The following is a 230,686-nucleotide window of genomic DNA, read 5'->3' as shown; positions in this document are numbered from 1 at the left end:
CGCGACCGGCGACGCACCCGACACGGCCGGCGGCGATCTCGTGTACTTCCAGCCGCATTCGTCGCCGGGCGTCTATGCGCGCGCGTATCTCGAAGGCTTCCTCACCGAGGATCACCTGAAGCATTACCGCCGCGAAATCGCCGGCCCGGGCCTGTGCTCGTATCCGCACCCGTGGCTGATGCCCGATTTCTGGCAGTTCCCGACCGGCTCGATGGGCATCGGCCCGATCAACGCGATCTACCAGGCGCGCTTCATGCGCTACCTGCAGCATCGCGGCCTCGCGAACACCGCGGGCCGCACCGTGTGGGGCTTCTTCGGCGACGGCGAGATGGACGAACCCGAATCGCTCGGCGCGCTGTCGCTCGCCGCGCGCGAGGGGCTCGACAATCTCGTGTTCGTGATCAACTGCAACCTGCAGCGGCTCGACGGCCCGGTGCGCGGCAACGGCCGCGTGATCGACGAACTCGAAGCGCAGTTCGCGGGCGCCGGCTGGAACACGATCAAGGTGCTGTGGGGCTCCGACTGGGATCCGCTGTTCGCACGCGATCACGCGGGCGCGCTCGCGCGTGCGTTCGCCAATACCGTCGACGGGCAGTTCCAGACCTTCTCCGCGAACGACGGCGCCTACAACCGCGCGCGCTTCTTCAGCCAGGACCCCGCGCTCGAAGCGCTCGCCGCACAGCTCACCGATGCGGAGATCGACCGCCTGCGCCGCGGCGGCCACGACGCGCGCAAGCTGCACGCCGCATATGCACGCGCGCTCGCGCACCGCGGCCAGCCGACCGTGATCCTCGCGAAGACGATGAAGGGTTACGGGATGGGCGCGGCCGGCCAGGGCCGGATGACGACCCATCAGCAGAAGAAGCTCGACGTCGACGATCTGAAGGCGTTCCGCGACCGCTTCCGGTTGCCGCTGTCGGACAGCGACGTCGAGCAGTTGAAGTTTTACAAGCCAGCGGAAGACAGCCCGGAAATGCGTTACCTGCATGCTCGCCGGGCTGCCCTGGGAGGCTATCTGCCCAGAAGGCGGATGGCGGCATCGAAGGGGCTGACCGTCCCTTCGATGCCGGCCTGGGGAGCGTTCGCGCTGGATGCGGCGGGCCGCGAGATGTCGACGACGATGGCGCTCGTGCGCATGCTCGCCGCGTTGATCAAGGATCGCGACATCGGTTCGCGCGTCGTGCCGATCGTGGCCGACGAAGCGCGCACGTTCGGCATGGCCAGCCTGTTCCGGCAGGTCGGCATCTACTCGCCGCTCGGCCAGCGCTACGAGCCGGAAGACCTCGGCTCGATGCTCTACTACCGCGAGGACACGCGCGGCCAGATCCTCGAGGAAGGCATTTCGGAAGCGGGCGCGATCTCGTCGTGGATCGCCGCCGCGACGTCGTACAGCGTGCACGACCTGCCGATGCTGCCGTTCTACATCTACTACTCGATGTTCGGCTTCCAGCGCATCGGCGACCTGATCTGGGCCGCCGCCGACCAGCGCTCGCGCGGCTTCCTCATCGGCGCGACGTCGGGCCGCACGACGCTCGGCGGCGAGGGGCTGCAACACCAGGACGGCAGCAGCCACCTCGCCGCGTCGACGATCCCGAACTGCCGCGCGTACGATCCGGCGTTCGCGTACGAAGTCGCGACGATCGTCGATGCGGGCATGCGCGAGATGGTCGAGCAGCAGCGCGACGTGTTCTATTACGTGACCGTGATGAACGAGAACTACGCGCAGCCGTCGATGCCCGACGACGATCCGGCCGTGCGGCGCGAAGGCATCCTGAAGGGCATGCACCGGCTGCCGTCCGGTTCGAACGCGACGGCACGCATGCAGTTGCTCGGCTCGGGCGCGATCCTCGGCGAAGTGCTCGCCGCGCAGCGGATGCTGAAGGACGACTGGGGCATCGATTCCGCCGTGTGGAGCGTCACGAGCTTCAGTGAGCTGCAGCGTGACGGGATGGAAGCCGAGCGTCGCGCGCGGCTCGACGACGACGCGCACTCGACGCCGTACGTCACCGCCGTGCTCGCCACGACGCGCGGGCCCGTGATCGCGGCGACCGACTACGTGCGCGCGATACCCGAACTGATCCGCGCATACGTGCCGCGCCGCTACGTGACGCTCGGCACCGACGGGTTCGGCCGCAGCGACACGCGCGACGCGCTGCGCGCGTTCTTCGAGGTCGATCGCGCGAGCATCGTGCTCGCGGCGCTGAAGGCGCTGGCGGATGACGGAGAACTCGATGCGACTATCGTGCGCGATGCGCGAGCGCGGCTCGGCAAGACTGTGCAGCAGCCCGGCACGGCGCCTTGGCAGCGCTAGGCACGCAAGTCATTTCCGCCACGATGCACTGCCCTGACAGGCAGTGCCACCGACACACACCGTTTCCGCCGGCGCGCCGCTGACGCAGCGTGCCCGGCCAACCACTCGTCATGCAGGCTGCGCTACACCGGCAGCGCGTGCGTCGACAGAATCTCCTTCAACACCATGAACGAGCGCACCTGCCGCACGCCCGGCAGATAGAGCAATTGCTCCGCATGCAGCCGGTTGAAGCTCTCGTTGTCGCGTGTGCGCACCAGCATGAAATAGTCGAACTCGCCCGTCACGACGTGACATTCGACACACCCCGACACCTTCTGCGCGGCCTTCTCGAACGCGGCGAACGCTTCCGGCGTCGAGCGGTCGAGCACGAAGCCGATCACGACCAGCATGCCGGCCCCGAGCGGCTTCGGGTCGAGCAGCGCGACGATCCCGCGAATCATCCCCATTTCCTTGAGCCGCTCGACGCGCCGCAGGCACGCCGGCGCGCTCAGCTTCACCTTCGCGGCGAGGCTCACGTTCGAGATCGACGCGTCCTGCTGAAGCTGCCTGAGGATCGCGCGATCGATGCGATCGAGCGCGGGCGCGGCATCGCCCGGCACCGCCGGTCTTCCAGTTAATTTCATTGCGTCTTCCTCGATTTTTTCGAACTCGAATTGCTTGATCAGCACTCGATTCGTTATCAACGTAGGCCGACGATATTTATTTCGCAAGCTCATTTCGCGCGCGCTTGCCTATCATTTTTCCATCGGGACACGGCGTGCCGGCCCCTCCCGAACGCACCGATGCCCGCGCCAACCCCGCCTTTCCGGAGACAAAAATCGATGAACCTGCAACGCTTCCCCCGTTATCCGCTGACGTTCGGCCCCACGCCCATCCAGCCTCTCAAGCGCCTGAGCGCGCACCTCGGCGGCAAGGTCGAGCTGTATGCGAAGCGCGAGGACTGCAACAGCGGTCTCGCGTTCGGCGGCAACAAGACCCGCAAGCTCGAATACCTGATCCCCGACGCACTCGCGCAGGGCGCGGACACGCTCGTATCGATCGGCGGCGTCCAGTCGAACCAGACGCGCCAGGTCGCGGCCGTTGCCGCGCATCTCGGCATGAAATGCGTGCTCGTGCAGGAGCACTGGGTCAACTATGAAGACCCCGTGTACGACCGGGTCGGCAACATCCAGCTGTCGCGCATGATGGGCGCCGACGTGCGGCTCGTCGCCGACGGCTTCGACATCGGCATCCGCCGTAGCTGGGAAGAAGCGATGGAGAGCGTGCGGCAGGCGGGCGGCAAGCCGTATCCGGTTCCGGCCGGCTGCTCCGAGCATCCGCTCGGCGGGCTCGGCTTCGTCGGCTTCGCGGAAGAAGTGCGTCAGCAGGAAGCCGAGCTCGGCTTCAAGTTCGACTACATCGTCGTGTGCTCGGTGACGGGCAGCACGCAGGCCGGGATGGTCGTCGGCTTCGCGGCCGACGGCCGCGCGGATCGCGTGATCGGCATCGACGCGTCGGCGACGCCGGAGAAAACGCATGCGCAGATCACACGCATCGCGCGGCATACGGCTGAAATCGTCGAGCTCGGGCGTCGCATCGACGAGCAGGACGTCGTGCTCGACACGCGCTACGCAGGCCCCGAATACGGGCTGCCGAACGACGGCACGCTCGAGGCGATCCGGCTGTGCGCGCGGCTCGAAGGCGTGCTGACCGATCCCGTCTATGAAGGCAAGTCGATGCACGGGATGATCGACAAGGTGCGGCGCGGCGAATTCGAGCCGGGCTCGAAGGTGCTGTATGCGCACCTCGGTGGCGTGCCGGCGTTGAGCGCGTATGCGGAGATTTTCCGCAACGGGTGACGGGGCCGGGCGGAGGCGCGGCGCGCACCGGCGTCACGCCTCCGTCGAACCGGCACGGCATCCGCCCGGTTCAGCTCCGCTCATCGGGCCGTGTCACGCAGTGCCTTCATCTCGATGTCGCCGTAATAGATCGTCCGCTCGGTCACATCGGACGGGCGGGTCTTCCACCACCATTTGTAGAGGCCGAGCTTGAAGTAGGCGTCGCGATCGTTCGGAAACGCGTTCGGTACGCCCGTAACATGCACGACGCGTTCGCCGTTCCGGAACACCTCGGTCAGGGCATCGGCGCCTGAATCGTCCGGTCGATACCGCAGCCCCCACCAGACCCGTTTCCCGCGATCCGCCGACGGGTCGCCGAACGCAATGGATCGGCTCTGCATGCCCGGCGCGCCGCGCACATCGACTTCGTACTTCCCGGCATTCAGCAGCAACGCAAACGGCGGAGATCCGTCGCTGCCGCCCTGATGCAATTGCGCGATCAGTTCCGGCTGTCTGGAATCGAACCGGTAGTCGGCGGGAATGACCGTCGACCAGCGCACCTCGTAGTCGCGACCGTTGACGAAGCGAAACACCGGCGAGAAGCTGACCTCGGAACGCGGCGTGCCGCTCGCCACGCTGCTGAAGTCCTGCGAGCGGTTCATCGTCACCCTCAACAGCGTGCCGTGAATACCGGAAATCCCGGCGGTGGTGATGTTCTCCACCACCGGCTCCTGCAGACGAAGCCGCGCATCGATGCCGCTCGCCCAGTCCGACCGGTAAAAATGCGCATCGTCATGCTTGCCACCATCCGGGCCCGCGTGGCAAACCGACGCGACGAGCACGCATGCGGCAACGACGAAGCTACCGCGCATCCCGCTCGCCTTTTCGCCGAAACAACCGCGACACATACGCGCGCGCCAGCATCGCCAGGAAGCGGCTGTTGGTCGACAGATAGCGTTTCCACATCCGCCCCGGCTCCTGGATCACGCGAAACGCCCACTCCAGCCCACTGCGCTGCATCCACGGCGGCGCCCGCTTGACCTTCCCCGCCACCACGTCGAACGTCCCGCCCACACCCATCACGAAATCGACGCCCAACTGCGATTTCCAGCGATTGATGAAGTTTTCCTTGCGCGGCGACGTGATCGCGACGAACAGCAGCCGCGCACCCGAGCGGCGGATATCGTCCACGACCGCCTGTTCGTCGTCCCAGAAATAGCCGTGGTGATATCCGGCGACCGGCAGCCGCGGATAGCGTGCCGCCGTCACCGCGACGACCCGCTCGACGACCTCCGGCGTCGCGCCGAGCAGATAGACCGGCAGCCCTTTCGCTTCGGCCAGCGCCAGCAGCCGCTCGAACAGATCCACGCCCGCGACGCGCTCCGGCACCGGGATGCCGAGCAGCCGCGCGCCCCAGACGACGCCCATGCCGTCGACGTTGACGATGTCGCATTCGCGGACCGACGCGGCGAGTTCCGCATCGCGCTGCAGGTTGACGAGCTTCGCGACGTTGACGACGACGTGCTGCGTGAATTGCCGTTTCTCGACTCTCGCGCCGATCCAGTCCACCGTATCGTTCATCGACATCAGATGGATCGGGCATGAAAAGATTTCAGCTCGGTTCATAACAAGGCCTCGCCATCATTTTTTTTGACTTCCGGAATATCGTCGGCAAATCGCGACGATCGGCGCAGCGACGCGTACAACGCCTTCAGCTTCGCCGACACATCGGCGGAGAAGTAACCGAGCGCCGCAAGCTTCTCGCGCCCGTTGGATCGCGCGCCGGCCTTCAACACATCGGCAAGCTCGTTCGTGAGACGGCCCGCGTCGTGGTCGAACACCACCATCCCCGGCGACACGCCGTCGAGCAGTTGCCGCACGTTGCCGACATCGACCGATACGACCGGCAGATCGAGCGCCATCGCTTCCTTGACCGATTGCGGCGACCCTTCCCGGGTCGACGTCATCAGCAGGCACGCGGCATGCGCCAGCAGGTCGCGCACCTCGCCGCGATCGAGACCGTCGATATGCCGCTCCTGCACCTGGATGCCGTGCTGTTCCTCAAGCTGCCGCAGCACCAGCGAAAACAGCGGATAGTTCTTCTCCGGACGCTTCGGCGACGACGGGAAGACAACGATCGGCACGGCGGCTTTCATCAGCGCATCGTCGCGATTCCCGGCAAAGACCGTTTCATTGACCGCACACGGAATCGTCACGCAGCGGCGGCGCAGCCGGATCAGGCGCGATGAAATTTCCGCACTCACGCCGATGCACGCATGTGCGAAGCAGGCCATCGATTTCGACACCGCGCGCATCCACAGCGGGCCCAGGATGTCCGTGCCGTGGAACGTGATGACAACCCGCGCTTTCGTAAACAGCCGGACCAGCGGTGCGGAACACGCGCTCAGGCCGAAGTGGTAATGCACGACGTCGTACCGGCCCGCACGAGCGGCCTTCCAGACCTGCAAGATCGAGCGCAGGTATTCGCGCTTGCCGCGATACCCTTCGATGACGAGCACGTCGACCGTGCAGCCGCCGGAACGCCGCAGCGCGTCGACCTGCTCGGTCACGAACACGCCTTGCCAGGGGCTCGCGCGGTTGCTGCCGAGATACATGTTCGTAACGACCAGAATTTTCATGAGCGAACTCCCACCACCCCGCCGCGATGCGCCGGGGCGACGCACGGCCGCCCCCACGAGAACGCATACATCGCCAGCAGCGCGGAAAATACGTAAGACGGCGACACAAACGCCATCGAAAAGATGTTGTCGAAGCAGAACGCACCGACGACGTAGAACCAGACGGCCGGCTTGCGCCGCCCTTGCCCGTACCCCAGCACGAACACCAGCCACGCGAGCGCGCCGAACACGCCCATCTCGACGAACAGGTGCGGGTAGAACGTGTCGGTGGTCTTCAACAGCCCGCCGAGCCCGTACCAGTCGAAGTGATAGAGCTGGTAGAGCGGCGACGAGAACTTCACCGACGCCGGGCCGCCGAAGCTGCCCAACCCTTCGCCGAGCAGATTGCCGTTGCCGATCGACTCGAACATCACGCGATAGGATTCGGCGCGCGCCGAATTGCCTGCGACGACGTAGAACAGGATCTTCGCCATGCCGACCTTCAACAGCGAATCGAGCACGCCCATCGCCATCAGCACGAGCATCGTGCCCGCGATGCCGGCGGCAGCCAGCCACGCGCGCACATCCCTGACGTTCCTCACGAACGGATAGAGCGCCAGCACCGCGAACAGCTTGAACGAGAAGCCGAGCAACGCGAACAACAGGAACCCCCACGACGCGATCGCCGCGCGACGGCCGGACCAGTACCAGCGGCACAGCAGGAATGCACAAAAGTTGATGAAGCTGAACTCCGAAAAGAACCCCATCCACCCCTGCGCACGCAGGAACAATCCCGAATCGATCCGCACCGGCATGAACAGCGGCAGCCCGGTCGCATACGACACGTAGAAATACAGCTGGAACAGGTCGTTGCTCACGACCACGCCGATGAACGTCTTGACCAGCACGTCGAGCCGGTCGCGATACGGGTAGATAGCCACCGTGATCGCGACCGGAAAAAGGAAGCGGACGAATTCCTCGATCCCGGCATGGACGTTGAACGACAGCAGCATCCCGATGCAGAGCGACACGGCGATGGGCAGCGCGAGAACGGCCAGCCGGTGAAAGCGCGGACGCAGCAGGATCGCCGCGAACACGAGGCCGAACGCACCCATCTTTACGGCCTGCGAACGATCGTCGTCGAGCGTGAGCAGCGTGTCGCTGACGCAGAAGACGAAGTAGGCGAGCGCCAGCAGGCCGGCGCCCAGGTCGGCCACGCGCGATCGACGATGCGGCACGATCGCCGGGAATCGGGCGGCTGCATTCATGGCCGCGCTCCCGACGACGCCGGCATCGCTTGCATATCGGCGACGCCCGACGCCCTGATCGATTCCGCATAGGCCGCGCATACCCGCCGTGCATGCATCACGACGATCGCGTTCCGGATCAGCGTCACGACCACCGCGGACGCCAGCATGCAGAAGAACCCGGTTTCGCCGCCGATGGCGACGCAGCCGCCGAGCAAAACGACGAACAGCGCCGAGGTGCCGATGTTGATCCGCGCGGTGGCCGCGCTCTGCTCGAACGCCATCATCACGTTGCTGCCGACGACGCCAAGCACGCCGGCCGCGCACTGGATCGCCAGCAGCACGCCGCCCGCGAGCGCCACGTACGCGCCGTTGCCGTCGAGCCCGTAGCGGTAGGTCAGCCCCGCCACCATTGCCAGGTTCGCGACCAGCACGACCAGGTTCGACAGGTCGATATTGCGCCGCATCGCGCCCAGCGTCGCGTCGAGCGGCGCCTTGTCCTTCTTCCGCTTCACGAGGTCCGGCAACTGCGCGATCGAAATGGCGCGCGGCAGCAGGTTGCCGATCGCGGTCACCGAGGAAAACAACGACAGCATCCCCGCGAACGACGCGCCGCACATCGCGTTCGCCGCCGGCACGGTCACCAGCGCGATGCCGCCGGACAGGAAATTGGTCAGCCCGAACTGCAGCCCCTTCACGTCGATGCGCATCGAAAACGCGCGACGATCTGGCATGCCGATCGCGGCGAACATCGCGACGGCCACCACGACCAGCGCAACGGCCAGGCACAGCGACGCGGAATAGCCGTGGCGCGTGCCGATCCACAGCATCGCGCACGATCCCGCGATCAGCAGGCAGTCGAACGCGATCGTGATCCGGTAGCGGCGGTACGACACGAAGAAATGCCGCGCGAGCTGATACACGGTCCAGCCCCACATCAGCGCGACCACGCCGCCGAGATCGAACGCGACGAGGCCGGTCGCGGACACCAGCACGCATGCGATCGTGGCGGCCACGGCGGTCCATCCCGCCATCGACACCAGCGAGTAGAACGCGCCGCGCGCCGCCTGCTTCCCGTCGCTCGCCGGTACGCGGACCAGAATCAGCGTCGCCCAGCCGATGGCCGTGAAGAAGCCGATCATCTGCGCGATCGACAGGTTGGATGCCGCCGCCCCAAGCTCGTCCAGCGAATAGATCCGCTGGACGACCCAGAACGTCAGCACGCGATAGAGGCCGGGCGCGCCGGTACAGACAAGCGCCTCGACACGGCCCAGCAGCTTTTTGGCGTCGGCATTCCGCAGCATGATTGTTGTGCGCCCGTCCGTTACCCGCGCGCCAGCACGCCGCGCGTGTCGATCACGACCTTGGTCTGCAGCCGCACCGGGTCCATGCGCCGGAACGGCGCGTGATCGACGAGGATCACGATCACGTCGGCTTCGGCCAGCGCGGTGTTCAGCTCGCACAGCCGGGTCGTTGCTTCCAGCGCTGCCGGCAACGCGGCGATGTTGGGCTCGACGACCAGCAGCGTCGCGCCGGCGTTCGCCGCCAGCGCTTCCACGATCTCCATCGCAGGGCTCTCGCGCAGATCGTCGATATCCGCCTTGAACGCAAGCCCGAGACACGCGATCACCGGCTCGCGGAACCGGCTCGCCGCCTGCCGCACGCGCTCGTAGACGAAATGCGGCTTGTCGTCGTTCACGTTGCGCGCGGTGCGGATCAAACGCGCATGCTCCGGCGCGGAATCGACGATGAACCACGGATCGACCGCGATGCAATGACCGCCCACGCCCGGCCCCGGCTGCAGCACGCTGACGCGCGGATGGCGATTCGCCAGCCGGATCAGCTCCCATACGTTGATGTCCAGCTGGTCGCAAATCACCGACAGCTCGTTCGCGAACGCGATGTTCACGTCGCGAAACGCGTTCTCGGTCAGCTTGCACATTTCGGCGGTGCGTACATCGGTCAGGATGCACTCGCCGCGCACGAACACCTCGTACAGCTCCTGCGCACGCGTGCCGCACTTGCGCGTCATGCCGCCGATCACGCGGTCGTTCTCCACGAGTTCGCGCACGACATGGCCCGGCAGCACGCGCTCGGGGCAATGCGCGATACGGATGTCGGAGCGCTCGCCGGCCTGTTGCGGAAAGCTCAGGTCCGGGCGGTGCGCCGCGAGCCACGCGGCAATTTTTTCGGTCGCGCCGACCGGCGAAGTCGACTCCAGCACCACCAGGTCGCCCTTCTTCAGCACCGGCGCGATCGACCGGCATGCGGCCTCGATATAGGTCAGGTCCGGCTTGTTGCCATCGGCAAACGGTGTCGGCACCGCGATCAGGAACGCATCGGCCGGCTCGGGCGTCGCCGTCGCGCGCAGGTAGCCTTGCGTCACGGCGGCATGCACGAGCATGTCCAGTTCGGGTTCGACGATATGGATCTCGCCGCGATTGATCGTGTCGACCGCATGCTGCGACACGTCGACGCCGACGACGCTTTTACGGCGCGCGGCAAAGGCTGCCGCGGTGGGCAGGCCGATATAGCCCAGCCCGATGACGGAAATGGTTTCGAATGACATGAATGAGGTTCTCCAGACGTCGGGGGATTCAGCAGGGCGAGCCGGCCAGGTATGCCGGCCCCTGCGTCAGGATCGGCGGCGAGACCAGCAGATCCGCAATCCGCTCGCTTGCACGGCCATCGCCGTACGGGTTGTGCGCGCGGCTCATCGCGCGATAGGCAGCGCCGTCGTCCCACAGCTCGACCACCGCGCCGACCAGCCGCTCGACTTCGGTGCCGACCAGCCTCACCGTGCCGGCCGCGACGGCTTCCGGCCGTTCGGTGGTGTCGCGCATCACGAGCACCGGCTTGCCGAGCGACGGCGCTTCTTCCTGGATCCCGCCGGAATCGGTCAGGATCAGCCATGCGCGGCTCATCAGGTACACGAACGGCAAGTACTCCTGCGGTTCGATCAGCACGACGTTGCCGATGTCGCCGAGCAGCCGCGTGACGGGTTCGCGCACGTTCGGATTCAGGTGCATCGGGTAGACGATGCGGCACTCCGGATAGCGCTTCGCGATGATCGCGATCGCTTCGCAGATCTGCTCGAAACCGCGGCCGAAGTTCTCGCGGCGGTGGCCGGTCACGAGGATCATGCGTCGCTCGTCGTCGACGAACGGAAACCGCTCGCGCATCTGCCGCACCAGCGCCCGGTCGTGCTTGAGGCGCCCGGTGATCGTCAGCAATGCATCGATCACGGTGTTGCCGGTCACGTGCACGCGAGCGGCGTCGACGCCTTCGGCCAGCAGGTTCGCCCGTGAGGTTTCGGTGGGCGCGAAGTGATGCAGCGCGAGCGCGCCCGTCACCTTCCGGTTCGCCTCTTCCGGCCACGGCGAATACAGGTTGCCGGTGCGCAACCCGGCTTCCACGTGACCGACCGGAATGCGTCGGTAGTACGCGGCGAGCGTCGCGCCGAGCGTCGTGGTCGTATCGCCGTGCACGAGCACGAGATCGGGCCGGAACGATTCCAGCACCGGATCGAGCGCATTGAGGATGTGCCCGGTCAGGCTGCCGAGCGTCTGCCCGGCGCGCATCAGGTCGAGATCGAAATCCGGCACGATGCCGAACAGGTCGAGCACCTGGTCGAGCATCTGGCGATGCTGGGCCGTCACGCAGACGCCGCAGCGCACGCCTTCGCGGGCCCGCAGCGCATGAACGAGCGGCGCCATCTTGATGGCTTCCGGGCGGGTGCCGAACGTGACGAGGATGTTTTCGTGGTGATGGGTCATTGGAATCTCCGTCGGCGGATCACGTGCGATCCGCAGCGGTTTGCGAATCGGCGTTGTCATACCCGTACGCGCCGTAGTTGCCATACCGGGCGGAACGCAGCCCCGGCCAGAAGCCGTTGAACACGACCGCGGTCGCGCGCGCGCCGACGCGTTCGATCCGCTTCGACGCTTCGAGCAGTTCGCCCGAGGTCGTCACGCCGGCACGTGCCGCAAGCAGGATCGTGTCCGCCTGCGCAGCCAGGACGACGGCGTCCGTCACCGGCAACAGCGGCGGCGCGTCGAGCAGCACGACGTCGTAATCGCGTGCAACGTGCATCAGCAACGCCGACAGACGATCGGACGACAGCAGTTCGACGGGCCGATCGGCATACGGGCCGGCCGGCAGCAGGTCGACGTTCGGCGCGACGTCGCGCACGATGGCGTCGGCGGCGGTCGCGCCGCCGCGAAGGACGGTCGACAGGCCGATCTCCGGCCGCAGGCCGAAGCGCTTGGCCAGCTTGCCGCGACGCAGGTCGCCGTCGATCAGCAGCACCCGCTTGTTCGACTGTCCGAGCAGCGCGGCCACGTTGGCCGACACGAACGATTTCCCGACACCCGCGGACGGCCCCGTGATCAGCACACGGTTGCCGTCGGGCTGGTCCATCAACTGGAATCGCAGCGCCGTGCACAGGCTTCGCAGCGCCTCGACCGCGGGTTCGTTCGGTCGCGCCAGCGCCAGGACCGTCGCCCCGCCTGCCGCCGCGTCACGCTGCGCGAGCCGGTGTTGCGCAACGCTGTGCGGAATCGTCGCCATCACGTTCAGGTTCGTGTCGCGCTCGATCTCCGCGGGATCGGTCACGCCGCCGAACAGCACCGCGCGGCCGATCACGGCGCACGTGCCGAGCACGAGCCCTATCAGCGCGGCCATCACCGTGACCAGCGCCGGCCTTGGCCGCACGGGCTTGTCCGGCACGATCGCGCGATCGATCACGCGCACGTTGCCGATCTTGCTCGCGGTCGCCAGGCGAAGCTGCTGGACGCTGTTCAGCAAGCCGACGTAGATCTCCGTTTGCACGGTCACGTCGCGGCGCAGGCGTACGACGTTCTGCTGCGCATCGGGCAAGCGCCGGATCGTGTCGTTGATGGTCCCGATCTGTGCGTTGGCGGCGGCGATCTGCCGGTCGACCGCAGCGAGCTCCGGGTGAGCCGGCGTCAGCGTCGACGCCAACGCCCGCCGCTTCTGTTCGAGCTCGAACAGCGACATCTGCGCGGCGGTCGATTGCGTCAGCATCGCCTTCGCCTGCTCGGTCAGGTCCACGATTTCATGGCGGGCCTGGTATTCATTGAGGCGATCTTCGGCCGCACGCAACTGACGCTCCACGGCCGGGACCTGGTCGCTCAGGAACGCCAGCGACTTCTCGGCGGTGGCCGCCTTGCGGCTTGCGTTCTGCTGCACGTAGTTGTCGGCGATCGCGTTCAGCACGGCCGCCGCGCGCACCGGATCATGGCTTTCGTACGACACGCCGATCACGCCGGACTGATCCTTGCCGCGGTTCGCTATCGTCAGTTTCTTCTGCAGTTCGGCGAGCACGACCTGCCTCGAATCCGCCTTCACGACGAACTGCGCGCCCGCTTCGGCTTCGATGCCGGCCACCTGCAGCGTCACGTCGCCGGCGGCCGTCTTCACGCGCAGCGGCTCGCCGATCGCGCCTTCCGCATCGCGATCGAGATCGCTGCCAGACAGGCGATAGCGCCCGTCGCCCAGCGACGTGACGATGAACGTATGTTTCTGGAAGTCGCGCGGCACGTCGAATGCCGGAACGTCGATGCGCTCGTTGCCCCAGACGAACCCGCCGATCCCGAACAAGCCGGGCGTCGACAGCCTGCGATTGAAGCGCGCGACGGCGGAGCCGATCACGGGCACGCGGCGCGGATGCGCTTCGATGTGCAGGCGCTGACCGTCGACGACCGGTTCGGTCACGAGCCGCGAGCGCAGGATTTCCATCTCGCCGTCGTCGGTCGACTTCACGTCGAACAGCGCGCCGAGGCCGCCGACGAGCCCGCCGTCCGCCATGCTGCGCAGGTCCGAGCCGCCGCTTTCCACCTGCACGGCAATGTCTGCCTTGTAGACCGGCTTCACGACGAAGGCATAGCCGGCTCCAAGCGCGGCACACGCCGCCGTGACCGCGACGATGCGGCCTGCGTGCCGGATCAGCACGTCGAGGATGCCGCGCACGTCGAGTTCGTCGGCGTCGTGTAAATGAGGTTGGCGTGGGTTCGATGCGTTCATTTGAGGCTCACTGCAAGTGTTCCGGCGCATCCGCGCCGGTATCCGGATGCGGCTGCGGGTTCGGTTCGAAGGTGGCGATCCGCGCGGCCCAATCGGCCACGCCGTGCTCGATCAGCCTCATCGCGTAGTCGTAGACGTAGCGGCTTCGGCGGTACGGATCGGGAACGTCGGTCTGGTAGCGCTCGGTCAGGCAATACACACGGCCGCGCGTCATCGGGCAAATCCGCTCGATCAGATGGCGCTGCGCGACCTCCATCACCAGAATCAGGTCGGCCCACCGGCAGGTTCGTTCATCGACGCGTCGGGCCCGATGCGCGGACAGGTCGAAGCCGCGCTCGATCAACAGCGCATTCATCACCGGGTCGACCGCCGTCCCGCCGATCGCCGCGACGCCGGCCGACTCCACCGTGCGACCGGGCAGCGCGCGCGACAACAGCGCCTGCGCGGCCGGGCTGCGGCATACGTTGCCGGTACACACCACCAGGATCCGTTTCATCATTTCGTGACGATCGCGGCCGTCAGGCCCGCGTTGATGGCCGGCAGCAGTTGCGCGAGCACGCGGCCGAAGCGCGCAAGCTTCGTGCTGTCGACGTACACGACGTCGCGCGGCTGCAGCTCGAACTCATTGGCGAGCACCATCGACACCGGCGAGCTGCCGTCCAGATGAAACACCTGCGCCTGCCGGTCCGCGCCGGCGCGAATCACGTAGGTCTGCCTGGGATCGGCCGTACCCTGGTTCACGCTGCCGGCCTGCGACAGCGCGTCGGCCAGCGTGAGCCGGCCGTTGCGCAGCGGCAGCGCCGTCGTCGGCTTGTTGACTTCGCCCATCACGTACACGCCGAACTGGTCGCGCGCGCCGACCTGCAGCAGGTCGCCGTTGCGCAGCACGATGCGCGACGGATCGACGCGCTCGCGAATCAGGCCCGGCAGGTCGACCGGATAGGCGGCACCGTCGCGCACGAGCGTCATGCGGCTCTGATCGGCGTCGGCCGTGAAGCCGCCCGCGCGCGTGACGGCTTCGAGCAGCGTCATCGGCGTGTCGTTGAGCGGGTGCGCGCCCGGCGCGCGAACTTCGCCGTCGATGTAGACGCGATTCGCGCGATACGACGCGACGCGCACCGTCAACTGCGGCGCGACGAACCACTTCGACAGCCGCGCGCGCAGCGCGGACTGAATCTCGCTCGTGCTCATGCCGGCGACATGCAGTTCGCCCACGTACGGAAAGGCCAGGTTGCCGGCCTGATCGACGACGAAGCCCGCCGGCGGATCGGCAGCGCGCACCTGCTGCGTGCCCGGGTTGCCCTGCGCCGCGGCCAGTTCGGGGTGATCCCACACGGTGATCTGCAGCACGTCGCCCGCGTCGATCGCGTACGGCGCCGGCACCGCAAAGAGCGCCGCGCGCGTGCGTTCCTCCTGTGCGCTCGCCTCGCGCCGCTGGGCCGCGATCAGCTCGCCGTCGATCGGCCCGATCGGTACCGATGCCGCCGCTTCACGCGAAGCGGGTGCGTTTCGCGGCTGGCCGGACGGTGCCGCGACGATGCGATGCATCGACACCGCCAGGCCGCCTTCGTATGCCTGCGTCGCGATCCCGCCATCCCGCGCCGCATCGTGCGCGAGGTTCATATGCATGCCCGGTTCGATCGTGCAAGCGGACAGCAGCACGACAGGCAAGACCGTCATTGCCGATCGCAAGCGTTGCGCCCGTGACCCGGGCCGTTTTCCAGTTTCCATTTCCGTTATCCAGAGCGTGTGCATCGACGCGTCATTCAATAGGCATTGCGATGCGTGAATCCATACAGGACGGTCGCCGCCACGATCCTTACGTCCATCGCAAACGACCAGTTGTTCAGGTAATAAAGATCGTGTTCGACCCGCTTCTGCATCTTCTCGACGCGATCCGTCTCGCCGCGATGCCCGTTGACCTGGGCCCAGCCGGTGATGCCCGGCTTGATCCGGTAGCGCTGGATATAGCCGTCGACAAGGGGCTGGTAGAAGCGGTCGTGCTCCACCGCATGCGGGCGCGGCCCGACCACCGACATGTCGCCCTTCAGCACGTTGAAGAACTGCGGCAGTTCGTCGAGGCTCGTGCGTCGCAGCAGCGCGCCGACACGCGTGACGCGCGGGTCGCCTTGCGTCGCCTGCCGGACTTCGCCCGGCTCGCGCGGGTCGGGCACGCGCATCGTCCGGAACTTGTAGATCGTGAAGATGCGCCCGTAAGCGCCCCTGCGTTGCTGCCGGAACAGCACCGGCCCCGGCGACGACAACTTCACCGCCAGCGCAACGACGGCCATCAGCGGTGCGATTCCGATCAATGCCAGGCCCGCGAACACGCGGTCGAACACCGCCTTGCCCACCAGCGCCCGCGCTGAAAGCGGCGACGAGACGAGATCGAGCGCGTGACCACGAAGCGCCCCGTTCGGATGAAGCGGCGTCATGCCGGTGAGGTCGGGCATGAAGCGGATGTCGACCAGATCCTCGGCGAACGCGTGGACGATCTCGCCGACGCGATCGGCCTCCGACAGCGGCAGCACGATCCAGATCTCCCCGACGTGTGCGCGACGCACGTACTCGACGAATTCGGCGAGGTCACGATGCACGGCCGGCTCTTCCGGCCCGATCGGCGACGAACCGGACATGTCGAAGATCGCGGCGATCTGGAACGACCGCCCCGTTTGCCGCGCATCGCGCCCGACGAGCGTCCGGCAACGTTCGCGATGCCCGACGAGCGCAACCGGTTTGCGCCGGGCATGCCGCGCCGCCGCGAAAACACCGAGACACCACCGCGCGGCCTGCGACACGACGAGCGCGACCGCCGACAGCGCGAACCAGCCGGCTAGCCAGCCGAGCGCGACCGGAAATTGCCGGTCGTGCGCCATGACGGAAATCGCGCCGACGCACAACGCGACGGCCAGGCAGGCCGGCGCAAGCCACACGCGACGCCACGACAGGCGGCGCTCGGGATCGCCGTACACACCGACCAACGGAAACAGGACCAGCGCGCACGCGATCGAAACGGCGATCAGCACGGCATCAGATCCGGCAGACGGCGAGCCGCCCAGCCAGCTTCTCGCTGCCCATGCGGTGACGACGAGCAATACGGCGTCCAGCAACCTGAACCGTGAAGCTGTTCCGCGAACGGCGGGGGTATATCTAGTTTGGTTGAACGAAGGCATAACCCTGGGCGATCATCCGTCGCGATCGATTGGCGACGGAACGGCGGTGCATCTACACGCAATGCACGCCACGCCGGCACGAATCGAATCCCGGATCGATGATCGATTTCATGTGTTGTTTAGTAATGCGAATCTGAATCGATTGACATGGACCTTCAATCAAACGTCACGGATCGTTAAATTTCGCACCTGGCTGACGTGGCCCAACAACTTCAACGAGACCGACGCCCTCTGCTTACCGCAAGCCCATCGCTTATCGAAACGATGTAAGACTTGATACTGCCACTACGATCTGGTGTTTTAAATCGTTCATGTCCTAAACTAATTGGCATAGAGCCATTACTTGTCCCATTTGACAATGAGGCCCCTGCCTACAAGGCGTGTCTATTGATGTCAAGTGACCGAGCAAGCCTCGTGATGTGTGCCGGATCATTTCGCGAGCCGGTGTGAAAACACTGCCATCCCGCGAACGCGATGGCCGACGACTGCGACGCGTGTCGGTGTTGCGACCAGAGGCGGCGTCAACGCGCCGCTGCGCATGGGCGGCAGGTTTCGCCGCGCGTCCCGAGCAACGCCCGCCAGCGCTACTTACGCGTGTTGTTTCAGGTGACAGCCGGCTCGGTATCGACGCGCATCGGCGTCGCCTGTTCCGACATGACGTGCCGGCTCGGCGGCGAATTCGGGGATCTCGACTGCAGCAAAACGGCGAGCGTGTGCCGTGCGCTCGTCACGCTGCCGCTCGTGCGCAGCTGTCACGGCAGCGTCAGCGTTCGCTTCGCGTACGAGAACAGGAAAGTCCGCTTGGGACGTGATTGAAATTTTTCAGCGAGATCGCTTGAGGGGCGCGGCCCGGACGTAAACGAAATACCGCCGGCAAGCCGGCGGCAAAAGATGCGCCACGGATGACGTGGCGCACCTGAGGCACTCGATTCAGCGAGCGCGGGTCATTGAGCTGTGAATGACCCGTGCGACGCTGCCGCGACGGACGCGCAAAGCATCGCGACCAGCACACCTTGAGTGTGACGACGGGAAAGGTTGGTCTTCATGTCGTTATCGTTCGATAGAGTCGTTGTTCGGCTTATGCGTCCGTGCGAACTTCGATAAACCCCCGGCGTGGCGCGATGGTGGTCTCCCCGCTGCCGCCCCCGTTGCTTTCGGCCCGGTCAGTCGTACCAGTACGTCCGATTTCAGACGCCGCAGTACGCCTAGCCCGAGTACCAGTAGCCGTAATGGACGTCACGCCATTGCGTGCGCCATTTCCAGTCTTCTTCGTCTTCCTTCTTCGCCTTGCGCGCGAACTCGAGCAGCTCCTTCGATTCCTTGTCGCCGCGGAAACAACGCAGGCCGGGATCGTAGGCCGCTTTCGGCCGGGCCTTCGCGGCCTGCTTCAGCGCGACGACGCGCGCAGCAATTCTTCGAGCTTTTCACCTCCGCGAGCTTGGCTCGCAACCTGGTCGCGCGCGGCGCAGCGGATACAATCCGCCAACGCCGACACGCTGCCCAAGGCTCTCTCAGGTTCTCTCTTTGAATCGTTCCGTCACTACTTCATTGCCGCCGCTCTTCGCTGTATCGGCTGTCGCCGGCATCGATCCCAAACATGACGCGGCAAACAATAGTGACGTGGTGAGCAATAATAATGGAGAAAAATGGCATGTCAAGGTCCTTCGCTTTTTCAAAACTTGCGTGACGCGTCACTTTTGATATCCTCTTCCTCGCCCAAAACCCCTGGAGACCCCATCGAGATGCCCAACAGCGAGCAGGCCAACGTCGATCTGATCACCGCCAACAAGGTGCGCGACCTCCTGAACCGGAACGGCATTCCGCCGCGCAGTCACAACACGACGATCGCGAACGTGCTCGGCCTCAGTTTCTCGGTCGTCACGCGCAAGATGAAAGGCCTGATCCCGTGGAACCTGTCGCAGTTGCAGGACATCGCGACGCACTTCGGCGTGCCGCCCGCGATCCTGCTCGACGACAAGGGCGCGCAGCCGCCCGCGGCCGAGATGGTCGATGCGACGCTCGTGATCGAGTCGCGGCGCTTTCGCTGCCGCGCCGCGATCTCGACGAAGGCCAGCAGCCAGATCGAAACGGATTTCGTCGCGCTGCAGTGGCAAGGCGAATGGATCGTCACCGAGCGTCAGCACGCGCGCGAAGGGCGCACGTATGCGGTCGACGTCGTCGAGCTGCGCTCGAGCCAGCCGAACGTGTACGCGGCGCGGATCGCCGTGGTCGACGATTCGCGGGACGTCGCCGAAACGGTATGTGAATATTTCATCGAGAAAGGCGTGAACGCGATCCCGTACTTCGACGGCGCCACGTTCCGCAAGGCGCTGGAAGTCGAGGATTTCGACGGCTACATACTCGACTGGATGCTCGGCGACCAGACCGCCGCCGATCTCGTGCGCGGCATCCGTTCGAGCGAGAACAGCGGCGCGCCGATCTTCCTGCTGACCGGCAAGATCTCGACCGGGGAAGCCAGCGAGGACGAAATCGCGCACATCGTGTCCCACTACAACGCGCGCTGCGAGGAAAAGCCGGTGCGTCTGCCGATCCTGTTCGCCGAAGTGGCGCGCGAACTGAAGATCGCGCTGCCGGCCGTGGCCGCCGCGGGCTGAGACCGGAACGACACCCCACCACCGCACGACCGAGGGAAAGACATGCGAATTTCAACCATCTGGACCAAGAGCCTGCTGACGGCCTGCCTGCTCGGCATGGCCGCCGCGGCATGGGCCGCTTCGTCGTTTACGTTCACCGTCGACGGCAACATCGACAAGAGCAACCAGCAAGGCAAGACGGCATACGTGTTCTCCGAGCAGGCGCTGATGGCGCTGCCGCAGCATACGATCGTCACGTCGACGAGCTGGACGCCGAAGGCGACCTTCACCGGCCCGCGCCTGTCCGACGTGCTGAAGGCCGTCGGCGCGCACGGCACGCAGATCGAATTCCACTGCATCGACGAATACACGTTCACGATCCCCGTGTCCGACGCCGACCGGTACGGCGTGATCCTCGCGCGAACGATGAACGGCAAGGTGCTCGGCAACGACAACTACGGCCCGCTGTGGATCATGTATCCGCGCGACCAGTATCCCGACGAGCTGAAGACGCCGCTCGGCGAAGCCAAGTTCGCGTGGCAGATCATCGGCCTGACCGTGAAGTGAAATGACGCGGCCGCGGCGGAAAAACAGAAAGATCATCCTGGTCCTCGGGTCGCTGTGGATCACGGGATTCGCCGCGTGGGCGTTCCTGCTGTGGGATCTGCTGGCGACATCGGTCAACGAGGGCGTGCTCGAAGGGCCGCGCGAAGGCGTGTTCTGGACGGCCGCGCAATACCGGAACGTCTATACGCGGTTCGACCGGCAGCTGATCCTCTACGCGACGCACGAGGACGACGATTTCGATCGCGTGCAGATGCAGCTCGACAGCCTGTCGGTGTCGTTCGGGTTCCTGCAGCGGCCGTCCGAGGTATCCGAATACTGGCTGCGCATCCCGCGCGCGCGCAACGAGATCGCCGCGCTCGGTGAATTCATGGCGCGCCTGAAGCGCGACGTGCCGTTGCTGCGCGGTGCGCCGAAGCATGCGCGGCAGGTGATCGACGACGTCAATGCATACTGGCCGAAGGTCAACGGCCTCGCGAACTACTTCCGCGCGATCGAGATGGCGCAGCGCGATTTCACGTTCCATCAGCTGAAGGAAAAGCAGCGCGCGATCCTGACCCTCGGCATCGTGCTCGGCGTGATCCTGTGCGCGCTGTTCCTGCTGCTGTTCTATACGATGCGCACGCGCGACGACCTGCTCGAACGGCAGGACGCGGCGCTCGACGCGGAACGCAAGGCGTCCGATCGCGCGTTCGAGATGATCGAGGCGAAGAACGCGTTCCTCGGCATGGTCAGCCACGAGCTGCGCACGCCGCTGCAGGCGATCTGCGGGTCGATCGAGATCCTGCTCGCACGCCCGCAGTCCGACGCGAACCTGAAGACGATCCGGCGGCTGCAGAATTCCGCGCTATCGCTCGAAGCGCTCGTCAAGGACCTGACCGACTACATCAAGCTGCGCTCGACGAAGCGCCTCGCCGAACTGGAAACGGTCGGCATGGCGCCGCTGCTCGCCGAAGTGATCGAGCCGCTGCGCGACAAGATCGCGGCCAAGCGGATCGCCGTCACGCAGCAGGTCGAGCCGCACGATCTCGCGATCCGCTCGGACCGCAAGCTGTTGCGGCAAGTGCTGTCGAACCTGATCGAGAATTCCGTCAAGTACACGCTCGGCGGGTCGATCAAGGTATCGATCACGCTCGCCGACGCGCCGGCCGGCCGGCAATTGAAGCTTGCCGTGCGCGACACGGGCACCGGCATCGCGAAGCCGCACCTGTCGAAGATCTTCGAGCCGTTCTACCGCGCGAACGACGCGGTCGGGCTGCACGTGGACGGGATCGGCATGGGGCTCGCCGTCGTGCGCGAAATCGTCACGACGCTGCGCGGGCATGTGGACGTGCGCAGCGTGGTCGGCGAAGGCAGCGAGTTCGTCGTGACGCTGCCCGTCGAAGTGCCCGACTTCGTCGAGGCCGCCGGCGAAGCGCCCGCGTGGTCGGCCGCCGCCGCGCATCGCGACCTGCGCGCGCTGGTCGTCGACGACAACGACAACGCGCGCGAAACGCTTGGTGCGATGCTGTCGGCGCTCGGCATCGAAGCCGATCTGTGCGGCACCGGCCAGGAAGGCGTCGCGCGCTTCGGCACGGGCCGCTACGACATCGTGGTGCTGGATCTCGAACTGCCGGACCTGAGCGGCTTCGAGGTCGCGCGGCGCATTCGCGCGGTCGCTCAACCGGGCGACGACGGCCGCCATCCGACTATCATCGGCGTCAGCGCCTATGAATCGGCAGCGCTGCGCGAGAACGAACAGGTGTTCGACGAATTCCTGCCGAAGCCCGTGCACCTGCGCGAACTCGGCGCCCTCATCGAGAAGCTGCTCGGCTGAATCGGTATGCCGCGTGCAAACGCGCACGACATCGCGCGCCGGCACTGCGTCGCGCGTTCCCGCTCACGTTCCCGATTATTCGCCGATCAGATGCAGCACGATGTCGCGCCGGTGCGCCGCGCGGCGATGCTCGAACAGGTAGATCCCCTGCCAGGTGCCGAGCACCATGCGCCCGTGCTCGACCGGAATCGACAGCTGCACCTGCGTGAGCGCCGTGCGCAAATGGGCGGGCATGTCGTCGGCGCCTTCGGTGTCGTGCTCGTAGCGCGTGTCGTCCTCGGGCGCGAGCGTCGCGAAGTAGCGTTCGAGATCGCGCTGCACCGACGGATCTGCGTTCTCCTGGATCAGCAGCGATGCCGACGTATGCCGGCAGAACACGGTGAGCAGGCCCGTGCGGATCGACTGCTGGTCGACGAACGCGCGCACCTGCGACGTGAATTCGACGAGGCCGCTGCCGCGTGTGTCGACGGCGATATGCGTGATGGCCTGTTGCATGGCGATGCCTTCAGGCCAGCGCAGCGAAGCCGTCGGCTTCGATCTGCTTCGCATCGGCGGGGCGCACGACGCGCGCGACTTCGACGCCGTCGCGCAGGAACACCAGCGTCGGCCACAGCTTCACGCGGAACGAACGGCCGAGCGGACGGCCCGGGCCGTCCTCGATCTTCAGGTGGCGCACGGTGGGGTGTGCGGCGAACGACGCCACGATCGCAGGTTGCGCGCCCGCGCAGATGCCGCACCAGTTCGCGCCGAATTCGATGACGGTCGTGCCGGCGAGTGCGTCGACTTCCGCGCGCGTGGGCGCCTCTTCGGAATAGCGTTGCGGGGTGTGCATCGGGCCCTCATGTGCAATTCTGGAACATGACCGCACCGGCTCGGCGGGTGCGATCGGCGATGTCCTACTGTAGCGGAAAAGCCGGCGCGATGCCGGCGCACGCGGGCACGGAAGCCGGCCGGCGCAATGGCCCGACGCCTTCCGCGCGCCGTCTGCGCATCACGCGCAATTTCCGTTCCGCCATCGCGCCGCCGCCCGCTGGATGACACGACAAGAATCGGAGCGCCGCGCGGCCGCGACGGGATCAGCATGCGGACTGATCCGTCAACGAAACGAAGGCCCCGACCATGAACGTTCCGCATCGCGTCACCGAACCGAACATCCTCTATTTCGGCACGCCCGTCGTGCTGGTCAGCACGCTGAACCCGGACGGCACAGCAAATCTTGCGCCGATCTCGTCTGCGTTCTGGCTCGGCTGGCGCGGCGTGATCGGCATCGCCGCCAGCTCGCAGACCACCCGCAACCTGCTGCGCACCGGCGAATGCGTGCTGAACCTGCCGTCGTCGGCACAGGCGCACGCGGTCGACCGGATCGCGCGCACGACGGGCACGTATCCGGTGCCCGACGGCAAGCGGGCCAGGGGTTATGTATACGAACCCGACAAGTTCGGCACGGCCGGGCTCACCGAGGCGGCCTCGCAAACCGTGTCGCCGCCGCGCGCGCTCGAATGCCCGGTTCACCTGGAAGCGGTCGTCGCGGCCGCGCACGGCCTCGCCGATGAAACGCCCGACCTGCGCGGCAAGATCACGCTGTTCGAGCTGCGCATCCAGCGCGTGCACGTGCATCCCGACCTGCTGATGGACGGCCATCAAGACCGCATCGATCCGGACAAATGGTCGCCGCTGATAATGAGTTTCCAGAAGTTCTACGGCCTCGCGCCGCAGCAAGTGCACGCGTCGCGGCTCGCCGAGATTCCCGAGCGCGCATATCGCAGCCCCGACATCGAGCGCTCGCGCAACGCAGGCGCGCCGGCCGCGCCGGCCGGTGCGCCGCAGCCGATCGGATAAGATACGGCCGGCCATCCTCATTGGCCCAAGACCGAACCGACGGAGTGTTTTCAGTGATTCAAGCTACCCCAGTATTCAAGGACAACCTCGCGCAATTGCCGGCCATCGACGGCATCGCGCGCATCGATCTCGTCGGCGCGAACGGCGACGTGGTCGCCAGCATCGAGAACCAGCCCGGCAAGCAGGGTTCGCTCGCTGTGTACCACTACCTGAAGCAGGCGTTCGGCGCGCTCGACGCGAAGGCTGCCGAGCACGGCCTCGCCGTGTTCGCGGAGCACACCGCCGACGCACGCAACCGCCCCGGCGCGCACCCGAACGTCGATCGACTGCTCGCGATCGTCGCCGGCGGCGAAGCGCTGCGCATCGACGTCGTCGCAAAGGGCTGAGCAACAGGCGGGCAATGATGCCGCGCCTCGATGCGCGGCATGCTCGTGCATCGCGTCAATGAGCGCCGGTGCATGCCGGATCGCTGTCCCACGCGCATATGCCGTGACGCATGTGCCCGTATTCGATGCCATCGATGACGGCCTCGCCCGTCACCCGTATGGGGCACCATCGCCGTTGCCGCCATCGCGGCGATCCCGTTGCTGCAGATGCGCTACGGCACGCCGGAAGGGTTTGCGCGGGTCTACCGTGGGGTGGCCCCGCGTTCGTGCTGATCGTCGCGCTGGTCGCGCTCGACAGGCGAGGTTGGACGATTGCGAGCCTGTCGGTCGGCCCGCACATCAGCGTCCAAGGGTACGCGCCGTGTCATTCGGAGAATGCAGGCGATATGCGAATGGAGCGGTTGCCCATTCCGCATCGAAACGTCGAATTATCCCGCGTGGCCTTCACACGCCGGATGCCCCGGAATCTTCACGACGCGCCCATGCACGGGCAGCGGCACGCCCGGATAGACATTGAAATCGTCGAGCTTCTGGCCGTCCGCTTCGGCACCCGTTACGGGGTAGCGCACGGTACCTGTCGCGGTTACGCGCGCACCGTCGGCTTCGCACGTGACGGAAAGCGTCCGGCGCTCTTTCGCGGGCAACTGGCGAACCAATCCGCTGAATCCGAGATTGACGACGATATTGGCGGTCGCCGCCTTTTTCTCGGTCCCCAGCACCTTGACGACCGGCTTGACGTCGAGCCGGTAAACGGTCTCCGTCTCGACCGCTCGCACTGGCTTGAGCGTGATCGTCTTCGTTTGACCAGGCGAAAGCGTCATGCGGAACGGATACGCATAGATGGACGGATGCGCCGATTCGCCAACCGGCTCGAGCCGCTCATCGTCCAGCGGCACGCCCGGGTTGAGCAGACGCGACAGCGAAATGCTCACGTACTCGGGCCGATCGCTGTTGTTGATCACTTGCACGCTCGTCGCCTTCGCGTCGACCTCCACTTCTTTCGGCATCAGGTCGATCGCGGCGAACGATGGCGCCGACATGGACAGGCAGGCCGCCGCGCAAACGCCGAAGAATACGGAAGAAAGCTGCTTCATGTGCATGTATCAGTCAATCAGTGGAAGATTGGGGCGCGCCGGGCATGACGATCGGTCATCAAGGCGCCTTGATGACCGGCTCGAATGTCATCGACAACACGCCGGAGTATGTACCCACCGTGCTCTTGAAGTCGCCTTCCGGCGGATAGGCCGAGATGGCCAGACCGTAGTAGCCCACCGAGTCCGTACCGGCCACAGGCGGCGCCGGGTTCTGGAACTGCACGTTCTTGCCGACCGACAGTGCCTTCGGATTCCCGCCTTCGTTACCGAGGAGCACCTTCGGCGACCGGAACACCTGGGCGGCGTTGGACTGGTTGCGAATCGTCAGCGGGTCGTCCATGCGAACCTGGAACACACCGCTCGTCGATACGACTTTCAACCGCGCCTGCACTTCATACGGCGTCGTCCAGCCACCGAGCTGCTGCATTTCCAGCCCCTTGTCGAACCAGCCACCCTTGTCGTCGGTCACGGTCAGCATGTCCCGCTGAGTCACGTGCGCGGTGATCTTGCTCTTGGTCTTTCCCTTGAGGTTCACGGTCTGCGGCAGCGCGACGGCGGGCACGAACAGCAGCGCAATCAGCGCGTTACAGAGTGTGGACGTTTTCACGAGATCTCCTACGATTTGGTGACGACAGTGAACGTCAGCACATCACTGTAATCTCCGCTTTTCACGGTCGGATCGACCGTCGTCTTGAAGGTCGGAACAAAGCAGGTTTTGCCCGAGCTATCGAGAGGCAGCGACGTCTTGCTCGCATTCGGCAGCGACACATTCGACGTGCCGCTGTCCAGCGTCAGGCTGTAAGGTACGAGTTGCGATGCATCCTTCAGGTTTTTGAGGCGATAGCGGTTGCTGGCAACGCCATTAGCGTTGCTCGCATTGATAATGAAATTCTTGCCGCGTATCGCTGCTCCCGAGTAACTGACGCACAGTTTCTCCGAACTATTGGAGAACGTCTTCGTCGAATCCCCCTCCTGCAATTCGCCAAGATCCCAGTCCGGAGCCGACATGGTCATCGCGATCGGCTGGGGGGGCGGTGTGCCCGGATCCTTGATGACTAGGCAGCTTCCGTTTAGGTCACCACGCGCTATATAGGCAGCTCCAGTGATTTCGCCATAATCATACCCCTGCGTGTAATTTCCAGCCCGAACGGCAATACCCGGCCATGCTGCAACCTTCTCGTTATTAATCCGGATCACAACGTTGCCCGAGAACTGATTGCCGTTGTTCCAGCTGCCCCCGCCATAATACATCGAATACGAATTGTCCGATGGCGTCCAAACACGAGAGGGTGCCGCCGATCCCATAGTTACATCGCTTTTAGGGACTATTTCGCTACTCGGACCGACAGTTCCATTTTTATCATACGTAGAAATCATTATTGATCGCGAGACGAACGCCCATTTCCCCGTATGACCAGAAGAATCTTTAAAGTCGATATCCAGCTTTATCTTGCTCGTCCCGTCCCCCTGATCAATCCATGAACAATTCCTATAACCACTAATTAGATCGGTCAATTCCAAGGCCACTGCGAGTTTAGAAATAGCCATCAGACACAACACCACTCCAACCCTGGATAGATTGCACCACGCACCGACCTTTACGCCTCTAACCATCCCGTTCATACCATCACTCGTGTTATTCGATCTTTCGTTAGCTTCATAGAAGCACGACCGCCAGATACATCCCTGTCACGGCGCCTTGACTACTGGTTCGAACCTCATCGACAACACGCCGCCATAGATGCCGGCCGTGCTCTTGAAATCCTCTTCCGGTGGATAAGCCGAAATATCGACCGTGTGATATCCGACCGAATCCTCACTCGTCGACAAAATCTTCAGTCTTGCCTGCCCCTCGTAAGGCATCGTCCAACCGCCGGTCTGCCGCATTTCCAGCCTGCTTTCGAACCAACCGCCCTTGTCGTCCGCTACAGTCAGCACATCCCGCGGAGTTAAGTAGGCGGTGGTCTTGCTCTTGGTCTTGCCGGTGAGATTGACAACCTGCGACTGTGCGAGGGCCGGCGCGATCAATCCCGAACATAGCGTTGACGTTTTCACTCGAACTCCTCTGCCTAAGATCACGACAATCCGGCTGCGGTTACCTCTGACGAGGCATCTGATAAATCACGACGCCATATCCGACGCTGATAACAAGCGGTGCCTGTGTCCCTGATATGTCAACCGCATCTACAACAATCCGCTCTCTCGGCCGGAACGTCAGACGCCATACCTGCGCCTGCGTCGGTGTGCCAAGTTCTTTCAGCATCACTCGATATTTCTGCCTTGGCGCCAGAGTAAGGCGGTTTGGAGATACCAGCAGTGTTGGACTCGGCGCTTCAGAAACTGGCAACAGACGTTCCGGGCTTTCTCCCGGATTCGTGACCAGTTGTTGCGTCACATCGAGGTACAACGGCGTATCCCCAACGTTCTCGGCCCACAGTTCAGGCACCGGCTTGTCCGGCGACAGCGTCAGTTCCGTGCGGGACAACTTCAAAATGCCCGCGGCCATGCTGCTGGTACAACACAGCGCAGCGAGCATACCCAGCGCCCAACGCCGCTTGTGTTTCATCACGGGCATTCCAGCGTCATCGGCTTTTCGTCGACGCGCAACGACATCCGCTTGGTCTCAAAATGCTGCGGCGTGCCTGGGAACACGGCAACAGTCTGCGGGGAAGCCGACTGGCCGATCTTCACGTCATTGAAGATCTGGCGAATATTGCCCGTGCTCTCCAGCGTCATCCCGCCACCCTCGCAGCGATGCGTCCAGCCCGACTGCTGCTTGCCCGGCGGCGGCATGTGCCGCACGAGCACGCCGTAGCCGATCGCGACGGACATTGGCGCCGTAATCTTGTCCTGCGGCGCGTCATCGACCTTGAGGGACCGTACCGGCAGGATGTACAAGCGGTACAGCGCTTCCTGTTCCGGCTCAGCGAGCGATTTCAGGACGATCGCGCGCGTCTGGCCCGGGCCGAGCGTCAGCTTGTCCGGGCTCGCCAGCACGCCGGGGTGCTCGAGATCGCCCAGCGCGACCTTGTTTTCCGGCGTCTTGCCCGGGTTCGTGACCTTCTGTACCGACACGTTCAGATAGAGCGGCGCATCGCCCATGTTCTTCACCGTCACCTTCTGCTCGTGCGCGTTGAACACCTTGGTCGTCGCGGGCATCACCATCAGCTCGCCTTCGGCGTGGGCCGGTTGGATCGTCGCCAGCAGCAGCCCGCACAGCGCGGGAAGCATGGTTCGCAAATTCATGTTCATTTCGTTTCCTCTCCTGCATTCGTATCGGTCGTGAGCTTGCAGCTGTAATTGCTGCCCTTCGCGTCCTTCAGGTCGCAGCTATAACGGCGATCGTCGCGCTGCACGGTGACCGTGCTCAGCATCTTCTTGCTGACGATCGAGAACAGTCCGTTCCGGTGGACCGTATCGCCGGTTTCCACCACTTTCCCGTCGATGGGCTTGCCGTCGGCGTCCGTCAGGAAGCCGCTGTAGATCATGTTGATGTCGACTCGCGCCTTCGCCGAATACACCTGCCCCGGATGCGCGCGGACGATGTTCGCCGGCACCTCGATGTTCATGTCGAGATCCTGGCTGCTGCTCTGCACACGGGCGAACGCGACATCGTTGTATGCGTTCAGCGGCACCGCATAGGTGCTGTCGCCCGCAACCGGGGCACCCTCGACGTTGAAGCCGTATTTCATGCCGTCGAGCTTCGGTGTCTTCAGCAGCATCGCGCTGCCGCTCGAGCTGTAGCGCCCGAGCGCGATGCCGTCCTTGTTCGCTGCCACCATGCCGCTGTAGTTGAAGTCGACGTTGCTGCCCGCGCTGCTGTGGCCGAGGTTCAGCGACGCGTCGCCGCGCGTGCCGGAACGGCTGCCGTATACGTTGACGCCGTAGTCGTTGCCGATGCGGTTCGCGTTCAACCCGATCGACGACGTGCCGAAGCTGTCCTGGAAATCCTTGCGGACATCGCCGCTGAACTGCGTCTGCCCGCCGGAATGCGCGGCGCTGAAGCTCGCCTGCACCTTGTCCAGCATCATGGTCATATTGAAGTACACGCCATAACCGCCGTTGCCGCGCTGGAAGCCACCCTTCTGCACACCCAGCGCGAAGGTGGCCCACAGACCGTTCGGCCGATAGTTCCAGCGCACTTCCGCCTGATGGGCCGCACCGGAATTCGACTGGTGATAGTTGTAGCCGACGGTCGCCTTGCGGATGGTGCGGCTGTAAGACACGGCCGTGCTCGGCTGCCCCTGGTAGAAGCGCGACACGTCGGTGTTCTGGTAACGGCTCACCATCAGGCTGCCGAGCGCTTCGCTCGCCAGCGAAATGTTCGCGTAACCGCCGACGCCCCTCTCCCCGCTCAGCACGCCGAGCGTTGGCGCGACGTCGATGCCGGCGATTTGCGTCGGGCGCGTCACGTTTACTTCCGCGGCCCATTTCCCGTCGTGCGCCGCAAGCATCGACGCGTTCACATAGAACTGCTTCAGGTTTCGGCTCAGGCCGGCCTCGACCAGAAACCCGCCTTCGTCCATGTCCTTGCCGGCCGTCACATGCCACGAATTGCCGTCGCCCCTTGCCCCGAAGTTGAGGTTGTTGATTTCGCGGGTTTCGCGGGCGACCACGTTGCCGTTGCGGTCGACGAGACGCACTTCCACCGAGTAGTAGCCGCCCGGAAGATCGGCGAAGCTGATCTCGTTGCGACCGATCGCGGCCGGCCGCTTCATGATCAGGCGGCCGCTGCGGTAAAACTCGTAATTCCCTTCCGCGGTCGCATAGAGAATCAGCGCCCCGGAATTGTTGTTGACCTGCAGGTTTGTCTGGCTGCCGACCGTCACGAACTGGTCGAAACTCGGCGAAAGCAGCGTACTGACCGACCCCGACGCATAGTCGATGTTGTTCTGCTTGCCCGCCCGCACATACGTGCTGGCAAAGTTCTTTTGCAGGTAATACGACGATACGCCACGCGTACCGCCGCTGCCGTAACGCGACGACGTCTGGTTCGCGTACCAGCTCACGTAGCCGAAGCTCTGCGACGGCAGGCCGACCCAGGTGTTGCCGTTGACGTTCGCGGCCCGGTAGCCATCTGACGCGGCGCGCAAGTCCAGTGACTGATTGTTGACGATGCCCAGGCTCGTCTGCGGCGCGACATAATCTTCGCGCTTGTCGCGAATCGAAATCGACCGCTTCATCTTGTCGACGGTGACGTAGTAACCGTCGACCTCGACGTCGCAGCCCTTGCTGCAACGCTTGTAATCCAGTTGCGAAACGACGTTCGTTAAGGTGCGGATGTCCTCCGCAGAAACGCCGTTTTCCTCATACTTTCCCGCATCGAACGAGAGGGCGCCATCCGCCTGCGAATAGCCGATGAACCCTGGCAGCGTCCGTCCTTTGAATGTCGCTACATAATTCGCGCTGTCATCCATCTCGGCCGCGCTGAACCCTTCAGGCACTCCGTACGAGACCTTAAGCTCTGCAAATGAATGCGACGAAACAAAAAGGAACGCACCCAGCCACAGCTTGTTGAATCGGAAGGGAACTTGATCGGCGAACACGTTATCTCTTATGGCGGGTTTGGAAGGATGGACACGCGATTTATTCTTGAGACGGCGTAAAAAAGAAGCCCCTGACGGGGCTTCTCATCAGCCCGCTTACCTGGCTTACGGAGCCGCTGATGCGACCGGCTCGAACACCATCACGAGATCGCCGCTGTAGCTGCCGTTGGTGGTCTGGTTGCCGACTTGCGTGGGCGCATCGACGTTGATCTTCAGGTTGTGGATTTCGTCGAAGCCGCCGTTGCCCGAGGTCGTTTGCGTGATCTTCTGCTGCGCGCCGAACTTGACTTCGGAGTCGCCCGCCTGGCTGGTGAATTGAACCTTGGCGTTCTTCATTTCGTAGTAGCCGCTCGACATCTTCAGCGGCTGCGCCAGCGAAATGTTGAAGTCAGCGTTCTTCGTCCACACGCGAACCGGCAGCGTCTTCGAGAACTTCGTTTGCGTGTAGTCGTTGGCTTCGAGTTCTTCCGTGCTGTACCAGGTCGAGCCGTCCGGCTTCGACACGAAGATGGCGTCGTTGATCTGTGCGGTCAGCGTGATTTTCTTCGACACGGGTTCGGCTTGTGCCGTATGTGCGATGCCGAACAGTGCGCCAGTTACGCCCAGTGCCAGAACGAGTTTGCTGAGTTTCATCGAATGATCTCTATTTAAAAATTGCGTTTCAGGAATCGAATTGCGATGAATTAATCGGAATTCGATGTGTGGAAGATCAATTCCACTGACGCTATTTTCGATGACTCGTGCCTGGCGGGATATAGGACGAATTTTAATCAACCGGCCATATATACTCGTACTTGTACGAAATTGCCAAATCTGTATTTTTAAACCGTTGATTGTTAGATGAATCTGACAATTCCCGACCGAAGTCATGCGCAAAACCCTCGCTTCGGTCGCTCACCGGCCAACTGTGCAAGCCTTGCACCAATCACTTTTGTGCCCGAACCTGCGATGTCTGCTTCAAACGACCGACGTCGCGCCGGCATTCGTATGTCCGCTCCACACGTTCGGAATACGACGGCAGACATGTAACTGGAGCCGGATGCCGTCGGAGGCGGATAGCCGGGTCGCGATCCAGATCGGGTGCGAATCGAAGCTCGACTGGATGCACCGGTACGTGCCGCGGGAGCGGGGGATTCCATCGCACGATACGTTCGGTCGGGTATTCGCGACGCGCGATCCGCCGGAGTTCGACGCCTGTTTCATTCGCTGGATGCGAGTGCTCTGTCAGGTGCCGGCCGATGAAGCAGTCGCCATCGACGGCAAAAGCGCGCGCGGCTCGCGCAACGCGAGTCAGCGTGGCATCCACCTGGTTCCGGCACGGGCAGGCAGAAGCGCATCTGCGGCCGCGCGGCGTGTATCGGGATGTTCAACGGCGATGCACGGCACGGCGGCCGTCATCCGCGAACCGACGATCAATACTCCGGATTATTTTCCCGCGGCGCGCGAACCCGGCTCGTCACCTGCCGACAGCCGTCCGAGCGCCAGCCGGACGGCTGCCTCGGTCGAACTCCACACGCGTTTCAATGCTTCCGGGCCGCCGTCCCGCATCGCGTGCTCCGCGCTTGCGCACGCGTCGCGCGCTTCGGCGTCGCCCGCCAGCGCGAAACCGCCGCGCATCGAATGCAGTTCGATGCGCAGCGTATCGGCGTCGCCGCTCGCGAGCGCAGCACCGATCGCCGCGAGCGAATGCAGCGTCGCGTCGTGCAGCGTGCGCAGCACCTCGTCGGTCATCGCGGGCGCGACAGGCGCTTGCGCTTGCCCGTGTGCCGGCGCGGACGACGCTGCGTCGCGCCCCGCATGCCGCCGCAACGCCGCGTCGAGCGTCTCGATCGACAGCGGCTTGAGCACGACCTCCGCCGCGCCGGCCTGCGCGCAGCGCCGCCGATCCTCGTCGGTCGCATGTGCCGTCATCGCGATCACGGGCACGCGCGCGCCCTGCTCGCGCAGGAAGTTCGCGAGCGCAAAGCCGTCGAGCTCCGGCATGCCGAGATCGGTCAGCACGACGTCGTACGGCCGCTCGAAGAACGCGCGCATCGCCTCGATGCCGTTGGAAACGATCGTCGCGTCGTAGCCCAACGCGTCGAGCTGGTCGCGCAGCAGCGCCCGGCTTGCCGGATGATCCTCGGCGACGAGCACTTGCAGCGGTTCGTCATCGGCGGCTTCCTCGCGCGCGTCAGCCTCCGTGCCCACTTCGGATTCCGCCTCCGCTTCGTACCCGCGCACGGTATCCGCGAACGTCCCGGGCTCCGGCGTATCGTCCCGCCAGCCAGCCGGCGCTTCGGGCAGCGGCAACGCAGCCACGAAAACCGTGCCGTCGCCAAGACGGCTGTCGACGCTCAGCTCGCCGCCCATCAGCGTCACGATGCGCCGGCACAGCGGCAGCCCGAGCCCCGTGCCGCCGAAGCGCCGGTAGATCGAGGCATCGGTCTGGATATAGACGTCGAACAGGGTCGACATGCTGTCCTCGGGAATGCCGATGCCCGTATCGCGGACGGCGATTTCGACGCCGCGGCCGGCCGGGCCCGCCTGGGCAAGCCGCACGTCGATCGTCACGCCGCCGCGCTTCGTAAACTTGATCGCATTGCTGACGAGGTTCGACACCAGTTGCCGCAGCCGCGTCGGGTCTCCCACGTAACCATCGGCGAGATCCGGCGCAATCCTGCATGCAAGCGTGAGGTTTTTCGCATCCGCGAGCGGACGGAAGATCGCGGCCACATCGTTCACGACACGGCGCAGGTCGAACGGAATGCTTTCGAGCGCCATCTGGTTCGACTCGGCCTTCGACAGGTCGAGCACGTCGTTGATCACGCGCAGCAGCGCATCGGACGACGACATGATCGTCCCCAGCCGGCGCCGCAGCGGCGCCGCCATCTGCGCGCGCTCCATCAGCTCCAGGTTGCCGATGATCGCGTTGAGCGGCGTGCGGATCTCGTGGCTCATCGTCGCGAGGAACGTCGATTTCGCCTTGTTCGCGAATTCGGCGGCTTCGCGCGCCTCGCGCAGCTTCTCCTCGGCCTGCTTGCGGGCCGTGATGTCGAGCAGCGTGCACAGCAGCACGTCGATCCCGCGGTACTTGGTGCGCACGATGTGCGCGTCGAGATAGACGGTGCCGTTTCCCGCACGCTCGACGGCCAGCTCCCGCGTGACGCGCGCACGCGCGTTGCCGGCGGGCGCGCCGTCCCGGTACGCGCGCCACAGCCGCTTGCCGAGCGGCTCGCCCGCCACGCCCCGCTCGTACGCGATCATCGCGTCGTTGCGCACGATCGCTTCGCCGTCGACGAACGACAGCAGCACGAGCCCGGCCGGCGCCGTGCGGATCAGCGCCCGGTTGAGCGCCTCGCTTTCGATCAGGCGAATCGCACGCCGATTCGCCGGACGCAGCGCCCGCCTGTCGAACATCACGATTGCGATCCACAGCAATGCGATCGCGAAAAGCGCGGGCACGACCGTCAAGCCCCCGCGCCAGGCTACGTCGCTCAGCACGGCACGCCATGAGATGGTCGCCATCACCACCTCGTCCGCTCTCGGCACCCGGTCGCTGATAACGAAGTTCATGCCCACGCGATGTGCGGCCGCCCGCTCGCCGGCGTCGTGGCGCACATGCTCGAGCGCGTGGGTCACCATCGTGCTGTCGGGCTGCCCGCCGAGCAGGAGCTTTCCGCCAGAATCGACGAGCGCGTATTCCCTGCCGGCGCCCGGCGAGCGCAGTATCCCCTCGATCAACGGCAGGCTGTTGATGACGAACCAGACGACCGGCCTGCCGTCCGCGCCACGCACCCATTGCACCATCCGCAGCACGGAGCGCCCGAGCACCGGATCGAATCGGCGGTCCAGCGCAATCGCGTTTCGACGAACGGCGGGCGCCGTCGATACGGCCGCATCGTCCGTCATCGGCCGCAGCTGCTCGACCAATGCCCTGACGTCGACACCGGCCGGCAGCGCAAGCGCTCGCTTCACCAGCGGATACCCCGCCGCAACGATGAAGTCGCCGTTCGGATCGATCAGGTAGGCAGAACCGCCCGGATCGGCCGGTTGCGGCGGCGGCAGGACGCCCGTCACCTCGACCCGCTCGAGATAGCGCGCGAGGTAAGGCAAGCGACTGTCCGCCGATGCGGCCGGCGGGATGTCGGCGAATGCGGCGATCGCAATTCGCCCTTTTTGCCCGACGAACGTCTGCTTGCCGCGCTTGCCGGCGAGCAACCCCAGGCCGCGCGAATTGTCAGCGGCGCCGGCCCACTGCAGCTCCATGTCCTCGACATAGCGATTCCGCAGCGCCCTCATGATCTCCAGCTCGGCAACGAGTTCGGCCCTGCGCCCCGTGAACTCGACGCGGAAGCGCTCGAGCGACTCCTGCACGTCGAGCAGTAAAACGAGTGTCGCGCACACCAGAATGAACCCGGAGATCGCCGCGCCGCTGGCATACAGCTGAAACTGCTGCTGCCGCCGGACGCGCCCCGGTTCGAATGGCTTGCGAACGGCCCCGGTGGCGTACGAAACAATTCTTTTGAGCTTTGCGGGCATGTCGTATCGATCTCGTTGCTCGTGGCCGGGCATACCGCATCATTCGCCGATGCCGGCGCATCGCCCCCCGGGAAAACAGGGTAGTCGTTCGCGTGGCGTGCCTGCGCTCACACGCGATGCGTCACTTCGGCGGAGTGTGCCCGGAAGCTGGCCGGAGCGGCAGCCGGGCCTCGTGCGTCACGTCGACGCGGCATCGTCGTCGGACGCACCGGCGAGATTTTGCTCGTCGTTGTAACGGATCAGATCCGCGTCGCGAACGATCCCGAGCTTCTTCATCGCGCTCGACTTCTGCGAACTGATGGTTTGCTTGCTGCGATGGAGCTGCGCGGCGATCTCTCCCACCGTGTAGCCCGCGCCGAACAATCGGACAACCTCGATCTCGCGTGTCGTCAGTGCGCGGGTAGCGGGCTCGGATTCGATGTCCTGCAGGAGCTGCTTGATATACGGCGACATGTAGTTCGCACCGACGTACGCGGCATGCACGGCGCCGATCAGGTGCGAGATCGCGTCCGACTTGCTGAGGATGCAACTCACGCCCTGCTTGTGGATCGCGCGCAGCACGCTCGGATTGTCGATCATCGTGATCGTCACGATATGCAGCGCCGGATAGCGGCGCTGCAGGAACGACAGCAGCACGAGCCCGTCGCCGTACTTGCCGCCCGGCATCACGTAGTCGAGCACGAGCACGTCGCTCTGCTGCGCGTCGAGCGCCGCGACCAGGTCCGTCGAGTTCGAAACGGTGCCCACAAGCTTGATCGTACTGTTGCCTTGCAGCGACTGCGACATGCCGAGCGCGGACGCCGGATGATCGTCGGCCACCATCACGCGCACAAAGAATTCGTCCATGTTCCTGTTTCCCCGAGGCTTTCAGTCACGCTTCCGGTCCCCGCCGCGACGGGGAGCATGCTCGCGCCATCGCGTCGATGGCTGGCCATATTAGGCGCACCGGACAAATAATGACTCAATTTTAAGATAAATCCCGGTTCGCCCTGCAATTAGCGTGGGCCACGCGGCGGACGACAGGTGCCGGCGCTCGTGATACGCACGACCTGTCCGCACGGACGCACCGCGCAGATTGCCGAAGCTCAAGACGGCTCGGCGCCGTTACGGGATGCCGGCTACGCTCTCACGCAGCGCGGTCGGGCCGCGACGCGGCGCTATCGGTGGCTCGAATCGCCAGGCAGGTCATGCGGGTTGCCGTCCACCCGATTTTTCCACTCGTTCAGCGTACGGCGCCGCTGAACCGGCGACATGAGCAGAAACTCGTTCATCATCGTCAGGAATTCCCGACGGGACTTCTCAGAGAGCGCGGCAAAATCGAGCAACAGTGCGAATACCTTCCCTACGTGACGCACGACGTTCCCCTCCAGTATTGATTTGAATTCTGCCGCGCGACGTGAACATGCACCGGCACCCTGCCCTTGTTGTTTTGGATACGCGCTGACGCGTACGCTGCTGTTGGTTACTTGTCATACAAAGCTGTTTCATGATTGGTTGAGCCCAATGGGCAAGCGGCCGCGCATGGCTCCTTCGCCGAAGCCGCGGCACGCCGCTGCCACGCATGCGCAAGCGCGCCGCGCAGGTGACCGAGCGTCACGGGTTTTGTCAATACGCGCCGCACACCGGCTGCCGTGCAGCGCTGCATGCCTTCTGGCGTCAAATGCGACGTCACGACCAGTACGTCGCACGCGGGATCGACGCCGCGCGCCGCTTCCGCCAGTTGGTGCGCGCGCATGTCGGGCAGATCGTCGCCGATCAGCAGCACGTCCCATTCCCCGCCGGCCAGCGATTCGAGCGCCGCACACCCCGATCCGACCTCGGCTGCCGTACAACCGAGTGCGTACAGTTGCTCGCTGAAAATCGAGCCGTTGATGGTTTCGTCGTCCGCGACGAGCACGCGCAATGCGCGACTGCCGCGCTCGGCGGCCGCGCGCGACATTTCGGCCGTCGCCGAATCGCGAGCGTGCGAATCGTCACGCCGCGGATCGTCGCCCGATTCGGCATCGATCCGGCTTTCGTCGCTCATCGGGCCACCGAGCAGCGGGCCGCCGAGCGCCAACGCGGCACGCAAGCCGCCGAGCGAATAACTCGACACGCGTACCGTGTCGCCGGCACGATACGGTTCGAGCGGGCCGTCGGGTATCGCGAGTATCAGCCGCTCGCAATCGCTCAGGCTGGCCAGATCCGCGTGCGACCACGTGTCGGAATCGCCGAACAGCACGACCGCGCCCCGTCGCGCAACGCCGCCCGGCAGACTCGACGGGCTGTCGTACACGCTGACGTCGAATCCCCATGCCTGCAGATGCGGTAACGCGAAATCGCGCCACGCGGGATGCGCGGCGATCAGCGTCAGCGCGTGTGCGTGCGCCGCGCGCGGCCGGTCGAGCGTGACGATCTCCGTACCGAGCGGCAGAAGCACCGTGAAACGGCTGCCGGCGCCCGGCTCGCTCTCCACCGCGATGCGGCCGCCCATCGCCGCGACGAGCCGGCTGCACAGCGCAAGCCCGAGGCCGGTGCCACCGTAACGCCGCGTGATCGACGTATCGACCTGCGAAAAAGCCTTGAACAACTTGTGTCGATGTTCGGTGGCAATGCCGATGCCCGTATCCTCGACCTCGATCGACAGTTCCGGGGCGTCGTGTCCGTCGGCGACGACGGCAACGCGCACGGTCACGCTGCCCGCATGCGTAAACTTGAGTGCGTTGTTCAGCAGATTGCGGAGCACCTGTGCGAGCCGCGTCGGATCGCCGCGCATCTGTTGCGTGCTGCTCGCATGGATCTCGCAGAACAGCTGCAATCCCTTCGCCTTCGCGATCGTCGCGAACGCGTTCAGCTCGCGCTCGATCACCGCACTCACGTCGAACGCGATCGATTCGACCGACATCGCGCCGGCCTCGATCTTCGAAAAATCGAGAATGTCGCTGACGAGCGCGAGCAGGCTCTTCGCCGACGTGCGCAGCGTATACACGCGGCCATGCTGGACCGCGTCGAGCGCCGAGCGCTCGAGCAATTCCAGGTTGCCGAGAATCACGTTCAGCGGCGTGCGGATCTCGTGGCTCATCGCCGCGAGGAACGACGATTTCGCGGCGTTGGCCGAATCGGCCGCGCGCACGGCCTCTTCGAGCTGTTGCACGAGTTGCCGCTTCGCGGTCATGTCGGCGACCGCGGCGATCAGCACGTCCGTGCCCTGATAGCGTGCGCCGCACGCGATGAATTCCAGGTTCAGGTGCGCGGCTTGCGTGTCGCCCAGCAGCAGGTCGCCGTACAGCACGCCGCCTGCGTCGCCGCGCGCCTGCCATGCGTCGGCCACCTGGCTCGACAGCGCGTGATAGTCGCCGCCGATCCGCTCGACCACGTCCGTCAGCGCGGGGCTCACGAGCATGAAACGCCCGTCGTCGCGCGCGATCAGCCCGAGCCCGATCGGCGCCATCTCGATCACGCTGCGGCACAGCGCTTCGCTGTCGAACACGCGCTGCGAGCTCGCGTAGAGCGGCACGAACTCCCGACGATGAAAGCGCAGCAGCAGCACCCACATGACGATGAGCGCGAGCAGCGTCGCCGCGCCGAGCGTACCGGCCGAACGTGCGACGCCGGCCGCGATGTCGGCCCACGACAGCGCATACGCAAGCGTCCAGCCCGTCGGCTCGAGCTTGCCGTGAAACAGCAGGAAGCCATTCCGGAATACGGGCGCGCCCGACGCCGACGCACCGCCCCGCGACGGGTTCAGCTTCAGCAGGCTTTCCACGCGATCGGCATCGCTTGCCGACGGATCCATCGTGACGAGCCGGCCATCGGCCGTCGTGATGTAGAACATGCCTTCGGGGCGATAGTCGGCGAGCCAGGACAGCAGGTAATCGGGCGGATATTCGGTGACGAGCACCGCGAACGGCTTGCCGTTGTCGCGCGCCTCGGCCGCGAGCCGGATGCGCGGCTGCCCCGACACGGGATCGGTGAACGGCGGCAGCCATCGCACGTGCGGACGTGCATCGATGATGCCCGGATACGAGTGCTCGAAATCGACGCGCAGCGCGTCCAGTATGCGTGCGCGGCTTTCCGGCGAAACCAGCGCGGGATCGTCGCGGTCCCGATGGGGGATCAGCGCGAACAAACCCGTGCGCGTGCTGTAGTGGTAGCCCTCCAGCGTGCGCCCGCGATTGATCGAGCTGGCCGCGCAGATACGTGCCAACAGGACCGACAACGACAGATAGCGCGCGACTTCGGCCCGATCGCCGGTGCGCGCGGGCACGCCGACGACGAGCGAAGGATACGGACGGGTCGCGACGCGCTGGTCGTTGAGGAGGAACTCGTCGACGATCGGCGCCGGCACGTCGCTGGCCTCCTGCCAGATCAGCTGCGCGTTCGCGACGCCGTTGCGGAACGAGGTTTCGCTTACCTGGATTTCGTTGAGCGTCTGCTCCAGCCCGTTCAGGTAGTTGCGCCGCGCCCCCTCGACATAACCCGAGACGATCGATGCCATCCCGAGACCGCAAGCGATCAGGACAAGGATGGTAACGACGATTCCGCCGCCGAACACCGAAATGCTCTGATAACGACGAATCGATTGAAGCGGGCTCTGCGACATGGCGCGCGTTGACGATCGCGAACGCGACCGGAACGACGTCGTTCCGGCACCCGTGACCGTCTCGGAAAACACCTAGAAAATGAAGGGATTTCCGATCATGCCAAAGGCTCGCGTGGGCGTCCTCGTCGCATGAACCATTTCGTACATATTAGATAGAACTGCGCCGCACTTTCGGACTTGACCGAATCTTGATGCGACAAATACGCGTCGTTTTTTTCGCATTGCGTCGACTGAGCGTTGGGCGGATCAACAGCTCGGGCAATGCATTTTGTTAAAGTTTTCTAAAGATTTGCCCCGATCGCGCTGCCACCTCGACGCGTACTGGCGGCGCGCATACCGACTGTTCCAATGATTCTCCGGCATGCCCAACTCGCCGCCCAAAAGAAAAGGTTCTTCGCGGGTCAACGCGAAGAACCTTTGAAAAGCATCGTTTCGACGAAGACCGAGCCGGCGATGGCGTACGAACCGCCATCGCCGGTCGCCAACCCGCCCGGCACCTGTGCCGAACGGACGTCGGATCGAAGCCGAGACAGCGCGACGTGCCCGGGAGGCGAGCGTCACTGCAACGCCCCCGCCTCCCGGAACGGGACCGATCAGTCCCGGATTGAGCCGTAATTGACGCCGGCGAGCGGCACCGCCTTCGCGCTTCCGCTCACGCTATTGCCGCTCATCCAGCCCAAATTGAGGCCGACCAGCCCGCCGTAGAACTGCGAGTAGCCGTCCGTGTAGGCAATACGGCTGCTGGAGCTCGAATTGTCGACGTTGCCGAAGTTTCCGCCTGCCACGCCGCCCAGCCATGCATAGCGCCCGCCGGACACCGCACCCGACGACGACGACGCCTTGACCTTGCCGTCGTTTTCGCCGACGAGGCCGCCGACCCGACTGACATCACCGCCCTTCGCCGAACCGGAAGCGTCGGACGCATCGATCGATGCGCCCATGAAGTTTTGGCCGACCAGACCACCGACGTAGCTATTGTCGCCCGCAACGACGTCGCCCGACGCGCTCGACGACGCCACGCTGCCCATGTTGTATCCGACCAGGCCGCCTGCCTTGCCATACGTACCGTCGACGTTCACGGCCCCGCTTGCGCTGGCGCTCGCCACCTTGCCGAAGTTCGTGCCGACGAGACCACCTGCCATGCCGTTATCGCCAGCCGATACGTTGCCGGCCGCCGAGGAGGCGGTCACGGTGCCGTGGTTTTCGCCGACGAGGCCGCCAGCCTGGCCTTGCGCGCCGACCTTGACCTCTCCGTCGGCCGACGAACCGTCCACCTTGCCGAGGTTCGAGCCGACGAGGCCGCCTGCCTTCGCGTTGCCGCGCCCGTCCACCTTGCCATGCGCATTCGATGCGATGATCTTGGCCGCGCTCCCGTTACGGCCGACGAGGCCGCCCAGCTGGCTGTCGGTGCCCGTCGTGACGTTGCCGTTCGCCGTGGATGCGTTGATCGTGGCCTCGTTCAACCCCACGAGACCGCCCGCCACCGCGGCGTTGCCGGCCTGAACGCTGCCGTTCGCCGTCGACGCCAGGATCGTCGCACGGTTGACGCCGGCGAGCCCGCCGACCATGGCCGATCGACCGGCAACGACGTTACCGCCCGCCGTCGACGCGGCGATCTTGCCGATATTTTCCCCGACCAGGCCGCCTGCCTTGCCGTTGTCGCCAACGGTCACGTCGCCCTTCGCGCCGGATGCATCGATCGACGCGGTGTTGTAGCCGACCAGACCGCCCGCCGTGCCGTTGTTGCCCACGGTCACGCTGCCCGTCGCGTTGGAGGCTTCGATCGCCGCGGCGTTGTAGCCAACCAGGCCGCCCGCCGTCGCGTCATGACCGCCTCGCACGCTCGCGCTCGACGAAGAGGCCTTGATGCGGCCCGACTTCTCCCCGCCTTCGTTGAAACCGACCAGGCCACCGACACGCGCACCGCTGGCCAGGGCGGTGACACTGCCCGTGGCCGTCGAGGCCGAGATGATGCCCCGGTTGATCCCGACCAGACCGCCAGTGCTGCCCGCCGACTCGCTGCGAACCTGTACGTCGGCGCGGCTGTTGCTGATGGTCGCGTCGCCGAGATTCGGCGAAAGGACGGTGCGGCTTTCGCCAACCAGACCGCCGGCGTACAGCGCTTCCTTGCCGCCTTCGACACGGCCGGAAACGGATGCGCGATCGATCCGCCCGCTATAGTTGCTGCCGACCAGACCACCGACGATCACGCGGCCGGTGCCGGTTACCAGGACGTTTTTCGCCTTCACGTTCGTGATGTCGCCCAGGTTGTAGCCGGCCAGCGTGCCGATGCTGACGATGTCTGTGGGAGAGGCCGCCCCTCGCGCAGTGATTTTGTCCAGCGTGAGGTTGGCGATACGACCCGAATTGGACGCGAACAACCCGACGATCGCCACCCCGGGGTTCGAGATTGACAGGTTGCCGATGGTATTGCCCAGACCGTCGAACACACCGGTGAACCCCTGACTCTTGCCGCCAAGGCTGCGGAATTGCGCGTCCTTGCCGTCGATCGCGTTACCCAGCACGTAACGGCCCTTCATGTTACCTTCGACGCCGCGCAGCCCCGCGAGATCGTGGATCACCTGATAGGCATCGCCGTTCGCCGAGAACGACGCATTGCGACCCGACAGCGTGACCGTCGCATCGTCGTTCGTCAGCGTATGGCCGCTGCCCGAGTTCAGCGCCAGGCTCGCCTTTTCGCCCGTCAGCGCCACGTTGTTGCCGATGCGGATCTGTTGCGCCGCGTTCATCGTCACGCCCGCGTTCGCGCCGCTCGCCTTCAGCGACTGCTTCAGGTCGACGCTGCCCTTTTTCGACGTCAGCGCCAGCGTGTTGTCGCTCGCCCAGTTCACCGCATCGCCCACCGTCAGGTCGCCCGACGTGTTGGTCAGCGCCACGTTCGTCGTGCCCAGGCTGCGCGCCAGCGTCTCCCCGTCGATCGCACCGCCAGCGTTACCGCCGGTGCCGCCGCTACCGGTATTACCGTTGAGCCCGCCGCCAATGACCAGACCGCGCTTGCCCGGCTGCGCTGCCGTGCCGACCCCGGCGTTGGCCGCCTCGATCGTCCACAGGCCCGCCTTGCCCGATGCCGCACGCGTATCCACCTGCACGTCGCGCGACACCACCACCTGCTCGCCGCGCGTCGTCACCGTGCCGCCCGCCGTCGATGCATCCTGCGAGCTCGCGTCCAGCTTGCCCGCGACATGCACCTGACCGCCGTCCAGCGTGATCTTCCCGTCGCGGCTGCTCAGGCCCTGCGCCTCGATCGTGCCGCTGTTCTTCACCACCGAACCCAGCAGGTCGCCGGCCGCACGTGCCGTCATCAGCACTTCACCGCCGTCCGCCTTCAGCAGCCCGCCGTTGTTCGCCTGCGCGTCCACCGCGCCGCTTTCGACCTGCAGGTTCAGCAGCCCGTTGCCGTCGAAGTTCACGTTGAACGCATTGCCCGCGCCCAGCGCCACGCGACCCATCTGCGCACGGATCACGCCCGTGTTCGATACGCGTGCGCCCAGCAGCGCCACGCTGCCGCCTTCCGTCGCCGCGATCGTCCCCGCGTTCTCCACCGCTTGACCCGACGTTCCCGCAAATCGATAGCGGCCCGCCAGGAAATCAGCGTCCGTCAGGTTCTGCGTCGACGCCACCAGGCCGCCCACGTTCACTTGTGCGCCCGCGCCGAACATCACGCCGTTCGGGTTCACCAGGAACACGCGACCGTTCGCGTCGATCTGACCGTGAATCTGGCTGCCGTTCGCCCCGATCACCCGGTTCAGCGCGATCGACTGATTCGTCGGCTGCTGGAACGACACTCGCTCGCCACCACCCACGCTGAAGTCCTGCCAGTTCGTGATCAGCTTGTCCGTGTGCTGGTTGATCGACATCGTCTTGTTGTCCGCCGACGTCGAGATGTCCGCCTTGCCCGACGCGATCTCGCCGCCCGTCGGCAGCGCGTATGCGCCCGACGCCGCCGCCAGCCCCAGCAGCGACACGCTCGCCGCGAGCAGGCGCTTGCCGCTGCCCGACTTGCCGCGACGGCGCGCCGTTTCCCCTACTGCGCACCAGCCGCCCTGCGCTTCATTCCATACCAATGAATAGGCCTTGTTCATTCTTCATTTCCTCATGATTGGTCGGCATACTTTAATTATTTCGTATACCTATACAAACTGCTTATCGAGCGCGGAACGAATATGTCCGTTGCTCGTTTCGCGGATTACTGCACCATCCGCGCCATGCTCGCCGGCTCCAACCCGCCCCGGAACCGGCATGCCATGTCCGGGGCGGCAACCGTTCGATCCTGGTTGCCGCCCCGGGGCATTCGAGACCGGCTCTTCACCGAGAAAAATTACCGCTTGCTGTCGATCCAGCCCACGTTGACGCTGGCGAACGGTTCACGTGCGGCCGCGCCGCTTGTATCGCTCGATTCGATGCGCCCCGAGTTGAATGCAACGAATCCGGCTCTCACCAAGGGCATGCCATTCCCCGAGTAATCAAACTTCGAACTCGAATGCGACGAACGGATCACGCCATGATTCACGCCCACGAACCCGCCGGCGAACGTACCGGAGCCGGCGATCGCCCCCGACGATTCCGAATCGGCGATCAGCGCGCCGTCACCGTTCATCCCGGCGAACCCGCCGATGAACTGGCCGATGGCGGTCGTCACGTTGCCCGATGCCTTCGAGTTCCGGATGCTGGCTTGTTTGCCGATGTTTTCGCCGACCAGACCTCCGACGGTGCTGTCGCGAGCCGCAGTGACCGATCCGGCCGCGCTCGACCCCGAAATCGTTCCGTGGTTCAGGCCGACGAGCCCGCCAACCCGGCTCGCCTGCCCGGCACGCACGGCTCCGCGAGCCGCGGATTGCTCGATTGCGCCGTCGTTCACGGCGACAAGCCCGCCCACGCTGGCTCCCTGACCCGCACCGACATCGCCTGCCGCGTTGCCCGCCCGGATCGTGCCGGCGTTCCTGCCGACCAGGCCGCCCACGACGCTGCTCGCGATGTCGCTCACGCTACCGTTTGCCGCGACGTTTTCGAGCACGCCGCCGTCGACGTTCTCCCCAGCGAAGCCGCCAACGGCTGCCGCGCCTTTCGAGTTCACCGCGCCGAACGCTTGCGCATCCGCGATACGAGCGCCTCTGTTGAGGCCGACGAACCCGCCGACCTTGCTGCCGTCCGTCGCGCGAACGATGCCGCGTGCCGACGAACCGACGATCGTGCCGCCATCGCTGCTGCCGACCGCGCCGCCGACGAAGCTCGACTTCCCGGCCGACACGTCGACCGTCGAAATCGCGTTGTCGATCATGCTGTTCGCCGACTGACCGACGAGGCCGCCCACTTGCGTGCGGTCACCCACCGAGATCCTGCCGGCACTCGTCGAATCCGACACCGTCGCATAGAGATTCCTGCCGACGACACCACCGACGGCGCGCATGTAGTTCGACGATCGCATGCTCGTGATCTCGGCATCGGCCTGGCTATTCGCGATCCGCGCGCTGAAATTCCTGCCGGCAATGCCGCCGATTGAATCGGCCGCCTCGTTGGCTGTGATGCTGCCCTGGAATCGGGCGCGGTCGATGACGCCGGCGACGTTGTCACCGACGAGGCCGCCGACGAGGCTGCTGATCTTCCCGTTCGACGAAACCGTCGTCTTCGTTACGCGAACGTTCGAGATGGTCCCGCCATGATTGGCGCCGGCAAGCGCACCGACCGACGCAGGCGTTCCGGTCGATGCTTCGTTGACGGCGAACGAGTCGAGCGCGAGATTCGCGATACGGCCGCGATTCAACCCGAACAGGCCGACGTACTGACCGTTGCCATTGATCGTCAAGCGGGAAATCGTGTTGCCCAAGCCATCGAACACGCCGTTGAATGCGCTGTCACCGCCGATACCGCGGAATTGCGCGCCCTTGCCGTCGATCGCATTGCCCAGCACGTAACGGCCCTTCATGTTACCTTCGACGCCGCGCAGCCCCGCGAGATCGTGGATCACCTGATAGGCATCGCCGTTCGCCGAGAACGACGCATTGCGACCCGACAGCGTGACCGTCGCATCGTCGTTCGTCAGCGTATGGCCGCTGCCCGAGTTCAGCGCCAGGCTCGCCTTTTCGCCCGTCAGCGCCACGTTGTTGCCGATGCGGATCTGTTGCGCCGCGTTCATCGTCACGCCCGCGTTCGCGCCGCTCGCCTTCAGCGACTGCTTCAGGTCGACGCTGCCCTTTTTCGACGTCAGCGCCAGCGTGTTGTCGCTCGCCCAGTTCACCGCATCGCCCACCGTCAGGTCGCCCGACGTGTTGGTCAGCGCCACGTTCGTCGTGCCCAGGCTGCGCGCCAGCGTCTCTCCGGTGATGGCATTTCCGGCCGCATCGACGCCCGCGTTGGCCGCCTCGATCGTCCACAGGCCCGCCTTGCCCGATGCCGCACGCGTATCCACCTGCACGTCGCGCGATACCACCACCTGCTCGCCGCGCGTCGTCACCGTGCCGCCCGCCGTCGATGCATCCTGCGAGCTCGCGTCCAGCTTGCCCGCGACATGCACCTGGCCGCCGTCCAGCGTGATCTTCCCGTCGCGGCTGCTCAGGCCCTGCGCCTCGATCGTGCCGCTGTTCTTCACCACCGAACCCAGCAGGTCGCCGGCCGCACGTGCCGTCATCAGCACTTCACCGCCGTCCGCCTTCAGCAGCCCGCCGTTGTTCGCCTGCGCGTCCACCGCGCCGCTTTCGACCTGCAGGTTCAGCAGCCCGTTGCCGTCGAAGTTCACGTTGAACGCATTGCCCGCGCCCAGCGCCACACGGCCCATCTGCGCACGGATCACGCCCGTGTTCGATACGCGTGCGCCCAGCAGCGCCACGCTGCCGCCTTCCGTCGCCGTGATCGTCCCGGCGTTCTCCACCGCTTGACCCGACGTTCCCGCAAATCGATAGCGGCCCGCCAGGAAATCAGCGTCCGTCAGGTTCTGCGTCGACGCCACCAGGCCGCCCACGTTCACTTGTGCGCCCGCGCCGAACATCACGCCGTTCGGGTTCACCAGGAACACGCGACCGTTCGCGTCGATCTGACCGTGAATCTGGCTGCCGTTCGCCCCGATCACCCGGTTCAGCGCGATCGACTGATTCGTCGGCTGCTGGAACGACACTCGCTCGCCACCACCCACGCTGAAGTCCTGCCAGTTCGTGATCAGCTTGTCCGTGTGCTGGTTGATCGACATCGTCTTGTTGTCCGCGGACGTCGAGATGTCCGCCTTACCCGACGCGATCTCACCGCCCGTCGGCAGCGCGTATGCGCCCGACGCCGCCGCCAGCCCCAGCAGCGACACGCTCGCCGCGAGCAGGCGCTTGCCGCTGCCCGACTTGCCGCGACGGCGTGCCGTTTCCCCTACTGCGCACCAGCCGCCCTGCGCTTCATTCCATACCAATGAATAGGCCTTGTTCATTTTGGCATCCTCTTCAATTTATATTTACAACCCCGTCTTGCCGGACGGACCGATCACGCGTGCTCAGAAATACTGAGCGGCCTGAACCCATACGCTCGGCGCGCGGGTCGGCGAGCCGGTCGCCGCGCCGAGCGGCCACGCGGCCGTCAGCGTCACCTGGCGCTTCGCGCCATACCAGCTCGCGCCGACACCGCCGGCCTGCATGTGCTGCATGTTTCGTTCTCGCGTCCACGGGTGCTTGTCGCCCTGCACGCGCCCGGCGTCGACGAACGTGCTGACCTGCCATCCCGGCGCAACGAGATAACGCAGCTCCGCGCTGGCCTGCCAGCCCTGGTCGCCGCTGCCGGCGCCGAGCGCATACGCGCGCACGCCGTACGGGCCGCCGAGGCTGAACTTCTCCGATTCGTCGAGATTGCGCGACGCGAGCTGCGCGCTGAACTGCGTGTACAACTCGAGCCGCCGCCCCAGCGCCTGCACGCGCAGCGCGCTCACATTCAGCTTCGCAAAGCTGCCGATCGACTTCTTCAGCGAATCCGCCTCGAACGGATCGTTGCTGCGCAGCCGCCCGACGCCGAACATCACCGAGAACCCGTTGCGGCCGCCGCCCAGCAAGCCATCCTGACTGTTGCCGCTGACGCCGAAGGTCCACAGGCCGACGTTCTTGTCGCGCCGGATGTCGAATACGCCGTAGTCGTCGCGCAGATTCTTGTTTTCGTACTGGACCTGCGCGGTGACGCTCAGGGCGCGCGCACGCACGAGCGGCTGCGTGACGTACGCGGTCTGCACGCTCGCACGGCCCTGGGAATCGAGATCGGAAAACGCGCCGCCGAGCCGGTAGCGCAGCGACGAATACGCGACGCCGACCCGCGTCGACGCGGGCCCGACCGGTACCTGGTAGGCGGCACGGTAGTAGCGCTGGCGCTCGTTGCTGATAAGCCCGCGCAGGCTCAGGCGATCGCCGAGCCGCAGCGGCGAATTGACGTCGATGCTGCCGCCGAGACGGTAGCGCCCGAGCGCGACGTCGCCGAAGTTGTCGAATTCGAGCGATCCGGACGCGAGCGGCCCTTTGTCGGCGTCGACGACGAGATCGGTGGTGCCGGGCGTTTCGCCCGGACGCAACGTGCCGCGCGCACCGACGCCGGCGAGATCGTCGAGCAGCAACAGGCTGCGCTCGAGATCGGGCCCGCGTACGACATCGCCCGGATGCAGCGCCGAGAGCGGCTGGCGCAGCGCGGCATCGAGCACGCGCGAATGGTTCTGGATCGTGATTGCGCCGTAGCGGCCTTCGGCGATTTCGATACGCACGACGCCGTCGTCGATGTCCTGGCGAGGCAGGTACGCGCGCGCAAGCACGTAGCCATGACGGCGATAGTAGGCGGTGATGCGCCCGGCGGCGCGTTGCAGGTCGGCGAAACTCAGCGTGCTGCCGGCCAGATCGGCGACGAGCGGCAGCAGTTTGTCGCTGCCGAACACGGTATTGCCGTCGAGCGCGAATGCGCGAACGAGCACGCGGGGCCCCGACTCGGGTGCGCTCTCGGCGGTGTCTTCCGACGGCGTCACCTTAAGCTCGGGCGCGGTTTCCGGAGGCAGATCCGGACGCGGCGTCTCGATGTCGCGCATCGCTCGCCCGGCGTCCGGCACTTGCGCATGGACCTGCTCGACCAGGCCCGCGGCACCGCCGCAGATCAGCGCCACGCACAATGCGTGGCGGGCGCGCAGCGCGACGCCGGCATCGCGCGGCACCGCTTGCGAGCCGGCCTCGCGCGACTGCGCCGCTTCGACGCTGTCGATGTCGACCCGACGGTGGCCGACGACTTGCATATGAACTTCCCACATGGAACACATCCGGATCTAGCCGACAAAGCACTTGCCAGCTGTGACTCAAGCGCCGAATGCTACAGACAGACATTTCCCATGTATTTAGATCAGGTACGAAATTTCGTGACGAAATTGTTAATTGCCGGAGCAACTGCACGAATCGCGTGAACGGCAAAAACGGCTTCCGTTTTATCGGCAGGATGGAAGCCAGTCGGCCGTCGACCGAATGCCGTCGCGAGCACGGTTGACCACCTGCGGCGGCACTCCTAAACTGGCATTCCTTTTACGCCGCTCACGCCAAAGGGACTCCCATGATCGACCTCTCCACGCTCGTGCTGTTCTCGGGCGCGTGTCTCGCGCTGACCGTCACGCCGGGCCCCGACATGCTGCTGATCGCGTCCCGCAGCGTGAGCCAGGGCCGGCGCGCGGGCTTTGCGACGCTCGCCGGCATTCAGGCCGGCACTTACTGTCATGCGCTCGCCGCCGCGCTCGGGCTGTCGCAGCTCTTTCTCGCGGTGCCGATCGCGTACGACATCGTGCGTTTCGCCGGCGCCGCGTACCTGCTCTATCTCGCGTGGAAGACGTTCCGTTCCGACGCAACCTCGCTATCGCCCATCGCGTCGCAGCGCCGGCACTCGACCGCCGCGATCTTCCGTCAGGGCCTGACGACGAACCTGCTGAATCCGAAGATGGCGCTGTTCGTGCTCGCGCTGTTCCCGCAGTTCGTGCGGCCCGAGCATGGCTCGATCGCCGTGCAGATTCTCGTGCTCGCGACGGTGCTCAACCTGATCGGGCTCGTCGTGAACGGCGCGGTGATTCTCTCCGCGAGCCGGCTAAGCCGGCGGATCGGCGCGCGCCGCCGCCCGTCGAAACTGCCGCAATATCTGCTCGGTTCGGTGTTCGTCGGGCTTGCGGCGCGGCTCGCGGTGGCGGGGCGGAACTGATCTCGCCCCCTCCCGAAGCACACGGGCGGGCCTGATATCCATTCGGATAACTAGCCGAATTCAGGCCACAGCCAAACAATCTGGCTCGCACATCAGCAACGAAGCACCGGAGAAACGCCTGAACGTTTCTCCGGTGCTTCCGTGCATTCGACGAGCCGCCCTCATGACAGACACGACGGCGCTCCTTCCTGCAAGGAAGTAACAAATTTGTTACTATGCGAACCGTCGCGGACGAAATCCATTTCTTCAGCGAGCAAGTCGAGGCTGGCGTATTTGCGTTGCCGAAAACGCTGACCGCCAGATTCTTCGCACTCGCTGACCGCATGGAGCAGTACGGCCCGAATCCGGGCGAACCTCACACCAGGCCGATGGGCGACGGGTTGTACGAAATGCGGTTGAAGGGCCTGGAAGGTATCGCACGTGTGTTTTACTGCGCGGTCGTCAACCGGCGGATCGTCATGCTTCACTGCTTCGTGAATAAGACGCAGAAAACGCCGCAGAAAGAGCTGGAAACCGCGCGCCGCCGATTGAAGGAGATTCGATATGGCAACCTATAAGGCACTGCGCGAGCGCGCGCTGGCCGATCCGAAGGTACGCGCCGAATACGAACGATTGAACCGCGAGGAGTTCGCGCTGCTCGACGCCATGCTGGCCGCCCGGCGAGCCGCCGGTCTTTCGCAAGCCGATGTGGCAGAGCGCATGGGCACGAAGGCGCCTGCCGTCACGCGGCTCGAACGCGCGCTCGCGACAGGCCAGCACTCTCCGTCGATTGAAACGCTGCGCAAGTATGCGGCCGCGTGCGGCAAGAAACTCGTGATCTCGTTCGCCTGAGCCGCATCGCGGCCCGGACATGATTGAATCGGCCGTCGGTTGCTCGAGCGACTGACGGCCCACCTGCCCCGCATCTCACCTAATCCCCGCCCGCGCACGCATCGTCGGCGCAAGCGCGCGTATCGAGCACCACGCGCAGTTCACGACTGCCCAGCAAGCTCGCCGGCGTCACCGTGCGGCGCTGCCACGGAATCCGGCCGAAGTACCAGACCTTCCAGAAACCGAGCGGATGATCGGGGTTCCTGCGCAGCAGCGTATCGAAGGTTTCAACGTCGCCGAGCGTAATCCGCGTCGCGTCACGCACGACTTCCCGAACGAAACGCGAACAGAACTGCCGGCGCGACGCGAGATTGAAACCCGTGTCGTAGATCACGCCGACCCGGCGCATCGCCGCGTCGACGAGCCGGCGCCGCTGCGCGGCATCGAGCGGCTGCTTCAGTCGCGCGATCACGCACGCGCCGCGATCGGAGCGCGCAAGAAACCGCGACATCGTCGTGACGCGCGACAGCGGAAACGTGCTCTCGGCGACCAGCGGCTCGCCACCGCGCCGGCCGACGACGATCCCGACGTGATTCGTCCACGACCGTGTCGCGCTCGCCACTTCGAGAAACGGCCGCACGGTCACGCGGATAAACACGATGTCGCCGATCTCCGGTTCGACCGGCAACGGCATGTCATGAGGTTCGGGAGAACCGGTGGAGAAAAGACGCCGCCGGCCCGCGTCGGGCGAGCGGATCATGAGCGGCTGGCAGCCGGTGTCGACAATCATATGGACCTCGCGAGAGTGAACATGGCGCGAGGATGTCAGCAGCTACCGCGCACCGCATCCGCTTCTTGTGCGAGGGCGTGAATCCGTGCCGCCGGGTGGCGGATTTCGATACCGGCGTGAGGTGCGCGGCGTAAGGCGCGAAGCGTGAGGTGCGAGGCCGAGCCGTCAGCGCGTCGCGCCCAGCGCCACGCGCAGCCGTTCCATCAACTGCGTGTAATGCCGCAGCACGTCGTCCTTCGGCACGACATTCGCAGTCGCGAAACGCTCGGACCACGCCGGCTTCCATTCATACGCCCCGTGTACGCTCCGGTCGCCGTCCGGCGACTGGATCAGCGAACGGATCCGCGCGTCGCGGCCCGGGCCCGTGTGCATGTCGAACAGCGCGTGGATATACGTGTGATACGCGTCGTACACATCCTCGTCGAACAGGTAGCGGTAGATGTGAAACGTGCGGTCGAGCTCGCGCTTCGCGCGGATCACGTCGTCCGGCGAGATGTCCTTCCAGTAGCCGATCCACGTGTAGAAGCACAGCAGCGCATTGAGCTGTGGCGCGACCGCGTCGTACAGCGCGAGGCGCTTCTCGATCAGCCGCTGGTTGGTCCACTGTACGAGTTCGAGCCGCTTCAGCCGACGCGCGACGAGCCAGCCGAGGCAGGCCACCGACAACGGCGTCAGCACGCCGAGCACGAGCTTGACGATTTCCAGCGAATTCCACGGATTGTTGAATGGCTGCATGAATGGCCCGACAAGAAGAAACGCATCCGCGCCGGCGCATGACCCGGCGCGCAGCGCCGCCTGCCCGATCGCATCGACATTGACCGTTAGTTGCTTGCGCATCGAACATCGCACGGCGGTGCGCGCGATACGTTCGAAGCGGCATGACTCGCCAGATTACCCGGCGATTGTCACCGAGACCTGACCGTTCGTCGAGTCATCGCCTCGCACTCGTTCGGCGCTAGGTCGGCAGCGCCGACGTCAGCTTGACCTTCTGCATCGGAATGTCGGTCTTCACGCTCAGCACGCCGGGAATGCGCGTGAGTGTTTCCATCTGGAAGCGCCGATAGTCGTCGATGTCGGCCGCGACGACGCGCAGCAGGAAATCGCAGTCGCCCGCCATCAGGTGACATTCGACGACTTCCGGCATCTGCTGGACGGCATCGGCGAAACGGTTCACGGATTCCGCGTCCTGCCCCTTCAGCCACACGCGCGTGAAGATCGTCAGCCCCTTGCCGACCTTCGCGGGATTCAGCACGGCCACGTATTTCTCGATCACGCCCGCTTCCTCGAGAAGCCGCACACGCCGCAGGCACGGCGACGGCGACAGCCCGACCTCGTGCGCGAGCTCCACGTTCTGCATGCGGCCGTCGCGCTGCAACGCGCTCAGGATCCGCCGGTCGATGGCATCCAGTTTCATTTGGCATCCGATTCCAAAAATTTCGCAAATCGCGCGTTCAATGCCAAATTCTCTGAAAGTTATGGCCACAACGCAACCCGATTCGAGTCAAAAAAGCAGACAATCCCTCCCCCCGAAGGAGGAGTAATGAGCAGTAGCGTTTCAACGTCGTCCGGGCTTCGCGACAAGCCCGCCTATGTCGCCGAGATGGGCCGCGGTTTGCGCGCGGCGCTGCCCGTCATGCTGGGTTTCGTGCCGTTCGCGCTCGTGCTGGGCGCACAGGCCGCGCAGAAAGGGCTGAGCCTGTTCGAGGTGCCGATGATGACGGGCCTGAACTTCGGCGGCGGTTCCGAATTCGCGGCGATCCATCTGTGGACCTCGCCGCCGCACATCGCGCTGATCGTCGCGATGTCGTTTCTCGTGAATTCGCGCCACATCCTGATGGGCGCGGCGTTCGAGCCGTACATCCGGCGCCTGCCGCGCCGCCGCGCGTTCGTCGCGCTGTTCTTCATGTGCGACGAGAGCTGGGCGATGTCGCTCGCCGATGCGCGCTCGCGCTCGGCCACGCACATCAGCGTGCCCTATTACGCGGGCATCTGTATCGGGCTCTACCTGACGTGGATCTCGATGACCACGCTCGGCGCGGCGGTCGGCCCGACGATCGGCAACGTCGAGCAATACGGCTTCGACATGGCGTTCACGGCCGTATTCCTGGTGCTGCTGCGCGGGATGTGGAAGGGAATGCGCGCGAGCCGCCCGTGGTTCGTGAGCCTCGTCGTCGCGGCGGCCACGCACCTGGCCGTGCCCGGCGCATGGTACGTCGCGGCCGGCGCGTGCGCGGGGCTCGTCGCCGCGCTGCTGTGGGAGCCGCGCGATGCCTGAGCTTCCGGATTTCAGCACCGTCGCGACGATCGTGCTGATGGCGTCGACGACCTACCTGTCGCGCATCCTCGGCTACGTGCTGCTGCGCAACCGCACGCTCAGCCCGCGGATGGCATCGGTGATGGAGAACGTGCCCGGCTGCGTGCTGATCTCGGTGATCGCCCCGGCCTTCGTGTCGACGCGGCCGGCCGACCTGCTCGCGCTCGCGATCACGCTGCTCGCGGCGACGCGCCTGTCGATCCTGCCGACCGTCATCGTCGGCGTCGTGTCGGCGGGCTGCTGCGGCATCTGATTGGATAGAGCCCGTTCCCGCCGATAGCGGGCTTGAGAACGTGCGTTGCCAGCCTTCCCCCAAGGGGACGAGCGACGATCGATCTCGCGCTCCGGCCGGCAACGCACATTCTCCTGTTTGGGAAATAATCATTCGCGGGGCTAGCCGCCGGAAGGGCCGATCGCCGCTTACGCGGCATCTCAACCGACGAACGGGCGCACAATGCGCCCGTTTTCATGTCCGCGCCGACGACGCGACATGACACGACGATTCTCACGCCGGGATGCTAGCCTTGTGGCTTGCGCCACGCCGCCCTTCCCTCTCATCGCCCATCTCCGTGAGGATCGTCCCGATGCAAGAAACCCGCCCGCTTTTCGACCGCGTCCTGCTGACCAACGACGACGGATTCGACGCCCCCGGCCTTGAAGTACTCGAACAGGTCGCCATGCAACTGGCGCGCGAAGTGTGGATCGTCGCGCCGGCGGAGGACCAGAGCGGCACGTCGCATTCGCTGAGCCTGCACGAACCGCTGCGCGTGCATCGCAAGGGCGAACGCCGCTTCGCGGTGCGCGGCACGCCCGGCGATTGCGTCGCGATCGCGGTCAGCCACCTGATGAAGGACGCGCGGCCCGACGTCGTGCTGTCCGGCGTGAACCGCGGCGCGAATCTCGGCACCGAAACGGTGTTTTCCGGCACGGTCGGCGCCGCGATGACGAGCATGCTGGTCGGCGTACCGGCCATCGCGCTGAGCCAGGCGTTCACCGATCGCAACGCGGTGCCATGGAACACCGCGCTCGCGCATGCGCCGGACGTCATTCGCCGGCTCGCCGCCGCCGGCTGGGACAGCGACGCGTGCCTCAACGTGAATTTCCCCGCCCGCCCCGCGCAGGACGTGCGCGGGCTGAAGGTGACGAACCAGGGCGCCGGCACGCTGCAGGGCGTCGAGATCGTGTCGGGCCGCGACCCGCGCGAGATCGACTATCACTGGCTGAAGCTCGCGCGCGCACCGCGCGACGACGACGCGGATTCGGAAACGGTCGCGCTCGGCGAAGGGTATATCGCCGTCACGCCGCTGAAGTTCGAGCGCACGCACGACGGCGCGCTCGCGCGGCTGCGGTCGAATCTCGGCTGATCGGGTTGGCCATATTGGCCGCGTTGGCTGCTTTGGCTGCTTTGGCTGCTTTGGCAGCTTCGGCGGCTTCGGCGGCTTCGGCAGCTTCGGCAGCTTCGGCGGCTTCGGCGGCTTCGGCGGCTTCGGCGGCTTCGGCGGCTTCGGCGGCTTCGGCGGCTTCGGCGGCTTCGGCGGCTTCGGCGGCTTCGGCGGCTTTGGCCAGGCGGCCGCTTCGGCGCTTGCGCACGACGCCTGCACGAGGCTGCCCGATTGCAAGGTCGCGTCGGCGCGCAACGTCGCGCGCGTAACCGCCCGCACGGCATCAAGTCAGGTTCAATCCCCCGTCGAGCATCACGATCTCGCCCGTCACGTAATCGGACGCGACGAGCATCGCGACCGTCTGCGCGATGTCGTCCGGCGTCGCCGCGCGACGCATCGGCGCGCGTTCTCGCCAGAGCTGCTGCGCTTCGGTCCAGTCGGCGGTCAGCGGCGTATCGACCAGCCCCGGCGCCACCGCATTGACGCGAATCGCCGGTGCGAGCGTGCGCGCCAGCAGCCGCGTCGTGTGATTGAGCGCGGCCTTCGCCGCCGCATAAGGAATCGACGCGCCTTTCGGCCGCACGCCCGCATGCGAGCTGACGTTCACGACGCAGCCGGCCCGCCCGCGCGACGCCGCTTCGAGCAGCGCGGGCTGCGCTTCGGCGACGAGCCGGAACGGCGCGATCACGTTGATCTCGTGTATCTCGCGCCACACGTCGGGCGTCGCCGCCGCGAGGTCCTCATGCGGGATCACGCGGCTGATCCCCGCATTGTTGACGAGCACGTCGAGCCGCCCATGCACGGCGAGCGCGTCGCGGATCAGCCGCACGCGCTCGGCATCGTCGGCGAGATCGGCCTGCACGTAGGCCGCGCCGAGTTCACGCGCCATCGCGCGTCCGGTGTCGGCTGAACTGCGGGAGTGCAGGATCACCGCATAGCCGTCCGCCGTCAGGCGGCGCGCGACGGCCGCGCCGATCCCCGACGTCGAGCCGGTGACGAGCGCGACAGGCCGATGCAGGCGCGATGCGCGCGGCTCGGCGGCGGCTTCGGTTTCAGGTTCCGTTTCGGAAATCGGGGCATGCATCGGCGGGAGCGGCGAGTCCATATCGGGGAACCCTGTCGGTGGCGTTCCCGCATCATAAGCGCGTGAACGCGACCGGACACGCGTTCCGGGCAACGTAGGGTTTGATGGTTGCCATTGCATGCGGATCCAGCGCCGACTTTGCACCGGACTCGATCTTGACCGCAGAACGGATGTACTCGTCTTGTCGAGCTGTTGCCGCGGGATACCAGAAAAGCAGGCTCTGCCCGTCCGCATCGTCCGGGTCGGACTCCAGCGTAAAGCCCTGAGGGATAAGCCGTGTCGCGCAGGCGTGTAACCCAGCGTTGAAATCCCCCTGGATGAATGCCTGGCAAGCTTCACGTATCGCGTCGAGTCGAACGCGGCGCCGCTTCCCGCTCAGGGCTTCAATATCCGCCGGCTCGACTTGCTGCCCGAGATCGCCCCGAAATACCGTGATGTCAATATCTTCCGAAAAACGGGAGATCAGCCCGAACCCCTTGGACAAGGATGTACCGCCCTTGAACAGGAGACGCGAGCCGCCTGAAGGCAGTCCGTTGAACAGTGCATCCAGAACCCAACATACCCAGAAATCTTTCTCGACGTTCTGCACCGCCGTGCCCAGACGCGTCGCTGTGCCGATGAACAAATCGCGACGATCCGCGTCACTGGCCGCGATGATTTCCCGATAGGCCTCGTTCATCGAGGACCTCCACCCGTATCCGGCAGCACCGTCTTTTTACCTGGTTCGTCAGAAACCCTGAGCAGGGGCGAGTCGGCGCCCCCCTGGTCAAAAGGCGGAACCGAGCGCAAGAACTCCTGCATCCACGTCGGCAAATGCGCAAAGCCCTGAGCGAGGTCATGGACAATGACTCGCCCATGTTTTGGGTCTGCGAGGACGGACTTGAGTCGGGCACGGACCCTGTCTCCGTCGCCCGGCAGCGTGTCCTTGAGCCAGTGAAGCGCCTGCACGACTCGCATGGCGGGTCGCCCGGCCCAGAAAAGGCGACTGGGGGCTGTCTGCTTGAAGTCGATTCGCAGTTCATCGAGTTGAACCGCGCGCCGGCGTGCGTCGGTATGGATAGTCACTCGCGCAGGAACGCCATCCGTCAGCCCAAGATCGTTGGCTGCCGTCATGCCGTCGACCAGCAGACGCAATTGATCGCGACGAGCGATTGCGTCGAGCACGGCGCGATAATCAGGGGCCGTCGGCCGTTTGGTCAGCCGATTGACGGCTGGGAGATCGTATAACCCCCGATCGATGCGGCGCAGGGTTCCGCTGGCGACAAGACGTTGCAATGTCTTGTCTATCACGTCGCGCGAACCGAGATGCGCAAAGTCGGCTGGCACCCAGACAGCGCCAGGTCCCGCCTCGCGAACGAGCGTGACGATACGGGTACTAATGTCTGACATGCAAACTCTCCTTGTCCGAAATTTGTATACATTTTTCGGACAAATGTCAAGCGAAGAGCGTCCGAAAAATGTATACAAATTTCAGACAAATCCAAGACATAGCAGGTCCAAAGCTGGTCATCGGGTTACCGGAAGCCGGTCCGACACGACCGCTCTCGCATCGATGCAGGCCAGCCGCACGAGCCGCTGCGCCAGCGAAAACGGGAACAGCGAAGATCGTCACAACCGCTTAACCCAGCGACTGCCGGGCGCGGTGCCCTGCAGCCTGCATCAGGGCATCGGGGCATCGGGGATCGGCTCAGCGCTGCTTCGGCAGATCGACAAAATCCTCGAGTTCACCGGCGACGTACAGCCGCTTGCCGATTCTCGGGTATTCGCACACATCGTGTTCGAGGCGCTGCCCGACGACGATCAGTTCGAGCGGCACGTCACCGGTGTTCTGCAGCGTGTGTGCTTCGCCGCCGCGCGCGAAGCCCAGGAAATCGCCGGGCCCGACGTCGTAAGGGCGTTCGCCGATCGTGACCGTCCCCGTGCCGGACAGCACGTACACACATTCTTCCTCGTACAGGTGACGGTGGTATTCGGCCGATTCGTGACCAGGCATCAGCGTGAGCAAATGGAAGCCGAACTGCGTGATGCCGGTCAGGTCGCTGAGCGGTCTTTTGAGACGAACGGCATTGGAATTCAGCGAATGCACGGCGCGCGTCGGTTCCAGCTTCGCGATATCGGCGGCCTTCAGCAATTCCCGGGGAGAGGTGGTCGACATGGGGGCTCTCGTTAGCGTGACTGCATCGGTTGGACGCGCCGCCCGGGCCGGCGAACGGGCAATCGGCCGACGGCCGACGGGCGATGCGGCGCATGGGCGCATGGGCGCATGGGCGCATGGGCGCATGGGCGCATGGGCGCTCCGGCATTGTCCGACATTTCCGGCTGCGTGGAGACTCGGCATCGCATCGCGACGCCGGTTTGCCGCCGCTCCGTCCCCCGCCACCATTCAGCGCACGGGCGTGCCGCGCAGTTGAGTCAGCAGCGCCACGAGCCGATCGATATGCGCGTCTTCCGTGCGCCACGACGACACGCTGATCCGGAACGCCGGACGCCCCTGCCACACGGTCGCGCCGAACCACACGTCGCCCGAATCCTGCGCGGCCTCGCGGATCGCGACGGTTTCCTCGTCCGTGCCGGCGCGCACCAGCACCTGGTTCAGCACGACGCGGTTCAGCACGTCGTAGCCGGCCGCACGCAGGCCGTCCGCGACACGCGATGCCTGCGCGCAATGCCGCTCGACCATCGTGGCCAGCCCGGCGCGGCCGAGCGAGCGCAGCGCGGCCCACACGGGAATGCCGCGCGCACGCCGCGAGAATTCGAGGTTCAGGTTCTTCTGCGCATCCTGCGCGCCGCTCAGGTAGACGGCATCGCTGTTCATCGCGGTCGCGAGCGCGTCCGCGTCGCGGCAGATCACCATCGCACCGTCGTACGGCGTGTTGAGCCATTTGTGGCCGTCGGTCGTCCAGCTGTCCGCGCCGTCGATGCCGTCCGTCAGCGCGCGTTTCGACGATGCACGTGCCCACAGGCCGAACGCGCCGTCCACGTGCACCCATGCGCCGGCCGCCTTCGCGGGCGGAATCAGCGCCGCGAACGGATCGAATTCGCCGGTGTTCACTTCGCCGGCCTGCACGCAGAGGATCGTCATGTCGTCGAGCGGCGGCAACTGCGCCGGGTCGATGCGACCGTGCGCGTCGACCGGCGCGACGACGATGCGCTTCATCCCGAAGCCGAGCACGCGCAGCGCTTTCTTCACCGTGATGTGCGCGAGCTCGGAGATCACGACCTTCACCTCGGGCGCACCGATCAGGCCGTCCTCGTCGACGTCCCAGCCCTTGCGCGCGAGCAGCGCGCGCCGCGCGGCCACCAGCGCGACGAGCGTGCACGCCGTCGCGCTCGTGCCGAAACCGACCGCGCTGCCTTCGGGCAGCGCAAGCGCGTCGACGACCCAGCGCGCGGCCTGGCGCTCGAGCGTCGCGGCCACCGGCGAATTCGCGTACGACGACGCGCACTGGTCCCATGCGAGCATCAGCCGCTCGGCCGCCGCCGCGGCCGGCAGTGTCGCGCCGATCACGAAGCCGAAGTAGTTCGGGCCGTTCGACGCGACGGTCGCGGGCGAGCCCTGCTCGTCGAGCAGGCGCAGCACGTCGTCGGCCGGGCGGCCCGTGTCGGGCAGCGGCTCGTCGAATGCGGCGAGGCCGGCCAGCGCGGCCGCGTCGGGAAACGCGCGCCGTTCGTTCGTCGCTGCGAGATACGCGTGCGCGCGGCGGTCGGCGTCGGCCAGCAATGCAAGTTCGTCCATGTCGGTTGCCTCGGTGGGGATCGGTGGAGATCGATCGAATCAGAGTTGCGAGAGATCGCGGCCGAGCTGCTGCAGCGCGCCGTCGATCCGCTTGTAGTACGTGAACTTGCCGACGCGGGTCGCCTGCACGAGCCCGGCATCCGCGAGGATGCGCATGTGGCGCGTGGTCGTGGCCGGCGCGATGCCGAGCTTCTCGGTGATGTACGTGCAGCACACGCCGAGTTCGTCGAAATCGCCGTGCGGCTGCGGCGGGAAATGCTTGCGCGGCTGCTTGAGCCAGCGCATCACGGCCAGACGGCTTTCGTTGGCCAGTGCGCTGATGCGGGTGACGTCGTCCATACGGTTGGAAGGCTTCGTTTAACGTTTCGCATATTAGCTAAATGACGAAACGTGGGCAATCTGCTCGAGGTCCGGTTTCAGGCTGTCATGTCATGTTCGGGATCACGACACCGGCGCTCGATGCGATCGCGGAGGAAACCGGCAAGACCGTGCCGCAGATCGCGCTGAACTGGCTGCTGCAACGGCCGACCGTGTCGTCGGTGATCGTCGGCGCGCGCAATGAGGAACAGTTGCGCCAGAACCTCGGCGCGGTCGGCTGGTCGCTGACCGATGCGCAGGTCGCGAAACTCGACGCGGCGAGCGCGGTGCAAGCGCCGTATCCGTACTTCCCGTATCGCCGGCAACAGGCGTTCGCGCGGCTCAATCCGCCGATGCGCGGGTAAGCGGCGACGGCCAACCCGGCACGACGGCGCCCAAGCGGCACAACGCGGGCACGCCACGACGAACTCACCTACCGTGGCACCAGAAACCGCGACCGCCATGGGCCTACCCAGCGCGCCGCGAACTGCCTATCGTGGCGGTTTGCGTCGTTGTCGGCCGAGCCGGCAACACGTCCAACCCTCATCGAAAGGTTCGCGCACATGAACGCCACCGACGCCGGCCTGACCGTACGCGCGGTCCGGGAAGACGACTACGACCGCTGGCTGCCGCTTTGGGACGGCTATAACCGCTTCTACGGCCGCTTCGGCGACACCGCGCTGCCGCTGGAAATCACGCAGCTCACGTGGTCGCGCTTCTTCGACGGCTATGAACCCGTGCATGCTTTCGTCGCGGAACGTGACGGCAAGCTCGTCGGGCTCGTGCATTTCCTGTATCACCGCAGCACGACGCTCGCCGGGCCGACCTGCTACCTGCAGGATCTGTTCACGCTCGACAGCGAGCGCGGCAAGGGCGTCGGCCGCGCGCTGATCGAAGCCGTGTACGACGCCGCGCGCCAGCATCGCGCCGAACGCGTGTACTGGCAAACGCATGAAACGAATCACACGGCGATGCGGCTGTACGACACCGTCGCGGAAAAATCGGGGTTCGTGGTTTACAGGAAGGTGTTGCCGCGCTGAGCGGGGCGGGGCGGGCGGGCGTTCAACTCAGCGGCCGCGACTAGTTCGTGAATGCAACGACAGCCCGTCGCGCGCTCCACATCGCCGCACGTTGTACGCCATCACGGCCTTGGTAGCCCGAAGGACACAAAACCGTCCTTTTGATTGATTTTTGTGTCCCCAGGGACACAATTTCTGTGCGTCGATTTGTATTCGCTGCCCGCCCGGACGAATCCGGGACATTTCTCATACCTTCCGGGTACTGGATGCGGGCCAACATCGAGATAGTTGGTCACACGTTCAGCGGGTTCTCCTCAATTCACCCCATACCAAACGCCGCGTCCACTGCCGTGCTGCTGCAAATGTTCGCGTTCGACCAGGTCACGGAAGTGCGACTTCAAGGTATTGCGGTTGCTGCCTGTCAGCTTGATCGCCTCGGCCATCGTGATGCGCCCATGCTCGCGGGCGAACTCGACGATCTGCAAGGACAGTACAGGCAGTGAGGCCAGCACGATCTTTTCGCGCTCGACTTTCTTTTCAAGCCGCCGCACCTGCTCGGCCAGCGAACGCAGAAAGAACAGCAACCACGGCTGCCAGTTGGGTGCGTCGGTGCGGATGGTGCCCTGCGTCTGACGCAGCGCGAGGTAGTAGGCTTCCTTGTTCACCTCGATCACGCTTTCCAGCGAACTGTATGGAACGTAGGCATAGCCCGCCTGAAGCAGCAGCAAGGTTGTCAGCACGCGGCTGAGCCGCCCATTGCCGTCCTGAAACGGGTGGATTTCCAGGAACACGACCACGAAGATGGCGATAACAAGCAAAGGATGCAGGTGCGCCCGTTCCCGTTCGTCATTCACCCACTGCACGAGCTCCGCCATCAGACGCGGTGTATCGAACGGCATGGCCGTTTCGAAGACGATGCCGATCTGCGCGCCGCTCTCGTCGAAAGCAGCGACGCTGTTGGAGCTAGTCTTGTAATGTCCCCGGTGCCGCTCGTCCTTCTGGCTGTATTGCAGCAGAATCTGGTGAAGCTGCTTGATGTGGTTCTCGTTGAACGGGATGTCCTTCCACGCCTGGAACATCAAGTCCATCAGCTCGGCGTACCCCGCCACCTCCTGCTCGTCGCGCGTCTCGAACTGCTTGATGGCGAGATTGGATAGCAGGCGCTCGACATCGCGGTCGCTCAGCTTGCTGCCCTCGATGCGGGTGGACGATCCAATGCTTTCGATGGTGGCCACGCGCCGCAAAGCCGACAGTCGGTCAGGCGCGAGTGTGCCCAAAGCACGCCATGCGCCTTTGAACTCGTCAATCCGGGCAATCAGGCCCAGGACTTCCGGTGTGATCTGGAGGGTGTCGGCTCGGAACATAAACCAATATTACACCCATTTACACCCATTTCTCTCGCAGCAAATTAATGGGTGCAAATGGGTGTCAAAATGGTAACGGTCTTGTGTCAGCACGGCTGGCGTCGCAGGCCCCGGTAGCCCGAGGGCCATACTTTCGGCGTGTCGATTCGTATCCGCTTCCCCCGACGAATCCACCATCACTCGTACAACGCTACGGCCTTTACAAGGAGCGTGTTGCGCCAACAGCAATCCAGTTATCCACGTGCGCGACGCAAGAAATCCCAAGGGCATCGGTATCGAGAACGAGCATCATCGGAAGTCAACCTGCTTGATCCTGACGTCCGCGCGCGGAGGATCAAACTCGATGTCCTCGACATCGGGCAATGCCAGCGCGTCGGCAATGTTGCGTATCTGTTGCGTGAGGCGCTGGTAATCCTCGAAACTCAACAGCACATGAGTAGGCCTGCCGCGGTTCGAAATAAACACCGGGCCATCCTTTGTCGCTTTCTTCGCTTTAGTCACGTCTTGATTGAATTCGCGACTCGAGAGAGTAGTGATAGTCATCGTGAGTTCCTCAAACATACCCATGCAGGTGTGTTACTACACTAAGGCAAATGACGCGATACCCGCGTGAAACCCTGGCTGACCATCGATCCGCTCAACCCACCGGCAGCGCCTTGATCGGCAAAAACAACGGTACGCGCACCCACTGCTTCAACTGGTCCGTATCGGCATGGTCCGGCGCCGGAACGCATGACCGGGTTGCGCCACATCCGGCGGTTTCCGTTTCCGGCGGCGAAGTTCTACAGTTACAGAAAACAACCTGCGCCGCCGTGCGTCATCCCCGTTTCGACGAGTCGCACCCGATTCCGAGGAAAGCCCATGCCGAGTATCGTCGCCGCTCCCGCCAATCTTCCCCCGAGCCCCGTCGCGGCGGAAACGCGCATGGTTCACGACGTCGCCACGCTGAAGCCGTCCGACTACCGTTCGGCCGATGGTTCGTCGTGGGTCATCTCAACCATCACGCCGGCTGCGGACAGCGGCGCGAACGTGACCGGCGCGACGTATTTCGACACCGCGAAAGGCCGGACCGTCCCGGTGCCCGACGCGCGCCGCCGTTATGCGAATCGCGGCACGTGGCAGGTCGTCGCGAGTTCGAGCCCGTCGGTGCCCGCGACCGGCCGCTACGACTGGCTGACGCTCGCGTGGCTGCCGATCAATCGGCGGCCGCTGCCGCAAACACCCGAGCATCTGTATTCGCCGTTCATTCGCGGCGGCACGATCGTTTATCGATGGAATCCGGCGGCCGAAGGCGGCGAGCAGTTCGGTAACGCGCGGATGATCTTTCCGGAATGGACGCAGCAGGTGGCGGATGCGTTGCGATCCGCGCCGCCGTCGTTGCCGGACAGCGCGTCGGCCATACCGCCTGCGCTCGATCGCCTGAAAGCAGACAGGAATCCGATGACCGCCGTGCTCGACTTCGGCGACGCGCTGCGTGAAGAGCCGGTGGAACGGATCGTCGCGCGGCTGCCCGCCTTGCTGCAGGTGAACGACCTGCATGAACTGTCGGCAATCGTATTCCTGTGCCTGTCCGGGTCGCGCGCCGAAGACCGGCCGCGTTTCGTCGAAGCGATCGACGCGGCGATCGCGGGCACCGACGACAGCGCACGCCTGCTCGCGATCGCATACGGCACGTTCGCGGCGGGACGGTCCCGGCCTTATCCGTTCAACGACGTCGCGCAGACGGCCCGCATCAACGACGTGTTCGGGGCGCTGAAGCGACGCACGTCGGCGCTTGGGGTGCCGGTTGCGGAAGGTTCTCCGTGGTACGAATTCTTCACGGCCTACAGGCTCGGCGGCGCGGTATCCGGCAACGGCCAGTGACCGCACGTAAGTGATCGGCGGCGCGGCAGCGGATACCTGTTTACCGCGCCTGCGTCGCCGCTTCTCCTCGTTCGCATTCGGGTAGAACGAAACCGGATCGACGTGCAGCGTGCTCATATCCTCGATCCGCGACAAAAATCCGTGGCGAATAAATGCCGGGTTGTTTTCTATCAATTCGACCATTTGAATCAGATCACCCGGTGATAAATTTCCTCCCGGCCACAGAGCCATCTCAAATAACCTCAATCCATAGACCAAATCATGAAATCTGTTATCCGACATGCCACTCTGGCACTGGTGACGATCGGCTTCCTGTCGGGCTGCGCAAGCAGCGTGACACGCGACGCAGGTAATCAGGCGGGGGCCACCGCGACTGCGTCGACGTCCAAATTCGGCACCAAGCCGGTTATCGTGCAAGTTACGCTGGACGCGGCTGCCCAGGAAGCGTTGAAAGACAATCTGAAGTTCAGCCCCAAGAAACTGCAGGAGCAAATCGAAAGCGCGCTGGACGCACGCAAGCTTCTGGCAAAGGCCGATTCAACCGATGCAATGCACCTGAACGTTGAAGTCACCGGTATTCGGGTGCGCTCGAGTTTCTCCGCGGTCATGTTCGGCTTCATGGCGGGCAGCGATTATGTCGACGGCACCGTGACGCTCGTCGGCACCGACAATCGTCAGGTCGACCGCTTCAAGGTGTCGGCATCGTACGCACTCGGCGGCATCGCCGGTATGGACGGGACACGCATGGACTGGCTGTACGAGAATTTCACCGAGAAGACGCTGTCGACGCTCGACCCCTCGGCCGGCGCGCAACAAGCGGACGCGGCTCACGCGAAGAAGCTGTAATGTCCGACGCCCGACGGACCGCGGATTCGCGGCCCGTCGAGCGGCAGCCGCTGCGCTCACCCAACGGCTACGATGCGGGTTGCGACCGCAACGATCTTCATCGAGCAGATTCTCCTTTGAGCATGCCCCTTAGCAACAGGCACGCGTCGCGGCTTCGATTGCCGCATTCCGATTCGACGTGCGCTCGTCCGCGTCTTCGTTGTGCCGGCAGTCTGCGTCATACGCAAGATGGCAAAAAAACGGCCGCCCTGAAGCAGCCGTAAAGGAGAGGTCTACCGTGTTCAGACGGAGACGCCGTCCGGCCACCACGCCGTCCGGTAGATCCATTGTTGACGAGCGCTCCGCATCCGGGAATCAGTCTGGTCTGATTTTCGGGCGCAAGACCCACCGGCAATTCAGACAGGTCCGATAGGATTGGCGTCGGGTGGCTCGTAAACTCCGACCCGTGAACCTCTCGACCTCCCCCTTCGTCCATACGATGCGCGCCGCGATCCGCGACGCGATCCGTCGCCCCCGCTTCCTCCGCGGCCTCGACATCGCGGTGCTCGCGCTGATCGTCGCGAGCGTGTTCGTCGTGATGATCGACAGCGTGCAGGAATTGCATGCGCAGTACGGGAACGCGCTGTACGCGGCCGAGTGGGCGTTCACGCTGCTGTTCACCGTCGAATATGCGATGCGGCTGTTCACGGCGCCGAAGCCCGCCGCCTATGCGCGCAGTTTCTTCGGCATCGTCGATCTCGTATCGATCCTGCCGACCTATCTCGCGTTTTTCTTCCCCGGCCTGCATGCGCTGATCGACGTGCGCCTGCTCAGGCTGCTGCGCGTGTTCCGCATACTCGGGCTCGCGATCTATCTGGAGGAAGGCCAGATGCTGATCCGCGCGCTCGCGCGTGCGCGGCGCAAGATCTTCGTGTTCATCGGCGGAATGTTCGTGATCGTCGTGATCCTCGGCACGGTGATTTTTCTCGTCGAAGGCCCCGAGAACGGCATCACGAGCATTCCGGTCGGCGTGTACTGGGCCGCCGTGACGATGAGCACGACCGGCTATGGCGACCTGACGCCGCACACGCCGCTCGGCCGGCTGATCACGTCGTGCGCGATCCTGCTCGGTTACGGCATCATCGCGTTCCCGACCGGTATCATGGGCGCGGAGCTCGTCGCGTCCGCGCTCGAACGCGGACGGGCGCAGCAAGCGCAGTCCGGCGATGCCGGTGCGACGGTCTGTCCGCATTGCGGCGCATGCGCATCGAAGCAACGCGACGATGCCAGCGCCACGGCAACGCAGCGTGTGCCCGACCGCCAATCATCAACGCATTCCTCATTCGATCAACGACAATGAACGCTTCCTCATGCTGAGCATCGGCCCCTTTTCCGTAAGGGTCGTGGCCGTAGCCATCGCCGCCCTGATCGCGTGGATCGTCGCGCGCTTCGCGCAGCGCAACCGGCCCGCCGGCCAGCACAAGACGTCCGCGAGCCTGCTGCTCGACGCGCTGCTGATCGGGCTGATCGCCGCGCGCGTCGGCTATATCGCACGCTGGTGGCCCGACTACTTCGCCGCGCCGAAATCCCTCGTCGCGCTCGGCGACGGCGGCTTTACCTGGTGGATCGGCTTGCCGGTCGCGCTCGCCTATATCGGCTGGCGGTCGCGCCGCCTGCCGGGGCTGGCGCGCCCCGCGCTCGCCGGCATCGCCGCCGGCATGCTGGCTTGGGGTGCGGCGCAGGGCGTGCTGGCGACGTTCGACCGCACGGCGGCGCCGTTGTCCGCGCTGCGCGTGGAGACGCTCGATGCGACGCCCGTTGCACCGAACCGCTACGCGGGCAAGCCCGTCGTCGTGAACCTGTGGGCGACCTGGTGCCCGCCGTGCCAGCGCGAAATGCCGATCCTCGCGCAGGCGCAACAGGATTACCCGGGCGTCAGTTTCCTGATGATCAATCAAGGCGAGGATGTGCAGACCGTGCGCGCGTTTCTCGAACGCGAAGGGCTGCGCTTCGACCACGTGCTGCTCGACCGCTCGCTCGGCGCGATGCGGACCTACGGTTCGCGCGGGCTGCCGACGACGCTGTTCTTCGATGACAAAGGCAGGCTGGTCGAGTCGCATATGGGCGAGATCACCGCCGCGCGGCTCAAGGACACGATGAATACGCGCTTCGGTTTCTGAGGTGCGGAAACGGCTGCGCCGACGCATCGTCAGGCATTGCGACGACAGGCGCGGCGAACATCTCGGGCCTGCGTCGTCCGGCGCGGGCCGGCGAACGCGAAACGCGAGGCCGGCTTGCGACGCAGCGGCCAAACTGTTTCCCGCTCGACCAGCCATCATCAGGGTGTTTCATGCGCGGGCAAACACCACCGCGCAGCAATCGCGAAATCCGGCGCCGTCCCGATCAACCCGCCGGACCGTTTCCCGCACGACCGGCCATCGCCGGAGATTTTCATGCGCCGCAAACGCTGACGGCGCGGCAATCGAAACCGGCCCCGTCCTCGCTCAACCCGCCTGTGCACCGATCGATCGCGCGAACTCGGCGATGCCGGTCAGCATGATCTGCACGCCGACGCACAGCAGCAGGAACGCGGACACGCGCATCGCGACCTTCGTGCCTTCGCCGCCGAGATAGCGCGCGAGCGTGGTCGCGCGGCTGTAGATCTGCCAGATCGCGAACGCAACGAGCGCGGCGACCGCCACCGAAATCACGCCCGACAGCAGATAGTCCTTCGCGCCATGCGAGCGGTTCGCGTGCAGCGCGATGCCGGCCGCGATCGAACCGGGGCCGATCGTCAGCGGCACCGTCAGCGGAAAAAACGCACGCGCCATCAGGTTCTGGAAATCGCTGCCGTGCGCCACCGACGCATCGGTCGACACGTCCGGCGCATTGAGCATCGACCAGCCGGCCACGGCGACCGCAAAGCCGCCGCCGATCCGCAGCGCTTCCATCGAAATGCCGAAGAAGTTCAGCACCGGCGCACCGACGAAGAAAATCACGAGCAGCGTGAAGAACACGTTTCTTCCGAGCTTCTTCGACAGCATCGCGCGTTCAGGCTCGGTCAGCGATTGCGTGCGCTCGAGGAACACGAACGCCATCCCGAACGGATTGATGATGCCGACCAGGCCCATGAAGCCGAACAGGATTTCGGGGATCAGGCGGTCGAACGTCATTGCCCGCTCGCGCTTTCGTCCGTGAGACGCGTATGGCTGGGCAGCGCGACGTGCAGGTCCGGACCCGGCGATGCGGCAGAGGCAGCGGCACGCGCCGGTTCGCGCGTCGCGGAAAGCCATTTCGAGAATTCCGCGGCGGTCATGCCGACGGCCGCGTGGGCCGACCGGGACGCGGCGGGCGACGCATCGGCCTGCTCCGCTGCATGCGCGCGCGATGTCGCGCCGCCCGACGCAGCCGATGCAGGTGCAGCCGCGGCCAGACGCTCGCGCGCCGTTTCCAGGCGCACCGCCTTCCTGCGCGTCACGCTCGCGGATTTCCGCGCGGCCGGTGCTGCGGTCGACGCGTCGGGCGTCGGCGCGGCTTCGGCGCGCACGACCGTCGTTTCACCGGTTCCCGCAACGGTCGCCGCGACAGCCAGGCCGGGCTCGAGGTCCGGGTCCACCGGGATCGTCGCCGGCGCCGCGACAGCCGACCCCGACGCGGTCGAGATCGCCGCCTCGTAGACGCTATTGCGCAACGCGCCGCGACGCGCGCCGTGGAACGCGTGCGTTCCAGCCAGGCCCACCGAGCCGAACACGAGGCCGGCCGCGAGCATCATCATCGTGGGCCGCCACCGGCGGGGTGCAGGGCGCGGCTTCACCCACGGCTTGTTGTCCGAACCGAAATCCGACGCGCGCACGGCGGTGGACGCCGACGCGTCGCGCGCGCCGTGCAGATTGAATACGCCCGGCCGCGGCCGCTTGCTCTTCACGAACGGCGTGCGGCGCCGTCCGAACGGCGGCGGAAGGTCGGAGAAAGGCCGCGCGAGCGGCAACGCGAAATGTCCGGTGATGTCCTGCATGCCCATGATGTCGGAGGCGAACCGCCCGCCGTTCGCCGGACGGATTCGCGCTATTGAATGTGGATGACGGATCGGAGTATCGCCGCGCGGCCTGTCGCGAGTAAATCGGACTGGGCTTATTCTGGCGGTGGCGTGGTTCAAGCAAGCGCGGGCGGCCGTGCCGCGTCACACCGTCCTTTGTCGCGGACCGGATCCGACCACGCATCGGCCGGCCGATCGCGCAGCCGCGCGAATCGACGCCCGCCTCCCGCCTGTCAGAACCGCCCGCGCAGCCCGATGAACACTTCGTTCGACGACAGCTTCGACTTCAGTTGCTCGTCGCGCGCCGACACGCGGTTCACGAACGTGTTGAAGCCGGTCTCGACGTTGCCCATGTCGACATAGCGATACCCGACGTCGATCGTGAAGCGCTTGTTGATCGCGTAGCTCACGCCCGCGCCGGCCGAATACGCGAGATTGGTCTGCGTCTTCGACGCGAAGCGGCGCGTATCGTTGCCTTGCCAGCCGTCGGCCGACACGATCGCGACGCCGAGGCCGAGCGTGCCGTATACCGAGAAGCCGCGGCCGAGATCGAAGTCGCGATAGCCGTTCAGCATCAGCCGCTGCGACGACACGTGGAACTCGTTCGCGTTCGCGTCGAACGGCGCCCAGTAGCTGACGAAATTGCCCGAACGCTTGAACACGTATTCGCCTTCCGCGCGCCAGCCGTTGCCGAACTGATAACCGGCCGCGACCGAGCCCGTCACGCGATCCTGCCCGTCCGGGCCGCCGATGCGGCTCGTCACGCGCGGGCTCGTCAGCTCCATGTTCACGGCGTTGTCGAACGCGCCGATGACGCGCGCGGTCGCGTAATAACCCGCGTCGCTCGCGTCCTGCTTCTTCGTTTCCGGTGCAGCCACGTCGGCGAACGTCGCGCCCGAGAACAGCAGCGCGAGCGACGACGGCAGTGCGAATGACTTGATCATGACCATGCTTCCTTGTGGATGAGAGGAGATCGCGTCATCGTAGGAAGTTCGTCATGCGCGCTGAACCCGTTCGCGTACGGGTAGCGCCTCCGTAGCGCTACGGAGGCGCCGTGCGTCGCCGATTACTTCACGTCGTAGCGCAGCAGCGGCCGCCCGTTCAGCGGCTGCACCGTGCGCGCGTTGTGCGAGTAGCGCATCCGGAACGCGGCGATGTCGTCGGCGGACAGCTCGACCGGCTCGTCCAGCACGTACCATTCGACGTTTTCGGTCAACGGCGGCGTGGTCAGCGAACCGAGATAGTGATAGTAGGCGTTCACCTTGCCGGGCATCAGCCTGCTCGCGTGAAACGACGGCAGGCTCGCGGTGTCCGCGCCGCGGAGCGCATCCATCGCCGCCGCGAACTGCGCGTTCTCGCTGCCGGTGCGATACAGCACGGCGACGACGGCCAGCCGGCCATCCTGCGACCGAAACACGAAATGCCCCTCGACCGGATAGGTTCGGCCGTCGAGCGTGTGTTCCGCCGGCGCGTGGAAATGAATCTGCTGAAGCCTGAAATGACGCCCACGGATCGTCGCGCTGCCGCCGGCCGGCACGATCTGGATCGTGTGGCCGTTGTCGATCACCTTCGCGCGCGTATCGGCGATGTGCACGTCGATCGCGATGTTTTCGTCTTCGTATCGCGTCGCACGCCTGGCCGTGCCCGAGTCGATCGCGACCGGCGACTGCGCATCGCCGGACTCCAGATGCCATTCGCGCTGATGGTCGTAGTCGAATTCATGATCGACCGATGCAGCCGTTGCCGATGCCGGTGCGTCGGCCGCATGTGCAGGCATTGTCATGGCCGTCATGGTGAACAGCGTCGCAGTCGCGAGCCGCATCATCGTGGTTCGGGTCGTATTCATTTGAGTTCTCCCTGAAGAAAAAAAGACAAAGGCTATGGCGTCGAAACGCCTGTGAGCGCCGCGTAATCGCGCACGAGCTCGACGAGCGACGCGACCCGCAGCTTGTCGAACAGGTTCGCGCGATAGGTCTCGACCGTGCGCGGCGACAGCCCGAGATCGCGCGCGATTTCCTTGTTGCTGCTGCCGCGCACGATGCCGTCGAGCACGTCGCGCTCGCGCGCGCTCAGCGTCGCCAACCGCATCGCACGCGCCGCGCGTGCCTGCGCTGCTGCATCGCCGTCGCACCGGTCCGCATGGCGGCGCATCGCCTGCTGGACCACGTCGATCAGTTCGTCGTCGTCGACGGGCTTGCGCAGGAAATCGCACGCACCGCGCTTGAACGCGCGCCGGCATGCGTCGACGTTGCCGTGGCCGGTCAGCACGATCACGGGCAGATTGCGCCGCTCGGCCAGGCAATCGAGCGCATCGAGCCCGCTCATCCCCGGCATCCGCAGATCGAGCAGCACGCAGCCGAGCGTGCTGTCGTCGGCCTCCGCGAGAAACGCCTGCGCGTCGGCGAAGCGGCGCGTCTGCACGCCGACCGTGCGCAGCAGCAGCGCGAGGCCGTCGCGCACGGCTTCGTCGTCGTCGACGATCGCGACGACGGGCCCGGCCGACATCGGGTTCGGTGTTTCATTCGTGCTCATGCGTGTTCCTCCTCGTCGATCGGCAGCAACAGCACCGCCTCGACGCCGCCGAACGGCAGGTTGCGGATCGTCAGCGATCCGTCCTGCCGCTGCGCGAGCGTGTCGCACAACGGCAGCCCGAGGCCGAGCCCGTCCGTGCGCGTCGTGAAGAACGGCTCGAACAGCCGCGGCAGCGCGTTATCCGGCACGCCCGGCCCGTTGTCGACGACGCTGAAGCGGTAGTGCCGCCCCGCGCGTGCGCCGCTCACGCGGATCTCGCCGCGCGGCTCGCCGGCGAGCGCATCGCGCGCGTTGCGAATCAGGTTGTGCAGGATCTGTTCGACCGCAACCGGATCGGCCAGCGGCTGCGCGCGCGGCGTCGCGTTGCGCCACGTCAGCGCGACGTGCTCGCGCGCCGCGTCGTCGGCGTGCAGGAACAGCAGCGACGCCATCAGCGCGTCCGGATCGAGCGCGCGGCGTGCGTCGTCGCGGGTCGATGTCATCGCCGTGCGCAACCGGTCGAGGATCGCCGCCGCGCGCTTCGCCTGCGCGACGCTCGTCTGCAGCGCGCGGCGCACGCTGTCGCGCTCCGACGGCACATCGAGCAACCGCTCGGCCGCGCGCGTATGCGTGACGATCGCAGTCAGCGGCTGGTTGAGTTCGTGCGCGAGGCCGGCCGCCATCTCGCCGAGCGTGTCGAGGCGCGCGACACCGTCGAGACGCGCGCGGGCGCGCTCGCGGCGGCGCGTCTCGCGCAGCCGCCACGCGCCGAACGCGCCCGCGGCCAGCAGCGCGGCCACCGCGTTCCACAACGCGATCGGCAGCCACGGCAGATCGACGATCGTGAGCGTGCGCGTCGTCGTCAGCACGAACGCCTGCGGTTGCGCGGGCAGATGCTTTTCGAGCCGCATCGTCCAGCCGAACGGCGTCGTCGGTGCATCGCGGTGCAGCAGGTCGAACGCGTGGTCTTGCAGATGCAGCGTCGCCGATGTGAGCGAGTCGGGCCAGTCGCCCGGTTGAAGCAAGTGGCGCGGGTCGATGCGCACGGCCCAGCCCGTATCGGCGACGAGCCAGTAACCGCCGTCGGCCGCGAACTCGATCGAGAACGTCGTGCCGAAACGGTGCGACGGCGGCTGCGTGCGTCGCAATGCGTTGCCCGCGATATGCCGATCCGCGCCGAAGCGCCGGAATTCGAGCCCGTCGAGTTGCGGCATCCGCGCGCGCAGATTGTCGAGCATCTGCGGCGGCGGCGCGAACAACGCGGTCGCACCGAGCGTCGCGAGAATCGCCTCGTGCTGCGCGGCCTTCTGGCCGAGCAGGCGAATCGCGATGCTCGAATCCTGGAAAAAGCGGTCGTAGGCATCGCCGACGGCACGCGACACGACGAGCGCGGTGCCGGCGAGGCTCAGCGCCAGCCAGACGCAACCCAGCGCGACGCGAATCGATGGTTTCATAGCAGATGACATGCAAGGAGGCCGCACCGCCCGGACGCAGCATGCGCGATGGCATGCAGGCGGGCGGTACGCGCCGCGACGGAGCGGTACGGCGTACAGGGCGCAGAACGCCGGACGCGTGCGGCGGCCTCGGTGTCGGCTGCGATCCGCTCCCGCATTGTCGGCAAGAAGTCGTTGCGCGTGGTCCGATACTGCGTGCGGAATCGGTCAGCCTCGTCCGATACCTGCGATTGCGCACGCGGTGTGCCGGCGGTTCCATGCGAAGCGGCGGCGATGGAAGCACACGACGCGTCGTCGTGGCCGGCAGGCAACGCCTGCGTGCGGCATCGGTCGGGTCGCCCGATACCTGTGATCGCGCACGCGGCGTGCCGGCGGGTCCGTGCGAAGCAGTGCCAACGAAAAGCACAGGGCGCGTCGTCGAGACAGGCGTGCAACGCGCATGCGCGTTGCACGCATCGCCACCTTCAATTTCAGACTGGGCTGATTCACGCGATGCACACACACGACGACAATCATTTCAGCGGCGTGCCTGTCGTCCTCCGAATGCAGGCATGCCGCGGTTTCCAGAGATAGATAGTCGATATTCATCCCGCCTTCGCGGCGGGATCTTTTTCGCGCGACATCCGGCATTCGGATCTCAAGCGCGAATCGAGTCCGTCCATGATCTCTTCTCCCTTCGCGCGACGCGAGCGCATCGAAACCGCCTCTGCTGCACCGGACGAACGCCGCGACAGCGCCGTGCCCGACGACGGCCGCGCCACCGCGAACCGCCGGCGCATGCAGACGCGCCGCCCCGGCACGCGGCATCCGCGCACGCGCCGCCGGCACGACCGATGCCCTCTCCGCCCATGACCGACGCCTCGACGCTCACGATCGGCATCCTGACGATCGATCATCCGGCGCGCCATGCATTCGACGATCGTCTGCGGCGGGCCGGCCACGGCTACGACCGCCTGCGGATCGACGACGTGCTGCGCCGCGCCGGCTACCGCCCCGTGCGTTTCGAATACCTGCCCGACCTGCTGGCCGCCTGCGATGCGCGGCCGTTCGACCTGCTCGTCGTGCAATGCGAAACGCCGTGCTACCGGACCGCCGAGGCAGTGCGCACGCTGCGCGCGCGCTTCGCCGTATCGATGCCGCTGCTCGTGACCAGCCAGCACGACGATGACCGCGCTCGGACGATCGCGTTCGACGCCGGCGCGAACGAATACCTGCCGTACGCGTCGCCCGCCGAAACCATCGTATCGAGCGTGTCGACGTGGCTGCGGTGGGCCCACTACCGGACGACGCATCATCGTCACTGGCGTGTCGGCTGTTTCGAGTTCGACGCCGCCAATCGCACGGTCCGCGTGGACGGCCACGAACACGTGCTGACCGAGAAACACTTCCAGATCGCGACGGCGCTGTTCATGAACCTGGGCCGGCCGCTGTCGCGCCCGCACATGAGCCAGCTCGTCTGGGGTTCGCTCGTCGCGGTGTCGAGCCGACGCCTCGATACGCACATCACGAACCTGCGCGGGCGGCTCAAGCTCGACGGCCGCTACGGGTTGAAGCTGCTCACCGTGTACGGATACGGCTACCGGCTCGTCGAATGCGAGCCCGGGGCCGAGCCCGATTCCGCGTCCGAGCATCCGCACGAGCACATGCACGCGCACTCGCTCTGACGCGAGTCGCACGAAGCCTGACAAGCAGCGCACCGCCCGATCCGGCCACACGCTGGCGCACCACGTTCCCCCATGCGACGAACGGCCGGCAGCGAACCGGCTTGGAGCAAAGCGCAATCACCGTACCGCGACACGGCCGGTCTCCCTTATCATGGCGAAACCTTCGCCGACCGCCCCGTGCCACGATGGATCATCGCGCCGCCTCCGACCGCAGCCGCCCCGCCTCCCGCACGCCCGTCGGGCGCCGTCAGCGCACGCTGCTGTATGCGGGCGGCATCGGCGTGACGCTTGCCGCGCTGGCCGCGAGCGGCACGCTGCTGTATGCGATGGGCAAGGACTACGTGCAGGAACGCTATACGCAATTCGCGGTGCGGCAGTTCTTCGTCCGGTTCGAGTTCAACCTGCGCGCGACGGGCATGGACACGCTGGTCACGCACGAGGAAGCGGTCTGGCACACGCGCGCGACCGATCCCGCGCTCGCCGCGCAACTCGCCGACGGGCACGGCCGGCTCGTGCTGCAAGGCAGCCCTCGGTTCCCGCCGGTGCTCGCCGTCGCCGACCTGTCGCCCGCACGGCCCGCCGCGTCGTACGCGCGCGACCTCGCGATGTCGAGCGAGATGAGCTACCGCGTCGGCGCGTACGTCGCGAAGCAGGAAGCCGACCGCGCGATCGCCGGCTACGCGTACGACCCGAACCGTCATTTCGCGCTCATCATCCCGCAGCCGGCGGCCGATCCGCTGGCCATGACCGGTTCGGCCGACGTCGCCGCGCTGCTCGACAAGGTCGCGGGCGACCTCGGCCCCTCGCCGGCCGGGCGCTACGTTTGGCACGCGCCCGCGCACGACCCGATCCAGCAACGCGACGTGTTCCGGCTGGTCGGCACCGTCTACGACGGCGGCCGGCCGAACGTCGTGTTCGTGTCGACGCTGCCAGCCAGCCTGCTGCGCGAACGGCTCGCGGGCCGCGACGATGGCGACGCCGCGATCATCGCCAACGCCGAAGGCCATACGGTGCTGCGCGTCGGCGCGGCGGAACGCGGCGATGCCGCGGCAACGATCGTCGAACGGCTCGTCGCCGATGCGCGCGCAGTGCGCGCCGACGGCCCGCATCCCGCGCATCACGCCGGCTATTTCACGCTGAGCCAGCGCATTCCCGGCACCGACTGGACGCTCGTGCAGTCGTTCTCGACGCGCTCGGTGCTCACGGCGCTCGGCCAGCGTGTCGGCTGGTACGCGGCGCTGATGACGATTGCGCTCGGCTTCGCGTGGACCATGCTCGTGCTGTTCGACCGCCGCGTGCTGAAGCCCGACGACGCGCGCACGCGGCGCATCGTCGAGAGCGAGAACCTGAACCGGACGATCGTCGAGGCCGCGCCGTCCGGCATCGCGCTGCTGTCGCTCGACGACGGCACGGTGCTGATGCAGAACGACACGATGCGCGCGTACGACGCACGCGCCGCCGGTGAGCAGTCGCTCGCCGCGCGCCTCTTCACACGCTTCGACCGCACGCCCGGCGCGAACGCGTGGCAGCCCGACCTGCATGTGCCGCTGCCCACCGCGCAGGGCGACACGCTCGACCTGCTCGCGACGCTCGTGCGCACGCGCTATCGCGACGCGGACGTATTGCTGTGCAACGTATCCGACATCACGTCGCAGAAGGCCGTCGAGCGCCATCTCGACGAAGCGCGGCGCGCGGCCGACGCGGCGAACGACGCGAAATCGGCGTTCCTCGCGACGATGAGCCACGAGATCCGCACGCCGCTGAACGCGATCCTCGGCAATCTCGAGCTGATCGGCCGCGAGCCGCTCACGGATACGCAGAGCGAGCGGCTGCATACGGTCGAGGGTGCGTCGGCGACGCTGCTCGACCTGATCAACGACATCCTCGATCTGTCGAAGATCGAAGCCGGCCAGATGACGATCGAGGCGATCCCGTTCGATCTCGCGGCAACGATCACGCAGACCGGCGCGATGTTCGAACCGCTCGCGACGGCGAAGGGTTTGCAGTTCGACGTGATCGTCGACGATGCGCTCGCGCAACGCTACATCGGCGACCCGACCCGCATCCGGCAGATCGCCGCGAACCTCGTTGCCAACGCAATCAAGTTCACGAGCCACGGCGACGTGACGCTCGAAGTCTATCTGCGCGACGATACCGATCCGGCGTCGCCCGTCGTGATCGGCGTCAGCGACACAGGTATCGGCATGACCGAAGCACAGCGCACCGCGCTGTTCCAGCCGTTCACGCAGGCCGATACGTCGATTTCGCGCCGCTTCGGCGGCACGGGGCTCGGCCTCGCACTGACGAAGCGGCTCGCGACGATGATGAAGGGCACGGTCGACGTGAAGAGCACGCCGGGCGACGGCAGCACCTTCGTCGTGACGCTGCCGCTGCGCGCGGCGAGCGCCGACGAAGCGGCGCAAGACGACACGCGCGAACCGGACGCCACGCTGCCGGCGCTCGCCGCCCGCGTGCTGGTGGTCGACGATCATCCGGTGAACCGCAAGCTGCAACAGAGCCAGCTCGTCGCGCTCGGCTACGACGCCGACACGGCCGACGACGGCGCATCCGCGCTACGCCGCTGCGCGGATGCACGCTACGACCTGGTGATCACCGACCTCAACATGCCGGGCATGGACGGCTACACGCTCGCCCGCGCGCTCCGCGCGCAATACCCCGACCTGCCCGTCGTCGCGAGCACCGCGCATGCGAGCGCCGACGAACAGGCGCGCTGTGCGGAAGCCGGCATCGTCGCCGTGCTGGTGAAACCCGTGCTGCTGGAGACGATCGACCGCACGGTGCGGCGTTTCGCGAACGTCGGCGCCGCCCGTCCGCGCGCGTCCGCGCTGGACGATCTCGCAAAAGGGCCGTTGCCGCCGGACGTGCAGGCGCTGCTGGGAGAAAGCGTCGAGCGTTCGCTCACGGCGCTGCGCGCCGCGCTCGCGCACGACGACCTCCGCGCGCTGCGCGACGAGCTGCACGCGCTGCGCGGCGCGTTCGCGACGATCCACGAGCATGCGGTGGCCGATGCCGTGCGCGAGATGCAGGATGCCGCGCGAGCCGGCGACACCGCGCCGCTCGCAGCGCTGCTCGCCGGAGCGGAACGTCTCGCGCGCGAAGCGCTGCAGCGCCGCGCAACGCACGCGCCGCCGGCCTGACAGGCGCACACGCGGCGGATCGCCCGATCCGCCACACGTCCTCGTGTACTCATGACCTCATGACCAGAATCGGACTAGGCTGATCGCCGCACGCGATGCCCGTCGCTACGATGGCGCGGTGCTTCGGACGCGCGGCCCATCCCGCGCGCGCCGAATGCAGGACCGGCATCGCCGCCGCACGGATCGACATCGCAACGGCGCCCCCGCCGCGCGGATCGATCGTGCGGCCGGCAGCGGCGGCGTGCCGGGCGTAGCCCGCGCGTCGCGGCCGGCTTCTGAAATCGCCCGGCGGGCATGCTCGACAGGATATCGACCGGTGAAGAAAACCCGACCACGCAAAGGCGGCCGTTCGGCGCTGACGAAGGCGATGCTGCTGCCGCTGCCGACGGACCAGGTGCGCGCGCTGTCGCTGGAAACGCACATGGCACTCGCGCTGATGCGCTCCGGCAACGGACGCTTCGATCAGATGCTCTGCCTGTTGCGGGCAGCCTATATGGCGTTCTTCCTGCGCGACGACGCGGGATCGGGAGCGGATCCCGACCTGTACAGACGCGCCGACGATGCGCTGGCGGAATGCAACGCGCGCGCGGAGCGCGGCGAGCGCTGGCTGCTGCTCGACGACGAAGCCGCCGTGCTCGAACAGGTGCTGATCGTGTACGACGCACAGTTGGCCGCGGTGTCGCGACATCGGTATCGACAGGCCTGGGCGCGCCTGCACCGCTTCGTCGCGAACCACGCGTAATCGCCGGTTTCCGCCGAGGAAGCGACGGTATAACGCGCGCCGCCCATCGCGTGTAGGACTGGTCCGACAGGGCCGCTACGGCGTTTCAGCCCGGGACGACAGATTCGGATGAGTCCGATCCTTACCATGCTTTCAGACACCCAAAAACTGAAAGGAGTAGGGATATGAACAAGACGTACCGGAACATCTGGAACGCCACGACCCGCACGTGGACGGCTGTCGCCGAAACGGCGAACGCGCATTCCAAGGGTTCGGCGCGCGCAGCGCTCGTTGCTGTCGCCGCGGTCGTCGCGTTCTCCGCTCCCTTCGGCACCGCCGCGGCAGCCGAAGCCTGCACGACGGCAGACGACTCGGCGAGCACGACCGATACCGCGAGCGCGTGCACGCCGACGCCGCCTGCCGGTGCGCAATCCCGGTCGATCACGCCGACGGCCGTGGTCGACGACGCGTATATCAAGGTCCTGCCGGCCACGATGGGCGGAACAGCTGCCACGGCAACCGGAACGGCCGCGGTCGCAATCGGCAATGGCGCCGTTGCCAACGGCACGTCGGTTCTCGCTTTCGGATCTGCCGCTACCGCGACCGGCACCGGTTCGATGGCATTCGGCCGTCTTGCCACGGCAACCGGCACCACGGGCGCGATCGCGATCGGCAACGACACGCTCGCAACCGGTGGCGTGAGCGCGACCGCGATCGGCAACGATGCAACCGCAAGCGGCACGTCGGTCATGGCGATCGGGTCCTCGGCGACCGCGACGGGCACGGGTGCCGTGGCACTCGGCCGTCTGGCAAGCGCGACGGCCGGTACCAGCACTGCGCTGGGCAGTCAGGCGTCGACACAGGCCGGGGGCGCCGTCGCCCTGGGCAATCTCGCCAGCGTCTCGACCGGCGCAACCAATTCCGTCGCGATCGGCAGCAACGCCGGCGTCGCCGCCAATGTCACGAACGCGATGGCGCTCGGTACGAACGCACTGGCGACCCGCAGCGATACGATCTCGGTCGGCTCGCCCACGGTGCAGCGCCAGATCGTCAACATGGCCGCCGGCACGCAAGCGACCGATGCCGTGAACGTGTCGCAGCTGTCGCCGGTCGTGAACGCCCTCGGCGGCAACGCGGCGATCGACCCGACGACGGGCGCCGTGACCGGCCCGACATACACCCTCTCGAACGGCGGCACGCAGACGACCGTCGGCGGCGCGCTCGGCGCGCTCGACGGTGCGCTGACGACCGCGAACGGGAACATTGCCCGGAACGCGTCGGACATCGCGAATCTCGGCGGCGACGTGACCAACCTCGATCGCCGCGTCACGAACAACGAGTCGTCGATCACGCAGATCAGCAACGATCTGAACAGCGGCACGATCGGCCTCGTCCAGCAGGCCGGTGCGGGCGCGGACCTGACGGTCGGCGCGAATACCGACGGCGCAGCCGTGAACTTCGCCGGGACGGCGGGCGAACGCAAGCTGACGGGCCTTGCAAACGGCGATATCGCTGCGGGCAGCACCGACGCCGTCACCGGCGACCAGCTCCATACGACGAATCAGGGCGTGGCGCAGAACGCCTCCGACATCGCGGGTCTCGGCACGCAAGTGACGAACATCGACGGCCGCGTCACGGCAATTGACGGCCGCGTGACGGTGAACGAAACGAACATCGCCAAGAACACGACCGACATCACCGCGATCAACAACCAGCTCGGCGACTTGTCGAGCGGCACGATCGGCCTCGTCCAGCAGGCCGGCGCGGGTGCGGACCTGACGGTCGGCGCGAACACTGACGGCGCGTCCGTGAACTTCGCCGGGACGGCGGGCAGCCGCAAGCTGACGGGTATCGCGAATGGCGATATCGCGGCGGGCAGCACCGACGCCGTCACCGGCGACCAGCTTTATGCGACGAATCAGGGCGTGGCGCAGAACGCCTCCGACATCGCGGGCCTCGGCACGCAAGTGACGAACATCGACGGTCGCGTGACGGTGAACGAGACGAACATCGCGAAGAACACGACCGACATCACCACGATCAACAACCAGCTCGGCGACTTGTCGAGCGGCGCGATCGGCCTCGTCCAGCAGGCCGGTGCGGGCGCGGACCTGACGGTCGGCGCGAACACCGACGGCGCAGCCGTGAACTTCGCCGGGACGGCGGGCAGCCGCAAGCTGACGGGCCTCGCAAACGGCGACATCGCAGCGGGCAGCACCGACGCCGTCACCGGCGACCAGTTGAATACGACGAACGTGACCGTCGCCGGCCTCGATCAACGCGTGACGAACAACGAAACATCGATCACCCAGATTCGCAGCGACATGAACAGCGGCGCGGTCGGCCTCGTCCAGCAGGCCGGCGCCGGTGCGAACCTGACAGTCGGCGCGAACACCGACGGCGCGGCCGTGAACTTCGCCGGGACGGCGGGCGAACGCAAGCTGACGGGCGTTGCAAACGGCGACGTCGCCGCCGGCAGCAGCGACGCCGTGACGGGCGACCAGCTCCACGCCACGAACCAGGCTGTCGCGCGGAATGCGTCGGACATCGCGAACAACCGGACCGACATCACGAACCTCGGCAACAGGCTCGAGAGCGGCCGGATCGGCCTCGTGCAGCAGGACCCGACGACGGGCGCGATCACGGTCGGCGCGGCCACCGGCGGCTCGACGGTGAACTTCGCGGGCACCAACGGCCCGCGCGCGCTGAGCGGCGTCGGCAACGGCGTGAACGACGACGATGCGGTGACGATCGCGCAGCTCAAGGCAACCGGCCTGATCGACTACACGGGCAAGGAAATCGCGGCCGTCACTTACGACGACATCTCGCTCGGCGGCGTAACCTTCGGCGGCGTGGGCGGCACGGCGCTGCACAACGTCGCGCCCGGCCTGCTCGCGGCCGGCAGCATGGACGCCGTGAACGGCGGCCAGCTGTTTGCCATGCAACAGGACTTCGAAAACCGGTTCTCCGGGCTCGACGATCGCGTCTCCGGGCTGGAATCCGGCGGCTTGCCGGAAAATCCGGACAACCCGGGCAACGGTTCGGGCGACTTCGATCCGGCCGGCAGCGGGGCCGGCAGCGCCCAGCTCGGCGCCGGCGCCGATGCGTCCGGCAGCAACAGCACCGCGATCGGCACGGGCGCGGGTGCCTCGGCCGGCAACGGCACGGCGATCGGCGCGGGATCGAACGCGAGCGGCGAGAACGGCACGGCCATCGGCCAGGGATCGCATGCATCGGGCAACAACGCGGTTGCGCTCGGCGCGGGCTCGGTCGCGGATCGCGACAACGCGGTATCGGTCGGCTCGGCCGGCAACGAACGCCAGATCACGAACGTCGCCGCCGGCACGGCGCCGACCGACGCGGTCAACGTGCAGCAGATGCAGAACTCGGTACGCAGCGCCCGCCAGGATGCAATGGGCGGCGTGGCGGCGGCGATGGCCGTGGCCGGGCTGCCGCAATCGACGCAACCGGGGCGCACGTTCGTGTCGATGGCGGGCAGCACGTACGGCGGCGAGTACGGGAGTGCGCTCGGTGTGTCGTACATGACGCGTGACGGCAAGTGGACGGTCAAGGCATCGGCCAACACGAGCAGCCGCGGCACGGTCGGCGCGGTCGTCGGCGGCGGCTTCTACTGGTAAGCCGTCGATGCCGGCCGGCGCGCCCCGCGCATCGCGTGCGCATCGAGGCGAAAGCGGGGGGAGCGATCCCTCCGCTTTTTTGCAGCCATTCATGCGTCGATGCGGTGCGACACCGGGCCGCCCCGAACGCAGTTTCAAATTCAGCCCAGTCTGATTCTTTGCCGTCGACGTTGTCGGTAAGCTGTCCCGACGCGATGTCGGCGGCGCTCGACGCCGCGCGACACACGCGTTGCGGTCGGGAGCCGACTGAGGCGCGGGCGTTCGGTGGTGGCCGGTGGGCGCGGCCACGACAGAGATGGGTGTTGGTATCGATACGCAAACGCTGCCAGATGCGAACACCGAGCGCTCGCCCCTCAGCTCGTCGTTCCCGCGAACGTGAGCGCGCACGCACATGCGCCCGCGTTACGTCGGCGCCAGTGAGTCGCCGCTTTCTCCAGCCTCCTTGCATCGAACCTCTGCTCGAATGGTCAATCCGCGTTCCGTCACTCCGGCGCCTCGAGTGCGCGATACGCGTGCCGTTCGACCTTCGCTCCCCCGTCCCCTTTTGCGCTGCGTTGCAACGCCTGCACGCGCCGGCTCGATCCGGTTGCCGATGCGCTCGTCATCCCGCCCTGTCGGGTTCACCCCACCGCACGCCGCGACAAGCGCGCCAGCGTGTAGGACTGGCCCCACGCAAACGGCGCGACGATTCAGCCCCGGACGACAGATTCGGACGAGGCCGATCCTTACCATTCTTTCAGTAGCCCAACATACTGAAAGGAGTAGGGAAATGAACAAGACGTATCGCAATATCTGGAACGCCGCGACGGGTACCTGGACGGCTGTCGCCGAAACGGCGAAATCGCATTCGAAGGGCTCGGCGCGCGTGGCGCGTCAGGCGGTGGTCGCACTTGCGCTGGGTGGTGCATCGATGGGCAGCGTATTCGCTGCCGACGCATGTACCACGGAAGATGGCCGCACGGGCTCGCTCGATGTCACCGGCGCCTGCACGCCTGCGAGCGCGACGGGCATGATGAGCACACGCTCGATCGGCACGAACGCCGTACTCGACGATGCCCTCATCAAGGTCAATGCTGGAAACGCAGGCACTGCCGCGACGGCCACCAACACCGGTTCCATTGCAATTGGCGGCGGAGCAAACGCAACTGCGAGCGGCTCGAACGGGGCTACCGGCGGCGGCATTGCAATCGGCCAGACCGCCAACGCGGCTCATAGTTCGGTAGCCGTCGGCACCAACGCTTCGGCGGACTCCGTCGCAGGGCAGGCCACCGCAGCGGCCTTCGGTACGGCATCGAATGCCAATGGCGCCGGTGCAACCGCGCTGGGTGCTAATGCCAGCGCGACCGGTTCTCAGGTTCTCGCCGTCGGCAGCATGTCATCGACGCTGGCGGATAACGGAACGGCCGTTGGCTATGGCGCGTCGGTAACGAACTTGGGTACCAACAGTGTGGCGCTCGGCCGTAACTCGGTGGCGAATGCTGCGAACGTCGTTTCAGTCGGTACCACCGCCGCAGGAGGCCAGCGAAGGATTATCAACATGGCCGCCGGTACGCAGGCGACCGACGCCGTGAACCTCGGCCAGATGAACGCCGCGCTTGCGCCCAAACTCGACGACACGTACGTCAAAATCGATACGGCGTCGGGCGCCGCCCCCGCGCAAGCTGGCGGCAGCGCGGTCGTCGTCGGCGCGAATGCGCAAGGCACCGGCATAGCCGCCACGGTCGTCGGTAACAACACCATCGCAAGCGGCCAGAACAGCGCCGCGATCGGCTTTGGCTCGACGGCCACGGGCGGTGCCGCCAGCGCAATCGGCGCGTATGCGTCCGCCACCGGCTTTCACTCGTCGGCAATCGGCGAGGGGGCAATTGCGACGGGATCGGAGTCGGTTGCGCTCGGCGTCAGCTCGCGCGCCGATCGCAACAACAGCGTATCGGTCGGCAACGCGACGATGCAACGCCAGATCACCAACATGGCCGCCGGCACGCAGGCAACCGACGCCGTGAACGTGTCGCAGCTCACGCCGGTCGTGGATGCCCTCGGCGGCGGCGCGGCGATCGACCCGACGACGGGCGCCGTGACCGGCCCGACGTACGTCCTCACGAACGGCGGCACGCAGACGACCGTCGGCGGCGCGCTCGGCGCGCTCGACGGCGAGCTGACGACCGCGAAGGGCGACATCGCGAAGAACACGACCGACATCACCAACATCAACAACCAGCTCGGCGACCTGTCGAGCGGCACGATCGGCATCGTGCAGCAAGCCGGCGCGGGCGCGGACATCACGGTCGGCGCGGCCACCGATGGCGCAGCGGTGAACTTCGCGGGCACCGCGGGCGACCGCAAGCTGGCCGGCGTGGCGGCGGGCGAAGTGTCGGCAACGAGCAACGAAGCCGTCAACGGTTCGCAGCTGCACGGCGTGTCCGAAAGCGTCGCTTCGGCGATCGGCGGCAACTCGACCGTGGATGCGGACGGCAAGATCACGGCCCCGAGCTTCACGCTCGGCGATGGCAACGGCAGCACGACCACCGCTCACAGCGTCGGCGAGGCCGTGGCGAACCTCGATGGCCGCGTGACGACCAACGAAGGCGATATTGCGAACCTCGCGGATCAGATCGGCAGCGGCACGGTCGGCCTCGTCCAGCAGGATGGCGTAACACGCGACATCACGGTCGCGAAGGACACTGACGGCGATGTCGTGAACTTCGCGGGCACGGCCGGTGACCGCAAGCTGGCCGGCGTCGCAGCGGGCGAAGTGTCGGCAACGAGCACCGAAGCCGTCAACGGCTCGCAGTTGCACAGCGTGTCCGAAAGCGTCGCGGCGGCGATCGGCGGCAACTCGACCGTGGATGCGGACGGCAAGATCACGGCCCCGAGCTTCACCGTCGGCGACGGCAACGGCAGCACGACCACGGTCCACAGCGTCGAAGGCGCCGTGACGAACCTCGACAGCCGCGTCACGAACAATGAAGGCGCGATCACGAACATCAACAACCAGCTCGCAGCGGGCGAGATCGGTCTCGTCCGGCAGGATCAAGCGACGGGTGCGATCACGGTCGGCGCGGCCACGGGCGGCTCGACGGTGAACTTCGCCGGCACCAACGGTGCGCGCACGCTGAGCGGCGTCGGCAACGGCGTGAATGACGACGATGCGGTGACGATCGCGCAGCTCAAGGCAACCGGCCTGATCGACTACACGGGCAAGGAAATCGCGGCCGTCACCTACGACGACATCACGCTCGGCAGCGTCACCTTCGGTGGCGTGGGCGGCACGGCACTGCACAACGTCGCGCCCGGCCTGATCGCGGCGAACAGCATGGACGCGGTGAACGGCAGCCAGCTGTACGACATGCAGCAGCAGTTCGCGCAGCAGTTCGGTCAGCTCAGCGGCCAGATGAACGACCTGACGGATCGCGTCGGCGAACTCGAAACGGGTAGCGGCGGCGGCTCGGGCGGCGGCATGGGCCCCGGCACGGGCACGGGCGGCGACGGCTCGCTGGTGGTCGGCGACGGCGCGGATGCGTCGGGCGAGAACAGCACGGCAGTCGGCCAGGGCGCGGTTGCATCGGGCGACAACGGCTCGGCTTTTGGTCAAGGCTCGGCCGCGACCGGCGACAACGGCACGGCGATCGGCCAAGGCTCGGCAGCATCGGGCGACAACGGCACGGCCATCGGCCAGGGCTCGGCAGCATCGGGCGAGAACAGCACGGCGATCGGCCAGGGTTCGAGCGCGAGCGGCAGCGGCTCGGTCGCGATCGGCGCGGGCTCGATTGCCGACGAAGCGAACACCGTTTCGTTCGGCAACGGCACCGAGGAAGGCAACCGCCGGATCGTCAATATCGCCGACGGCGTGAACGCGTCGGACGCGGCGACGAAGGGCCAGCTCGACCGCGCAATGGAGTCGGTGGATCAGCGTTTCGGTGAAACCAACCGCATGATCAACGACGTCGCGAAGAACGCGTACGCCGGTGTGGCGGCGGCGATGGCGATGCCGAACCTGACGCCGTCGCAGCCGGGCAAGACGGTGGTGGCCGTCGGTGCCGCGAACTACAAGAGCGGCTCGGCAGTGGCGGCCGGTGCGACCTACCGGACGCGCGACGGCAAGTGGCTGATGAACGGCGCGCTGTCCGTCACGTCGACGGGCGATGCAGGTGTGCGTGCGCAAGTCGGCTACGAGTTCTGACCGACGGGCTCCGCTATACGCGGAGCCTCGCAGCGAAAGCGGGGGAAGCGATTCCCCCGCTGGTTCGCCCGACCACCGATGGCGGTTCCCCGTGAGCCGCCATCGGTCGTCGGGCGAATGCACAGTCGGGGCCGCAAGGCCGGCCCGGCCGCGCATTCGCGCCGTTTCTCACCCCGCAAACCATCCGGAATGAAAACACGCGCCGCGCATCGTGAGGCGCGACATAACCGAGACCAACATCATGAAAAGCTTCCCCATCCGCGTCATCATCGCCGACGACCATCCGGCGGTCGTCGTCGGCGCGCAGTACGAACTGTCGGCGTCGAACACCGTGGCGGTCGTCACGACCGCGCACGATTCGACGGCGCTGATGGAGGCGCTCGCCGCCCATCCGTGCGACGTGCTGGTGTCCGACTATGCAATGCCCGGCACCGATTACGGCGACGGCATCACGCTGTTCAGCGCGGTCCTGAAGCGCCACCCGAACCTGAAGATCGTCGTGATGACGATGCTGGAGAACGCGGTCGCGCTGCGCGCGCTGATCGATCTCGGCATCCATTGCCTCGTCAGCAAGTCGGACATGACCAACCATCTGACGATGGCGATCCACGCGGCCTATACGAATGGCCGCTATCTGTCGCCTTCGATGGATCGCGCGCTGCGCCAGGTCGGCGCCACGGCGAACAAGACGCCGACGCTGTCGGTGCGCGAAGCCGAAGTGGTACGCCTGTTCGCGTCGGGGTTGTCGGTCAACGAGATCGCGGACAAGCTGAACCGCAGCAAGAAGACCATCAGTACGCAGAAAAGCTCGGCCATGCAGAAGCTCGGCCTCGAGCGCGACGTCGACGTGGTTCGCTACGCGATCGCGTGCGGGCTGGTGGCCGACCCGGGCAGCGCGGTGCTGCCGCCCGACACGATGCCGTGAAGACATCGCAAGCCGCGGCCGCCGGCTTGCCCGGCCGGCCGTGCGCCAATGGCGGCGCCACTCACGCGCCGTCGCCCCGATTCCCGCCTGCTTCTTCCCCGCCCTTCCCTTCGCTGCCCGACGCGGCCACGATGCCGTGCTCGATCGCGTAACGCAGCAGATCGATGTCCTTGTCGATGCCGAGCTTCTGCATCGCGCGCGCCTTCTGCGTGCTGATGGTCTTCTTGCTGCGGCTCAACTGTTCGGCGATCTCGTTCACGGTCATGCCCGACGCGTACATCCGCACGACCTCGATCTCGCGGCTGCTCAGCGCCGGCGCCTGGTCGGCGAACCGCGCGCTCGAATGCGTCCCCAGCGTTCGCACGACCGTCTCGACCGATGGCGAATAATAGGAGCCGCCCGTCGCCGCCGCATGGATCGCGGGAATCAGGTGATCGGTCGTGTCGGATTTGCTGACGATGCACGCGATGCCGATGCGCATCAGCGCGCCGACCACGGCCGCGTTGTCGAGCATGGTCAGCACGACGAGCTTGACGGCCGGATAGCGGCGCTGCAGGTAGGAGAACAGTGCGATGCCGTCGCCGTGGGCGCTGCCGGGCATCGCGTAGTCGGATACGACGACGTCGCACGAGCCGGCGTCGAGCAGCGCGACCAGTTCGTCCGAATTGCCGGCCGTGCCCGCCAGCTGGATCGTCGGCACCGACGACAGGCCGTGCTGGACGCCGACAAGCAACGCCGGATGGTCGTCGGCCAATACCACGCGTATTTGATAGGTTCCCATAGTCGCCCGGGTGTCCACCGCTGTCGCAGGCGGCCGACTGGCCGCCCGGTTGCTGGCGACGGCGCGATCGCGCCGCGCTGGATCGTAATTGGGCGCTATCTTCGCATGAAACCGGGGTGTCATCCACGGATCGGGCGCTGCCGGCAGCCGGCCTCGGTACGCCCCAAAAGAAACAGGCCGCCGGCTCTTCTGGAGCCGGCGGCCTGAAGCCTGCCGAGGATGCCGGTGCGCGACGGTCGGTCGCGCGCCGTCCGTGCGTCAGCTCATGACCGACGCAGGCACGGGGAACGCCGGCATGCCGGCGCCTCGCAATGCTTCATTGCGTGTCGAGGCGGATCTCGACGCGACGGTTCTGCGCGCGGCCCTCTTGCGTCGCGTTCGACGCGACCGGGTCCGCCGCGCCGAGGCCTTCGGCCACGAACGAGCGCGCCTGCAACCCGTTCGAGCGCAGGTAGTTCACGACCGTGCGCGCACGCGCTTCCGACAGCGAGCGGTTATGCGCCGCGCCGCCCGTCGAATCGGTGAAACCGGTGATCGCGACGCGGGAGAACGTCACGCCGCGATTGATCTCGATGAAACGGTCGAGATCACGGCGCGCCTGCGGCGTCAGCGCCGCGCTGTCGGTCGCGAAGTTCGCGTCGCCCTGCAGCAGCACCTGGCGCTGCGGAACCGGCGCCGGCTGCGGTGCGGGTTGCGGCTGTGCCTGCGGTTGCGGCGCCGGCTGCACGACCGGCTGCGGCTTGCCGCACATGAACGTGATTTCGCGCGGATCCTTCATCGGCGCGCGGCTGTACACGCGATCGATCATCTCGAGCGGCGTGAAGCCCTGGCCCTGACAGAACTCCTCGGCGGCGCGCGCGCACGAATTGGCGCTGCCGAGCAGCCCGTCGCAGCTTACGCGGAACACGCGGTCGGGCTTGCCCGGCACGGAAACTGCGCGGATGTCATAGGTCAATCCCGACTGGGTCGTGCAGGCGCCGAGCGCCATCGCGATCGCGCCGATCGACGCGGCGCGCAAGAACAATGATTTCATGGTCATGATGGCGTCCGCCCGCGGGCGGACGCTCGTAATGAAAAAGGTTGAATGGACGGGGAACACGTCGGGCGGGCGGGGCTCACGCCCCGCCCTGCGCGTTACCACTGGTACGACGCACCCACGCCGACGGTGTTGCCGCCGCTCGACAGACCCACGCCGGCCTTCATCTTCAGGTTCTGCGTGATACGGGCTTCGCCGCCGAACGCCACGGCCTGATAGCCCTTGTAGGTCGCGCCGCCGACGCCGAACGACAGCGTCTTGCCCGGATCGACGCCCGGAATCATCGTCAGCGCGGTGGCTGCGGCGATACCCGAGTACGCGTTCTTCGACACGTCGTTGATCTGGCCTTGCAGGCCGCCGACCGCACGGTCGAGCTGGCCCTTCGTCGCACCGTCGGTCGCGTTGATACCGTCCGCGATGTTGACGATCCGGCGGTTGCCGTCGTCGGTGCCGTTGCCGAACGAGACCGTGTTGGCTTCGTTCGCCACCGAGCCCGAGCCGATCGCCACCGACTGGCTGCCCGACGCGCTCGCGTTGCTGCCGATCGCGGTTGCGCCTTCGCCGGTGCTCTTCGCACCCGAGCCGATCGCCGCGCCGTTGTCCTTCGTGGCGCTGGCGTTCGAACCGATGACGGTCGCGTTGTTCGCGCCGCCGCCGACGCTCGCACCCGAGCCTGCCGCCGTGTTGCCCGTGCCGGTGCCGGCATTGGCCGCCGTCGACGAGCCCGGCGTGACGTCCGTGCCGGAGAAGTACGGGCTGTCGCCCGTACCGCCGCCGTTGCCCGGATTCTGCTCGAGCGCGCCGACGCGACCGTCCATGTCGTCGATCTTGTCGTTCAGTTCGGACAGCTGCCCGAAGTTGACGGCGTCGTACTTGTTCACGCCATCCGCGACGTTCTTCAACTGAACCGGTGCCGCGCCCGAGCCGCCGAGCGTCACCGAGCCGAAGTTCGGCGTGCCGTCGCCGTTCAGGTCGTAACGCACTGCCAGCGAATCGGTCGCGCCGTACGCGGCCGCGGCCTGGACTGCCTCCGCGACGGTCGAGTACTTCTGCCCGTTCACGTCGATCGCCGTGTCCGCGAGCTTGCCGTCCGCATCGACCGTCGTGCCGCCGCCGATCACGTCCGCGACGCTCTGCGCCGTGCCGTGCAGCTGCGACCCGTTGATCGCGTCGTTGCTCGTCGCGTTCACCGCACCCGCGGCCACGCCGGTCAGCACGCGGTCGCCCGCGGTGCCCGTGAAGTCCACGACCGTGCCGTCCGTGTCCTTCGCGACCGTGATGTCGCGCGTCGTCGCATCCTGCTGGACGAGGCCGATCGAGCCATCCACCAGGCTGTTCGAGATGTTCGTGATCGCATCGCCGACGTTGTTGAACGTCTGGTTGTTGACCACGTACGTCGGGCTCGTCACCTTGCCGTCCGCATCGACCGTCGAACCACCGCCCAGCGAATCGGCGACGCTCTGCGACACGCCGTGCAACTGCGCGCCGTTGATCGCGTCCGTGCTCGTGGCCGTCACCGCGCCCGCCTTCACGTTCGAGATCGTCGTGCCGCCCTTGCCGGCCAGCACGACCTGGTCGAAGTTCGCGGTGCCGTCCGTGTTCTTGCCGTACGTCACGGCGAGCGACGTCATCGTGCCCGGGTTGGTCGGATCGACCGGTGCGACCAGACCCGCATCCTGCAGCTGGCCGAGGTTCACCGCATCGTGACGATCCACGCCGTCCGCGACGTTCGACACCTTCACCGGATCGTTGCCGTTACCCAGCGTCACCGAACCGTAGTTCGGCGTGCCGTCCGTGTTGCGGTCATACGTCACCGCCGCAATCGACTGGCCCGTCACCGGATCCACCAGGCCCGAATCGGCCAGCTGGTTCTTGATCACCGTGATGTTGGTCGTGTTGTCCACGACACGGCCGTCGAGGTTCGCCAGCGCATCGCCGACGTTGTGGTAGTCCTGCTTCTGCGAGGCATCCGCCGGATCGGCCAGCGAGTACGTCGGGTTCGTCACGGTGCCGTCCGCGCCGACGGTCGAGCCGCCGCCCAGCGAATCGGCCACGCTCTGCGACACGCCGTGCAACTGCGAACCGTTGATCGCGTCCGTGCTCGTGGCGCTCACAGCACCGGCCGCCACGTTCGACAGCGTCGTGCCGTTGGCGCCGCCGAGCGCCACCGTGCTCTTCGACGCGTCACCGTAGGTCACCGCGAGTGAGGTCAGGCCCGCGCCCGGATTCGTCGGATCGACCGGCGCAACCAGGCCCGCTTCCTTCAGCTGCGCCACGTTGACTGCATCGGTACCGTCCGTACCAGCTGCGACGTTCTTCAGTTGAACCGGTGTCGTTGCATTCGCACCGCCCAGCGTCACCTGGTTCTTCGCCGCGCTGTCGTATACCACTGCCAGCGATTCACCCGTGACCGGGTCGATCACGCCGCCACCCTTCAGCGAGTCGCGCAAATCACCGATGTCCTGGTTCGTCGCGAACAGCTGCGAACCGTTCACCGCGTCCGTGCTCGTTGCCGACAGCTCGCCCGCCTTCACGTTCGTGATCGTCGTGCCCGCAGCGCCGCCGCCCAGCGTGACCGTGCCCTTCGACGCGTCGTCGTACGCCACCGCCAGCGACGTCAGGTTGCCCTGGCCGTCTTCGCCCACCAGACCGGCTTGCTTCAGCTGGCCGAGGTTCAGCGCGTCGCTGTCGCCCGTTGCGTCGGCGACGTTCGTCACCTTCACCGGACCGTTGCCGTTACCCAGCGTCACCGAACCGTAGTTCGCCGTGCCGTCCGGGTTGCGGTCGTACGTCACCGCGGCGATCGATTGACCCGTTACCGGATCGATCAGGCCCGAGCCCTTCAGCTGGCTCACGTTCACTGCGTCCAGGTCGGCCACACCGGCCTTCACGTTCGACAGCGTCGTGCCGTCGGTGCCGCGCAGCGTCGCCGAGTTGTAGTTCGGCGTGCCGTCCGCGTTGCGGTCATACGTCACCGCCGCGATCGACTGGCCCGTCACCGGATCGACCAGACCCGAGTCCGAGAGCTGGTTCTTGATGACCGTGATGTTGGTCGTGTTGTCCACGACACGGCCGTCGAGGTTCGCCAGCGCGTCGCCCACGTTGTGGTAGTCGTGCTTCTGCGAAGCGTCCGCCGGATCGGCCAGCGAGTACGTCGGGTTCGTCACGGTGCCGTCCGCGCCGACGGTCGAACCGCCGCCCAGCGAATCGGCCACGCTTTGCGACACGCCGTGCAGCTGCGAACCGTTGATCGCATCCGTGCTCGTCGCGCTCACTTCACCCGCCGCCACGTTCGTGATCGTCGTGCCGTTCGCGCCACCCAGCGTGATCGAGCCCTTCGACGTGTCGTCATAGGCAACGGCGAGCGGGTTGCCCGGAACGCCGATGCTGCCGTCGACATAGTCCTTCATCTGGCCGTAGTTGACCGCATCCGTGTCCGCCGTGGCAGCCGCCACGTTCGACACCTTCACCGGGCCATTGCCGTTACCCAGCGTCACCGAACCGTAGTTCGCCGTGCCGTCCGCGAGACGGTCGTACGTCACCGCGGCGATCGACTGACCCGTTACCGGATCGATCAGGCCCGAGCCCTTCAGCTGGCTCACGTTCACTGCGTCCAGGTCGGCCACGCCGGCCTTCACGTTCGAGATCGTCGTGCCGGTTGCACCGCCAGCCAGCGTGACCTTGTCCTTCGCCGTGCTGTCGTACACGACCGCCAGCGATTCGCCCGTCGTCGGGTCGATCACGCCGCCGCTTTGCAGCGAGTCTTCCAGCGAACCGACGCGCGTGTTCGTCGCGAACAGTTGCGCGCCATTCACCGCGTCCGTGCTCGTCGCCGACAGTTCGCCCGCTTTCACGTTGGTGATCGTCGTGCCGGCAGCGCCGCCGCCCAGCGTGACCGTGCCCTTCGACGCGTCGTCGTACGCCACCGCCAGCGACGTCAGGTTGCCCTGGCCGTCTTCGCCCACCAGACCGGCCTGCTTCAGCTGGCCAAGGTTCAGCGCGTCGCTGTCGCCCGTTGCGTCTGCCACGTTCGACACCTTCACCGGGCCATTGCCGTTACCCAGCGTCACCGAACCGTAGTTCGCCGTGCCGTCCGGGTTGCGGTCGTACGTCACCGCAGCGATCGATTGCCCCGTTACCGGATCGATCAGGCCCGAGCCCTTCAGCTGGCTCACGTTCACTGCGTCCAGGTCGGCCACGCCGGCCTTCACGTTCGAGATCGTCGTGCCGGTTGCACCGCCAGCCAGCGTGACCTTGTCCTTCGCCGTGCTGTCGTACACGACCGCCAGCGATTCGCCCGTCGTCGGGTCGATCACGCCGCCGCTTTGCAGCGAGTCGCGCAGGTCGCCAAGGTCCTGGTTCGTCGCGAACAGCTGCGAACCGTTGACTGCGTCCGTGCTCGTCGCCGACAGCTCGCCCGCCTTCACGTTCGTGATCGTCGTGCCGGTTGCGCCGCCAGCCAGCGTCACCTTGTCCTTCGACGCGTCGTCGTACGCCACCGCCAGCGACGTCAGGTTGCCCTGGCCGTCTTCGCCCACCAGACCGGCTTGCTTCAGCTGGCCAAGGTTCAGCGCGTCGCTGTCGCCCGTTGCGTCGGCCACGTTCGTCACCTTCACCGGACCATTGCCGTCGCCCAGCGTCACCGAACCGTAGTTCGGCGTGCCGTCCGTGTTGCGGTCGTACGTCACCGCGGCGATTGCCTTGCCGTCGTTGCCGATCAGGCCCGAGTCCTTCAACTGGCTCACGTTCACCGCATCCAGGTCGGCCACACCGGCCTTCACGTTCGCGATCGTCGTGCCAGTCGCACCGCCAGCCAGCGTGACCTTGTCCTTCGCCGTGCCGTCGTACACCACTGCCAGCGATTCGCCCGTCGTCGGGTCGATCACGCCGCCGCTTTGCAGCGAGTCGCGCAGGTCGCCGATGTCCTGGTTCGTCGCGAACAGCTGCGAACCATTCACTGCGTCCGTGCTCGTCGCCGACAGCTCGCCTGCCTTCACATTCGTGATCGTCGTGCCCGCAGCACCGCCGCCCAGCGTGACCGTGCCCTTCGACGCATCGTCGTAGGCCACCGCCAGCGACGTCAGGTTGCCCTGACCGTCTTCGCCCACCAGACCCGCTTGCTTCAGCTGGCCAAGGTTCAGCGCGTCGCTGTCGCCCGTTGCGTCGGCCACGTTCGTCACCTTCACCGGACCATTGCCGTCGCCCAGCGTCACCGAACCGTAGTTCGGCGTGCCGTCCGGGTTACGGTCGTACGTCACCGCGGCAATTGCCTTGCCATCGTTGCCGATCAGGCCCGAGTCCTTCAGCTGGCTCACGTTCACTGCATCCATGTCGGCCACACCGGCCTTCACGTTCGCGATCGTCGTGCCAGTCGCACCGCCAGCCAGCGTGACCTTGTCCTTCGCCGTGCCGTCGTACACCACTGCCAGCGATTCGCCCGTCGTCGGGTCGATCACGCCGCCGTTCTGCAGCGAGTCTTCCAGCGAACCGACACGCTCGTTCGTTGCAAACAGCTGCGAACCGTTCACCGCGTCCGTGCTCGTCGCCGACAGCGCACCCGCCTTCAGGTTCGTGAGCGTCGTGCCATCCACGCCGGCCAGCGAGACGAGGTCGAAGTTCGCCGAGCCGTCCGGGTTCTTGGCGTAGGTCACTGCAAGCGGATCAGAGCCGCCGCCCCGCTGAGCCAGCGCGTTGAGCGCATCGCCAACGTTGTGATAGGTCGCACCGTCAAAGGTATACGTCGGGTTCACGATGGAACCGTCCGCGCCGACCGACGCATTGCCACCGAACGCACTTACCGCGTCCTTGAGCTGGCTCACGTTCACCGCGTCCGTGTCGGCCGTACCCTTCGACACATAGATGATCTGGCGCTGCTGGCTCGTCGAACCGACCGAGATCGAGTTCAAGCGATCCGCGACCGAATTCGAGCCCAGCGCGACCGAGTTCTGCGCCGCGCTCGTCACGTTGGCCGCGCGGCCGATCGCGATACCGTTCGTCGCGAGCGGATCGACCTGTGCGGTCGTGCCGAATGCCATCGAATCCGTTGCGTTGGCGCGCGCCGTATTGCCGAACGCCAGCGCGTTCAGGCCCGAAGCGCCCGCGTTGAAACCAGCGGCCACTGCGTTGTTGCCCGATGCGTTCGTGCCGTTACCCAGCGCGAGCGCGCTGGTGCCGGTCGCCCGGCCGCTGCCGAACGCAACGGCGCCCGTGGCCGTCGCCGACGCACCCGCGCCGAGCGCGACCGAGCTATTGCCCGACGATACCGACTGTGCGCCGATCGCGATCGCCGTATTGCCGGTTGCGTTGGCTTCCGCGCCGATCGCCACGCCATACGTGCCCGGGCGAACGGATGCGTTGTCGCTGCCGTCGCCTGCGCCGTCGACCTGGACGTACGGATCCGTACCCGCAACCGTGTTGATCGCGTCGAGTCGGCTGTTCACGTCCTGGATAGCGGACGTCGTCTTCGTGTCGATGTTGTCGAGCGCCGCCTGCGTGCTCGTGGACGCGACGCCCATCAGCTCGTTCACCTGGCCGACGGTAGCCGCATCACTGTCGGCCTCACCGTTCTGCACGTTCGTGATCCGACGTTGCAGGCCGGTCGTGCTGTTACCGACGGAAATCGTGTTGATCTCGTTCGCGAGCGAGCCGAGGCCCAGCGCCACCGCGTTGATGCCGGTCGCCTGTGCGGCGACGCCTGTACCACGGCCGCCGATATACGGGTTGCCCGTCGCCACGGCCTGCTGCATCTGCTGCACGTTGACCGCGTCGGTTGCCGCGACACCCGCCGCGACGTTCGACAGCGTCACCGGACCCGACGCGCCTGCGCCGCCCAGCGTCACGTGGTTCTTTGCCGCGTTGTCGTACACCACTGCCAGCGATTCACCCGTGTCCGGGTCGATCACGCCGCCGCCCTTCAGCGACTCGCGCAGGTCGCCAAGGTCCTGGTTCGTCGCGAACAGCTGCGAACCATTCACCGCGTCCGTGCTCGTTGCCGACAGTTCGCCCGCCTTCACGTTGGTGACCGTCGTGCCGGCAGCACCGCCGCCCAGCGTGACCGTGCCCTTCGACGCATCGTCATACGCCACCGCCAGCGACGTCAGGTTGCCCTGACCGTCTTCGCCCACCAGACCGGCTTGCTTCAGCTGGCCGAGGTTCAGCGCGTCGCCGTCGTCCGTCGCGTCTGCCACGTTCGACACCTTCACCGGACCATTGCCATTACCCAGTGTCACCGAACCGTAGTTCGCCGTACCGTCCGCGTTACGGTCGTACGTCACCGCGGCGATCGGTTGACCCGTCACCGGATCGATCAGACCCGCGCCCTTCAGCTGGCTCACGTTCACTGCATCCATATCGGCCACGCCGGCCTTCACGTTCGCGATCGTCGTGCCGTTCGCACCACCGCCCAGCGTGACCTTGTCCTTCGCCGTGCCGTCGTACACCACTGCCAGCGATTCGCCCGTGTCCGGGTCGATCACGCCACCGCCCTTCAGCGAGTCTTCCAGCGAGCCGACGCGCGTGTTCGTCGCGAACAGCTGCGAACCATTCACCGCGTCCGTGCTCGCCGCCGACAGGTCGCCTGCCTTCACGTTCGTGATAGTCGTGCCATTCGCACCGGCCAGCGTAACCGTGCCCCTCGACGCGTCGTCGTAATTCACCGCATCCGCGCCGCTAGTCTGCGCGAGCGCGTCGAGCGCGTCGCTCACGGTGTGGTAGTCGTTACCGCCGATCGAATAGGTCGGCTGCGTGACGCTGCCATCCGCGCCGATGGTCGCGCCGCCGCCGAGCGCGGTCGTCACGCCCGTCAGTTGGCTGATGTTCACGGCATCGGTTGCCTGCGTGCCGGCAGCCAGGTTGGTGATCTGGCGTTGCAGCGTTGCCGAGCCGACCGAAATCGTATCGTTGCGAGTCGCGGTTGCGTTCGTACCCAGTGCCATTGAGTTCGTCACATTTTCGGCGACACTGGCGTTGGCGCCGATCGCGACCGAATTGGTTGCCCCGGCCACGACACTGGCGCCATTTCCCAATGCAGTGGAACCCGCCGCCTGTGCCGACGCCTGATTGCCCAATGCCGTGGAGCTGTTACCCGTTGCATCGGAAAGCCGACCGAGAGCCACTGCCCCGGTACCATTTGCGTGCGCAGACGAGCCAAGCGCCGTCGACGACAATCCATTCGCAGTCGCTTCACTGCCGATTGCGGTTTGAGCGGTCGAAGAGCCGCCAATAAGCGGAGTAGTAGTCGCGCCAGAGCCAATTGCGATGGAACCGCCACCGTTCGCAGTTGCATCGGTGACTCCATTGACCTTGACGAACCTGTTTGACGTCGTCAGCGCGTTGTCGAGCGCCGTCAGTGCACCACCGACCGTCGTCTGCCGGCCGCCGTTCGTGAGGTTGTACGTCGGGCCCGTCACCGCGCCCGTCGTCGCGTTGATCGTCGCACCGCCGCCGAGGGCCGTGACGATCGGCGTGAGCTGCGACACGTTGACAGCGTCGGTCGCTTGCGTACCGGCAGCCATGTTGACAATCGCTCGACGTCCCGCCGCGCTGCCGACCGAAACGGTGTTAGCACGATCGGCAACGGCGCCATTTCCCAGCGCAACCGCGCCGGTAGCCGTGGCACTTGCCAAACGACCCACTGCGGTCGAATTGTTCGCCTGTGCGTTGGCACTCACACCGACCGCAGTAGCCTCGGCGGCTGCGTTCGAGATCGTGCCGAGCGCCACGGAGTTGGAACCGGCGGTCGAATTGCCGCCGAGGGCGACAGCCGATGATCCGGTGGCTCTAGCATTGGGGCCGATGGCGGTCGAACTGTCCCCGGTCGCCTGCGCTGCCCTCGCGGCTGCATACGTGCCTGTTCTGAACGCCACATACGGATCATCCGCGGCAGCAATCGCGGCATTCAACTGTTGGACGTTCACTGCGTCCGTATTCTGCGTGCCGGCGGCGAGGTTGGTGATCTGACGTTGCGTCGTCGCATTGCCGACCGAGACGGTATTGGCACGATTGGCAACGGCGAATGAACCCAGGGCGGTCGAGCCTTCGGCAGTGGCCGTCGCACCACGTCCAAGTGCAGACGAATACGTTGCCGTTGCTGCTGAACCAACGCCGGCCGCCAACGTCTCTGTACCCGTCGCTCTCGCGATAGTACCGATGGCCATTGCATTCGTCGTATTCGCGATTGCGCCACCGCCAAGTGCGAGAGAAGATATACCAGTGGCAGTGGCGGAAGCACCGATTGCGATGGCGCCATCTCCCTCGGGTGCCGCGACCGCCGGCCGAGCCGGTCCATACAAACCAGACCGGATCTTGATGTACGTATCGTCAATCGCAGCCATCGTCCCGATCGCATCGGTGCCGATCGACCTCGCATTCATCTGCGACTTCGTACCCGTGATCGGCACCTGGACCACGCTCTCCTCATCGCCCGTGCCATCCGTGCTTTCCAGCGCATCGCCGAAATCCGCAGCCGCGGCGCCACCGATCGCGACGCCGCCCAACGTAACCGCGACAAACGCCTTGCGCGCCACCCGCGACGATCCCTTCGATTTCGAGCGCGCCGTTTCCTCGGCGGCCACCCACGTACCTGTCGTGGCATTCCAGACGGTCCGATAAGACTTGTTCATGTCGATTGCCTCTAAGCAAAAAGTTTGAGACGAAATACCTTTAGTTACCTGAGGCAATATATTTTTCGCGCGCGGTTTCGGTAATCAGACACCGGGAGTAGCCCAAACTAATTTGGTAGGACTGGTCTGAATATGACGATGCCTGACAATTCTGCGAGGAAACCGCACAATAGCGTCGTCGTTCCGTTTGACATACGCATCTATCGGGCCGTATAAACGCAACGCGCAGCCGCCTTCAAAAATAGGACTGGTCCTAGCGATCGTCGCCGATTGCTTCGGACTGCCCTACATACCGACGGCCCTGCCATCCCGATAATTGGCTCGTTCCCCGAGCCGGCAGCGCAAACGCCTGCCCTCCCACACGGCTCACGGATATCGCTACGCGTTCCGCTTCGACATACCGGCCAGCGCCGGCCGAAGCGCGCGCGTCACTGATTAGCGCATTGATTTCACGGTATTCGTTCCATGCCCATCCGAAAACTGTTCTCGTCCCCGACGGACGCCGGCGCGCCGTTCGCGTCGATCGACGGCGAAGCGCGCGACCTGAGCCTGCTGAACCGCTACCAGCGCTTCACGCTGTACGGCGGGGCCGCGGTGCTGTCGCTCGTGATCCTGTTCGCGACGAGCATCCTGCTCACGGGATCGGTGCGCGACTACATCTCGAAACGCCGCGAACTGTTCGCGACGCACAAGGCGCTCGTCCAGCTCGAAATCGACGCGAAACAGGCGTCGATGCGGCGCGCGGTGATCAACGCGGAACTGCTGTGGAACAGTCACCCGCGGCATTCGCGCAGCGCGGTGGAGGCGCTCGTGCGCGACGGCCACGTCGTGCTGGCGCCACTGCCCAATACGAGCGAAATCTTCGTCGCGGCCACGCCGGCCGCGGCAGCCAACGCGAGGATCGACGAGTACGTGCAGCTGATGGAACGCCTGACCGTGTCGGTGGCCGCCGCCGAGCGGCAATCCGGGCTGCCGATGTCGGGCTACGCGTACAGCCCCGAGCGCGACGTGATCGCGATCACGCCGCCGCCGTCGACGCCCTATCGCGACGTGCTCGCCCGCATCGGCGTGCGGGACACCCACGCACTGATCGACCGCCTCGCGTTCGACGTCGCCGACTGGTCGGATCCGGCCGTCGCACGCTACTGGCGCGCGACGCGCCGCATCGCATGGCAGGCGCCCGCGACCGATCCGCTGACGGGCAAGACCGTGTTCCGCCTGGTCGAACCGGCGTTTGACGGCGAGCGGCAGTTCATGACGTTCGTCAGCGATCTCGATGTCGGCGTGATCGCCGACCGCCTCAAGCACGCACCCGAGGACGCCGTCGTGATGCTGGTGGACGACGGCGGCCGCGTGATGCTGAGCGCGGACCGCACGCGCGCGTCGATCGACGGCGGCGCGCTGATGCGCCACGCGCTCGCCGAGAACGGCTGGCGGCGCGGCCTGGACCGGTTCGACGAAGGCTATCTGCACGGCATCTTCACGATCAGCGACCGGATTTCCGATTCGGGCTTCGCGATCGTCTATGCATATTCGTGGCGCACGATCGCGATCGGGCTCTGGCCGACGATCCTGCGCGAGTTCGGCGTGGCCGCGCTGATCCTCGCGGTGCTGTGGACGCTTGTCGTCGCGTTCGACCTGAAAGTGTTCGCGCCGCTGTTCCGCCGCTCGCGCCGCGTGTTCGACAGCGAGCAGATGAGCCGCGCGATCATCGCGACCTCGCCGTTCGGCATCGCGCTCGTGTCGCTCGACACGCACGACGTGCTGCTGCGCAACCGGATGCTGGAACTGTACGAACGCGAAGCGGGCGCGCCGCCGCTGCACGAACGCCTGCTCGCGTGCTACCGGGCGCGCGCGAACGGCGCGCCGGCGATCCTCGACGTCGAGCTGCCCGTCACGCTCGCCGACGGCCGCACGCGCGACCTGGTCGTCAACTTCGTGCGCGGCCGCTACCGCGGCAAGGACACGCTGCTGTGCAGCTTCTCCGACATCACGACGCGCGCCGACGCCGAGCGCGCGCTCGACAGCGCGAACCGCGCGAAATCGACGTTCCTCACGACGATCAGCCACGAGATCCGCACGCCGCTGAACGCGATGCTCGGCAATCTCGAACTGGTCGACAAGGCACCCGACCCGAGCCGCCAGAAAGCGCGGCTGCACGCGGTCACGTCGGCCGCGCGGATGCTGCTCGACATGCTGAACAACGTGCTCGACATGACGAAGATCGAGGCGAACCGGATGACGCTCGAAGCGGCGAGTTTCCGCATCGACGAGCTCGTGCGCGATATCGTCGACCTCTTCGAGCCGGTCGCCGCCGCGAAGGGCGTCGCGCTGTGCGCGGAAATCGATCCGCGCATCGCCCGCCCGTATGTCGGCGATCCGCTGCGGGTGCGGCAGATCGTCGTCAACCTGGTCAGCAACGCGATCAAGTTCACCGAGCGCGGCTCGATCGCGCTGTCCGTGTCCGCGCCGGGCGCGGACGCGACGCCCGTAACGATCCGCGTCAGCGATTCCGGGATAGGCATGACGGCCGCGCAGCTCGCCCGCGTGTTCGAGCCGTTCGCGCAGGCCGACGCATCGACCGCGCGCCGCTTCGGCGGCACCGGCATCGGGCTCGCGCTCAGCCACAAGCTGGCCGAATCGATGGGTGGCGGCATCGCGGCCGACAGCGTGCCGAACGTCGGATCGACCTTCGTCGTCACGCTGCCGCTGGCGCTCGATTCGCAGCCCGGCACGCCGCACGCGCACGCGCACGCCGGCGGCGACGCGTCGAACGCCCGCATCCTGTTCGTCGACGACAACGCGGTCAACCGCATGCTCGTGCACGACCAGCTCGACGTGCTCGGCTACCGTGCGGACATCGCGGGTAGCGTGTCCGAAGCGCTCGAACTCGTCGAGAAACACGACTATGCGCTCGTGATGACCGACCTGAACATGCCGGGCCTCGACGGGTACGCGTTCGCGCGGATGCTGCGCGAACGCGGCCGCGCGCACGCCATTCTCGCGGTGACCGCGCACGCGGAGCCCGATGAATTGCGCCTGGCGCGCGAAGCCGGCGTCGACGACATCGTCACGAAGCCGACGTCGCTGAAGTCGCTCGAACGCGCGATCGCGACCTATACGAACCCGGCACGCCCGAACCGTCAGGCCGCGCTCGCGCCGTCGCGGATGAACGGGCCGCTGCCGAGCGACCTGCACGCGGTGCTGGTCGGAACGATGCGCCGCGCGAACGCGGCGATCGCGCGCGCGCTCGAGAACGGCGACCTGAAAGCAGCGCGGATGGAGATTCACAGCATGCGCGGCGCGTTCGCGATGATCGGCGAGCGTGATGTATCGATGATCTGCGCATCGCTGGAAGCGCTGGCGCTGGCGGGCGATGCAGTCGCGTTCGCGCGGGAGTTCGAGCAGTACCGATCGGGCGCGGAGGCGGCGCTCGCACGGCGCATGGCGACGGCGACGGCGCACGGCATCGGTTCGATGCCGATGGTGGATATCTCGCCGCGTTGACATTTGGAGACGAAGTGACCAACGTCCGGCAAACGCGGCGAACACAAGCGCACGCGCGTTGTCCTTCTTGTCCTGATGGCTAACGTGGGCAGAACGCAATTAACCGATGCCCATTCCACCCGTCGATTCGGCTACAGTGGATGCACGTTTGCGCGTGTGGACGAAGCGGCCTTCTCGCTGATTCATGATGTGAAGGCATGCGGGTTGAAGTCCCCGCGTAAACGAGCGCGGGCCGTGAGTGTAGGAGCACCCACGACCCGCTGACCACAGTCAACTCAACCCAGGAGTCAACCATGGCTGACGCGAATCATAGCGCACCGGCAGTTTTCCACGATAGCTTCGTCCCCGCTGGATCGTCTATTCGGCACCGCCGTACCATTCCGCACCTTCGGTTCGCCGACAGGGCACCGCCTGTGCTGTATCTGTGGACGAAGCTGTCCGGCCGATGGATCGAGGCTGCGGGTTTCGAGCCCGGGCAGCGCTTGCGGATCGACGTGACGCATGGGCGGGTGGTGATCACGCCGATGGACGAAACAGACGGCGCCCCTGTCGGGCAGGACGATTTCCCCGAAGTCGATCCCGCAACGGCGCAGCGGCAGTTTTCGGTGATGACGGGAGACGCACAATGAATCGCAACGACTCGCATCAAGACATTGACAACGTGCCGCTCGACCCTGATTTCGACGACGCAGGGCTACTGTCGGCCAAGTCCGCGCTCGCGCTGAAACTCAATGCACTGATCGCCTCGTATGGGCTGAGCGAGGCCGAGGCTGCGGCGCTCGCGGAAATGGCCCGGCCGGTGGTCACCCCGGAGCAGCGCGACAGGCTTCGGAACGTTTCGCTGGAGTTGCTGATTCAGACGCTGGTGTCGTTTGACCAGCATGTGGAAATCGTGGTGCGGCCTGCGGGGCAACCGCGGTTGGCAGGCGTCACGGTTTCGGTGTGATGGCTGGATAAGTAGGCAGGAAGGAGAGTGTGGCGGTCGGGCCCGGCCGCTGCCTCCGAAGCGGTATCGGCGCTGCGTGCTTTCAAGCATCGGCACACGCCAGCGCATCGCGTACTTACGATGCTGCCGAACTTGTCGGGAAGCAATCAACTTGAATCACTACGATTGAGTTCGATTCAAAGCCGCATTGGAGTTCAGTTCGTGACTACGCCCCCCACCAAAGTCCTGACCGCATGCGTTCCGCTGCCGCTCGCCGAACAGATCGACGCAATGGCCGAACGCGAACGACTCACACGCGAAGCGCTGTCCGACGTCGACACCGGGCATGTGGTCGACCATCAGGCCGTGCAGGCATGGGCCGACAGCCTCGATACCGACACACCGCTGCCAACGCCGCGTAGCAACGCAGGCGGCACCGAATATCAACGGGCGCCGTAGTGCGCCGCCATGTGATCGACGAACACGCGAACCTTCGGCGCGAGATGCCGCGTCTGCGGATAGAGCGCGTAGTAGCAGCGCGTGCCGAGCGTGCAGCCGGGCAGGATGCGCACGAGCTGCCCGCGTGCGAGTTCCGACTGCACCGTGTGCCGCGTGAAGGCCGCGATGCCGAGACCGGCCAGCGCGGCCGCGTGCGTCGCGGTAATCGCATCGGTTCTTAGCCGGCCACTCAGCGGCACGCGGACAGCCTCGCCCTGCGTCGGCTCGATAACCCATTCCGCCGGTGCGCCGGCGCCCGCGTGCGTCAGCAATTCGTGCGCCGCGATCTCTTCCGGCGCGGCGGGCAATCCATGCGCCGCGACATAGCTGGGCGATGCGACCAGCACGATCTCCGATTTCGTCAATACGCGCGCGACCATGCTGCTGTCGTCGAGCGGGCCGCTGATCCGCAGCGCGGCATCGAAGCCTTCCGCGACGAGATCGACCAGCCTGTCGCTGCACGACAGTTCGATCCGGACATCGGGATAGCGACGCTGGAAGGCCGGCAACCAGTCTGCCAGCTCCAGCGTGCCGATCGCGAGCGGCACGCTCACGCGCAGCACGCCGGCCACGCGCGCGCCCTCGTTCATCACGCCGCTCGCCGCGGCCTCCACCCTGCCGAGGATGTCGACGCACGCGTCGTAGTACTGCGCGCCGGCCGCGGTCAGCGTGAAGCGCCGCGTGTTGCGGTTCAACAGCTGCACGCCGAGTTCGGCTTCCAGCCGCTTGAGCTGGCGGGACACCGACGAATGCGTGGTGTCGAGCCGCGCCGCCGCGGCGGAAAAACCTTCCGCCTCGACGATGCAGCAAAAGACGCGCATGGCGAGCAACTGGTCCATGATGGATGAGCGATGCCGTAGGGTTGCGCGCCCCGCAGGGCGCGTGAAGCGAAGCGTCAGCGCAGCGGCAGCTTCGTGATCTCGGACGTCGTCATCACGTCGCCGAACGTGTCCTCGATCTCGGCCAGCGCCGCGCGGTGCAGCGTGTCGCTGTCGATCGTGGCGCCGTTCGCGCGCTTGATCGCCCGCGTAGCAGACGCGTCGGATGCTACCACCACCTGATAGCCGAGCGGCACCGCGTCGCGCGCAGCGCCGGCCACGCATGCATGCGTCATCAGGCCCGCGACGATGATCGTCTTGATGTTGGCCGCCTTCAGCTGCTTGTCCAGGTCGGTGCTGGCGAACACGCTGACGGTGGTCTTCTGCACCGTCTTGTCGTGCGCGCGCGGCTCCATCCCCGGCTGGAACTTCACGGTGTCGCCGTCGATCGCGAACACGGCCGAGCCTGCCGGCGCGATGTGCTGGACCTGGAACACGGGCATCTTCGCGTCGTCGGCGAACTTGATCAGCCGCTTGGTGTTCTCCATCGCCTGCTTGCCGTTCGGGATCGGCATCTTGCCGCTGAAGTATTCCTTCTGGAAATCGATGACGACGAGCGCGGTGGTCTTCGGATCGAGATGATCGATCGGCTTCGCGCCGGACATCGCGCGAATCGTCGGGGTTGCATCGGCTTGTGCGGGCGCCGCGTGAACGACCGACGCAGCGGCGAGCGACATGCCGATCACGGCAGCCTGCATGAAACGGGGGAGACGGAATGACATGGCGGTTCCTTTTTTTTGAATCAACGGGTGGCGAGCGACAGGATGTCGCGCGTATTCATGACGGCGCCGAACGTATCGGCGATCTCGGCGAGCGCGGCGCGATGCAGTGCGTCGTGCGATACCTGAAGCTGTGCGTCGACCACGATGTCGCGGGTCGCGCAGGCGTCGGCCGCGACGGTCACGTCGAAGCCGGCCGGGACGGCGTCGCGTGCGGCGCCTGCGACGCAGGCGTGCGTCATCAGTCCGCAGATCACGAGATGCGTGATCCCGTCGCGCTTCAATGCGTCTGCCAGCGGCGTGCTCGCGAACACGCTCACCGAGGTCTTCTCGACGAGCTGATGCGCAGGCTTCGGAAGAATGTCGCGGTGAATCCCGACGGTCGGACCGTCGGTCGCGAAAATCGGTGCGTCCGCCGGCGCGACGTGCATCACGTGCACGACCTGCCAGCCGTTGCGGTCCGCATGGTCGACGAGCGACACGGCGTTACGGAGAGCATTCGCGCCGTCCGGAATCGGTAGGGCGCCGGTGAAGTATTCGTCCTGGAAATCGATCACGAGCAATGCGGTGGCGCGTGCCGGCAGCGCATCGGGTTCGGTGGCGCCGAGAATCCGGCGCAGCGTCGGGTTGTTCATGTCGTAGTCCTGTTGAAAAGTCGAGAAATCATTTTATTGACGCCGTCGCGCGTGGCGCTACGTCCCGGGCGTTACATGATCTGTGCGCCGTGCGCACAGATGAGAAGGCGCGATAGCCGTGGAGCACACGAGGGCGATTTTCTTGAAACGGGTCGAACGGGCGATCGCGCGCTACGCGCGATAGCGACCGCCGATGCGCCTGCGCCGCGTATCCGGACGATCCAGAATGGGTGGAAAAACAATCGACGATGCGCGAAGCGAATGCGCCGCGTCGTCGCGTCAGGCCGGCGCGGCAGGCGATGTCATGCGTTTCGCGATTCGGCCGCGGCTGCGCCGTGCCGATGATGGCTTGTTCACGATGGTCGCGAGTGTCGCGACAGTCGCAACATTCGAAAAGAAAAGGTGCGTGGCGCTCGAAGCCGCACAATCGACGCTCGCATAAGGCAGCGTTAGGAGTAGTGCTACAGAGAGGTAGCAGCGCATGCGACCGCGCCCACCGGCCGCCGTCGACACTGCTTCGATGCCACGCATGACCAGCTTAGCGCCGATCGCCGGCCAATCCTATCGGACAGGACTGAATCGGCAATCGTCGCTGTGTGCGTCTGCGCGCAGCAAGACTCGCCGCCGCGCGCTCGCGCCGCGTTACTGCACGATCGTCGCCTGCGCGGCCAGCTTGTCGACCAGCTGGGCCAGCGCCCGCTCGCCCGACTGCGCCTCGAGCTGCTGGCGCAACACGGCCTTCGCCTGATCGAAGCTCGGCACCACCGGCTTGCGCTTCTCGTCGAGTTTCACGATCGCGTACGCATTGCCGATCTGGATCGGGCCGGTCGTCGCGCCAACCGGCGCCATTGCGATCGCCTGCGCGATCGGCATCGGCAGCCCGCCCGTGCGCCCTTCGGCGAGCGGCGTCTTCAGCGACACCCATTGCGCGACGCCGCCGTTCGCGGTCGTGTTGAATTCCTTCGCGACCGCGTCGAACGCGACGCCTTGCTTGAGCTTCGCCAGCGCCGCGTTCGCCTTCGTTGCATCGTTGACGGCAATGACTTCCGCACGGTATTCGAACTGCCCGGCGTTCGCGACGATCGCGTCGTAGCGGGCCTTCACCTGCGCATCGGTCACCGGCTGCGGGCGCAGCGTGTCGCGCAGATAGAGATCGGTCGCCGCGTCGGCGCGCACGCGCGCGACGATGCCCTGCACTTCGGGGCGGCTGCCGTAGTTCGCCTTGTCGGCGGCCTGGCCGAGCAGTTGCTTGATGACCAGTTCGCGCTTCACCTGCGCGCGCAGCGCGGGCGAATCCGGCTGGCCGGTCGCCTTGACCGCGGCGTCGAAGTCGCTTTGCGCGATCGGCACGTTGTTGACGACAACCGCGACGCCTTTCGGCAGCGGTTGCGTATCGGCGGCGATCGCGCTCGTCGCACCAACTGCACAGGCGATCGCAATCAGGGCGCCGGCGGCGCGAAGTCGGGTTTTCATGATGCACTCCTTGATAAAGGTAAACAGGGGAACGGCACGCATGAGCGGACGCGACACGTCCACGGACAGGAAGGAATGCCCTGCGCTCGCATATGGCAGCGTTGTTCCGTCAATCAACTGGAGAGTCGGTCAGTCGATAAGCAGCCGAGCCCACCGGCCGCCGCAAGGCATTCGTTCTTGTCGATCGATGCCGATATGCCGTGTTGCGTCGTGCGGCACGCACCCCGGAAAAAGACGCCGCCCGAACCGGGCGGCGCTTGGAACGAAGACTAGCTTCGGATACGAGGTATCGAACGGCTCACCATGCATCCGTTCGACCAGGAAATTTTCGCGAGCGGCAGGCGCATCAACAATAAGACCCGTCTGATTCTGCTTTCACAATCGTTGACAGACGATTCAGACTGATCCGATTCCCTGCGTAGGGCCCATTCGACACAATGGCCTCGCTGGATGGCTAAAACCCTGTCACCCGGCAAGTCGCGCGAAACATCGCGATCAATGTCTCCGTTCGCGCCGCCCTCTCCGGGGCGGCGGCTTTTTTTGCACGCCGCTTCGAGCGTGCGAGGTCATGCCATGAAACAGCGCGCCACCGTTCTCTGCCGACGCGGCGACCGGATTCTCCTGGTCGCGCGCCTGCATGCCCGCTGGGTGCTGCCCGGCGGCGGCCCGCATCGCGGCGAATCGCCGGCCGATGCCGCGCGTCGCGAATTGCGCGAGGAAACCGGGCTCGTCTGTCGCAATCCTCGTCGTCTGTTCGGAACGACGGGCCGCAACAAGTTTCATCACGTGTTCGTCGCCGATATCGACGACGAGGCGACCGCGAACCCGGCGAGCGAGATCGCACGATGCGCGTGGATCGATCGTCGCGCCGTCGCGTCGCTCGACTGCAGCCGGCCGACGCCGTTCATCGTCGATCGTGCGCTGGCGTTGCTCGATCGCGAGCGTCAGGCATCGCATTATTCCGACGATCTTTTTGATCTACAGATTGCGTAGTACTTCGTAACAACGAAACTCCGGTCCGGCGGCATGACGTCGTACGGCCGGAACAGGCACGGTGGCGCGCCCCGATCGCGCGCGGCAGGCAACGAGGGAAAGAAACATGAAAATCAGACAGCCGACAGGCGGCGAAATCGTCGTATGCGCGGTCGATGTCATCACGATCGTAGCGATCGCCGCATGGGCACATACGGGTTCGTTTCGCGATCTCGCGACGTTTCGCATCGAGTCGATTCTGGTCGGCGTCAGCGCGCTGCTGGCGGCGTTCCTGCTGCGGCTGGCCGGCTCGGGCATCGACGGCCGACGCCTGCCCGCGACACGCACCGCGCTGCGCACGCTCGCGCTGTGGCTCGTCGTGCAGGGCTTCGTGTTCGTGAAGATGGTCGCGCTGACGACGCTCACGGTCGTGCTGCTGCACTGGTTCTTCGACTGGACGGTCGGCGCCGCGATCGCGCTCGTCGTGTTGCGCGTCGCGCTGAGCGTCGTGAGACGCCGCAGCCTGCGCGCGACGGTCGCGCCGTGCCGCGTGGCGATCGTCGGCGACGGCGCGCGCATCGAGCGCATCGCCGCCGCAACGCGCGCGAACGTGTCGCCGTCGTACCGGCTCGTCGGCGCATACCGCACGTCGGGTGAGATGCCCGCACTCGACGACGGGGCGCGCGTGCTCGACGATCTCGCATCGTTCGCAGCGTGCGCGCGACGTGCGCAGGCGGAAGAGATCTGGATCGCGCTCGCGATCGAGGACGACGCGGTCGAGCCGGTGATCGACGAGTTCCGCAACGACTTCGTCGAGCTGCGTCTGATGCCCGACGTCAGCAAGCATGCGCTGTTCGGCAGCCGCGTCGACGAGATTCTCGGCGAACCCGCGATCGCGCTCGCGGCGCCGCCGCTGTCGCGCGGTGCACAGCTGACGAAGACGATCTTCGATCGCGCGTTCGCGGCGGCGGTATTGATCGTGCTGATGCCGCTGCTGCTCGCGATCGCGGCCGCGATCAGGCTGACGTCGCCGGGCCCGGTGCTGTTCACGCAAAAGCGGCGCGGCGGCGATGGCGGCACGTTCGACATCTACAAGTTCCGCACGATGCGCGTGCATGTCGAACAGCCCGGCACGGTCGTGCAGGCAAAACGCAACGACCCGCGCGTGACGAAGGTCGGTGCGTTCCTGCGCCGCACGAGCCTCGATGAATTGCCGCAGTTCATCAACGTGCTGTTCGGCGACATGTCGGTGGTCGGCCCGCGCCCGCACGCGGTGGAACACGACGCGCAGTACCGCACGCTCGTGGACGGCTACATCCATCGCTACCGGATCAAGCCCGGCATCACGGGCTGGGCGCAGGTCAACGGCCTGCGCGGCGCGACCGAACGGCTCGAAAGCATGCAGTCGCGCGTCGACTACGACCTGTATTACCTGCGCAACTGGTCGTTCGCGCTCGACCTGCGCATCATCGGCGCGACCGTGCTGAAAGGGATCGTGCATCCCAACGCTTACTGAACGGCTCGGCCGTTCGCCGCGGCGGCGTCATGCCCGCCGCATTCCGATAGACCCGGCGCGGCTCGGCTTCGACGAGCCCGTCGCGCGCCGCGCATCGTCATGCGCGGCGTTACTGGAAGGTAATCATGAGCATTCCTATCGCATCGGCGGCCGCCGGCCGCCGCGGTGCGCTTGCGCTCGTTCTGACGGCCTGCGTGTGGCTGTCCGGATGCGCGTTCGCGCCCGGCATGAAAATGAACACGTCCTATCTCGGCTGGCTGGCGGACGGCCAGGATCAAGCAGCCGCGACGCCGGCCAGCGCGCCCACTGCGGGGGCGCCTGCCGCCGGCGATACCGGTGGCGTCAGCGCGACGGCGCCCGCCCGCACCGCATCCTCCGCGATGCCGCCCATCGTCGCGATCGATCCCGCGCTGATCGCGCGCCAGCGCGCCGCGCGTGACGCGGCGGCCGCATCGCTCGACGAGCCGGCCGCGCCGCGCGCGCCGTCGTACCGGATCGGCCCCGGCGACGTGCTGCAGATCACGGTCTGGGACCACCCTGAACTCGCGGCCGCGCAAGGTGGCGCGCAGCAAACGCCGCCGCGCGCGGCCGACCCCGTCGCCGGCTTCGTCGTCGACGATCGCGGCAACCTGACGTTCCCGTATGCGGGCACGCTGAAGGTCGCCGGGCTGACCGCATCCGACGCGCAGGCGCGCGTGCGCCGCGCACTGTCGACGATCTATCGCGATCCGCAGGTCACGCTGCGCGTCGCGTCGTTCCGTTCGCAGCAGGTCTACGTCGACGGCGAAGTGCACACCCCCGGCGCGCTGCCGGTCAACGACGTGACGATGACGCTCGCCGACGCGATCGCGCGCGCGGGCGGCTTCACGCCCGCCGCCGACCAGAGCGACGTGACGGTCGTGCGCGACGGCACGCCCGTGCGCATCGATCTCGCGAGCCTGATCGAACACCATCGCGATCCGGCGCGCATCGTGCTGCGCGGCGGCGATCTGCTGCGCGTCGGCGCGCGCGACAACAACGGCGTCTATGTGATGGGCGAAGTGAACCGGCCGCTGCTCGCGCTGCCGAAGCGCAACGGCCGCCTGACGCTCAGCGACGCGCTATTGCAGGCCGGCAGCATCAATTCGAATACGGCCGACGCCGCACAGATGTTCGTGATCCGCGGCGCGCAAGGCCGTGCGCCGACGGTGTTCCATCTCGACGCGCGCTCGCCCGTCGCGATGGTGCTCGCGAACCAGTTCGAGCTCGAACCGAAGGACATCGTCTACGTCGACAGCAACGGACTGGTGCGCTTCAGCCGCGTGCTGAGCCTGCTGCTGCCGAGCGTCAACACAGGCGTCGCCGCCGGGATCGCCGCGAAATGAGCGCGCGCCCGTTCCTGCTCGTCGTGTGCGAAGGCAACATCTGCCGCAGCCCGCTCGCGGCCGCGCTGCTTGCGGCGCGGCTGCCGCAGGCCGACGTGGGTTCGGCCGGCCTCGCGCCGCCGCCGGGCCGCCCGGCTGATCCGCTTGCGTGCGAGATGGCCGGCGCACGCGGCCTGTCGCTCGACACGCACCGCGCCCGCCCGGTGACGACCGACCTGTGCAAGCAGGCATCGCTCATCTTCGTGATGGACGATGGCCAGCGCCGCGTGCTCGAAACCCGCCATCCGTTCCTGCGCGGGCGCGTGTTCCGGCTCGGCGAATACGCACGTGCGTCGGACGACGCACTTCCCGGCCTCGACATCCCCGACCCGTATCGCGGCCGGCGTGCGGATTTCATCCGCTGCGCGGCGCTGATCGATCTCGCCGTCGCCAGCTGGCTGCCGCGTCTCGACGCGCGCTGGCCGGCCCTTCCCGTTTCCGAGTTGTGGTCATGAACACTTCCTCTCCCCCCGAACGCGAGATCGACCTGATCCGCGTGCTCGACGTGCTGCGCAACGCGCGCTGGACGATCGCGTCGATCGCGACGGCCTGCGTCGCCGCCGGCGCGCTGGTTGCGTTCGTCGCGCCGCCCACCTATCAAGCCGACCTGATGATCCAGACCGACGACGCGACCGACGCGGCGTCGAAGAACCTGCTCGGCGACGCCGCGTCGTTCTTCAACGTCGGCTCGCCGGCCTCGGCGGAAGCGCAGATCCTGTCGTCGCGGCTCGTCGTCACGCGTGCGGTGGAAGACCTGCGCAGCTATATCGTCGCGAAGCCTTCACGCGTGCCGGTGATCGGCGCGTTCGTCGCCCGCTTCAACGACGGCGCGGTGTCGCCCGGCCTCTTCGGCTTCGGCGGCTACGCGTGGGGCCAGGAGCGCATCGACGTCGCGCGGTTCGACGTGCCGACGCGCGCCGAAGGCGACACGTTCCACGTCGTGCGGCTCGACGCCACGCGTTACCGCCTCACGGGCGCGGACATGCGAGCCGACGCGGTCGGCACCGTCGGCCACCCGGAAACATTCGACACGCGCTACGGCCCGCTGCATGTCGAGATCACGGGCTTCGACGCATTGCCCGGCACGCGCTTCAAGCTGATCCGGCAATCGCGCGCGGAAACGATCGACACGCTGCGCACCGCGCTCGACGTGCAGGAGAAGGTCAAGCAATCGGGCGTGCTGGTCACGTCGCTGCGCGGCAGCGATCCGGCCGAGATCAGCGCGACGCTCAATGCGATCGCGAACCGCTACGTCGAGCAGAACATCGCGCGCCGGTCCGCCGAGGCCGCCCAGTCGCTGACGTTCCTGAACGGGCAACTGCCGATCGTGAAGCAGCAGCTCGAACGCGCGGAAACGCGCTACGCGGCGCTGCGCAGCCGCACCGGCTCGGTCGATCTCGCCGAGGAAGGCAAGCTCGCGCTCCAGCAGGGCGCGGACCTGCAGACGCGCGCGCTCGAATTGCAGCAGAAGCGCGACGAACTCTCGCGCCGCTTCCTGCCGACGCACCCCGACATGGCCGCACTCGACGCGCAGCTCGCGACGCTGAAGCGGCAGCAAGGCGCGCTCGATGGCCGCATCGCGCGGCTGCCCGCGCAGCAGGCCGAGGAAGTGCGCGCGCAGCTCGACGTGAAGGTCAACACCGATCTGTACACCGCGCTGCTGAACAACATCCAGCAGCTCGAACTGGTGCAGGCCGGCAGGACGGCCAGCGTGCGCGTCGTCGACGCGGCCGTCGCGCCCGCCGATCCCGTGCGTCCGAACCGGCCGGTCGTGATCGCGGCCGCCGCGCTCATCGGCCTCGCGCTCGGCGTGATCGCCGCGTTCATGCGGGAGTTCCTGTACGGCGGGCTCACGGCCGTCGACGAAATCGAGCGCCATACGTCGCTGCCGGTGCGCGCGGTGCTGCCCGCCGCCACGCGCCAGCGCCGGTTGATGCGCGCGGTCGAACGGCACGACAAGGGCCTGCACGTGCTCGCGTACGACGATCCGTACGAGCCGGCGGTCGAAGGCTTGCGCAGCCTGCAGACCGCGCTGCACTTCTCGCTCGCGGATATCGCGCACCCACTGGTGCTGGTCAGCGGCCCCGCGCCCGGCACCGGCAAGTCGTTCGTGTCGGTCAACCTCGCCGCGGTGCATGCGGCGAGCGGCCGGCGCGTGCTCCTGATCGACGGCGACCTGCGCAAAGGCTATCTGCACCAGTATTTCGGCCTCGAGCGCGGCCCGGGCTTCGCCGAACTGCTCGACGGCCGCGCCGACGCCGACGACGTCGTGCGCCGCGGTGTCGCGCCGAACCTTGATTTCCTGCCGACCGGCGAACTGCCGCACGCACCGACCGCACTGCTGCAACACGCGCGTGCCGGCACGCTGCTCGCATCGCTGCGTGCGCGCTACGACCTCGTCGTCGTCGATTCCGCGCCGCTGCTCGCCGCCACCGACGCCACCTGGCTCGACATGTACGCGAATGCGGCGCTGCTGGTCGCGCGTGCGGGCTCGACGCGGGCCGGCGAACTGGTTGAATCCGCGAAGCGGCTGCCGCAGCGGCCGGACCGGCTGGTCGGCGTGGTGCTGAACGGCCTCGATCCGCGCTCGGGCGCGTCCGCGTTCGGCTCGAAATACGGCGGCTACCGCTACGAAGCGTATCGCTACACCTGCGACACGCGCTGCACGCACGTCGCCCGCCTGCGCGCGGTGCTGCAACGTCTGCTGCGGAGGTCCGCATGAGCGACATCGAACTCGCGCCGCCGGTCGATCACCGCGCCCCGCGCGCGGCGAAGCCTTCGGTTCCGGCCACGCCACCGCTGCGCATCGCGCTCGTCGTCGAAGCAGCCGGCGGCGGCGTCGCCGTGCATCTGGCCGACCTGATCGCGGGGCTGCGCGCACGCTCGAACGTGGAAATCCATCTGATCGCGCCGCTCGGCGAGCGCTTCGACGACGCGATGCTCGCCGGCGCCGCCGCGCAATGCCATTCATTCCACCGGCTGCCGCTGCGGCGCCCGGTCGGTCCGCACGATCTGACGGGCCTGCTTGCGCTGCGCCGGCTGCTGCGCCGGCTTCGACCCGACATCGTGCACAGCCACAGCTCGAAGGCCGGTGCGCTCGCTCGGCTGTGTCGCGGGCCGTGGAAGCAGGTCTACACGCCGCATGCGGTCTATACGCTGAACCCGACGCTGTCGCCCGCGAAGCGCGCGTTCTACGGCGGTATCGAGCGCGTGCTCGGCAATGCGTGCTCGGATGCGGTGGTCGCAGTCTCGCGGGACGAGGCCGACCACCTGCATGAACTCGGCATCGCGCGCCAGCGGATTCGCGTCGTCGAGAACGGCGTGACGCCGCCGCGGCTGCTCGCGCGCCAGGCCGCGCGCATCGCGCTGGGCCTCGCCGACGACACGTTCGTCGTCGGCTTCGTCGGCCGCTTCGATCACCAGAAGGGTGTGGATCGCCTCGTGCGCATCGCGCGCCTGCTCGAGCAGCGTTATGGCCGTCGCTTGCAGGTCGTCGCAATCGGCTCCGGCGATTTCGCTCGCGCTGCCGGCGACGAAGCGCGCGACCTGCCGCTGAACCTGCACGTCGCGGGCCGCGTCGACGACGCGCGCCGCTACTTCTCCGCGTTCGACCTGCTCGCGCTGCCGAGCCGCTACGAAGGCTTTCCGTATGTGTGCCTCGAAGCCGTCGCCGCACACGTGCCGATGGTCGCGACCAAGGTCGCCGGCGCGGCTGAACTGATCGCCGCACATCGCGTCGGCCTGGCCGTGACGAACCACGACGATCCGGCCGCGTTCGCCGCGGCGGTCAGCCGGCTGGTCGATCACCCGGGCGCCTTCGGGCTGATGCGCGATCAATGCGAGCGCGCGTACCCGCATTTCTCGGCCGACGCGATGGTCGACCGCACGCTCGCCGTCTATCGCGAGCTTCTCCAGGAGAACACACGATGACCCGCCCCGTTCACGTCGCGCTGCTGCATGCGTACAGCGCGCGCAATTCCGGCGACGGGCTGCTCGTCGAACTGTCGGTCGCGCTGTTGCGCGACGCGTTCGGCGCCGACACGCAGGTGTCGATCGTCGCGGCCGATCCCGCTTCGTTCCCCGGTCATCCGGACGTGCGGCCGGCGCCCGTGCTCGCCGCCGGCGGCGCCGGGCGCCTGATCGGCGCCGCGATGGCCGCGCTGCCTATCGGCGCGAACCCGGCGCTTGCCGACCTGCGCACGCTGCTGCGGCGCGCCGACCTGATCGTCGGCGTCGGCGGCGGCTATCTGCGCGCGCGCAATGCAATCGAAGCGCTCAAGCTCGAAGCCGGGCATCTCGTGCAGATGCGCGCGGCCCGCGCGGCGCGCAAGCCGGCCGTCTATCTGTCGCAGAGCATCGGGCCGGCGGCCGGCAATCCGTTGCTCGCCGGGCACCTGACTTCGCTGCTCGCGGGCTTCGACGCCGTGTTCGCGCGCGACGACCGCTCGGCCGCGTTTCTCGCGGGCAACGCGAACACGCGCCGCGCGCCCGATCTCGCGGTGCTCGAATTCGGGCGCCGCGCGACCGGCCTGCGCGACCGCGTGCGCTCGGCCGCGTCGACGCCAGCACACGTCGCGCTCGTGCTGCGCCGCCCGCCCGCGTGGAACGATACGCAACGCGCGCGCTATCTCGCGTCGACCGACGCGCTGATCGAGCGGCTCGGCGCGTTCTGCCGCATCACGTTCGCGGTGCAAAGCATGGGCCGCGGCAACGACGACGCCGCGTACTACCGCGAACGCGGCTTCGACGCCGCGCGCTCGCTGAAGGACGTGCTCGCCGACGACACACCCGACGCCGTCGTGTCCGTGCGCCTGCACGGCGCGCTCGAAGCGATCCTGCACGGCGTGCCTGCGTATCACCTGAGCTACGAGCGCAAGGGCTTCGGCGCGTATGACGATCTCGGTGTCGGCCAATGGGTCGCTAATGCCGCCGACTTCGACGCGAATACGGTCTGCGACACGCTGCTCGCGCCCGATGCGCTGCGCCGGTTCTGGATCCACGCCGAGGTCGGGCTCGCGCGCCTCGGGGACGAACGCGCGCGGATCGTCGCCGTGCTGCGCGACGCGCTCGCGAACGGAGCGGCACGATGAGCGCCGCGTGGTTTCGCCTGGCGCTGCGGGTCGGTGCGCTCGGGTTGAAGTTCATGCTGACGATCGTCGTCGCGCGCACGCTCGGCTTCGACGCGGTAGCCGTTTATGGTGTCGCGCTCGCCGTGTCGGTCGTATCGTCGAAGGTGCTGGGGCTCGGCTTCAGCACCGAGATCAATCGCCGGCTGGCCGGCCCCAATCCGCACGACGCGGTGCGGACCTGCGTGCGATTGTCCGTGCTTTATGCGGGCGTCTATGCGCTGCTGTGCGGCATCGCCGCGCTGCCGGTCGACGCGTTTGGCGCGGCGCGCATCGGTGCGTTGCCCGATATGCCGCTCCTGCTCGTGGTGCTCGTCGCCTGCGCCGAACACGCGGCGCTCGAAGTCAATACGTGGCTGTTCTCGCTGCATCGCGCGCGTGCTGCGTCGTGGCTGCTGTTCGTCCGCACCGGCGCGTGGGCCGGGGTCGCGATCGGTGCGCTGGCGACGCGCGCGATCGATTCGATCGACGGACTGTTCGCGATCTGGATCGCGGCCGACGTCTTTGTCGTGGCGGCCGGCTGGGTGCTGATCGCGGGCGCCGCGCACCGGTTGCCGGCAATGCCTGCGTTGTCGGCGACGCGCGTGCGGCTCGGTGCGGTCTGGCGCGACGGCGCGCCATTTTTTGTCGCGCTGCTGCTGCTGTCGGTGCTGCAGTATCTCGAACGCTTCGTCGCGTCAGCACAGCTCGACGCGAACGAACTCGGCCGCTATGTGTTCGTCTGGTCGATCGCCAATGCAATACAGACGATCGCATCGGCGACCGTCGTGGCGGTGGCCGCGCCGCGCCTCGTGAGCGCGCTCGACAGCACACGCGCCGCCGCGCCGGCATTCCGCGCCGAACTCGCGCGGGCCTTGCGCGCGTCGCTGCTGCTGACCGGCGCCGCCGCGCTCGCGATCGCCTTCATGCATCCGTGGATCTTCAGGCTCGCGCACGCAGGCAACGATGCGCCGTCGGCCGCGATCCTCGCCGTGCTGCTGCTGTCGTTCGTGCTGCGCGCCGCCGCCGACGTGCTGTGGGCCGCCGCCGTCGCGTTGCGTGCCGGGCGCGTGGTCGCCGGCGTGATCGCCGTGCTGACGCTCGCCTGCGTGCCGATGTCGATCGCGCTCGTGCACGACCAGCGCGCGCTCGGCGCGGCCGTCGCGCATCTCGTCGCCAGCATTGCCGTGACTGCGTGGCTCGCGTGGATCGTCACGTCGCGCGTCGCCGCCGTGCGCGGCAAACGCGCCGGAGCGGGCAATGCTGCGTAACGTCATCCGAAGCGTCATCTGGAGCGGGCCGCTGCTGAGTCGCGGCCTGCGCGACGCGATCGCGGCGCTCGTCGCGCTGCTGTATGTCGGCGTCTATGTGAACGCGCGCACGCTGCTGCCGGAATTCATCTTCCGCGACGCGGACAAGATCCAGACCCAGATCGGCGGCGGCTCGACCTACGACGGTTCGTCGTTCGACGCGGTCGGCAAGCTGTATCAGGCACTCGGCAACGCCGGCACGGCCGTGTTCGTGGTCGCGCTCGGCGTCGTCACGATCTGGGTCGCGCTGCGCGAGACGCGCCGGCTCGGCGGGCTCGTCGTTTATCTCGTGCTGCTCGCGCCGTGCCTGTTCTTCAACCTGTTCGTCGCCAGCAAGGACACGATCGTCGTCGCGATGTCGCTCGCGGTGCTCGCCGCCGCGCGCCTGCGCGGCACGGCGCGGCCGACGCTGATCGCCGCCGCGCTGTATCTCGGCTATGCGGCGACGATCCGCAGTTATTTCGCGCTGATTCTCGCGATCGCGCTCGCGGCATGGGTGTATCGGCGCGTGTCGACGCTGCCGCGAGTGGCCGGCTTGCTGCTTGTCGTCGCCGTGCTCGTCGCGCTGCCGAAGGCCGCCTATACGCTGCTTCAGCAGCCGCGCGACCTCGCCGTCGACTATCTCGTCTATTCGTCGCCGTTCGGCGCGCGCACGAGTTTCTACAATCCGTTTCCGCCCGATTCGTTCGTGCATTTCGTCGGGAATTACGCGTATTCGCTCGTCCGGCTGAACCTGCCGGTGTTCTTCTCGTTCGATCCGAAGGGATGGGCGATGCAGGCGCTGATCGCGCTGTTCCTGTGCGCCGCGTGGCGACGCGTGCCGGCGCGGCGGACGGTTGCCGACGCAACCAGGCCGGCGCGCGACGGTGAATTGCCGGCTTGCCTCGTACTCGGTCACGTGGCCGTGTCGATGCTGTTCGAGCCCGATCTCGGCAGCTATCTGCGACACCTGTCGAGCGTCGCACCGTTCGCGGTCGCGCTGTGGTCGATCCGCACGCGGCGCGCGCGAGCCTGATTACCGGGCCGCAGGAGCCGCGTGCAGCGACGCGCGAACCGCGTCGAGCGCGGGCTTCGGCGTCCGGTCCGCCTGCACGATCCCGTAGCTTCGCTGGGCCGTGTCTCTGGCGTTCCCGGTATCGGCCCATTCGTAGACTGCGATCAGCGGGGTTTGCAGTTCACCGCGTGCGTCGAGCAGCGTGCGCAGACGGTGCGCCTGGCGCAGCTCGCCGTCGCCGCCCACCGACGCCGCGCCGACTTCGGTGACGATCGCCGGCAAGCCGTAGCGCGCATCGATATCGCGTGCCGCCGCGCGGATCTGCGCGGGCGTCATGCCGTACGCGTGATAGGAAACCGCATCGAGACAACCCGGCGCGGCCGTCTGCACGCTCGCCAGCAGGCCGCCCGGCACGCTGCCCGGCACGCTGCCCGGCAGCGGCGCCCGCGCGAACCCGAAGCCGACGATCGGCACGGCCTTTGCCCCTTCCGCCAATCGTCGGCAGAGCGCGACGGCGAACGGCGGGAAGGTCTGCGCCACGTCACCCGTCGGCCAGTAACGGGCGAGGTCCGGTTCGTTCCAGAGTTCGACGGCGATCAGGTCGCGCCGATGCCGCGCGGCCAGCGCCGCGACCGCATCGGCGATCCGTTCGCCCGCGGCCGCGAGCGCCACCGCCTTCGGCTTCGTGCCGCGCGCCACCGCGAACGAGCCGAGCGCGCGCACGGTCAGCAGCACCGGCAAGCCGGCGGACCGCGCGGCATCGAAGGCTTCGTCGAGCTGCGCGCGATAGGCGGCTTGATCGAGTCGGTCGGCCCATGCGCCGAAGCGGACGAATGCGAAGCCGGTCGCGTGAATCCTGCGCGCGTCGTCGGGCGTGAACGACTGGATCTTGACCTGCACGCCGACGAGCGGTTTTTCGCTCGATGCATCGGGCCAGCGCGTGCGGTCGGCGGCGCATGCCGCGGCCGTCAGCAGGCAGCCGACGGCCATGATCGCCAGCTTGCGAATCCGGTTCGTCATCGAACGGAGGGCTCCTTTTCAGTCATGGAAAGTTCGCATGTCATATCGACCTGAATCGGTCACAACACGAAGAATATGGCGACGGTGACGCATATCGCGATGATCAGCAGACCCATGCATTTATTCCTGGAAAGCCCACAGCATCGTCTACGTTGGTCGCGCCGGCAATCGGACCGGTCCGAGCCACGGCGCCATATGCGCGATGCGATCCGACAGAATCCGACTAGTCCGATTGCTCGGCCTGTCGAATACCGGGACCATCGTCGTGCGGCCCGGAAAAACGCACGTGCGGGTGCGCGATCGCGCACCTGAACCGCCGTGGCGATCGGCTCGCAGCGCTCGACGCCGCGCCCGTACCGGCACGCCGCACGCATTCAGGCGGCCGCAATTGCGTCCCGGCCGGCGCGCAAGCGCCGACGAGGGCCTCGCAGGCGATCCGGCCACGCATCCTCGCGGCTATCGAGGCCGTTGTGGCAGCGATAGCCGACGCATTTCATCGGCCTCTGGCCGCCTTCTTCACCCCGATTCCCGACCACGGCACGCGGTCGCGTCATCGACACGCCCATGGGTGCGATGACCGCACGACCCTCCGCCCCGGAATCGCAACAGGACACAACGATGAGCGACGCAGGATTACCTACCCGTCCCGCCGGCGCGGCTCACAGCCCGGCCTCGCATGACGCCGCCCCCGAAAGCCAGACGCTGCAACGCACCCTCACGTGGAAAGACGGCTTCTGGGTCACCAGCGGCGTGCCGGCCGGCGTGCTGTTCACGATCGGCGGCGTATCGGCGACGATCGGCCATCCCGCGTGGACGATCTGGATCGCCGCGATTACGATGGGCTTGATTCAAAGCGCGACCTACGCCGAAATCTCCGGGCTGTTCCCGCACAAATCGGGCGGCGCGTCGGTATACGGCGCGATCGGATGGGTGCGCTACAGCAAGCTGATCGCGCCGGTTTCCGTGTGGTGCAACTGGCTCGCGTGGTCGCCGATGCTCGCGCTCGGCTGCGGCCTCGCGGCGAGCTATGCGCTCACGAGCTTCTTTCCGGCCGACGCGGCCGTGCTGCAATGGCGGCTCACGCTCGCCGACCTGAGCTTCATCAAGCCCGGTCTGTCGCTGCGGATCAACGCGACGTTCATCATCGCGGCGATCCTGCTGCTCATCACGTTCAAGCTTCAGCACAGCGGCGCGTCGAAGGCCGCGAAAACGCAGCGCATTCTCGGCATCGCATCGCTCACGCCGCTGTTGATCGTCGGCATCGTGCCGTTCGTCACCGGCGACGTGCCGATGTCGAACCTGCTGCCGCTGCTGCCGCTCGGTCACGACGCACAAGGCAACCTCACGGCCGCGACCTTCGGCGCGTGGAACGGGCAAGGCGTCACGATGGCGCTCGGCGCGATGTTCATGGCCGGCTGGGCGTCGTATGGTTTCGAGACGGCCGTCTGCTACACGCGCGAATTCCGCGATCCGCGCCGCGACACCGCGAAGGCGATCTTCTGGTCGGGCGCGCTGTGCCTCGTCGTGATGACGCTCGTGCCGATGGCATTCCAGGGTGCGCTCGGCACGCAGGCGATGCTCGATCCCGCGATTCGCGACGGCACCGGCGTCGCAGCCGCGATGGCGAAGCTCGTCGGCGGCGGTGCATGGGTTGCGAACGCGCTCGTCGTGATGCTGATGCTGTCGATCCTGCTGATCGTGATGACGTCGATGATGGGCTCGTCGCGCACGCTGTACCAGGCATCGGTCGACGGCTGGCTGCCGAAGTACCTGTCGCACGTGAACGAGCATGGCTCGCCGACACGCGCGATGTGGACCGATCTCGGCTTCAACCTCGTGCTGCTGATGATGTCGGACTACTTCACGGTGCTGTCGATCTCGAACGTTTGCTACATGCTGTTCGTGTTCCTGAACTTGCAGTCAGGCTGGATTCACCGGATGGATCGCGGCAACTGGGATCGTCCGTTCCGCTGCCCGACGTGGCTGCTCGCCGCGGGCGCGGTGTGCGGGTTCGCTAACCTTGTCTATGCAGGCGCTGGCGCCGATCTGCAAGGCGAAGGCACGCTGCGCAACGGGCTGATCGCGATGCTGCTGATCGTGCCGGTGTTCGTCTATCGCCACTACTGGCAGGATCGCGGCCGCTTCCCCGCGCAGATGCAGCAGGACATGGAGCTTGAAGTTCCGAAGCGGAGCGCGTGGATGAACCTCGCGCCGTATGCGGCGCTGGTCGCCGCGGCACTGACGATCGGCGGTGCGTATTACTTCGCGTGGGTGCATTGAGCATCGCGCGCCGATCGCCGTGCGGGTTCGAATCAGCCTGGTCTGATAGGCCTGCGCGGCTTTCGGCGATAAGCTTGTTTTGCGCGGTGCCGGATTCGCGTGGTCTGACGGCCCTGTAAAGGGCTGCGCTCGGGAGGCGCGAGCGAATCCGGATACCGCGCACCTTTCGCTTGCGACGGCTTCGATGCGGGCGCTCGATGGTGGCCGGTGGGCGCGGCCACGCTTTGAAGGGCGCTGATCCTGCTGCAACTCGATAACGCTGCCATATGCGAGCGTCGAGCACCCGCATCGAAGCCCTGCCGCGCGTGCGCGATACCGATCACGATGGAGTCAGCATGAATCATCGACAGACGACACTACAGGACGGCGAATACTGGGCCGCCTGCAAGGAACGCAACGATCTTGCCGCCGCCGTCAACGGGCACGGCGCCGTGTATCCGCGCACGCGGATGACCGTCCGTGACGGCGTCGCCGTTTTTCATCGCGGCGGCAATACGCTCTGGACGTGCCGCGCGCACTACGCGCTCGCGAACTTCACGATCGATCCGGCGTAGCGCGGCGCATCGGTCGGCAAAGGCGGACGCGAACCGCCCGCCTGCCTCTACTCGGGCGCCCCCTCCGCCCACTCCCGCAACGCCGTGCGCTCCGGCGCGACCCTCGGCGGCAGCACCGTCGGCAAGTCGGGCCACGGCAGGTTCGGAATCTCGTCGAACACCGAACGCTGCCGCGCCGCCCACGTCGTATGCAGCATCCCGTAGTACGGATCATGCTCGTCGAACGTCGCGAACTTCGTCGCGCGCAGCGCATCGCGCTCGTACACGAGCAGATCGACCGGCAGCCCGACCGACACGTTCGAACGGATCGTCGAATTCATCGAGATCAGCGCGCATTTCGTCGCGTCCGCGAGCGGCATCGCCTCGCACAGCATCCGTTCGATGATCGGCTTGCCATACTTCGCCTCGCCGATCTGCACGTACGGGCTCAACGTCGACGCCTCGATGAAGTTGCCGGCCGCATAGATCTGGAATAGCCGCGGCGCCTCGCCGCGCACCTGCCCGCCGACGATGAAGCTGCAGTTGAAATCGACGCCGAACTGGCTCAGCGACTGTGCGTCGCGCGCATGCACCGCCCGCACCGCGTCGCCGACGAGCCGCGCCGCGTCGTGCATCGAGCGCACGCGCCAGATCGACTGCGGATCGGTCCTCGGCTGCGACGCGAGGCTTTGCGTGACCGCCTGCGTGATCGCGAGATTGCCGGCCGACAGCAACACGACGACCTGCTCGTCCGGCACTTCGAACAGCGCCATCTTGCGGAACGTGCTCACGTGATCGATGCCAGCGTTGGTGCGCGAGTCAGACAGGAACACGATCCCTTCGTCGACGCGCATCGCCACACAGTAGGTCATAACGCGCCTCCCGCCTGCACGTCCACCCGCACGTCGAGCGACTCGTCACCGCCGCCGATCCGCACGCCGCGCACCGGCGCGGCCGCTTCGTAGTCGCGGCCGGTCGCGACGCGGCAATACGCTTCGCCCGCGAAGCGCGCGTGCGTGACGTCGACCGACACCCAGCCAATCTCGCGCACCCATACGTCGACCCACGCATGGCTCGCCGCATGCGGCACGTCGCCCGCGTCGAAATAACCGCTCACGTAGCGCGCGGGCACGCCGCGCGCGCGGCAGCATGCGAGCATCAGGTGCGCGTGATCCTGGCATACGCCGTGCCGCAGCGCGAGTGCGTCGGCCGCCGTGCTCGTCGCGGCCGTGATTCCTTGCCGGTACGCAACCGCATCGGCGATCCGCTCGGCCAAAGCAATGAACGCGCAGGAGCCGTCGCCCGCTTCGAGCGGGGCGGCAAGCTCGCGGATCGCGCCGTCGGCCTCGGTCAGCCGCGTCGCACACGTGTAGTGCGCGACCGGCACGGGCCCCGGGTCGAGCCCGAGCCGGCCGTCGTCGAGCGGCTGCGTGTCGATTGCACCGTGCGCATGCAGCGCGATTTCGGTCAGCGGCCGCGTGACGACCAGCGCATGCAGCGCGTTGCCGTACGCATCGGTCGACGCATCGAGCGCGCCGGGCGCGGTGATCCGCCAGCCCGCGACGTACTGCGACGGCAGCGCCGGCGGCGTCATCCGGATCTGCTGGATCGAATAGGTGAGCGGCGCCGAATAGCGATAGATCGTGTCGTGTCGAATGGTCAGGTACATGGGAACCTCGATTCAGCTCGCGGACATCATGAAAGCGCGCGAGACCATGTTGCCGAGCGCATACACGCGCTCGAGCGATTCGTTCAGGAATGCGTGCAACCCCTGCGCGCGGATCTTGCGGATGTCCGCGTAATGCAGCTCCGCACGCAATCGGCCCGCCTCGCGTTCGCACTCGGCCGACGCACCGTTTTTCAGCTTGTCGAGCGTCATGCAGAAATCGTCGATCGCGGCGCGCAGCGAGCGCGGCATCGCGGGGTTCAGCAGCAGCAGTTCGGCCACGCGGTCGGGCGTCACGACGTCGCGATAGACCTTGTGATAGATCTCCATCCCCGACACCGACGTGAGGATCGACGTCCAGTAGTAGAACTCGTCGATCTCGTCCGGAGAATCGGCCGTGGCCTGCTCGATGTCGAGAAAGCGCACGTCGAGCATCCGCGCGACGTTGTCCGCGCGTTCGAGAAACGTGCCGAGCCGCGAGAAGTAATACGCGTCGTCGCGCATCGCGGTGCCGATCGATACACCGCGCGCAAGGTGCACGCGCGACTTCACCCATTCGAGGAATTCGTGCGGATCGGCCGCGAGCGCATCCGCCGCGAGCGGCTCGACGCACTCGATCCACGTATGGTTGATCGTCTCCCACCACTCCGTCGTCAGCAGGCCGCGCACCGCGCGCGCGTTCTCCCGTGCGCTGCGCAGGCAGGACACGATGCTCGACGGATTGTCGCGATCCGCGACGAGAAACGCGACGACCGTCTCGGGCGCCGGTTCGCCATGCTTCGCCGTGAAGGCCGGCTCGAGTTCGACCGAGCGCAGCAGCGCGCGCAGCGTGCGGCGCTGCCGTTCGTCGTCCTGCGGCAGCAGCAGCGATTTCAGGTTGATGTCGACGATGCGCGCCGTATTCTCCGCGCGCTCCAGATAGCGCGCCATCCAGTAGATATGATCCGCGGTGCGGCTCAGCATGCTGCCTCCTTTGTCTTGTGGTTCGGGCCCGCGCGTGCCGCTCAGCCCGCGACCCACGTGTCCTTCGTGCCGCCGCCCTGCGACGAATTCACGACCAGCGAGCCCTCCTTCAGCGCGACGCGCGTGAGCCCGCCCGCGACCATCTTCACGGTGCGGCCCGACAGCACGAACGGCCGCAGGTCGATGTGGCGCGGCGCGATGCCGGCTTCGACGAAGGTCGGGCAGGTGGACAGCGCGAGCGTCGGCTGCGCGATGTAGTTGTCGGGCTGCGCGACGAGTCGCGCACGGAACGCTTCGATCTCCGCTTTCGTCGCGGCCGGGCCGACGAGCATCCCGTAGCCGCCCGCGCCGTGTACTTCCTTGACGACGAGATCGGGCAGGTGCGCAAGCGTGTATGCGAGATCGTCGGGCTTGCGGCACTGGTACGTCGGCACGTTGTTCAGGATCGGCTGCTCGTCGAGATAGAACCGGATCATGTCGGGGACGAACGGGTAGATCGACTTGTCGTCCGCGATGCCGGTGCCGATCGCGTTCGCGATCGTCACGCGCCCCGCGCGATACGCGCCAAGCAGACCCGGCACGCCGAGCGCCGAATCGCTGCGGAACGCGAGCGGATCGAGAAAATCGTCGTCGAGCCGGCGGTAGATCACGTCGACGCGCTTCGGCCCGTGGGTCGTGCGCATGTATACGTGCCGGCCGTCGACGAACAGGTCCTTGCCCTCGACGAGTTCGACGCCCATCTGCTGCGCGAGGAACGTGTGCTCGAAGTACGCGGAGTTGTACATGCCCGGCGTCATCACGACGACGACCGGATCGTCGACGCCGTCCGGCGCGCTCGCGCGCAGCGTGTCGAGCAGCAGATCCGGGTAGTGCGCGACGGGCGCGATGCGGTTGCGCACGAACAGGTCGGGAAAGAGCCGCATCATCATCTTGCGGTTCTCGAGCATGTACGACACGCCCGACGGCACGCGCAGGTTGTCTTCCAGCACGTAGAACGCGCCGTCGTCGCCGGCCCGCACGAGGTCCACGCCCGCGATGTGCGCACGGATGTCGCGCGGCACGTCGACGTTCTGCATCTCCGGCCGGTACTGCGCGTTCGCATAGATCTGCGCGGCCGGCACGATGCCCGCGCGCACGATGTCGCCGCGATGGTAGACGTCGTGCAGGAACAGGTTGAGCGCCTGCACGCGCTGCCGCAGCCCGGCTTCGAGCGTGCGCCATGCGTCGGCCGGCACGATGCGCGGAATCTGGTCGAACGGGATCAGCCGCTCGCCGCCCGATTCGTCGCCGTTGACGGCGAACGTGATGCCGACCCGTCGAAACATCAGGTCCGCTTCCGCGCGTTTGCGGCGCATCGTGTCGTCGGTCTGCTGGCTCAGCCAGTGCTGGAATGCTTCGTAGTGGCGCCGGACGGCGCCGCCTTCGCGATGCATCTCGTCGTAGAACTGCATGCTTGTCTCCGCTTGCTGGTTTCTGGTTGGATACGCCGCCGCCGGCGTACGGCGCGACGCGCATCGGGAACGGGCGGCAGGCGCGACCGGCGGCCGCGCCGGTCTTCGGAAGTCGTGCCGACCGGCAGGGTCAGGAATCGGTCGGGCGCGCGGGGTGCATCGGGTGAAGTTCGGCCGCGCCGCGTTCTCGTGGATGAAACGTCGGCTCCGACGTCTGCTGGCGAATGTCGGTAAGCCACGACGCGAGTTCCGCGTCGGTCATGCCGAGCGCCTTCGCGGTATCGGACGATGCATCGGGCCGGCGCGGATAGCGCGCTTTCGCGCGCGCGGCCGCATGCACGGCCGAATCGTGCGCGGTGCGCGCCGGGTCGCCAACGCCGTGCCGTGCGGCGCCGACGGGTACGGCCGCCGGGCGCACGACGGAACCGGTGTGCACTGGGTTCGCGCCGTCTTGCATCCCGATCGCGGCCGGCGTCTGCATCTCGTACACGCGCGGCGCCGCGACGCATGCGGCCGCGAGCAGACATCCTGCCGTCGCCGCGAGAATCGTCGTGCGGCGCGGACGGCGCAGCACGTCCTTGAAGCACGGTGCCAGCGTGCTCGCCAACCGCCCGATGATGTGTCGATCGCCCATGATGTTCATATGGCTCCGTCCTCGGCCGAGCCGGAACGCGTCGCCGTCGTCACGCGACGGGCGACGTCCGCGCTGCGTCGCCGCCGCGCGGCGGCAGCGACGCCAGCAGCAGGCACAGCGATGCCGCGAGCAGCACGAGGTCCTTCAGCAGGAACTGGCCGATCGGCGCCGAGATCGCCGGGAACCCGCCGGCCGTTGGCTCGCCAACGCCGGGCGTCGTCAGCATGAAGGTCAATGTCATCGCGTATGTGGCCGATGACATCGCGGCACCCAGCACCGACGCCAGCGGCACGCGCGAGCCGACAGCCAGCATCGCGGCCGTCGTCAGTTCGACCGCGCCGATCGCGATGCTCGCGCCTTCCACGCCGAACAGCGCGTGCAGCCAACTCATCAGCGGGCTGTTCGCGATGAATGGCGCGATGCCGCCTGCTTCGTACGCGGTGAACTTCATTCCGCCGAACCACAGGAAGATCACGACTAGCGACCAACGCAGCAGTGCGAACGAACTGCGCGAGCCGTGCGTGCGCTCGGCAATGCGTGAGAAGGAATCAAGAGCGGTCATGCGGAACGCCTCCGTCGAATGGCAATGCGCGTGAAGCGCATCATCGATTCCATTCTATGAACGCGAGGGACGCAAATGAATCGGACCCGTCTGATTCGGCGCGATATCGCTGACGCGATTGGCCGTGCGCGTACGCTGCTTGAAGTAGTGAATCAGCGAGTGAGCACGCGACGGCTCGCGGCTGGCGCCGGAGGAACACGATGGGCCGCGCAACGCGCGGTCTCGCGAACGGGAATGGCAGACGGGTGACGGCAGGCAGGACGCCGTTCAGATCCGGTACCCGAAGGGTATCCCGATCGCGGAGCCGACCCAATCGGACCAGTCCGATTACGTTTCGCCAGGTCAGGTGATGGAAGTGCCGGTGTCGCTGGGCCGGCATGTTGAAACCGTGGTGCGGCCCGCGCAGCGCGCGCATTCGGCAGGCATCACGGTTGCAAAGTAAGGTGCGGATCGTCTTCGATGGCGAACGGTCCGGCGTCGACGCCGCGCGTTCGGCTAAATCACCTTCAGCATGATGGCCGCAGATGCCGGGCACACACCGGCGAACTGACCGGACGATAGCAGCGGTCCAGGCACGTCACCGAGCGTAATGCGCACAAAACCCTGCCGAGCAAAATAGCGCTCCGCCGTGGTCGTGCGCAACGCTACCGCTTCGACCGCTCGACTGCGGCATTCCGCCAGCAAGCGCGAAACGATCGTCTTTCCCAGCCCGCCGCCGCGCGCTTGCGCAGCGACGGCAATCGAACGGATCAACGCGAAGTTGCCGTGGTATTCGATGCCGCCGCATGCAATGACGCTCCGGGCATCGACAGCCACAATGAAATTCGGCAAGTATTCCGCCACGCCGGCGACAGGCAAATCGGAAGCGCGAAGCAGGGACTCTATCGAAACCAGATCGGATACTGCGGCAGCGCGAAGTTGCATGGCGTCGATCCTCGGGGGTGGAAGCTTTGTAGGCGGCAGCGATTCGCGGGCACGTATGGCCTCGATCGAGGTGCGGGTGCAGGTGGCCTGCACGCCGCACCGAGGCACCGAGGCACCGAGGCACCGAGGCACCGAGGCACCGAGGCACCGAGGCACCGAGGCACGTCAGATACTGCGCTGATTGACGCGCTTCGACAGTTCCTCCGCGCTTTCCTTCCGCTCGCTATACCGATCCACCAGATAAGGCCCGATATCCCGCGTCAGCAGCGTGAACTTGACCAGTTCTTCCAGCACATCCACCACGCGATCGAAATAAGCCGAAGGCTTCATCCGCCCTGCTTCGTCGAATTCCGCGAACGCCTTGGCCACCGACGACTGGTTCGGGATGGTCAGCATGCGCATCCAGCGTCCGAGCACGCGCATCTGGTTCACCGCATTGAACGATTGCGAGCCGCCGCTGACCTGCATGACGGCGAGCGTCTTGCCCTGGGTCGGCCGAACGGCGCCCATCGACAGCGGAATCCAGTCGATCTGCGATTTCATGATGCCGGTCATCGCGCCGTGCCGTTCCGGCGAGCACCACACCATGCCTTCCGACCACTGCACCAGTTCGCGCAACTCGACGACCTGCGGATGACTCTCGGGCGCATCGTCCGGCAGCGGCAGGCCGCTCGGATTGAACACGCGCACTTCGGCGCCCATTGCGGTGAGCAGGCGCGCGGCTTCCTCGATCAGCAGCCGGCTGAACGAGCGCTCGCGCAGCGAGCCGTACAGAAGCAGGAACCGGGGCGGATGCGTCGACGGCACCGCCGGCCGCAACTGGCCGGCATCCGGCACGCGGAACGATTCGACGTCGAGTTGCGGCAGGTCATTCAGACGGTCAGACATGCGTACCCTCCGCGTGATCGCATTGAAACGTGACGTGGTTCATGCAGATGGATTCTCCCGTTTGCTCAAGCACGTTCGTACCAGCCCTTCGACCGGTTGACGATGCGCACCACCAGCAGCATGACGGGCACTTCGATCAGCACGCCGACGACGGTGGCCAGCGCCGCGCCGGAATGAAAACCGAACAAACTGATCGCAGCCGCGACCGCCAGCTCGAAGAAATTGGACGCGCCGATCAGCGCCGACGGACACGCGATGTTGTGCTTCTCGCCCACGGCGCGATTGAGCCAGTAAGCGAGCGCCGAATTGAAAAACACCTGGATCAGGATCGGCACCGCGAGCAGCGCGATCACCAGCGGCTGCTTCAGGATCGCTTCGCCCTGGAACGCGAACAGCAGCACGAGCGTGGCCAGCAAGGCGGCGATCGACCACGGGCCGATCCTGGCCATCGCGGCATCGAACGCCGCCTGCCCGTTCGCGAGCAGCCGCTTGCGCCAGAGCTGCGCGAGGATCACCGGGATCACGATGTAGAGCACGACCGACGTGAGCAGCGTCGCCCACGGCACGGATATCGCCGACATCCCCAGCAGCAGGCCGACCAGCGGCGCGAACGCGATCACCATGATGCTGTCGTTCAGCGCGACCTGCGACAGCGTGAACAGCGGATCGCCGCCCGTCAGCCGGCTCCATACGAACACCATCGCCGTACACGGCGCGGCGGCGAGCAGGATCAAGCCGGCGATGTAGCTGTCGAGCTGATCGGCCGGCAGCATCGGCGCGAACAGATGCCGGATGAACAGCCAGCCGAGGAACGCCATCGAGAACGGCTTGACGAGCCAGTTCACGACGAGCGTGACGCCGATGCCTTTCACGTGCTGACGCACTTCATGCAGCGCGCCGAAGTCGACCTTGACGAGCATCGGAATGATCATCACCCAGATGAGCAGCCCGACCGGCAGGTTGACCTGCGCGTATTCCATCCGGCCGATCTGCTGGAACAGGCCGGGCAGCGCCTGGCCGAGCGCGATGCCGGCGACGATGCACAGCGCGACCCAGACGGTCAGATAGCGTTCGAAGAAGTTGATGGAAGGCTTGGCGACAGCCTGCTCCGGCGGGGCGACGTTGGACGTGTTCATTGGACGGGTATCGGTCTCGAAGTCGCTGGCGGCCGGTGAATTCGGCCAGCCGCCGTGCGAACGGTCAGCTCCGGGAAATCTCGGTCAAGGCCGCCTGGAGTTCGGCGTTGCTCATGCGTTCGAGCGGCAGCGCCAGCAACTGCAGCATCCGGTAGCCGATCGCCTGGCGCGTGAGTTCGAACGCGAGCCGCTTGCCTTCGTCGCCGCCCACCGCGTTCGACGGATCGGCATAACCCCAGTGCACTTTGACCGGGCTGCCGGGCCAGTACGGGCACGTCTCCGCGGCCGCGCTGTCGCACACCGTGATGACGACGCGCATTTCAGGCGCGCCGTCGCCCGTGAATTCGTCCCAGCTCTTGCTGCGGTAGCCGCCGACGTCGACACCGGCGTTCGCCAGCGCTTCCAGCGCGAACGGATTGAGCCGGCCGCTCGGCGCACTGCCGGCGCTGTACGCGCGCACGTCCTTGCCGAGCTTCGCGGCCCAATGATTGAGCATGCCTTCCGCGAGCACGCTGCGCGCGGAGTTGTGGGTACAGAGGATCAGGACGTTCGTGGTCATGGGCGAGGTAGGTGAAGGCGCTTCAGCAAGGTTGCGGGCCGGACGTCGAACACGCGGACACCGGCGAGCACGGATTGCCGCCGCAGCAGTTCTCCGTGAGATAGGCCAGCAGCCCGTTCATCGTCGCGAAGTTCGCGCTATAGATGACGAAGCGGCCGTCCTGCTGACTCGTGACGAGCTGCGCATGGGCCAGCTCCTTCAGATGAAAGGACAGCGATGAAGGCGGTACATTCAGCAGCGTGGCGATCTGCCCGGCCGGCAGGCCCTGCGGCCCCGCCTGCACGAGCGTGCGGAAGACGGCGAGCCGGGATTCATGCGCGAGTGCCGACAGCGCGGCAATGGTCTGGTTCGTTTCCATTATTCGATAATAATCGAAATATCGAATTCCGAGAAGCCACCTCAAGATGAAGCGGTGGCCAACGAACGGGGACAAACAAAACGACTGCGCCAGCGGGCGAACCCTTCGCCCGACGACAGCCCGGCCTTCGACTACGCGCCGCGCGCTTCCCGATGCCCGTCCCGATGCGCTCCCCGGGCCGTCAGCATCGGGGTCGACGCACGGCTCACGGTTGCGAGAACACCATCACGCGCCCCGACACGCGCTGCAGCTTGAGCCAGCCCATATCGGCCGTGAAGCGCAGTTGCTGCAGCGGGAAGTCGAACGACGCCTTCTCGGCCGCGCTCACGACCGACTTGGCGATCCAGCGGATCAGCGCCTTCCCTTCCTCGGTCGTCACGCTGCCGTTCTGGATGCCGCCGTAGAAGTAGCGATTCCCGGCGTTGACCTCGTTCTGCAACTGCATCCAGTGACCCGGCAAACCCGGCAGCGTCCGGAACAGGTCGGCGACCCGCTTCGTCGTCAGGCCGCGCGCCCATAGCGCACCGTTCGCATCCGGCCGAACCAGGTTGTGGCGATCCGCTGCCTGGGCCTGCCCCTTGATGTCGCCCCGCAGGGCATCGAGCTTCGACATGACGCATTCCTCATGGTGATGGGCGCGGGAAAATGGCCCCGCGCGCGCCGCTAGCACGATACGCCCGTTGCGTGGAGTCATCTCCTGTCAGGTTTGTCAGGCCGCGCCGCCTCGCCGGCGCGGCCGCCACCGCCCGCTTACGCGACGGCCTTCACCGCCGCCTGCGCGCCAAAGAACGTCGCCTGCGCCGCTTCGTCAGCCCGCGCATACGCGCGGTTGACGCCGCTGATCACCGCGCGGATCGACGCGGTCGTCAGGTTCGCGTCGATGCCCACGCCGAACGCGCTGCCGCGCACGCCCGAGCCGGCCAGTTCCGCGATCGCGATCGCCTTTGCGTCGGCGCCCTGCGACAACGCGCGTTCCTCGTAGTGCTGGATTCGCAGCGGCGTGCGCAGCGCATGCATCAGCGCGTCGAGCGGGCCGTTGCCTTCGCCGCGCAGCACGCGGCGCTCGCCGTGCACGTCGGCGGTGAGCACGATCGTCTCGCGGCCGTCGCGTTCGCTAAGTTCATGGCCGACATAGCGCAGCGGCGCGTCGCCCTCCACGTATTCCTGCTGGAACAGCGACCAGATCTGCGCGCTCGTCACCTCGTGCCCGCTGTCGTCGGTCAGGCGCTGCACGGCCGCGCTGAAGTCGACCTGCAGGCGGCGCGGCAGCGCGACGCCATAACCCTGTTCGAGCAGGTACGCGATGCCGCCCTTGCCCGACTGGCTGTTCACGCGAATGATCGAATCGTACGTGCGGCCGAGGTCGCTCGGATCGATCGGCAGATACGGCATTTCCCACACGGCGTCGGCGCGCTGCACCGCGAAGCCCTTCTTGATCGCATCCTGGTGCGAGCCGGAGAACGCGGTGAACACGAGGTCGCCAACGTACGGATGACGCGGATGGATCGGCAACTGCGTGCATTCCTCGGACGTGCGCGCGACTTCGTTGATCTGCGAGAAATCGAGGCCCGGATCGACACCCTGCGTGTACAGGTTCAGCGCGAGCGTCACGAGATCGACGTTGCCCGTGCGTTCGCCGTTGCCGAACAGGCAGCCCTCGATGCGGTCGGCGCCGGCCATCACCGCGAGCTCGGCCGCCGCGACCGCGGTGCCGCGATCATTGTGCGGATGCACGGACAGGATCAGCGCATCGCGACGCGCGAGGTTGCGGTGCATCCATTCGATCTGGTCCGCATAGAAGTTCGGCGTGCCGACTTCGACGGTCGCCGGCAGGTTCACGATCGCCTTGTGCTCGGGCGTCGGCTGCCACACGTCGAATACCGCGTCGCAGACTTCCTTCGCGAAGTCGAGCTCGGTCGCCGTAAACGTTTCCGGGCTGTACTGCAGCGTGAACTGCGTGTCGGTCGCGGCATCGGCGCAGCGCTTGATCGTGCGCGCCGCGTTCACCGCGAGCTGCTTCACGCCATCGCGGTCGAGGCCGAACACGATCTTGCGGAATTCCGGCGCGGTTGCGTTGTACAGATGCACGATCGCGCGCTTCGCGCCGCGCAGCGATTCGAAGGTGCGCTCGATCAGGTCGTCGCGCGCCTGCGTCAGCACCTCGATCGTCACGTCGTCGGGAATGTGGCCGCCTTCGATCAGCTCGCGCACGAAGTTGAAGTCGGTCTCGGACGCCGACGGGAACGCCACCTCGATCTCCTTGAAACCGATCGCGACGAGCGTCTTGAACATCCGCATCTTGCGTGCCGCGTCCATCGGCTCGAACAGCGCCTGGTTGCCGTCGCGCAGGTCGGTGCTCATCCAGATCGGCGCGTGCGTGATGGTGCGCGACGGCCATGTTCGGTTCGGCAAGTTGACGGGCGTGAACGGCCGGTACTTCGTTGCGGGGTTCTTCAGCATCATGATGTTCGGTCCTCGGTCGGTTTGTCGGGAAACCGCGGCGCGGCGGCCTTCAGCGGTGGCGGCCGGCTGCGCACGCAGCGATCAAAGCGGTAAAAAGCGGCACAACGGCAAAGCGGTACGGCGAACGACAGCCTTGACGGTTGAGCGACCGGGACGGAGCAGAGCGATACGGAAAAAAGACGAGCTCAGGCGCCGGTCGACAACCGGGGCCAGGTCGGTGATACGGGGGAAATCTGGCGCTTCAGGAAAGATGCAGATGGAAAGCGCGCAGCCGCAGACCCAGCCCGGAACAACGGGCTAGTAGTCGTAGCGAGAAGAGGGGCTGGGCGGCTTGCATGGCCGGAATCAAATCACAGGGTGGACGGGGCTGTCAACGGGAAGCGCGTGCCTCGCATGGCCGCGCCGTCTGCAAAATCAGTCCCGTCCGATAGGCGGCGGCCGCGCCCGTCGATATGCTTCATGGGTGCGGCGCCGGTGAGGTCCTATTCATGTTCGGAGTGAGTCGGTCCATCCTCTTCGCCGGTCGCCGCACACCCTCCCTTTGCGATCGGGCTTCGGCGTGGGCGTTCGGTGGTGGCCGGTGGGCGCGGCCACGACAGAGATGCTGATGTTGAAACGAACGCTGCCAGATGCGAACACCGAGCGCTCGCCCCGAAGCCCGATTGCCCCGTTGCCGATCCGCCTGTACCGCGCACTATTCAGAAAAACGACACGCGCGCCGGCATAGTTTCCGGAATATATAAAAACATCCTCGATTAAACCTGTTTCATTAAATCGATTCACCTTGATTTTCGATTTATTGAACAATTACCATTCTCATCTGAATATTTTTTTATTTATTTTTCGACATGCTTGTCGAACCGCGTTTCAAACGGCAAACGTTTGCGAGACGCGGGGAGACGCCTTACTACTGATCTTCAGGAGGAAAGCATGGCCGATTCTCAAACGTCATCCAATCGCGCCGGCGAATTTTCGATTCCGCCGAATACCGATTTCCGCGCGATTTTCTTCGCGAATGCCGCCGAACAACAGCACATCAAGCTGTTTATCGGCGACAGCAAGGAACCCGCCGCTTATCACAAGCTGACCACGCGCGACGGCCCGCGCGAAACCACGCTGAATTCCGGCAACGGCAAGATCCGCTTCGAGGTGTCGGTAAACGGCAAGCCGTCGGCCACCGACGCGCGCCTCGCGCCGATCAACGGCAAGAAGTCGGACGGCTCGCCGTTCACGGTCAACTTCGGGATCGTCGTGTCGGAAGACGGCCACGACAGCGACTACAACGACGGCATCGTCGTGCTGCAGTGGCCGATCGGCTGATCGGCCCGCCCGCCGATTGACCGATGACCGCCGGGCTGCCGCCTGCAAGGCAGCCCGGCGGTTCCACATCGAAAACGCGAAGCCATTCAATTCAAACCCGTTTCGCCTTCAGGAGACCGCCATGCCCATCTTTTCGGCATCGATCAACAGTGCGCCCGTCGTCACGTCCGAGACTTACGTCGACATTCCGGGCCTGCATCTCGACCTTGCGAAAGAGCAGGCAAACATTCGCGACGGCAAGCTGCTCGTCACGCTCAACGTGCCGACGCCGTACGCGACCGGCAACAACTTCCCCGGCATCTATTTCGCGATCGCGACCGACAAGGGCGTCGTCGCGGACGGCTGCTTCACCTATTCGTCGAAGGTGCCGGAAAGCACCGGGCGCATGCCGTTCACGCTCGTCGCGACGATCGACGTCGGCAGCGGCGTCACGTTCGTGAAAGGCCAGTGGAAAAGCGTGCGCGGCAGCGCGATGCATATCGACTCGTACGCGAGCATTTCCGCGATCGGTAACGCCGTCGCGCAATCGTCGTCGCAATCCGGCGGGAATCAGGGCGCCGAAACCGGCAGCGGAACCGGCGGCGCCGGCAACATCGGCGGCGGCGGCGAACGCGACGGCACGTTCAATCTCCCGGCCAACATCAAGTTCGGCGTGACCGCGCTCACCAACGCGTCGAACGACCAGACGATCGACATCTACATCGACGACAACCCGAAACCGGCCGCCACGTTCAAGGGCGCGGGCGTGCAGGACCAGAACCTCGGCACGAAGGTGCTCGACTCCGGCAAGGGCCGCGTGCGCGTGATCGTGACGGCGAACGGCAAGCCGTCGCGGCTCGGCTCGCGGCAGGTCGACATCTTCAAGAAGTCGTTCTTCGGGATCGTCGGGTCGGAGGACGGCGCGGACGACGACTACAACGACGGCATCGTGTTCCTGAACTGGCCGCTGGGCTGATCGACGGACGTCAATAACAGGGACGCACGGCGCGGCATGGATTGCGCGCCGCTTTCGGTATCGCAATGACGACAGGGCCAACCACGCATTGCGATTCATTCGGGCAGCCGCGACTGCCCACGCTTTGCTCCGCGCGCGACACGGCGAAACCGATTCGTCGGCCGCGCGACGCGAGACCTTCCATTACGACGAGGACGACATGCCACAACCCTTTACCCATGACGATCTGTACGCACTGCTGCAACTCGCCGGCAACGACGCGCTCGCCGTGCAGGCCGGCGGCGACCAGGCCGTGCTCGACCGGATGCGTCAGTTCATGACCGCGCAGCTCGTCGAGAAGCTGCCGCAATTCGATGTGTTCGTCCACCTCTCCACCGTGCCGTACAGCTTCGACATCAGCAGCTGGATGAACAAGGTCAAGACCGACACGACCGGGAAGATCGACGCCTGCACGGTGACGTGGGCCGGTGCACCCGGCGTGCTGCCGGGCGCTGCCGCGAAGTTCGGCATCGGCGCGGTGGTCACGTACTTCGCGAAAGCGACGGCGCAACCGCAACCCGCGCAGCCCGACCCCGCGACGAATGCCGGCGGCGAACGCGACGGCATCTTCAACCTGCCGCCGAACATCGCGTTCGGCGTGACGGCGCTCGTCAACTCTGCCGCACAGCAGACGATCGAGGTATTCGTCGACGACAACCCGAAACCGGCCGCGACGTTCCAGGGCGCCGGCACGCAGGACGCGAACCTGAACACGCAAGTGCTGAATTCGGGCAAGGGGAAGGTGCGCGTGGTCGTGACGGCGAACGGCAAGCCGTCGAAGATCGGCTCGCGACAGGTCGACATCTTCAAGAAGACCTACTTCGGGCTGGTCGGATCGGAGGACGGTACGGACGGCGACTACAACGACGGGATTGCGATCCTGAACTGGCCGCTCGGCTGATCGCCGAATCGCGACCCACGCAAAATCAGACCAGGCCGATTGGCCCGCGCCGCACCCCGGGCTACTCTGTTGCCGCGCGGTTCCGGTTCGGCAAGCAACCGACGGCCTGGGTTTTGCGGCGCGGGCCTCGACCGCCGGCCATCCGGATACCGCGCAAGATCTCGCTGCGGCGCGGGCGTTCGATGGTGGCCGGTGGGCGCGGTCATCGGGTTCAAACACTGTAGTGCTCCAGGTAACGACACGCTGCCATATGCGAGCATCGAGCGCTCGCGCCCCAGTCAGATCGCCGCGTGCCCCGCTACCACGCCCACCGCACGCCCGCATTGCCGGTAATCGTGCGCTGATGCTCGCCGCCGAGGTTCGTCAGGTAGCTGACCGTCGCATACACGCTGCCGCGCTTCGTCAACTGCGCGACCAGCCCCGCGCCGATCTGCCCGGCCGTCTGCCCGACCTGCGTGCCGATCGTCGTCGAGCCGCCGAACGTGGTCTTGTCGTCCGCGCCGAACGAGCGCAGCACGTTCACGCGCAGGTAAGGCTTCCAGCTCACGCCGCTCGCATCGAACGCCCATTGCAGCCGTGCGCCGATCCGGCCGACGAACGTGTTGCCGTTGTTCCACGTCACGTCCGACACCCCGTCGTTGAACCTGCCGAGCGACAGGTACTGCCATACGAGTTGCGCCTGCGGCTCCAGCGTCAGCCCGTAGCCGAGCGCGACCGGAAAGCCGGCCTCCACCGAACCCGTGAACGCGTTGCCGTCCGTCGAGCCGTTCACGTTGTCGTTCGAGTGCGTGCGCACCGTCAGCGCACTGCCCATCACGACGGCGTCCGTGTACCAGCCGCCCGGGCCGATATGCGTCCAGTAGCCGCCGAGGTTGTACGAATTGATCTGCAGCGTGCCGACGCCGAGATCGGGCTGCGCGAGCGCGAAGCCGTTCACGTCGCCGACCGCGCGCGCGAAACCGAGGAAAAAGCCGTAGTAATTGCGATGACCGCTCGGGCTGTTGTCCGCATACAGATCCTGGCCGACCTGCATCCCCCACACCGTGCCGTCGAACGACGGCGTCGCATCGCCCTTCTGCTTGATGTTGCTGTTGCCGCCCCACACGCGCGCCCACGACGCAGGCATCGGGCCACTCTCGCTCAGCAGCCCCTGTTCGCCCTGCCGGTCATGGAACGTGTCGATCTGCAGCAGGCCGAGTTGCCGCGCTACGGCCGGTGCCTCTGCATACAGCGGCACTTCGGGGCGGAAGATCGGCTCCGGGCTGCCGCCGGTGCCGGCATCGGCGACGGCTTCGACGATCGATTCGGGCGTGCCTTCGGCCGGCGTGACCGGCACCACGGGCGGCGGTGTCGGCTGCCCAGGTTCGACGACCCGCGGCTGCGGCTTCGGCGGCACCGTGTTGCGCAGGTACCAGCTGTCGCCGGTGCCGGCCGCCGCGCCGCCTTTCGCGAGGAAGTATGAATACGCGCCAGCGCTCACCGTGCCGCCCGACAACGTGAACGCACCCGCGCTCGACGTCGCGCCGTTGGTAGCCTGCACGACCTGGATGCCGTCGCCGGTCGTCAGTGCGCCCGCGCCGCCGACGTTCGTCACCTTCAGCATGCTCGCGCCGCTCGCCGTGCCGCCGCTGACGACCAGCTTGTCCGACGGCGCGCCGTCGCCGGCGAGCGTCGTGTTCAATGCGATCGTCGCGTTCTGGCCGACATAGTTGCCGGCCACCGTCAGCGCGTTGCCCACGCCGCTGCCGCCGAGCTGCACGAGCCCCGCGTTGGTCAGGTTGCCGTTGATCCGGAAATTGCCGGTCGCGCCGCTCGCGAGGCTTGCCAGCGCATTCGCGACCGAGATCGTGCCGTTGTTGGTCACGTTGCCCGTCACGCTGCCGTAGCCGCCGAGCGTCGCGCCCGATGCAACCGTCACCGGCCCGCCGCCGCCCAGCGCCGCCGACGCGCTCGTACCGTCGCCGACGATCACCGTGCCGGCGTTCACGTTCGTGCTGCCCGAGTAGCTGCTCGCTCCGTTCAGCGTCAGCGTGCCGCTGCCGAGCTTCGTCAGCGAACCCGCACCGGCGATGCCCTGCGTCAACGTCGAATTGAAGCCCTGCGTATCGATCGTGCCGTTGTTCGACGTGATCGACACCGCGCGGCCCGATGCCAGATTGAACGAACTGCCGAGCTGCAGCGTGCCGCCGTTGAACGTCAGGTTTCCTGACGATGCGCCGAGCGCATTGTCGGCCGCGACCGTCAACGTGCCCTGCGTGATCGTCGTGCCGCCCGAATACGTGTTGCCGCCGGCCGACGAAGGCGCGACCGTCAGCGTGCCCGCGCCGGTTTTCTCCACCGCGCCCGAGCCGCCGATCGTGCCCGTGTACGTGCCGGCGCTGTCCTGCTGGAAGCGCACGAGGCCGTTGTCGGTCACGGACAGCGGCAGGTTCGACGCATTCGCCTGCAGCGTCGCGCCCGCGTTCACGGTCGCGACGACCGACGCCGTCGTCGTGCCGAGCGTGCCGGTGAGATTCAGCGTGCCGCTCTGCACGAGCGCGGTCGAGAACGTGCCGGTGCCGGCCCACGTCCAGTCCGTGCCGGCCATCGTCAGGCTCTGGAAATTCGTGAACGCGTTCGACGCGGTGCCCGTGCCCTGCAGCGTCACGGTGTTGGCGCCGCCGCCGCCGTTCGCCGTGCCGACGATCTGCGAGCCCGTCTGCAGGATCAGCGTCACGTTGCCGCTGCCTCCCTGGATCGCGGTGCCGCCGCCGCCCTGGATCAGCCCCGCGTTGGTGATCGTCGTCGCGCCGTTGGTCGAGCGCACGCCGATGCCGTTGTTGCTGATGATCCTGCCGCCGGCCTGGTTCGTGATCGTTGCGGTAAACGAGCTGCCGAGCGTGTTCGACACGACCGCGTCGACGCTGCCGCCGCTCGTCGCGGTGCCCGTCGTCTGGATCGTGCCGCTGTTGACCAGCGTGTCGTTGTTGCCCTGCATGTAGACGGCCGGCGCATCGCGGCCGTTCGACGTCAGCGTGCCGCTGTTGATGATCGTGCCGTTGCCGCCGAGCAGCGACGCCGCGCGCGCGTTGTTGCCGGACGTCGTCACGGTGCCGGTGTTGACGATCTGGTTGCCCGACGCGCCGGGATTACTCTGCCCCCACGCGGCCGTCATCCCGTACGCATTGTTGCCGCTGGTCGTGATCGTGCCGTTGTTGACGAGCGTGTTGTTGTTGCCGTTCGCGGCCATCCCGTCGTTGTACTGACCAGTCGTCGAAATCACGCCGGTCGCGGCATTGGTGAGCGTATTGCCGTTGTTCACGCCGAGCAGCACCGCGCCGCGGTTCGCGACGCCCGTGCCGTTGCCGGACATCGACAGGTTGCCGTTGTTGGTGATCGCGCTCGACGTGTCGACGGAAAACGGCGTCGGCGTGGACGTCAGCACATAGCTGCCCGTCACGGTCGAATCGAGGTTGACCGTCACGTTGGTGCTGCCGGCCGTGGCCACGACCGACGGCGCATTGGCGCCGGAACACGTGACCGTCGTGCCGCTGCCCGGCGCGGTGGCCGAGCATGCCGCATGGGCGCCCACCGGCATCGCGCCGGTCAGGATCGCCATCCCACCCAAACCCAGGTTCCGCGTTTTTCTTTTCATCGTTCCGCTCGCATTTATTGGTGACGTTATTGCTGCAAATCGGTGCGTGGAACGGGTTATATCACCTGTCTTGAAATAATCGCAAGGTCAGTTCGTGTGATATTGGAAATCAGCCGGCGATTAATTTCTCAACGAGAAATAATGGGAACGGTTTCTGCCGCTGCGCAGCATTCGGAGATGCGGCAAGCGTCGCATTCGCGATGGAACGAAAAACCGGTTGAATTTGCCGGCTTTCGCTCACGCGCTGAAAGTGATCGCGATGCAGTCCGAAGCAATCGGAAAATTTGACGCAATTTATTAAACGATTCGCCGTGCATGTGTTGCCGCACGCCATTCAGCGATGTTGCTTCGCACGATGACCTGCCGTTCAAACGCGGACGTACCTCGGAATATCGCTGCCGCTGCGCGACTGCGCGTGCTGGTGCTGCGACGCCGACCGCAGCGGCCGGCATCCGGCGCTAGCGATCAGCCCGTATGCGGCTCGACTGCCGTCGACATGGCGACCGGCTGTGTCCACGTGGCCGACGCCAACTGCGTACGGGCGGCATGAGCCACGCGGTTGAACGCGACACGCAGTTCGCCCTTCAGCTTTGCCGCGTTGGCTGCCTGCACGAGCGCGACCGGATCGACGAGACGGGCGTTTCGCCGGACCTCGAAATGCAGATGCGGGCCGGTCGCGGTCCCCGTACTGCCGACGGCGCCGACACGCTGGCCGCGCTCGACGCGCGTGCCGGTTCGCAGCGTCGGCTCGAACGCCGACAGGTGCGCGTAGTACGACGCATAGCCGCCGTCGTGACGAATTACCACGTACTTGCCGTAGCCGCGCGGCTCGGTGCCGATGAACGACACGACGCCGTTCTCCGACGCATGGACGGCACGGCCCGTCGGCGCAGCCAGATCGACGCCGGAATGCACGTGGCGCGTGCCGGTCACCGGATGCACGCGCGCGCCGAACTGCGAGCTGATCCGCGTCGCGGCGACCGGCATCGCGAAATGCGCACCGGCGAGCGGCACGCCGTCGAGGTCGTAATACGCGCCCGGCGAGCCGGCGTCGGGCGCAAACCACACGCCCGCCACCTGCTGGCCGCGAAAACGCACGTCGAGCGCCGTCACGCGCACGCCGCCCTGCAGCGTCGCGTCGTCGTCCGGTTCGAATGCCACGCGGAAGGTGTCGCCAATCGCGCCACGCTGCTTCGGGTCGATGCGCCCGGCCAGCAAACGGACGACCTGCGCCGCGACGCCGGCAGGCAGTTCGGCGCGCGCCAGCGACGCCCGCAGGCTGCCTGTAATCGCACCGGCGCGCGTGCTGCGATCCGGCGCCGCGAGCATGAACGGCTCGGCCGACGCCAGATCGACGGAGCCCCGCTCGAATGCCGGCTGCGCACCCATCGACGGCAACGGCGATGCAATGCCGTACGCGAACCGCGTCGCGTAGCCACGTTCGATCGCACCGCGCGCCGCGTCGCAAAGCACGCGGTAAGCCACGCATGCGCCGAAGCGGGCAACGGGATCGTCGCCCGTCGGCAGGTTCGACGCATGCGATGCGTACGCGACGTCGAGCGGCGCCGCCGACGATGCACGCAAGCCGCCCCACGTCGTTCGGGCAGAACTGAAAAAAGGCACGTCGACAAGGTCTGCCGTTTCCGCCGTCACGGGCGTGAACGGCGCGGCGTCGTTAAACGCCTGTGCTGCCGCACCGTGTGCGCCGGCGACGCAGGCCGCCGCGACGGCACCGCGCAGCAGCACACGGCGAATCGGGAAACAGCAAACGCCGCGTCGGGCGGGTTGACCTTGTTCGCGTGCGAGACGGAAACGCAGGTTCAACCGCATGACGTCGTCACTCGCTATCAATGAAAAATCGGGAAAGGACCGGGTATCGCGGAGGAACGATCGTCGCGATCCGGCAACTTGAAACCGAGTGTATCGGCGTGCTTGAAATCGCTGAATAGGACGAATCCTATTTTATGGAACAGTCGATTAGTACTAGAACGAAATCGCGATTTCGCCGTCCGACGACAGGGCAGTTCGACCTCATGCATTCGCGCGAAACATCGTGTGACGTGTACAGTCGAGGGCTGCCCGCGCGAGCGCAAGCCTTTCCGACCGAGACGGAAGCGCTACGCGTCGCGCCATGTATCTTCAACCCGGAATCCCGTCATGTTTCTCGATCATCTTCATCCGGAACGCTGGACGTTCCTGTGGAACGCACTGTCCACCCTTTCCATCAAGCTGAGCGCCGGCCTTGCGCTGCTCGTCGCAGGCTGGTGGCTGTCGAAACGCGTCGGCAACTGGCTGAACCGGTTGCTCTCGAACAAGGAGCGCGTCGACGACACGCTGCGGCCGATTCTCTGCGACGTCGCCGTGTGGGGCGTCCGCATCGTCGCGATCGTCGGCGCGCTGTCGCAGCTCGGCATCGAAACCGCGAGCATCGTCGCGGTGCTCGGCGCGGCCGGCCTCGCGATCGGGCTCGCGCTGCAGGGCACGATGCAGAACATCGCGGCCGGCATCATGCTTCTGCTGCTGCGGCCGTTCAAGGTCGGCGACTATATCGACGGCGGCACGGGCGTCGCGGGCACCGTCGACGAGGTCGGGCTGTTCATGACGCGGCTGACCAAGCCGGACGGCATCTGCGAATTCGTGCCGAACAGCGCGCTGTGGGGCAGCTCGATCCGCAACTACACACGCAATCCGACGCGCCGCCTCGATCTCGAAGTCGAGGTGTCCGTGCACGACGATATCGATCGCGCGCTCGACGCGCTGCGCGCGCTGGCCGAAGCCGATCCCGACGTGCTGCAGGATCCGGCGCCGGACGTGATGGTGATGCGCTTCGACGACAGCACGGCCGTCGCGAACATGCGCGTGTGGACGCATACCGACAACTTCTGGGTGATGCGCTGGCGCCTCGCCCGCCAGGTGCGCAAGGCGCTCGCCGATGCAGACTGCGCGCTGCCGATCCGCACGCGCGAGCTGCACATCGTGCACGACGCGGAACGTCGCGCGGACAGGGTGCGCGTGCGGGCGTCGTAACGCGTAACGACATCGGGGCGCGCAACCGCGCGTGACGCGCGGCGCGCCCCGGCTTCGTCGTTACATCTTCACGATATCGAGCAGCGCCTTCCTGCCGCTCTTGTACGTGAACACCGAGATCGCGCCGTGCTTCAGGTCGCCCTGCGGCGTGAAGCTGGTTTCGCCGATCACGCCGCGATAGTCGGTGGCCGGCATCGCGGCCAGCACCTTCGCCGGGTCGGTCGAGTTCGCGCGCTTCATCGCGTCGACGATGATGTAGACCGCGTCGTACGAGAACGGCGCATACACCTGCATCGGCTGGTGGTAACGCGCTTCGTAGCGCTTCGCGAACGCCGCGCCGCCCGGCATCTTCTCGAGCGCGATGCCGGCCTCGGAACACACGACGTTGTCGGACGCCGGACCCGCGAGCTTCGGCAGGTCGGTCGAGCACACGCCGTCACCGGCGAGGATCTTCGCGCGCAACCCTAGCTGCCGCGCCTGCTTCGCGAGCGGCCCGCCCGTCGCGTCCATCCCGCCGTACATGATCGCGTCCGGGTTCGCGCCCTTGATCTTCGTGAGGATCGCGCGGAAATCGATCGCCTTGTCGTTGGTCGCGTCGCGCGACACGATCTTCATGCCGGCCGCCTTCGCCGCCTTCTCGAACTCGGTCGCGAGGCCCTGCCCGTACGCGGTCGAATCGTCGACCACGGCCACCGTCCTGATGCCCATGTTCTTCGCTGCATACGACGCGAGCGCCGGCCCCTGCTGCGCATCCGTCGCGACCACGCGATAGGTCGTCTTGAAGCCCTGCTGCGTGTAAGTCGGGTTGGTCGCGGCCTGCGAGATCTGCACGACGCCGCCGTCGCGATACACGCGCGACGCCGGAATCGACGTGCCCGAGTTGTGATGGCCGACCACGCCGACGACCTTGTCGTCGACGAGCCGCTGCGCGACCTGCGTCGCGGTGCGCGGATCGCCCGCGTCGTCCTGCGCGTCGAGCTGCAGCGTGACCTTCCTGCCGCCGATCGCGAGCCCCTTCGCGTTGATTTCCTCGACCGCGAGCCGCGCGCCGTTCTCGCTGTCCTTGCCGAGATGCGCGATCGCGCCGGTCAACGGCGCGACGTGGCCGATGCGCACGACTTCGTCCGCGTGCGCGGAGAACGCGGACAGCGCGCACGTCAGCGCGGCCGCGGTGGCGAGTGCCGTCTTGTGATGTCGATTCATGTTTGTCCCCTTCGTTGTCGCACTTCGTTCGTGTTCGGATACGTCGTTCGTTGAAGGCAATGCCACGCGCTTACGCGCGCCCTTCGAAACCCAGCAGTACGTTCACCGCGTTGATGCCGATCTCGTCGACCATGTAGCCGCCTTCCATCACGAACAGCGTCGGCAGGTTCAGGCGCGCGAGCGCCTCGCCGATGCGCAGGTAGTCGGGCGAGCGCAGCCGGAAGTGGCTGATCGGATCGTGCTCGAACGTGTCGACGCCGAGCGACACGACGAGCAGATCTGGTGCATGCGCAACGATCGCGGCCGCCGCATGGCCGAGCGCCGCTTCGTAGGTGTCCCACTGCGTGCCCTTCGGCAGCGGCAGGTTCAGGTTGAAGCCTTCGCCCGCGCCCGTGCCGCGCTCGTCCGCATAGCCTGAGAAGTACGGGTACGACACCGACGGCTCGCCATGGATCGACGCGAACAGCACGTCGTCACGTTCGTAGAAGATGTCCTGCGTGCCGTTACCGTGATGGAAATCGACGTCGAGCACCGCGACGCGCGCGGCGCCGCTCGCGATGCCGTGCTGCGCCGCGATCGCCGCATTGTTCAGGTAGCAGTAGCCGCCCATGTACTCGCGGCCCGCGTGATGGCCGGGGGGCCGGCACAGCGCAAACGCCGCGCGCGCGGCGCCGTTCGACAGCAGGTCGGCGCCGGTCAACGCCGAATTCGCGCTCGCGCTCACCGCATCCCACGTGCCCGCATTGATCGGCGCGCCGGCGTCCATCGCGAAGAAGCCGAGCTTGCCGTCGATGAAATCGGGCAGCGTCGCGGCAGCCGGCATCGCGCGCACCGGCCACACCAGCGGCAGCGCCTGGCAGGTGCGGCCGGTCGCGGTCCATTCGTCCCATGCGCCGGCGAGGAACTCGACGTAGCGCGCGCTGTGCGCACCGGCATAGCTGGCGCGGTCGAATGCGCGCGGCGCGATCACGTCGCCGAGGCCGGCCGCGCGGACCTGCGCGAGCACCGTTTCGGCGCGAAGGGGGTTTTCGAACGACTCGGTGATCGCGCCGTCCTTCAGTTCGACGCCGCGATGCAGGTGGTGATCGCTGCTGTAGACCGTGAGCATGGTTGACCGTTGCAGTGATGGCAGTGAGGGGGTGCCAACAGTCTATTGACGCCGACCGGCAATAACTTTGCTTTTCACATTCCCGTTTCGTACAATTTTGAGAAAACTGTCTACGGAACCACGGATATGAGCAAAAATCGCGCTTCGGTTGAACTGGACGGCGTCGACCGCGCGATGCTCCGCCTGCTGCAGGAAGACGGCGCGCTGTCGAACGCGACGCTCGGCGAAAAGCTGTCGCTGAGCGTCACGCCGTGCTGGCGCCGCCGCAAGCGGCTCGAGGACGAGCGCGTGATCACCGGCTACCAGGCGAACCTCGACCGGCGCGCGCTCGGGATGAACGTGTTCGCGTTCGTGCAGGTGACGTTCAACATGCACTCGGGCCAGGATTCGGATCACTTCGAGGATGTGATGCGGCGGCATGACGAGGTGCTGTCGTGCCACAAGATCACCGGCGCGGCCGATTACATCCTGCAGGTCGTCGCGGCCGATCTCGATGCGTATGCGGAATTCGTCGAGCGCGTGCTGCGGAAGCAGGCCGGCGTGTCGTCGATCCAGTCGAGCCTCGCGTTGCGCGAAGTGAAGTTCTCGTCGCGCGTGCCGGTGCCGGACGCGTGAATGGTGCGATGAACATGCATGCCGTCATTCCGTTCCCTCAAACCCATCCCATGGAGCACGACCCCATGAAACGTTTCATCCCCTCCGCCTCGCTTGCCGCCGCGATCGCGTTCGCACTGAGCGCCTGTGCGGCGCAATCCACCGCGCCTGCCAATGCGTCGGCGCCGCTCGATGCTTCCGCGCCGGCCGCGCCGCCGATGGTCGGCGGCGATCGCGATGCACACGGCTGCATCGGCTCGGCCGGCTACGCATGGTGCGAACAGACGCAGCAATGCGAGCGCCCGTGGGAACTCGCGAAGCAAAAGGGCTTCGCGAGTTCGGCGCTGTCGTACGAGCAGTTCTGCAGGAATAATTCGGCGAAGTGAGCGGATCGCGGCGCAATGCCGCGACGCAATGACGGGCCGACGCGAAGCGTTGCGCGATCGCTCGCGCAACGCTTCGGCACATCGACATTCCGACATGTCGCATCGGCACGCGGCGCGCCAATCGAGCGCGCCGCGCCGTCAAATTCCCGCCGGTTTTCCGGCGCGGCACACTCCGATTCCGGAAACCCGGACACGCGAAAAACCCCACAAAAACAAGGACATTTTTCGCGTGCGACACGTTAACCGAGTTCGGTTATATTACGCGCCCCTTGCCACCCCGCCCCCGGCAACAACGTCGCGTGCGGCCCTTTTCGATGCAGCCTGAAACCCCAACTACTCAGGCTTGCCGCAGGGGCCTCGGCGCAATGCGCGCCCCGTGACGCCGGCAATTGCGTGCCTGTCGCGAGCCGATCCGAAGGTGTCCTCCTCAACGGTTTCGCGTGCGCAAATGCAACGGCGAACAGCGTCGATCCGGAATTCCGGATTCGCGATCCGGATCTCCGGATGCGCGTATCGGCCGCGATCGAAACGCACGTCGGGCGGCATGGCAAAACCGATGCATCCAAGTTGAAAAAGGGATCTGCTGTGATCAAAACGTTACGGGTAATACTGTCGGCGCTCGCGCTGTGCGTCGCCGCGTCGTCCGCGCACGCGGCCGATACGAAGAAGGTCGACGTCCTGCTGGTGGGCGGCGGCATCATGAGTTCGACGCTCGGCGTCTGGCTGCACGAGCTTCAGCCTGACTGGTCGATGACGATGGTCGAGCGCCTCGACGGCGTCGCGCTGGAAAGTTCGAACGGCTGGAACAACGCGGGCACCGGCCACTCGGCGCTCGCGGAACTCAACTACACGCCGGAAAAGGCGGACGGCAAGATCGACATCTCGAAGGCCGTCGAGATCAACGAGTCGTTCCAGATCTCGCGCCAGTTCTGGGCGTGGCAGGTCAGGCAGGGCGTGCTGAAGAACCCGCATTCGTTCATCAACTCGACGCCGCACATGAGCTTCGTGTGGGGCGACGACAACGTCCGCTTCCTGAAGAAGCGCTACGAAGCGCTGCAGGCGAGCCCGCTGTTCCGCGGCATGCAGTATTCGGAAGACTACGACCAGATCAAGCAGTGGGTGCCGCTGATGATGGAAGGCCGCGACCGCAAGCAGAAGGTTGCCGCGACGTGGACGCCGATCGGCACCGACGTGAACTTCGGCGAGATCACGCGCCAGTTCGTCGGCTACCTGAAGTCGCAGCCGAACTTCACGCTGTCGCTGTCGAGCGAAGTGCGCGAGATCACGCGCAACGCCGACGGCACGTGGCACGTGTCGTGGGTCAAGCTGCATTCGGATGAACCGCCGCAAGCCGTCGACGCGAAGTTCGTGTTCATCGGCGCGGGCGGCGGCGCGCTGCACCTGCTGCAGGCGTCGGGCATCCCCGAAGCGAAGGACTACGGCGCGTTCCCGGTCGGCGGCTCGTTCCTCGTGACCGACAACCCCGACGTCGTGAAGCAGCACCTCGCGAAGGCGTACGGCAAGGCGTCGGTCGGCTCGCCGCCGATGTCGGTGCCGCACCTCGACACGCGGATCATCGACGGCAAGAAGATCATCCTGTTCGGGCCGTTCGCGACGTTCTCGACCAAGTTCCTGAAGAACGGCTCGTATTTCGACCTGCTCACGAGCACCAACACGCACAACGTCGCGCCGATGATGCGCGTGGGCGTCGACGAATTCCCGCTCGTCCAGTACCTCGCCGGCCAGCTGATGCTGTCCGACGACGACCGCTACAACGCGCTGAAGGAATACTTCCCGAACGCGAAGAAGGAAGACTGGCGCCTGTGGCAGGCCGGCCAGCGCGTGCAGATCATCAAGCGCGACCCGGTGAAGGGCGGCGTGCTGAAGCTCGGCACCGAGATCGTCAGCTCGCAGGACGGCAGCATCGCGGGCCTGCTCGGCGCGTCGCCGGGCGCGTCGACGGCCGCGCCGATCATGCTGAACCTGATGAAGAAGGTGTTCAAGGACAAGGTCGCGACGCCCGAGTGGCAGCAGAAGCTTCGCCAGATCGTGCCGAGCTACGGCACGAAGCTGAACGACAGCCCGGCGAAGGTCGTCGAGGAATGGACCTACACGAGCGACGTGCTGCAGCTCTCGCCGCCGCCGAAGATCGACGTCAACGTACCGTCGCAGGCGACCGGCACCGCGCCGGCCCGCCCGGCGAAGGCGTCGGCCGACATGGCGCTGTAACGCGTACGACCGCCGCGCGGCGCCGTTTCGCCGCACGACATGGCCGCCCTCCGGGGCGGCCATTTTTCATGGCGCGCGCCGTAGGCGACGCCCGCGCCGGTCGCCCACGCCGGTCGCCCGCAGTCGTCGCCCGCCGCCATCGCCCACTGTCGGTCGCCCGCATCCGCTAGAATTGCGGCACGCGCGACCCCGTCGCCGCCCGATCCATCATCCGCATCGACGCAGTCCAAGCGACCGCCGGTGCGGCCCGCGCCCGAGCCGCGCGAGCGCCGCACACCGTTGCCGCGCCCGCCCGGGCGCGCCACCAACCGAATTCAGCTGGAGAAAGACCGTGTTTACCTGCAGAAACCAGAGCTGCGGCACGCAGTGGGAAACGTCCGACGTCGTCATCAAGGACGAAGGCCAGGGGCTGCTGTTCCGCTGCCCGCTGTGCGGCGCGCGCAACTATCTCGAGCGCTTCGAAGCCGACGACGGCACGATCGTCTACGAGCAGATGGAAGGCAAGCCTTACCTCGGAGACCTGGAATGACCCAACCGACTGCAGCGCCCTTCAGCGCGCTGCCGCTGACGCCCGCCACGCTCGCCAACCTCGCGCAGCTCGGCTATGTCGACATGACGCCGATCCAGGCTGCGAGCCTGCCGATCGCGCTGGCCGGCCAGGACCTGATCGCGCAGGCGAAGACGGGCAGCGGCAAGACCGCCGCGTTCTCGCTCGCGCTGCTGTCGCGCCTCGACGCGCGCCGCTTCGACGTGCAGGCGATGATCCTGTGCCCGACGCGCGAACTCGCCGACCAGGTCGCGCAGGAAGTGCGCCGCCTCGCGCGCGCCGAGGAAAACGTGAAGGTGCTGACGCTGTGCGGCGGCACGCCGATGCGTCCGCAGGCGCAGAGCCTCGAGCATGGCGCGCACATCGTCGTCGGCACACCGGGCCGCATCATGGATCACCTCGATCGCGGCAACCTGAAGCTCGATGCGCTGAACACGCTCGTGCTCGACGAAGCCGACCGGATGCTCGACATGGGCTTCTTCGACGACATCGCGAAGGTCGCGCGGATGTGCCCGCCGACGCGCCAGACGCTGCTGTTCTCCGCGACCTATCCGGACGGCATCGTGAAGCTGAGCCAACAGTTCCTTCGCAACCCGAAGGAAGTGAAGCTCGAGGAGCGTCACGACAACAGCAAGATCCGCCAGCGCTTCTATGAAGTGACCGAGAACGAGCGGCTGCACGCGGTCGGCCAGTTGCTGAACCACTATCGGCCCGTCAGCACGATCGCGTTCTGCAACACGAAGCAGCAGTGCCGCGACCTGCTCGACGTGCTGCATGCGCAGGGCTTCCACGCACTCGCGCTGCATGGCGAGCTCGACCAGCGCGAGCGCGACCAGGTGCTGATCCAGTTCGCGAACCGCAGCTGCTCGGTGCTGGTGGCGACCGACGTCGCCGCGCGCGGGCTCGACATCGCGCAGCTCGAAGCGGTGATCAACGTCGACGTGACGCCCGACCCGGAAGTGCACGTGCACCGCATCGGCCGCACCGGCCGCGCGGATCAGGACGGCTGGGCGCTGAGCCTCGCGAGCATGGACGAGATGGGCCGCGTCGGCGCGATCGAGCAGGCGCAGAAGCGCGACGTCGAATGGCATCCGCTCGCCGAGCTGAAGCCGGCCGGCGACGACACGCTGCTGCCGCCGATGGAAACGCTGCAGATCCTCGGCGGACGCAAGGACAAGATCCGCCCGGGCGACGTGCTCGGCGCGCTGACCGGCGACGCCGGGTTCGACGGCAAGCAGATCGGCAAGATCAACGTGACCGAGTTCTCGACCTATGTCGCGATCGAGCGCGGCGTCGCGCACGACGCGCTGCGCAAGCTCAATGCGGGGAAGATCAAGGGCAAGCGGGTCAAGGTCCGGTTGATGGACGAGGAGTGACGGGAAGCGGCGCGGACGGTCCCACCGTTGCGCGCCGCCCTGTACTACCCGCACCTCACGCCAGTTCCGGATACCCGTGCGCGGCGGCCTCCCGTGCGAACCGCGCAATCGCGTCGTAGGCGGCCGGCGACAGCCGTTCGAATCCCTTCAGTCTCAGCATGCGCGAGCGTTCCGCATCGGCCGCGACCGCGCGATCGAGCGCATCCTGCAATGCGGCGACCTGCCCGCCTTCCAGCGCCCGCGAGGCGATGAACGGCAACCCCGGCGCGGACGCCGTCGTGCCGATGATCCGGATCTCCTTCAGCAATTCAGGCAGCGCGTCGCGCACATACGCGAACGTCACGCAGTCGATCGCCGCGCAATCGGCTTCGCCGGAAGCCAGCGCACGCAGCACGTTCAGGTGCGAGCCGAACGGCGTGACCGATCCGAAGAAACTTCCGTCGTGCGCATGCGGCGCGACCGCGTGCCGAAACGCGTTCATTCCGCTGTGCGAATCACCGCCGTTGAATGCGGCCCTCAACCCGCGCCAGGCGGCGAGCGTCGTCGCACCGCCCGCATGCACGCGCGCCGACACGACCAGCACGCTGCGGTAGCGCGCCCCCTGGCAGCCGTCCGCGTCGAAAACCGGTGTCGCGATCAATCTCACGGTGTCGCGCAAGCCAAGCATCCGGTACGGATAGCCGCAGGTCTGCGACAGCAGCAGATCGTCACGCCGCCACAGCGCGTGCAGGTCGTCGAACGGTTCGTCGGGCAGCACGACGTCCGCCGGCCCGCCCGCGTTCGCGAACGTATCGAGCGCGTCGCGCAGCAGCGCGCGCCACAGCATGGCGTGGCGCGGCGTCACGTTGTACATCGGCAGTTCTGCGATCCATTGGCTCATGCGCACATTCTACGCATCGGCGTCGGCTCAGCGGAACCCGGTTCGATCGCACGAAAACGGGCACCGAACGCGCCGCGGTGGCCTGAAAGCTTATCGGCCGCACGACGATAAGCAAATGCGAATCGATTGGTTGGCCGTGCCGCGCGATCCCGGTAACGTCCGGATGCCTGCTCCCGCATCGCCGCCGCGCGCATGCCGGGCAAGCCGACCGTGATCCGCGAGACACCCGAGCATCCGGGCCGGCTCCGCGCCGCCCGTTCCATCCCGCTTCAGCACCATGGCCGAATACTTCGACGTCGACCACGCGCGCGCGATCGCCGCGCTCGACGCCCGCTTCACCGCCCGCACCGAATGGCCGACCTGGCTGCTGATCGTCGCGATCTACGGCGGCTGGCTCGCCGTGCTGCTGCTCGTGCGCGCGCAGCACCTGTCGCTCGCGGCCGCGACGCCGCCGCTGATCCTGCTCGGCGCGTGGCACCTGTCGCTGCAGCATGAGCTGCTGCACGGCCATCCGACGCGTTCCGCGTTCGTGAACAAGCTGCTCGGTTATCCGCCGCTGACGGTCTGGTATCCGTACACGCTGTATCGCGACACGCACCTCGACCATCACCGCGACGAAGACCTGACCGTGCCGGGCGTCGATCCCGAAACGAACTACGTATCGCGCGAACGCTGGGCGCGGCTGCCGCACTGGCGTCGCGCGCTGACGGTCGCACGCACGACCTTCATCGGGCGGATCGTCGCCGGGCCGCCGCTCGCCATCGCCGCGACATTCGCCGACGCGTTCGCCGCGTTCCGGCGCGGCGACTTCCGCTACCTGCCGATGTGGGCGACGCACGCTGCATGCGTGGTCGCGCTGCTCGCGTGGCTGCAATGGGCGATCGGCGTGCCGTGGTGGTACTACCTGCTGGCGGTCACGTGGCCCGCGCTGTCGCTCGCGATGATCCGCTCGCTGTACGAGCACCGCGCCGCGCGGCATCCGAAGGCGCGCATCGCGATCAACGAAGCCGGCTTCGCGATGCGGCTGCTGTACCTGAACAACAACTATCACCTCGTCCATCACGACCTGCCGAAGCTGCCGTGGTACGACCTGCCGCGCGCGTACCGGATGCGGCGCGACGCGTATGCGGAAAAATGCGGCGGCTTCGTGATCCGCGGCGGGTATCGCGAGCTGCTGGCGCGCCACGCGTGGACGCCGACCGATGCGCCGGTGCATCCGTTCGATCAGGGCACCGCGTCGCTGTCGACGGGTGGCGGGGTGCAGGTGGCGGTGGTCGACGAGGTGCTGCAGATCAGCACGTAACGTTCGACGGAGCCGCGCTTCGTCGTGAAGTCGCCCGATTCGACGATGCAGGCGCGACGCCGCACGCCATGCCGATCCGCGCGCGTCGGCGCGAATTACTTACGAAATGCCGACAACCCGGCGGTTCGTCGTCGAATTGCCAATCGCGTCGGCAATGTCCAGAATGGCGGGTCATCCGGGGCTCCCAAAACAAGCCCATCGCCCCGGCTCCGCTGCTGGCCGGGCGCTCATTCTCCGACGACGATGCAACCGAACACCCCGCCCGGCGCGATCCGCGCGATCGGCAACGACTGGTCCGTTTCCGCGATCACCGCGGGCTTTCTCGCGGTGCTGATTTCGTACTCGGGCCCGCTCGCGATCTTCTTCCAGGCCGCGCAGGCGGCTCACGCGTCCAATGCAATGGTGTCGTCGTGGGTCTGGGCGATCTCGATCGGCGCGGGCATATCGGGCTTGTTCGCGAGCTGGAAGCTGAAGGTGCCGATCGTCACCGCGTGGTCGGCGCCCGGCACCGCGCTGCTCGTCGGCCTGTTTCCGCAACTGACGCTCAACCAGGCCGTCGGCGCGTACATCACGGCCGCGCTGATCATCCTGCTGATCGGCGTCACCGGCTATTTCGACCGGCTCGTGCGCCACATTCCGCGCGGCATCGCGTGCGGGATGATGGCCGGCATCCTGCTGCCGTTCGGCACGCATGCGTTCGCCGCGGCATCCGAGCAGCCGGCGCTCGCATTCGGGATGATCGCGGCCTACGTGATCTTCAAGCGCCTGCTGCCGCGCTACAGCATCGTGCTCGTGCTGCTCACGGGCGCCGCGCTCGCGACGCTGCTCGGGATGACGCATCTCGGCAACGTATCGCCGAGCATCGCGCAGCCGATCTTCATCGCGCCCGAATGGACGCTCGGCACGACGCTCAGCCTCGCGCTGCCGCTCGTCGTCGTCAGCCTCACCGGCCAGTTCCTGCCGGGGATGACGATCCTGCGCGTGTCGGGCTATCACACGAGCGCGCGCCCGATCATCACCGCGACCAGCGTGATGTCGCTCGTCGTCGCATGCTTCGGCGGGATCACGATCGTCGTCGCGGCGATCACCGCGGCGCTCTGCACGGGCAAGGACGCGCACGAGGATCCGGACCGGCGGTACATCGCCGGGCTCGCGAACGGCGCGTTCTACCTGATCGGCGGGCTCTTCGCGGGCACGATCGTCACGGTGTTCTTCGCGCTGCCGAAGGCGTTCGTCGCGATCCTCGCGGGGCTCGCGCTGATCGGTGCGATCGGCGCGAACGTGCACGGGATCTTCGAGGACGAGAATCACCGCGAAGCGTCGGTAATCACGTTCCTCGCGACCGCATCGGGGATGACGTGGCTCGGGCTCGGCGCCGCATTCTGGGGGATCGTGATCGGGTCGCTTTCGTATGCGGTGCTGAACAAGGTGCGGCGGCCCGCGTGATGCACGTTGCGCCCGTCGTGCGCATCGCTCGCCGCCGCTTCGATCACCGCGCGTGCCGGCGCACCAGTTGCGCGAGCGCATCCGCCAGCGTCGTCGTGCTGTAAAGTCGCTCCGACACGCCGGCCTCGACGTCGATCTGCCCGGCGTTGTGCACGTCGTACAGATCGACGATCAGTTGTGCATGGCGTTCGCCGAGTCCCGCGCGCAGCAGCGTCTCATTCCAGGTATCGCGCGGCAGCTCGTGCGCGACGATCGCGCGGCCGGCCGCCGCGCCGAGCGTATCCGCGATCGCCGTCACGCTCACCCGCCGCGGCCCTTCGACGCTGACGATGCGCGGCCCGTTGCCGCCTTCGGGCGCATCGAGCAGCAACCGCGCCGCGACGACGCCCACATCGGGCGCCCAGACCGTCGGAAACACTTTGGACACCGGATGATGAAAGCTCGGCAGCACACCGGTGCCGAGCGCGACCGGCAGGACCCGCGCCCAGTTCTGCAGATGCTCGGCCGAGCGCAGCAGCGTCAGCTGCGTCGGGATCGTCTTGAGCCGTTCCTCGAAGTGATGAAAGAGACGTGTGATACCCGTATTGCCGTCGAGCTCCGCGCCGTAGTCCGACAGCGCGAGCAATGCCGGCGGCGGGTTCGCGGCGAGCGCGGCGGTCGCGACGTCGATCGTCCGCTCCATCGTCGCGGCCGGATCGGAGTCGGCGACGGGCACCGGGCACAGCATCTGCACGGCCTGCGCGCCGTCGATCGCCGACGCGACCGCGTTCACGTCCGTCAGCGCCGCGATCGCCACGTCGCAGCCGAGCTGCGCGAAACGTTCACGATGGTGTGCGTCGCGCAGCACCGCGCGCACGGGATGGCCTGCGTTGCGCAAGGTCGTTACGGTCGACAAACCGACGTTGCCTGATGCACCGAAGATCACGAACACGATCCGCTCCTGGGGGGATGAAGGTGTGGTGATTGTCGGCATGCGCGGCCGGGACGGCGCGCAGGGAGGGATGAATCGAGCAGGAACGGATGAGCGATTCAACTAGTGCCCGGCAACGTGCCGCACGGGCCATCAATCGCGAACTGGTACTGCTCTACTGGCAGACCGGTCGTGACAGCCGGTGGCGGCAGGCAGAGCAAGGTTAGGGGTAAGGTTATCGAGCGACTGGCGCACGACATCGAGGCGGCCCTTCCCGATCTGAAGGGCCTCTCCCGCGCCAACCTGATACACATGCGCCCTTTCGCGGACGCCTGGCCGGACGCGGCAATTGTCCAACAGCCTGTTGGACAATTGCCCTGGGGCCATAACCTGTCTGCAGTGAATCGAACGTGACAGCCCGCATCCATCAGGGCGCCACCGCGTCGTTATGCCCCGCTCCCCCCGTCCTTGCCGTCATAAGCCAGCCGCAACCCACCCCGTGCCCCCGATCGCACAATCTCCATCGGCGTCGCGCCGAGCACGCGGTTCATCCAGTTCGCCATGTGGCTCTGATGCGCGAACCCCGCTTCGAGCGCGATCTGGCTGATGCTGAGCCGGCCTTCGAGCAGCAGCGCCTTCGCGCGCTCGACCCGGCGCCGCACGACGTACTGGTGCACGGGCATCCCGAGCGTTTCGCGGAACAGCACCTTGAAATGCGGCACGCTGATCGCGACGAGCGCCGCGAGTTCGGCAAGCGTCAGGCGCCGGTCGAGGTTCGCCTCGACATAGTCGATCACGCGCGCTGCCGCCTTCGGTGCGAGCGTGCGCCGGCGCTCGCGGAACGCCGGCTGGCTGTCGACCAGCCGCGCGACGAGCGCCGTGCACAGGCTTTCCGCATAAAGCGGATCCGACGCGTCTTCCGCTTCGAGCTCGGCGGCCATCGCCCACGCGATGTGCTGCAGGCGCGGGTCGCGCACCTGCAGCCGGCGGCGGATCTGCGCCTGCGACGGCTTCAGCTCCAGATGCTCGAAGGTCCGCCGCACGAACGTGTCGCTGAGCATGATGTGCAGGATCCGGCAGTCGGCGCTGTCGGTCCACTGGCCGGGCAGGCCGGCAGGAATCACGTCGACGTCGCCATGCGCCTGGATGCGCGACACGCGCTCGCCGTCGCACACGCAGTCCGCTCGAACGGGGCCGCCGATATGCACACCGATGCGGTGATGGTCGGCCGCCGGAATCCGGTACGTGCCGGCGCGAATGTCGAGCAGCGCCGCGCCGAAGCCCCGCCAGCCGAGCCCGCGGCTCGAACGCAGGCTGACCGGCACGCCGTTGTCCGACGGCGCGGCGAGAATCGGATCGCTCATGGCTTGGCTCCACCAGATCGTGTGTCGAACGCGCATTGTGACGCGTTTTCGGGCGGCGTGCCGGGCCTGCGGGGGCCGTATCCGGCCGGACAGAAAAAGATCATCCGTTTCTGCTCAAGCCGATCCTTACGTGAGCGCCGACACGTGCGGTGACGCTTACGATCGCCCCATCCGACACCTACGGAGCCCGTCATGCCCCATTACTGCCCGCAATGCGCGGCGTTCATCGCCCGCTCGCCGTCACGCCCCGACGCCCGCAACGACCGGACTGCCATCGCCGCGTGGTGCCTGCGCATCGTCGGCTGGTATCGGCTCGAACGGCTGCTCGCGTCGATTCCCGACAGCAACGACGACTTCGGGCTCGGCTGACCGAGCGGCCGCCCGGCCGACATCATCCACCTACTTGCGCCGCCGCTCGTGCGGCGCCGCCGTCGCGCCGTCGATCACCGGCGCGCCCTGCTTGATCAGGAAGTCGCGAAACAGCCCCGTCACCTGCGAGATCCGCCGGTCGGCGAGCGTGACCACATACCATTCCCGCTCGATCGGGTTGCCGGGGAACGGCAGTTGCCCGAGCAGGCCCGTGCGCAATTCGAGTGCACACGCGTGCAGCGACAGGAACGCAATGCCGAGACCCGCTTCGGCCATCTGCTTGATCGCCTCGTTGCTCGACAATTCGGACCCCACATGGAAGCGATGGCCGGCCGTCTTGAACAGGCTCTCGACGGTCGAGCGCGTGCCCGCGCCGCGTTCGCGCACGAGCAGGTGCGCGGATTCGAGATCCTTCAGCGCGACGCGCTTGCGCTGCATCAGCGGATGGCCGGGTGCCGCAACGAACACCATCGGATGCTTCGCGAACTCGACCGCGTGCGTGCGCAGCTCCTTCGGCGCGCTGCCCATCACCGCGAGATCGATTTCATGCGTCGCGAGCATGCGGATGATGTCGTCGCGGTTGCCGACCTTGAAATACGTCTTCACATGCGGACGCGTCGCGGTGAATTTGACGAGCAGCGGCGGGATCAGATACTCGGCCGTCGTGATCGCGCCGATCCGCAGCGTGCCGCCGAGATCGCCCGTCAACGCAGCCACTTCGTCGCCGGCCTCGCTCCACAGATGCAGGATCTCGCGCGCATAACGCGACACGATCTCACCGGCCGCGGTCAGCTGCACTCCGCGCCCCACCCGCTGCAGCAACGCGGCGCCCACGGCCTCCTCGAGCAGGCGAACCTGCAGCGACACGGCCGGCTGCGTCAGGTTCAGCTCCTCGGCCGCGCGCGACACGCTGCCGAGCCGCGCGATCATGTCCAGCGCCTTCAACTGCCGGAACGTCGCGGTCTTTCCTATAAGTGAATACATATGAGTCGCTTATAAACATTAAATTGTTCGACTGGGTTCGAAACTATATCGTCGGTTCTTGAGCAATGTCATCCGAATCGTCATCAGCGGGAGCCCAACATGGACAACATCACGCCCAACCTTGCAACGGACCGCGCACCGCGCATGCCGCGCATCGTGATCGTCGGCGGCGGCGCCGGCGGCCTGCAGCTCGCCACGCGTCTCGGCGATACGGTCGGACGCCGCGGGCAAGCCGAAGTCGTGCTCGTCGACCGCTACCCGACGCACTTCTGGAAGCCGCTGCTGCACGAAGCCGCATCGGGCCATCGCGACCCGGCATCCCACACGATCGAATACGCGGCGCAGGCGAAGCGCCACGGCTTCCGCTTCGTGCAGGGCGCGCTGCAGCAGGTCGACCGCGCGGCACGCACGGCGACGATCGCGGCCGTGCACGACGCGGACGGCACGGAAATCCTGCCGCAGCGCGAGCTCGGTTATGACGATCTCGTGCTGGCGGTCGGCAGCGTGACGAACTTCTTCAACGTGCCGGGCGCCGCACGCCATGCGCTGCCGCTCGAAAACCTCGACCAGGCCGAGGATTTCCGCCGGAAGTTTCTCGCGGCCTGCACAAAGGCGAATCATCAGGCCGAGCAGCATCCGGCGAAGCACGCGGCGCCGATCTGCATCAACGTGATCGGCGCGGGCGCGACGGGCGTCGAGCTGGCCGCCGCGCTGCGGCACGCGATCCAGCAACTGACGACGTACCGCTTCAAGGCGCTGGTGTCCGCGCGCGACGTGCACATCCGGCTGATCGAAGGCGGCCCGCGCATCCTGCCGGTGCTCGACGCGCGGCTGTCCGCGAAGATGCACGCGCAGCTTCGCGCGCTGAACGTCGACGTGCTGACCGATACACGCGTGGCGGAAGTGAGCGCCGATGCCGTGACGACCGCGACGGGCGAACGGCTCGCGAGCGACATCACGATCTGGGCGGCCGGCGTCGCGGGCCCCGCGATCCTGCGGGAGATCGGCGACATCGCGCTCAATCGCTCGAACCAGGTGATCGTGACCGACACGCTGCAGACACCCGACGATCCGCACGTGTATGCGTTCGGCGATTGCGCCGCGTGCCCGTCGGCCGGCGCGAGCGGCTTCCTGCCGCCGCGCGCGCAGGTCGCGCACCAGCAGGCCGTGTATCTGGTCCACGCATTCGCGCGGCGCGTCGCCGGCAAGCCGGTGGCCGGCTTCACGTTCCGCGATGCGGGCACCGTCGTGTCGCTCGGGCACGCCGGCGCCGTGTACCAGGCCGACCTCGGCGTGCGTTCGCGTTCGCTGATCGTCGACGGGCTTGCCGCGATCGGCCTGTACAAGTTCCTGTACCGCAAGCACCTGTTCAGCGTGTACGGCGCGAAGCGCGCGCTGTTCCAGTCGCTGAGCCACTGGCTGCAAAGCCGCAACCAGCCGTCGATCAAGCTGCACTGATCGCCTGCCGAAAGCGGCAGCGCATGACGGCGTATCGGGCGCGCATCGCCCGATATGCTGTTTTTTTCACATGCATCTGACCGGTGCATGCACAACGTGCGCGAGTTTGGTGCATCACATTGAAAGCCGTCGATACGATGCATTGCGTGAAAAAACATTGCGGGACACGCATGCCGCGCCCACACTGGCTCGCAACCCGATTCATTAGTCGTATCGTATGAGTCGGATAAAAATATTAATTGGTTGCATATTCCGGATCAACGCTAAGGTGTGTGGCATTCCCGTCGGCGAACGGATCATCACGTTTCTGAAGAGGAATCACCGTGGTTATCGAAGCCATCGTCACCCGTCTCGACGCTGCATTCGCACAGATCGAAGCAACACCGGATTCGCACGAAGCGCGCCATCAGCGCGACGCAATCATCCAGTGGCTCGACCGTGCGTCGGAAGAAGGATATCGACTCGGTCTCGTCACGACGCTGCCGGCCGCACGGCTCAGCGACATGTTCGAAGGCCAGTTCGGCCGCGCGAACCTCGACCGCTTCTCGGTCGTCGTCACGGACGCCAATCAGCAGGACTCCGGATCAAACCAGCATCCTTTCGACGTTGCGCTGCAAGCGCTCGGCGTGCCGCCCGAACGTGCGGTGGCGATTGCGAGCAGCGAACCGGAACGCCGCGAAGCCGAGCATTTCGGCCTGTCGCGCTGCGTGAACATCACCGATACGGTGCGCTCGATCGCATCGGCCGGCCTGCACTGAACGCCGGCACACGGGCCGGCGGCGGCCGGCCATCGTCGATCGGGCCGCAATCCGACGATTGCCCGACCCGATCCTGACATTCTGCTGTCAAAGTCGCTTGCAACACTTCCGGGTTCGACCGATCTCTCCCGGAAACGGGACGACGCGATACCGCATCGTCCCGCCCGTTACACGCCACGATGACACGCCCGCCCCACCCCGCCCTCGCCCTCGCAATCGCCTGTCTGCTGCTTGCCGCCTGCGGCGGGGAAACCTCGACACCGCCCGCCACGTCGACCGACAACAGCGGCCCGACGCCCGCACCGCAGCCGCAACCAACGCCGACGCCGGTTCCCGCGACCTACTACCAGACGAAGACGCCGTACCGCCCGCAGCAGGACGCCGCGACGTACGAAGCGCCGCCCGCCGGCTACGTACCCGTCTACGCCGAACTCGTCGCACGCCATGGCTCGCGCGGGCTGTCGGGCTTCAAGTACGACGGCGCGATCTACGCGATGCTGGTCAAGGCCGAGGCCGACGGCGCGCTGACCGCGCTCGGCGCGCAGCTCAAGGCCGATACGTACGCGATGATGAAGGCCAATGCGCTGCTCGGTTACGGCGTGCCGGGCATCTCGACGCCCGGATACGGCAATCTCACGCAAACCGGCATCCGCGAACACCAGCAGCTCGCCGCACGGCTCGCACAGCGGCTGCCCGCGCTGTTCTCGGCGGGCAACCGGCAGGTTGTCGTCGTCAACTCGGGCCAGGATCGCGCGGTCGACAGCTCGACGTTTTTCTCCGCGGCGCTCGTCGCCGCGCAGCCGGCGCTGGCCGCGGCGATCACGCTGCCCGCCGCGCCGTCCGGCTATCCGGCAAACGCACCGGCCGCGCAGCCGGCCGGCACCAACCGCTTCCTGCTGTATTTCCATTCGCTGAAACCGGCCACCGATCTCGTGACCGACGCGAGCGATCCGTACTACGCGACCTATCAGGCAAGCCAGGCCTACCAGGCCTACGCGAACGACGCGACGGTGGCCGCGAAGCTGAAGGCGATCAAGGCCGCACCGCAAGCGGCCGACGTCGCGCAAACGGTGCTGTCCGCGCTGGTGTCGCCGGCGTTCATCGCGAAGCTCGGCACCGACGGCTACACGTTCACGAACACGGGAACCTATGCGTTCACGTCGGCGGACGGCAAGTTCACCAACACGCTGAAGGGCGACGGCAAGACGAAGATCGCGACGGCCGTCGATGCGGTGAACGTGCTGTACAACCTGCTGCAGATCGCGCCTGCGATGACGGAGGAAACCGGCGGCGTCACGATGGAGAAATACATCGGCGCGGAGCAGGCGCAGTATCTGGCCTATCTGCAGGATGCCGAGGACTACTACCAGAAGGGGCCCGGCATCCAGGAGGCGAACCCCGTCACGTACCGGATGGCGAAAGTGCTGCAGGACGACTTCTTCGGCGAAGTCGACGCGATCGCGCGCGGCGACCTGACCCGCGCCGCGAAGCTGCGCTTCACGCATGCGGAGATCGTGATTCCGTTCGCGTCGATCATGAACCTGAAGAACGTGTTCGTGCCGACGCCGCAGGCGCAGACCTACACGTATGCGAACAACCCGTGGCGCGGCGACCAGGTGTCGCCGATGGCCGCGAACATGCAATGGGATGTCTATCGCAACGGGTCGCGGCTGATCGTGAAGATGCTGTACAACGAGCGCGAGACGGATTTCCAGGCCGCGTGCGACGGCGCGAAAATCGCGCCGGGCAGCCACTTCTATGACTATGCGGGGCTGAAGCAGTGTTACGGGTATCAGTGACGTGACGCGCGGTGCACGCGTCGCGCGCGGATGAGAGGATGAGCGGGGCGCCGCGGCATCGACGAACTCGCGTCCGCCCGCGCGGTCGAACCTGCATCGCCGGAGATTCCCATGAAACGCGTTGCCATTGTCGCTGTCCTGACCCTGCTTGCCGCCGTCAGCTTGCCGGCAGCCGCCGGCGCATCATCGTCCGGCGCCAATGCGCCGGTTCCTGTTCAAGCGCACGCAAAGAATTGCGTCCCGTCCCGGGACGTCGCGTACGACACCCGCTCCCCGTCGAAGGCGCCGCCGATCCGCGTGTGCGTCGGCGATTCCGACACGCAGCTGAACCTGCCGTGGTTCCTGACCGACGTGCTCACCGCGGTCGACACGCACCAGTCACCCGGCGACCTGCTGCGCAAGATGCGCAACGATTTCTGAATCGCGGCCGGTGCGACGCGCCGGCACCGCATCGATCATTCGACGTCAGGCCGCTTCAGCACCTGCATGAACGTGCCGGCGATACCGGCCCGCATCGCGGGATCGGCACTGCGATCGAGCAGCGCCAGCCATTCCTGTCGTTCACCTTTCGACAGCACTCCATGCTCTCCGTTGATGGCGTCATAGCGCGGCGTACCGTGCGGCCGACTTCGTGCAGCGACCGCTCACGCACCGGCATCGGTTCGACGAAAACGGCGCCGCGTAAAAAATATTTCCTGTCGAGATGCAATCACAAAACTACACCATTTGTTGAATAACAATATTTTGCAATCCCGCGTCGCACCTTATACTTGCCGCGCACCATCCTCGTGCCAAGAGAAGGTGTCTTTCGTCCCGGCCGCACGACCTTGCGGCCGGGGTTTTTTTCGGTGTGCTACGTCGATATACATGTGCCACAGGCACATGTTATGGTCGCGAGCCTCCGGATGAATGGCCGATCGCGAGGTGCCGCCGCCCATGGCCCTCGCGACCGTTGAATCGATTAGCATCGGGATATCGGTGCGCGGGACCCGGCACGACGCATGCTCGCCGTTTGCGCATCGACCGGTTCGGCTTGCGTCTCCATGCGAACAACACGAAAGGCAACTGCGGGAATGTCGGCGCTCACGCCAGGCTCTAAGCCAGTTTTCCAGCGCAGCGGCGCGTGGCCGCGAGTTGTCTTTTTCGTTGCCGTAATCGTTTGCGTGATCGTACCGACCTTGGCGATCGTGCTGGCCGATCGCTACGCGCGCGATGCCGTCACCACACACGAGCGCATCACCGCGAACGACATCGTCGCATCGGTGGACCGCATCCTCGACGGCGTCCGTCTGCGACATGCGGACGAACTGACCGCGCTGGTCGGGCGGCCATGCGCGACGATCTTCCGGACGCTGGCCGAAGTGGGCACTCGCCTGCGCTACCTGCGTGCCGTCGGGCTGGTGAACCACGGTCGCGTCACATGCTCGTCGGCGCTCGGCGCGATCGACGTGCCGCTCGACGCGTACACGCGCGAGCCGGAACCGGGATCGACAATCGTCACGCTGTTGCGCCAGACGCCGTTTCAGCACGATATTCCGGTGCTGTCCGTGTTTCGCGCCACCGCGCGCGGCGCGGGTGTGCTCTACCTGATCGAGGGCGACTACGTGGCCGACGCGCTCGCGCGCGGCGCCCATCACGGCACGGAAACCGCGACGCTGTCGATCGCAGGTTCGGGCCATCTCGACCAGAACGGAAAGTACGCGCCGGAATCGGACGCCGGCCTCGCAGACGGAAGCACGATCGCGTCGCACCGATGGCCGTTCACGGTGTCGGTCGCCGCGTCGACGCACTACGCGTCGCAGGCCCAGCGCCACTATCGGTTGATCTGCATGACGATCGCGCTGCTCGCCGATGGCCTCGTGATCGCCGCCTACCTGCTGGCGATGGCGCCGCGGCGGCTGTTGCTGAAGGCCGTTCGCCAGGCGCTCAGGCGCAACGAGTTCCATGTCGTGTACCAGCCGATCGTCGACGTCCGGACGTGCAGGACAGTCGGCGTCGAGGCGCTGCTGCGCTGGCACCATCCGAAATGGGGGCCAATCAGCCCGGCGCTGTTCATCCCGCAGGTCGAATCGAGCACGATCCTGCCGAAGGTGACGGAATTCGTGCTGCGGACGGCCGTGTCCGAACTGACCGCACTGACGCCGTCCGTGCCGCTGCGCATCGCCGTGAACGTCTCGCCGAAGGATCTCGAAAGCGCGCGGTTCGTGTCCGTCGTCGACGAAACAATCCGCTCGCTGCCGCCCGGCTTTACGCTGGTGCTCGAAGTCACCGAGCGCACCCTGCTCGAAAAGAACGCGCGGACCACCGCGATATTCCATGCGCTCAGGTCGAAAGGCGCGAAGTTCGCGATCGACGATTTCGGCACGAATCACAGCAATCTCGACATGCTGTCGCGCTTTCCGTTCGACTACGTGAAGATCGATCGCCAGTTCACCGCACGACTGAGCGATGGCGGCGCGGGGCTGATCGAGGGGATCGCCGCCGTCGCGCACTACTACGGCTTGAAGATCATCGCCGAAGGCGTGGAGACCGAAGCACAACATTGCGCGCTGGAGGCGATCGGGATCCAGTACGCGCAAGGCTACCTGTATCAGTGGCCGCAGCGGGCGGAGAACCTGAGGCACGATTGCGCATGGGTGTAGCGGCGTTGCCGCCGAGGTGCGCGGCCCTATTGCGCGCACCTCGAACGCTCAATCCTGCGCGATAGCCGCCGGCTCGATGCCGGCCGCTTCCGGGCGATGCCCGAGCCGCGCGGAAATCGCCCGCCCCGATTCCTTCAGCAATGCGATGTAATGCGCCTTCGTATCCGCGCCGCAGCGCATCGTCGGAAACGAAATCGACAGCCCCGCGATCACGCGGCCGAAACGATCGAACACGGGCACCGCCAGACACATCAGGCCGTCTTCCTGTTCTTCGTTGTCCTCGCCGTAGCCCTGCTGCCGCACATGCGGCAGGATGCTCATCACCGCGTCCGCCGACGACAGCGTCTTCGCGGTCGACTTCCTGAACTCGATGCCGGCCAGCACCGCGCGCGCCTCGTCGGGCGACATCCACGCGAGCAGCACCTTGCCGATCGCCGTACTGTAGAGCGGATTGCGCCGGCCGATCCGCGACTGCATGCGCAGCCCGTAATCGGCATCGATCTTGTGGATGTAGATGATCGCGTCCTCGTCGAATGCGCCGAGGTGCACGGCTTCGCGCGTCAGTTGCCCGATGCGACGCATCTCGAGATCGGCCTCGCGCACGAGGTCGACGCTCTCCAGCGCCTTGCTGCCGAGCTCGAACAGCCGGATCGTCAGCCGGTAGCGGTCGGTCTCGCCTTCCTGCGCGACATAACCGAGCGTCTTGAGCGTCTGCAGGAAGCGATGGACCGTCGTCTTCGACATGCCGAGCTGCTGCGACAACTCGCTGATGCCGATCTCGCGGCGATCGCCGAGCGCCGCGAGGATCGTGAAGACCTTCCCGACGGCCGCGACCGAATCGGCCTTCTCCGCGGCGCCGGCCGCCGACGGGTCGGCCTGCGGTGCCATGTTCGCCTGATCGCGCTTGCGCTGCCTGGGCGTTGCTGTCATGTCCGTGAATCCGTAGATGCGAATCGGGAAAGCATAACGCGTCCGCCGCGCAATACCGTCAGCGCGCGAGCCACCCGCCGTCGACGGCGAGCGTGTGGCCGTGCACGTAGTCCGACGCGCGCGACGCGAGGAACACGGCCGCGCCCGCGAGATCGTCGGGTACGCCCCAGCGGCCGGCCGGGATGCGGCCGAGGATTTCGTCGCTGCGCCGGCTGTCCTCGCGCAGCTGCGCGGTGTTGTCGGTCTCCATGTAGCCGGGGGCGATCGCGTTCACGTTGATCCCGCGCGCGGCCCATTCGTTCGCGAGCAGCCGCGTGAGGCCCAACACGCCGCTCTTCGACGCCGTGTACGACGGCACGCGGATGCCGCCCTGGAACGACAGCATCGACGCGATGTTCACGATCTTGCCGCCGCGCCCCTGCCGCACCATCTGCCGCGCCACCGCCTGCGACAGGAAGAACACGCTCTTCAGGTTCACGTCGACGACGGCGTCCCAGTCCGCTTCGGTGAAATCGAGCGCATCGCAGCGGCGGATCATGCCCGCGTTGTTGACGAGGATGTCGACCTGGCCGAACGCATCGACCGCGCCGCCGACGATCCGCTCGACCGGCTCCAGCGTCGACAGGTCCGCGCGCACGTCGACGAAACGCCGCCCCGCCGCTGCGACACGCGCCGACGTCGCATCCGGCGCCGAGCGGTTCGCGCCGACGATGTCGCAGCCGGCCGACGCGAGCGCGACGGCCATCGCCGCGCCGAGCCCCGTATTGCAACCGGTGACGATCGCGACCTTGCCGGTCAGGTCGAACAGGCCGGCGAGCGCGGAACGCGCATCGGCGGAAGGAAGATCGGGGTTGTCGCGTTTCATGGTGTCAGCGCAGATCGGCGACGGCGATGTGGTCCATGTCCTTGAACACCTGGTTCTCGCCGACCATCCCCCAGATGAACGTGTACGCCTTCGTGCCGACGCCCGAGTGGATCGACCAGCTCGGCGAGATCACCGCCTGCTCGTTGTGCACGACCACGTGGCGCGTTTCCTGCGGCTCGCCGAGCATGTGGAACACGGCCGCGTCGTCGGCGAGGTTGAAGTAGAAATACACCTCCATCCGGCGCTCGTGCGTATGACACGGCATCGTGTTCCACAGGCTGCCCGGCTCGAGCTTCGTCATCCCCATCGACAGCTGGCACGTGGGCAGCACGTCGGGCACGATGAACTTGTAGATCGTGCGGCGATTGCTCGTCGATGCATCGCCGAGCGTTTCGGGCGACGCCTGCGCAAGCGTGATGGTGCGCGTCGGATACGCGGTGTGCGCGGGCGCGCAGTTCACGTAGAACTTCGCGGGATGCGCGCGATCGTCGCTGCCGAACACGACGCCCTGCCCGCCTTGCCCGATGTAGATCGCCTCCTCGGTACCCACCGCGTGACGCTGCCCGTCGACCTCGACCCAGCCGGGCCCGCCGATGTTGATCGCGCCCAGTTCGCGCCGCTCCAGCAGATGGCTCACGCCCATCGCGGCGCCGAGCGATGCGGGCACCTCGACCGGCCGCGTGGCCGGCCACGCACCGCCGACGATGATGCGATCGATATGGCTGTAGGTGAGCGACAGCCCGTCCGGCTCGAACACGTTTTCCACCAGGAAATGCCGGCGCAGGCCGGCCGTGTCGAGCGCTTTCGCGTGTTCGCTGTGGATGCCCTGCCGCACTTCCATGCCGGTTCTCCATGGGGGATGGACACGCCGCCGATGCCTGTTCGGCCGACGGTCATACGATGAATTGAAGCACAAATTTTTCAGATTCGGAACGACGAACCGGATTTTTTGCATCGCGCCAACGCGCAATTAATCCATTTTTTATCAGCAATTTATGAAGTTACGGGTATACGACTACCCGACAAATTCATAAAAACGGACCGACGTTCCGAATCATGTCCTATAGTCAGTCAGCAGACATCATTTGACAACGGGACGCATCGACGTCCACGGAGGAGACGTGAAGCTGAAACAGGCCATCGACCGCATTCCCGGCGGGCTCATGCTGGTCCCGATGCTGCTCGGCGCGTGCGTGCATACGTTCGCACCGAACGCCGGGAAGTACTTCGGCTCGTTCACCAACGGCCTGATCGCGGGCACGGTGCCGATCCTCGCCGTATGGTTCTTCTGCATGGGTGCGACGATCAACCTGCGCGCGACGGGCGTCGTGCTGCGCAAATCGGGCACGCTGCTCGCGACGAAGATCCTGGTCGCGTGGCTCGCGACGTTGATCGCTGCGCGGTTCATCCCCGACGACGGCATCCGGACGGGCCTGTTCGCGGGCCTGTCGCTGCTCGCGATCACGACGTCGATGGACATGACCAACGGCGGCCTCTATGCGGCCGTGATGCAGCAGTACGGCAGCAAGGAGGAAGCCGGCGCGTTCGTGCTGATGTCGATCGAATCGGGGCCGCTCGTCAGCATGCTGATCCTCGGCGCGGCCGGCGTCGCGGTGTTCGAGACGCGGCTGTTCGTCGGCGCGGTGCTGCCGTTCGTGATCGGCTTCACGCTCGGCAATCTCGATGCGGACCTGCGCGAGCTGTTCGGGCGCTGCGTGCATCCGCTGATCCCGTTCTTCGGCTTCGCGCTCGGCAACGGCATCGATCTCAACGTGATCGCGAAAAGCGGCCTGCCGGGCATCGCGCTCGGGCTCGCGGTGATCGTCGTGACGGGTGTGCCGTTGATTCTTGCCGACAAATTCGTCGGCGGCGGCAACGGCACGGCGGGTCTTGCTGCGTCATCGACGGCCGGCGCAGCGGTCGCGAACCCGGCGATCATCGGCGAGATGATTCCGAAGTTCAAACCGATGGTGCCGGCCGCGACCGCGATCGTCGCGACTGCGTGCCTCGTCACGGCGATCCTCGTGCCGATTCTGACGGCGATGTGGGCGCGGCGGGCGGCGCGGGCAAGCGGTGCGTCGCTGCCGTCGATGGCCGCACGGCCCGCGCATGGAAGCCCGATCGAGCATGAAGGCCATGTGTGATGCGCTTTTGACGTCGTTCCCCACTCCCGTCACAGGAAATCCGTTCGCCATGTCATTGCTCAAGCGCTTCGGCGCCGCTGCCCGTTTCGTCGCCGTTGCCGCGCTGCTTGCCGGAAGCGCCGCCGCTCACGCCGCCGATGCCGATGCCGAGCGCGTCGCGCATGCGGTCGAGCGCCTGCGCGTCGCGATGCTCGACAGCAACGGCGCCGCGCTGCGCACGCTCGTCGAGGACGATCTCACCTATGGCCACTCGTCCGGCCAGTTGCAGGACCGCGCCGCATTCCTGAAGACGCTCGACGGCACGCACGCGTTCCAGTCGATCGCACTGTCGGGCCAGACGGTGACGGTGAGCGGCGACAGCGCATGGGTGCGCCATACGTTCGATTCCGTCAACAACCTGCCGGACGGCAAGACGAGCACCGCGCATATCGGCGTGCTGCAGGTGTGGAAGCGGCATCCGGACGGATGGCGGCTGTTCGCGCGGCAAGCGTATTTGCTGCCGAAGGAGTGACGGGGCTATCCTGCGGCATCGCGCAGCGTAGTCGCACTGCCCCGATCCCGTCCGCTCCGGAGCGCATCGCGCTACAACGCCATCCCGCCGTCGATCGTCAGGCTCGATCCCGTCATGTATCCCGATTCGGCACTCGCGAGCCATGCCACCAGCGATGCAATCTCGTCCGGGCTGCCGGCCCGCCGCAGCGGAATCAGCGGGCGAATCCGGTCGAGGTGATCGGCCGTCATGTCGGTCTCGACCGGCCCCGGCTGCACGTTGTTGATCGTGATCCCGCGCGGTGCGAGATCGACGGCGACGCCCTTGACCATCACGGCCACCGCGGCCTTCGTCATCGAATAGACGCTCGACCCCGGATGCCCGCTGCGCACGGCCGTGTTGCTGCCGATCGTGACGATCCGGCCGCCGTGCGTCAGGTGCGCGGCGCCGGCCTGGACGGCCAGGAACACGCCCCGCACGTTGACCGCCAGCATCCGGTCGAGATCGTCGACGCTGACCTCGGCCACGTCGCCCAGCTTCAGGATGCCCGCATTGACCACGACGACATCGAGCCGCCCGAAGCGCCCGACCGCCTGCGCGACGGCCTGGCGGATCTCGTCCGCGTTCGCGCTGTCGGCCCGGATCGCCAGCGCAGCCCGCCCGCTCGCTTCGATCGCGGCAGCGGTTTCCTGCGCGCGCTCGGGCGCCGAGACGTAGGTGAACGCGACATCCGCGCCGTCGGCCGCAAGCCGCCGGGCGATGGCCGCGCCGATCCCGCGCGAGCCGCCGAATACGATCGCGGCCTTGCGTGCGCCGCCGGAAATGCCTGTCATGATTCGCTCCTTTATGGACTGATCAGTCAATAAGTACCCGAAAAAACGCCGGCAGCCGTGCCGGCGCGTTGTCTTGCGTGTATCGGTATCAGCGCGCCCTGAGGCGATCGGCCGCGAATTCCGCGGTCGCGCGCAACGCCTGCAGCTTCGACCCGGCACGCGCGCCGAGCTGGATACCCTGCATCGTCGTCAGGATGAAACTCGCGGCCTCGCGCGCATCGATTGCACGGTCGATCTCGCCCGCGTCCTGCCCTTCGCGGACGCGCGCGACGATCTGCTTGTGCAGCATCCCACCGGCTTTCTCGCGCAGCTCGGCCAGCTCGGGATCGGCCGTGCCGAATTCGCAGATCGCATTGACGCCCATGCAGCCGAGCACGCGCTCGGCCGCGTTGCCGGCGATCACGCCGAGCAGCAGCGCCTCGATACCCGCGATCGCGGACGCCGGCGCCGTCAGGCGTGCGACGTGGCCCGACACGCTGTCCGACTGGTAGCGTTCGAGCGCTTCGACGTACAGCCTGCGCTTGTCGCCGAACGCGTTATAGAGGCTCTGCCTGCCGATCTGCATCGCACTCAGCAGGTCGTCAGTGGACGTCGCGGCATAGCCCTTCTCCCAGAACACGCGCAACGCGCGCTCCAGTGCCTCGTCCCGATCGAATTCACGTGGTCTCACCATTGCCGCAGAATAGGCGTTATGGACAGATCAGTCAATAAACCGATATCGCTCCATCCCCATTTCGTCCATGCCCGCGTCAGGCACGGACCCCGCCCAAGCGCTAAAATCCGCCGCCTGGGCATCCACGACGAGCAAGCGTTTTGACTGCGTTCGAGCAGGGTTTCATCCTCACCCGCCACTGGCGGGACACCGCGACCGGTATCGAGATCGAGTTCTGGCTGGCAACCGAACACGGTCCGCGCCGCGTGCGGTTGCGCCCGCAGGAAGCCGTCGCGTTCATTCCGGTCCAACAGCAGGCGCTCGCCGAACGCACGCTGGCCGGCGAACGCGATGCGGAATTGCGCCCGCTCGCATTGCGCGATTTCAGCCGGCGCCCGGTCGTCGGTCTCTATTGCCGGCGCTATCGCCACCTGTCCGGGCTCCAGAAGCGCCTCGCGGCGGCCGGCGTCGACGTCTACGAAGCCGATGTGCAGCCGCCCGACCGCTACGCGATGGAGCGCTTCATCACGGCATGCGTGCAGTTTCGCGGCCAACCCGGCAACGACGGCACGCTGACCGGCGGCGAGCTGAAACCCGCGACCGGCTACCGGCCGGCGCTGCGCTGCGTGTCGCTCGACATCGAAACCAGCGTGCACGGCGAGCTGTATTCGATCGCGCTCGAGGGCTGCGGCCAACGGCAGGTCTACATGCTCGGGCCGCCGAACGGCGATGCCGACGCGAGCGCCATCGACTTCCGCCTCGACTACTGCGACAGCCGGCCCGCGATGCTCGCGCGGCTGAACGACTGGTTCGACGAACACGATCCCGATGCGGTGATCGGCTGGAACCTCGTGCAGTTCGACCTGCGCATCCTGCATGCGCACGCGGAGCAATACGGCGTGCCGCTGAAGCTCGGGCGCGGCGGCAGCGTGCTCGACTGGCGCGCGCACGGCCAGCAGCCCGACCACTTCTTCGCGGGCGCGGCCGGCCGGCTGATCCTCGACGGCATCGACATGCTGAAATCCGCGACGTGGACGTTCCCGTCGTTCAGCCTCGAATACGTGTCGCAAGCGCTGCTCGGCGAAGGCAAGTCGATCGACAACCCGTACCAGCGGATGGACGAGATCCAGCGCCGCTTCGACCACGACAAGCCCGCGCTCGCGCACTACAACCTGAAGGACTGCGAGCTCGTCACGCGCATCTTCGACAAGGCCGACCTGCTGTCCTTCGCGCTCGAACGCGCGAGCGTCACGGGGCTCGCGGCCGATCGCACCGGCGGCTCGGTCGCGGCGTTCACGCACCTGTACCTGCCGCGCATGCACAGGCTCGGCTATGTCGCACCGAACCTCGGCGACGTGACGGGGCAGAACAGCCCCGGCGGCTTCGTGATGGATTCGCGCCCCGGGCTGTACGACTCGGTGCTCGTATTCGACTACAAGAGCCTCTATCCGTCGATCATCCGCACGTTCCTGATCGATCCCGTCGGGCTGATCGAAGGGCTCGCGAACCCCGGCGACGACGCGTCGGTGCCGGGTTTTCTCGGCGCGCGCTTCTCGCGCACCGCGCACTGCCTGCCCGATATCGTGCGCCGCGTGTGGGAAGGCCGCGACGACGCGAAGCGCCAGCGCAACGCGCCGTTGTCGCAGGCGCTGAAGATCATCATGAATTCGTTCTACGGCGTGCTCGGCTCGACGGGCTGCCGCTTCTTCGACCCGCGCCTCGCGTCGTCGATCACGATGCGCGGCCACGAGATCATGCACCGCACGCGCGAGCTGATCGAAGCTCAGGGTTACGAAGTAATCTACGGCGATACCGATTCGACGTTCGTGTGGCTCGGTCGCGCGCACGACGACGACGAAGCCGGCACCAAGGGCCGCGCGCTCGTCGAGCACGTGAACCGCTGGTGGCACGCGCACCTGCGCGACCACTTCGGGCTCGAAAGCGCGCTGGAACTGCAATACGAGCGGCATTACCGCCGGTTCCTGATGCCGACCGTGCGCGGTGCGGAAGAAGGCAGCAAGAAGCGCTACGCGGGCCTCGCGGCGACGGCCGACGGCGGCGAGGACCTCGTCTTCAAGGGGCTCGAAACGGTGCGTACCGACTGGACGCCGCTCGCGCAGCAGTTCCAGCGCGAGCTGTACCGGCGCGTGTTCAGACGCGAGCCGTACCAGGATTTCATTCGCGATTACGTGCAGCGCACGCTCGCCGGCGAATTCGACGACCAGCTCGTCTACCGCAAGCGCGTGCGCCGGCCGCTGCGCGAGTACGAGCGCAACGTGCCGCCGCATGTGCGCGCGGCGCGGATCGCCGACGAGTTCAACCAGGCGCAAGGCCGGCCGATGCAGTACCAGCGCGGCGGCTGGATCAGCTACGTGATGACGACGGCCGGCCCCGAGCCGCTCGAAACGATGCGTTCGCCGATCGACTACGCGTTCTACCTGAGCCGCCAGTTGCAGCCCGTCGCCGATGCGATCCTGCCGTTCCTGCGCGACGATTTCGAACGCGTGATCTCCGGGCAGGGGCAGTTGTTCGGCGACTGATGCAACGGCGCTGCGCACGCCACCGCAACCTCTCCTCCACGTGACGTCGATCTTCGTCGTGTTGCGCACGCATCACTCACTCTGACTCATTCAGGAACACAGTTGGTCAGGAATCGCCATTTATCCGGCCGGTCCGGGTTCCTAAACTTGTCTCGTCGGTTCAGCGAAGCAAATTCGCGCCGAACCGCAACGCAATCGTCTGAGGAAACCGTGAAATCCATCATCGTCACCATCGCCACTGTCGCCGCTACCGCCACCGCTCTTCTCGCCGCACCGGCCGCGTCGTACGCGCAATCGTCGCACTCGACGCTCACGCGCGCACAAGTGCGCCAGGAACTGCTCGACCTCGAATCGGTCGGCTACGAGCCGATTGCCGGCGACGGCGACAACTATCCGGGCGATATCGTCGCCGCGCAGGAACGCCTGGCCGCCAAGCGCCTCGCCGAACGCAAGAGCGCGGAAGCAGCCTACGGGGCGAACGGCGCAGCGGGCTCGGATTCGGGCGCGCCGGCGGTTGCGCCGGTAAGGCAATAACGCGCTGCCGGTCGTTTCTGAGGAGCAGACCCTTCCGGGCCGCCGGCGACCGGGACCTCCATGGCACGTAGCGTTGCTCGCTGTCGCCCGGGCGGCCAGGCACCCGATACGACGCAAGCACGGAACCGGAAGCCGGAGGAACGCCCGTCCGGCTAAAATACCGGCCTGCCGCGCCTCCTGCCGCGGCCGGAGGACATCAATCATGACCGCACGTCGCGGAGCCGCGGTCGTCATCGCGCCCAGCCACGAGACAGCCAGCCTGTCGAAAGCCCAGAAGGCGTTCAACACGCTCGTCGAGCAAATCGAAAAGCGGCGCGAACATCTCGGTGCGTGGGAAGCCGTCATGCCGGTCTTCCAGAAAAAATTCGTCGACGGGCTGTTGCCGCTCGAACAGGCATCGACGGCGTTGCGGATCAGCTTGCTCAATCTGCTCGACGACGCGTTCCTGCAGAAGGGTTTGAGCAAGGCCGAGCAGCGCACGCTGTCCGCACTGATCGCCGATATGGCTCGCAACCTGCTCGACGTCAGCGACGACGCGCAGCTGAAAGTCATCTACAACCGGCACAGCGCATCCGACAACGAAGGCAACGCAGCGGCCGATCTCGAGCAGATGAAGCCGGAACCGGAGCCGATGCCGCGCATTGAACCGGCAGACGACCTCGACACGCTATCGCCCGACGAACTGATCGAGCGCATGCAAGCCGAACAGGACGAACAGTTCAAGCGCGACATGGCCGCCCACGAGGCCCGCGAAGCACAGCGCGCGAAGCGCAAGAAAGCACCCCGGCAATCGGCCGCGGCAGCCAAACTCGAAGCCGAGCAGGCCGAATCGAGCAAGTCGATCCGCGAGGTCTATCGCAAGCTCGCGAGCGTGCTGCATCCCGATCGCGAAACCGATCCCCGTGAACAGCAACGCAAGACGGTGCTGATGCAGCGGGTCAACCACGCTTATGCGAAGGGCAATCTCCTGCAACTGCTGGAGCTGCAACTGGAGATCGAGCAGATCGACCGGCGCGCGATCGCCGGCCTCGGTGAAGATCGGCTGGCGCGCTACAACGGCATCCTGGAGGAACAGATCCACGAGCTGGATCAGGAGATCCTGCACGTCGAGACTGGTTTCCGGCGGACGTACGGAATCGCGTCGTCAGTCAAGGTGGCACCCGATACCGTGATGCGCATGCTCACGCGCGACATTGCCGGCATGCAGCGCAGCAACCACGACCTGACCGTGGCGCTGCGCGAATTCGACGATCCGGAAAACGTCCGGGACTGGCTGAAGGACATGAAGCGCCGGCCGGCTTCCTCCCGCTTCGACGACGATCCGTTTTAAGCGCGCACGCGCTATACCCGCAGAACGTCGAGCGTCACTGCGGCTCGCCCATCCCGCCCATCAGCGTCATCAACTGTTCGCGCAGCCACCGGCTGCCCTGGTCCTGATCGGCGCTGCGATGCCAGTAGCAGAAGTATTCGAGACCCGGCATCTCGAACGGCAGTTCGAGGATCCGCGCCGGATAGCGCTGCAGCAGCCGCAGCGGCGCCGTCAGCGCGAGATCGCCGCGCATCGCAATCAGCGGCGCGACCATGTAGTGCTGCACGCGCATCTGGATGTTGCGGCGCAACCCGAGGCGGGTCAGTTCCGCGTCGACGTGCCCGCTGCCCTTGCGGCGGCTCGACACGTGGATGTGCCCCATCGACAGGTAGTCGTCCATGGTCAGCGTGTTGCCCTTGAACGGGTGGTCGTCGCGGATCATGCACGCGTAGCGGTCGCGCACGAGCAGCGCCTGGTGCAGATGCGGATCGCCGATCAGCGGCGCGTCGATCGCGATGTCGACCGAGCCGTTCGCGAGCGCGGTGGCCACTTCGCGGCGGTCCATCGTATAGCTGCGCACGTGCATGCCGGGCGCATGCGTTTGCAGCAGTTCACCGAGCGCCGGCAGCAGCAGCGCTTCGGTCAGGTCGCTCATGCTGAGCCGGAACACGCGCGCCGACGATGCGGGATCGAACACGTCGCCTTCGTGCGCGCTCGAATCGAGCAGCTGCAGCGCCTCGCGCACGCGGCCGACGATGTTCTCGGCCATCGGCGTCGGCATCATCCCGGCCGGCGTGCTGACGAACAGCGGATCGTTCAGCGTCTTGCGCAGCCGCGCCAGCGCGTTGCTGACGGCCGGCTGCGTGAGGTTCAGCACCTCGGCCGCCCGCGTCAGGTTGCGCTTGTTGTAGATCGCCTCGAATACGACGAACAGGTTCAGATCAATCTTCGAAAGGCGCATCGCCGGATCTCCTTGCCGGCATCTTACGGCGTGCGCCATTCGTTCGTCCATGCCGGCTCCGCGAGCGGCACCAGACGCGTTGCGCATCCCGGCGCACCACTCAACCGCGCGGCGGCGGCGTCAGGTAAGGCGCGGTCGAACCCGGCTCGCCGTCCTTGATCTCCATCCGCGCGATCGCCTGCAGGTGCACCTCGTCCGGGCCGTCGGCGAAGCGCAGCGCGCGGCCCCAGGTCCACAGATCGGCGAGCGGCGTATCGGGGCTCAACCCCGCCGCGCCGAACACCTGCATCGCGCGGTCGCAGACGTCCGTATACACGGTCGGCACGAGCGCCTTGATCATCGAGATTTCCTTGCGCGCGGCCTTCGCGCCGACCTTGTCGATCATCCACGCGGCCTTCAGCACCAGCAGGCGCGCCTGGTCGATCTCGATGCGCGAGCGCGCGATCCATTCGCCGACGGTGCCGTGCCGGTTCAGCGGCTTGCCGAACGCGACGCGCGACTGCGCGCGATCGACCATCAGCTCCAGCGCGAGCTCGGCCGCGCCGATCGAACGCATGCAGTGATGGATGCGGCCCGGCCCGAGGCGTGCCTGCGCGAGCGCGAAGCCGCTGCCTTCGTCGCCGAGCAGGTTGCGCGCCGGCACGCGCACGTTGTCGAACGTGATCTCGCAGTGCCCTTCCGGTGCATGGTGATTGACCACCGTGATGTTGCGCACGACCGTCACGCCCGGCGTGTCGCGCGGCACGAGGATCATGCTCTGCTGCTGGTGCGACTCGGCGTCGGGATCGGTCTTGCCCATCACGATGAAGATCTTGCAGTTCGGATGCGCGGCGTTCGTGATGAACCACTTGCGGCCGTTGATCACGTACTCGTCGCCCGCGCGCTCGATGCGCGTCGTGATGTTCGTCGCATCCGACGACGCCACGTCGGGCTCCGTCATCGCGAACGCCGAACGGATCTCGCCGCGCAGCAGCGGCAGCAGCCACTGCTCGCGCTGCTCGGGCGTCGCGAACATGTGCAGCAGCTCCATGTTGCCCGTGTCCGGCGCATTGCAGTTGAACACCTCCGACGCCCAGCTCACACGCCCCATGATCTCGGCGAGCGGCGCGTATTCGAGGTTCGTCAGGCCCGTGCCGGGCTCGTCGCCCTTCAGGTGCGGCAGGAACAGGTTCCACAGCCCCTCCGCCTTCGCGCGTTCCTTCAGTTCCTCCATGAACGACACGGGATACTGGCCCGCCTGCACTTCCTCGTTCCACTGGCGGATGCGCGGCACGATGTGCGCGTCCATGAACGCGCTTACGCGCTCACGCAGTTCTTCCACTTTCGGGGTGTAGCCAAAGTCCATGATCGACTCCTCGAGATTCCGTGTTCGGTTCGGTCAGAAGGCCGAGACACCGCCGTCGACGGCGACGGCCTGCCCGGTCAGGTAAGTGTTTTCCTTCGCGCACAGCATCAGCATCGTCGCGACGATTTCGTCAGGCCGGCCGAGCCGCTTCATCGGCGAGCCCTGCGCAAGAAAATCCTGGCGGTCGCCGATATCGCTGTCGGTGACCATCGGCGTCGTGCTGTAGAACGGGCACACCGCGTTCACGCGAATGCCGTGGCGCGCGTATTCGAGCGCGGCCGTCTTCGTGATCCCGACCACCGCATGCTTCGACGCCGCGTACGCGGCCAGCTTCGGCGCGCCGCCGAGCCCGGCCATCGACGCGACGTTCAGGATCACGCCTTCGCGCTGCGCGAGCATCTGGCGGATCTGGTGCTTCATCCCGAAGAACACGCCCTTCGCGTTCACCGCGAAGCTCAGGTCGAGATCGGCTTCGTCGGTGTCGATCAGCGCCTTCATCGGCGGTGCGATGCCCGCGTTGTTGATGCCGACGTCGAGCCGCCCGAAACGCGCGGCGGCTTCGTGCACCAGCGCCGCGACGTCCGCTTCGACACGCACGTCGCAGCGCTGCGCGATCACGTCGGCGCCGGCCGCGCGCAGTGGCGCGGCGACGCGTTCGAGCGCTTCGCCGTTCAGGTCGCCGAGTACCAGCCGCGCGCCCATCGCGGCCAGTTCGCTCGCGAGCAACGCGCCGAAGCCGCTTGCGGCGCCGGTGATCATCACGGCCTGCCCGGCGTAGCTGTCGATTTTCATCGTGCGCTCAGATCGTCAGGCCGCCGTCGACGACGATGCATTCGCCGTTCGTGTAGCTCGCCGCATCCGACACGAGATACAGCACGGTGCCGGCCATCTCGCGCGGCTCCGCGTGACGGCGCAGCGGGATCTTCGCCATCCAGTTCTCGTAGATGTCCTTGTCGGCGAACAGCGCGCCCGCGAACTTCGTTTTCGTCAGGCCCGGCAGCAGCGCGTTCACGCGGATGCCGAGCGGCCCGCATTCCTTCGCGAACGCCTTCGTCATGTTGACGACCGCCGCCTTCGTGATCGAGTAGATGCCCTGCCGGTCGCCCGGCTGCAGCGCGTTCACCGACGCCGTGTTGACGATCGCGCCGCCGCCGTGCGTCTTCATCAGCTTGCCGGCCTCGACCGACATGAAGAAGTAGCCGCGGATGTTCACGTCGACGGTCTTCTCGTACGCAGCGAGATCGGTATCGAGGATGTGCCCGAAATACGGGTTCGCGGCCGCGTTGTTCACGAGGATGTCGAGCCGCCCGTGCTTGCCGCGGATATGCTCGAACGTCGCCGCGATATCTTCCAGCCGCCCGACGTGGCAGGCCAGCGCCTCGGCGCGGCCGCCTGCCGCGACGATCGCGTCGGCCACGGCCCGGCAGTCGTCGAGCTTGCGGCTCGACACGATCACGTGTGCGCCCTGCTCTGCAAGCAGCTTCGCGATTTCCTCGCCGATGCCGCGGCTCGCGCCCGTCACCAGCGCAATCTTGCCGGTCAGGTCGAACAGATTCGTTGCCATGTCGTTGTGCTCCTCCATTGATGGTTTGTCGTGTCGCCGTTCTGCGATCCCGGCGATGTCAGCGATTTCAGTGATTTCAGCGATGCGCGTCGATCACGCCGACGGCCAGTTCGGCCAGCCGCCCGGCCATTTCGCCGACGCGCAGCGCTTGCTCGCTCGACGCGTTGCCCTGCAGCGCGCGCGCCTTCACGCCCTGCGCGATCGCCGCGAGGCGGAAGAAACTGAACGCGAGATAGAAGTGCCAGTCGCGGATCGGCTCGATCCCGCGCAATTCGCAATAACGCGCGACGATCGCCGCTTCGTCCGGCACGCCGAGTTCGGCGCGATCTAGGCCCGCGATGCCGCGCACCTGCCCGCCGGACGGCAGCCGCAGGCACATGCAGAAATACGCGAGATCGGCGAGCGGGTTGCCGAGCGTCGACAGTTCCCAGTCGAGCACGGCCTGCACGCGATAGCCGTCGCGCGCGAACATCAGGTTGTCGATCCGGAAATCGCCGTGCACCAGCGCCGGCCGGCCCGTGTCCTCGGGGCACGCCTTCGGCAGCCAGTCGATCAGCGTCTCCATCGCGTCGAGGCGCCCGGTTTCGGCCGCGCGATACTGCTTCGTCCATACGCCGATCTGGCGCTCGAAGTAGTTGCCGGGGCGGCCGTAGTCGGCGAGGCCCACCGCATCGACATCGATGTCGTGCAACGCGGCCATGGTCCGCAGCAGCGCGTCGTAGCACGCCGCGCGATCGGCCTTCGGCAGTTCCGGCAGCGCGGGATCCCAGAAGATCCGGCCGTCCTCGAAGCTCATCACGTAGAACATGCTGCCGATCACGTCGCGGTCGACGCACAGGTGATACGGACGCGCGACCGGCACCGCGGTGCCCGACAGCGCGGTCAGCACGCGGAATTCGCGGTCGACCGCATGCGCGGATTTCAGCAGTTCGCCCGGCGGCTGGCGGCGCAGCACGTAGCGGCCGCTCTTCGCGTGCAGCAGGAAAGTCGGATTCGACTGGCCGCCGGCAAATTTCTCCGTGTCGACCGGGCCTTCGAAGCCCGGCACGTGCGCTTCCAGATAGCGCGTGAGGCGGGCAGTGTCGAGTTGCTGGGAAGGGTTCGTCATCGTCGCGATCATTCGTGGGTCAGCCGTAGGTTCGCAGCGCGAGTCGTTCGGGATCCTCCAGATGCGGGATGCCGTTGAACGACGCGAGGTGGAACGCATCGGCGTTGAAGAAAAACTGCGAAAGACTGCTGTTGCGGATCTGCAGGTTCAGCGCGATCGCGCTCGACGGCGGTGCCGCGAGCACCTGCTGCACGGTGACCGCGATCGGGCCGCCGGAGCTCACCGCGAGCACGCGCTGGCCGCCGCCGTGGCGGATCGCGGCGCGCGCATCGGCGACGCGCTGCTGGAACTGCGCCCAGGTCTCGGGGGCCGCATCGCCGAGCTTGTCCTCGGACCAAAGTTGCAGCACCTGCCGGAGCGCACGGAAATATTCCTTCATCGATCCGTCTGCGCGCCGCGCGATCTCCGGATAGTCGCCGGCGGCCGCCGCGAACAGCCCGTGGAAATCGTATTCGTTCAGGCCCGGATGACGGTCGTACGGCACACCTTCGCGGCCCATCCCGCGCCGGATCGCGTCGACCGTCTGCGCGTGGCGGTTCAGCGTGCCGCAGATCACGCGGTCGAACCCCAAGCCCTGCCGCGCGAAGTATTCGCCGAGCCAGACGCCCTGCTGCTCGCCGGCCGCGGAAAGCCGGTCGTAGTCGTCGGTGCCGAACGACGCCTGCCCGTGCCGTACCAGAAAGAGTTCAGCCATCGCATGCCTGCCGGATCAGAAGGATTCAGCATAGCGAGCGGGGGTGCATTTTTGAAATTTATTTTCTGAATCGACCAGTATTCATTTCATGAATTCAACCGCCCCGGCCTGACTCGTTCGTGAGACGCCGCCCGGCGGCACGCAAATTGCGGCGCCAACCGCCGTCAAGTCGACAACGTTCCAGGAGGGATGCGATGCTCGGTACCATCCTTATCGTCATACTGATTTTGTTGCTCATCGGAGCATTTCCTACATGGCCGCACAGCCGAAGCTGGGGCTACTGGCCATCGAGCACGGTCGGGCTGATCGTCGTCATCGTCGTCGTGCTGGTGCTGCTGGGTCAAATCTGACGTCCGGCGGCGCCGGTCGTGCTGCCGGGAAGCCTGTTCGGGGCCGGTTACGCCGGCCGCGTGAATCCGGATCAGCACTTCGCCGCGCCCCGGCGGTGTCCTGCCGGGAGCGCGGCCGCATGGCGCCGCTTACTCGCGCGTCCAGCCGTTCTGATAGAGCTGCCCGGCCAGCACACCGAGGCGCAACGCAAGCACGTAGTTCTCGCCGTCCTCGATCAGCGCCGAACGCACGTCGCGGAACAGCTTCTCGATCGGGAACTCGCGCGTGGTGCCGTTGCCGCCGAACAGCTGGAACGCCTCGTGCGTGATCTTCATCGCTTCCTCGGTCACGCTCACCTTGGCCTGCGCGGTTGCATACGGATGGCTCTGCGGCGACAGGCGCGAGAACGCGAGGCTGCGGCGCGCGATCGCACGCGCCATCTCCAGCCGGCGCAGCATCTCGCCGATGCGCAGGTGCGTCATCTGGTGATCCATCAGCAGCGCGCCGCCCTGCTTGCGCTCGTGGCAATACGCGAGCGCCAGTTCGAACGCGGCGCGCGCCGCGCCGACGAACACCTGGCACATGTGCGTGCCGGCGTACGACCACGTCGAAGCGAGGTTGCCGAGATAGTCGTCCTTCAGCGCGACCGCGAAGCGCTTCGGCACCTTCACGTTGTCGAAATAGATCTCGCCCTGCGGCAGCGCGCGCTGGCCGATCTTGTCGAGCGGCTTGCCGCGCGACACGCCCGGCAGATCGAGCGGCAGGATCATCGCGATGCCGTTCGTGAATGCGCTGCGCTCGCCTTCGCCGTAGAACCCGTCGCCGTAGTCGGCCGCCATGTATGCGAGCGCGACCTGCGCGACCGACCCGTTCGAGATCCACGCCGAGCTTTGCCCGTTGATCACGATTTCATCGGCGCCGACCTTCGCGGACACGTTGCCCACCGGCTGCCTGCCGTTCGCGCTGAGTTCCTGCCGATACAGTATGGCCGCGTCCGACCCGCGATCGGGCTGCGTGTTCATCCAGCAGCCGACCTTGCCAGCGCACATCTCGATCAGTTCCTGATTGCCGACCGTCTGCGCCATCATCAGCGGCATCGTCGCGGCGCCGATCGATACGGCGAGGCCCGAATCGCCCCAGCCGAGTTCCTCGCCGATCAGCGACTCGATGCGCACGGCCGTCTCTGGCGGAAACTGCGCGATCAGTTGCGGATCGAGCCCGAGCTTCGCACTCTCGACGATCGCGGCCCAGTACGGCGAGCCGGGTGCGATCACCTCCTCCGGCGTCATCCGGTCGAGCTCGCGGCCGATCGGCCGCAGCACGTCGCGCGCAAAGCGGTGAACCGTGTGCTGGATTGCGCTTTCCTCTTCGCTCAGCGGCGTCTCGAAGCCGGTCAAGCCGACCAGCGGCAGCGCCGCGGACTTGTTCAGACGAATCATCTCCGTTCTCCTCCTGGACTCGAATCATGTCGACCAGGCAGCGGACGCGCCCGGCCATCCCACATCTAGTAATACATACCAAACATAGGTCATCATGACAAAGACAGGGAGCAAAAAAAAGACAGGGTATTCCCCTGTCTGCTCCTGCGTGGCGGCTGTGAGGTCCGGCCGCTATTTGCCGGCGGGCACCGCTAACGTGCCATAGGCGAGCGCGCGAGACGTCGCCGCGAAATACGCGTCGAGCGCCTGCGTGTGCCGCCCGGTGCCGTACTGCATCGCGAGGCCGTCCGCCAGCGCGATGAGCATCGTCGCCGCATGCCGGCTGTCGGCCGCGCTGAATGCGGGATTGACGGTGCGCAGCAGTTGCGCGAGATCACGCGTCAGCGTCGCATACCATTCGTCGTAAAGCTTGAAGCACTCGGGATCGGTCGCCGCGAACGACAGGAAGTGCCGGAACAGTGCGTTGTACTTGGCATCCTTCGCATCTCGGATCGAGCGCTCCACGATCTCCTCGAACACGTCGCGCGGCGACGCGTCGCTGCTGAGCGCGCGCTTCATGTCGTCCAGGTACGTATCGATGACCGGCTCGATGACGGCCCGCAATACGGCGATCCGGGTCGGGAAGTAGTACTGCAGATTACTGACGCTGATGCCTGCCGCCGCGGCAACCGCGCGCTGCGAGAATTCCAGCGGGCCGCCTTCCAGCAGCAGCTTCCGCGCGACACGAATAATCGTGTTGCGGGTGCGCAGGCCTTGCGCCCGCAAACCGTCCGGGTTGCTTGCCGCTGCGGTGGTGGCAGTCGAAGTGCGCCGCTTTTTGCCGCTGCGCTGCTCGTTGGGCACTGTCATCGTGTTCGTCGTGAAGGTGGCGTTTCGGCTTCGTCGAATTGACGCTCCGTACCTTACGGAGCGCCAACGACTATACCCGATGCGAGCCTCATTTTCCATCGAGCCGCCCGTCGGCGGGGCAGTCCGGCCGGATGCACGTTTCAGCGTCGTGACGATCGCTTGCGCCGCTACATCTTCCGCGCCTTGCGGTTCACGCGCTCGTCGAGCAGGTTCGCGACGCCGAGCATCGCATTCATCGCGCACCATCGCAGCGGCTCCGGCGGCACCGATGGCGTCTTGTGCGTCAGCGCCTCGAGCAGCGGCGATTGCTCGCCCTGGATCCGCTCGGCCAGCACGCGCCCGATCAGCGACTGCGTGCCCACGCCATGCCCCGAGCATCCGGCCGTATAAAACACGTTCCCGTGCTTGCCGGCCGCGCCGACCACCGGCAACGCGTCGCCGGCGAACGAGATATAGCCGCTCCAGCACGCGCGCACCGGCACGTTGCCCAGTTGCGGAAAGCGCGCGTGCAGCGCCTTCACGAGCGCGCGATACGCGTCGTCGTCCGGCACGTTCGGCGTCTGCGAACCGTAGACGTAATGCAGCCGCTTGGTCGTCAGCAGCAGCGTGTTGCGGGCGGTGAGGCGATGGCTCTCCATCGTCAGGTGCGACGTGACGATGCCCTCGCGACGCGGCCAGCCGAGCGCCGCGAGTTGCGCATCGGACAGCGGCTCGGTTTCGAGCGCCGACACGCGCAACGGCATCACCTTGTCGCCGAGCAGGCCGAGCTGCGGCGTGTAGGCGTTGGTGGCGAGCACCAGCACCGGCGCACTCGCGCTGCCGCGTGCCGTGCGCACGCGCACCGTCTCGCCTTCGTCGAAATCGAGCAGCGCGGTGTTCTCGTAGAGCTTCACGCCGGCCGCGAGCGCGGCGCGCCGCAACCCCGTCACGTACTTGCCGGGATCGAGCGTGCCGCCGCCCGGCACATACGCGCCGAACAGGAAGGCCGGCGGAATCCCGCGCGCGCGCATCGCCGCGCCGTCGAGAAACTGCGCGGGCGAGCCGAGTTCGATGCCGGTTTCCATGCTCTCGCGCAAACGCTTCTCCTGCGACGGATGCACGCCCGCGCGGATGATGCCCGACGCACGGTAGTCGCAGTCGATCGCATATTCGGTGAGCTTGCGCTCGACGTAGGCCACGCCTTCGTCGTAAAAGCCGACGATCTGCTTTGCCTGTTCGCGCCCGACGCGCTTGAGAAACAGCTCGTATTCGAGCCCCTGGCCACCGGCGAGATAACCGGCGTTGCGCCCGCTCGCGCCGAAGCCCGCGAACTCGCGTTCGAGCACGACGACGCTCGCGCCGCGCGCGGCCAGTTCCAGTGCGGTGGACAGGCCGGCAAAACCGGCGCCGACGACGATCACGTCCGCGCGGACGTCGCCTTCGAGCTGCGGCTGCGCATCATCCGGCGCCTCGATCCATCCGCCGACGGGACGATACTTCTGCAACGCGGCGTCGGCCCGGATTTCCTCGCCCCAGCGCGCCAGCGGCCCGGCCGCGTCCGCGCCCACTGCCTGCATCGACGCCGCCGCGCCGACGCCGTCCGGCGCGCGCCGCGCCGCCTGCCCTGCCCGCCCGAGCGCCATCGCGCCATGTGCGTCGCTCATGTCCGCCTCCGTCAGTCCCTGCTGAGAATGTGAATCGCCAGCGCTGCTTCCTCGACGCCCTGCAATCCGCCGCCGTTTTCCTGGATCGCATGGCGCGCGCCCTGCACCTGGCGCCCGCCCGCCTCGCCGCGCAACTGCGTGACCAGCTCGTACAGCTGCCCGATGCCGGTCGCGCCGAGCGGATGGCCCTTCGATTCGAGGCCGCCCGACGTGTTGATCGGGATCCGCCCGCCGAGCGTGAATTCGCCCCGCTCGGCAGCCGGGCCGCCTTCGCCGAACGGCACGAAGCCGAGGTTCTCGGCCTGGATGATTTCGCCCATCGCAGACGCGTCGTGCACTTCGGCGACGTCCATGTCCTCCGGCCCCACGCCGGCCTGCTCGTAGGCCTGCAGCGCGGCAAGCCGGCCGATGTGCTTGTGCGGCTCGTCGATGCGCCGACGCGTGAAGCTGCGCAGCACGCTCGCGGCGATCCGGATGCAGCGGCTGCGATCGGCGCCGATGCGCTCCAGCCCTTCGTCGGTGCAGAGGATCGCGGCCGCCGCGCCGTCCGACAGCGGTGCGCACATCGGCAGCGTGATCGGGTACGTGATCGGCGCCGCCGCGAGCACCTCGTCGATCGTGAACGGCTGGCGGAACTGCGAATACGGGTTGTGCACCGAATGCCCGTGGTTCTTCGATGACACGGCGGCGATCTGCCGCTGCGTCGTGCCGTACGTGCGCATGTGATGCCGGCACAGCGCCGCGTAGATCTTCATGAAGCGGCTATACGGGCGGTCGGATTCGGAGCCGGGCGGCGACTCGATCCCTTCGCCGAGCTGCGCGAGCATCGCGAAGTTTTCGTCGATGCGCGACACGTCCCAGCCCGCCTCGAACAGCGCGAAGGATTTCGCCTTGTCCGCGACGTTCATCTTTTCCGCGCCGAGCGCGAGCGCGACGTCGCACGCGCCCGACTGAAGCTGTCGCACGGCCAGGTGCACGGCCGTACTGCCGGACGCGCATGCATTCTCGACGTTGAACACCGGAATGCCTTCGAGGCCGATCTTGCTGAACACGACCTGACCAGGAATCGACAACTGCCCCTGCAGCGGGCCGTTGGTGATGCCGGCGTAGAACGCAGCGCGAATCGCATCGGCATGGCAGCCCGCGTCGCGCAACGCACGCTGCAGCGCCTCGCGCGCCAGGTCGTCGAGGCTACGGTCGAGGTGCCGGCCGAACACGGTCATCGAAATGCCGGCGATGTAGATGTTGCTCATCGTCTGGAATCCATATTAAATGGGCTCATATCCTGCGCTGCTGGCCCTGCCAGTACTGTTCGCGCAGGTCCTTCTTCAGCACCTTGCCGGCCGTGCTGCGCGGCAGCGCGACGACGAAGTCCACGCTCTTCGGCGCCTTCACCGAGCCGAGTTTCTCCTTGCACAGCGCGACGAGCTCGTCCGCGCTCACGTGCTGGCCGGCATTGAGTTCGACGACGGCCTTCACGGCCTCGCCCCACTTGTCGTCGGGCACGCCGATCACCGCGCAGTCCTGCACCGCCGGATGTGCCCAGATCACCTGCTCGACCTCGCTCGGATAGACGTTGAAGCCGCCGCTGATGATCATGTCCTTCTTGCGGTCGGTGATGTGCAGATAGCCTTCCGTATCGAGATGACCGATGTCGCCGGTGTGCAGCCAGCCGTCGACGATCGTCTCGGCCGTCTTGTCCCGCGCGTTGTAGTACCCCTTCATCACGAGATCGCCGCGCACGCAGATCTCGCCGGTCTCGCCCTGCTTCAGCACGTCGCCGCGATCGTCGACGATCTCGACGCGCACCAGCGGATTCGGGCGGCCAACCGACGACAGCCGCTCGTCCGGTGCGAGCCGGCCGTCGACGAAGTGCTCGGCCGGCGTCAGGTACGAGATCGACGCGGGGGCTTCGGTCTGCCCGTAGCCGCCCGTCATCACCGGCCCGAATACATCGATCGCGCGCTTGAGCTTCTCGACCGACATCGGCGCCGCGCCATACAGGAAGTAGCGCAACGACGAAAAATCGACGTTGTCGATGCCCGGGATGTCGAGCAGCCGGTAGATGACGGTCGGCGGCAGGAAGAACTCGGTCACGCGGTGCTTCACGATCGCGCCGAGCAGCAGCGCGGGGTCGGGCTTCGGCAGCACGACCACCGTGCCGCCACGCGCGGTGCATGGCAGCGACAACATGCCCGCCGTGTGCGTCATCGGCGCCGCGGCGAGATTCACCGGCAGCTCGGCGCCGTACGTCATCGCAATCATGAATTGCGCGAAATACGTCTGCAGCGAGCGGTGCGTGTTCATCACGCCCTTCGGCGCACCGGTTGTGCCACCGGTGGCCGACAACGCGACGACGTCGTCCATCGCGTATTCGACGGCCGGCAGCGTCGCCGGCTGGCGCCCGCTCCAAGTGGCCAGCGACGGCGCCCACGACAGGTCGGCGTCGAGGCACACCCACAGCCGGATCTTCGGCAGGCTCGGCCGCAGCGCGTCGATCGCGGACGCGAACGCCTGGTGGAAGAACAGCACTTCGCAGTCGAACGCATCGAGCACGTACTGGTTCTCCGCAGGCGCATTGCGCCCGTTCACCGGAATGTACGCGAGCCCGGCCCGCCACATCCCGAGCGCGCAGCTCCAGCCGATCACGTCGTTGTCCGCCCACACAGCCGCCTTCGTCTCCTTCGCGAAGCCGGCGGCAAGAAGTCCGTTGGCGATGCGGCACGACAGCTCGCCGATCTCCTGGAACGTATAGCTGCGGTCGCCCTGGATATAGGCAATGCCGTCGGGATTGATGCGCCACCCGCGGTCGTAGAAATCGATAATGGCCATTTCACAGGTTCCGTTGAGTCTGTACCGGTAATGCGGCGGCCGTCACAGTTGCGTGACCGTGGCGCGCGCGAGCCCGCGCTGCTCGAGGAAGCCGAGCAGGTAGCGATGGCCGAACGCCTTCGAACCCGATGCGAAGCCGACCTTCGCGGTATCGCCGTCCAGGAGCTTGATGGCGCCCGCTGCATGCAATGCACCGGTTGCGATGTACGGCGTGATGCCATGCAACGTCGCGCGGACTGCGTTAAGGTGGCCACGACCGATCGCGAAGTCGACCGTGCGATGAAGCGACGTACGCTCGCGCGGTGGCATCGACGGCGTCGTCGAATCCACGATCTGCTTCAGCACTGCGTCCTGCTGTTCGCGCGGCAAGTGCTTGTACTCCGCATCCCATTTCTGGCCGAGCGCATGCACCATCTGCATCGCGTTGTTATCGTAGAAACCGACGGACGAGATACAGCTGCGCACACGCGCGTCATGCTCGAAGTACACCGGCAGGGACGTGCCGCCCCACGGCAGCGAGAACACCGGCTGAATGAAATCCGGGGAGACGATGCTGAACGAAGCGTGCTGTTCGTGCGGCACCAGCTGCTTTTCCCACAGATAGCAGGCTTCCTGTCGATACCCTTCGAAGATGGTTGCCGTCGAACCGACACTTACGCCGGCGCCTGCGCCCCGCGGGCCGCGCGTAAGCGTTGCGGTTTCCAGCGCATCGATGCCCGGCGTCTCGAGTGCCAGCTCCGCGGCAATTTCCGCGAACGAGTACATGTACGCAACCGAAGGGGACAGCAGCAGCCCTGCCTGCCGATACAGTTCGCCGAACTGTTCGCGGACCTGGCGGATATAGTGCTGTTCGCCCGTGGTGTCGAGGTAATGACAACCCGCCTTGAGCGCTGCTTCGACAGACACCAAACCGAAATTGAAGAACGGTCCGACCGTGTTGCATACGACCTTTGCGCCACGGAATGCGTTGACGAGCGAATCGACGCTGTGATCCGCTTCGATGATCTCGAAGTTCGCCGATTCGAGGCGCACGACGCGCTGCGCCATCATTTCCTTCGTGCGGCCCGCGTTGCGCGCGACCGCGGTGAACGGGATGTTCTGGTCGATCAGCCAGTCCATGATCAACATGCCGGTGTAACCGCTTGCGCCATAAACGACGACGGGGTGCTTAGCCATGGTTGTCTCCTGAAACGTACGTTGTTCAAAATCGATTCGGCCGAACGCCGGGTACTGCCGCTTCACATCCGGGGGGTGTTTCTTTTATAGAACACATTACCAATCTTAGGTCACTATGACAAAGTAAACGGCAAAGAAAAAGGCAGGGTATTCCCGGTCCTGTCGCGCGGCCGGCATCATCGGGCCGCACCGTCGGCACTGCCCGGCGACAGGCCGGCCAGATAGTGCGCAACTGCGCGCGTGTCGTCGCCCGACAGTGTCGCGGCGACGCCATTCATCACGCCGCCCGGATCGTGGCGCTGGCCCGATCGGAACGCCGCGAGCTGCGCCTCCAGGTAAAGCTGCCCCTGGCCCGCGAGACGCGGTGCCTGGTCCCTGCCCGTCAGCGCCGCGCCGTGGCATGCCCGGCAGCTTCTGGCCTCCACCAGCGCCATCCCGCGCTTGTCGAGCGCGGCGTCGGCCGGCACCGTCTCGTTACGCGCCGACGCCTGCCGTGCGAAATAGGTCGCCAGCGCGTCGATCTTCGCGTCGTCGAGTTCGCGCGCGAGCGGCCCCATATACGCGTTGCCGCGCCGGTCGCTCGCGAACGCTCGCAGTTGTGCGGCGAGATACGTGGCCGGCTGCCCGGACAGCGACGGATACCACGCGTTCTGCGACTGGCCGTGCACGCCGTGGCAGAAGAAGCACGTCTCCTGCGGCTGCGGCCACGCGCCGCCATTGGTTTTGTCCGCGCCGCCGATCGCGGCCATCGCCTTCTGGTAACGCATGCCGTCGACGAGGTCGGGCCCGAACAGCACGCCTGCCGCCACCACACCGGCTACCGCAAGCGCGGCGCCGATCGTCAGTGTTCGTTTCATTCAGGCCTCCCTGCCGCGGCCGGCCAGTTTGCCGAGCGCCTGCAGCGCCGCGCGATGCCCGGAGCGCACCGCACCGTCCATCGCGCCTGGCCAGAGGTCGGCCGTCTCGGTGCCCGACCAGATCAGCCGGCCGACCTCCGGACGCAGGAACTTGCCCCACCTCGTCCAGAAGCCGGGCGGCAGCGGATGAATGCACTGCAGCGTCCATGGATCGACGCGGCCCCAGTCGTAGTCGTGAAACTGCGTCGGATGCAGCGCCTTGTCGCCGAGCGCGCGAGCAAAGATCGCCGACAGCGTCCGCTCGGCGCCCTTCGGGTCCGTCGGCAGCGCGCCCGGCGCGACGAATGCGGCGAGCACGCCGACCGAACCGTCCGGCGGCGAGTTGTCGTACGCCATGAAGACCGGGCCGCCGACCTCGAAGATCTGCCCGTTGTAGCCGTCGTCGCGCCAGAACGGACGCTCGTACACATGCACGGTCTTGCGCATCGGCGCGTTGGCCGGCCAGTTCCGGTGCAACTGCGCGCGGCCGTCCGGCAGCGGCGGATCGAACACGATCTGGTTGCACAGCGCCGGATTGAGCGCGACGATCACGCGCCGCGCGCGGATCGTGCCGCGATCGGTCCGCACGTCGACCACCTCGCGATCCCATCCCGAGATCTTGCGCACCGGGCAGGACAGCTGCACCTTCGCGCCTAGTTCGTTCGCCATCCTGACGCTCAATACCTGTGAGCCGCCGACGAAGCGCGTTTCCTGCGCGCCGCCCTTGATCGATTCGAGTTTCGCGTAATCGCAGTCGGCACTGTTGATCATCGACAGGTAATGCAGCAACCCGAGCTGCGCCGGTGCACCGCCGAGCGACAGCTTGGCCGCGACGCCGAGGAAGTATCCGTCCTCGTAGGTCACGCCCTGCTTGAGCAGCCAGTCGCCGTAGGTCAGCTTGTCGAGTTCCGCCGCATGCCGTGCGGTCCAGGGCTCGCGGGACGGCACGCCGCGCGCGAGCGCGCCGAGCTTCGTGCCGATCGCGTCGTCGCCGCCCGAGCCGCCGTGAAGATCCTGCGCGACGCGCGCGTCGCCGGCCAGCACGACCGTCTTGCCCGCGTACCAGGTCGGGAACGTATTGACGCCGAGTTCGCGCGCGAGATCGGCGATCGCCGTTTGCCCGGGGCCGATCCACTGGCCGCCGGCTTCGGACACGACGCCGTGCCCGAGGTCGTGGTTGAAAGTCCGGCCGCCGACGCGATCCCGCGCCTCGACAACGACGAACGATTCGCAACCGGCACGCTTCAGGTCGCGCGCGGCGGTCAACCCGGCGAGCCCGGCGCCGATGATGACGACATCGAACACGCCGCGCTCCGCCGAAGCCGACGCCGTGCTTTCCGCGAACGACATCTCTCCGGCCGCGAGCGACGCGGCGCCCACGGCCGCGACGCGCAGTACCTGTCGCCGGGTCTGCGGGTCCGGCTTGTGCTTGCGATTCATCTTGAGTGCTCCATCCTTCCAGGCCTTTTTAGTGGATTCAACTCACGGCGCAGCCAGCACGCCGTCCTGCGAAAACAGGATCGGCTTGCCGCGCGCATCGATCAGCGTCGCGGTGAGCGTCGCGCGATCTGCGCGCTGCGCGACGTCGAACGGGCCGCCTGCGACGCGCTGCGCGAGCGTCAGCCCGTCGAGCCCGACGCCGACCAGCCCGCCGCCGGTCGCGACGAGATCGGTGATCGAGCTGCGCGTGCCGGATTTCAGCGCGGCCCACGTCGCGCCGCCGTCGTGACTTTCGAAAAGGCTGCCAAGCAACCCGCCGACCACGATTCGGCCATCGGGCATCGCGACGCCCGACCACAACGTGCCCTTGCCGCCGGTCGGCAGATAGGTCCAGTTCGCACCGCCGTCGGCCGACTTGAGCACCATCCCCTGTTCGGACACGATGTAAAGCGCCTGCGCAGCGTCGGCGAACACGTGATAGAGATTGCGGTCGGCCTTGCCGCCGCCCGGTGGCTTCGGCAGCGTCGTGCGCGCCCACGTCTTGCCGCCGTCGTGCGTCTGCAGCATCAGCGACCACAGGCCGACGGCAATGCCGTCCCGCGCGTTCGTGAACAGCACCGAGAACAGCGGTTGGTCGACCGACGTATCGAGCCGCTGCGTGACCCACGTGTCGCCGCCGTCGTCGGTCGCGAGAATCCCGCCCCACTGGCCGACGGCCCAGCCGTGCTTCGCATCCGCGAACGACACGGCCGACAGCGTCGCCGCTACCGGCACGCGTTGCGCCTGCCGCCAGGTCTTGCCGTCGTCGTCGGACAGCAGCACGATGCCGTGCTCGCCGACCGCGACGATCCGCGATCCGGCGCGCGCCGCATCCATCAGCATCCGGTGCGTCGGCGCGGCCCAGGCATGCGCGGGCTTCGCGGCCCAGGCCGCAACCGTTCCGTCCTGCGGTTGCGCGAAGGCCGCCGCGGCGGCGCAGAGCGCGGTACAGGCAACGAGCGTCTTGATCATGGAAGAACCTCCGTAGTGGTATGCGCTGGCATCAGTGGCTGAACAGCACCGACCAGCCGGCATGCGCGACGCCGAGCGCGACGACGGCGGGCTTGTCGGCACCCTGCGCGGCCGCCGACTGAGGTCCGGCGTCGCCGTCGTTTGCCGACGGGGCCATAGCCGGTTCGTCGACCGCGACGTGGCGCACACCGACGCGTTGCGCGTCGGTCGCGAACGTGCGGGCCGGCGCGGGTTGTTGCGCAACCGTTTCATGGAAGCGTGCGAAGCCTGTCGCCACGAGGCAAAGTGCGCCGCAAACAGCAAAGGTCTTGACCATGACTGGATCTCCGTCGGGACGTGCGTCTACTTCAGTGGCTGAACAGGCCTGGTGCGCGGGCCGGCTTGCGGCGCGGGAACCAGCGTTCGAGCAGCGACGCGAGCGCGGGCAGCGCGGTCATCGCCATCACCAGATTCACGATGAACATGAATGCGAGCAGCTTGCCCATGTCGGCCTGGAACTTGAGCGCCGAGAAGCTCCACGTCGCGACGCCGATCGCCAGCGTGATCGCGGTGAAGATCGTGGCCACGCCCACTTCGAGCATCGCGTGCTGCACGGCCTTCACGATGTCCTGCCCGCCCGCGAGATGCACCTGCAGCCGGTTGTAGATGTAGAACGCGTAATCGACACCGATGCCGACCGCCAGCACCATCACCGGCAACGTCGCAACCGTCAGCCCGATCTGCAACTCCTTCATGAACCAGTAGCCGATGAAGGTCGCGACCGACAGCGGCACGCAGCACGCGAGCATCGCGCGCCAGTCGCGGTAGGCGAGGAACACGAGCACCAGGATCGCCGCATACACGTAGAGCATCATCGGCAGCTCGCTCTTCTCGACTTCGTCGTTCGTCGCGGCGAGCACGCCCGCGTTGCCCGCGGCCAGCCGCACCGTGATGCCCGGGAACGGATGCGACGCGCGGTATTGCTTCACGTCGTCGAGGATGCGGTTGATCGTCGTCGCCTTGTGATCGGTCAGGAACAGATGCACGGCCGTCATCCCGCAGTCGCGGCTCATGAAGCCCTTCAAGCGCGACACGTCGACCGACACCGCGCCGTAGTTCTCGGCAGCGATCGGCACAACGTTCATCTTCGGGAAATCCTCGTTGTAGCCCTGGTTGTACGCGCGCAGCATCGCCGAGTACGATTGCACCGACACGACGCCCGGCTCGGTCTTCATCGCGGCCGAAAAGTCGTCCTCGTACAGGCCGACCGCCGGGTTGTCGCACGCGTGGCCGGTCGATTCGATCGCCACCGTCAGCCAGTCGAGGCCCATGTCGTAGTTGCCGGCAATCGACGTCGCGTCGCGGTTGAATCGCGCGTCCGCACGCAGTTCCGGCGCGCCCGGCTGCAGCGTGCCGATCACGCGATCGCGGCTTTGCCATGCGGCGAGCGCGAAGATCGCCACCGTCAGCGCGACGGTGATGCCCGCGTACTTCGGCTCCGCCACGCGGGCGAGCACGCGCAGCGGCTTCGCACGCTGCTGCGCGCGCTTCAGCGAATTGTCCGCATAGGTTTTCGTGAAGTTGAAGCACGATGCCGCGACGGGCAGCAGGATCAGGTTCGTCACGATCTTGTACGCGACGCCGAGCGACGCGGTAATCGCCAGCTCGCGCACCATCGGGATCGGGATCAGCAGCAGCGTGATGAACGACACGAACGCGGTGATCAGCGCGAGCACGCCGGGGATCAAGAGGCCGCTGAAGCTGTGGCGCGCCGCATCGAACGAACTCTGCCCGTGCGCGATCTCGCGGACGATGAAGTTCACCTGCTGCACGCCATGCGACACGCCGATCGCGAACACGAGGAACGGCACGAGCACCGCGAGCGGATCGAGGCCGAAGCCGAGCAGCTTCAACGTGCCGAACTGCCACACGAGCGACGTGAGCGAGCACGCGACCAGCAGCACCGTGAAGCGCACCGAATGGCAGTACCAGTACACCGCGAGCGTGGTCAGCAGCAGCGCGACCGCGCAGAAGCCGAGCACGGCCGTCGCGCCGTCGGCGATATCGCCGATCTGCTTCGCGAAACCGATGATCTGGATCTCGTAGCCGGCATCCTCGAACGGCTTGCGGATCTTGTCTTCGAGCAGGTGATTGAACGCCACGTAGTCGAGCACCTTGCCGGCGCTGTCCCGCTCGTTCAGCTCGGCCGTGATCATCGCGCTCTCCTCGCCGTGCGACACGAGCGTGCCGACGTAGCCGCCGAGCGTCGTCGCGCGGCGCACGCGCGCCACGATGTCGGACGTCAACTGGTCGGGCGTGACCGTGCCCGGAATGATCGGCTCCGCGCGAAACCCTTCGTCGGTCACTTCGTTGACGAACGCGTTCGGCGTCCACAACGAACGAACGCCGATCCGGTCGACGTTCGGCAGGTACGTGACGGCCTGCGTGACGTCGTACAGCCGCGTCAGCCCCTGCTTCGACCAGATCGAGCCGTGCTTCGCGCGCACGACCACCGTGATCCGGTTCGCGCCGAGCAGGTCGTTCCGGTATTGCTGGAACGTGCGGATGTACTCGTGCCCGATCGGCATCTGCTTTTCGAAACCGGCATCCATGCGCAGTTGCACGGCGAACACGGCCATCGCGACGGTGAACAACGCGATCGCCGCGAGCACGATCGCGCGGTGACCGAAGAAAAGCCTTTCCAGGCGACTGACCAGACGATTGAGCACGACGTTACCCCTTCATGTATTCCGGTGGCGTACGCCACCTGCCACCTGCCGCTTGCCACCCGCCGCCGTCAGAAATTCCGCGTGACGAACAAGCCGACGAAATTGCGGTCCGCGTAAGGCTGGCCCACCGTGTTGTGGCCGCCCCAGAACGAAGTGAAGTTGATGCCGGCCTGCCAGTTCGGCGGGTTCTGGTTGAACAGCACGTAGACGTTCACCGACTTCGCGCCCTGCATGTAATTCGCGGTGAAGGTCGGCGTGTAGCCGTACAGGCCGGTGCTGAACGTCACGCCAGGCGTGACCTGCCAGCCGGGGATCAGCGAGCCGTCGTAGGTCCAGTTGAAGTCGATCGTCGCGCCCACCGAGCTCGAGGTGCCCTGGCCCATCCCGATCGGATAGCCGGCCGCCGACCCGTTGTTCAGCCACGGCAGGTAGCCGGCCTGAGGTACCTGCGTGACGGTCTGGCCGTCGATCGTGCGCGTGACGCCGCTGGATTTCAGGCCCGGGTAGTAGATCCACGTCAGTTCCCAGGTCAGCGCGGCCGAATCGGCGCCGAGCAGCTTCAGGAACGGGTATTCGCTGCGCGTCAGCGCAAGCAACCCGTTGATGTCGTACTGGAATTTCTTCTTGTCGGCCCATTGCTGGCAGTTGATGCCCGCCACGCCGTTCGTGTTCAGGTCGAGCGGGCCGCCTGCGCCGTAGCAGCTCGACAGCGCGACCGCGTCGCGCGGCCGGTACGACAGCTCGGTGCCGATCGCCCACGGGCCGAGCCCGAAGTTCGCGCTGACGCCGAACAGTTGCCGCCGGCCGAGATATGACCATTGCACGGTCCCGTTCGCGAGCGACGCGAGCACCGGCGACTTGTCCGTGTAGTTCAGGTAGTAGAACGCGAAATTCGCGTCGAACGAGCGCGGCGAGTAGTTGAACTTCACGCCGAACTGCGGCCGGTATTTCGCCGGCAGGTTCGTCGTGCTCGGCAGGCCGATGTCGTTGAACGGCGGCCCTGCGTACGTGCCGTTCACGAGCCCGTTCTTGATCGCGTTGAGCGTGTCCTGGTTGCCGGCGGCGCCCGGCCCGCCGATCGCGTTGGCGATCGTGCCCGCGCTCGGGCCGGTCACGTTCAGGTTGTTCGTGTTGATCGTGAACGGCTCGGCACCGCGGCCGAAGCCGTTCGTCACCGACCAGTACGAACCGACCGGCGGGTAGCGATTGCCGTTCCACTGGAACTGGTAATACGCCTCGGTGCTGAACCCGTGCGACAGGTCGGCAGCGAAGCTCGCCATCGGCGCCGGCAGCAGCGCCTGCTTGAGCTGCGAGCCCGGAATCAGCAGCTTCTGCACGTCGATCGAGTTGGTTGCGTTGATGCCGCTCTGCGCGAACATGCTCTCGCCCCAGTTGATCACCTGGTTGCCGAGCCGCACGTGCGCGTTGCGCCCGCCGATCGTGAAATCCTTCTGCGCCCACAGGTCGAGCAGTTGCGCGTTGTACACCACCTGCGCGGCCGCGGTGCTCGACAACGGCGTGCGGTTCGTGTTCTTGGCCATGAAGTCGTACATGCCCGTGCCGCGCACCATGAACTTCAGCCCTTCGCTCGGCATCTTCAGCAGCAGCTCGCTGGTCGCGCTGATGTAGGTGCTGAACGGCTGGCCCTTGCGGTAGTTCAGGTCACCGTTGTCCGCGTAGCCCCACTGGTTGGTGTTCGCGCCCGCGCCGCAGCCGAAGGCGTTCGGGTCGCCGGTGAGCGAGCAACTCGGGTTTTTGGTGCGAATACCGGCGCCGGCCGTCAGGTTCGACACCAACGAGCCCTGCAGTGCCCCGCCTCCCATCGTGAAATCGTACGCATAGGCGCTCGACGTCGCAGCCCCCGCCATTGCAATCGATACCGTAGCATTCCTTACTAATCTTGCCGATTCCATGATCCACCTCCGCCCCTGTTCGATGCCGGCGCACGATCGTTGCGCGCGCCGGTCCTTGTATCCGTCAGCCGGTGACCGTCACCGTTCGCTGACCGAGCGCAGCGATTCCGCCGTGTAGAAATCCGACTTGAAGCGCGGATCGTCGGCCTGACCGAACCAGCGAATGTCCTTGCCCTGGCCGATCGACGACGCATCGAACACATAGCGGCCGTTGATCATGTCGTACTGCGCGAGCGGTTCGTTGTCGCAGGTGCCGCCGAGCTCCCATACCGGAATCGGGTAGCTTTCCCGCACCTTCCACAACTTGCCCTGCGCGTCGTAGTCCTCGCCGACGAGCGCGAGCCAACTGTCTTCGTCGAGATAGAACACCTTCTTCGACGCGACGTGCCGCGCGCTCGGCTTCAGCGTCGCCTCGACCGCCCACACGCGATGCGTCTCGTAACGGCGGTTCGCAGCGGCGAGGCCGTCGGGTGTCGCGACGTCGTGCAGCTTGCTCTTAAACTTGTACATGCCGAACGCGTTGTACGGGACGATCATTTCCTTCTTGCCGACCAGCTTCCAGTTGAACCGGTCGAGCGAGCCGTTGAACATGTTCGCCTCGTCGATCAGGTACTGGTTCTCGAACCCGATCAACGGTGCGTCGTGCGTATAGGCCGGCATGCGTCGCACGCGCCGCTGGCCCGGGAAGTAGTAGTAGGTTTCCGAGTCCTTGTTGAAGTACTGCCGCTGGACGAAGGCCTGCCCGGCGAGCGCGGCGGGCGAATTCATCTGGAAGTAGACGGCCGCGCTCAACTGGTCGACATCCTGCGGCGAGCGCTTGCCGAGCTTGGCGGACGGAAAGTAGAACGTCTGCGGGCCGACCGCGTCGATCCAGTCGCTGCCGCCCGGACGCGGCGAAATGGCCGTGGCGACCTGCGCCCATTCGACGCCTTCGCCGCGATAGCGCATCTCGTAGTTCAGGATCGCTTCCACGCCGCTCTTCGGCTGCGGGAACGGCACGCCCGGCAACGCGGCCGATGCGAGGTTCTCGCCGGTCGAATCCAGCTTCGCGGCAGTGAGGTTCGCCTTCGAGTTCTGCTCGGCGACGTCCGGCAGTTGACATTCGCGATGGGACGGGTAGACGTCCATCCGGTAGCCCTTCTTCTGCTTGATCAGCGCGACCTGCCCGGGCGACAGCTTGTCCGCATACTTGTCGACGTTCGCGGCATCGATCGAGTAGAGCGGTTTCTCGTTGCGGTGCTTCCAGAAATCGGCGCGCACCTTGCCCCACTCCCAGCCCGCATCGGGCGATTGCTTACCGGCATAGGCCGGCACCGCGCCGTCCTTGCTCGCCGTTCGATCGGCGCCGGCCGGTGTCAGGTCGTCCGCCGCGACGGCCGTGCCGATCGCGAGACATGCAGCGGCCGCGATCGCGGACACGGCCCAGAAACTATGCTTCTTCATCACGGTTCTCCTTCCCACTCCGCCTTCGTTCGCCCGTCGTGGGCGAAACGCGTTCACTCCGACCGCTATCGTCGACCGACGATTGCGTCGCTCCTTGATCGCGGCCGGCCGGGGGTCCGGCCGGCCGACTGCCGATTGCATTGCCTTCTTCGATTCGCTCGTGCCTTTCCTTCAGGACTGCGATTCATATGGAACGCGAACCCGTCCTGAAATTCGTCGCTGCCGCCCGTCAGTCCTTGCCGGAACCGGCCACCGCTACCGCGCGGACCTCCACGCACAGGCCCGGCAGCGCCAGTTGCGTCACGCCGACCGCGGTCCAGGACGGATAGCGGTTCGGGAAATACTCGTCCTTGACTGCCGCAAAGCCCTCGGTCTCGCGCTGCAGATCCGTATGAAATGTCGTCAATTCGACGACGTCGGCGAGGCTCGCGCCTGCCTCCTCGAGGATCATCTTCAGGCACTCGAACGCGATCCGCGCCTGCGCCTGCACGCCGTCCGCCGGCTGCATCTGCGCGTCGAGGCCGACCTGACCCGAGACCCAGATCGTGTCGCCGACACGCGTCGCCGGCGAGAAGTGGTACGCGTCGTACCACGGCTGGAATGCGGGCGGAACGATCGATTGCCGCTTGGGGGTAGCTGCCATGATGAAAATCTCCTGGCTCAGACGAGTTGACGGAAACATGGTGCCCGGAACGGATCGCCTGCCTTCAACGCGGCGAGTTCCTCGACGAACAGCACGCCGGCGGGCGTGAAGCCCGAGCGGCTGTCATCGGGCAGCGGGCTGAACACCGCGTCGTCGCCGAAGAAGCGCAGCACCAGCGTGTGGCGATCGGGGAAATCCGCATCGACCGCGCCACCGCCGTGCAGCACGCCCGGATGGAGCAGCAGCACGTCGCCCGGCTTCGTTTCCCACGAGACGATGTCGTACGCACCCGGCGCCGCGCGGCGTTCGGCTTCGATGTTCGGCAGGCGCGGCCACACGTCGCCGCCATGGAGCGGGTCGGTCGGGTCGTCGGCATTCTGGAACGTGGTGCCGTCGTGGCGCACGCCGTGATGCGAACCGCGTACGATCTCCAGCGCATTGCGCTTCGGCACGGCCTCGAAGCTGATCCATGCGTTGCCGAAGTGCATCCCCTGCCATGGCAGGTACGACGTGTCCTGGTGCCACGGCGAGCGCGCGCTCTTGCCGCCGCCCTTCATGAACAGCTCCTCCGCGAAGTACCACACGTGCTTCGAGCCCCACAGGTCGGCGAACAACTGCCCGAACGGCAGCGTGCCGACGAGTTCGTCGAGCCGTGCCTTCGCATACGGGTTCGCGTTGTCGTTGTGCGACTTGTACTCGGTGCCGTCGAGCAGCGTCGTCGCCATCGGGCCCGGGTTCTCCATCCCCCAGTCGAACACCGCGCGGCATTGCGCCAGTTGTTCGTCGTTGAGCACGCCTTCGACGAGAACCGCACCATCCTCGAAGAAAGCCCTGCGTTTGGCTGCATCCATCGTAGATCTCCTGATTCGTCCAACGATAGCCGGCGATCAACCTCGATTGCCGACCTTTTCAGTAGAACATGGTGACAATGTTAGGTCATCATGACAAAAATAAAATAAAGAAATAGACGGGGTATTCCCTGTTTTGTCTGCATGATTGAACGAGCATCGCGACGGGCTGCCGGCCCGTCATGACAATCGGCTTTCGGCCTTCATACAAGCTTGCGACGAAGCGCGGCCGGCACTTCGTCGCGACTTCGTCCGCGCGCGCGGCCGCATGCCTCTTCTCCGCGAAGATCGCACGCGGCGCCACTGCGCCCGAGTCAGGCGGGTCGCTTCCGTCGGCACGCTCCGCCACCGCCTCGGCCAGCCGATTCCGATTCGTGAATCCCAACCAGTTTTTCAGTACAGCTACTCATTTCGGATACGACAAGACGCCCGCACCGTCACGGCTTCGCCCCTGCTCCGGCTCCAGCGCGCAATACGCGTAATAGATCACGACCGTGAAGTACGACCACGTGAGCAACGCGAGTACGTAGAAGTTGAACACGACATTGGTCTCGTCGCCCGGTATCTTGTAGAAGTCGTAGATGCACGCGATCGCCAGCGACGCGGCGAGCGCGACGAGCGTCGTCAGCGCATGAAACGCGTGCCCGGCGCGCAGCAGCCGCATCACGAAGCCGGCGAGATAGATCGCGAGCAACGTCCACATCGTCACGTAGAAATACGGCAGCGGGCCTTTCAGGAAATCGGCCGTTACCAGCGCGATCGTTCCGACGGTCGCGAGCACGAACAGCAGCACGTCCTGCCACACCGACGGCCGGTAGCCGTGCGTGACGGTCATCAGGCCCGCGACGGCGATGACCGGCATCCCGAACCCCCGCGAGAATGCATCGAGAAAGTGCGAAATGGCGTACGACACCGGGGATTCCGTCGCGAAAAAGATCAGCGCATTGGTCGCGGAGATCGTGACGATCCACCATTCGAAGCCGAGCAGGAAGTTGCGCTTGCGGACGAACTTGAAGCCGTACACGCCAGTCGTCGTCGCAAGCGTCGCGCTGGCAAGACAAAGAGCAAGTGATCTGTGATCCATGGTGAGAACTCCCGAGGTCGATTGCTTTCGATGATTCACTGTTTGCCGGGGCCGACACTCGCGAGATAGGTCGCGACCGCCGCGCGATCGTCCGCCGACAGCGCCTGCGCGACGCGCTGCATCGTGCCCGTGGCCTCGCTGCGCGAGCCGTTCGCGAACGCGTCGAGCTGCGCGAGCAGGTAGTCGTAGCCCTGCCCGGCCAGACGCGGAAACTGCGCCTGCCCCGTCAGCCGCGCGCCGTGGCAGGCCGCACACGCGCCGCCCGTCACCAGTTGCTCGCCCTTCGCGCGCAGTCGTGCATCCGGTTTGAAATAGCGGTTGTCCGCCGGCGCCTGTTTCGCGTAGTAACCGGCCAGATGGGCGATCTCCGCTTCGCTCATGGTCATCGCGAGCGGGCCCATCGTCGGGTTCGCCCGTTGCCCGCTCGCGAACGCGCGCAGCTGCGCGGCGACGTATTGGGCCGGCTGGCCGGCGAGGCTCGGATATGCCTGGCTGAGCGACGTGCCCTTCACGCCGTGGCAGCCCATGCACGCGTCGGTCACGCGCGGCCACGGGCCGCCGTCGGCGTCGTCGGCTTGCGCCGTCGTATCGATATGGTGCTGCAGGCGATAGAAGCCGAGCAGCGCAGGGCCGTAGAGGGCCAGCAGCGCGCCCGCCACCACGAGCACCGCGAGAAGCAGCATGCGTTTCTTCATCTCCGCTCTCCTATGCGCGACGCAGTGCGTTGAGCGCCTGAAGCGCGCTTTGGTGACCGGAGCGAACGGCGCCGTCCATATAGCCGGCCCAGATGTTCGCGGTCTCGGTGCCCGACCAGATCAGGTTGCCGCACGGCGCGCGCAACGCTTCGCCGTGCGCGCTCCAGAAGCCGGGCGGGATTGCCGATACGCACGTGAGCGTCCACGGGTCGGCGAGCCCCCAGTCGCGATCGTGGTACGACACCGGCGCGCGCGCGTCGTCGCCCCATGCCTGCGCGTACAGATCCATGTGCATCTGTTTCGCGGCCTGCGGGTCCGACGGCACCAGCGCATTCCGGACGAACGCGTTGATCACGCCGATTTCGCCGCCCGGCGGCGAATTGTCATAAGCCCAGAAGATCGGCCCGTCGGTCTGGAAAAGGTGGCCGTTCAAGCCCTTGTCGCGCCAGAACGGGCGGCGGTAGACCATCGCCGTCTTGCGCGCCGGCGAATGGGCCGGCCACGCACGCTGCAGCGCGCTGCGCTTTTCCGGCAGCGGCGGGTCGAACTGCACCTGGTGGCACAGCGCCGGGTGGAGCGCCATCACGACCTGTTTCGCGCGCACCGTGCCGCGATCGGTCTGCAACGTGACGACGTCGCGATCCCAGCCGACGATCCGGCGCACCGGCGACGACAGGCGCACCTTGTCGCCCAGTTGCTGCGCCATCCGGGTGCTGAGGATCTGCGAGCCGCCGACGAAACGGGTTTCCTGCGCGCTGTGCTTGATCGAGTCGAGCTGCGCGTAATCGCAATCGGCGGAATTGATCATCGACAGGAAATGCAGCAGCCCCATCTTCGCCGGCGCGACGCCGCCCGACAGCGAGATCGACGCGTTCCAGCCCATCCGGTCTTCGGGTTTGATGCCCTGCTGCGCGAGCCAGTCGCCGACCGACAGCCGGTCGAGTTCGCCGGCCTTCGGCGACGTCCACGGCGTGGCCGACGGCACGTCGCGCGACAGCCTGCTGAGCTTCGCCGCGACGGCCTCGTCGGTGCCGAACGTGCCCTGCAGGTCGATCTCGGCGCGCCCGTCGCCGCCGAGAATGACCGTCTTGCCTGCGTAATAACTCGGGAACGTGCCGACTTCCAGCTCGCGGGCGAGATCCGCAACAGCCGTCTGGCCCGGGCCGATCCACTGGCCGCCGACTTCCGTCACATAGCCTCCACCCACGTCGTAATTGAGCGTGCGGCCGCCCACGCGATCGCGCGCCTCGAGCACGACGAAGGATTCGCAGCCCGCGTAGCGCAGATCGCGCGCGGCCGTCAGGCCGGCAAGCCCGGCGCCGACGATCGCGACATCGAGCACGTCGCCGTCGTTGCCGGCGGCAGGCACCGCATCGGCCTTCGCCCGCACCGTGCCGAGCGCAAGCCCGCCCGCCGCGACGGACGCGCCCGCGACCTTGAGCCACTGCCTGCGCCGCATGTCGGCCGACCCGCTGGTGGATGACTTCCTGGACATGATGTGTTGGTTACCGCCTGCAAATGGCGCGAGCGGCGGCCGCCTCGGCGGCACGCGGCCATCGCTCGCGCGGGATCTGACGACTGGATGCGACCTCGTTCCGCTTCACCTGCCGCCGGCCCGCCCACCTCGATTCCGGTGTGCGATCCAGTTCGCATTCCTGCCTGTACGCGTGCCGTATTTCCTTGTATCGATAAGGATTTGCCGGCCCCCTGAATTAGTAAATGTTGCAAAAGTTAGGTCATGATACATAAAACAAGATTGAAAAAAAAAGACAGGGTATTCCCCTGTCGCGATGCGAATCGTGCCGATTCTGAAAGGTCTGTGAAAGACGGCGCGCACGATGCGGATCGGTGGCGCCCGATGTCTACGTTCGATGGAACAGCCCGTGCGGTAGTATGGCGGCTCGACGGAACCCCGATGGATCTGAACGAGTGGCCATGCCCGATATTTCTTCATCTTCCGGCGCCGGCCAGGGCGCCCAGGCGCTCGTCCTCATCGCCGAGGACGAACCCGAGATCGCCGAGATCCTGATCGCCTATTTCGCGCGCAGCGGCCTGCGCACCGTACACGCCACCGACGGCCGCCGCGCGCTCGAACTCCACCTGTCGCTCAAGCCCGACCTCGTGCTGCTCGACGTGCAGATGCCGCACGTCGACGGCTGGAAGGTGCTCGCCGAGATCCGCCATCGCGGCGACACGCCCGTCATCATGCTGACCGCGCTCGACCAGGACATCGACAAGCTGACCGGGCTGCGCATCGGCGCCGACGACTACGTGGTCAAGCCGTTCAATCCCGCCGAAGTCGTTGCGCGCGCGCAGGCCGTGCTGCGCCGTTCGATGGCCGGCTCGCGCCACGAGGAACAGCGCGTGCTGCGCGCCGCGCCGTTCGAGATCGATCTCGAACACCACGAAGCGACGGTCGAGGTCGGCAGCACACGGCACACGCTCGTGCTGACGCTCACCGAATTCAAGCTGCTCGCGCAGCTCGCGCGCGCGCCGCGGCGCGTGTTCAGCCGCGCCGAGCTGATGGCCACCTGCCTGCCGGAAGGCGATGCGCTGGAGCGCACGGTCGACAGCCACGTCAGCAAGCTGCGCAAGAAACTCGACGATCTCGGTGTCGCGGGCGTGCCCGTGAGCGTGCGCGGCGTCGGCTACAAGCTGTGGAGCGGAGATTGAAACTCGACGGGCTGAGCCGCCAGATCGCGCTGGCGATGGGCGCGATCGCGTTCGGCGTCACGCTGCTGGTCGTCGTGACGGCCTACGCGTTTTACTACGTTCTGTACACCTACTGGCCGGACGATTTCAAGCAGACGGGCTGGTTCCCGACCGGGCCGGAGTGGGTGTGGATCACTTCGACCGCGCTGGTCGGTCTCGTGATCTCGATCATCGTTGCGGTCAACCTGTCGCGGCGCATCCTCGTGCCGCTGAATTCGGTGACGGACGGCATCCGCCGCGTCGCGCGCGGCGATCTCGGCGCGCGCGCCGTCGCCGGCGACCGCTCGCTGCACGAAGCCGCGCGGCTCGCCGACAATTTCAACGCGCTCGCGAGCGAACTGCAGCGCGTGACCGACGAGCAGACGTTCTGGAATGCCGCGATCGCGCACGAACTGCGCACGCCCGTCACCGTGCTGCGCGGGCGGCTGCAAGGGCTCGCCGAAGGCGTGTTCACGCCGAGTGAAGCGCTCTACCGCAGCCTGCTCGCACAGGTCGAAGGGTTGACGCGGCTGATCGAGGATCTGCGCGTGGTCAGCCTCGCCGATAGCGGCCACCTGAGCATCGAGATTCGCGAAACCGATCTTGCCGCCGACGTGCGCGCCGTGGTCGACGTGTTCGCACACGCGCTGCAGGCCGCCGGCCAGCAGCCGGTGCTCGATCTCGACCCGCGGCGCATGTGCTGCGACCCGGTCCGCCTCCGCCAGGCGCTGCTGGCACTGCTGGAGAATGCGCGCCGCCATGCGGTGCCCGGCGCGATCCGGATCCAGACGCGCATCGAACACGGGATGTGCCGGCTGCGTGTCGAAGACGACGGCCCCGGCATCCCGGCCGATTTCGCGCCGCACGTGTTCAAGGCATTCAGGCGCGTCGACGAGTCGCAGCCCGGCGGCACCGGCCTCGGGCTCGCCGTCGTCGCGGCGATCGCGCATGCGCACCACGGCGAGGCGATCTGCGTGCCGACGGGCGCCGGCGGCACGCGGTTCGAGGTGCAGTGGCCCGACAACCTCGTGCCGGCGCCCGACAGCGAGCGGTTCCCGGCTTAGGGCCTGTTCCGGCCAATAACGGGCTTGCGCCGGCGCCGCGTTCCCGCGATCACGCGCGCGGTTCGCGCCCGACCTGTTCGAGCGGCGGGCTGAACCCGAGCACCGTGTACTCCGTCACGGACACCGTCCCCTTCCCGGCCGCGCCCTGCACCACCACCGCGCGCACGGCGCCGGCCCGGTCGAATTTCAGCTGCGTGCCGACGGTCGCGTTGCGCAGCGCCTCCAGTTCCTCGATCCGCGCAATCGCCAGCTTGCGCACCGCGCCGGACACGTACACCGGCAGGAACACCAGCGCGATGAAGATCGACACCGCGTCCTTCGACACGCTGTCGAGCATCGGCTGGCCCGACATCACGAGCGACAGCGACGTTGCCGCGACGAAGATCGCAAGCACGGTTGCGCCCACTCCGAGCGACGAGAACCGTTCGGCCGCCTTCTTCATGCGCGCCTTCACGAGTGCGCGCGCGGCCGCGGACGTCACCAGCCATTCGCGCTGCGCGCCGAAGAACCCGGCGATGCCGAGGAACAGCGTCGCAACCGCGCTGACGACGATGCCGCTGTACAGCGCGTCGAACATCACGCAGACGAATTCGAGCACGAACACGATGACCAGCGGAACCAGCAGCAGACGGAACGAATAGCCGCCGCGACCGTGCCCCTGGATCCACCATTTCACCGGCGACAGCTGCCAGAATCGGCTCTCCCGGTGTAGCGAAAGTTCTTCGTTGTCCGTCAATGTCTCACCCGTGGAGTTCCGTTGCGCCACCAGCACTGCGTTACCCGCGCCCGACCGAAATACAAATGAATACCTCAGGTTATCGATTGATCCCAAAGATTCATTAGACGGTGCCTCCGCCGCCGCGCGATGCTGGCCCCGCCAGTGAACGCGGTGTCATTGCAACGCCGCGCACGCGAATGGAGTGAGACACATGCCTAACGACCACCGTCAACGGCGCCACACACTGTGGCTGCTGTGCGCGCTTTCGTTCATCCTCTACGTCGACCGCGTCAACCTCGCGACCGCGGCCGGCGCGATCAAGGCCGAGCTCGGCCTGTCGAACACCGAGCTCGGCGTCGCATTCTCCGCGTTCGCGTATTCGTATGCCATCTGCCAGATCGGCGGCGGCTGGATCGCCGACCGGTTCGGCGCCCGCATCACGCTGATCGGCTGCGGGCTGATCTGGGTCGTGTCGACCTTCACGACGGGGCTCGTGCACAGTCTCACGCTGCTGTTCGCCGCGCGCCTGCTGCTCGGCATCGGCGAAGGTGCGACGCTGCCCGCCCAGGCCCGCGCGATCACGCACTGGTTCCCGCGCGAGCGGCGCGGCGTCGTGCAAGGCTTCACGCATTCGTTCTCGCGGCTCGGCAACGCGGTCACGCCACCGATCGTCGCCGCGCTGATGACGTGGCTGTCGTGGCGCGCCGCGTTCTTCGTGATCGGCGCGGTGACGCTGGTATGGCTCGTATGGTGGGTCGTCGGCTTCCGCGAGCATCCGCTCGGCGACGACGACGGCCACGCACGCGCCGCCGCCCGCCCCGCGTCACCGTCCGGCCCGACGCCGTGGGGGCCGCTGTTGCGCCGGATGGCGCCGACGATCTTCGTCTACTTCTGCTACGGCTGGACCGCCTGGCTGTTCTTCACGTGGCTGCCGACGTTCTTCCTGAACGGCCAGGGCCTGAACCTGAAATCGACCGCGCTGTTCGCGTCCGGCGTGTTCTTCGCAGGCGTGGTCGGCGACACGCTCGGCGGCTGGCTCTGCGACCGGATCTACCGGAAGACCGGCAACCTCGCGCTGTCGCGCCAGAGCGTGATCGTGACGAGCTTCGCCGGCGCGCTCGTCTGCCTGCTGCCGCTCGCGTTCGTGCATTCCACGGCCGGCATCGCGCTGTGCCTGTCGGGGTCGTTCCTGTGCCTCGAACTGACGATCGGGCCGATCTGGGCGGTGCCTAGCGACATCGCGCCGACCCACGCCGGCATCGCGAGCGGGATGATGAACGCCGGTTCCGCGATCGCGGGGATCCTGTCGCCGATCCTGTTCGGCTATCTCGTCGACCGCACGGGCAGCTGGACGGTGCCGTTCATCGGATCGGTCGCGATGCTGCTGATCGGCATCGTCGCCGCGCTGCGGATTCGCCCGGACCGCACGCTGTCGGCATCGATGCCGACGCTCGCCGAGGCACCCGTCGCGCCGTCGGCACACTGAACCGACTCGTCACGGCTTCCCCCATGCCGCCATCACGCATCGCCACGTCCCGCGACGCGTGATCGGCACTGCCAGCGAACCGCTCCGTCAAGCGGCATCCTCCTCCTCGCCACCCTCCCGGTGAAACAGCGCGAGAAACTGCTGCGCGGGGATGCTCAGCGGCCGGTCGCGCCGCACGATGCTGCCGTACGACGGCAGCTTCTGATCGAGCGCGTAGTCGATGATCGCGACGAGCCCGTGCTCCGCGTTGCGCTGCGCGACCGTCTGCGGAATCACGCCGAGCATCGTCGAACGGTCGACGAGGTTCATCGTGGTCAGGATCGAGCCCGTTTCGACCAGCCCGCGCGGCATCGGCTGGTGACGCGCATGGAACTCGCGCTCGACGACCTCGCGCGCCGGGCTACCCGCCGGCTGCAGGATCCACGTGTAATCGAGCAGCGCATCGAACCCGACCGGCCCGGCACCCGCGAGCGGATGGTCGCGGCCCGCGATGATCGCGAGCGCCTCGTCGTCCACCACGCGAAAGTCGCAATCGGCCCCGACGTTGCGGCCGATCACCACTTCGAGCACGCCTTCGCGAAGCTGCGGCATCAGCCGGTCGCTCGTGTCCACCGCGATGTCGATCGCAAGCAGCGGATAACGCGCCTTCAACTGCACCAGCGCCTCGGTGAGCCGCCCCGGCGACGCCGCCATGATGCTGCCGATCGCCAGCCGCCCGGCGCTGCCGAGCTGCAGTTCGCCGAGCTCGCGGTTCAGCGCCTCCATGCTGCCGCGGATTCCGCGGAAATAGCCGAGCACGCGCTCGCCTGCCGGATTCAGCACGAGCCCGCGCCCGATGCGATCGAACAGCCGCTGGCCGAGCGCGCTCTCCAGTTCGGCCAGCATCTTCGTCGCGGCCGGCTGCGTGAGGCCCATCTGCTCGGCCGCCGCGCGCAGCGTCAGGCATTCGTCCACGGCAAGCAACAGCGCGATCTGCCGCATGCGCAGCCGGTTCAGCAACTGCGGGGTCGAGTCTCGTCTGTCGATCGAGCCCATGTTTGATTACTCCAGGTTATCGATTCATCAAGAGTTTTCAATTTACCGACTCATTCCGTCTACCTAGCATCAACCCCATACACGAACGGCCACGCGCCGCCACCGGAGACGCAGCATGAACACCCCCTCGACCGCCGCCCCCCTGCCCGTCGTCGCGCTGACGCTCGGCGACCCCGCCGGCATCGGCGCCGAACTGATCGCGAAACTGCTCGCGCGGCCCGATGCCACCGCTCATGCGAATCTCGTGCTGATCGGCGATCGCTGGCTGTGGGAAGCCGGCCAGCGCGTCGCCGGCGTGCAGGTCGCCGTCGAACCCGTCGCTTCGCTGGCCGCGGTGCGCGGCCGGCCGTCGACCGCGCGCGCCGCGTTCGTCGAAGTCGATACGGTCGCGCCCGCGCAGGTCACGGTCGGCCAGGCCGGCGCGGACGGCGGCCGCTCGACGCTCGCGGTGCTCGACCGGTGCGTCGACGCCGCGCTCGCCGGCGACATCGACGCGATCTGCTTCGCTCCGCTGAACAAGTACGCGATGAAGCTCGGCGGGCTCCGCCACGACGACGAATTGCACCACTTCGCCGAAGCGCTCGGCGTGACCGGCTATTTCTGCGAATTCAACACGCTCGGCGAACTGTGGACGGCGCGCATCTCGTCGCATATCCCGCTGAAGGACGCGGCGGGCTGCCTGAGCATCGAGCGGATCGAACAGGCATCCGAACTGATCTACCGGTCGCTGCTCGCGAACGGCGTCGCCGCGCCGAAGGTGGCGATCGCCGCGTTCAACCCGCACGGCGGCGACGGCGGCAGTTGCGGCCGCGAGGAAGTCGACATCATCGAGCCCGCGGTGCGCCAGCTGCAGTCGCGCGACTGGCCGACCGACGCGCCGTTCCACGGCCCGTTCCCCGCCGACACGATCTTCCTGAAGGCGCAGGCCGGCGACTACCAGGCGATCGTCACGATGTACCACGACCAGGGGCAGATCGCGATCAAGCTGCTCGGCTTCTCGCGCGGCGTGACCGTGCAGGGCGGGCTGCCCGTGCCGATCACGACGCCCGCGCACGGCACCGCGTACGACATCGCGGGCCGCGGCACGGCCGATGTCGGCGCCACCTGGCAGGCGCTGCAGATCGCGTGCCGGATGGGCGCCGCGCGCCGCACCCCCGCTGTTTCGGCGTGACGGCCACGCCGGCCGCCCGCCTTTCACACACGACAACATCGATTCTCGGAGACACCATCATGAAAATCCGGTCCGTGCGCGCACGCGTATTCCAGTGGAAAGGAAAGACCGTCCCGCCGCAGGGCAACTTCTGCTCGAACGCGATGGATCTGCTGTACGCGCCGCAGGAAACGATGAGCACGTTCCGCTTCCATTCGTGGACGGTCGTCGAAGTCGAGACCGACGACGGCATCGTCGGCCTCGGCAACGTCGCGCTCGCGCCGCACGTCGCGAAGGTCATCATCGACCAGTACCTCGCACCGCTCGTGATCGGCCATGATCCGTGGGACTACGAATACCTGAACCAGCGGATGTATCGCGCCACCCACGCGTGGGGCCGCAAAGGCATCGGCATGGCGGCGATCTCGGCGGTCGACATCGCGATCTGGGACATCCTCGGCAAGAGCGTCGGCAAGCCGGTGTTCAAGCTGCTCGGCGGCCGCACCAAGGAAAAGATCCCCTGCTACTACTCGAAGCTCTACCGCACCGACCTGAAGGCGATGCAGGACGAAGCGCAGCAGTATCTGAAGGAAGGCTTCCGCGCGTTCAAGATGCGCTTCGGCTACGGCCCCGCGCACGGGCAGCAGGGGGTGATCGAGAACCTGAAGTCGGTCGCGGCGATCCGCGAGGTGATCGGCTACGACAACGACCTGATGCTCGAGTGCTACATGGGCTGGAATCTCGAGTACGCGAAGCGCATCCTGCCGAAGCTCGAGAAATACCAGCCGCGCTGGCTCGAGGAACCGGTGATCGCCGACGACATCGACGGCTACGCGGAGCTGAACCAGCTGACGCGCATTCCGATCTCCGGCGGCGAGCACGAGTTCTCGCTGTACGGCTTCAAGCAGCTGCTCGACCGCAAGGCCGTGTCGGTCGTCCAGTACGACACGAACCGCGTCGGCGGGATCACGATGGCGCACAAGATCAACGCGCTGTGCGAGGCGTACAGCGTGCCGGTGATTCCGCACGCGGGCCAGATGCACAACTATCACCTGACGATGAGCACGCTCGCGTCGCCGATGAGCGAATACTTCCCGATGTTCGACGTCGAGGTCGGCAACGAGCTGTTCTATTACATCTTCGACGGCGAGCCGGTAGCCGAAAACGGCTTCCTGCAACTGCGCGACGACGTGCCGGGCCTCGGCCTCACGCTGAAGACCGAATTCCTCGACCAGTTCGACATCGTCGAGTGAGGCCGGCCATGAACGCACGCTACCAGGGCGTCTTTCCGGTCGCGCCGACGATCTTCGACGCGCACGGCGCGCTCGATCTCGACGGCCAGCGCCGCAGCCTCGACTTCATGATCGATGCCGGTTCGCAGGGCCTCTGCATTCACGCGAACTACTCCGAGCAGTTCGCGCTCGGCGACGACGAACGCGACCTGATCACGCGCACCACACTCGAGCACGTCGCGGGCCGCGTGCCGGTGATCGTCACGACGTCGCACTTCAGCGCGCGGATCTGTGCGGAACGCAACCGGCGCGCACAGGCACTCGGCGCGGCGATGGTGATGGTGATGCCGCCGTACCACGGTGCGACGTTCCGCGTGCCCGAAGCGCAGGTTCGCGCGTTCTTCGCCGAAGCGGCCGACGGGCTCCGCATTCCGCTGATGATCCAGGACGCGCCGGCCAGCGGCGTCGCGCTCACCGCGTCGTTCCTCGCGACGCTTGCGCGCGAGATCGATGCCGTGTCGTACTTCAAGATCGAGACGGCCGGCGCCGCGTCGAAGCTGCGCGAGCTGATCGCGCTCGGCGGCGACGCGATCGAGGGGCCGTGGGACGGCGAGGAAGGCATCACGCTACTCGCCGATCTCGACGCCGGCGCAACCGGCGCGATGACGGGCGGCGGTTATCCGGACGGGATTCGCCGGATCACCGACGCGTATTTCGCCGGGCGCCGCGATGAAGCATGCGAGCAGTACGCGCGCTGGCTGCCGCTGATCAACTACGAGAATCGTCAGTCGGGCTTCCTGACCGCGAAGGCGCTGATGCTGGAAGGCGGCGTGATCGCGTGCGACCGGCCGCGCGCGCCGTGGCCCGAGCTGCATCCGCAGGTGCGCGCGGGGCTGCTCGATACGGCGCGGCGGCTCGACCCGCTCGTGCTGCGCTGGGGACGCTAGAGATCGAAAGCACGCGCGACGCAAACGCGTTGCGCATCGGCGGCCGGCACCTGCCGGCTCGCCACGGCAAGACAGCGGCCCATCAGAAGGCCGCCGCGGCCGACTACCCGAACTGGACGGAGACACAATGACCCTGTTGAACCCCACCACCCCGGCATACGAAGCCGGCGAAGCCATTCCGCGCCGCCGCTGGCTGCGCGTGATTCCGCCGCTGCTGCTCGCCTGCATCATTTCCTACATGGACCGCGTGAACATTGCGTTCGCGATGCCCGGCGGGATGAACGCCGAGCTCGGCATGGACGCGACGATGGCCGGCCTCGCCGGCGGCATCTTCTTCTTCGGCTACCTGTTCCTGCAGATTCCCGGCGGCCGGCGCGCGGCGCTCGGCAGCGGCAAGACATTCATCGCGTGGTCGCTCGTGAGCTGGGCCGTGCTGTCGGTGCTGACCGGGCTCGTCACGCATACCTGGCAGCTGCTGGCGCTGCGCTTCCTGCTCGGGGTGGCCGAGGGCGGCATGCTGCCCGTCGTGCTCACGATGGTCAGCCACTGGTTCCCCGACCGCGAACGCGGCCGCGCGAATGCGATGGTCATCATGTTCGTGCCGCTCGCCGGCATGATCACCGCGCCGCTGTCCGGCTTCATCCTCGCCGCGTACGACTGGCGTCACCTGTTCTACAGCGCGGGCGCACTGTCGCTGCTGTGCCTGGTCGCGTGGATGCTGCTCGCCGACGACGGCCCGGAGACCGCGCGCTGGGTGTCGCCGCGCGAGAAGGCGTACATCCTCGACGCGCTGCGCGACGAGCAGGAACGCAAGCGCGCGGCCGGCACGCCGGCCGCCGCATCGTTCGGCGAGATGCTGCGCAACCCGACGATCTGGCTGCTCATCGCGATCAACTTCTGCTATCAGGTCGGCATCTACGGCTATACGATGTGGTTGCCGACGCTGCTGAAGAACCTCACGCACGGCGGGATGGGCAAGGTCGGCCTGCTCGCGATGCTGCCGTATGTCGCGATGGTGATCGGGATGTTCGTCACGTCGTATTTGTCTGACCGAACCGGCAAGCGCCGCCTGTTCGTGCTGCTGCCGCTCGTCGGCTTCGCCGCGTGCCTCGCGCTGTCGGTGCTCACGCACGCGTCGATGGCCGTATCGTTCGCGTTCCTGATCGGCTGCGGCTTCTTCCTGCAGGCGGCCGCCGGCGTGTTCTGGGCGATTCCGCCGAAGCTGTGCAGCGTCGAGACGGCCGGCAGCGCGCGCGGCCTGATCAATGCGCTCGGCAATCTCGGCGGGTTCTGCGGCCCGTATGCGGTCGGCGTGCTGACCCAGCACGTGAGCGCGGCGGCCGGCGTGCTCAGCCTCGCGGTCACGCTCGCGGTGGCCGGCCTGCTCGCGCTGACGCTGCCGAAGCGCTGCGAGGACTGAGCCCTGATACCCGATATGCAGGCCTGCGAACGAAATAACGGAGACACACCTTGAACGACATCCTGCTGCTGGTGCAGAAATGCGCCCATACCTTCAGTTTCTACGACCTCGACACGAAAGCCGCGCTCAAGCACATCGTGCTGCCGAACTTCCCGCACGAGTTCACCGTCGACGTGAACGAGCGCTACGCGTATGTCGGCATCTTCGGGATCGAGACCGCGTGGTCGCGCGGCCATGAAGGCGACCACCGGATCGCCGAGATCGACCTCGTCGAGCACACGCACACGCGCATGCTCGACCTGTGGCCGTACTACCGGCCGCACGGCATGGCGAGCGACCGCGACGGCCGGTTGTACGCGATGAGCGAGGCGCACGACATGCTGCTCGTGTTCGACGAGCCGACCCGGCAACCCGTGCCGAACATGGCCGTGCCTTCCGGTGGCGTGAAGACGCACCTCGTGACGCTCACGCGCGACGCGAGCCGCGCGTACGGCGTGCACCTGCTGTCGAACACGGTCACGCAGTTCCATCCGCGCGATGCGACGGTCGTGCCGCGCGCCGTGATGCCCGGCCCGCGCCCCGAAGGCAATGCGCTGTCGGCCGACGAGCGCACGCTGTTCGTCGCGAATCGCGGCGACGACACGCTGGTCGAGATCGACACGGAGACGATGACCTGCGGCCGCCGCGTGAAGACGCGCAGCGATCCGAACCGCATCTACCGGACCAGCGCGCCGGACGGCCGCGACCTGCTGCTGCTGACCAATTCGGGCGAACGGTCGATCTCCGTGTTCGATGCACGCCAGCTCGAGGAAATCGAACGCATCGCGCTGCCCGCGAACCCGACCGCACTGTCGTTCCATCCGTCGCGGCGCGTCGCCTACGTGTCGTTCCAGGACGACTACGTGCGCGAACTCGATCTCGAAACCTGGCGTTTCGTCGGCGCGCTGGCGACGCTGCGCGAGCCCGATGCATCGTACGTGCTCGCGGGAGCACGCTGACATGCGCGACGGATCGCCGCCCGAAGGAGCGCCGCCCGACGGCATGCCGGACGCGCTCGTCGATGCGCATCACCACCTGTGGCGGCTCGATGCGGGCGCGCACTATCCGTGGCTGCAGACGCACTACGATCCCGCGCGCTTCATGTTCGGCGATTACGCGGCACTGTGCCGCGATTTCGGCGTGGACGATTTCCGGCGCGCGGCACAACGCGCGCCGATCGTCGCCAGCGTGCACGTCGAGGCCGAACGCGCACGCGACGAAGCACTGGCGGAAACGCGCTGGCTGCACGAGGTCGCGGCGGCGCACGGGTTGCCGTCGGCAGTCGTCGCGTGGGTCGACCTGCTGGCCGGCGATGCGGACGAACGGCTCGCCGAACAGGCCGCGTGGCCGCGCGTGCGCGGCGTGCGCTTCAAGCCGTGCACCGCATCGTCGCCGGATGCGACCGTCGACGGGCCCGGCACGCTGCACGATCCGCGCTGGCCGGCCGCGCTGGAACGCGTCGCCGCGCACGGCCTGTGCTGGGATCTGCGCGTGCCGTTCTGGCATCTCGGCGACGCGGCCGCGCTGCTCGCCGATGCACCCGCTGTCGACGTCGTGCTCGAACACGCCGGGCTGCCGTGGGATCGCTCGGACGCAGGGCTCGTGCGCTGGCGCCGCGGCATGGAAGCGCTCGCGGCATCGCCGCGCGTGGTCGTGAAGATTTCCGAACTCGGCTTGCGCGATACCGTGTGGAACGACGCGGACAACGCGCGGATCATCCGCGACACGATCGCGATCTTCGGCTGGGAGCGCTGCCTGTTCGCCAGCAACTTTCCGGTGGCCGGCCTGCGCGTGTCCTATCCCGCGCTGCTGCGCACGTTCGCCCGCGCGATGGCGGACCTCGACGACGCGGCACGCCGCGCGATCTGGCATGACAACGCGCTGCGCGTTTACCGGATTGCGCTCGACGAGCCATCCCGGACAGCTCGCGGATAAGCTGCCTTTCCGCGCCTTTCCCGATCCCGTCGATCGGGCATGGCGCCCGGCCGCGGCCAGCGACCAAGTGGCAGCGCGCTCGCGTATTCGATCCTTCGCGCGTAATCGTGCTTGACCCGGCCCTTGGGGTCGCCTTTATGCTGAGCGCAACGAATCGACAGCAGAGAGAGGTGACGGATGGGTACGTCCACGCCCCGTTTGAGCGCATCGGCCGCCGCCGCGCAGCTCGGCGTATCGGTCAAAGCGCTGCGGCTGTACGAACAGCACGGTCTCGTGACACCGGAGCGAACGCCTGCCGGATACCGTGCCTATGGCCCGGACGACCTCGCACGCGCGGCCGACATTGCGGCACTGCGAGCGCTCGGCCTCAGTCTGGCACAGGTGGCGAACGTGCTCGATGGCGACGCACGCAGCCTGGACGACGCGCTGGCCGCTCACGAAGCGGTGCTTGAGCACGGCATTCAGGATCTCGTGCGCAAGGTCGACAGCGTGCGCTCGATCCGCGCCGGCCTTGCGCGCGGCCGAATGCCCGCCGACGGCGAACTGACGCGGCTGCTCGACGATACCGGCGCCGGCGTCGCGTTCAGCCTGCCGTGGCCGTGGGGCGGCGAGTGGTTCGAATGTCGCGATATCCGGCCGTTGAACTACATCATCGGCTCGCTCGGAAGCGGCAAGACGCGGCTGGCGCTTCGGCTGGCCGACGCGCTGCCAGGCGCCGCGTTCGTCGGTCTCGATCGGCTGGAAAACGATGGCGCTGCCGCATGCGATGCGTTGCGCGCCGATCCGGAACTGAAGTCGCGCGTCGACCGCGCATCGGCCGCGCTCGTTGGCTACGGTGCAACGCCGTCGGTAGCACTCACCGCGCTGCTCGTCAGTCTCGAAGCGGATGGCCCGCGCGCGCTGGTCGTGGACATGATCGAACAGGATCTCGACCGGCCCACGCAACACGCTTTGATCACCCATCTGCGCGAGCACGCGAGCGCCGGGATGCGGCCGCTGTTCGTGCTGACGCGCTCGTCGGCGATTCTCGACCTGTCGGCGGTCGGCCCGAACGAAACCATCATCCTGTGCCCGGCCAATCACAGCCCGCCTTCGCGCGTGGCGCCCTACCCGGGCGCGCCCGGCTACGAAGCGGTTGCCACGTGCCTTGCGTCGCCGGAGATCCGGGAGCGGATCGCGCGTCGACCGGAAGTGGCGTGATCCGCCATCCGTTCGCTGTGCCGGCAACAAGCGCGTTCGGCGCGCCCGCAAGCTGGCGATTGTGACCGGGGAAAGTATCGGAAAAGTTCGTTGTTTGCCGGGCGCTATCAGGACAGGTCAGCGTGTCGTCTTGGCCGGACGGCCAAAATCGCGCGCAGCCGGTCGATCACGCCTAACATGAAAGGCGTCCGAAAGCGTTCGTTTCAGGTATCGTCCACGTCTCCAGCCAACATTCCGCATGTCCACACGCAATGGAAGCAGTACCGGCCCGGCCGATATCGGCCCCTTCGATGCAATGAGCCGATTTCGCGTCACGTACGACGGGCCCGCGCTCGAATCGTCCGAGATGGACGTGCGCGAACTTGCACCCGCGCTGCTTGCAATCGGCGATTTGCTCGACGCGTCGACCCGCGCGCTGTGCGGCGATCAGGTTCGGCCGCAGGTGAACGTGCGCGGCAGCTTCAAGACCGGCAGCTTCGGCATCGACTTCACGCTCGCGACATCGCTGCTCGGCCGCATGCGCGATATGCTGAGCGGCAACGAAGGCACGGCGCTCGCCAATGCGGTCACGATCCTGACCGCGCTCGGCATCGCCGCGCCCCGGGCAAGAAAGGGGCTCTTCGCCGTCCTCAAATGGCTGCGCGGGCGCGAGATCCGGCAAGTGCGGATGCAGGACCACACCGCGGTGCTGCACGTCGACGGCGACGAACTCGAGATCGACCTGCCCGTCCTCACCCTGCTGCGCGACGTCCGCGTTCGCAACGCAACCGCACAAGTCCTTGCGCCGCTCGCGCGGGAAGGCATCGTGATGTTCGCGGCCGGCACCGATACGGAAATCATCGAGACGGTCACCCGCAACGAGATCGCGTGGTTTCTCGCGCCCGAACAAGCCGATGCGCTCCTTCTCGACGAGCATCGAAAGATGGCATTCTCGATCGTGTCGCTCGCGTTCAAGGACGACAACAAGTGGCGACTGTACGACGGCTCATCGACGATTCACGCGGCGATCACGGACACCCGCTTCCTGTCGCGCGTGAACAACAGCCAGATCAGCTTCAGCAAGGGGGATGTGCTCGTCTGCAATGTCCGAATGCAGCAGTGGCAAACTTCGGACGGCGCAAAAACCGAATACGAGGTCACGGATGTCCTCGAACATCGCCCGGCCGGCTTGCAGATTCAGTTGCCCGGCCTTTGATCCGCGTCGAAGGCCAGGCGCCCGACCCAACCCGTCATCCATCATGAAACCGGCGATCGATCTGCGTCCTGCCACCCTGGAGGATCTCCCCTTCCTGCTGACCCTCCGCCGGCTCACGATGACCGGGCACCTGCAACGGGTCGGCGCACCGACCGACGATGAAGCGCACGACCGGCGCATCCGCGCGCACTTCGAGAACGCGATGATCGTCTGCGAAGGCGCCGATGCAATCGGCTTGCTGAAGGTGACGCGCGCCGCCGGCGCATGGCACGTCCATCAGATCCAGATCCTCCCTGCCCGCCAGGGCCAGGGCATCGGCGAAGCCGTGCTGCGCGAACTGCTGAGCGATGCGGCACGCGAGAACGTGTGCGTATCGCTCAGCGTGCTGCACGGCAATCCGGCGCGGCGGCTCTACGAACGGCTCGGCTTCCGGCCCGCATCGGAAACGGAAACGGAAACGAGTGCGAGCCTCGTCTGGCGCGCGTGACGCGTCACAAATCGACGCCGCGTTATTGCGTGATCTTCGCGTCCTTCAGCAACTTGCCGATCATCTGCGCACTCGCCTTCTCGACCGCAATCGCCTGCAGCTGCTGCTGAAGCACCGGCTTCGCAGTCTCGAAGCCCGGCACCTGCGTCGGCCGCTTCGCATCCAGCTTCACGATGGCCCGCACGCCATCGACCGGGATCGAATCCTTCGTCGCGGCACCGACCGTCAATTTCTCGAGCGCCTGCGCGATCGGCAGCGGCAATCCGCCCGTCTTGCCTTCCGCCGCCGGCGTATTGAAGCTCACCCACGGCAGCTCGCCGCCGGCATCGCTGCTCGGCGCCATGCTGTACTGGCGCGCCAGCCCGTCGAACGACTTGCCCGACTTCAGCTCGCTCAGCACGGTCGCGGCCGTCGCCGGATCCCTGACGACGATCAGCCGCGGCTTGTACTCGTTCTTGCCGAGCGCCGCGACGAGCGCGTCGTAGCGCGCCTTGACCTGCTCGTCGGTCACCGGCTCGGGCTTCACGTTGTCGCGCACGTACAGTTGCACCTCGGCATTCGTCTTCGCCTGCTGGATCGCCGCCTTGACCTCGGGCTTGTCCGCGTAGTTCGCTTTCTCCGCGGCCTGCTGAACCAGCACGCGCGTAATCAGTTGCTGCTTGATCGCGTCACGGATCTGCGGCGAGTCGGGCTGCCCCGACGCGCGCAGCACCGCATCGACGTCCGCCTGCGTGATCGCCGTGCCGTTGACGGTCGCGACGGTTGCCGTCGCGCCGGACGGCTGCGACGCAGCCGCCGTCTGGGCGTGAACAGGACCGCTCAGCGCGCCGGCCAGCACGGCAATCAGCAACAGGCGGTTCGGTGTCGTTTTCATCTTCATCGTTTGGTCGCTTCGTGCTTGGAAAACGCGGCATGGGGTATGCCGCGCAGGTTCACCGGCGTTGCCACACGCCGACGCAACCGTTCAGTCGTTCAGGTTCATCATCGCGAGCACAGGCAGCTTCCGCCCGTGCCGCTGTCATTGTGCACGGAACCGCGTTTGCGCGTCGGGAGGTTAGGGGCGGCCGCCGAAGGCGGCGAAGCGCGCGTTGCGCGCGCCGTTCATCACGCAAGCAGTGACGATCGCGGTACGACAAATTCCCGCCGCCAGCCGAAACGGCGACGGGCATGCGTCACCGCAACCGGCCGCACCGCCGTCAAGGCGTCCACCGATACACGGTGATGCTGTTCCCCTTCACGTTGTTCTTCATCACCACATACTCGCCGTTCGATCGGCGGTACGCGCGAATGCTGTACATCGCATCGATCGCGCTGCTGGTATCGACGGTCGCGGGGCTCGCGTTGACCAGCGTGGTGTCGAGATTGCCGGTGGTGAGGTTGAATGCGTCGACGTTCGGCCACAGCGGCCCGCTGCTGCTGAACCAGTAGCCGACGAACAGGTGGTTGCCGGCCGCATCGATCGATTTCGCGCCGCTGTGCGGCAGCGTGATCACCGGATCCGGCTTCGTCGTGTTGCCCGCGCTCCAGCCGTGATACACCTCGATGCGCGTGCCGATCGACGTCCAGTCGTTGGTCCCGACCGCGCCCTGCGCGAGCACCATCGTGTCGCTGTCCGCGAGGTAGACGATGCGCGTCAGCGGCTGGATGCTGGCGGGAACGCGGGTCGCGACGCCCGCCCCCCACGACGGCTTGCCGCTCGCGTCGAAACCGGTCAGCGGGTAGTGGTAGATCGCGCCGGTCTTGTCGAGGCCGGCCCACACGCCGCCCTTGCTGTCGATGCTGAACCCGCTCGTGACGCGCTGCGTCGTGTTGAATGCGGGGCCCGGAATCGATCCGTCCGGAATCGCGATATAACCGTTCGCCGCGTTGAAATGGAAGAAGTAGAAGACCGACGGGTTCTGGCCCGCCGCGACGAGGATCCGGTTCGCGCCGACGGACGTGAGCAACCCGAAATGCTCGTCGCGCTGCGTGTCGCTCATGTTGATGCGCGGATCCGACGGGTACGTGAACGGATCGACGGTGTTCGCGACGAACGTGCCGCCCGCGCTGCCGCTGTATACATGCGTGCCACCGTAGAACAGCGCGCCGTCCGTGACCGGGTCCGGCGCGGCGATGCCTTCGAAGTTCAGCGACTGCAGCGTCCAGCGCAGGCTGCCGGTGCTGCCGTACGCATGAATGTCGGTAGCGCCATTGCGACCGAGATCCCAGCTTCCGCCCCACGGGTTGTTGAGCACATAGAGATTGCCGGCGCTGTCCTTGCCGAGCCCCGCGATGCGCGTGAAGCGTTGCGCGCCGACCTGCCCCTTGATGCCCGTCGTCGTGTCGAGATAGCCGCCGCGCACGCCGAACGTGCCGGCCAGCGCGGGCCGGCCCGACACCGTATAGCGCTTGATGTTCATGTCGGGGCCTTCGTCGCCCACCATCAACTGCCCGGCCGCCGCATCGAAATACAGCGCCGACGGCTTCGACCCGGCCGGCAGCCGGATCGTGTTCAGCAGCGCGCCGGCCGGGCTGAAGCCGACGACCGAGCCCGCGCTCTTCTGCGCGACCCACACGTTGCCCGCGCCATCCACCGCGAGCGCGCCCGGCGCCGACACGTTGATGTCCCGCTGCCAGACGCCGTCGGTGGTGAACACGCGCACGCGATTGCCGTAGAAGTCGCTCGCATAGAGCAGCGAGCCGGCCGTCGCGAGCCCGGTGACGACGTCGATGCGCGGCTGGTTGGTCGCCGCGCTGATCTGGATCACGCGGTCGCGATACTTCGTGGCACGGTTGTACCGCCCGATCGCGCCGCTGCCGTAGGTTTTGCCGGGCTGCAGCGCGACGAACAGCGACGTCGCGTTGCCCGTGATCGCGCTGCCCTGGAATTCCGAATGCGCGCCCATCGAGCCGACGCTCTTGCCGTTCTGGTAGATCGCGACGCCGCCTTCATCTTCGTCCCACATCGACGCCGTGTAGATCACGCCTTCGGGCGCAACCCACATCGAACGTGCGACGTTGCCGACGTGGGCCGCGAGCGTGCCGTACGTGTTCGCCAGCCAGTCGGTGGTGTTGCCTGCATGAGCGGCCGGCGCGATCGCGGCGATTGCTGCGGCAAGAAGCGCAGCCTGAATACGTTTTCCAGCGACCATGACTGATGCTCTCCTGAATGGGGCAAACATTCACATGAGGGGACGGCCGGCCGGATGGCTTGAAATCCGCGATGCGTAAATTGTTCCGCTGAATCATCCGGCGCAGTCGGTATTACGTGCGGCATGCCTTCGATAATGAGCAGGGCGAGAATAGCGTTATATAAATCGAAAAAAATTGCGGACCGTCCGTGCCATGGCGCTTTTCGCCGAATCGGCTTCGATCGCATCGCCCGTGGCAATCAGGCACCCCGACAGCGGGCGCTGCGGTGCGACAGTGAATGTTCACTTGCGCGCTCGATCGAGAATGGGGAAAACCGGGGAAATCAGGCCGTTCGCCTGCGGGAATATCGCCGCTTGTTCAACGACGAAAGATTGAAACCGCGAATGCCGTTTCCGGCGAATCGGGAAAAAGCTACCGCACGTAATGCGGAATCATTGCCACAAAACAAATCGCCGGCCTGAATCCGTTTCGAATCCAGGCCGGCGATCGTCATTGATCGCGGAGCAGGCAATGCGCCGTCGCCGCCGCGTTGCCACGCATCATGCCGATGCCGATGTCTCCGGCACCTTTACCTGCATGACGCGCCCTCCGTCCGGATCGTCGTCGTCACGCGGCGCGTCGAGCTGCCCTTCCCACTTCGCGACCACGGCAGCCGCGATCGAGTTGCCGACGGCGTTGGTGGCCGAGCGCCCCATGTCGAGGAACATGTCGACGCCCATGATCAGCAGCAGCCCCGCTTCGGGCATGTTGAACTGGTTGAGCGTCGCCGCGATCACGACCAGCGATGCGCGCGGCACGCCCGCCATCCCCTTCGACGTCACCATCAGCATCAGCAGCATCGTGATCTGCGTGCCCAGCGGCAGATGGATGCCGTACACCTGCGCGATGAACAGCACCGCGAACGTGCAGTACATCATCGAGCCGTCGAGGTTGAACGAGTACCCGATCGGCAGCACGAAGCTCGAGATCTTGCGGTTCACGCCGAAGCGGTCGAGCGCGTCCAGCAGCTTCGGATACGCGGCCTCGGAGCTCGCCGTCGCGAACGACAGCAGGAACGGCTCGCGGATCAGCCGGATCAGCGTGAACGCGCGCTTGCCGAGGAACGTCACGCCGGCGAGCGTCAGCACGCCCCACAGCAGCGCCAGCGCCAGATAGAAGCTCGCCATGAATTTCGCGAACGTGAGCAGGATGCCGAGCCCTTCGGTCGTGATCGTCGACGCCAGCGCCGCGAACACCGCAACCGGCGCGAACCACATCACCGCGCCCGTCACCTTCAGCATCACCTGCGCGAGATCGTCGATCACGCCGGTCAGGCGCTTGCCCGCTTCGCCGAGCGCGGACAGCGCGGTGCCGAAGAAGATCGAGAACACGACGATCTGCAGGATTTCGTTGTTCGCCATCGCCTCGGCGATCGATTTCGGCACCAGGTGAACCACGAAATCCTTCAGCGTGAATGCGCCCGTCTTCAGGTTGAGGGCCGCGTCGGACGCCGGTAACGGCAGGCTCAGGTGGCTGCCCGGCTGCAGGATCGTCGCGGTCAGCAGGCCGAGCAGCAACGACGTGAACGACGCGATGAAGAACCAGCCGAACGCCTTGACGCCCACGCGGCCCACCGCGCCGCCGTCGCCCATCTGCGCGATGCCGACGGTCAGCGTCGCGAATACCAGCGGCGCGATGATCATCTTGATCAATCGCAGGAACACGTCGGACAGCAACGACACGTAGCCGGCGACTTCCTTGGCCATCTTCGGGTCGGGAAACGCGCTATGGCACGCGTAACCCACTGCGATACCAAGAATCATCGCGACGACGATGTACTTGGTAATGTTGTGCTTCTTCTTCATTAGCAATCCAAATTACAGAGCGTGTGCTTCTAACGGCTGGAAAATCATTCGCGTCCGGCTGCGAATCGGAACTCACGTCGCCATGCATGCGACAGGCCCGCTTCCGGCGGTCGCCAGGGCGGGCAGGGGGGGCATTCTAACGCAAATGGCGCGCCGGCTTTCAAATCTGAAAGCAAAGGGGGGATCCGCGTCCATTCGACCGCCGTAAAAGCGGGTTCTGTCGCGATCCGGCCGAACGGCGCGAGCGGCCATCGAGCGCCGCGACCTCGACGGACAGGCCGCCCGTGCCGGCCCGCGACGACACGGGAAGACGATCGCGACACATTCACACAAAGATGCGCAGACCTCGACACTACCGGACGTAACCTCTATGTAATATTTCGAAATGATTCGCGTTGCCGTAACGCCCGAGCGGCAATGCGCAATCGCGAGTCGGGAATGCGGAGCCGCGTTCGAGCCTTTTTTCGAGACGGGGCGAGTCGTTCGCTTGATAAGCAGTCCTCCCAATGAATGAACGGGAAAAATCGGCATCGTGATGAACATTCTGTACACCAACTTCCACGGCGACTACGGCGGCGGCCAGGATACCTACGTCCGCGATCTCGCCGCCGCGATGAGCCGGCATCACCGCGTAACCGTCGCGTCGCCGGAGGGAAGCCGCCTGTCGCGGCTGCTGAAGGACAGCCCCGACGTGGCCATCTTCGACATGGAATTCAAGCCGCGCTGGAACCGGCTGTGCCAGGAGCTTGTGCGGCTGCGCCAGCGGATCGTCGCTGAGCGCTTCGACGTCGTTCACGTCAACGGGTCCGCCGATCACCGGCAGGTGATGCTGGCGCTGCTCGGGTGCCGGCACCGGCCCGCGGTCGTGCTCACCAAGCACAACACGTATCGCGCCGACAGCTTCGGCAACCTGCTGCGTGCACGGCTCGCAACCGACCACACCATCGCGGTCAGCGACTATGTCGCGAGCATGCTCGCGCTCCGGTCGCCGTACGGGAACGTCACGGTCGTCAAGCACGGCGTGCGCAGGCAGGCCGCGGAACGACCGGCGAGCGACGAGATCCGCCGCCGCAAGGTCGCGCTGTTCGGGCCGTCGGGCGCGGACGCGATCGTGCTGGGCAGCAGCGCCGGCACCGCGCCGGAAAAAGGCTGGATGGACATGATCGCGGCACTCGGCCGCCTGCCCGAGCACGAGCGCGAGCGGTTTCGCGTGCTGCTGGTCGGTGCGGAGCCGTCCTGCGACCAGCGCGAGCAGATCGCGCGGCACGGCATGACGTCGCGCACCGTATTCACCGGACGGGTCGACGACATATGCGCGCCGTTCTCGATCATCGACGTGTCGTTCGTGCTGTCGTACCACGAGAGCCTGTCGTACGCGTGCCGCGAAGCGATGTCGCTGGGCTGCCCCGCTATCGTGACGCGCGTGGGCGGGCTGCCTGAAAACGTCGAGCCGGGCGTGGACGGATGGGTCGTTCCGCCGCGCGAGCCCGAAGCGATCGGCGAGATCCTGCGCGCGATCGTGCGCGAGCCCGGCTGCGTCCGCGCGATGGGACGCAGCGCGCGGCTGAAAGGCAAGCGTGAGTTCTCGTTCGACAGATTCGTCGACGCGACGCTGTCCGTCTATCAGAAATCGATTCGACACAACCCGTATCGTTGGGTGGCGTCCCTGAGGTCCATGTAATGGCCATGAATATCTGGAAGAAGTATTGGGACCTGCGGACGCAGGAGTGCCCGTGCGACGTGCACTTCGTCGAGGTCGGCGACTTCAAGACCCTGCGGATTTTCCGCAAGGACGCGTAACCCTTGCCTTGTCACGATCCGCCGATGCTTCTCGCCACGCGCTATCCGATCCTGATGTATCACCAGATACGCCCGCTGCCGCCGCCGCCCGACCGGCTGCGCGGCCTGAGCGTTGCGCCCGACGCGTTCCGCCGCCAGATGACGTTGTTCAGGCGGCTCGGCTACCGCGGCCTGAGCGTGCGCGAACTGCAGCCGTATCTGCGCGGGGAGCGCAGCGGAAAGGTCTTCGGCATTTCGTTCGACGACGGTTTTCTCAACGTGCTCACGCATGCGATGCCGGTGCTGGACGAGCTCGGGTTCACCGCGACCTGCTATTTCGTCGCCGGCCGGTTCGGCGGCGAGAATGACTGGGATGCGGGCGCCGATACCGCACGCTCGCCGCTGATGACGCGCGAGGACATGCTCGCGTGGCGCGATCACGGCCATGAAATCGGCTCGCATACGCTCGATCACGTCGCGCTGTCGTACGTGCCGGCGCACGTGTCGGACCTTCAGGTCATCGAATCGAAGCGGCAGCTCGAAGCGCTGAGCGGCCGGCGCGTCGAATCGTTCTGCTATCCGTACGGCGATCTGGACGCGCGCGTCCGCGACCAGGTCGCCGCCGCCAGGTACGGCAATGCGACGACGACCCGGCGCGGTTGCGCCGACGCGTCCGACGATCCGTTTCTGCTGCCGCGGATTCCGGTGGCGGGCGGTGTCGGTGCGCTTCGGCTGCTGTTCAAGTGTGCGCGTTGGCGGGTGCGCAAGCGCGGGTAGCGCCGGGAACGGCGCTTGTGTCATGGCGAAAGGGTGAAGCGTCGGCACCGAGTTCGATCGGCCCGACGCCTGCGCACGGATCGATGCCTTTACCGAGGCAAGGTCTTCCGGATCGCGGCCGTCGCCGCCGCGTTTGCCGCGATCGCCGCGCGTGCGCGATCAGTCCGATGTTTCCCGCGCGAGTTTTGCCTGCCGCCGGGCCCGGTCGTTCACGATCTGGTGGCGCCGATGGTCCGTCATCTTCTTCCACGCGCGCGCTTCGTCCCGCGTTCGCAGGCACGCCACGCAGTAGCCCGTTCTGCCGTCGAACGAGCACACGTCGATGCAGGGCGATTTGACCGCCATGCTTATTGCCCCCGCGTCGCCGGCACGACTTCGACGGTGACATGCGACAGATCCTTGAACCGCTGCAGCACGCCGTGATAGAAGCGCGAATCCCGCTTCGGGTCGTCCGTCGCCACCGACACGACCGCACTCATGTGCCCCGGCCCGAGACGCCAGACGTGCAGGTCGTTGATCGTGTCGCCGCCGCCTTCGATTGCACTGCGCACGTTGTCCGCCAACCGACGGTCCGCACTCATGTCGAGCAGGATGCCGCCGGTGTCGCGCATCAATCCGTATGACCAGTTCGCGATCACGAGCGCGCCGATGATGCCTGCCAGCGGATCCATCCAGAGCCAGCCGAACGCGCGCGCGAGCAGCAGCCCGACGATCGTCAGCACGGAGACCGCCGCGTCGGCAATCACGTGGACGTAGGCCGAACGGATGTTGTGATCGCGCGCCGCCGCCTCGGACGCGCCATGGTCGTGCTCGTCGAATGCGAGTTCGTGCTCGCGCCCGTTCAACCGGACAATCGCCGTGAATTCATGCGGCTCGGGAATGTTCTCGACCGACTCCAGGCATGCGCCGCGCACGCTCATCGCGAACGCCTGCCGCGTACCGTCCGGACGAATCGTCGTGATCGATGCAGCCGTGACGTCGCCGAGCGTCGTGCCGGAGATCGCCGGTGAGATCCGGAACACCGGCGGCACGCCGTCTTCGAAGATCGACACGAAGAACGCGCCGCTTTGGTCGAAGACCTTGTGCGTCACCTCGTCGTGGTCATGGTCGTGATCGTCGTGCCCATGCCCGTGGTGATGCCCATGACCGTGCCCGTGCCCATGGTGGTCGCCGCTCAGCAGCCAGACGCTCGCGATGTTGACGAGCAGGCCGGCAACCGCGATCGGAATGGCCTCGCCGAAATGGATCGGAACGGGCTCGAGCAAACGCGCAACCGCTTCATAGCCGATCAGCAGCGCGATCATCGCGAGCACGATGGCGCTCGTGAAGCCTGCCAGGTCGCCGAGCTTGCCCGTGCCGAACACGAATCGCGGGTCGCTCGCATGCCGGCGCGCGTACGTGTACGCGAGCGCGGCGATCAGCATCGCGCCCGCGTGCGTCGACATGTGCAACCCGTCCGCGATGAGCGCCAGCGAGCCGAAAATCGACCCGCCGACGATCTCGACCACCATCATTGCCGCGCACAGCCCGATGACCATCCAGGTCCTGCGTTCGTTCTGTTCGTGCGCGGCGCCGAGAAAGATGTGGTCGTGCCCTGCGCCGAAGGCGTCGTTCCTGAAGTCGCTCATCCCTGCCCCGATCATTTGAAGTAGCTGTGAACGACTTCGATCAGCTGCTCGGTCGCGCTGCCCTCGTCCTCGTGCCCGTCGGCATCGACGAGATGGCTGCGGATGTGATCCTCGAGCACGACCGCGAGCAGGCCGTTCATCGCACCGCGGCCGCTCGTGATGAGCTGGAGGATTTCGTTGCAACCGCGCTCTTCCTCCAGCGCGCGTTCGATGGCTTCGACCTGCCCCTTGATCCGGCGGACACGATTCAGCAGCTTCTGCTTTTCCTTGACGGTGTGGCTCATGGCGATCCTTTGATATACCGGGGGGGAGTATATCCGGAAAGGATTTTCCCTATAGGGGGGCGGGGTATATTCAGCGAGACGAAAGGTTGAGCTTGAACTGCGAACCATCGGTGCCTGACCGCCGCTACACGTGCCCACGACGCCATGCCGCCCGTCCCCGAAAGTCATCTTGTAGAGATTCAGACATGGAAGTAGCATTCTCTACATGATTCCTTTCTCAATCTGGTCGATTCTCGTTCTGACCCTCCCCACGGAAAACGCGACGGCCCGCATGCGGTTCTGGCGCGCGCTCAAGGCGAAGGGCTGTGCCGTGCTGCGCGACGGCATCTACCTGCTTCCGTACACGGAAGAACGCGAACGCATGCTGCGCGAACTCGCCGACGCAATCACCGACAGCGGCGGGACGGCCCACCTGTTGCGCACGCAGAGCCTCGACGCGTCGCAGGAGCAGGAATTCCGCGCACGCTTCGGGCGCGACGACGACTACGCCGCCTTCATCCGCGAGCTCGCGGATGTGCGCAAGACGCTTGCCGGGCAGTCGGCCACGGAACTCGCCCGGCTGCTGCGCCGCCTGCGCAAGGATTTCGACGCCCTCCGTGCGATCGACTATTTCCCGGGCGATGCGGCGACCCGCGCCGAAATCGCGCTGCAGGATTTCATCGCGCTGGTCGACACGCTGCTGTCGCCGGGCGAGCCGCACGCCTCAGATCGCGTCGTCCGCCGGCTTGCTGCCGACGAGTACCAGGGCCGCACCTGGGCCACCCGTCAGCGGATGTGGGTCGATCGTGTCGCCAGCGCATGGCTGATCCGCCGCTTCATCGACGCGCGCGCCCGCTTCGTCTGGCTCGCGTCGCCCGCGGATTGCCCGCCTGACGCGCTGGGCTTCGATTTCGACGGCGCCGCGTTCACGCACGTCGGCGAGCGCGTGACGTTCGAGGTCTTGCTGGCGAGTTTCGGGCTCGATACGGATCCCGCGTTGATACGGCTCGGCGAGATCGTGCATGCGCTCGACGTCGGCGGCCCCTCAGCTCCCGAAGCGGTCGGCTTCGAGGCCGTGATGGCCGGCACGCGTCAACGCACGGAAAACGACGATCAGCTGCTGGAACAGATGAGCGCGGTGCTTGACTCGCTCCATGCGCACTTCGCGTCGAATGGAAAGAACGAAACCGGAGGACGGCCATGACCACGACGGTGACGACAAACGCGCCGGGTTACTCGCTGGGCCAGCTGGTCGGATACATGTTGCGACTCGGCGCGCTGGGGTTCGGCGGCCCGGTGGCGCTCGCCGGCTACATGCGTCGCGATCTCGTCGAGAGGCGCGGCTGGATCACGGAGGCCGACTACAAGGAAGGACTCACGCTGGCCCAGCTCGCACCGGGACCGATGGCCGCCCAGCTCGCGATCTATCTCGGCTTCGTCCACTACCGCATCCGCGGCGCGACGCTCGTCGGTTTTGCGTTCGTGCTGCCGTCGTTCCTGATGGTGCTCGCGCTTGGGTTCGCCTATGCACG

General features: G+C 66.5%; 195 protein-coding genes and 6 pseudogenes (2 of these 201 running past the window's edge). 84 read left to right on the top strand and 117 right to left on the bottom strand.

The window, feature by feature from the left end:
* Positions 1-2,311: the 3' portion of an alpha-ketoglutarate dehydrogenase gene (gene mdeB, locus MRS60_RS28100; RefSeq protein WP_243566014.1), read on the top strand. 425 nt of this gene lie to the left of the window's left edge; 2,311 of the gene's 2,736 nt are visible here — the last part of the coding sequence; its start codon lies beyond the left edge, outside the window; it ends in the stop codon at positions 2,309-2,311.
* 122 nt (positions 2,312-2,433) lie between these two features.
* On the opposite strand, the gene MRS60_RS28095 is transcribed toward mdeB, so the two are convergent.
* Positions 2,434-2,934, bottom strand: a complete 501-nt coding sequence (locus MRS60_RS28095) for an Lrp/AsnC family transcriptional regulator (protein ID WP_243566834.1) — start codon at positions 2,932-2,934, stop codon at positions 2,434-2,436.
* A 198-nt stretch (positions 2,935-3,132) separates the two neighbouring features.
* On the opposite strand from MRS60_RS28095, the gene MRS60_RS28090 reads away from it, so the two are divergent.
* A complete protein-coding gene (locus tag MRS60_RS28090; protein WP_111019440.1) occupies positions 3,133-4,149 on the top strand; it encodes a 1-aminocyclopropane-1-carboxylate deaminase in 1,017 nt (338 codons plus the stop codon).
* An 80-nt stretch (positions 4,150-4,229) separates the two neighbouring features.
* Here the strand turns inward: MRS60_RS28090 and MRS60_RS28085 are convergent, their stop codons facing one another.
* The 11 genes from MRS60_RS28085 to MRS60_RS28035 form a co-directional block, all read right to left on the bottom strand.
* A complete protein-coding gene (locus MRS60_RS28085; protein ID WP_243566013.1) occupies positions 4,230-4,970 on the bottom strand; it encodes a heparin lyase I family protein in 741 nt (246 codons plus the stop codon).
* Positions 4,971-4,989: 19 nt separating this feature from the next.
* Positions 4,990-5,715 (bottom strand): WecB/TagA/CpsF family glycosyltransferase, encoded by a 726-nt coding sequence (locus tag MRS60_RS28080; RefSeq protein ID WP_279388968.1) that lies wholly within the window; start codon positions 5,713-5,715, stop codon positions 4,990-4,992.
* 35 nt (positions 5,716-5,750) lie between these two features.
* Positions 5,751-6,767 carry a glycosyltransferase gene (locus tag MRS60_RS28075; RefSeq protein ID WP_243566012.1) on the bottom strand — a complete coding sequence of 339 codons (1,017 nt, stop codon included), beginning with the start codon at positions 6,765-6,767 and terminating at the stop codon, positions 5,751-5,753.
* Positions 6,764-8,014 carry a hypothetical protein gene (locus MRS60_RS28070; RefSeq protein WP_243566011.1) on the bottom strand — a complete coding sequence of 417 codons (1,251 nt, stop codon included), beginning with the start codon at positions 8,012-8,014 and terminating at the stop codon, positions 6,764-6,766. The genes MRS60_RS28075 and MRS60_RS28070 overlap by 4 nt, the downstream gene beginning before the upstream one ends.
* Positions 8,011-9,297, bottom strand: a complete 1,287-nt coding sequence (locus MRS60_RS28065) for a hypothetical protein (protein ID WP_105392712.1) — start codon at positions 9,295-9,297, stop codon at positions 8,011-8,013. The genes MRS60_RS28070 and MRS60_RS28065 overlap by 4 nt, the downstream gene beginning before the upstream one ends.
* Positions 9,298-9,317: 20 nt before the next feature.
* Positions 9,318-10,562: a UDP-N-acetyl-D-mannosamine dehydrogenase gene (gene wecC / locus MRS60_RS28060; RefSeq protein WP_105392711.1), complete on the bottom strand. Its 1,245-nt coding sequence runs from the start codon at positions 10,560-10,562 to the stop codon at positions 9,318-9,320.
* A gap of 28 nt (positions 10,563-10,590) precedes the next feature.
* Positions 10,591-11,769 carry a non-hydrolyzing UDP-N-acetylglucosamine 2-epimerase gene (gene wecB / locus MRS60_RS28055; RefSeq protein WP_243566010.1) on the bottom strand — a complete coding sequence of 393 codons (1,179 nt, stop codon included), beginning with the start codon at positions 11,767-11,769 and terminating at the stop codon, positions 10,591-10,593.
* A gap of 19 nt (positions 11,770-11,788) precedes the next feature.
* A complete protein-coding gene (locus MRS60_RS28050; RefSeq protein ID WP_243566009.1) occupies positions 11,789-14,038 on the bottom strand; it encodes a polysaccharide biosynthesis tyrosine autokinase in 2,250 nt (749 codons plus the stop codon).
* 7 nt (positions 14,039-14,045) lie between these two features.
* Complete coding sequence (locus MRS60_RS28045) at positions 14,046-14,471, bottom strand: low molecular weight phosphotyrosine protein phosphatase (RefSeq protein ID WP_432207841.1); 426 nt, start codon at positions 14,469-14,471, stop codon at positions 14,046-14,048.
* A 62-nt stretch (positions 14,472-14,533) separates the two neighbouring features.
* On the bottom strand, positions 14,534-15,718 hold the full coding sequence (locus MRS60_RS28040; RefSeq protein ID WP_243566008.1) for a polysaccharide biosynthesis/export family protein: 1,185 nt from the start codon (positions 15,716-15,718) through the stop codon (positions 14,534-14,536).
* An 86-nt stretch (positions 15,719-15,804) separates the two neighbouring features.
* Positions 15,805-17,211 (bottom strand): undecaprenyl-phosphate glucose phosphotransferase, encoded by a 1,407-nt coding sequence (locus MRS60_RS28035; RefSeq protein WP_105392708.1) that lies wholly within the window; start codon positions 17,209-17,211, stop codon positions 15,805-15,807.
* 474 nt (positions 17,212-17,685) lie between these two features.
* On the opposite strand from MRS60_RS28035, the gene MRS60_RS28030 reads away from it, so the two are divergent.
* Positions 17,686-18,027: a hypothetical protein gene (locus MRS60_RS28030; protein ID WP_243566007.1), complete on the top strand. Its 342-nt coding sequence runs from the start codon at positions 17,686-17,688 to the stop codon at positions 18,025-18,027.
* A gap of 389 nt (positions 18,028-18,416) precedes the next feature.
* Here the strand turns inward: MRS60_RS28030 and MRS60_RS35080 are convergent.
* Positions 18,417-18,614, bottom strand: a pseudogene (locus MRS60_RS35080) (hypothetical protein); the annotation flags it as partial.
* A gap of 142 nt (positions 18,615-18,756) precedes the next feature.
* Positions 18,757-18,906: a hypothetical protein gene (locus tag MRS60_RS28025; protein ID WP_181152253.1), complete on the bottom strand. Its 150-nt coding sequence runs from the start codon at positions 18,904-18,906 to the stop codon at positions 18,757-18,759.
* Positions 18,907-18,953: 47 nt separating this feature from the next.
* On the opposite strand from MRS60_RS28025, the gene MRS60_RS28020 reads away from it, so the two are divergent.
* From MRS60_RS28020 to atsR, 3 genes are read left to right on the top strand one after another with little or no spacing between them, the layout of a single operon-like run.
* Complete coding sequence (locus MRS60_RS28020) at positions 18,954-19,826, top strand: response regulator (RefSeq protein ID WP_034181888.1); 873 nt, start codon at positions 18,954-18,956, stop codon at positions 19,824-19,826.
* Positions 19,827-19,868: 42 nt separating this feature from the next.
* The gene (locus tag MRS60_RS28015) at positions 19,869-20,372 is read left to right on the top strand and encodes a molybdopterin-dependent oxidoreductase (protein ID WP_034181887.1); all 504 of its coding nucleotides are present in this window, start codon (positions 19,869-19,871) and stop codon (positions 20,370-20,372) included.
* A gap of 1 nt (position 20,373) precedes the next feature.
* Positions 20,374-22,185: a hybrid sensor histidine kinase/response regulator AtsR gene (gene atsR, locus MRS60_RS28010; RefSeq protein ID WP_243566006.1), complete on the top strand. Its 1,812-nt coding sequence runs from the start codon at positions 20,374-20,376 to the stop codon at positions 22,183-22,185.
* Positions 22,186-22,260: 75 nt separating this feature from the next.
* On the opposite strand, the gene MRS60_RS28005 is transcribed toward atsR, so the two are convergent.
* Positions 22,261-22,680: a secondary thiamine-phosphate synthase enzyme YjbQ gene (locus MRS60_RS28005; protein WP_131945740.1), complete on the bottom strand. Its 420-nt coding sequence runs from the start codon at positions 22,678-22,680 to the stop codon at positions 22,261-22,263.
* Positions 22,681-22,690: 10 nt separating this feature from the next.
* Positions 22,691-23,017 (bottom strand): thioredoxin family protein, encoded by a 327-nt coding sequence (locus MRS60_RS28000; protein WP_034181884.1) that lies wholly within the window; start codon positions 23,015-23,017, stop codon positions 22,691-22,693.
* Positions 23,018-23,304: 287 nt separating this feature from the next.
* Here MRS60_RS28000 and MRS60_RS27995 point away from each other — a divergent pair, with 287 nt between their 5' ends.
* Complete coding sequence (locus MRS60_RS27995) at positions 23,305-24,024, top strand: flavin reductase family protein (RefSeq protein WP_243566005.1); 720 nt, start codon at positions 23,305-23,307, stop codon at positions 24,022-24,024.
* Between the two features lie 53 nt (positions 24,025-24,077).
* A complete protein-coding gene (locus MRS60_RS27990; protein ID WP_034181882.1) occupies positions 24,078-24,410 on the top strand; it encodes a DUF2322 family protein in 333 nt (110 codons plus the stop codon).
* A gap of 428 nt (positions 24,411-24,838) precedes the next feature.
* On the opposite strand, the gene MRS60_RS27985 is transcribed toward MRS60_RS27990, so the two are convergent.
* The 8 genes from MRS60_RS27985 to MRS60_RS27950 all read right to left on the bottom strand — a co-directional run bounded on the left by MRS60_RS27985 (position 24,839) and on the right by MRS60_RS27950 (position 31,683).
* Positions 24,839-25,510 (bottom strand): hypothetical protein, encoded by a 672-nt coding sequence (locus MRS60_RS27985; protein ID WP_243566004.1) that lies wholly within the window; start codon positions 25,508-25,510, stop codon positions 24,839-24,841.
* A gap of 52 nt (positions 25,511-25,562) precedes the next feature.
* On the bottom strand, positions 25,563-26,111 hold the full coding sequence (locus MRS60_RS27980) for a hypothetical protein (protein WP_131945738.1): 549 nt from the start codon (positions 26,109-26,111) through the stop codon (positions 25,563-25,565).
* 8 nt (positions 26,112-26,119) lie between these two features.
* The gene (locus tag MRS60_RS27975; protein ID WP_243566003.1) at positions 26,120-27,127 is read right to left on the bottom strand and encodes a hypothetical protein; all 1,008 of its coding nucleotides are present in this window, start codon (positions 27,125-27,127) and stop codon (positions 26,120-26,122) included.
* Between the two features lie 66 nt (positions 27,128-27,193).
* Positions 27,194-27,559, bottom strand: a complete 366-nt coding sequence (locus MRS60_RS27970) for a hypothetical protein (RefSeq protein ID WP_243566002.1) — start codon at positions 27,557-27,559, stop codon at positions 27,194-27,196.
* 40 nt (positions 27,560-27,599) lie between these two features.
* The gene (locus MRS60_RS27965; RefSeq protein ID WP_243566001.1) at positions 27,600-28,079 is read right to left on the bottom strand and encodes a hypothetical protein; all 480 of its coding nucleotides are present in this window, start codon (positions 28,077-28,079) and stop codon (positions 27,600-27,602) included.
* Positions 28,070-28,756 carry a pilus assembly protein gene (locus MRS60_RS27960; protein WP_165948013.1) on the bottom strand — a complete coding sequence of 229 codons (687 nt, stop codon included), beginning with the start codon at positions 28,754-28,756 and terminating at the stop codon, positions 28,070-28,072. Before MRS60_RS27960 ends, MRS60_RS27965 begins: the two co-directional genes overlap by 10 nt.
* Positions 28,753-30,921 (bottom strand): TcfC E-set like domain-containing protein, encoded by a 2,169-nt coding sequence (locus MRS60_RS27955; RefSeq protein ID WP_243566833.1) that lies wholly within the window; start codon positions 30,919-30,921, stop codon positions 28,753-28,755. Before MRS60_RS27955 ends, MRS60_RS27960 begins: the two co-directional genes overlap by 4 nt.
* Before the next feature lie 234 nt (positions 30,922-31,155).
* Positions 31,156-31,683, bottom strand: a complete 528-nt coding sequence (locus MRS60_RS27950; protein ID WP_243566000.1) for a CS1 type fimbrial major subunit — start codon at positions 31,681-31,683, stop codon at positions 31,156-31,158.
* 235 nt (positions 31,684-31,918) lie between these two features.
* Here MRS60_RS27950 and MRS60_RS35230 point away from each other — a divergent pair.
* Positions 31,919-32,203: pseudogene (locus MRS60_RS35230) on the top strand (hypothetical protein); the annotation flags it as partial.
* 272 nt (positions 32,204-32,475) lie between these two features.
* On the opposite strand, the gene MRS60_RS27945 reads toward MRS60_RS35230, so the two are convergent.
* The 6 genes from MRS60_RS27945 to MRS60_RS27915 form a co-directional block, all read right to left on the bottom strand.
* Positions 32,476-35,571, bottom strand: a complete 3,096-nt coding sequence (locus MRS60_RS27945) for an ATP-binding protein (RefSeq protein ID WP_243565999.1) — start codon at positions 35,569-35,571, stop codon at positions 32,476-32,478.
* 177 nt (positions 35,572-35,748) lie between these two features.
* Complete coding sequence (locus MRS60_RS27940) at positions 35,749-36,417, bottom strand: response regulator (protein ID WP_034181875.1); 669 nt, start codon at positions 36,415-36,417, stop codon at positions 35,749-35,751.
* A gap of 616 nt (positions 36,418-37,033) precedes the next feature.
* Entirely contained in the window at positions 37,034-40,153 is a 3,120-nt protein-coding gene (locus MRS60_RS27930; protein ID WP_243565998.1) for an ATP-binding protein, read from the bottom strand.
* Positions 40,154-40,746: 593 nt separating this feature from the next.
* Positions 40,747-44,256, bottom strand: a complete 3,510-nt coding sequence (locus MRS60_RS27925; protein ID WP_243565997.1) for a GLUG motif-containing protein — start codon at positions 44,254-44,256, stop codon at positions 40,747-40,749.
* A 236-nt stretch (positions 44,257-44,492) separates the two neighbouring features.
* Positions 44,493-47,579: a GLUG motif-containing protein gene (locus tag MRS60_RS27920; protein WP_243565996.1), complete on the bottom strand. Its 3,087-nt coding sequence runs from the start codon at positions 47,577-47,579 to the stop codon at positions 44,493-44,495.
* Between the two features lie 63 nt (positions 47,580-47,642).
* A complete protein-coding gene (locus tag MRS60_RS27915) occupies positions 47,643-49,415 on the bottom strand; it encodes a ShlB/FhaC/HecB family hemolysin secretion/activation protein (RefSeq protein ID WP_243565995.1) in 1,773 nt (590 codons plus the stop codon).
* 293 nt (positions 49,416-49,708) lie between these two features.
* Between MRS60_RS27915 and MRS60_RS27910 the strand changes: the two genes are divergently transcribed.
* The 3 genes from MRS60_RS27910 (at position 49,709) to MRS60_RS27900 (ending at position 51,172) form a co-directional block, all read left to right on the top strand.
* Positions 49,709-50,341 (top strand): LysE family translocator, encoded by a 633-nt coding sequence (locus tag MRS60_RS27910; RefSeq protein ID WP_217588583.1) that lies wholly within the window; start codon positions 49,709-49,711, stop codon positions 50,339-50,341.
* Positions 50,342-50,556: 215 nt separating this feature from the next.
* On the top strand, positions 50,557-50,898 hold the full coding sequence (locus tag MRS60_RS27905) for a type II toxin-antitoxin system RelE/ParE family toxin (protein ID WP_243565994.1): 342 nt from the start codon (positions 50,557-50,559) through the stop codon (positions 50,896-50,898).
* Entirely contained in the window at positions 50,885-51,172 is a 288-nt protein-coding gene (locus tag MRS60_RS27900; protein WP_034181868.1) for a helix-turn-helix domain-containing protein, read from the top strand. Before MRS60_RS27905 ends, MRS60_RS27900 begins: the two co-directional genes overlap by 14 nt.
* 79 nt (positions 51,173-51,251) lie before the next feature.
* Here the strand turns inward: MRS60_RS27900 and MRS60_RS27895 are convergent, their stop codons facing one another.
* From MRS60_RS27895 to MRS60_RS27885, 3 genes are all read right to left on the bottom strand, one after another.
* A complete protein-coding gene (locus MRS60_RS27895) occupies positions 51,252-51,941 on the bottom strand; it encodes a YebB family permuted papain-like enzyme (protein ID WP_243565993.1) in 690 nt (229 codons plus the stop codon).
* Positions 51,942-52,106: 165 nt separating this feature from the next.
* Entirely contained in the window at positions 52,107-52,676 is a 570-nt protein-coding gene (locus tag MRS60_RS27890; RefSeq protein WP_027789976.1) for a hypothetical protein, read from the bottom strand.
* 220 nt (positions 52,677-52,896) lie between these two features.
* Positions 52,897-53,355 carry an Lrp/AsnC family transcriptional regulator gene (locus MRS60_RS27885; RefSeq protein ID WP_006749370.1) on the bottom strand — a complete coding sequence of 153 codons (459 nt, stop codon included), beginning with the start codon at positions 53,353-53,355 and terminating at the stop codon, positions 52,897-52,899.
* Between the two features lie 126 nt (positions 53,356-53,481).
* Here MRS60_RS27885 and MRS60_RS27880 point away from each other — a divergent pair, with 126 nt between their 5' ends.
* From MRS60_RS27880 to surE, 3 genes and pseudogenes are all read left to right on the top strand, one after another.
* Positions 53,482-54,216 carry an AzlC family ABC transporter permease gene (locus MRS60_RS27880; protein ID WP_027789977.1) on the top strand — a complete coding sequence of 245 codons (735 nt, stop codon included), beginning with the start codon at positions 53,482-53,484 and terminating at the stop codon, positions 54,214-54,216.
* Positions 54,209-54,516, top strand: a pseudogene (locus MRS60_RS27875) (AzlD family protein). The gene MRS60_RS27880 and the pseudogene MRS60_RS27875 overlap by 8 nt, the downstream one beginning before the upstream one ends.
* A gap of 323 nt (positions 54,517-54,839) precedes the next feature.
* Positions 54,840-55,619, top strand: a complete 780-nt coding sequence (gene surE / locus MRS60_RS27870) for a 5'/3'-nucleotidase SurE (RefSeq protein ID WP_034181865.1) — start codon at positions 54,840-54,842, stop codon at positions 55,617-55,619.
* Here the strand turns inward: surE and MRS60_RS27865 are convergent.
* The 7 genes from MRS60_RS27865 to MRS60_RS27835 form a co-directional block, all read right to left on the bottom strand.
* Entirely contained in the window at positions 55,552-55,845 is a 294-nt protein-coding gene (locus MRS60_RS27865; protein ID WP_243565992.1) for a hypothetical protein, read from the bottom strand. The genes surE and MRS60_RS27865 overlap by 68 nt on opposite strands.
* A 75-nt stretch (positions 55,846-55,920) precedes the next feature.
* Positions 55,921-56,742 carry an SDR family NAD(P)-dependent oxidoreductase gene (locus tag MRS60_RS27860; protein ID WP_243565991.1) on the bottom strand — a complete coding sequence of 274 codons (822 nt, stop codon included), beginning with the start codon at positions 56,740-56,742 and terminating at the stop codon, positions 55,921-55,923.
* A 31-nt stretch (positions 56,743-56,773) separates the two neighbouring features.
* Positions 56,774-57,400 (bottom strand): nucleotidyl transferase AbiEii/AbiGii toxin family protein, encoded by a 627-nt coding sequence (locus tag MRS60_RS27855; RefSeq protein WP_243565990.1) that lies wholly within the window; start codon positions 57,398-57,400, stop codon positions 56,774-56,776.
* Positions 57,397-58,110 carry a DUF6088 family protein gene (locus tag MRS60_RS27850; RefSeq protein ID WP_243565989.1) on the bottom strand — a complete coding sequence of 238 codons (714 nt, stop codon included), beginning with the start codon at positions 58,108-58,110 and terminating at the stop codon, positions 57,397-57,399. Before MRS60_RS27850 ends, MRS60_RS27855 begins: the two co-directional genes overlap by 4 nt.
* A gap of 298 nt (positions 58,111-58,408) precedes the next feature.
* Positions 58,409-58,876, bottom strand: coding sequence for a cupin domain-containing protein (locus tag MRS60_RS27845; RefSeq protein ID WP_034181862.1), 468 nt, complete (start codon positions 58,874-58,876; stop codon positions 58,409-58,411).
* A gap of 228 nt (positions 58,877-59,104) precedes the next feature.
* Positions 59,105-60,457: a pyridoxal phosphate-dependent decarboxylase family protein gene (locus MRS60_RS27840; protein WP_175746831.1), complete on the bottom strand. Its 1,353-nt coding sequence runs from the start codon at positions 60,455-60,457 to the stop codon at positions 59,105-59,107.
* 39 nt (positions 60,458-60,496) lie between these two features.
* A complete protein-coding gene (locus tag MRS60_RS27835) occupies positions 60,497-60,796 on the bottom strand; it encodes an ArsR/SmtB family transcription factor (RefSeq protein ID WP_034181860.1) in 300 nt (99 codons plus the stop codon).
* 113 nt (positions 60,797-60,909) lie between these two features.
* On the opposite strand from MRS60_RS27835, the pseudogene MRS60_RS27830 reads away from it, so the two are divergent.
* Together MRS60_RS27830 and MRS60_RS27825 are read left to right on the top strand one after the other, a co-directional pair.
* Positions 60,910-61,179 (top strand): annotated as a pseudogene (locus tag MRS60_RS27830) (aldo/keto reductase); the annotation flags it as partial.
* Between the two features lie 198 nt (positions 61,180-61,377).
* The gene (locus MRS60_RS27825; protein ID WP_105391762.1) at positions 61,378-61,854 is read left to right on the top strand and encodes a GNAT family N-acetyltransferase; all 477 of its coding nucleotides are present in this window, start codon (positions 61,378-61,380) and stop codon (positions 61,852-61,854) included.
* Positions 61,855-62,147: 293 nt separating this feature from the next.
* Here MRS60_RS27825 and MRS60_RS27820 read toward each other — a convergent pair whose 3' ends face one another.
* The 3 genes and pseudogenes from MRS60_RS27820 to MRS60_RS27810 all read right to left on the bottom strand — a co-directional run.
* Positions 62,148-63,197, bottom strand: a complete 1,050-nt coding sequence (locus MRS60_RS27820) for a Fic family protein (RefSeq protein ID WP_034181857.1) — start codon at positions 63,195-63,197, stop codon at positions 62,148-62,150.
* A gap of 288 nt (positions 63,198-63,485) precedes the next feature.
* Positions 63,486-63,740, bottom strand: coding sequence for a type II toxin-antitoxin system prevent-host-death family antitoxin (locus tag MRS60_RS27815; protein ID WP_034182185.1), 255 nt, complete (start codon positions 63,738-63,740; stop codon positions 63,486-63,488).
* Between the two features lie 94 nt (positions 63,741-63,834).
* Positions 63,835-63,924, bottom strand: a pseudogene (locus MRS60_RS27810) (class I SAM-dependent methyltransferase); the annotation flags it as partial.
* Positions 63,925-64,058: 134 nt separating this feature from the next.
* Between MRS60_RS27810 and MRS60_RS27805 the strand changes: the two are divergent.
* The 4 genes from MRS60_RS27805 (at position 64,059) to MRS60_RS27790 (ending at position 68,065) form a co-directional block, all read left to right on the top strand.
* Positions 64,059-65,060, top strand: coding sequence for a hypothetical protein (locus MRS60_RS27805; protein WP_105391763.1), 1,002 nt, complete (start codon positions 64,059-64,061; stop codon positions 65,058-65,060).
* Between the two features lie 261 nt (positions 65,061-65,321).
* Positions 65,322-65,906 carry a DUF4410 domain-containing protein gene (locus MRS60_RS27800; protein WP_034181855.1) on the top strand — a complete coding sequence of 195 codons (585 nt, stop codon included), beginning with the start codon at positions 65,322-65,324 and terminating at the stop codon, positions 65,904-65,906.
* 478 nt (positions 65,907-66,384) lie between these two features.
* Positions 66,385-67,245 (top strand): ion transporter, encoded by an 861-nt coding sequence (locus MRS60_RS27795; RefSeq protein ID WP_081938479.1) that lies wholly within the window; start codon positions 66,385-66,387, stop codon positions 67,243-67,245.
* Between the two features lie 10 nt (positions 67,246-67,255).
* Entirely contained in the window at positions 67,256-68,065 is an 810-nt protein-coding gene (locus MRS60_RS27790; protein ID WP_243565988.1) for a TlpA family protein disulfide reductase, read from the top strand.
* A gap of 324 nt (positions 68,066-68,389) precedes the next feature.
* Here the strand turns inward: MRS60_RS27790 and MRS60_RS27785 are convergent, their stop codons facing one another.
* From MRS60_RS27785 to MRS60_RS27760, 6 genes are all read right to left on the bottom strand, one after another.
* The gene (locus tag MRS60_RS27785) at positions 68,390-69,058 is read right to left on the bottom strand and encodes a MarC family protein (RefSeq protein WP_034181853.1); all 669 of its coding nucleotides are present in this window, start codon (positions 69,056-69,058) and stop codon (positions 68,390-68,392) included.
* Positions 69,055-69,900 carry a hypothetical protein gene (locus tag MRS60_RS27780; protein ID WP_243565987.1) on the bottom strand — a complete coding sequence of 282 codons (846 nt, stop codon included), beginning with the start codon at positions 69,898-69,900 and terminating at the stop codon, positions 69,055-69,057. The genes MRS60_RS27785 and MRS60_RS27780 overlap by 4 nt, the downstream gene beginning before the upstream one ends.
* A gap of 254 nt (positions 69,901-70,154) precedes the next feature.
* Positions 70,155-70,865, bottom strand: a complete 711-nt coding sequence (locus MRS60_RS27775) for an outer membrane protein (protein ID WP_243565986.1) — start codon at positions 70,863-70,865, stop codon at positions 70,155-70,157.
* 122 nt (positions 70,866-70,987) lie between these two features.
* On the bottom strand, positions 70,988-71,767 hold the full coding sequence (locus MRS60_RS27770; RefSeq protein WP_175746839.1) for a carbonic anhydrase: 780 nt from the start codon (positions 71,765-71,767) through the stop codon (positions 70,988-70,990).
* A 32-nt stretch (positions 71,768-71,799) separates the two neighbouring features.
* Positions 71,800-72,453, bottom strand: coding sequence for a response regulator transcription factor (locus MRS60_RS27765; protein ID WP_243565985.1), 654 nt, complete (start codon positions 72,451-72,453; stop codon positions 71,800-71,802).
* Positions 72,450-73,886 (bottom strand): sensor histidine kinase, encoded by a 1,437-nt coding sequence (locus MRS60_RS27760; RefSeq protein WP_243565984.1) that lies wholly within the window; start codon positions 73,884-73,886, stop codon positions 72,450-72,452. The genes MRS60_RS27765 and MRS60_RS27760 overlap by 4 nt, the downstream gene beginning before the upstream one ends.
* An 848-nt stretch (positions 73,887-74,734) precedes the next feature.
* Between MRS60_RS27760 and MRS60_RS27755 the strand changes: the two genes are divergently transcribed.
* The 7 genes and pseudogenes from MRS60_RS27755 (at position 74,735) to MRS60_RS27725 (ending at position 88,172) form a co-directional block, all read left to right on the top strand.
* Positions 74,735-75,550 (top strand): response regulator transcription factor, encoded by an 816-nt coding sequence (locus tag MRS60_RS27755; protein WP_051983736.1) that lies wholly within the window; start codon positions 74,735-74,737, stop codon positions 75,548-75,550.
* A 185-nt stretch (positions 75,551-75,735) separates the two neighbouring features.
* Complete coding sequence (locus MRS60_RS27750) at positions 75,736-78,708, top strand: hybrid sensor histidine kinase/response regulator (RefSeq protein WP_243565983.1); 2,973 nt, start codon at positions 75,736-75,738, stop codon at positions 78,706-78,708.
* A gap of 367 nt (positions 78,709-79,075) precedes the next feature.
* Complete coding sequence (locus MRS60_RS27745) at positions 79,076-79,450, top strand: hypothetical protein (protein ID WP_131946569.1); 375 nt, start codon at positions 79,076-79,078, stop codon at positions 79,448-79,450.
* Positions 79,451-79,614: 164 nt separating this feature from the next.
* A pseudogene (locus MRS60_RS35075) lies at positions 79,615-80,166 on the top strand (ESPR-type extended signal peptide-containing protein); the annotation flags it as partial.
* Positions 80,167-80,178: 12 nt separating this feature from the next.
* A complete protein-coding gene (locus MRS60_RS27735) occupies positions 80,179-83,067 on the top strand; it encodes a YadA-like family protein (RefSeq protein WP_243565981.1) in 2,889 nt (962 codons plus the stop codon).
* 592 nt (positions 83,068-83,659) lie between these two features.
* A complete protein-coding gene (locus MRS60_RS27730) occupies positions 83,660-87,247 on the top strand; it encodes a YadA family autotransporter adhesin (RefSeq protein WP_347814846.1) in 3,588 nt (1,195 codons plus the stop codon).
* Positions 87,248-87,485: 238 nt separating this feature from the next.
* Positions 87,486-88,172, top strand: a complete 687-nt coding sequence (locus MRS60_RS27725; protein ID WP_131945814.1) for a response regulator — start codon at positions 87,486-87,488, stop codon at positions 88,170-88,172.
* A gap of 61 nt (positions 88,173-88,233) precedes the next feature.
* Here MRS60_RS27725 and MRS60_RS27720 read toward each other — a convergent pair whose 3' ends face one another.
* The 3 genes from MRS60_RS27720 to MRS60_RS27710 all read right to left on the bottom strand — a co-directional run bounded on the left by MRS60_RS27720 (position 88,234) and on the right by MRS60_RS27710 (position 99,609).
* The gene (locus MRS60_RS27720; RefSeq protein WP_034181843.1) at positions 88,234-88,953 is read right to left on the bottom strand and encodes a response regulator transcription factor; all 720 of its coding nucleotides are present in this window, start codon (positions 88,951-88,953) and stop codon (positions 88,234-88,236) included.
* 316 nt (positions 88,954-89,269) lie between these two features.
* Positions 89,270-89,992 carry an OmpA family protein gene (locus MRS60_RS27715; RefSeq protein ID WP_034181842.1) on the bottom strand — a complete coding sequence of 241 codons (723 nt, stop codon included), beginning with the start codon at positions 89,990-89,992 and terminating at the stop codon, positions 89,270-89,272.
* A gap of 95 nt (positions 89,993-90,087) precedes the next feature.
* A complete protein-coding gene (locus MRS60_RS27710; protein ID WP_243565979.1) occupies positions 90,088-99,609 on the bottom strand; it encodes a YadA-like family protein in 9,522 nt (3,173 codons plus the stop codon).
* Positions 99,610-100,074: 465 nt separating this feature from the next.
* Here MRS60_RS27710 and MRS60_RS27705 point away from each other — a divergent pair, with 465 nt between their 5' ends.
* The 4 genes from MRS60_RS27705 to MRS60_RS27690 all read left to right on the top strand — a co-directional run bounded on the left by MRS60_RS27705 (position 100,075) and on the right by MRS60_RS27690 (position 104,500).
* The gene (locus MRS60_RS27705) at positions 100,075-103,116 is read left to right on the top strand and encodes an ATP-binding protein (protein ID WP_243565978.1); all 3,042 of its coding nucleotides are present in this window, start codon (positions 100,075-100,077) and stop codon (positions 103,114-103,116) included.
* A 293-nt stretch (positions 103,117-103,409) separates the two neighbouring features.
* Positions 103,410-103,745: a SymE family type I addiction module toxin gene (locus tag MRS60_RS27700; RefSeq protein ID WP_034181111.1), complete on the top strand. Its 336-nt coding sequence runs from the start codon at positions 103,410-103,412 to the stop codon at positions 103,743-103,745.
* Positions 103,742-104,062, top strand: coding sequence for an XRE family transcriptional regulator (locus MRS60_RS27695; protein ID WP_034181110.1), 321 nt, complete (start codon positions 103,742-103,744; stop codon positions 104,060-104,062). Before MRS60_RS27700 ends, MRS60_RS27695 begins: the two co-directional genes overlap by 4 nt.
* A 201-nt stretch (positions 104,063-104,263) precedes the next feature.
* The gene (locus MRS60_RS27690) at positions 104,264-104,500 is read left to right on the top strand and encodes a CopG family transcriptional regulator (RefSeq protein WP_131946732.1); all 237 of its coding nucleotides are present in this window, start codon (positions 104,264-104,266) and stop codon (positions 104,498-104,500) included.
* On the opposite strand, the gene MRS60_RS27685 is transcribed toward MRS60_RS27690, so the two are convergent.
* The 3 genes from MRS60_RS27685 to MRS60_RS27675 all read right to left on the bottom strand — a co-directional run bounded on the left by MRS60_RS27685 (position 104,485) and on the right by MRS60_RS27675 (position 106,771).
* Positions 104,485-105,378, bottom strand: a complete 894-nt coding sequence (locus MRS60_RS27685; RefSeq protein ID WP_034181106.1) for a LysR family transcriptional regulator — start codon at positions 105,376-105,378, stop codon at positions 104,485-104,487. The two genes, MRS60_RS27690 and MRS60_RS27685, sit on opposite strands and share 16 nt — an antisense overlap.
* Before the next feature lie 56 nt (positions 105,379-105,434).
* Positions 105,435-106,094, bottom strand: a complete 660-nt coding sequence (locus MRS60_RS27680) for a cysteine hydrolase family protein (RefSeq protein WP_200882404.1) — start codon at positions 106,092-106,094, stop codon at positions 105,435-105,437.
* A gap of 65 nt (positions 106,095-106,159) precedes the next feature.
* Positions 106,160-106,771: a cysteine hydrolase family protein gene (locus MRS60_RS27675; RefSeq protein WP_131946731.1), complete on the bottom strand. Its 612-nt coding sequence runs from the start codon at positions 106,769-106,771 to the stop codon at positions 106,160-106,162.
* Between the two features lie 226 nt (positions 106,772-106,997).
* Between MRS60_RS27675 and MRS60_RS27670 the strand changes: the two genes are divergently transcribed.
* Positions 106,998-107,213: a hypothetical protein gene (locus MRS60_RS27670; RefSeq protein ID WP_243565977.1), complete on the top strand. Its 216-nt coding sequence runs from the start codon at positions 106,998-107,000 to the stop codon at positions 107,211-107,213.
* Positions 107,214-107,413: 200 nt separating this feature from the next.
* On the opposite strand, the gene MRS60_RS27665 is transcribed toward MRS60_RS27670, so the two are convergent.
* On the bottom strand, positions 107,414-108,244 hold the full coding sequence (locus tag MRS60_RS27665; protein ID WP_175746861.1) for a peptidylprolyl isomerase: 831 nt from the start codon (positions 108,242-108,244) through the stop codon (positions 107,414-107,416).
* Positions 108,245-108,694: 450 nt separating this feature from the next.
* On the opposite strand from MRS60_RS27665, the gene MRS60_RS27660 reads away from it, so the two are divergent.
* The 9 genes from MRS60_RS27660 (at position 108,695) to MRS60_RS27620 (ending at position 119,565) form a co-directional block, all read left to right on the top strand.
* Entirely contained in the window at positions 108,695-109,237 is a 543-nt protein-coding gene (locus tag MRS60_RS27660) for an NUDIX hydrolase (RefSeq protein ID WP_243565976.1), read from the top strand.
* A gap of 106 nt (positions 109,238-109,343) precedes the next feature.
* Positions 109,344-110,732, top strand: a complete 1,389-nt coding sequence (locus MRS60_RS27655; protein WP_243565975.1) for an undecaprenyl-phosphate glucose phosphotransferase — start codon at positions 109,344-109,346, stop codon at positions 110,730-110,732.
* A gap of 125 nt (positions 110,733-110,857) precedes the next feature.
* A complete protein-coding gene (locus MRS60_RS27650) occupies positions 110,858-112,096 on the top strand; it encodes a polysaccharide biosynthesis/export family protein (protein ID WP_204493956.1) in 1,239 nt (412 codons plus the stop codon).
* Entirely contained in the window at positions 112,093-112,590 is a 498-nt protein-coding gene (locus MRS60_RS27645) for a low molecular weight protein-tyrosine-phosphatase (RefSeq protein ID WP_243565974.1), read from the top strand. Before MRS60_RS27650 ends, MRS60_RS27645 begins: the two co-directional genes overlap by 4 nt.
* A complete protein-coding gene (locus MRS60_RS27640) occupies positions 112,587-114,857 on the top strand; it encodes a polysaccharide biosynthesis tyrosine autokinase (RefSeq protein WP_243565973.1) in 2,271 nt (756 codons plus the stop codon). Before MRS60_RS27645 ends, MRS60_RS27640 begins: the two co-directional genes overlap by 4 nt.
* A complete protein-coding gene (locus MRS60_RS27635; protein WP_243565972.1) occupies positions 114,854-116,065 on the top strand; it encodes a glycosyltransferase family 4 protein in 1,212 nt (403 codons plus the stop codon). Before MRS60_RS27640 ends, MRS60_RS27635 begins: the two co-directional genes overlap by 4 nt.
* Positions 116,062-117,225 (top strand): polysaccharide pyruvyl transferase family protein, encoded by a 1,164-nt coding sequence (locus MRS60_RS27630; protein WP_243565971.1) that lies wholly within the window; start codon positions 116,062-116,064, stop codon positions 117,223-117,225. Before MRS60_RS27635 ends, MRS60_RS27630 begins: the two co-directional genes overlap by 4 nt.
* Positions 117,222-118,511: a polysaccharide biosynthesis protein gene (locus tag MRS60_RS27625; RefSeq protein WP_243565970.1), complete on the top strand. Its 1,290-nt coding sequence runs from the start codon at positions 117,222-117,224 to the stop codon at positions 118,509-118,511. The genes MRS60_RS27630 and MRS60_RS27625 overlap by 4 nt, the downstream gene beginning before the upstream one ends.
* Positions 118,501-119,565 carry a hypothetical protein gene (locus MRS60_RS27620; protein WP_243565969.1) on the top strand — a complete coding sequence of 355 codons (1,065 nt, stop codon included), beginning with the start codon at positions 118,501-118,503 and terminating at the stop codon, positions 119,563-119,565. Before MRS60_RS27625 ends, MRS60_RS27620 begins: the two co-directional genes overlap by 11 nt.
* Here the strand turns inward: MRS60_RS27620 and MRS60_RS27615 are convergent, their stop codons facing one another.
* Positions 119,566-120,564 carry a glycoside hydrolase family protein gene (locus MRS60_RS27615; RefSeq protein WP_243565968.1) on the bottom strand — a complete coding sequence of 333 codons (999 nt, stop codon included), beginning with the start codon at positions 120,562-120,564 and terminating at the stop codon, positions 119,566-119,568.
* Positions 120,565-121,182: 618 nt separating this feature from the next.
* Between MRS60_RS27615 and MRS60_RS27610 the strand changes: the two genes are divergently transcribed.
* Together MRS60_RS27610 and MRS60_RS27605 are read left to right on the top strand one after the other, a co-directional pair.
* Entirely contained in the window at positions 121,183-122,844 is a 1,662-nt protein-coding gene (locus MRS60_RS27610; protein ID WP_243565967.1) for an APC family permease, read from the top strand.
* 335 nt (positions 122,845-123,179) lie between these two features.
* Positions 123,180-123,398, top strand: a complete 219-nt coding sequence (locus MRS60_RS27605) for a hypothetical protein (protein WP_131946719.1) — start codon at positions 123,180-123,182, stop codon at positions 123,396-123,398.
* A gap of 47 nt (positions 123,399-123,445) precedes the next feature.
* Here the strand turns inward: MRS60_RS27605 and MRS60_RS27600 are convergent, their stop codons facing one another.
* The 13 genes from MRS60_RS27600 to leuA form a co-directional block, all read right to left on the bottom strand.
* Positions 123,446-124,249, bottom strand: a complete 804-nt coding sequence (locus MRS60_RS27600; RefSeq protein ID WP_243565966.1) for a peptidase — start codon at positions 124,247-124,249, stop codon at positions 123,446-123,448.
* A complete protein-coding gene (locus MRS60_RS27595) occupies positions 124,246-125,046 on the bottom strand; it encodes a transglutaminase family protein (protein WP_243565965.1) in 801 nt (266 codons plus the stop codon). Before MRS60_RS27595 ends, MRS60_RS27600 begins: the two co-directional genes overlap by 4 nt.
* A 12-nt stretch (positions 125,047-125,058) precedes the next feature.
* A complete protein-coding gene (locus tag MRS60_RS27590; protein ID WP_243565964.1) occupies positions 125,059-126,006 on the bottom strand; it encodes an alpha-E domain-containing protein in 948 nt (315 codons plus the stop codon).
* Positions 126,007-126,047: 41 nt separating this feature from the next.
* A complete protein-coding gene (locus MRS60_RS27585; RefSeq protein ID WP_034181091.1) occupies positions 126,048-127,457 on the bottom strand; it encodes a circularly permuted type 2 ATP-grasp protein in 1,410 nt (469 codons plus the stop codon).
* A gap of 130 nt (positions 127,458-127,587) precedes the next feature.
* A complete protein-coding gene (locus MRS60_RS27580) occupies positions 127,588-128,091 on the bottom strand; it encodes a hypothetical protein (RefSeq protein WP_152603924.1) in 504 nt (167 codons plus the stop codon).
* Positions 128,092-128,140: 49 nt separating this feature from the next.
* Entirely contained in the window at positions 128,141-128,653 is a 513-nt protein-coding gene (locus tag MRS60_RS27575) for a YkgB family protein (RefSeq protein WP_204493931.1), read from the bottom strand.
* 495 nt (positions 128,654-129,148) lie between these two features.
* The gene (gene arsN2, locus MRS60_RS27570; RefSeq protein ID WP_243565963.1) at positions 129,149-129,577 is read right to left on the bottom strand and encodes an arsenic resistance N-acetyltransferase ArsN2; all 429 of its coding nucleotides are present in this window, start codon (positions 129,575-129,577) and stop codon (positions 129,149-129,151) included.
* A 165-nt stretch (positions 129,578-129,742) separates the two neighbouring features.
* Positions 129,743-130,465, bottom strand: coding sequence for an arsenical resistance protein ArsH (gene arsH / locus MRS60_RS27565; protein ID WP_243565962.1), 723 nt, complete (start codon positions 130,463-130,465; stop codon positions 129,743-129,745).
* A gap of 65 nt (positions 130,466-130,530) precedes the next feature.
* On the bottom strand, positions 130,531-131,601 hold the full coding sequence (gene arsB, locus MRS60_RS27560; RefSeq protein ID WP_034181086.1) for an ACR3 family arsenite efflux transporter: 1,071 nt from the start codon (positions 131,599-131,601) through the stop codon (positions 130,531-130,533).
* 64 nt (positions 131,602-131,665) lie between these two features.
* Positions 131,666-132,160, bottom strand: a complete 495-nt coding sequence (locus MRS60_RS27555) for an arsenate reductase ArsC (protein ID WP_243565961.1) — start codon at positions 132,158-132,160, stop codon at positions 131,666-131,668.
* Positions 132,161-132,182: 22 nt separating this feature from the next.
* Positions 132,183-132,518, bottom strand: coding sequence for an ArsR/SmtB family transcription factor (locus MRS60_RS27550; RefSeq protein WP_034181084.1), 336 nt, complete (start codon positions 132,516-132,518; stop codon positions 132,183-132,185).
* 205 nt (positions 132,519-132,723) lie between these two features.
* Positions 132,724-133,131, bottom strand: a complete 408-nt coding sequence (locus MRS60_RS27545; RefSeq protein ID WP_034181083.1) for a hypothetical protein — start codon at positions 133,129-133,131, stop codon at positions 132,724-132,726.
* A gap of 137 nt (positions 133,132-133,268) precedes the next feature.
* Positions 133,269-134,978: a 2-isopropylmalate synthase gene (gene leuA, locus MRS60_RS27540; protein WP_175747048.1), complete on the bottom strand. Its 1,710-nt coding sequence runs from the start codon at positions 134,976-134,978 to the stop codon at positions 133,269-133,271.
* Positions 134,979-135,911: 933 nt separating this feature from the next.
* On the opposite strand from leuA, the gene MRS60_RS27535 reads away from it, so the two are divergent.
* From MRS60_RS27535 to MRS60_RS27525, 3 genes are all read left to right on the top strand, one after another.
* Complete coding sequence (locus tag MRS60_RS27535; protein WP_034181081.1) at positions 135,912-136,301, top strand: fucose-binding lectin II; 390 nt, start codon at positions 135,912-135,914, stop codon at positions 136,299-136,301.
* Positions 136,302-136,422: 121 nt separating this feature from the next.
* Positions 136,423-137,256: a fucose-binding lectin II gene (locus tag MRS60_RS27530; RefSeq protein WP_243565960.1), complete on the top strand. Its 834-nt coding sequence runs from the start codon at positions 136,423-136,425 to the stop codon at positions 137,254-137,256.
* 199 nt (positions 137,257-137,455) lie between these two features.
* Complete coding sequence (locus MRS60_RS27525) at positions 137,456-138,196, top strand: fucose-binding lectin II (RefSeq protein ID WP_034181117.1); 741 nt, start codon at positions 137,456-137,458, stop codon at positions 138,194-138,196.
* A gap of 298 nt (positions 138,197-138,494) precedes the next feature.
* Here MRS60_RS27525 and MRS60_RS27520 read toward each other — a convergent pair whose 3' ends face one another.
* Together MRS60_RS27520 and MRS60_RS27515 are read right to left on the bottom strand one after the other, a co-directional pair.
* Positions 138,495-141,794 (bottom strand): autotransporter outer membrane beta-barrel domain-containing protein, encoded by a 3,300-nt coding sequence (locus MRS60_RS27520; RefSeq protein ID WP_347814851.1) that lies wholly within the window; start codon positions 141,792-141,794, stop codon positions 138,495-138,497.
* A 501-nt stretch (positions 141,795-142,295) separates the two neighbouring features.
* Entirely contained in the window at positions 142,296-143,660 is a 1,365-nt protein-coding gene (locus tag MRS60_RS27515) for a M23 family metallopeptidase (RefSeq protein WP_243565958.1), read from the bottom strand.
* 327 nt (positions 143,661-143,987) lie between these two features.
* Here MRS60_RS27515 and MRS60_RS27510 point away from each other — a divergent pair, with 327 nt between their 5' ends.
* Positions 143,988-144,857, top strand: coding sequence for a mechanosensitive ion channel family protein (locus MRS60_RS27510; protein ID WP_034181077.1), 870 nt, complete (start codon positions 143,988-143,990; stop codon positions 144,855-144,857).
* A gap of 60 nt (positions 144,858-144,917) precedes the next feature.
* On the opposite strand, the gene MRS60_RS27505 is transcribed toward MRS60_RS27510, so the two are convergent.
* Both MRS60_RS27505 and MRS60_RS27500 read right to left on the bottom strand, forming a co-directional pair.
* Positions 144,918-146,060, bottom strand: coding sequence for a branched-chain amino acid ABC transporter substrate-binding protein (locus tag MRS60_RS27505; protein ID WP_034181076.1), 1,143 nt, complete (start codon positions 146,058-146,060; stop codon positions 144,918-144,920).
* A gap of 70 nt (positions 146,061-146,130) precedes the next feature.
* Positions 146,131-147,168, bottom strand: coding sequence for a histone deacetylase family protein (locus tag MRS60_RS27500; RefSeq protein ID WP_034181075.1), 1,038 nt, complete (start codon positions 147,166-147,168; stop codon positions 146,131-146,133).
* Between the two features lie 126 nt (positions 147,169-147,294).
* On the opposite strand from MRS60_RS27500, the gene MRS60_RS27495 reads away from it, so the two are divergent.
* The 5 genes from MRS60_RS27495 to dbpA all read left to right on the top strand — a co-directional run bounded on the left by MRS60_RS27495 (position 147,295) and on the right by dbpA (position 152,300).
* Positions 147,295-147,783 (top strand): Lrp/AsnC family transcriptional regulator, encoded by a 489-nt coding sequence (locus MRS60_RS27495; RefSeq protein ID WP_034181074.1) that lies wholly within the window; start codon positions 147,295-147,297, stop codon positions 147,781-147,783.
* 65 nt (positions 147,784-147,848) lie between these two features.
* Positions 147,849-148,148 (top strand): hypothetical protein, encoded by a 300-nt coding sequence (locus MRS60_RS27490; RefSeq protein WP_034181073.1) that lies wholly within the window; start codon positions 147,849-147,851, stop codon positions 148,146-148,148.
* Positions 148,149-148,715: 567 nt separating this feature from the next.
* Positions 148,716-150,377 carry a malate dehydrogenase (quinone) gene (gene mqo / locus MRS60_RS27485; RefSeq protein ID WP_243565957.1) on the top strand — a complete coding sequence of 554 codons (1,662 nt, stop codon included), beginning with the start codon at positions 148,716-148,718 and terminating at the stop codon, positions 150,375-150,377.
* 331 nt (positions 150,378-150,708) lie between these two features.
* Positions 150,709-150,906 (top strand): hypothetical protein, encoded by a 198-nt coding sequence (locus tag MRS60_RS27480; protein WP_034181070.1) that lies wholly within the window; start codon positions 150,709-150,711, stop codon positions 150,904-150,906.
* On the top strand, positions 150,903-152,300 hold the full coding sequence (dbpA, locus tag MRS60_RS27475; protein WP_034181069.1) for an ATP-dependent RNA helicase DbpA: 1,398 nt from the start codon (positions 150,903-150,905) through the stop codon (positions 152,298-152,300). The genes MRS60_RS27480 and dbpA overlap by 4 nt, the downstream gene beginning before the upstream one ends.
* Positions 152,301-152,355: 55 nt before the next feature.
* On the opposite strand, the gene MRS60_RS27470 is transcribed toward dbpA, so the two are convergent.
* Positions 152,356-153,180 carry a phosphate/phosphite/phosphonate ABC transporter substrate-binding protein gene (locus tag MRS60_RS27470; RefSeq protein WP_243565956.1) on the bottom strand — a complete coding sequence of 275 codons (825 nt, stop codon included), beginning with the start codon at positions 153,178-153,180 and terminating at the stop codon, positions 152,356-152,358.
* Positions 153,181-153,457: 277 nt separating this feature from the next.
* On the opposite strand from MRS60_RS27470, the gene MRS60_RS27465 reads away from it, so the two are divergent.
* The gene (locus MRS60_RS27465; protein ID WP_243565955.1) at positions 153,458-154,483 is read left to right on the top strand and encodes a fatty acid desaturase; all 1,026 of its coding nucleotides are present in this window, start codon (positions 153,458-153,460) and stop codon (positions 154,481-154,483) included.
* 243 nt (positions 154,484-154,726) lie between these two features.
* Positions 154,727-155,929, top strand: a complete 1,203-nt coding sequence (locus tag MRS60_RS27460; RefSeq protein ID WP_243565954.1) for a benzoate/H(+) symporter BenE family transporter — start codon at positions 154,727-154,729, stop codon at positions 155,927-155,929.
* A 43-nt stretch (positions 155,930-155,972) separates the two neighbouring features.
* Here the strand turns inward: MRS60_RS27460 and MRS60_RS27455 are convergent, their stop codons facing one another.
* A complete protein-coding gene (locus tag MRS60_RS27455) occupies positions 155,973-156,860 on the bottom strand; it encodes an NAD(P)H-binding protein (RefSeq protein ID WP_243565953.1) in 888 nt (295 codons plus the stop codon).
* Positions 156,861-156,965: 105 nt separating this feature from the next.
* Here MRS60_RS27455 and MRS60_RS27450 point away from each other — a divergent pair, with 105 nt between their 5' ends.
* A complete protein-coding gene (locus MRS60_RS27450; protein WP_432207840.1) occupies positions 156,966-157,253 on the top strand; it encodes a DUF1016 N-terminal domain-containing protein in 288 nt (95 codons plus the stop codon).
* A 32-nt stretch (positions 157,254-157,285) separates the two neighbouring features.
* Here MRS60_RS27450 and MRS60_RS27445 read toward each other — a convergent pair whose 3' ends face one another.
* A complete protein-coding gene (locus MRS60_RS27445) occupies positions 157,286-158,203 on the bottom strand; it encodes an AraC family transcriptional regulator (protein ID WP_175746907.1) in 918 nt (305 codons plus the stop codon).
* Positions 158,204-158,395: 192 nt separating this feature from the next.
* On the opposite strand from MRS60_RS27445, the gene MRS60_RS27440 reads away from it, so the two are divergent.
* The gene (locus MRS60_RS27440; protein ID WP_217588491.1) at positions 158,396-158,572 is read left to right on the top strand and encodes a hypothetical protein; all 177 of its coding nucleotides are present in this window, start codon (positions 158,396-158,398) and stop codon (positions 158,570-158,572) included.
* Positions 158,573-158,602: 30 nt separating this feature from the next.
* Here the strand turns inward: MRS60_RS27440 and MRS60_RS27435 are convergent, their stop codons facing one another.
* Positions 158,603-159,556, bottom strand: coding sequence for a LysR family transcriptional regulator (locus MRS60_RS27435; protein ID WP_034181062.1), 954 nt, complete (start codon positions 159,554-159,556; stop codon positions 158,603-158,605).
* A 99-nt stretch (positions 159,557-159,655) separates the two neighbouring features.
* Here MRS60_RS27435 and MRS60_RS27430 point away from each other — a divergent pair, with 99 nt between their 5' ends.
* The 4 genes from MRS60_RS27430 (at position 159,656) to MRS60_RS27415 (ending at position 163,991) form a co-directional block, all read left to right on the top strand.
* Positions 159,656-161,014 (top strand): NAD(P)/FAD-dependent oxidoreductase, encoded by a 1,359-nt coding sequence (locus tag MRS60_RS27430; RefSeq protein ID WP_243565952.1) that lies wholly within the window; start codon positions 159,656-159,658, stop codon positions 161,012-161,014.
* A gap of 323 nt (positions 161,015-161,337) precedes the next feature.
* Positions 161,338-161,772: a phosphatase gene (locus tag MRS60_RS27425; protein WP_034181060.1), complete on the top strand. Its 435-nt coding sequence runs from the start codon at positions 161,338-161,340 to the stop codon at positions 161,770-161,772.
* Between the two features lie 179 nt (positions 161,773-161,951).
* Complete coding sequence (locus MRS60_RS27420) at positions 161,952-163,571, top strand: histidine-type phosphatase (RefSeq protein WP_243565951.1); 1,620 nt, start codon at positions 161,952-161,954, stop codon at positions 163,569-163,571.
* Positions 163,572-163,682: 111 nt separating this feature from the next.
* Complete coding sequence (locus MRS60_RS27415) at positions 163,683-163,991, top strand: hypothetical protein (RefSeq protein ID WP_243565950.1); 309 nt, start codon at positions 163,683-163,685, stop codon at positions 163,989-163,991.
* A 35-nt stretch (positions 163,992-164,026) separates the two neighbouring features.
* On the opposite strand, the gene MRS60_RS34975 is transcribed toward MRS60_RS27415, so the two are convergent.
* The gene (locus MRS60_RS34975) at positions 164,027-164,149 is read right to left on the bottom strand and encodes a hypothetical protein (RefSeq protein WP_279388967.1); all 123 of its coding nucleotides are present in this window, start codon (positions 164,147-164,149) and stop codon (positions 164,027-164,029) included.
* 423 nt (positions 164,150-164,572) lie between these two features.
* On the opposite strand from MRS60_RS34975, the gene MRS60_RS27410 reads away from it, so the two are divergent.
* A complete protein-coding gene (locus tag MRS60_RS27410; protein WP_432207839.1) occupies positions 164,573-166,213 on the top strand; it encodes an EAL domain-containing protein in 1,641 nt (546 codons plus the stop codon).
* A gap of 48 nt (positions 166,214-166,261) precedes the next feature.
* Here the strand turns inward: MRS60_RS27410 and kdgR are convergent, their stop codons facing one another.
* Genes kdgR through kduI form a run of 3 tightly spaced genes read right to left on the bottom strand, consistent with a single transcriptional unit; the run spans position 166,262 to position 168,849 of the window.
* Positions 166,262-167,143 (bottom strand): DNA-binding transcriptional regulator KdgR, encoded by an 882-nt coding sequence (kdgR, locus tag MRS60_RS27405; RefSeq protein WP_105391789.1) that lies wholly within the window; start codon positions 167,141-167,143, stop codon positions 166,262-166,264.
* Positions 167,144-167,201: 58 nt separating this feature from the next.
* Complete coding sequence (kduD, locus tag MRS60_RS27400; RefSeq protein ID WP_243565948.1) at positions 167,202-168,008, bottom strand: 2-dehydro-3-deoxy-D-gluconate 5-dehydrogenase KduD; 807 nt, start codon at positions 168,006-168,008, stop codon at positions 167,202-167,204.
* 4 nt (positions 168,009-168,012) lie between these two features.
* The gene (gene kduI, locus MRS60_RS27395; RefSeq protein WP_243565947.1) at positions 168,013-168,849 is read right to left on the bottom strand and encodes a 5-dehydro-4-deoxy-D-glucuronate isomerase; all 837 of its coding nucleotides are present in this window, start codon (positions 168,847-168,849) and stop codon (positions 168,013-168,015) included.
* 280 nt (positions 168,850-169,129) lie between these two features.
* Between kduI and kdgT the strand changes: the two genes are divergently transcribed.
* Together kdgT and MRS60_RS27385 are read left to right on the top strand one after the other, a co-directional pair.
* Positions 169,130-170,152, top strand: coding sequence for a 2-keto-3-deoxygluconate transporter (kdgT, locus tag MRS60_RS27390; protein WP_243565946.1), 1,023 nt, complete (start codon positions 169,130-169,132; stop codon positions 170,150-170,152).
* A 49-nt stretch (positions 170,153-170,201) separates the two neighbouring features.
* On the top strand, positions 170,202-170,663 hold the full coding sequence (locus MRS60_RS27385) for a nuclear transport factor 2 family protein (protein ID WP_034181052.1): 462 nt from the start codon (positions 170,202-170,204) through the stop codon (positions 170,661-170,663).
* A gap of 71 nt (positions 170,664-170,734) precedes the next feature.
* Here the strand turns inward: MRS60_RS27385 and MRS60_RS27380 are convergent, their stop codons facing one another.
* Complete coding sequence (locus MRS60_RS27380) at positions 170,735-171,475, bottom strand: SDR family oxidoreductase (protein ID WP_243565945.1); 741 nt, start codon at positions 171,473-171,475, stop codon at positions 170,735-170,737.
* Between the two features lie 88 nt (positions 171,476-171,563).
* A complete protein-coding gene (locus MRS60_RS27375; RefSeq protein WP_243565944.1) occupies positions 171,564-172,148 on the bottom strand; it encodes a TetR/AcrR family transcriptional regulator in 585 nt (194 codons plus the stop codon).
* A gap of 140 nt (positions 172,149-172,288) precedes the next feature.
* On the opposite strand from MRS60_RS27375, the gene MRS60_RS27370 reads away from it, so the two are divergent.
* From MRS60_RS27370 to MRS60_RS27360, 3 genes are all read left to right on the top strand, one after another.
* Positions 172,289-174,667 (top strand): DNA polymerase II, encoded by a 2,379-nt coding sequence (locus MRS60_RS27370; protein WP_243565943.1) that lies wholly within the window; start codon positions 172,289-172,291, stop codon positions 174,665-174,667.
* 210 nt (positions 174,668-174,877) lie between these two features.
* Complete coding sequence (locus MRS60_RS27365) at positions 174,878-175,201, top strand: DUF4148 domain-containing protein (protein WP_034181049.1); 324 nt, start codon at positions 174,878-174,880, stop codon at positions 175,199-175,201.
* A gap of 202 nt (positions 175,202-175,403) precedes the next feature.
* On the top strand, positions 175,404-176,531 hold the full coding sequence (locus tag MRS60_RS27360) for a J domain-containing protein (RefSeq protein ID WP_243566831.1): 1,128 nt from the start codon (positions 175,404-175,406) through the stop codon (positions 176,529-176,531).
* Positions 176,532-176,565: 34 nt separating this feature from the next.
* On the opposite strand, the gene MRS60_RS27355 is transcribed toward MRS60_RS27360, so the two are convergent.
* The 6 genes from MRS60_RS27355 to MRS60_RS27330 form a co-directional block, all read right to left on the bottom strand.
* Entirely contained in the window at positions 176,566-177,471 is a 906-nt protein-coding gene (locus tag MRS60_RS27355) for a LysR family transcriptional regulator (protein WP_105391797.1), read from the bottom strand.
* Positions 177,472-177,571: 100 nt separating this feature from the next.
* Entirely contained in the window at positions 177,572-178,816 is a 1,245-nt protein-coding gene (locus MRS60_RS27350; protein WP_105391798.1) for an acyl-CoA dehydrogenase family protein, read from the bottom strand.
* Between the two features lie 33 nt (positions 178,817-178,849).
* Entirely contained in the window at positions 178,850-179,608 is a 759-nt protein-coding gene (locus MRS60_RS27345; RefSeq protein ID WP_243565942.1) for an SDR family NAD(P)-dependent oxidoreductase, read from the bottom strand.
* Positions 179,609-179,615: 7 nt separating this feature from the next.
* Positions 179,616-180,380, bottom strand: coding sequence for an SDR family oxidoreductase (locus tag MRS60_RS27340; protein WP_111020410.1), 765 nt, complete (start codon positions 180,378-180,380; stop codon positions 179,616-179,618).
* Between the two features lie 76 nt (positions 180,381-180,456).
* The gene (locus tag MRS60_RS27335) at positions 180,457-181,488 is read right to left on the bottom strand and encodes a phosphotransferase (RefSeq protein WP_243565941.1); all 1,032 of its coding nucleotides are present in this window, start codon (positions 181,486-181,488) and stop codon (positions 180,457-180,459) included.
* 19 nt (positions 181,489-181,507) lie between these two features.
* Positions 181,508-182,182: a histidine phosphatase family protein gene (locus MRS60_RS27330; RefSeq protein WP_243565940.1), complete on the bottom strand. Its 675-nt coding sequence runs from the start codon at positions 182,180-182,182 to the stop codon at positions 181,508-181,510.
* A 194-nt stretch (positions 182,183-182,376) separates the two neighbouring features.
* Here MRS60_RS27330 and MRS60_RS27325 point away from each other — a divergent pair, with 194 nt between their 5' ends.
* Entirely contained in the window at positions 182,377-182,532 is a 156-nt protein-coding gene (locus MRS60_RS27325) for a DUF3309 family protein (RefSeq protein ID WP_072438058.1), read from the top strand.
* 129 nt (positions 182,533-182,661) lie between these two features.
* Here the strand turns inward: MRS60_RS27325 and MRS60_RS27320 are convergent, their stop codons facing one another.
* The 19 genes from MRS60_RS27320 to MRS60_RS27230 form a co-directional block, all read right to left on the bottom strand.
* Positions 182,662-183,951 (bottom strand): acyl-CoA dehydrogenase family protein, encoded by a 1,290-nt coding sequence (locus MRS60_RS27320; RefSeq protein WP_243565939.1) that lies wholly within the window; start codon positions 183,949-183,951, stop codon positions 182,662-182,664.
* 171 nt (positions 183,952-184,122) lie between these two features.
* The gene (locus MRS60_RS27315; RefSeq protein WP_217588968.1) at positions 184,123-184,800 is read right to left on the bottom strand and encodes a TetR/AcrR family transcriptional regulator; all 678 of its coding nucleotides are present in this window, start codon (positions 184,798-184,800) and stop codon (positions 184,123-184,125) included.
* Between the two features lie 167 nt (positions 184,801-184,967).
* The gene (locus tag MRS60_RS27310; RefSeq protein WP_243565938.1) at positions 184,968-186,443 is read right to left on the bottom strand and encodes an NAD(P)/FAD-dependent oxidoreductase; all 1,476 of its coding nucleotides are present in this window, start codon (positions 186,441-186,443) and stop codon (positions 184,968-184,970) included.
* Positions 186,444-186,454: 11 nt separating this feature from the next.
* The gene (locus MRS60_RS27305) at positions 186,455-187,696 is read right to left on the bottom strand and encodes a thiolase family protein (RefSeq protein ID WP_243565937.1); all 1,242 of its coding nucleotides are present in this window, start codon (positions 187,694-187,696) and stop codon (positions 186,455-186,457) included.
* A gap of 25 nt (positions 187,697-187,721) precedes the next feature.
* Positions 187,722-189,275 (bottom strand): AMP-binding protein, encoded by a 1,554-nt coding sequence (locus tag MRS60_RS27300; protein ID WP_243565936.1) that lies wholly within the window; start codon positions 189,273-189,275, stop codon positions 187,722-187,724.
* A 42-nt stretch (positions 189,276-189,317) separates the two neighbouring features.
* The gene (locus MRS60_RS27295; RefSeq protein WP_131948191.1) at positions 189,318-190,451 is read right to left on the bottom strand and encodes a saccharopine dehydrogenase family protein; all 1,134 of its coding nucleotides are present in this window, start codon (positions 190,449-190,451) and stop codon (positions 189,318-189,320) included.
* Between the two features lie 176 nt (positions 190,452-190,627).
* Positions 190,628-191,308 carry a c-type cytochrome gene (locus MRS60_RS27290; protein ID WP_131948192.1) on the bottom strand — a complete coding sequence of 227 codons (681 nt, stop codon included), beginning with the start codon at positions 191,306-191,308 and terminating at the stop codon, positions 190,628-190,630.
* On the bottom strand, positions 191,309-192,787 hold the full coding sequence (locus MRS60_RS27285; protein ID WP_131948193.1) for a flavin monoamine oxidase family protein: 1,479 nt from the start codon (positions 192,785-192,787) through the stop codon (positions 191,309-191,311). It abuts the gene before it with no gap.
* Between the two features lie 42 nt (positions 192,788-192,829).
* Positions 192,830-193,798, bottom strand: coding sequence for a WD40/YVTN/BNR-like repeat-containing protein (locus MRS60_RS27280; RefSeq protein ID WP_243565935.1), 969 nt, complete (start codon positions 193,796-193,798; stop codon positions 192,830-192,832).
* Positions 193,799-193,829: 31 nt separating this feature from the next.
* A complete protein-coding gene (locus MRS60_RS27275; protein ID WP_131948195.1) occupies positions 193,830-194,114 on the bottom strand; it encodes a hypothetical protein in 285 nt (94 codons plus the stop codon).
* 31 nt (positions 194,115-194,145) lie between these two features.
* The gene (locus MRS60_RS27270; protein ID WP_217588461.1) at positions 194,146-196,506 is read right to left on the bottom strand and encodes an efflux RND transporter permease subunit; all 2,361 of its coding nucleotides are present in this window, start codon (positions 196,504-196,506) and stop codon (positions 194,146-194,148) included.
* Positions 196,507-196,574: 68 nt separating this feature from the next.
* The gene (locus MRS60_RS27265) at positions 196,575-198,419 is read right to left on the bottom strand and encodes a DUF1302 domain-containing protein (RefSeq protein WP_243565934.1); all 1,845 of its coding nucleotides are present in this window, start codon (positions 198,417-198,419) and stop codon (positions 196,575-196,577) included.
* 78 nt (positions 198,420-198,497) lie between these two features.
* Positions 198,498-199,862, bottom strand: coding sequence for a DUF1329 domain-containing protein (locus MRS60_RS27260; protein ID WP_243565933.1), 1,365 nt, complete (start codon positions 199,860-199,862; stop codon positions 198,498-198,500).
* Between the two features lie 229 nt (positions 199,863-200,091).
* A complete protein-coding gene (locus MRS60_RS27255) occupies positions 200,092-200,505 on the bottom strand; it encodes a RidA family protein (RefSeq protein WP_047901979.1) in 414 nt (137 codons plus the stop codon).
* A 17-nt stretch (positions 200,506-200,522) separates the two neighbouring features.
* Positions 200,523-201,356: a phytanoyl-CoA dioxygenase family protein gene (locus MRS60_RS27250; RefSeq protein WP_243565932.1), complete on the bottom strand. Its 834-nt coding sequence runs from the start codon at positions 201,354-201,356 to the stop codon at positions 200,523-200,525.
* An 88-nt stretch (positions 201,357-201,444) separates the two neighbouring features.
* The gene (locus MRS60_RS27245) at positions 201,445-201,738 is read right to left on the bottom strand and encodes a hypothetical protein (RefSeq protein ID WP_131948200.1); all 294 of its coding nucleotides are present in this window, start codon (positions 201,736-201,738) and stop codon (positions 201,445-201,447) included.
* 21 nt (positions 201,739-201,759) lie between these two features.
* The gene (locus tag MRS60_RS27240; protein ID WP_131948201.1) at positions 201,760-202,437 is read right to left on the bottom strand and encodes a hypothetical protein; all 678 of its coding nucleotides are present in this window, start codon (positions 202,435-202,437) and stop codon (positions 201,760-201,762) included.
* A gap of 35 nt (positions 202,438-202,472) precedes the next feature.
* A complete protein-coding gene (locus MRS60_RS27235; protein WP_243565931.1) occupies positions 202,473-203,132 on the bottom strand; it encodes a c-type cytochrome in 660 nt (219 codons plus the stop codon).
* 10 nt (positions 203,133-203,142) lie between these two features.
* Positions 203,143-204,627 (bottom strand): flavin monoamine oxidase family protein, encoded by a 1,485-nt coding sequence (locus MRS60_RS27230; RefSeq protein WP_243565930.1) that lies wholly within the window; start codon positions 204,625-204,627, stop codon positions 203,143-203,145.
* 440 nt (positions 204,628-205,067) lie between these two features.
* Between MRS60_RS27230 and MRS60_RS27225 the strand changes: the two genes are divergently transcribed.
* Together MRS60_RS27225 and MRS60_RS27220 are read left to right on the top strand one after the other, a co-directional pair.
* Positions 205,068-205,805 (top strand): response regulator, encoded by a 738-nt coding sequence (locus MRS60_RS27225; RefSeq protein WP_217588415.1) that lies wholly within the window; start codon positions 205,068-205,070, stop codon positions 205,803-205,805.
* A complete protein-coding gene (locus MRS60_RS27220; RefSeq protein WP_243565929.1) occupies positions 205,802-206,887 on the top strand; it encodes an ATP-binding protein in 1,086 nt (361 codons plus the stop codon). The genes MRS60_RS27225 and MRS60_RS27220 overlap by 4 nt, the downstream gene beginning before the upstream one ends.
* Positions 206,888-206,936: 49 nt before the next feature.
* On the opposite strand, the gene MRS60_RS27215 is transcribed toward MRS60_RS27220, so the two are convergent.
* Positions 206,937-207,623, bottom strand: a complete 687-nt coding sequence (locus MRS60_RS27215) for a hypothetical protein (protein WP_217588405.1) — start codon at positions 207,621-207,623, stop codon at positions 206,937-206,939.
* Positions 207,624-207,816: 193 nt separating this feature from the next.
* Between MRS60_RS27215 and MRS60_RS27210 the strand changes: the two genes are divergently transcribed.
* Complete coding sequence (locus tag MRS60_RS27210) at positions 207,817-209,091, top strand: MFS transporter (RefSeq protein WP_243565928.1); 1,275 nt, start codon at positions 207,817-207,819, stop codon at positions 209,089-209,091.
* Between the two features lie 87 nt (positions 209,092-209,178).
* Here the strand turns inward: MRS60_RS27210 and MRS60_RS27205 are convergent, their stop codons facing one another.
* Positions 209,179-210,126 (bottom strand): LysR family transcriptional regulator, encoded by a 948-nt coding sequence (locus MRS60_RS27205; RefSeq protein ID WP_243565927.1) that lies wholly within the window; start codon positions 210,124-210,126, stop codon positions 209,179-209,181.
* A 115-nt stretch (positions 210,127-210,241) separates the two neighbouring features.
* On the opposite strand from MRS60_RS27205, the gene MRS60_RS27200 reads away from it, so the two are divergent.
* The 9 genes from MRS60_RS27200 to MRS60_RS27160 all read left to right on the top strand — a co-directional run bounded on the left by MRS60_RS27200 (position 210,242) and on the right by MRS60_RS27160 (position 219,731).
* Positions 210,242-211,297, top strand: a complete 1,056-nt coding sequence (locus MRS60_RS27200) for a 4-hydroxythreonine-4-phosphate dehydrogenase PdxA (RefSeq protein WP_243565926.1) — start codon at positions 210,242-210,244, stop codon at positions 211,295-211,297.
* A 59-nt stretch (positions 211,298-211,356) separates the two neighbouring features.
* On the top strand, positions 211,357-212,529 hold the full coding sequence (locus MRS60_RS27195) for an L-rhamnonate dehydratase (RefSeq protein ID WP_131948209.1): 1,173 nt from the start codon (positions 211,357-211,359) through the stop codon (positions 212,527-212,529).
* An 8-nt stretch (positions 212,530-212,537) separates the two neighbouring features.
* Positions 212,538-213,455 carry a dihydrodipicolinate synthase family protein gene (locus tag MRS60_RS27190; protein ID WP_243565925.1) on the top strand — a complete coding sequence of 306 codons (918 nt, stop codon included), beginning with the start codon at positions 212,538-212,540 and terminating at the stop codon, positions 213,453-213,455.
* A 127-nt stretch (positions 213,456-213,582) separates the two neighbouring features.
* Positions 213,583-214,875, top strand: coding sequence for an MFS transporter (locus MRS60_RS27185; protein WP_131948211.1), 1,293 nt, complete (start codon positions 213,583-213,585; stop codon positions 214,873-214,875).
* A 50-nt stretch (positions 214,876-214,925) separates the two neighbouring features.
* On the top strand, positions 214,926-215,873 hold the full coding sequence (locus tag MRS60_RS27180; protein WP_243565924.1) for a YncE family protein: 948 nt from the start codon (positions 214,926-214,928) through the stop codon (positions 215,871-215,873).
* Between the two features lies 1 nt (position 215,874).
* A complete protein-coding gene (locus tag MRS60_RS27175; RefSeq protein WP_243565923.1) occupies positions 215,875-216,849 on the top strand; it encodes an amidohydrolase family protein in 975 nt (324 codons plus the stop codon).
* Between the two features lie 177 nt (positions 216,850-217,026).
* Complete coding sequence (locus MRS60_RS27170) at positions 217,027-218,049, top strand: MerR family transcriptional regulator (RefSeq protein WP_243565922.1); 1,023 nt, start codon at positions 217,027-217,029, stop codon at positions 218,047-218,049.
* A gap of 238 nt (positions 218,050-218,287) precedes the next feature.
* Positions 218,288-219,244, top strand: coding sequence for a hypothetical protein (locus MRS60_RS27165; protein ID WP_105393527.1), 957 nt, complete (start codon positions 218,288-218,290; stop codon positions 219,242-219,244).
* A 43-nt stretch (positions 219,245-219,287) separates the two neighbouring features.
* On the top strand, positions 219,288-219,731 hold the full coding sequence (locus MRS60_RS27160) for a GNAT family N-acetyltransferase (protein ID WP_243565920.1): 444 nt from the start codon (positions 219,288-219,290) through the stop codon (positions 219,729-219,731).
* Between the two features lie 22 nt (positions 219,732-219,753).
* On the opposite strand, the gene MRS60_RS27155 is transcribed toward MRS60_RS27160, so the two are convergent.
* From MRS60_RS27155 to MRS60_RS27145, 3 genes are all read right to left on the bottom strand, one after another.
* Entirely contained in the window at positions 219,754-220,611 is an 858-nt protein-coding gene (locus MRS60_RS27155; RefSeq protein ID WP_243565919.1) for a peptidylprolyl isomerase, read from the bottom strand.
* Positions 220,612-220,927: 316 nt separating this feature from the next.
* On the bottom strand, positions 220,928-222,862 hold the full coding sequence (locus tag MRS60_RS27150; RefSeq protein ID WP_243565918.1) for an SMP-30/gluconolactonase/LRE family protein: 1,935 nt from the start codon (positions 222,860-222,862) through the stop codon (positions 220,928-220,930).
* A gap of 540 nt (positions 222,863-223,402) precedes the next feature.
* A complete protein-coding gene (locus MRS60_RS27145; protein WP_175746948.1) occupies positions 223,403-224,707 on the bottom strand; it encodes a dicarboxylate/amino acid:cation symporter in 1,305 nt (434 codons plus the stop codon).
* Positions 224,708-225,242: 535 nt separating this feature from the next.
* Here MRS60_RS27145 and MRS60_RS27140 point away from each other — a divergent pair.
* Complete coding sequence (locus MRS60_RS27140) at positions 225,243-226,388, top strand: glycosyltransferase (RefSeq protein WP_243566830.1); 1,146 nt, start codon at positions 225,243-225,245, stop codon at positions 226,386-226,388.
* Positions 226,389-226,531: 143 nt separating this feature from the next.
* The gene (locus tag MRS60_RS27135) at positions 226,532-227,263 is read left to right on the top strand and encodes a polysaccharide deacetylase family protein (RefSeq protein ID WP_243565917.1); all 732 of its coding nucleotides are present in this window, start codon (positions 226,532-226,534) and stop codon (positions 227,261-227,263) included.
* 159 nt (positions 227,264-227,422) lie between these two features.
* Here MRS60_RS27135 and MRS60_RS27130 read toward each other — a convergent pair whose 3' ends face one another.
* Genes MRS60_RS27130 through MRS60_RS27120 form a run of 3 tightly spaced genes read right to left on the bottom strand, consistent with a single transcriptional unit; the run spans position 227,423 to position 229,175 of the window.
* Positions 227,423-227,608: a DUF1289 domain-containing protein gene (locus MRS60_RS27130; protein WP_152855903.1), complete on the bottom strand. Its 186-nt coding sequence runs from the start codon at positions 227,606-227,608 to the stop codon at positions 227,423-227,425.
* 2 nt (positions 227,609-227,610) lie between these two features.
* Positions 227,611-228,891 (bottom strand): CDF family Co(II)/Ni(II) efflux transporter DmeF, encoded by a 1,281-nt coding sequence (dmeF, locus tag MRS60_RS27125; protein ID WP_243565916.1) that lies wholly within the window; start codon positions 228,889-228,891, stop codon positions 227,611-227,613.
* An 11-nt stretch (positions 228,892-228,902) separates the two neighbouring features.
* Positions 228,903-229,175: a metal/formaldehyde-sensitive transcriptional repressor gene (locus tag MRS60_RS27120; protein ID WP_034181426.1), complete on the bottom strand. Its 273-nt coding sequence runs from the start codon at positions 229,173-229,175 to the stop codon at positions 228,903-228,905.
* Between the two features lie 205 nt (positions 229,176-229,380).
* Between MRS60_RS27120 and MRS60_RS27115 the strand changes: the two genes are divergently transcribed.
* Both MRS60_RS27115 and MRS60_RS27110 read left to right on the top strand, forming a co-directional pair.
* The gene (locus tag MRS60_RS27115; RefSeq protein WP_243565915.1) at positions 229,381-230,358 is read left to right on the top strand and encodes a chromate resistance protein ChrB domain-containing protein; all 978 of its coding nucleotides are present in this window, start codon (positions 229,381-229,383) and stop codon (positions 230,356-230,358) included.
* On the top strand, positions 230,355-230,686 hold the 5' end (the start) of the coding sequence (locus tag MRS60_RS27110) for a chromate transporter (protein ID WP_243565914.1). 847 nt of this gene lie beyond the right edge of the window; the window shows 332 of its 1,179 coding nt (coding positions 1-332); its start codon is at positions 230,355-230,357; its stop codon lies beyond the right edge, outside the window. The genes MRS60_RS27115 and MRS60_RS27110 overlap by 4 nt, the downstream gene beginning before the upstream one ends.

The organism is Burkholderia pyrrocinia (assembly GCF_022809715.1).
In the GTDB taxonomy this organism is placed as follows: Bacteria; Pseudomonadota; Gammaproteobacteria; order Burkholderiales; family Burkholderiaceae; genus Burkholderia; species Burkholderia pyrrocinia_C.
The sequence above is the reverse complement of the archived record's forward strand: the minus strand, read 5'-3'. Positions and strand labels throughout refer to the sequence as shown.

Bases quoted from the DNA above. Each gene is read 5' to 3' on its own strand.
- MRS60_RS28095 (WP_243566834.1), bottom strand. From the start codon at position 2,934: ATGAAATTAACTGGAAGACCGGCGGTGCCGGGCGATGCCGCGCCCGCG.
- MRS60_RS28090 (WP_111019440.1), top strand. From the start codon at position 3,133: ATGAACCTGCAACGCTTCCCCCGTTATCCGCTGACGTTCGGCCCCACG.
- MRS60_RS28080 (WP_279388968.1), bottom strand. From the start codon at position 5,715: ATGTCGATGAACGATACGGTGGACTGGATCGGCGCGAGAGTCGAGAAA.
- MRS60_RS28075 (WP_243566012.1), bottom strand. From the start codon at position 6,767: ATGAAAATTCTGGTCGTTACGAACATGTATCTCGGCAGCAACCGCGCG.
- MRS60_RS28070 (WP_243566011.1), bottom strand. From the start codon at position 8,014: ATGAATGCAGCCGCCCGATTCCCGGCGATCGTGCCGCATCGTCGATCG.
- MRS60_RS28065 (WP_105392712.1), bottom strand. From the start codon at position 9,297: ATGCTGCGGAATGCCGACGCCAAAAAGCTGCTGGGCCGTGTCGAGGCG.
- wecC (WP_105392711.1), bottom strand. From the start codon at position 10,562: ATGTCATTCGAAACCATTTCCGTCATCGGGCTGGGCTATATCGGCCTG.
- wecB (WP_243566010.1), bottom strand. From the start codon at position 11,769: ATGACCCATCACCACGAAAACATCCTCGTCACGTTCGGCACCCGCCCG.
- MRS60_RS28050 (WP_243566009.1), bottom strand. From the start codon at position 14,038: ATGAACGCATCGAACCCACGCCAACCTCATTTACACGACGCCGACGAA.
- MRS60_RS28040 (WP_243566008.1), bottom strand. From the start codon at position 15,718: ATGACGGTCTTGCCTGTCGTGCTGCTGTCCGCTTGCACGATCGAACCG.
- MRS60_RS28035 (WP_105392708.1), bottom strand. From the start codon at position 17,211: ATGCCTTCGTTCAACCAAACTAGATATACCCCCGCCGTTCGCGGAACA.
- MRS60_RS28030 (WP_243566007.1), top strand. From the start codon at position 17,686: ATGGCCGACGACTGCGACGCGTGTCGGTGTTGCGACCAGAGGCGGCGT.
- MRS60_RS28020 (WP_034181888.1), top strand. From the start codon at position 18,954: ATGCCCAACAGCGAGCAGGCCAACGTCGATCTGATCACCGCCAACAAG.
- MRS60_RS28015 (WP_034181887.1), top strand. From the start codon at position 19,869: ATGCGAATTTCAACCATCTGGACCAAGAGCCTGCTGACGGCCTGCCTG.
- atsR (WP_243566006.1), top strand. From the start codon at position 20,374: ATGACGCGGCCGCGGCGGAAAAACAGAAAGATCATCCTGGTCCTCGGG.
- MRS60_RS28005 (WP_131945740.1), bottom strand. From the start codon at position 22,680: ATGCAACAGGCCATCACGCATATCGCCGTCGACACACGCGGCAGCGGC.
- MRS60_RS28000 (WP_034181884.1), bottom strand. From the start codon at position 23,017: ATGCACACCCCGCAACGCTATTCCGAAGAGGCGCCCACGCGCGCGGAA.
- MRS60_RS27995 (WP_243566005.1), top strand. From the start codon at position 23,305: ATGAACGTTCCGCATCGCGTCACCGAACCGAACATCCTCTATTTCGGC.
- MRS60_RS27985 (WP_243566004.1), bottom strand. From the start codon at position 25,510: ATGCACATGAAGCAGCTTTCTTCCGTATTCTTCGGCGTTTGCGCGGCG.
- MRS60_RS27975 (WP_243566003.1), bottom strand. From the start codon at position 27,127: ATGAACGGGATGGTTAGAGGCGTAAAGGTCGGTGCGTGGTGCAATCTA.
- MRS60_RS27965 (WP_243566001.1), bottom strand. From the start codon at position 28,079: ATGCCCGTGATGAAACACAAGCGGCGTTGGGCGCTGGGTATGCTCGCT.
- MRS60_RS27960 (WP_165948013.1), bottom strand. From the start codon at position 28,756: ATGAACATGAATTTGCGAACCATGCTTCCCGCGCTGTGCGGGCTGCTG.
- MRS60_RS27955 (WP_243566833.1), bottom strand. From the start codon at position 30,921: ATGGATGACAGCGCGAATTATGTAGCGACATTCAAAGGACGGACGCTG.
- MRS60_RS27950 (WP_243566000.1), bottom strand. From the start codon at position 31,683: ATGAAACTCAGCAAACTCGTTCTGGCACTGGGCGTAACTGGCGCACTG.
- MRS60_RS27945 (WP_243565999.1), bottom strand. From the start codon at position 35,571: ATGCCCGCAAAGCTCAAAAGAATTGTTTCGTACGCCACCGGGGCCGTT.
- MRS60_RS27940 (WP_034181875.1), bottom strand. From the start codon at position 36,417: ATGGACGAATTCTTTGTGCGCGTGATGGTGGCCGACGATCATCCGGCG.
- MRS60_RS27930 (WP_243565998.1), bottom strand. From the start codon at position 40,153: ATGTCGCAGAGCCCGCTTCAATCGATTCGTCGTTATCAGAGCATTTCG.
- MRS60_RS27925 (WP_243565997.1), bottom strand. From the start codon at position 44,256: ATGAACAAGGCCTATTCATTGGTATGGAATGAAGCGCAGGGCGGCTGG.
- MRS60_RS27920 (WP_243565996.1), bottom strand. From the start codon at position 47,579: ATGAACAAGGCCTATTCATTGGTATGGAATGAAGCGCAGGGCGGCTGG.
- MRS60_RS27915 (WP_243565995.1), bottom strand. From the start codon at position 49,415: ATGTGGGAAGTTCATATGCAAGTCGTCGGCCACCGTCGGGTCGACATC.
- MRS60_RS27910 (WP_217588583.1), top strand. From the start codon at position 49,709: ATGATCGACCTCTCCACGCTCGTGCTGTTCTCGGGCGCGTGTCTCGCG.
- MRS60_RS27905 (WP_243565994.1), top strand. From the start codon at position 50,557: ATGCGAACCGTCGCGGACGAAATCCATTTCTTCAGCGAGCAAGTCGAG.
- MRS60_RS27900 (WP_034181868.1), top strand. From the start codon at position 50,885: ATGGCAACCTATAAGGCACTGCGCGAGCGCGCGCTGGCCGATCCGAAG.
- MRS60_RS27895 (WP_243565993.1), bottom strand. From the start codon at position 51,941: ATGATTGTCGACACCGGCTGCCAGCCGCTCATGATCCGCTCGCCCGAC.
- MRS60_RS27890 (WP_027789976.1), bottom strand. From the start codon at position 52,676: ATGCAGCCATTCAACAATCCGTGGAATTCGCTGGAAATCGTCAAGCTC.
- MRS60_RS27885 (WP_006749370.1), bottom strand. From the start codon at position 53,355: ATGAAACTGGATGCCATCGACCGGCGGATCCTGAGCGCGTTGCAGCGC.
- MRS60_RS27880 (WP_027789977.1), top strand. From the start codon at position 53,482: ATGAGCAGTAGCGTTTCAACGTCGTCCGGGCTTCGCGACAAGCCCGCC.
- surE (WP_034181865.1), top strand. From the start codon at position 54,840: ATGCAAGAAACCCGCCCGCTTTTCGACCGCGTCCTGCTGACCAACGAC.
- MRS60_RS27860 (WP_243565991.1), bottom strand. From the start codon at position 56,742: ATGGACTCGCCGCTCCCGCCGATGCATGCCCCGATTTCCGAAACGGAA.
- MRS60_RS27855 (WP_243565990.1), bottom strand. From the start codon at position 57,400: ATGAACGAGGCCTATCGGGAAATCATCGCGGCCAGTGACGCGGATCGT.
- MRS60_RS27850 (WP_243565989.1), bottom strand. From the start codon at position 58,110: ATGTCAGACATTAGTACCCGTATCGTCACGCTCGTTCGCGAGGCGGGA.
- MRS60_RS27845 (WP_034181862.1), bottom strand. From the start codon at position 58,876: ATGTCGACCACCTCTCCCCGGGAATTGCTGAAGGCCGCCGATATCGCG.
- MRS60_RS27840 (WP_175746831.1), bottom strand. From the start codon at position 60,457: ATGGACGAACTTGCATTGCTGGCCGACGCCGACCGCCGCGCGCACGCG.
- MRS60_RS27835 (WP_034181860.1), bottom strand. From the start codon at position 60,796: ATGGACGACGTCACCCGCATCAGCGCACTGGCCAACGAAAGCCGTCTG.
- MRS60_RS27825 (WP_105391762.1), top strand. From the start codon at position 61,378: ATGAACGCCACCGACGCCGGCCTGACCGTACGCGCGGTCCGGGAAGAC.
- MRS60_RS27820 (WP_034181857.1), bottom strand. From the start codon at position 63,197: ATGTTCCGAGCCGACACCCTCCAGATCACACCGGAAGTCCTGGGCCTG.
- MRS60_RS27815 (WP_034182185.1), bottom strand. From the start codon at position 63,740: ATGACTATCACTACTCTCTCGAGTCGCGAATTCAATCAAGACGTGACT.
- MRS60_RS27805 (WP_105391763.1), top strand. From the start codon at position 64,059: ATGCCGAGTATCGTCGCCGCTCCCGCCAATCTTCCCCCGAGCCCCGTC.
- MRS60_RS27800 (WP_034181855.1), top strand. From the start codon at position 65,322: ATGAAATCTGTTATCCGACATGCCACTCTGGCACTGGTGACGATCGGC.
- MRS60_RS27795 (WP_081938479.1), top strand. From the start codon at position 66,385: ATGCGCGCCGCGATCCGCGACGCGATCCGTCGCCCCCGCTTCCTCCGC.
- MRS60_RS27790 (WP_243565988.1), top strand. From the start codon at position 67,256: ATGCTGAGCATCGGCCCCTTTTCCGTAAGGGTCGTGGCCGTAGCCATC.
- MRS60_RS27785 (WP_034181853.1), bottom strand. From the start codon at position 69,058: ATGACGTTCGACCGCCTGATCCCCGAAATCCTGTTCGGCTTCATGGGC.
- MRS60_RS27780 (WP_243565987.1), bottom strand. From the start codon at position 69,900: ATGCAGGACATCACCGGACATTTCGCGTTGCCGCTCGCGCGGCCTTTC.
- MRS60_RS27775 (WP_243565986.1), bottom strand. From the start codon at position 70,865: ATGATCAAGTCATTCGCACTGCCGTCGTCGCTCGCGCTGCTGTTCTCG.
- MRS60_RS27770 (WP_175746839.1), bottom strand. From the start codon at position 71,767: ATGAATACGACCCGAACCACGATGATGCGGCTCGCGACTGCGACGCTG.
- MRS60_RS27765 (WP_243565985.1), bottom strand. From the start codon at position 72,453: ATGAGCACGAATGAAACACCGAACCCGATGTCGGCCGGGCCCGTCGTC.
- MRS60_RS27760 (WP_243565984.1), bottom strand. From the start codon at position 73,886: ATGAAACCATCGATTCGCGTCGCGCTGGGTTGCGTCTGGCTGGCGCTG.
- MRS60_RS27755 (WP_051983736.1), top strand. From the start codon at position 74,735: ATGACCGACGCCTCGACGCTCACGATCGGCATCCTGACGATCGATCAT.
- MRS60_RS27750 (WP_243565983.1), top strand. From the start codon at position 75,736: ATGGATCATCGCGCCGCCTCCGACCGCAGCCGCCCCGCCTCCCGCACG.
- MRS60_RS27745 (WP_131946569.1), top strand. From the start codon at position 79,076: ATGCTGCTGCCGCTGCCGACGGACCAGGTGCGCGCGCTGTCGCTGGAA.
- MRS60_RS27735 (WP_243565981.1), top strand. From the start codon at position 80,179: ATGGCGATCGGGTCCTCGGCGACCGCGACGGGCACGGGTGCCGTGGCA.
- MRS60_RS27730 (WP_347814846.1), top strand. From the start codon at position 83,660: ATGCGCTCGTCATCCCGCCCTGTCGGGTTCACCCCACCGCACGCCGCG.
- MRS60_RS27720 (WP_034181843.1), bottom strand. From the start codon at position 88,953: ATGGGAACCTATCAAATACGCGTGGTATTGGCCGACGACCATCCGGCG.
- MRS60_RS27715 (WP_034181842.1), bottom strand. From the start codon at position 89,992: ATGACCATGAAATCATTGTTCTTGCGCGCCGCGTCGATCGGCGCGATC.
- MRS60_RS27710 (WP_243565979.1), bottom strand. From the start codon at position 99,609: ATGAACAAGTCTTATCGGACCGTCTGGAATGCCACGACAGGTACGTGG.
- MRS60_RS27705 (WP_243565978.1), top strand. From the start codon at position 100,075: ATGCCCATCCGAAAACTGTTCTCGTCCCCGACGGACGCCGGCGCGCCG.
- MRS60_RS27700 (WP_034181111.1), top strand. From the start codon at position 103,410: ATGGCTGACGCGAATCATAGCGCACCGGCAGTTTTCCACGATAGCTTC.
- MRS60_RS27695 (WP_034181110.1), top strand. From the start codon at position 103,742: ATGAATCGCAACGACTCGCATCAAGACATTGACAACGTGCCGCTCGAC.
- MRS60_RS27685 (WP_034181106.1), bottom strand. From the start codon at position 105,378: ATGGACCAGTTGCTCGCCATGCGCGTCTTTTGCTGCATCGTCGAGGCG.
- MRS60_RS27680 (WP_200882404.1), bottom strand. From the start codon at position 106,094: ATGTCGCTCGCCGCTGCGTCGGTCGTTCACGCGGCGCCCGCACAAGCC.
- MRS60_RS27675 (WP_131946731.1), bottom strand. From the start codon at position 106,771: ATGAACAACCCGACGCTGCGCCGGATTCTCGGCGCCACCGAACCCGAT.
- MRS60_RS27670 (WP_243565977.1), top strand. From the start codon at position 106,998: ATGGGTGGAAAAACAATCGACGATGCGCGAAGCGAATGCGCCGCGTCG.
- MRS60_RS27665 (WP_175746861.1), bottom strand. From the start codon at position 108,244: ATGAAAACCCGACTTCGCGCCGCCGGCGCCCTGATTGCGATCGCCTGT.
- MRS60_RS27660 (WP_243565976.1), top strand. From the start codon at position 108,695: ATGGCTAAAACCCTGTCACCCGGCAAGTCGCGCGAAACATCGCGATCA.
- MRS60_RS27655 (WP_243565975.1), top strand. From the start codon at position 109,344: ATGAAAATCAGACAGCCGACAGGCGGCGAAATCGTCGTATGCGCGGTC.
- MRS60_RS27650 (WP_204493956.1), top strand. From the start codon at position 110,858: ATGAGCATTCCTATCGCATCGGCGGCCGCCGGCCGCCGCGGTGCGCTT.
- MRS60_RS27645 (WP_243565974.1), top strand. From the start codon at position 112,093: ATGAGCGCGCGCCCGTTCCTGCTCGTCGTGTGCGAAGGCAACATCTGC.
- MRS60_RS27640 (WP_243565973.1), top strand. From the start codon at position 112,587: ATGAACACTTCCTCTCCCCCCGAACGCGAGATCGACCTGATCCGCGTG.
- MRS60_RS27635 (WP_243565972.1), top strand. From the start codon at position 114,854: ATGAGCGACATCGAACTCGCGCCGCCGGTCGATCACCGCGCCCCGCGC.
- MRS60_RS27630 (WP_243565971.1), top strand. From the start codon at position 116,062: ATGACCCGCCCCGTTCACGTCGCGCTGCTGCATGCGTACAGCGCGCGC.
- MRS60_RS27625 (WP_243565970.1), top strand. From the start codon at position 117,222: ATGAGCGCCGCGTGGTTTCGCCTGGCGCTGCGGGTCGGTGCGCTCGGG.
- MRS60_RS27620 (WP_243565969.1), top strand. From the start codon at position 118,501: ATGCTGCGTAACGTCATCCGAAGCGTCATCTGGAGCGGGCCGCTGCTG.
- MRS60_RS27615 (WP_243565968.1), bottom strand. From the start codon at position 120,564: ATGACGAACCGGATTCGCAAGCTGGCGATCATGGCCGTCGGCTGCCTG.
- MRS60_RS27610 (WP_243565967.1), top strand. From the start codon at position 121,183: ATGAGCGACGCAGGATTACCTACCCGTCCCGCCGGCGCGGCTCACAGC.
- MRS60_RS27605 (WP_131946719.1), top strand. From the start codon at position 123,180: ATGAATCATCGACAGACGACACTACAGGACGGCGAATACTGGGCCGCC.
- MRS60_RS27600 (WP_243565966.1), bottom strand. From the start codon at position 124,249: ATGACCTACTGTGTGGCGATGCGCGTCGACGAAGGGATCGTGTTCCTG.
- MRS60_RS27595 (WP_243565965.1), bottom strand. From the start codon at position 125,046: ATGTACCTGACCATTCGACACGACACGATCTATCGCTATTCGGCGCCG.
- MRS60_RS27590 (WP_243565964.1), bottom strand. From the start codon at position 126,006: ATGCTGAGCCGCACCGCGGATCATATCTACTGGATGGCGCGCTATCTG.
- MRS60_RS27585 (WP_034181091.1), bottom strand. From the start codon at position 127,457: ATGCAGTTCTACGACGAGATGCATCGCGAAGGCGGCGCCGTCCGGCGC.
- MRS60_RS27580 (WP_152603924.1), bottom strand. From the start codon at position 128,091: ATGGGCGATCGACACATCATCGGGCGGTTGGCGAGCACGCTGGCACCG.
- MRS60_RS27575 (WP_204493931.1), bottom strand. From the start codon at position 128,653: ATGACCGCTCTTGATTCCTTCTCACGCATTGCCGAGCGCACGCACGGC.
- arsN2 (WP_243565963.1), bottom strand. From the start codon at position 129,577: ATGCAACTTCGCGCTGCCGCAGTATCCGATCTGGTTTCGATAGAGTCC.
- arsH (WP_243565962.1), bottom strand. From the start codon at position 130,465: ATGTCTGACCGTCTGAATGACCTGCCGCAACTCGACGTCGAATCGTTC.
- arsB (WP_034181086.1), bottom strand. From the start codon at position 131,601: ATGAACACGTCCAACGTCGCCCCGCCGGAGCAGGCTGTCGCCAAGCCT.
- MRS60_RS27555 (WP_243565961.1), bottom strand. From the start codon at position 132,160: ATGACCACGAACGTCCTGATCCTCTGTACCCACAACTCCGCGCGCAGC.
- MRS60_RS27550 (WP_034181084.1), bottom strand. From the start codon at position 132,518: ATGGAAACGAACCAGACCATTGCCGCGCTGTCGGCACTCGCGCATGAA.
- MRS60_RS27545 (WP_034181083.1), bottom strand. From the start codon at position 133,131: ATGTCGAAGCTCGATGCCCTGCGGGGCGACATCAAGGGGCAGGCCCAG.
- leuA (WP_175747048.1), bottom strand. From the start codon at position 134,978: ATGCTGAAGAACCCCGCAACGAAGTACCGGCCGTTCACGCCCGTCAAC.
- MRS60_RS27535 (WP_034181081.1), top strand. From the start codon at position 135,912: ATGGCCGATTCTCAAACGTCATCCAATCGCGCCGGCGAATTTTCGATT.
- MRS60_RS27530 (WP_243565960.1), top strand. From the start codon at position 136,423: ATGCCCATCTTTTCGGCATCGATCAACAGTGCGCCCGTCGTCACGTCC.
- MRS60_RS27525 (WP_034181117.1), top strand. From the start codon at position 137,456: ATGCCACAACCCTTTACCCATGACGATCTGTACGCACTGCTGCAACTC.
- MRS60_RS27520 (WP_347814851.1), bottom strand. From the start codon at position 141,794: ATGGCGATCCTGACCGGCGCGATGCCGGTGGGCGCCCATGCGGCATGC.
- MRS60_RS27515 (WP_243565958.1), bottom strand. From the start codon at position 143,660: ATGCGGTTGAACCTGCGTTTCCGTCTCGCACGCGAACAAGGTCAACCC.
- MRS60_RS27510 (WP_034181077.1), top strand. From the start codon at position 143,988: ATGTTTCTCGATCATCTTCATCCGGAACGCTGGACGTTCCTGTGGAAC.
- MRS60_RS27505 (WP_034181076.1), bottom strand. From the start codon at position 146,060: ATGAATCGACATCACAAGACGGCACTCGCCACCGCGGCCGCGCTGACG.
- MRS60_RS27500 (WP_034181075.1), bottom strand. From the start codon at position 147,168: ATGCTCACGGTCTACAGCAGCGATCACCACCTGCATCGCGGCGTCGAA.
- MRS60_RS27495 (WP_034181074.1), top strand. From the start codon at position 147,295: ATGAGCAAAAATCGCGCTTCGGTTGAACTGGACGGCGTCGACCGCGCG.
- MRS60_RS27490 (WP_034181073.1), top strand. From the start codon at position 147,849: ATGAAACGTTTCATCCCCTCCGCCTCGCTTGCCGCCGCGATCGCGTTC.
- dbpA (WP_034181069.1), top strand. From the start codon at position 150,903: ATGACCCAACCGACTGCAGCGCCCTTCAGCGCGCTGCCGCTGACGCCC.
- MRS60_RS27470 (WP_243565956.1), bottom strand. From the start codon at position 153,180: ATGAGCCAATGGATCGCAGAACTGCCGATGTACAACGTGACGCCGCGC.
- MRS60_RS27465 (WP_243565955.1), top strand. From the start codon at position 153,458: ATGGCCGAATACTTCGACGTCGACCACGCGCGCGCGATCGCCGCGCTC.
- MRS60_RS27460 (WP_243565954.1), top strand. From the start codon at position 154,727: ATGCAACCGAACACCCCGCCCGGCGCGATCCGCGCGATCGGCAACGAC.
- MRS60_RS27445 (WP_175746907.1), bottom strand. From the start codon at position 158,203: ATGAGCGATCCGATTCTCGCCGCGCCGTCGGACAACGGCGTGCCGGTC.
- MRS60_RS27440 (WP_217588491.1), top strand. From the start codon at position 158,396: ATGCCCCATTACTGCCCGCAATGCGCGGCGTTCATCGCCCGCTCGCCG.
- MRS60_RS27435 (WP_034181062.1), bottom strand. From the start codon at position 159,556: ATGTATTCACTTATAGGAAAGACCGCGACGTTCCGGCAGTTGAAGGCG.
- MRS60_RS27430 (WP_243565952.1), top strand. From the start codon at position 159,656: ATGGACAACATCACGCCCAACCTTGCAACGGACCGCGCACCGCGCATG.
- MRS60_RS27420 (WP_243565951.1), top strand. From the start codon at position 161,952: ATGACACGCCCGCCCCACCCCGCCCTCGCCCTCGCAATCGCCTGTCTG.
- MRS60_RS27415 (WP_243565950.1), top strand. From the start codon at position 163,683: ATGAAACGCGTTGCCATTGTCGCTGTCCTGACCCTGCTTGCCGCCGTC.
- MRS60_RS27410 (WP_432207839.1), top strand. From the start codon at position 164,573: ATGCTCGCCGTTTGCGCATCGACCGGTTCGGCTTGCGTCTCCATGCGA.
- kdgR (WP_105391789.1), bottom strand. From the start codon at position 167,143: ATGACAGCAACGCCCAGGCAGCGCAAGCGCGATCAGGCGAACATGGCA.
- kduD (WP_243565948.1), bottom strand. From the start codon at position 168,008: ATGAAACGCGACAACCCCGATCTTCCTTCCGCCGATGCGCGTTCCGCG.
- kduI (WP_243565947.1), bottom strand. From the start codon at position 168,849: ATGGAAGTGCGGCAGGGCATCCACAGCGAACACGCGAAAGCGCTCGAC.
- MRS60_RS27385 (WP_034181052.1), top strand. From the start codon at position 170,202: ATGTCATTGCTCAAGCGCTTCGGCGCCGCTGCCCGTTTCGTCGCCGTT.
- MRS60_RS27380 (WP_243565945.1), bottom strand. From the start codon at position 171,475: ATGACAGGCATTTCCGGCGGCGCACGCAAGGCCGCGATCGTATTCGGC.
- MRS60_RS27375 (WP_243565944.1), bottom strand. From the start codon at position 172,148: ATGGTGAGACCACGTGAATTCGATCGGGACGAGGCACTGGAGCGCGCG.
- MRS60_RS27360 (WP_243566831.1), top strand. From the start codon at position 175,404: ATGACCGCACGTCGCGGAGCCGCGGTCGTCATCGCGCCCAGCCACGAG.
- MRS60_RS27355 (WP_105391797.1), bottom strand. From the start codon at position 177,471: ATGCGCCTTTCGAAGATTGATCTGAACCTGTTCGTCGTATTCGAGGCG.
- MRS60_RS27350 (WP_105391798.1), bottom strand. From the start codon at position 178,816: ATGGACTTTGGCTACACCCCGAAAGTGGAAGAACTGCGTGAGCGCGTA.
- MRS60_RS27345 (WP_243565942.1), bottom strand. From the start codon at position 179,608: ATGAAAATCGACAGCTACGCCGGGCAGGCCGTGATGATCACCGGCGCC.
- MRS60_RS27340 (WP_111020410.1), bottom strand. From the start codon at position 180,380: ATGGCAACGAATCTGTTCGACCTGACCGGCAAGATTGCGCTGGTGACG.
- MRS60_RS27335 (WP_243565941.1), bottom strand. From the start codon at position 181,488: ATGACGAACCCTTCCCAGCAACTCGACACTGCCCGCCTCACGCGCTAT.
- MRS60_RS27330 (WP_243565940.1), bottom strand. From the start codon at position 182,182: ATGGCTGAACTCTTTCTGGTACGGCACGGGCAGGCGTCGTTCGGCACC.
- MRS60_RS27325 (WP_072438058.1), top strand. From the start codon at position 182,377: ATGCTCGGTACCATCCTTATCGTCATACTGATTTTGTTGCTCATCGGA.
- MRS60_RS27320 (WP_243565939.1), bottom strand. From the start codon at position 183,951: ATGATTCGTCTGAACAAGTCCGCGGCGCTGCCGCTGGTCGGCTTGACC.
- MRS60_RS27315 (WP_217588968.1), bottom strand. From the start codon at position 184,800: ATGACAGTGCCCAACGAGCAGCGCAGCGGCAAAAAGCGGCGCACTTCG.
- MRS60_RS27310 (WP_243565938.1), bottom strand. From the start codon at position 186,443: ATGAGCGACGCACATGGCGCGATGGCGCTCGGGCGGGCAGGGCAGGCG.
- MRS60_RS27305 (WP_243565937.1), bottom strand. From the start codon at position 187,696: ATGAGCAACATCTACATCGCCGGCATTTCGATGACCGTGTTCGGCCGG.
- MRS60_RS27300 (WP_243565936.1), bottom strand. From the start codon at position 189,275: ATGGCCATTATCGATTTCTACGACCGCGGGTGGCGCATCAATCCCGAC.
- MRS60_RS27295 (WP_131948191.1), bottom strand. From the start codon at position 190,451: ATGGCTAAGCACCCCGTCGTCGTTTATGGCGCAAGCGGTTACACCGGC.
- MRS60_RS27290 (WP_131948192.1), bottom strand. From the start codon at position 191,308: ATGAAACGAACACTGACGATCGGCGCCGCGCTTGCGGTAGCCGGTGTG.
- MRS60_RS27285 (WP_131948193.1), bottom strand. From the start codon at position 192,787: ATGAATCGCAAGCACAAGCCGGACCCGCAGACCCGGCGACAGGTACTG.
- MRS60_RS27280 (WP_243565935.1), bottom strand. From the start codon at position 193,798: ATGATCAAGACGCTCGTTGCCTGTACCGCGCTCTGCGCCGCCGCGGCG.
- MRS60_RS27275 (WP_131948195.1), bottom strand. From the start codon at position 194,114: ATGGTCAAGACCTTTGCTGTTTGCGGCGCACTTTGCCTCGTGGCGACA.
- MRS60_RS27265 (WP_243565934.1), bottom strand. From the start codon at position 198,419: ATGGAATCGGCAAGATTAGTAAGGAATGCTACGGTATCGATTGCAATG.
- MRS60_RS27260 (WP_243565933.1), bottom strand. From the start codon at position 199,862: ATGAAGAAGCATAGTTTCTGGGCCGTGTCCGCGATCGCGGCCGCTGCA.
- MRS60_RS27255 (WP_047901979.1), bottom strand. From the start codon at position 200,505: ATGGCAGCTACCCCCAAGCGGCAATCGATCGTTCCGCCCGCATTCCAG.
- MRS60_RS27250 (WP_243565932.1), bottom strand. From the start codon at position 201,356: ATGGATGCAGCCAAACGCAGGGCTTTCTTCGAGGATGGTGCGGTTCTC.
- MRS60_RS27240 (WP_131948201.1), bottom strand. From the start codon at position 202,437: ATGGATCACAGATCACTTGCTCTTTGTCTTGCCAGCGCGACGCTTGCG.
- MRS60_RS27235 (WP_243565931.1), bottom strand. From the start codon at position 203,132: ATGAAGAAACGCATGCTGCTTCTCGCGGTGCTCGTGGTGGCGGGCGCG.
- MRS60_RS27230 (WP_243565930.1), bottom strand. From the start codon at position 204,627: ATGTCCAGGAAGTCATCCACCAGCGGGTCGGCCGACATGCGGCGCAGG.
- MRS60_RS27225 (WP_217588415.1), top strand. From the start codon at position 205,068: ATGCCCGATATTTCTTCATCTTCCGGCGCCGGCCAGGGCGCCCAGGCG.
- MRS60_RS27210 (WP_243565928.1), top strand. From the start codon at position 207,817: ATGCCTAACGACCACCGTCAACGGCGCCACACACTGTGGCTGCTGTGC.
- MRS60_RS27205 (WP_243565927.1), bottom strand. From the start codon at position 210,126: ATGGGCTCGATCGACAGACGAGACTCGACCCCGCAGTTGCTGAACCGG.
- MRS60_RS27200 (WP_243565926.1), top strand. From the start codon at position 210,242: ATGAACACCCCCTCGACCGCCGCCCCCCTGCCCGTCGTCGCGCTGACG.
- MRS60_RS27195 (WP_131948209.1), top strand. From the start codon at position 211,357: ATGAAAATCCGGTCCGTGCGCGCACGCGTATTCCAGTGGAAAGGAAAG.
- MRS60_RS27190 (WP_243565925.1), top strand. From the start codon at position 212,538: ATGAACGCACGCTACCAGGGCGTCTTTCCGGTCGCGCCGACGATCTTC.
- MRS60_RS27185 (WP_131948211.1), top strand. From the start codon at position 213,583: ATGACCCTGTTGAACCCCACCACCCCGGCATACGAAGCCGGCGAAGCC.
- MRS60_RS27175 (WP_243565923.1), top strand. From the start codon at position 215,875: ATGCGCGACGGATCGCCGCCCGAAGGAGCGCCGCCCGACGGCATGCCG.
- MRS60_RS27170 (WP_243565922.1), top strand. From the start codon at position 217,027: ATGGGTACGTCCACGCCCCGTTTGAGCGCATCGGCCGCCGCCGCGCAG.
- MRS60_RS27165 (WP_105393527.1), top strand. From the start codon at position 218,288: ATGTCCACACGCAATGGAAGCAGTACCGGCCCGGCCGATATCGGCCCC.
- MRS60_RS27160 (WP_243565920.1), top strand. From the start codon at position 219,288: ATGAAACCGGCGATCGATCTGCGTCCTGCCACCCTGGAGGATCTCCCC.
- MRS60_RS27155 (WP_243565919.1), bottom strand. From the start codon at position 220,611: ATGAAGATGAAAACGACACCGAACCGCCTGTTGCTGATTGCCGTGCTG.
- MRS60_RS27150 (WP_243565918.1), bottom strand. From the start codon at position 222,862: ATGGTCGCTGGAAAACGTATTCAGGCTGCGCTTCTTGCCGCAGCAATC.
- MRS60_RS27145 (WP_175746948.1), bottom strand. From the start codon at position 224,707: ATGAAGAAGAAGCACAACATTACCAAGTACATCGTCGTCGCGATGATT.
- MRS60_RS27140 (WP_243566830.1), top strand. From the start codon at position 225,243: ATGAACATTCTGTACACCAACTTCCACGGCGACTACGGCGGCGGCCAG.
- MRS60_RS27135 (WP_243565917.1), top strand. From the start codon at position 226,532: ATGCTTCTCGCCACGCGCTATCCGATCCTGATGTATCACCAGATACGC.
- MRS60_RS27130 (WP_152855903.1), bottom strand. From the start codon at position 227,608: ATGGCGGTCAAATCGCCCTGCATCGACGTGTGCTCGTTCGACGGCAGA.
- dmeF (WP_243565916.1), bottom strand. From the start codon at position 228,891: ATGAGCGACTTCAGGAACGACGCCTTCGGCGCAGGGCACGACCACATC.
- MRS60_RS27120 (WP_034181426.1), bottom strand. From the start codon at position 229,175: ATGAGCCACACCGTCAAGGAAAAGCAGAAGCTGCTGAATCGTGTCCGC.
- MRS60_RS27115 (WP_243565915.1), top strand. From the start codon at position 229,381: ATGATTCCTTTCTCAATCTGGTCGATTCTCGTTCTGACCCTCCCCACG.